Raw genomic sequence first — 206,295 nt, 5'->3', positions numbered from 1 at the left:
ACAGCAGGGAGTGAATCGGTCCGCTTGCTGACGCGCGCGGCTCGGTTTCTTTTTTGCTCTCTGAATCAAACGCTAGTCACAGCAGGGAATGAATCGCTCCGCTTGCTGACGCGCGCGGCTCGGTTTCTTCTTTGTTATCTAAATCAAATGCTAGTCACAGCAGAGAATGAACCGAGCCGCGCGCGTCAGCAAGCGGATACGGAACTATCCGCTTTCACGAATGACGCTGCTTAAAGCAGCGTCATTCGGCAAAGCGCCGGACCTAAGCTTACTGACCATCAGAGAAAAGATTAGTTGGGGCACTATAATAGGAGTCGATTCCTCAGTCTCAGAGGTTTGCGTAAGTCCTGTTTTAATTTTTATGGCCTTTTTAAAAACAGTCTACTCGTATTAAACACACTCTATTTGCGTTAAATTTAAAAATAATGTTTTAGTATACAAACACTTGCACTTGACCAAAACATTAAATATAGTGAAATACCAATTTGTAATGGAATTTCGCAAATACTGTATAAAATGTAGTTTTAAAAGGAGCTTTACATGACTAGATTAGAAGATTTACTCTATTCACTAACCTCTATCATAGTTCAATACCATGATAGTCAGTCTAGCGTAACCAAATTAGTAGAAGCGTCTGACAAATCAACTTTGCAAAAAAAATCCCGTGATCTTGCCATAGACTTTATAGAAGACAGAGTAAAATTAAAGGGTTTTGTCAAAGGGAATGTTCATGCAAATTTAGAAAAATTAATTAAAGACTGCACGAATGGTTATCCGGATCGACGGCCCTTTCTTTATTTTATCTTACATGAAATTAATTTCATTAAATCAATTCGAGATTATAAAGCTCCAATCGATCCAATAAAACTCGAAAAATACAAATTGCAAATTGCACAACTGTTAATCAACTTCAAGAGCTTATTGACTACACCAAAGAGCAAAATGGTGCAAATTAAGCGCAGCAAAATCGACGATGAAACGGATGCAGTAGTTTCTTTATCGGGTTTAAAAAGTGACGCATACTTGTATGGAGGTGAGTACTGTAATTCAGGTAGCCTTGTTAAAGAGGATGTACTAGACCGATTGAATATTCTAGTCGGTCATTCCAATGAAGAGATAGTACAGATAGTTAGCAATATTTGTGCTGAATACCAAAACACCTTACTCGTACCATACCTCCAATCCGAAAATAGGCGATTGACAGAAGAAGCCGAAAAGGCAAAAAGTGAATCTTCTCTATCATCCGGCTCTCTCAAAGAAAGCGAAAAAACCATCCAATCTCATTTAAGTAAAATCCAGGAGCTTGAGAAAACAATCGAAGGGCTTAAGGTGAGGGTCAGTGATCTCAGCCACTCGAAAGGAACCCCTAGTGTTTATAATCCTGCTCTATTTCCTTATTACGGTACCATGTTTGGTCCTTTAGGTAAGCTCACACGCCCTGTGGCTTCTACTCAACCGACAGATACAGACAATAAAAGTTCCAACCCCTCACCATCAAGAGCAATAGATTATTGAACCTCTCCTTTAGCTACCAACAGTCTTCCTTCGCACAAGCGCAGGAAGACCTACTATAAGAAACAAGCTTTTTTCCTTGCAAAACTCGCATTCTCACATGGATTAGCTGTATAATATCGAACTAATTTCTTCAACGAAAATACTTTTATGAAAAAAATGGCATACTTCTGGCGTAAAGGTCTATGGGCGCTGATGAGCCTGTTTTTTCTTTTACTGGTGGCTGGTAGCCTCATTTATCTTTATCTTGAAAGCCAACTACCTAATGTAGATTCCCTAAAAACAGTACAACTGCAAGTTCCACTGCAAATTTTCAGCAAGGAAGGCTTATTAATTCAAGAGTATGGGGAAAAGAAACGTATTCCCGTGACCTACGATGAAATCCCACCAATGCTTGTTCATGCATTAATTGCAACCGAAGATCAACGTTTCTTTGAACACCCAGGCGTTGACATTATGGGTCTTGGGCGTGCTGCTGTGAGCATGATTAAAACAGGCACAAAATCTCAAGGTGGCAGTACCATTACCATGCAAGTAGCTCGTAACTTTTTCTTAAGCCGTAAAAAAACGTTCCTAAGAAAGTTTAATGAAATCATGCTTGCCATTAAAATTGACCGTGAATTAAGCAAAGAAAAAATCCTTGAGCTCTATTTGAATCGGGTCTATCTCGGCAATAGAGCCTATGGAGTTGGTGCTGCAGCAATGGTCTATTTTGGAAAACCTTTAAAAGATCTCAATTTAGCTGAACTCGCGATGATCGCTGGACTCCCTCAAGCACCCTCAACCCAAAATCCTATTGCGAATCCTATTGCTGCTAAAAAAAGACGTGATCATGTACTCGAACGTTTACTTGAAGAGCATTACATCAATGAAGAACAGTATCAAAATGCAATTAATCAACCGATTACAGCTAAGTATCATAGCGCGGACATCAGAGTAAAAGCCCCGTATGTGGCTGAGATGATCCGCCAATCCTTATACGACAATTTCGGTCCTGATGCCTACACCAAAGGGTATAAAGTGTATACGACCATCGATGGTCATTTACAGAATACAGCCAACGAGGTTGTTGAGAAAAATCTAATTTCCTATGATCATCGGCATGGTTACAGAGGGCCAATTGCCAATATTGGTGAGAAAGATAGCCAATCTGCCCAACTTCGTCAGAACTATTTACGACAATATCCGGAGCTTAATCATTTATTACCCGCCGTCATAACGGAAGTTGGCGACAAGGAAGCTACTGCCGCCTTGCAAAATGGACAGATTGTAATCCTACCTTGGGAAGGATTATCATGGGCTAGACCAGCCCTAAAAAAAGGCTGGGTTGGGAAGGCACCCACAAAAGCACAACAAGTTGTCGCTGTTGGCGATATAGTATATATGCATTCTACTGAGAAACATTGGGAACTTGCGCAAATACCAGAAGCAGAATCTGCCATGATTGGCATGGATCCTAAAAATGGTGCAATTCAAGTATTAGTTGGTGGATTTAACTTCCAAAAAAGTAAATTTAATCGGGCAACTCAATCCAGTAGACAGCCTGGTTCTAGCTTCAAACCTTTTGTTTATGCCGCAGCTTTAAACAATGGTTATACCTTAGCCACGTTAATTAATGATGCCCCCATTGTAGTTGATGATCCAAGTCAACCTAACCTGTGGAGACCTCATAACGTCAATCTTAAATTTAATGGTCCTACTCGTCTAAAACAAGCGTTAGTTCAATCAAAAAATTTAGTATCCATTCGAATTCTTGATGACATAGGTATTGACTATACCATCGACTTTTTAGCTCGATTTGGATTTAATAAAAAAACATTACCTAAAGGTCTATCTTTGGCACTTGGTAGCTTATCAGTTAGCCCGATGGAGCTCACCTCCGCTTATGCAGTGTTTGCAAATGGTGGATACAAAATAGAGCCCTACCTCATTGATCATATCACCGATGTGGATGGTAAAATCTTGTTACAAGCGAAGCCCACCGTAGTCTGTGATCCATGCGATGGCAAGGTAGACGCTGCATCCATTGCTCCGCGAGTTATCCCTGAAGACATAGCCTATTTGATGAACTCTGCATTAAAAGACGTTATTCAACATGGAACTGCACGCGCAGCTCGCTCATTAAACCGTCCTGACATCGCTGGTAAAACAGGTACAACAAATGATCAAGTAGATGCTTGGTTTGCTGGATTTAATCCTGATCTTGTGGTGACAGCTTGGGTAGGTTTTGACAATCCTAAATCCTTGCATGAATATGCCGCAGGCCTTGCTCTGCCATTATGGATAGACTTCATGAAGGTTGCTCTAAAAGATAAGCCAGTGCGTGAACTAAGACAGCCAGAGAACATTGTTGCTGTGCGAATTGATCCCAGCAGTGGTTTACTTGCTCAACCTAATCAAACCAATGCAATCATCGAGCTCTTCCGTAATAATGAAGTACCTGCTGAAGAAGACCAAACTCCTCCAGGACTTGATCCAACTGCCTCCTCACTTCCAGATGAAGAACTTGCACCCGTTGAAGAGGGTCTATTTTAATCAAGTAAAAGATACCTTCATGAAACATGCTCATCAAGAGGACTGCAAGAGAACGAGGACGTACCCTGAGCATTCCTCACAAAACTGAGAAATAAAATAACAGGTTGATTGAGTTGAAATTTAAAAAGAGATTAAATATAGAGGATTAAAAGTTTGAGTGCCCTTCTACAACAGATCCTAATGAGGACCGTCGCTGAAACATTTCGATTGAATTGCTAATTTTCTAACGTACAATGCTGTCTCAATGATCATGACGGAGACATCATAATGCACAAACTTGTTCTTGGATTTGCACAATGGGGTAGCGCTGAAGTTCCAATTGTCAAAATGATTGAAACAGTAGAGCTTGCAGTAAACAATGGAATCTATGAAATTGACTGTGCCCCTCATTATGGAGATGGTGCTCAAGAAAATGTTCTAGGTGTTGCTTTATTGAGCTTACCTCCTAAGCTTTACTCCCAAGTAAAAATATCCACCAAAGCAGGTCGCATTATTGATCCCAATAAAAAATCTGAAAACAGCAATGGATTTACTAACAGCAGTGGATTTGCCCAAGTCTTTGATTATAGTCAAAAGGGAATTGAAACATCCTTTATGCAAAGTCAATTGAGAATGCGTCAATCAAGTGTGCATGCTTTGTACTTACATGATATTGATAAAGGGACTCATGGAAGTAACCATGCTAAGCATTATGACACTTTTGTACAAGATGGTCATGTCGCATTTGATGGCTTAAAAAAGCAAGGTAAAATTGAAGTTGCAGGAATTGGTTCAAATGATCCTGAAATCTGTGTAAAGCTTATCAAGGATGGGCGCTTTAAAATTGACCGTGTTATGATAGCTGGTTGTTACAACTTACTTAATTTTTCTGCACTTGATGAACTATTTCCCTTATGTAAAGAAAAAAATATCCAACTCTACGTTGCTGCGCCCTATGGTGGCGGACTACTCAGTGGTCAAAAAGGAAATACTTATTTTCGTTATGAGCAAGCGAATAGTGCTCTTCTAGATAGAGTGACCAAAATACAAGAAATCTGTGATAAATTTAAAGTCAATCTAGCCCATGCTGCGATGCAATTTGTGCATATGCATCCACAAGTCGATAAAGTCGTGGTTGGAGCAAGAACTCCTGACGAACTGAAAGATTCGTTAAAATATGCTAGGGAGCCAGTTGCCCCGCAATTTTGGGAAGCACTAAAGGAAGCTCAATTAATACCTGCGAGCACCGAAATACCAAAAATTAAATCTAAAACAGGCGTAACTCTATTTGCTAATTCAGGTGAAGATCCTTACGAGTTTAAAGGTGGAAGGCAAACTCTTACGAACTAGTTATGGGATGTAAGCCTTGGTGCCGCCAAAGGAGTAACCAAGGTTTTCATGTTAACCTTCTGTCATAAGAAGTACCTATAATCACAATAATCAATTCCTTATGGTTCACTCGTATCAACTGAATTAAACTCCTTGAACCATTAAATAATAAGGAGAGTAATCATGAAAAAAGAATTAATTAAACAAATCGTTCATGCAAAACTAGCGAAAGGCATTCTCCGTTGCAAATGTTGTCGTAGCAGAGGGTGATGAGTTGGAAATTATGTCTAATTTACCAAATCTATCTGAGGTTTTGGCTTACCAAAACCTCCAAGTCATCGAGCGTTTCAAAGCAAATCACCCTCTTGAAGCCCACAGAGCTGAATATTTGTTTACTGAGATGCTGCGTTACCTTTGGCTTTGTGAAAAACACGATTGTGATTTAGCCCAAAATCCTAATGATCCTGGTCTACAATTCATTCCAGTCATGCATGAGGAAATGCGTTCAATTGATACTATGTGGCATGAGTTTATTCTTATCACCAGAGATTATAGTCAGTTTTGTTCGCAATATTTCGGTCATTTCATCCATCATGAACCCAATATGCGTGAAACGCTAAACTTATCCACTGAACAGTTTATTGAATCACTTCAGCTATTTCTGAATTATATTTATGATGTTTTGGGTGAAGAAGTTCTTAAAAACTGGTTTCAGGAACATCTGAGTTTAGCTGCTTAATTGCCTGTTTAATGGCTTTAATAAGTACTTTTAAAGCCATTAAATTTCTTTGTTCGGGTCTGTAGACCAAAAATAGCTCATCATGGTATGTAGGCATATTAGGTATCTTTATTAGCTCAGGCTTTACCAGTTTGGCTGCACTTCCTGGAAGAATTCCAATACCAGTACCTGCAGCAATTAAACTGGAAATTACCTCCAAACTCCTACTGGTTAATGTACGAAAATTAGTGATTCCTTTATGTCGAAGCTGAGTCAGCATAGACTGTGTTTGGAGTAGCTGGGGATCGCAAATGATTAATACACCCTCTTCATGAGACCATTTAAAATTGGCCGCTTGCCAAAAACAAACTTCATCATCATAGAGCTTTTGCAAAATGAGCCCTGGATGGCGTAATGGATTGACAACAATGCCTATGTCTATCGATAAGTTAACTATCCCTTCAAAAATTTTACGCGATAAATCATGCACTAAAACAATTTCTAATCCAGGATAGGTAGCAACAAAATCAGGTAGCACCAAAGGTAATACCTCTCTAGCTACAGCAGAGTGGCAGCCAAAATTAATTCTTCCTTGTACCTCTTGGTAGGATGCGAGACTTTCTGCTTTAACTCGTTCCCATAAACTAATTAAAGAGTTGGTATGAGAATGCAGCTGATAGCCTGCTTTGGTTAATTTCACTCCTGTTTTTACTCTAATAAATAAGGGAGTACCAATTAAGGTTTCTAAGCGCTTCATGGCTTGACTAAGAGATGGCTGACTTATACCCAACCGCTCTGATGCTCTAGAAAAATTTAAGGTATAACATACTTCATTGAAATAATATAAATCATTAGGTGAAGCCAGCATTTAACCTCCTCGAGTTCCAAAAACGATCAATCTGTTTTTGACAACAAGTCAACATTCTCACTCAGAATAACACCTAGCTGTTTAAGCTGCGATGGAACGCTCAGGGTCCCTACCCTAGTTATCACTCCCTTGTTAATAGGATTTAATAAGGGAGTCTATCTCTGAACAAAAAAGGGTGTTACAGAAATTATAAATGGCTTAGACACTTTTTTAAGTCCAGTGAGAGAACTTGGACATAGAACTCACCAAGGAATTCAGAAAAAGTCCCTCGCGGTTGCGAGGGATCTTTAAGATTTGTTATTTACCAGATAATGCAGCAGTTGCAGGTGTGTATTCGTAACCTAAATCCCTAGCTACTGCTTCATACGTGATCTTGCCCTGGTGGACGTTTAATCCATTTAATAAATGAGGATCGCTCAATAAAGCTAACTTAGTTCCTTTAGTAACAATGCTTAAGACAAAAGGCAGTGTCGCATTATTTAAAGCAAAGGTTGATGTTCTTGGAACTGCTCCAGGCATGTTAGCCACACAGTAATGAACAACGTTATCCACAACATAAGTTGGTTCTTGGTGAGTGGTCGCTCGACTGGTTTCAAAGCATCCGCCTTGGTCAATTGCAACGTCCACCAATACTGATCCAGGACGCATTGATTGCAACATACTTCTGCTGACTAATCTAGGGGCAGCGGCACCAGGAACTAATACGGCTCCAATCACTAAATCAGCTCGAGCTACGTATTTCTCAATCGAATCAACTGTTGAGTATACAGTGTTTATCTTAGAACCAAATTGAAAATCAAGCTCATTCAAACGTTGTAAGGAGCGGTCAAGAACGGTAACCCTAGCTTCCAGTCCCATAGCCATCCGAGCAGCGTTGGTACCTACAACCCCACCACCGATTACAACAACATTTGCAGCAGCTACTCCTGGAACACCACCTAATAGCACACCACTTCCACCTTGTGCCATCTCTAAGCAATGAGCTCCAGCCTGTATAGACATACGTCCTGCGACTTGAGACATTGGAGCAAGTAAAGGTAAACCACCACCATCTTGAGTTACGGTTTCATAAGCTATAGCAGTAACTCCGGATTCTTTAAGTAATCTGGTTTGTTGAGGATCGGGAGCCAAATGTAAATAGGTAAATAATGTTTGGCCTTCTCTTAACCTTTTGCATTCAATTGGTTGTGGCTCTTTTACTTTAACAATCATGTCTGCTTGAGCAAAAATATCATCAGCACTTGCTACTACTTCTGCACCGGCTTGTCTGTAATCATCATCAGATATTCCTATTCCAGCTCCAGCCCCTTGCTCTACTAATACACTGCTTCCTGCTCTAATAATTTCTCTTACACTTGAAGGAACTAGTCCAACCCTATTCTCTTGGGATTTTATTTCCTTTGGCACACCAACTAACATAGTTACACCCTCTTATCGATTCTTTAAAAGTTCTATTAATTGCGGAACTAATTCAAATAAATCCCCTACTAAACCATAATTAGCAATTTGAAAAATAGGAGCATCTTCATCTTTATTAATTGCAACAATTACCTTAGAGTCTTTCATCCCTGCTAAATGTTGTACTGCTCCTGAAATTCCCACTGCAATATAAAGCATGGGGGCAACGACTTTACCAGTTTGTCCCACTTGATAATCATTAGGAACAAAACCAGCATCGACTGCAGCTCTTGAAGCACCTACTGCTGCTCCCAAAGCATCCGCCAATTCTTCAACTAACTTGAATTTTTCAGCACTTTGTAAACCACGACCTCCAGAAACCACAATTTTAGCATTTCCAAGTTCAGGACGCTCCGACTTACTCAACTCTTGTTTTACAAACTCGCTATTCCTATTCGCAAAATCGTGGTGAATGGTTTCAATGCTGCATGGAGATTGCTGAGATTGTACAGGATTATAAGCTATAGTTCGAATAGTCATTACTCGAATTGGATCAAGTATGCGTACAGTTTCAATGGCATTGCCCGCGTAGATAGGGTGTTCAAACGTAGTATCATCAATAATTTTACTAACGTCTGAAACTTGTCCAACATCCAACTTCGCGGCAATTCTTGGCAATAGGTTTTTCCCAAAAGTACTTGAAGGAGCAATGATAGCATCAAAAGAACTTGCCTTAGACACCACCACGTCACATAATTGCTCGGCAAGTGGATGCTCGAACTCAGGACTATCCAAACACCATACTGATTGAACCCCTTCTAAGGATGCTACTTCTTTTGCAACCGTTTGGCAGTGGTATCCCACTACAAGAAAAGTAGGATTTTTGTCCAATTCTAATGCTGCAGCCAGTGTGTTTCGTGTAGCTGTATGCATGTGTGTGTTATTATGTTCAACAATAACTAAAGTGCTCATCTCCACTCTCCTGTTTAAAGCACTTTGGCTTCATGTTGTAACTTTTCCATCAAAGCAGCCACAGACTCTAGCTTGACTCCACCACTTCTAGTCGCGGGCGCTTTCACATTTAATACTTCAATGTGCTGTTTCATCGTTAGACCTAAAGAGCTAGATTCAATGATATCCAATGGCTTGCGTTTTGCTTTCATAATATTAGGCAAACTGGCGTATCTTGGTTCGTTTAATCGTAAATCAGTGCTTACTACCGCAGGTAACCTAAGCTTTATCGTTTCTAAGCCTCCATCAATTTCTCGCGTAACGATAATGGAGTTATCTTGCACAGAAAGCTCAGAGGCAAATGTTCCCTGAGGCCAATCCAATAAAGCTGCGAGCATTTGCGGAGTTTGATTGTTATCTCCATCAATGGATTGTTTCCCCATCAAGACCAAATTCGGTTTTTCATCATCAACTATTCGTTTCAATAGTTTTGCTACGTTTAAGCTTTCTAGCTTTGTGTCTGTTTTTACTAAAATTGCTCGGTCTGCCCCTAAGGCTAAAGCATGCCTCAAAGTCTCCTGTGAGCTATCATCACCCACTGTAACCGCTATCACTTCAGAAGCTATTTTCTTTTCAACTAAACGTAACGCTTCTTCTATAGCAATTTCATCAAATGGGTTCATCGCCATTTTAATGTTCTGCGTTTCAACTCCTGTATTGTCTGATTTCACGCGAACTTTAACATACGGATCAATGACCCGTTTTACAGCCACGAGTATTTTCATGGGTCCTCTCTGCAATATCAAATCAGGCAGCATCTTGCCAGAGTTAAGGGTAAAAATTCAAGTCCTATTATTTGGGAGGTTGATAGATAGTTAGTTGCATTGATTGCGACTCCGGCTCTGACAACAGACTAATCACATGCTCCGCTTGTTGTACTGCTTCAGCTGTCTTGCTGTTATACACCTTTTTGTCCTTTTTAATTTCTTCTAACTCCTTCTTCGCTTCAATTAATTTTTGGTCTACGGAATCAGATGTACTGTCCAATACCCGCATTTTGAATAAGAAAGCTTCTATTTTTAAACGTTTCGAATCTGCCAAGCGATAGTGACTAAAAAACTGCTGATCAAGCAAGCCAAGTTGCACTTCAAGTGGAGCAGAAATAGCTTTTAATTCAGGGGTTTTAAATTGAATTCCCGTTTTTAAATTCCCACTCGCTACTATTAAATCTTTACAAAAATTGATTGGGTCTTCCGCGTAGTTTGTTGGCATGGAAGTTGGAGCCGGCAAAATGGGCTTCAAAATAGCGGACGTAATTTGTAAACTAGCGTCCAAAAACTGACGAGAAGTCCAAAAGGTTAATTCCAAAATTCTCACAAGCAACGTTGTTGACGTTATAGCAGTAATCATGGACAACCCTTGGAGAGTTTTGCCAATTCGTTTTATCTCTTTTGAATTGCTGGATTCCAGGTATTCACCACCTTTCAAAACAACATAAAACAAGGCATAAATAGCAAAAAGCTCTTCCGCAAAGAAAAATGCTCCATAGCTTGCAAAAACCACAGGGATGAATTGCAAAATTGCACGTATTCCTTTTGGTTTTATTTGGCCTACATCATTGTAAAAGCCTTTGGATTCATCCAAAAAATGAATCAAGCTTTCGCATAAACTTTTCCCAGAATAGGTTGTCGCTTTGGATTGCAGTTTAACAAGCCATGCTCTAAAGTCCTCTTGGCTTTTAACGTTATTCATGCCAATGTTTTTATAGTTTTCAGGATTTATCAATCGGTCATAGCATGTATTTATTATTTTAAAACAAGCTCCATTACCTGTTCCTTGAGATAACTCTTTTTCAAGCCATTGCATTCCTGGAGTGTACTGTGGAACTTTATCAGGATGAAATAACAAGGCAAGCGGCTTGTATTTAAGCTTTATTTTATCTTTATCTATTCCATTCACTAATAGTTGCTGATTGATAAAACCCTCGAAATTTCGTTCAAGTACTGTTACGGAGACTAATTTTAATGTGTAGGTCTTGTCTTTATCATTGTACGTAGAAACCTTATCAATAAAGTCTTGAATATCAGTCTCGATAGTCATAATTACTCCTTTAATTGTTGTTGACTATGGCTTTTCAGTTCTTAATTTATTCTTTTAAGCAGATGGTGTGATTTTACATACTGTGTAAACCACCCAACAACTAGTACGCTAAGATAAAACCCAATCATTACATCGCTTAAATAATGATGATATAAAACCACCCTAGTCGCGGCCACCAAGATAGCGACAAGAAAATAGAGTATTAGATATCTTGGAAATAGATAGCCCAGCCCCATGGCTAGTGCCGTCACTGTAATGGCATGTCCTGAGGGACATGACCAATACAAATCCTTGAGTTGAAACCAATAAAATCCATAGAGATGTTGCTCAAACAATAGATCTGGCCTGGCTCTGCTAACTATTATTTTTGCAACTAAAACAAGTAGATTTGGAAGAAGTACACAACCGAACATGTACCATGCCCCCTCTTCAAAACACTTGTTTTTCTGAATAAATCGAAAATACAATCCCCCCAGAAAAAACAAAGCAACAGAAATCTTCCATTTTCCCAGAGCTGTTACATAATTTAATGCGGTTAAAGTATCTCTACTGTTTATTTGATGGAAATAGGTGGCAATCTGCCTATCTACAAACAAATAGGCCATCACCACTGCAATAGCATACAACGCTATCACCCAAGGCTTTTTAGTCAATTGATACAGTTTTTCGACTTGTTTCATATTTTAAATCCGAAACACATTGGTTCAAAAATTTATAATATACTCAAAATACTGCAAAATGCTATTTTTAGTTTATTGTTCGATTCCTTCTCCGATCGTTTAACGCTGATCATTCGTTTTAATTTTTGTCCTGCTACACTATTCTGACTAATTAAAATTAGTTAAAATCTCAATTTACTTTTCACCGAAGTGAGCTATGCCGGAATTTACCTGGGTACAACAGATTTGCATATGGGCCTTACCTATACTCCTTGCCATTACTTTTCATGAGCTAGCACATGGATATGTTGCCTATTTATTCGGCGATAACACGGCTAAAATGTTTGGTCGACTGACAATTAATCCTCTCAAACATATTGATCCAATTGGAACTGTAGCTATTCCACTCTTTATTGGTATCTTAACTAACTTTAATTTTGTAATCGGCTATGCGAAACCAGTCCCAGTGAACCAAAGTTACTTGCGAAATCCAAGAAGAGATATGATTTTAGTCACTCTTGCCGGCCCTGCCTCTAATTTGATCATGGCTTTCTTGTGGGCTGCTTGCATGAAAGTCGCGATTCTAATGAATCCTCAAAACTCAATGCTTGCATTGTTTTTGCTTTTCTCAGCCAGAGCAGGAATCATGATCAATCTCATTTTAGCATTTTTAAATTTAATCCCTCTTCCTCCACTGGATGGTAGCAAAGTAGTGATGAACATGCTGCCAGTTCGTCAAGCAATTGCCTATGCGAAAATCGAGCCCTATGGTTTCTTTATTTTAATAATACTGATCTTTACCAATATTTTGAACTATATTCTCACTCCCTTAATTAATGGGGGCCTATCTGTTTTAAGCGCGATTTTTAATTTATGAAGATCCTTGCAGATGCATCCTTACCTGGCTTAGAAACAGCTTTTCCTGCCCCTTTCAAGTTGACTAAATATGCTCATCAAGAGGAAATCCCGGGTATGCTCAGTGATCAGGATATTTTACTTTGTCGTTCTACTTTAAAAGTAGATGGGGAGTTAATTAGAAACCACTCATTAAAATACGTAGCCACTGCAAGTAGCGGCTCTGATCATATCGATCATGACTATTTAGTATCAAAGCACATTCAGGCCATTGATGCTAAAGGATGCAATGCAGCTTCTGTTGCAGATTATGTCATGTCTTGTCTTGCTTATTTAGATAAGCACAAAAGAGCATTGGGTAAAACTGCGGCAGTTATTGGACTAGGAATGGTTGGCTCCCAGGTTTTTAAGCGACTAAAGCGACTTGGCTTTACTGTAAAATGCTATGACCCACCAAAATCTGATCGTGAATCTACTTTTAAAACTTGCTCAATGGAAGAAATTTTAGATTGTGATGTCATTTGCATACATGCTGAGCTGCAAAAGGAAGGGCTTAATCCAAGCTTTAACCTAATAAACGCCCAGATTCTCGATTCTTTAAAACCCAATTGTATGCTGATCAATGCAGCCCGTGGTGGCATCGTTAATGAACAGGACCTCATCGATTGCAAATTGCCTCTCGTTTATTGCACTGATGTGTATTCTAATGAACCCAACATAAGCAAGGCCATTGTTGAACGAGCAACTCTATGCACACCACATATTGCTGGGCATAGCTTGGAGGCAAAATACAACGCTGTTACTATGGTTAGTCATAAATTGCATACTATTCTTGGTCTTCCCATACCCAAATGTTCAGAACCCCAAAAACCTCATCCAATAAATTTGAACTTGGATTGGCAAGATCTTGCACTTTCAATTTATAACCCGATTAATGAAACTGACAAATTAAAATCTGCTGAAGATTTAGGTAAGGCATTTATTGAATTGCGAAGTTTACACAATGTTCGACATGATTTTTCGAACTACGGTTACCTTATTTTATAGATAACCCCATAACCAAGTTAAATTTGAGAGCATTGGGTGAGAGCATTGGGGACGGACCCCAGTGGGGTCCGTCCCCGTTCTTAGTTTACCTGTTCTTAGTTTACCCGTTCTTAGTTCTTATTCAATCAACACCCCTTAATTTTCTGACCACTTCCTGATCCGAAAAAGGGTGTTTAACTTTGCCAATTTGCTGATAAGCCTCGTGTCCCTTTCCGGCAATCAAAATGATGTCATTCTCGTTTGCCTTGTTAAGAGCAAACGCAATTGCCTCTTCTCTATTGGATAGCTTGAAAAGAGAGGAGTCCTTTGAAACCCCTACTGCAATCTCGTCAATGATGACTTGAGGATCCTCACTACGAGGATTATCACTAGTAATAATTACATTGTCTGCAAAACGACTTGCTGCCTTCCCCATGATAGGTCGTTTGGTTTTATCTCGGTCTCCGCCACAACCAAAGACAACCCACAAATTTCCTTTTTTCAATTGATTTAGAGTGACAAGTACATTTTCTAAAGCATCGGGTGTGTGTGCATAATCCACAAGAACGTAGGGTGCTTTACTGACGATTTCCATGCGCCCTGGTGCAGCTTTTAAATGAGTCATTGTTTTAACGACAGTTTCTGGAGAATACCCACTCGCCAATAAGCTACTGAATACAGCTAAACTATTGTAGATATTAAACTGTCCTAACGCATGAATAGATAGAGAATGCTCTCCCCAGGGAGATTGGACATCAATAGTTGTACCGGTAATGTCCATAGCCCAACTCAATGCCTTAACATCACAGCCCTCATGAAGTCCATAGGTCATTTTTCTAACGTGATTCTTTAAATGTTTTGCCATCAACTGATGGGCTTCATCATCATGATTTAAAATAGCCCACTGCAGCTCTTCTCGAGCAAATAAACGTGCCTTTGCGGCACCATAAGCTTCCATGGTTTTATGATAATCTAGATGATCTAAAGTCAAATTTGTGAATATCGCTTGGTTGAAACATAAACTATCTACACGATGCTGACTTAGCGCATGAGAAGAAACCTCCATGCAGACCTGCTGTATTCCATCTTGCCTGTATTCATACAAAAATCGCTGTAAACATAAGGCATCTGGAGTTGTATTATCGATGTTTTTTAGGTTATTAACACTTCCCTGCCCAATAGTGCCTATGTATGCAGACTTCCTTCCCAGTAGCTCGTGCGCTTGAGCCAATTGATAAGCGATGGTCGTTTTACCATTGGTACCTGTCACCCCTGTTAATTGAAGATCCTCACCAGGATCTCGAAAAAATCGCTTGGCAAGATCGGATAGTTTGTCCGCCAAATTAGCTATTGGAATACAAGGTATAGTCGAGGGTAGATTGCAAGAGCTTGGAAAATTCTGGGGCTCATAGACTATAGCGCTTGCTCCTAACTTTACCGCACTGTCAATAAACAACCGTCCATCAGTTGCAGCTCCAGGATAAGCAATGAATAAATCACCTGATTTCACTTGGCGACTATCGTTTTTAAGATCCGTGATACTACAATCGTTGTATTCTTGATTAATCCAAGGACCTAGTAATTGACTCAGTTTCATGAAATAGACTCCTAATTCAGTCAACCGACAGGATCATCTGTTGGGACGTTGAATAATCGTAATGCACCGGACATTACTTTAGCAAACAGAGGTGCGGCTACCGATGCAGCGTAGTACCCATTCCTAGAAGGTTCATGAATAATAACCGCAACAAGAAATTTGGGCTTAGACACGGGAGCAATTCCTATAAAACTCGCTGTGTATTTGCGATCTTTATAGCCATTTTTACCTGCAACACGTGCAGTTCCTGTTTTACCTGCAACTCTGTAACCAGGAATACCCGCTCCTTTTCCTGTACCATTACGCATCACTTCTTCCATCATCAACAATACTTGTTCAGCCGTTTTAGGCTGCAGAACCTGCACTCCTGGACCTGGATTATCGTTATGCAACAAGGTAATAGGGATCATACGACCTTGATTTGCAAAAATTAAGTTAGCTTTTGCTAATTGTAACGCGGTAACCGATAAGCCATAGCCAAACCCTAGTGTGGCTAATACGAAAGGATTCGCGTCTTTTGCCTTTACTATCCCCCCTTCACTTTCTCCTGGATACCCCACCTCTGTTCTCTGACCGAATCCACACTTCTGTAAAATCCCGATGAGTTGATCTGGAGGGCTTGCGAGAACCATTTTAGTAACACCGACGTTACTAGAATGCTGCAAAATTCCAGTTACATCTAAGACACCATAATTATGGATATCTCTAACCGGTCGTCCATGAACTGTCATATACCCTGGATTGGTGTCAATAATTGTTGAAGGGGTAAATAGGCCTGTTTCCAAGGCACTAGCAATACTAAAGGATTTCATTACTGATCCAGGCTCAAAGGTATCCGTTAAAGCTCTATTGCGGTACGTTTCTCGATCGTAGTGGCCTCTAGAGTTTGGATTATAAGAAGGAACATTTGCTATCGCTAAAATTTCTCCATTTTCAGCATCAACAACGACAACTGATCCTGATTTTGCGGAGAATTCCTCAACGGTTTTGGCTAACTCACTATAAGCTAAATATTGCAATCGCCTGTCAATGCTCAGATTAAGCTCATGTCCTGGTCTTGGCTCTTTGAGTACACCTAAATCCTCAACAACTCTTCCCACACGATCTTTAATAACACGCCTTTTACCGACAACTCCCATTAGCCAATCCTGATAAGCCAACTCAATTCCCTCAATACCTTGATCATCAACATTGGTAAAACCAATCAGTTGGGAAATACTATCCGAATCGGGGTAGTAGCGCTTAAACTCTTTTTGAAAATTCACCCCCGGAATTTTCAATGCTTCTATTTTTTTAGAAAGCATTGGAGGAATTTGTCTTTGCAAGTATAAAAATTCTCGGTTTTCGGCATTAACTATTTTTCGACTTAATTCTTTCGGTTTTAGATTAAGGTATTTAGCCAACTGCATAAATTGATCTTCATCAGGAGAAAATTCTTTTGGATGTACCCATACTGACTCAACTGGGGTACTGATAGCGAGCGGAGTTCCGTTTCTGTCGGTTATCATGCCTCGATAAGCGGGAATATCAATCACTCTTACACTACGAGCGTTTCCTTGTCCTTGCAAAAACTTACGGTGTAAGACAGTAAGATCAAGCATTCTCCACAATAAAACGAGCAAAATCAAAGAGAAAAAAGCAGCAACTGTAACCAATCTTGCAAAATGGTTTGTTTTTTTCATAGTTGACTACTCGTATCATTGTTCTTAGGCCAAACGCAGTTTACCCGATGTTTAGTAATTTTAATACCTTTCTATTTCTATGTCTTATTGGCGATGCAACAAAAAGGTATTTTTAACCGTTGGCAAAGTCATGTTTAATTTATTCGTTGCCAAATCCTGAACACGTGCAGGAGTAGCCAAGCTTGACTGCTCCAATAGTAGCTGTCCCCATTGCAAATCCAACAGGTGAGTTTGCTGCTCCTCTTGTTGTAATTGACTCAAAGTAATACGATAAGAGTTAGTACTATAAATTACCGCTAAGGCACTAACTAGCACAGCAATCATCAATACTATCATCATATAGAGTGATTTAGACATTTGCATATCTGCCAATTGACCGTTAAAAATATTACTTTGATTGATAACTTTCGCTGCAGCGTTCATGCTATTTTCTCCCCTATCCTAAGCACTGCACTTCTAGACCTAACGTTTACTTTTATTTCTGTAGCTTGAGGCTTGATTGCCTTACCTACTTTTTTAAAATTGGTTTTTAACACTTCATGACGAATAGGCACCTCGATAGGTGGCCTGTTTCCCTTCTCTTTTGTTTGCATAAATTGCTTTACAATTCGGTCTTCTAGGGAGTGAAAACTAATCACCACAAGACGCCCTCCCACACCCAACACCTGTAAACATTGTTCTAAACAATCACTTAAATCACTTAACTCTTGGTTGACATGAATACGAATTGCCTGAAAGACTCTAGTCGCTGGATGTTTATGCTTTTCCCATTTAGGATTTGCCTCTTTAACAATCTCAGCCAATTGCAAAGTCGTTGTAATTGGCTGTTGTTTTCTTGCATCCACAATTGCTTTAGCAATCCGACCCGCGAATCGCTCTTCACCATACTCTCTAAAAACATGAGCTAACTCATTCACCTCTGCTTCATTAATAAAATGAGCTGCACTGCTTGCTTGAGTTGAATCCATTCTCATATCCAATGGACCTTGTTGCATAAAGCTAAAGCCTCTTTCAGGGTCATCCAATTGAGGAGATGAAACACCTAGGTCCAATAAAATTCCATCCACTTTACCCATGACACCCGCTTGAGTTGCAAATTCAGCAATCTTTGCGAAAGAACCATGAAATATCTGAAATCGTTTATCTAATCCGAAATGATCTTTTGCAAATTGAATGGCTACTGGATCTTTATCAATAGAAAGCAATTTTCCCTTTTCATTTAAATGCTTCAATATCTCTTTGCTATGACCTCCACGCCCAAAAGTTCCGTCGAAATAAATCCCGTCACCTTTAATTGCTAGGCCATTTATGGATTCATGTAGTAATACGGATTGATGCGCTGCCATTTTTATTTCCACTATAAAGAGAACGTTTTCATCTCATCAGGAAGACCATCTTCCTTAGCTGCTTCATCAGCCAACCATTGCTCCCGTTTGGATTCCCATAACTCTTTATTCCAAACTTCAAATTTATTCCCTTGACCAATCATTACGACGTCTTTCTCTAACTTGGCATAAGTTCTTAACACAGGGGGAAGCAAGACTCTTCCATTAGCATCAACTTCTACATCGGTTGCATGTCCAATTAACAATCGTTGAATTCTTCGAGCTGCTGCATTAAAACTTGGTAGCTTTTGCAAATTATCTTCAATAATTTGCCATTGAGCTGCGGTATAGAGGAGCAAACAAGTTTCTTCTGTATCAATGGTAACCACTAAAGGAATTTTCTCTTCCGCACCAAGCGCACTTCTGTAACGCGTTGGTATGGCCAAGCGTCCTTTAGTGTCGATTGTTATGGCGTTTATCCCTCTAAACATGGTTTTTCCTAATAATTATAGAGATTAATTTCCACTATTCCCCACTTTTTTATTATTTTAACCCACTTTTCTACACTATAGGAACACATTTCTACACTCGTCAAGCAAAAAAACCACTTTTTTGCTTGGATTTTTATAAACTGGTGGGAAGAATAGATGAAAATGACAAAAGTTAGATCGATTTGACTCAATTAAGAACCGATGAATACTATGAATTGATAGAAGCCGAAAACTCTAGTGGATGGTTCGGTATCCGCTCCCTTATGATCGCTCGGTTATTTCAGAGACAAACAATCCACCACCCCAAGGAAGTGGACAATGGGACGGATTAACGGATAAAAATAGGACTTTAAAAATCAAGTATTCATTAAAGCAGCCTGACGGATCCCCTGAAGCACTAAATCAGGAACTAAATAATCATACAAACCCTGCTTATCAAACAAAGAAGCAAATCCACCTGTAGCGAGAACTAAAGCATTATTTCCAGCAAACGCCTCTTGATTGATTCGATTGATTAATTCCCGACATGCTCCTAAAACGCCATAGTACACACCCGATTGAATGCTCTCTATCGTTGATCGCCCTACTACATTTTCAGTTTTTATGATTTCAACTGACGGTAATTTGGCAGTATTTTTGGACAACGCGTCCGCTGATAACCTAACACCAGGCAAAATAGCTCCACCTAAGTAATTTTTTTGACTTGAAATAGCACAAAATGTAGTGGCAGTTCCAAAATCAATGACAATGATGTTTTGATTAGGATAACTATGGACTGCTGCTATGGAATTCGCAATGCGATCTGAGCCTACCTCTATCGGATTTCGGTACTTAATATTTAACCCAGTTTTAACCCCAGCCTGTAACATGAAAGGATCAGTAGAAAAATATTTCATGCACGCGGATCGTAGTGAATAATCAACTTGTGGCACCACTGAGCAGATACCAATTTTAGTAATTGACTCAGGAGAACAATTATTTTCGCGTAAAACACTCTTTAAAAATATACCCAATTCATCGGAAGTACTTACTTGGGAAGTGTGTCTAAATCGTAATTTAATGTCATCCCCAGCAAATACTCCCCCATAGATATGAGAATTTCCAACATCAATACATAGAATCATGTTTGAGATCTACTGTTAAAAAGATAAAATAGTAAGGGCTGATACTGTTTTAATCAAGATCAAGACTCATGAAAAACCACAAAGCCTAGATAAAAAAGAAGCCCCGCATTGCGGGGCAGTAGTGGAGAAGATATGGTTTAGTATGGTTTAACGATTACAGAGGTTCCAATATCAATAAAATTCTGATTCAACCATTTTGCAGCACTTGGTAATACCCGAATACATCCATGGCTAGCATTCCAATTTGGAACTTCATAAGCAGCATGGATCGAATAGCCGCCGGAGAAGTGCATACAATATGGCATTTTAGCACCGCCATGTGTTTCTACGGGGTATATGCTTGATGTACAGTCTTCACCTTTCTTCGAATAGACTTTAAAACTACCTGTTACAGTTCTACATGGTCTACCAACATCTTCACAAAAATCTTTTCCTCCAGAAGCGCTTCCTGTTTTCACTCGATTACCTTGTGCATCATATGCCGCCCAAGCTGTAGCTTTAGGATCGAAAATGAATACTTTTTTACCAGTAGCTTCTCGTTTTTCGGGGAAGTAATTAGCACCTTTATGATCAGAAGCCATACTCATCGTGTAGTGAGTATAACCAGCATCATCGACCACTGCAGTGGACCTATCCATAGAGGCACAAGAAGCCGCTAGGACACTAATTGGAACTAATAGTAGTTGTTTTTTCACGTTGGTTTCTCCCTCTTTTCTTTTATGTTGTATCGGGAGATTTTTGAATAAGTTTAGGCTTTTTTATAAATTTTTTTTACTATCTGTACTTTTTATGCTCTTTTCTTCTTTTATCAGAGGCTTACGATATTGTTCAGGTAGCATGTAAAAAATGGTCAATATCAGTTGCTGGTCAGTGCATTCAAAACACCCACCTCTAGGCGGCATTGCATTATAACCCTCATCTGTATGTTTAAATAACAGGTTTAATCCCTGCTGAACTCTTTGCTTCCAATCTTGATCCACAGCAAGTCTTGGGGCTCCTAATGGGATCAAAGGTTGACGATCGTGACAATTTATACAAAAGTGTTGATAGATCTGCTCCCCTTCATTTTTAGTTCCTTGAATGGATTTTAAAAAATCTTGTGGGCGATGAATCTCAGCATAAGCAAGGCTTGAAAACAAATATAGAAACCCCAAAAGCACTACTTTCATGGTAACATCCTAATATTGGCGCAAGTTTTGCTAGGGATAAATTGCGCTCTTAAAACAATAAAAATAAAGGGAGCTTCTCGGTGAACAAATGCATACTAAGCCTTTTTTTGGTTTTTGCAAATACCTCATTATTTGCAGAGAACGTGCAATCTTTGGATCTTTTAAAATCCAAAATCGAACAACATGTCTTAAATGAATTAGCAAACCAAACTGAAGGCAAAATTCTAGTCAAAGCAGATAACCTTGATCCGCGCTTAAGCCTTAAAAGTTGTCCTGAAAATAAATTGGAAGTCTTCAATCCATACCAAACACCAATGCTAAATACCAATACAATGGGGATAAAATGCATGGAGGCTAATAGTCATTGGACCCTCTATGTTCCTGTTAAAATTACTGTTCTAAAAACAGTCCTGGTTGCAAAAAATGCCTTGGTCAAAGGAACAAAGATTGGCCCTGATGACATCTACCAAGCGGAGCTGGATGTGCAAAAACTAAAACAAGGGTATTTTACAAACAGCAATGACCTCATTGGACTTATTTGTAAACATGATATTTCACCCAACAATCCGTTAACACCATTTAATATCGAGCTAGCTAAGCTAGTTAATCGAGGAGAGCAGGTTTCTATTATTGCATCAAATGATAATCTATCCATAAGTATGGATGGTATCGCGATGAATGATGGTGCCATAGGTGAGACGATAAAAGTCAAAAATCTGTCGTCAAAACGAGTGGTGGATGCACAAGTTTCTGGTAGAAAACAAGTGAAAGTAGTATTTTAATTTAAAATAGGTTAAAAATTCACCTAAATTTGCTAAAGAATTTGCAAAAGGAGCCGATAAATATGGTAACTCTAATCGAGGATGCTATGATGGTTAATCAAATTAATGATTCATCTAATATTAAACCAATGGATCCAGAAAAACGATTGAACACTAAAGAAAAGCAGCAAACTGAGCGAGTGATTGATTCTGCAAGCAAAATCGATAAAGTCGATATAAGCACCGAATCTAAGCACTTAGATGCGCTTAAAGCTTCGCTTGTAAACATACCCGAAGTGAATGAAGCTCGTGTTCAATATTTTAAAAATGAAATTGCATCCGGAAAGTATAAAATTAATAGTGACAAAATTGCCTTTAATATGTTAAACAATTTAGAACTAGCTTAATTTTAAAGGCAACTTAATGAAAAATAATAATAAAGCCAAACAACTTATTGAGCATTTAGATCAAGAAATTAATTGGGTCAACGATTTGAATGCTCTACTCGCTGAAGAAAAAATAGTTCTTGCTACCCGTAAATTTGATCAACTTGAAGACTTAGCCGAAAAAAAACAAACGTTAACTCTTAAGCTCGAAGAAAGTGCTAAAAATCGATCAACATTAATGAATTTATCGCCTAATAGTCAAAACAGCGCAAAAGAGTCTCTACAAGAATTTCTTAAAGCATGCTCAACCGATGAAACAACCCAAATTAATTCATTAAACAGTAAATTAGCAGAAAAACTAGACCTATGTCGGGAATTGAATACTGTAAATGGCCAAGTTATAGCTAATAACATTTATACACGGCAGCAAATAATTAATGCTCTGGCTGGAAATAAGGTTGATGCAACAGAGGTATACAATGCCAATGGAGGAATTGATAAACCTTCTGATAATAGTCACCACCAGAAAGCATAGTTCTTTTTAGTACTGGAAGTTACCTTTTTCTTTTGAATCCTCTGATGTCTCATTAACAGGTTCAACTACTTCTCTGATATTTACAGTGCTTCCTCTCGTTCTCTCAGGAGACTCAAGTGAACTGCAAGCAGCTGCAATATATTCTTTCCTAGAAGGAAGAGATTCTTTTGGAATGGTTATCTCTGTCACTGAATTCAATTTAGGTGGTTGTTTTAATTGAAAAACACGTTGTAGAAACTCAGATTGTTCTTTAGTTCTTACTGTTATCTGTAATGAAAGGTTACCTCCACCAAGCTTTTTATAAGCGATATCCACTTTATCACTCTCAGGTGAGATAGCATTCAAGGTTCTACTTAAACCAGGTAGAGTTTCTGCTATAAAGTATGGTTCAACCAATAATTCATTTCTTTTTTGAAGATACTGGACATCCACCTGTCTCATTAAGCCTTGAAACTGCTCCTGGTTAAGGACACCACTTAATCCCTGTTTGGTAACTTGCATACGAAGCCCAAACTTAGATTCTAAGATTCGTAGATACTCTACATGCTCAGTGGTTATAACTAGAGACCCATCGTCTAATCGTTGCAACTGAAAGGGAATTCGCTCTTGTTGTGATGTAAAACGTAAGTGATTCAGCACCACATCCCCATGATGAGATACTGCCGAAACAGGAGAGAGTATTTTTTCTAGTTTATCCAAAAAATCAACTTCATTTTTAGTCAGCAAGAGCCGTTTTTGAAAAACTTGCAAGATTTTATTGTTGCTTATATTCGCAATATCCCGCATCTCATCAATGGCTTTTAGATTTTCAATCAACTCTAAATAGGGCATTTTATGCTGAATAGCTGCCTGAATTAAATCAACTTTAATTTCAATAAAATATCTATGAAATGGTTGATAGTCTTTAGTCGCTAATTGGAAGCAGTATCGATCTAGGAGGTTTCGATATTCGCTCCCCTCACTGCAATAGGCCCTTAACCCTGAACATCGACTCAATAACTCCTCTTGTTTAGGAGTCATGGTTTGAACTCGTTGTAACTCTTGTTGCAAGCTAGGGTAACTTTCCAGAACTTCATCTGGAGGATTCTCTCCAGTAATCATTTTTCTTAGTACGTGAACACCAAACATTCTTTCAGAGAATGGATTGTCGTAAAACACAGTAAAATTTCGGTACATAAAATGACGAGTGATGACTCGTGTAAAAGAAGGTGCACTTGCTAGAGGATCGACAAACATAAAGTCATCCGTTAAGGTCGAGATAACCCCACCACCTTCATAGGGCTTGCCATAATCAAAACCATAGAATTCCCCATCAGCAATACCTTTGTTCTGACCATTTTTACCGATACCATCTCTATCGCCAATGGCTATGCAAAATATCAAGTTTCTACCTAAACGAGGAACATCCATCGCTCGTTGTGGCTGAGTATTTTTATCAGCCACCAAAACACCTTGGTAGTTAGGTCCATCTCCTCCCACAAGGAATTTCTTTAGCTCCTTTAGTCCATTTTTCCAATCACATGCAAGCAATGCATGAGGACCTGTTGGCCCCTGAACCCAACGTATTTCCAAATGTTGATTCTTTGCACTAAAAATATTGGCTAAGCGAGTACCTATGTACTCTCGCAAAGCCTCCTTATTTGCGTCTTTGCGTGATTTAGCCGCTCCTTGGGATGGATAATCCAATTTGTATAACCGAGCGCTTAATAAACCAGTAGTCTTAACAGCTTCTTCTAGTTGACCACACAAAGTTAAAATATCCTGGTCTAGGTCTATTTCAGCATGAGGCCTAGGAACTTTTACATGAATGAACGCTGAAAAAATTCTTTGTTTTTTCTTTAATACAGCTGTGGCTTCGGCCCCCTGTTCTTCTGCTGCATCAATTTGCCTAAGCAAATCAGGACATAGATTTTTTGCTCTTAAAATGACTGCAAGGCTATTAAAAAACTCGGCATCTAGATCAATGGCAAGAAACCCTGGCTCCACTCCCCCAGGTTTTTTGGCATAACAAAACTGAGTATCACCGAACATCGTTCCTAATCGACTTAAGTTTGCATTACCTCTTAATCTCAGTTGACCCGTGGTTACTCTCTCTTCGAGATTATCTGCGGAAGAAATAACCAAGGAACTAGGTTCTTTTCTGAGTCCAACTGAAGGAGCAGTGCTTACCCCCCGTTCTCGAACATCAAGTATTGGAGTAGGCAATAACTCAATTGGAGCTCTTCTTTTGAAAATTTTATCAACTAAACCCCTATCCTTAAATTTATATCCCCCATGGGATAAAACAACACCTAAGTGCTCTTCGCAAAAACCACTCAGTCCTTTACCTAGTTTGCTGTCTTCAGCTTTAAAAATTGCATCGTAAGACTGAGTCATTAACTCAACGGTCTTAAGAATTTTTGCTTCAAATGACAAATTCCCATTGGTTTTTATTGCTTCCATTTTTGCATTTATAGCTTTGAGTTCTGTGGTACGGTCAGTTACTAATTCCTTACACATACGTGACCATGCCTCTAGGACCATGGAGTATTCCGCTTGAAATGGAATAATTCGAGTGGGTCTTCTTTGTGCTTCAATCTGTTTTCTAGCTTCTTCATTTGACTCCATGCAACTCACCTCTTTACATAATCACGAACTAAATTGTATTTCTCGAGTTTCTACGGATTTTGGATACCACTAATATCAGATAGTATAGTCTAGATGCAATTGCTTAATCTTATAGGGAGTTTTTATGAACTTAAGTGTGCAACAGTTATAGGTTCAAGATTCAACATAATTTCACATTAAGATATAATGATTTCTCTCCGTGATTATCATTCAAACAAATGAAAGAAAAGGATGAATCCCCTATTCCAAGGGTACAAGGGACACTATTTCCAATTGCTCTGAATAATGGAACAACATCATACTTCTTCTGCGATTTCTCTGACTTGATAGGTTTTGGAAGTTCAGGTGATGTATATAAAGGTTACCAATGCACTGTTATTAATCCCCAAGAAAAAATTAGCTCAGCCACTCTCATTAATGCAAGTGAATTAAACGTTGATCTGAATAAACCTGTTGCTATAAAAATTTACAAAACCACCCAATTACCTCTATACCCACAACTCAACCAAGACAGTATCGCAGTTATTGACGTTCGAGGAAGATTGGTGCAAATCATGAATTATATCGATGGTTTTCATATTTACCCGAACAGTGAAAATAATCCTGAGCTTTTAAATTTTTCTTTTCTTCAATCAGTGGATCTCGCCTGGCAATTGGTGCTTGGACTCAATCAATTGCACTCTGAAAAAGTGAGTCGTCGTGGATTGGTGCACGGAGATATGAATGGCTTCAATATTAAGATACATAAGGTTTCGGACTCAAAAACGAACGTCTTTTACTTGGATTTTGACTATGTAAAACCTATTTCTTCGTCTGTGCAAACCCCACAAGGAACACCAGAACACGTTGCGATAGAAGTACTGAATGGAATCTATTCGGAAGATACTGACTTTTATGCCTTAACTCCAATACTTTACACTATTTTTGGCGCCAAAAATCCACTCAAAAGAATTACCCAATATCGAGATGCACACCCTCACCTGAGCAATAAATGCCTTATTAGAGAGTATTCCCATATTGGATTCTGCTCTGAGGGAATATTTAGTCATTTTGAACCAAAACCAGAGCAAGCTGTGCTTGATTTATTAAGTCAACTCATGTTCCGAATGGGAAATAAGGAAAAACAGAATCGACCAAAACCAGATGCCATCCTGGAATTTTTTACTGTCTTAAGACAATGGTGCCTAGCAAAAGCAAACTCTATAGAAGAATCAAAATCAGAGGAGCAAAGCACCTATCTAGTGAGGCTATACATAGCCTGTGATAACGAAAAATGGCTACATGAACCGGGCATGTTCAAAGCCTTTATCCAATTACCTGAAAACAGTCAAACTCGATTAACGAGCCTTATGTCTCTAAAGCACAAAGCGCTACTCTATGAAAAGCTATTAGATCAATCGTTGAGTAATGAACTTCTAGAGAATTTTAAATCTGACATTTATGATGGTTTAATTCAATTGAGCAAAACCGTTAAAAATCAATCTTGGATCAGTTCGCTTTTCAAACATCAGATTTCAGCCCAAGACATTTCAACGCTTGCACAATGCTTTTCTCATCAGGATTTTACTGGCTATTTTTCTCGGAAAAATAAATTAACTATCGATCTGATAGAACGGATTGAACCACATGAGTTACGAACTCTTGTAAAGGTAGCATTTCAATCTCTAATTCATCTTCAGTCAATCTCATTCATTGAAATGCATTCCACCTCAGTATAGAAGTCCCTGAGTAGAGCTCAGCACAAAATAATAGCAAGATCACATGAAAAAGGTGCTCTATGATCGATATGGTATATAGACCTATTGCATACGTAAAGCACCATCCAATCGGATGACCTCACCATTGATCATTCCATTCTCTATAATCTGCCCTACCAATAGTGCAAACTCTTCTGGCTTACCTAAGCGTTTCGGAAAGGTTAATGTTGATATTAGTTTGTCCTGAACCTCTTGAGGCATATTAAGCAGCAATGGTGTAGCAATTAAACCAGGGGCAATCGTATTTACCCGAATTGCGAATTGAGCTAACTCACGAGCAGCGGGTAAAGTCATCGATACTATACCACCTTTCGAAGCACTGTAAGCGGCTTGACCTACTTGGCCCTCGTACGCAGCAATGGAGGCCGTGTTAATAATGACTCCCCTCTCCAAGGATTTACTGTCTAAGTCTAAACTCGACATTGCGTGAGCAACGACTCTCATCACATTAAAAGTCCCTATTAAATTGACATCAATTACTTGTTTAAAGGCTGATAATGGCATGGGCCCTTCCCTGCCCACCATTCTTTTTGCAGGTGCAACTCCCGCACAATTTACGCAAACCCTTGGAATACCTAACACTTCAATTGTTTTCTTTAGAGCATCCTCAACTGACGTTTCATTACTCACATCACAAGTTAGGACTAAATCTGCAGCACTGCTTTCATCTGCATTCATATCCCAACAGACCACTTGCATCCCGCGTTGCTTTAAGTATTCTACACAGGCTTTTCCCATACCAGAGGATCCTCCAGTGACTAAAGCAATTTGATTGTCGAAATTCATTCGTTCTCCCTACACTATTTACCCAAACCGTTTTACTGTAAAAATTCTTTACTAATCCGCTTAAACTCTTCAGTACCTGCCTGTCTGAGCCATTCAAACAGCACCATCTCAGAAGTAACAAGATGGACCCCATCTTGTTTCATACGCTTAAGCCCATATTTTAAATCCAACTCTCTACGACTCCCTACTGCATCAACAACCACATAAACATCATAGCCAGCGTCTTTCATTTCCAACGCCGTCTGCAGGACACAAACATGGGCTTCAATGCCTATTAAAACTAATTGCTTTCTATTGTGACTGTTTAGTTCATTCAAATACCTAGGTTCTTGCATACAGGAAAAATGAATCTTTTCGATGCATTTGGAACTGTCTATATAAGTACTTAATGGAAATACGGTTGTTCCTAGACCTTTGGAGTATTGCTCGCTAGCAACAATGGGTACATGCATCTGTTTAGCTAATTTTAATAACCACTCACAGCGAGTGAGCATCTGATCTTTATTCAGAATGGCTGGAACTAATTTCTCTTGAACATCGATTAAGACTAAGATTGAATCACTTCGTTTTAGTAACATGTCCTATCTGCCCATTGTTTTTAATTCTGTGTCGATCTGAGCGGCACTCAAAAGTGCCTACTCCTTAAAGGGATCATAAAACAATTGTTAGGATAAACCTAGTAGGCGCTATGCAAGAGACATAGAGACATAACGGGGACGGACCCTAGTGGATCCGTCCCCTACCGTCCCACTCGACTATAATGCAGCAATATCGATCGTTTTCATTTTAACGTTGATGACTTTTTTCCCTCTTTTAAGGGAAAGTGTAATTTGTTCGCCCACTTTAATTTCAGTTAACAAATTGTATAAAGCATCGTAGTTAGGAACTGGGTGCGCATTCACCCCAACGATTACATCACCTAAAACAATTCTCCCCCATTGATCCCTATGCGTACCGCGGAGTTTATGGGCTGCAGCTGGTGTATTAGGCAATACGTCCGCAATAAGAATTCCCTTCTTGACACCTAAACGCTGAGCTAAATTAGGATCAATGCGTTGAATCCCTATTCCAGAAAGAACAACTCTTCCGTGAAGAATAATTTGATTAGCAATCTTTTCTATATCGTCGGCAGGTACGGCAAAACCAATTCCAGCGGATGAACCCGAGCGTGAATAGATCATCGTGTTCATTCCAACTAACTGGCCTGCACTATTCAGTAGTGGTCCACCTGAATTTCCTGGATTAATGGGTGTGTCCGTTTGAATCATATTATGAATCGTTACTCCACCAACTCCTGGTACTTGCCGCCCTAATGCGGAAATAACCCCTTTTGATAAGCTATGATCCAAACCAAATGGATTACCAATGGCTATAGCCTTTTGCCCAACGATCAAATCCCCCAGATGCACAATTTCAAATGGCGAAAATGTTTGCAATGCTTGCAAGGCCTTTGGTGCTTTAATCTCAAGAACAGCAATGTCTTTGCGAGGCTCTGTACCAATTACCTTTGCTGGAACAGTCATATTTCCTAGTGTGATAGCAATATTATCTGCACCTTTGATAACATGGAAGTTAGTGACTACATGCCCTTTATTATCCCATAAGATACCAGAACCAGCCCCATCGGGAACCTGCACTGCTTGTATGGACGACCGTTGATGAACGGTTGCAAGTCGATGTACATAAACGACTTTGGGCGAGGCCTTTTGAAACACTTCTACCGTATTTCTCTCATCAGGAAGAAGTGAATCTAGATTTAAACTAAAAACGGATTTTGAAAATATAAAACTCAATGCAACAATAAAATGCAAAAAATTACGTCTCTTGATCATCTCCACCAAACTCCATACCTGCACTACTAGCATACTTCTTACGAATTGCTTGTCGTGATAATAATTTATCTATCGCAAACTGTGGAAAATCTGTAATAGTGATAACGTGTTTATCAATTAATACAGCTATCAAATCTTCAATGACGCGTATTAATTGCAGATCGGATTGTAAAAATTGCAAGTCTTTTGCATTATGATCATAGCGCATCATAAAGTCTAAAAACTCAGCACTAGTAACATCAATTTGTTCTGTAGCGCCTTCTGTTTTTTCGCCAAAGACTGCACAAATTAAACCTTCCTTATTCCTTTTTACATAAACCACGGGTCATCATCCTTAATTTCATTAAGCTTCTGATATTCACTTACCACGTTAGACACTCCACGTGGTAAGCATTGTAATATATAAAGCCAAAAATGTCATCGCATGATATTTAAGACCAAAGATTATGCAAACATAAATTTAGAATCGGTTTCTGAATCATTATTTTCGTTTGATTCGTCTTTGTCTGAATCATTTGACTCAGGGTCATTATTAGAATCAGTATCGCTATTTACCTCGTCATCGCTTTTGTCTTGATCATTGATATCTCCCTCAGTGTCTTCGACCTCATCCCTAGAGTTTGTTTCCCACTTTGACTGATCAAGAGCTATACCAGTCGAGATATTAAAGTACTGAAGTAAAAACTGTATTGGTGCTAGTATCATCATCTTGAATGCATTGCTACCAGCGTCAATACTCTGCTTAGCGATATGCTCACTATCATCGATATGACGAATGTAGATTTTCTCCAGTAAGCCAGTGTGTTGCTTATAGAGGTTATCCAAATTTTCATTTCTTGTTTTCTCTTGCTGTAACAAATAGTCTTGCAGATCTGCATGAGAATCCCATAATGATTTTCTTCTTTCTTGTAGATGTTCTAATTCACTGTTATAGAATTTAATTTCTTGATCGATTTCTTCTTTTAATTTATCTAAGGACTCTTTGCGATCAGGAGATACGCCCCCACTAACAATGGCATTGGATTCCTTTAACGATACTTGTGCGTATCTTTCAACCAACAGTGATTTCTTTTTCAAAATATCTTCAATTTTATTATCAAGATAGATTATCGCATCTTTATTCGAGCCTAATACTTGGTAGTGAGAGTCAAACCGCTTATTGTTCTGCATTTGTTCTCTCATTTTTTCAAGCTCACCCGCCTCCTGGGTAATGGCTTTTCTTTGAGCTTCATCATTTAGATTCTTATCTCTACTCACCAATAATTGTCTTACAAATGCAGATAAAGCTACAACTGCTCCAAAAGCTGCCGCGCAAATAAGGGCTATAGTCACTGGTTCCATAGTGGACTCCTTAACGGTGCAAATGTTTCAATTGAGTATGTATTTGAACGGCAAAATACTTGCTAAAAGCTGTGAATGAATTAACCTCAGGCCATTCTCTAGATTGGTTTGACATTCTTGTCATGGCCGTTTCAAAGATTGGCTGATAGTAGAGCTCTATAAAAGGCTTAATGTCCTTTAAATTTGCAAAATTCTTAACAATAACTGTTGAATTTTCAGCTATCTGTGTCAAGCTGACCTTATCAAGAACATCTGCTAACCCTTCAGAATCTTCAATACTTGACTTAATCCATTCTAAAAGAGCTTCTCTAGGTTTTATCTCAAGCAATTGATGACCATCTTCAATTCTAGGCTCCATCAAAATAATATGAGAATGCATTTCTAGTTTGAAACAACTCACAAAATCGATAAAACTTGTTTCAATGCTATTCCGTGCATTTTCCCCTAACCAACGACCTATTTCATGCCTAAACATCATTTGGAAGTGCATTTCAATATGATCTAAAGTTGCTTCATCGGAATCCTCTTTTGGAATCACATAAGCGGTATTATCGGTTTCCAATTGATTAAGACTGGGTAAATGACTTTCAGGTAACTGTGAAGCTAGAAATGCTAAAAATACAGTGGTTGGTTTTAAAACCACAATCTCGGATTGGCCCTGACGCATGCTGCTCTCCTTGAATTATTGAACTCATCCTGAGTAGCTCTAATAAAGCAAAACTACGTCTTTTCTTTAACGCATTACAACTCAATTGATAACGGGTTGGTCATGTTACTTATTAAGAACTTAAAAATACTCCTTAAAACAGTCTAGATTGACCTCAAGATTGTTGCAATAGATTTAGCACTTTTTTTTTACAGAACTACAACTTCTTAACACTTCTTCGTCTGTCAGGACTTACGCAAAACTCAAAGGTCGAGGCAAAAATAAATTTCAATGCGGGAGTTTAGATCAACTAAATGACCGAATTGAAATTTATTTTTAACGAAGAGATTGGGGTTTTGCGTAAGTCCTGTCTGTTTCAGCTTGACAGAGATTTCATAATCGATATGCTGTACCTTTTACTATCAGGGTTGACCTTATGAAGTTTCTAAGAAAAATAGTACTTTCGATGATTACTCTTGGCTTATTGGCGTCCCTCACCCTGTGGATATTAGCAAAAAGCATCGATCCAGAAACGATTAAACAGCTAATCAACCAACAAATAACTCAATCCACTCATAAAGATAGCCATATAAATGGTGCAATTTCGTGGCAACTATTTCCTAGACCAGGACTTAAATTCAATCAGTTACTCATTGGCAACGAAAAGTCTAAAGACAATTACTCTTTGTCAATTGATAAATTGCTTTTAAATTTAAAAATTACACCACTTCTTCGCGGTCAATTGATATTTAGTGAAATTCATGCCGATGGTTTTAAGCTCGAATTCAATCACAACAACACATCTATACAAGAATCAAATGCCCAACAAAAAATAGCATCCACCCCAAACGCCAAGATGAATAAACAATTCGCCATTCAAAAGCTAATTTTAAGCCATGGACAACTTATTCTTAACAATAAAGACGGGGCCACAATAGTTAAAAACATCCAGATTGGAGCGGAACAAATCAATTTTAAACACAATCCTTTCTCAGTTCAAATCAAAGGTAAATTGATAAGCATTCCAACTATGTCAACTGCAAAAGCAACCTTGAACTTCAAAGGACGTATTAGCCTTTCTCCATTGATTTTAGAAGACATGAAAAATGGAGTTAATCAATCGTCTATTGAAGGGCAATTGGTTTTAAACAATATAACTTTAAATCAATTTGTCATTAACAAAGTCAATGCCACACTTAAATCACATAAAGGTGCGCTAATCTCTAATCCATTGACTCTTTCTCTTTATAAGGGTGAGTCCATTGGCGATATGGAATTAAACCTTATTTCCAAACAGCTGTTAATTAACCAGACAGCGACTAACCTTGATGGACAGGATCTCATGACTGCACTGTTAGGAAATAAGTCCATAAGCGGTCGTTTAGATTATTCTATCCATGCATCAATACCCCTTAAAGACATAAATCTTGAGCATATAGACAGTAAAGGCACTTTAACCCTTAAGGATGGTGAAGTATTTAATCTTAATATCGAACAGCTCATCAATACATTGAAAACAAAACTGAATGCTCTTGCAAACTTAGCACCTTCGGATCCCAAAAAATCAATAAAATCCTTAAATTGGGAACAAAGCAAAGTACCTCAAGGAAACACCTCTTTCAAATTAGCCAACTTCAAATATACCTTAGCTAAAGGCATTATGGAGAGTGACTCGTATCTCTTACAAACCAATCGATTAACTATCAATGGACAAGGAAACCTTAATTTATTGAATAAAACACTCCACTCAAAACTAAAAGCTGCATTTCTTGATAGTTACGATGACAAAACCTTACAACAATTCCAGAAGGTTCTCGGTGGTTCATTCCCAATTATTGTAACTGGTACTATTGAACACCCAACTGTTGCGCCAGATTTCAGTTTAATTAATCCTTTATTGAGTGCTTTGATGATCAAAAACACCATTACAACACCAATTAAAATGATTGGGGAACCCTTAAAAGAGCTTCTCAATTGACTATAAGCAATTTAATGGTTCAATTCACTGAACCATTACTGCATTGGTATGACATCTATGGCCGTAAGGATTTTCCTTGGCAAAACCCTCGCCATCCATACCGAGTCTGGATTTCTGAAATTATGTTACAGCAAACGCAAGTTCAGACTGTCATACCCTATTTTAACCGATTTATGTCGAGGTTTCCCGACATTGAATCCCTAGCAATCGCACAGGAGGATGATGTTTTATCCTACTGGTCAGGCCTAGGCTATTACAGTAGAGCTAGAAATTTACATAAAACAGCCAAGATAATCACAGAATCCTATGAGGGTCATTTCCCAACTGATAAGGCCAAGTTGATGCAATTACCTGGGATTGGTCCATCTACTGCTGCCGCAATAATTTCTCAAGCATTTAACAAACCTGCTGCAATTTTAGATGGTAATGTTAAACGAGTTTTATGCCGTTTTTTTCTGATAGCAGGCTGGCCAGAAAGTACTGCTGTCAAAAATGAATTGTGGGCTATTGCTCAATCCTGTATGCATCAGCAACGGTGTGCGGATTATACTCAAGCCATCATGGACCTAGGTGCAACATGTTGTACTAGTAGAAATCCAACGTGCTTAAAGTGTCCAATCAATGAAAACTGCAAGGCTTTTAAGCAAAATGAACAAGCTCAATATCCCAATAAAAAACCTAAAAAACAAAAACCCTGTTACTCTCAGCAGTTTTTAGCTATTCTGAACCCTCTGAATTCGATTTATTTGGATAAAAGACCACCTACTGGCTTGTGGGGAGGACTTTGGTGTTTACCTAGTATTGAAGCAGATGCTAATCCCTTGCAATGGCTTAGTCATTTCAACCTGCAAAGTCATGAACCACAATTGATCACTCAGTTCAAGCACAGCTTTAGTCATTTTGATTTGGAAATTAAAGCCATTTTAATTAAAACTGAACTCGCTAACAACTCAACTTTTGAAAGTACGGGCAAGTGGTTTACACGAGACGAGTTATCCTCTGTTGGCCTTGCCAAGCCTACTAGCCTCATACTCAGCAAAGTATTTTCAGAGGAATAATTAATAGCTCTATCTTGGATTTAATTCTCGTATTATCATTTAAGAAACGCTTCATTAGAGCCTAGTAATTAATGAGTACATTATTCCTATTTATCGCAAGCTTTTTTGCTCTCATTTGGTCCGCCAATCATTTAGTGAGTGGTGCAACAAATCTTGCCATTCATTACAAAGTACCCACATTACTGGTTGGATTAACAATAGTCGCTATTGGAACAAGCGCCCCCGAGATTTTTTTTTCAATATCCTCTGCACTTGCAAATAAAGATGAATTAACGATTGGAAATGCTATCGGTTCTAATATCGCTAACATTGGTTTAATACTTGGTATCACCTTGTTTCTTAAACCAAATGCTTTAGATCATTATAAATTGAAAAAAACCATTCCGGTTTTACTGATCATCATGTTGTTTGCCTATAGTCTAATGCTTGATGGTTACTTAGGGAGAGTAGATGGTTGCCTATTCTTAATTGGCTGTTTGGCCAGTATTTCTTATTTTATACACCTGGTAAACCACAGCAAAAATAAGGATATGTTTGTCAATCAGTTTCAAGGAGGTAGCCACACAAACAGAACTGTTGTTGCAAATTTTGTGAGTATAGGTATTGGTTTAATATTACTACCAATAAGCTCGAAATTTCTTGTTTTAACGGCTGCTGCATTTGCAAAATGGTCTGGATTTAGCGAGTTAACCGTTGGGTTAACCATCATTTCCATCGGTACATCACTTCCTGAATTGGCGACAGCATTAATCGCTGTTTATAAAGATGAAGAGGCCTTGGCAGTGGGAACCATTCTCGGATCGAATATTTACAACTTACTTTTAATTCTTGCATTCCCAAGTCTTATCACCCCTAACAAAGTAAGTACTGTAGTTATATGGCGAGATATGCCCGTGTTAATCGCAATAACTCTTCTTCTCTTAATGATTAATTACTATTACAAGAAAAAATCCTCATGGCACGGAGGAGTGCTTCTTCTGGTGTATTTTAGTTACCTGGCTTCGATGCTAGTAAAGAGCAGTAGCTAGGACAGGACTTACAAGAAACACCCAATCTCTTCGTTAAAAAGTAGTTTTCGAAAAAAATGGGGACCGAAAAAAAATGGGGACGGACCCCAGTGAAAAAAAAATGGGGACGGACCCCAGTGAAAAAAAATGGGGACGGACCCCACTGGGGTCCGTCCCCATATAATACTAATAAGGTTCCTCACTCACTGGAAAATGCTGCAACTGTTTGTTATCAAATATTCGCTTATCTTCCTGGTGTCTTTTTTGCAGAATTTGAACAGCAACCTGCGCATCGGGTTGACCTAATGCCGCTGCTTTATTTATCCAAAACCAGGCCTTCTTTCTATCCTCTACCACGCCCTGACCATAATAATACATATAGCCGACTGCATATTGAGCCTCTGGGTTCCCTTTGATCGCTTCCGGCTTTAGACGAATAAATGCCCTTCTATAATCTTGGGCTTTAAAACTCTGAATTCCCTCCCTTAGGCTTAAAGCTCCGGTAACGCATCCAACAATCACAGGAATACAAATCATCATCAATAACAATTTACGTATTCTATACATGCACTCTAATCCTCTTTCAAAGGCTTTGCTACAGGTTCAAAATTCAATTCATTTTTTGGAAGACTTAAACTCTCTAATGTACCATCTCTTTCCACTAATACGCCATTAGGTATTATCCGTTTTATCACTGCTCCGCCAGGTATTTTATCTCCGATTACATAGGTTTTCTCATCTCCACTTGATGAACGGATTATCACTTGAGAATTTTCGGGATTTTCATCATAAAGTATGCCCACAAGAGTCACATTTAAGAGTGACTCTTTTACATTATCGTCATTTAAGTCATTTGGCATATACACGCCAAACAAAGAAGCCTTTAAAAAATGCTTGGCATCCTCTTGTTTTGGAAGCTCGACTGCATTTGTCTCAGAGTTTTGTGTTGAGGCCGCTCCGATCTTAAAAAATAATAGGCTGGCGTAACTATAAATTATCAACATTGAAAACAAAGTAATAAGGCCAATGATTATCCATTTAGCATACTTAGGCGAAAACAAGAGTTGAATATCAAATTTCATGCATCATAAATTTCAATGAAATAATGTATCCATCCTAACATAAAATAATTATCATTGAACTGATCGAATCGTATTAATGCCAAACCATCCTTGCATCTGCATAAAGAGGACTAATAATGAATAACGAGCTTCCAGCACATCTGCAATTAGCAAACATGTCACGTGCGTACGTTGTTTCGAGAGCAATTCATGCTGTTGCACGCTTAGGTGTTGCTGATTATATGTCAGAAGGCCCAACGTCGATAGAAAAATTGGCTGCAAGCACCTCAACAATTCCTGAGCTATTGGATCGAGTTCTGAGTTTTCTTTCTGATTATGGCGTGTTTCTCAAAACGGATTCAGGCTATTGCCTGACATCGTTATCCCATCCATTACAACAAAATCACCCTGAATCGATGAAACATGTCATTAGTATGGTTGATGAAACTTGGTGGCAAGCCTTTTCTAATCTAGAAGATGGATTAAAAACTGGAGTTACCCCTTTTATTAGACAACATAACACCGATTTTTTTTCTTTAATAAACAGTAATGGTGAAAGAAAAGATCAGTTTAAACAAGGTATGGATAAGTTATCAGCCATCGATGATAGAGCGATTATTGCAAGCTACCCATTTTCTCAATTTAACAGCATTGTAGACATAGGGTATGGTCGTGAACATTTAATTCATGAGTTAAAGCAAAGCAATCCTGATTTGATAACATCCACTTTTAAAATTGATCCTCATCAAACAAATAGAGTGAACACAGTGAATTGGTCTAATTTGCAAAAAGCGGAAGCTTATGTGTTGAAAGGCATTTTACATGATTTCAACGATGAAACGACCAAACGGCTTTTAATTTCCTTGTACAAAGAAATACCTAAAGAAAGTACTCTACTGATTGCTGAACAAGCTATTCCTGAGAGCAATATGCCCCATACCAATAAAACCATGGACATTATCATGATGGTATTGGTCGGTGGAAAACAAAGAACTGTTAAGAAATGGGTAGAACTCATTTCAGACACAGGTTTTCATTTCCTAAATGCTTATCCAAGCCAAGGTCTATTCACGATTATGGAATTTTCATGCAAAAGCATTGGTGTCAAATAGCTGATTCAATATCTTTAAGGTAATTGGCTTTAATAGCGCACTCCCATAAGGCAATATAGGGTCGTCCGGTTTTGAATTCCCTTTGGGGACCGGTTTTTTATCCGTTAAATTACTCACAAACACGTATTGATGGCCATCGGACACGATAAACCCAACAAACCATCCATCTCTTAATCGACTAGGATTTGCTAAACGCTCATTTCTTCCATGACGCCCCGAGCCAGTTTTACCGTAATATTTTGCCCCACTATCAAGTTGCCCTAAGTACATATTAGCCCTGGTGTAGGCAATTGCTCTAGGACTTAATGGTAATTCTTCAGTTAACATGGCTTTTAAAAAGTTCAATTGTTCATAGGCAGAAATTTTTAAGCTACTGCTTAGCCAGGCATGGCTTAGACCGTTATTTTTTCCTGGATCCCCTGTAAAATCTTGATTCCCATAATCAAAACCCGCCAAATAATGCTTAATCCGAGCCATACCAAGTTGATGAGTAATTTGTTGAGAAACCCAAACCACGGAGTATTTAAGCCAGCTTTCTGGTGTTTGGTTTTGATTCCAATCCGGCAAATCATATTTCGTTCCATTCCACTTAAACTCAGTATGTTTGTTTATAATTGCAGAGTTAAACCCCATTAAAGACAAAGCGATTTTAAACGTCGAATCGGGAGATATTCTCTGATTGCAACGATTTTTGGGATTGTATTCGCTGATGATTTTTTCTTCATTGAGATCATACAGAAGAAAACAAGCATCATAGTTTTTGAACAGTTCTATAAAATCTGGTTTTGTAGCGGCTTGAGTTGGGTGGTTAAAAACGCAGGCTAAAGTTGATAATAAAAGAAAGCGCACTGTTTTCATCTTGATGTCTTATAAAGTCAAAATGAGGTGATTTTAACAGTACATGTACCTGGTCTCAACCGTCAAAATGGATGCAGTACTGATCTGAAAATACCGTGAGGATCATAGTCTTTTTTCAGTTCATTCCATGAGTTTATTTCTTCACCAAAATGCTTACACCAATAATCCTCACTGAGATCATGACCTAAAAAGCCTGATAAATATCGCTTACCACCTTGTTGAACTAACACGTTGTCCATCTCTGCAATAGCATGAAGGCAATGATCTTTCAAAGGAAATGGCACACCAGGATTTAAGATCATTACAGAGCATATTGACTCACAATGAGGTAACATTAAAAACCCACCTTTTTGTTTAGATACAGGCACTACATGAACTAGATTTGCATAGAATATAGGCAAAATTTCAAGAATAGCCCTTAGATTTTTCCTTAAAACGGAAGTAGGAACAAAACATTCATACCAAGGATGAAGTAAATCCCATTGACCTAATAGCTTCATAACATCAAAACGTGAGTTATGTCTTAGATAATAAGATAAAACGGGTTCTTCAAAGCTCTCTATCACATTCCATGGTTTTAAACCGCCTATTATTTTCCGAGTAGAAGGAGCTGTTTTCCCAAATTCAACCGAAATATGCAGTCCGTATAACCATTGTGCCATCGGTACTCTCTTGTTTGCGATCAATTTACTGCCTTGAATAGAAGGAGAGCAAAATAACTCCACGTAATCGGCTAGTTCGCGGACCGCTAGCATATCCTCAAACCATTGATCCTGATCACTATAGACAAGACACACGGTTTTAATCCGTGGTTTGACTTTACGTAAACGTATACATGCTTTAGTAATTACTGCAAAGCGTCCTTGACCGGATAAGCATGCATGAAACAGTGGAGAACGTTGATCAATAACTAATTGATTTCCCATGCCATCAATGACCTCCAAGGCCTCTACATGGGCATTTATAGAGCCATACTTAAAGGAAGAGGCACCAACTCCTCCTGCAGACAATACACCTGCAACCGATAAATTACAGTTATAAGGTAAAACATAAGGGGCTTTGAGTTGCTTTATCGATTTATCCAATAAGTCCATCCAACTGGAATTTGCCTCTACCCAAATTGAATCCTGAGCCAGCTCTAAGGACTGATTAAATTGTTGCATACTTAGTGTTACTCCTCCCGCAACAGGCAAAGATTGTCCACATTGGCTCAGTCCATTGCCGCGAATCGTTATTGGTAAATACTGCTGCTGGGCAAATTGGATAAGGCGTTGTAGTGATTGAGTATCGTTTGGGATAGAAACTGCTGTGGGCTGGGATTGTATTAATTTACCAAAATCTTGACTAAAAGAAACAAGCGATTGCTCATCTCTGAGCAACGCTTGTCCTGTTTCCTTCTCATATTGCTTGATTTTCTCTATATTCCACTTGTTTAATGGCATGGTGAGTTCCTGCTTTCTCTGCTCCTAATCGTTTGTTCAATGCAAGAATCAATCCATCGAACATTTTATTGAAGGAATCGTAACATCGATCAATCATTTTTAAAGCTTCCCTTCGAGTAGAAATTGGGAGCTTTAACGAGAAGATTTTTTTCTCCATTTCTTCTTCAAAGATAGCATGAGCCATTTCAACTTCTAAATGTGAACTTGAGAAGTATTGTAAATTCTTATCCTGGCCAGTTTTTTTCACTTGTTTGACTACTTTTTCAAAGAAAACATGTCCAGAAGACTCTAGAGTTAAGAGAAGAACGATATTAAGAATTTCTTCGTCTACTTTATAGATCTCTGACATGATTGAATAGGCAGCATCACGAACTAACTGGGAGTCTTTGCTATAGAGCCAAGCCACGTCATCTCGACCGCAAGCAGCATTATTGCATAGTTCTCCCATGTATTTCTTATCGCTTAAAAACCATTTTTCGTGACCAGCATCTTCCAATCTATGGTGACGAGCTACTTTTTTCAAGTAAGGATCAGTGACTCTTTCTTCATTAATACGTAATATGTCTTGGAAAGTCATTGCCCAAAAAGTTAGTTCTGGTACAAAGTAACTTATCTCTTCTAGACTATTTAATTCTTCAAGCATACTAAAGAAAGGATGGTTCATAAACTCACTTTGTTTTGAGTCGATGTATGTTTGTACAGTTTTCATGATTTACTCCAACAAATTCTATTTAGACAGATTTACTGATGCAGCACTCATGCCAACTTTTTAATCATTTTACATGATATTAATACACATCTGTATGCTCTTTTCTGGTTTCTTGCGGCCGTAATTCTCAGAAAGCGACAAAATTATGTCTCTGATTCCAGAAAGTGCGACAAATATTTGACCATTAATCTTCTTTAAAATGAATAGCCTAATTTAAATTAACTAATTTTCGCCAATTTTTTGTCGTAATTATGTATTAATTCATCTACTTTACTCCAATCTAACTCCTTCATGGATGATATCGAACTACATATTTCCTCCAACAGCTTAGTTTGCAGATGACCTATTGCCATTGCTTTTGAATAAGGGGTGTTAGTGAACATCACTAAAACATGCATTGAAATATATTGGGATGGATAACGGAGCATTAATTCATGTTCTACTTGTTTCTGTAGGTTAAATTTGGGGCTTCTAATGTCTGAATGGATTTCTCGATAGTTATCCATGGATAGCTCAGCTATTGCATCTGTATTTACCTTTCTTTCACTATAAAATACAGGCATCACACGAGCCCAGTCGTCTTGGTATTCGCTCAATAACTCATCCAAAATCCGGCAATCCTCAAAGGCACTATTCATTCCCTGTCCAAAGAACGGAATTATTCCGTGCGCGGCATCACCGATCAATAAACATTGGTCTTTGTAGTACCATGGATCACACTTAATAGTACTCAAACGTCCGGTAGGGTTTCCAAAAAATTCCTGAACTAAATTAGGCATAATTGCATAGGCATCTGGAAATTCCCGTTGGAAAAAGCGCTGCAACTTCTCCTCAGTATCTAACTCAGAAAAGCTATCCTTACCTTCATTTGCAAGAAACAATGAGCCAGTAATGGAATCATCTGGATTAGGATTTCCTAAGAGCATAAATGCATCACGTGGCCATAAATGCAAATGCTCTCTTGCCATCCCAACTGTGTGCTTTTTGCTAATGGATAGCTCTTTGTAGCTATGATTTAAAAACTCTCGACTCGCTTTTACAATCCCTTCATTGCTCAAGGTTTCTCTTACATGCGAGGGAGCTCCATCTGCACCAATTAAACGTTGATAAGGAACTTCAAGAATCTTGCCTTGGGCATCTTCAAATTTCAATTTTTGCTTATAGATATCCACGTTTAATAGCTTCATTTCAAAATGTAACTTGATACCCTCTGAAGCTTCTGCTTTATTCAGCAATAAAGAGTTTAATTCCGTTCGTGAAATGGCATTAATGTATTCATCATGATGGCGTCCGAAGGCTTGGAAATGCACGTCTCCATTGAGTTCATGAATCGCTCTGGCTCTCATAGGAACCATAATTTTCTGCACCTCATCCATCAAATTCATTGCTTTTAATCCAGTGATACCTCTGCAAGACAGTGCAAGATTGATCGAGCGACCATAATCCGTTGGACTATTGCGTAGATCAGCCCTAGACTCGTATACCTCTACTTGATATCCGCGTCTTTCTAAATACAATGAACATAGTGTACCCGCCAAGCCAGCGCCAACTATGGTAACTTGCTTCATGTAACCTCCAAATATCTAGAACCATTAGACATCAAGACATCAATACCTCACTTGTCCATGAAATTACAGACACACTCATTCCACCTCCTCTACACTCTATACAATGAAGAGGTAAAGGAAATAAATAGCCTATTTTTAATCTCATGAAAGCAAAAATCGTACCTGGTTTGTAGAGGAATTAAACAATAAATGAATGTGGTTCGGGTGGGACGGTAATAATCCGCTTCCTCACGGCCATGGTTCAGTTGAAACAGTGCTAATCCAGTCCATGAAAGTAATGAAGCGGATATTAGCCTAATACTCATCCGAGCCACGACCGTGAGGAAGCAGATTATTTAGCGTATAAGTGCTACCTGATTGACAATTGAGTTAAATCTTAATTTGACGTGTTCTTAACTTTAGACTGAGTAACCATGTACAAAAACTCGAAGATATTTTCTGGAGTGTCGGGAGTTTTATAAAAATAACCTTGGGCAAAATCACAATGATTCGCTATTACAAAGTCTCGCTGAAACTCATTTTCAATTCCTTCAGCCAATACTTGTATGTTTAAACTATGGCCTAAATTAATAATAGCCTTCGCAATGGCAGCATCATTCTGATTTGATGCCATTTCATTGATAAAAGAGCGATCGATTTTTAATTTATCCACAGGAAACTGTTTCAAATAGGACAAACTTGAATACCCAGTACCAAAATCATCGATGACAAGTTTAATTCCCATGTCTTTTAATGAGTACATTGTTTCAACAACATGATCGATGTCTTCAATTAACAAGCTTTCTGTTAACTCTAGTTCAAGATATTTGGATTGTAGTCCAGAGTGTTTAAGCGCATTAGCAACAATTTCCGCAAGGTTCTTCTGTCTAAATTGACGACCTGAGATATTCACAGCCATCGTTAAATGTTTAAATCCAGCTTTATGCCAATTTTTTATTTGCGTACAAGCCTCGTTTAAAGCCCATTCCCCCATTTCGAGAATCATGCCATTTTCTTCCGCCATCGGGATAAATTCTGCCGGACTAACTGGACCTAAAATCTTACTATGCCATCTCATTAACGCTTCAAAACCAACAACTTTGTATTCTTTCAAATCAATTAATGGCTGATAAACAAGAAAGAGCTCTTCATTTTTTAAAGCATCGCGCAATGCAGTATCCAACTGCATGTGGTTGATTGCTCGTCTATTCATTTCAGGTTCATACACCCGGTAATTGTTTCTTCCATTGTCTTTTGCGTGATACATGGAAAGATCCGCTGTTTTCATTAGGGTCTCATAATCATCCCCATCTTTTGGAAAGAAGCTTATCCCCATACTTCCAGTGATTTTTAAGCTATGTTGATCAATCTGAATGGTCTTTTCGATGGATTTTAAGATGTTCTGGGCTATCTGCTCGGCTTCCTGCATATTTTGAATATCAGTTAATAAAATAACAAATTCATCTCCGCCTAATCGAGCCACCGTATCATAATCTTCAGTAGCAATGAGTAGGCGATTAGCAATCACTTCTAATAGTTTATCACCCATACTGTGACCTAATGTATCGTTGGTGAGTTTAAATCGATCCAAATCGAGGAACATAAATGCCAAAATGGATCGCTTTTTCTTAGCTTGCAATATCGCCTGTTCAACACGGTCTATAAGAAGAACCCTATTTGGAAGACTAGTTAGCGAATCATAAGTCGCTTGCATCACTAGCTGGTTTTCCATATCTCGACGTTGAGTAATATCATTAATAATGCAAACGTAATGCCTTACGTTTCCAAAAGTATCTTTAACTGGTGCAACGCTTATTTCACACCAAAATACTTCACCATTTCGTTTGATACTCTCCATTTCAACGGTTTCTTCACGTACTTCCCTAATTGCAAGCTCTATTCGCTTATGGTTAACCTCATCTGCATTAGTTCCTAAAAGCGAAAATAAATTGACCCCTTGGGCATTTTTTTCTGAATATCCTGTTGTTCTCTCAAAAGATTGATTGACGTAAATCACTCTGTATTCATTTTTAACCACTTCTATGATGACTACCCCGTGAGTACTTGCTTCGATTGCTCTTTCAAGAATTCGTAGCTCATCTAATGCCATTCTCTTTTGAGTTACATCTCGGAAACTATAGACTCGCCCTACAATTTGCGAGCCTACTCGTTGAGGCTGAGTGAATCGTTCATAGATTCGTCCATCTTTAAAGTGCAATTCCGGCAACTCCCCTTGCCACTCTGGATTCTGATATAAATATTGCACGTCGGCTATGAGTGATTGTGGATCGGTGAGCTGCTCCAGGATGTACTCAAAGCTGATGCTTTCTTTTCCAGACTCCATCATGTAGGAAGGAATTCTCCACATTTCAACAAACTTTTGATTCCAGTCAACGACAGCTCCTTGGCCATTAACCATCATAATTCCATCCGCTGTAGATTCTAATGTAGCTCGTAGTAAAGAAATTGATTTTTCAAGTTCTACATTTTTTTCAACGATTTCAGTGGGATTTAGTCGCAAATTTTGGGTCAATGGGCTATTACTTTTTCGTTGGAATTCTGGTTGATTGTGATACCAGTTTTCCAACATAATAGACAATTCAGGGTGGTTACCTACAAGACCTAGTTCTTCACGAATCTCATTAACAGACGGTTCTATTCCTCTTTTTCTTATTTTTTCTGCGGCCTTTGCAACTTTTTCATAATTGATTTCTTGCCTACGCATGCATCCCTCACTAGAATGTCCTAAATAGTGTAGCGGCAGAAAAATTCAAAACTTTAGTCAAATTTTGCATTTTTAGATTATTTTTTAAACATTACAGGCATTTGAATATCTGCATCTTCTTGAATTTAAATTGTTATTTATAGGATCGCATCATGAATAAAAATCACTTCGACACTCGGGCCATTCATGCAGGGCAGGAACCATGCCCAAGTACAGGCGCAGTGATGACTCCTATCTACGCTACATCCACTTACAAACAATCTGCTCCAGGTGAACATTTGGGTTACGAATATTCCAGAACACATAATCCAACCAGAACTGCTTATGAGGATTGCATAGCTAGCCTTGAGTCAGGCCAAAGAGGTTTTGCATTTGCTTCAGGAATGGCAGCTATAAATACTGTCACTGATCTATTGGACGCGGGTGATCACGTCATTGCAATGGATGATCTTTATGGCGGTACCTTTCGATTATTTGATAAGGTTAAAACCAGAACATCAAAACTATCTTTTAGCTTCGTGGATATGACTGATCCTCGAAAGATAGAAGCGGCAATCAACAACAAAACAAAATTAATCTGGGTAGAAACCCCATCCAACCCTATGTTGAAATTAGCAGATCTGAGAGCAATAGCTGCAATTGCAAAACGACATAATATCATCACTGTGGCTGACAATACTTTTGCAACCCCATGGATCCAAAGACCTATTGAGTGCGGGTTCGATATCGTTCTACACTCTGCGACAAAATATTTGAATGGCCACTCAGATGTAGTTAGTGGAGTAGTAGTAGTGGGTGACAATCCTGGTCTTATTGATAAAATGGGATTTTTACAAAACTCCTGTGGTGGAGTTGCAGGACCTTTTGACAGTTTCTTAGTGTTAAGAAGTCTAAAAACCCTGTCATTACGGATGCAAAGGCACTGTGAAAATGCCACAGAGCTTGCCAGTTGGTTAAGCACACACACTAGAGTAGCAAAAGTGATTTATCCAGGATTAAAAAGCCATCCTCAGCATGAGTTAGCGAAAGTGCAAATGCGTGATTTTGGAGGGATGATTTCAATGGTCATAAAGGGAGATTTAAGTGAGGCCAAACGCTTTCTCTCTCGATGCGAACTGTTTACCTTAGCGGAAAGCCTAGGTGGTGTAGAAAGTTTGATTGAACACCCGGCCATTATGACCCATGCATCTGTACCCGCAGAACAAAGAAGAGCTTTAGGAATTGACGATGGCTTTATCCGTTTATCTGTAGGCATTGAGCATATTGATGATCTGAAAGCAGATTTAGAACATGCATTTAAGTAAACTTATTGATTGATAAGGTCATTTTATGAATAGCAAAAGTAATAAAGGTGGGCAGCTTAACGCTATAATAGCTATCCTGGCGCTGATTATCTCTACCAGCGCTTTGTTTCTTCCAGTCTTCATTTTGGGGCTATTAAAGCTATTTCCCAATAAAAAATGGCAAGCTAAATGCACCAGTATTATTGATGGAATAGTTACCATATGGTGTGGAATAAATAGTTTGTACATGGATAAGGTGCAGAAATTAAATTGGGAAATAACCGGTTTAAATAACCTAACTCGAAAAGATTGGTATCTTGTATTAGCGAATCACCAAAGCTGGCTTGATATAATAATCCTTCAGCGATTATTTAATCGAAAAATACCTGTACTGAAATTCTTTATCAAAGATCAGTTAAAATGGGTTCCTCTTCTTGGATTTTCTTGGTGGGCAATGGGCTGTCCATTTATGAAACGTTATAGTAAAGAGTATTTGGCAAAAAATCCTCATAAAAAAGGACAAGATATCATTTCCACGCGTAAAGCCATTGAAGTATTTAAAAGAACGCCCGCTTCAATCATGAATTTTGTCGAAGGAACTCGATTTACACAATCCAAAAAAGATAAACAAAATTCCCCATACAACTATCTACTTAAACCTAAAGCAGGCGGAATTAGCTTTATCATTAGCTCTATGGGACAACAGCTTAAAAGTTTACTTGATGTGACTATTGTATATCCCGATAAACACCATTCATTATGGGATTTTCTATGTAAGAGAGTGAGCTCAGTGAAAATTAACATAAGGCACTTACCAATTCCAAGCCAATTTACCTCGACTGATTTGGTCACTAATTCTAAAACCCAGGAAGAATTTAAGGCTTGGTTGAATCAGCAATGGGCTTTAAAAGATAATTTAATCGCTTCTTTACAGGGATAAACCATGAATACGATGCAAAACATCATTGAACAAGCTTTTGAGAATAGACATGAGATCTCTGTAGATTCAGCACCTTCGGAGCTTAAAGCGGCAGTGAATGAAGTTATTTCATGTCTTGATAGTGGTCAAATTCGAGTTGCCGAAAAAATGGATGGCGATTGGGTCGTTAATCAGTGGATTAAAAAAGCAGTATTATTGTCCTTCAAACTATTTCCAAACCAAATAATAGATGCAGGATTTTGCCAATTCTATGACAAAGTTCCACTCAAATACACTGGTTATGATAACGAACAATTTAAACAATCAGGTGTTAGAGTTGTTCCTCATGCCATTGTCCGACGTGGCGCCTTTATAGCAAAAAATAGCATCCTGATGCCCTCTTACGTCAATGTAGGTGCGTATATTGATGAGGGCGTGATGGTTGATACTTGGGCAACTGTTGGCTCTTGTGCTCAAATAGGAAAAAATGTTCATCTGTCTGGTGGTGCAGGAATTGGTGGGGTGTTAGAACCATTGCAAGCAAATCCAACAATCATTGAAGACAACTGTTTCATTGGTGCTCGCTCAGAGGTCGTAGAAGGTGTCATTGTTGAAAAAAACTCCGTTATTTCTATGGGTGTTTTTCTTGGGCAAAGCACAAAAATATATAATCGTCTCGATGGCTCGATCACCTATGGCAGAATACCGGAAGGTTCCGTGGTGGTCTCTGGAAATCTACCCAGCGAAGATGGTAGCCATAGTTTATATTGCGCTGTTATAGTTAAACAAGTCGATGAAAAGACACGAGCTAAAGTGAGTATTAATGAACTTTTAAGAGCAAGCTAATTATGACAGACATAAAATCCATCCTAACTGAACTCATTAACTTTCCTTCCATCACACCTTCCGATGCAGGATGCCAGAAATACATGATTCAGTATTTAGAACAGATTGGATTTAATTGTATTCAATTGAATAAAGAACCGGTGTCTAATTTTTTCGCGGTATATGGCAATATTGGCCCTCTTTTGGTTTTTGCAGGCCACACGGATGTAGTACCTGTCGGAGAAAGTGCGAAATGGAATACTGATCCTTTTCTTCTAGAAGAGCATGATGGCCTGTTATTTGGACGTGGCGTGGCTGATATGAAAGGAAGCCTCGCCTGTATGCTGCATATGGCAGAGCGTTTTGTTAAATCCCATCCAAACTTTTTAGGCAGACTTGGATTCTTAATAACCAGTGGGGAAGAAGGTGATGATTTCAATTGCGGAACACCTTATGTCATGGAAAAGTTGGCTGCAAAAAAAATACAAATGGACTATTGTATTGTAGGCGAACCATCTAGCTCTCATCGTGTTGGAGATGTTATTAAAATTGGCCGAAGGGGGTCTTTAAGCGCCAAAATTAACTTACGTGGCATTCAAGGCCATGTAGCCTACCCAAGCCTTGCAGACAACCCCATCCATAAAATCAGTCCTTTATTGGCTGAGTTAACCGCTACTCAATGGGATAATGGCAATGCTTTTTTTCCGCCCACCTCCATGCAAATAACTCACATCCATTCAGGCGGTCACGCCGGCAATATTATCCCCGGAGATATTAATTTAGACCTTAACTTTAGATTTTCAACCGAACAAACAGAAGAATCATTAAAAACAAAAGTCCAAAATGCTTTCCAACGCCACAAGCTGAACCCAACGATTCATTGGCGTTTAAATGGTGAACCTTTTCTTACAAATAAAGGCTTGTTACTGGACACTTGTAAAGAAGTTATCCTGGAACAAACTGGATCTAGCCCTGAATTGTCTACCAGTGGAGGAACATCCGATGGTCGCTTTATAGCGCCTTATGGTGTTGAAGTTGTTGAACTTGGACCAATTAATGCCACTATCCATCAAGTGAATGAGTGCATAAGTTTAGATGACTTATACCAATTAGAAGCCATGTATTACGCTATTTGTGAGCGTTTGTTGTTGAATTAATTGTTATCCAGAAATGGGGACGGACCCCAGTGGAGTCCGTCCCCGCCCTTCTCCGCCCATTCTACCAACCAAGCCGCGACCTTGAGGGCTGAGGAATCGACTCAAATTATAATAGTGCCCCAACTAATCTCTTCTCTGATGGTCAGTAAGTTTAGGTCCATCGCTTCGCCTAATGGCGCTGCCTTAAGCGGCGTCATTCGTGAAAGCGTATAGTTCCGTATCCGCTTGCTAACGCGCGCGGCTCGGTTCACTCCCTGCTGTGACTAGCATTTGAATCAGACAGCAAAAAAGGAACCGAGGCGCGCGTCAGCAAGCGGACCGACTCACTCCCTACTATGACTACGATTTGATTCAGACAGCAAAGAAGGAACCGAGCCGCGCGCGTCAGCAAGCGGACCAACTCACTCCCTGCTGTAACTAAGATTTGATTCACACAGCAAAGAAGAAACCGAGCCGCGCGCGTCAGCAAGCGGACCGACTCACTCCCTGCTGTGACTAAGATTTGATTCAGACAGCAAAGAAGAAACCAAGCCGCGCGCGTCAGCAAGCGGACCGACTCACTCCCTGCTGTGACTAAGATTTGATTCAGACAGCAAAGAAGGAACCGAGCCGCGCGTCAGCAAGCGGACCAACTCACTCCCTGCTGTAACTAAGATTTGATTCAGACAGCAAAGAAGAAACCGAGCCGCGCGCGTCAGCAAGCGGACCGACTCACTCCCTGCTGTGACTAAGATTTGATTCAGACAGCAAAGAAGAAACCAAGCCGCGCGCGTCAGCAAGCGGACCGATTCACTCCCTGCTGTGACTAGCATTTGATTCAGACAGCAAAAAAGGAACCGAGGCGCGCGTCAGCAAGCGGACCGACTCACTCCCTGCTGTGACTACGATTTGATTCAGACAGCAAAGAAGGAACCGAGCCGCGCGCGTCAGCAAGCGGACCGATGCGGGCCTGATAGATGAACCTAATGACACTGCTTAAGGCAGCGCCATTCGACGAAGCACCCGACCTTTGGTATAAATGCCCCTTTTAAAAAATGAGTCGATTCCTCAGCCGTGAGGGGGCAGACAATCATCTACCCCAGCTCCACTTCCAATAAGGGTTTACTCCTCACTTTCTGAGAAGCTCCCTCGATCTCCCCATGAGCTTTGTCATGGACCAATTTGGTAACACAAGCATCGGACCACACATTGAGGGAAGTTTCCAACATATCGATTAAACCATAAAAAGGTAGAATGACTCCCATCAAGGTAATGGGCACATTCATGCTGGACAATAAGCTTACACTCAAGAAAAAGCAACCCATAGGCACTCCAGCATTTCCAATTGCAGCAATGGTTGAAACGAGGATCCATAAAGCCATCGTACCATAAGAGATCGCAATTCCATGACTTTGCATTAAGTAAATAACAGTAGCAAAAATGAATGCAGCACAGCCATTCATGTTAATACTAGTGCATAAAGGTAAAACAAATCGACTGATTTGCGGATTTACTTTAAGGTTTGTTTCAATGGTGTTCATTGTTACCGGTAAAGTACCCACTGAAGATTTAGAGAAAAACGCCATGGATAATGCAGGTAGCATTGCTTTCATGGTTTTAAAAGGATTCACACCATTTGCTTTTAGCCATAGTGGCAAAACCACAAAACCTTGAATTAGATTTGCCATGACAACAATCAATAAGTACTGACCAATTCCTTTAATATCCATTCCCGAACGTAGCTGCACTACTGTTGAGGTGATAAATCCAAATAAACCAAGAGGTATTAGCTTAATTATCCAGCGAGTCATCACCAAAAACATACCATGGGCGCCTCGAAAGAATTTTGTAATAGTCTCTCGAGATTCTTGATCTGAGATCTGCCGTACTGCAAAACCTACAGCAATACTTAATAGCAAAACACCCATTACTTGCTGTTCAAGGAATGGTGAAAGCAGATTTGTGGGAATTATCTTACTAAGATAACCTAAATAACCTAAACTTTCTGATGCTTTTGCCGCATGATCAGCACTCACTTGAACGGTGCTTGGATTTACCAAGATATACAACAAGCAACTAATAAATGCTGCAACCATTGTTGTTGCAAACGTGTAACTTATGGTTCGTTGCCAAATCCCCTTCATTAACCCATCAGTCCTATAATTGGCTAAGGTTACGATAATTGAAAGAGAGATAATCGGTAGGCTAATGCATTTGAATACTTTAATGAACAAGTCAGAAATTAACAGACCAAGATTTTTTAGAATGGCTATATCGGACATACCGGTCAGAATACCAAGACCTATCATCAATGCATAAATAATGGGAGTACTCAATAAAATGTTGTTGTTTTGCTGGTGTGCTGCACACATCGATTATTCCTTAAAATTCAAAAATAGTTTTAAAATAGAGTTTGAATTAGGGTCTGATAACCCAGGTATCAGCTACAACAATATATCATTATCTTAATGGAATTGAAACAGATTGATTTGATTGGTTTAAAAAAGCGCAAAATCATACGGTCCGCCGCATTGTGATTATATTTTATACACGAAGAATATATTATACCACTGATATATTTTTAGTCAATCTAGCCATCAAAAGAACTTATGAGTTTATACCTTCTAATTCAATACAAGTCAGTTGCTTTTTTAAACGAATGATTCGACGAAAAGCTTGATCAATTCGTTGTGGATCAATTTTGTTTTCGTTAACCAAATGCTCAATGATATCAATAACTTCTGGTGCTGTAATTCTTCCTAGCTGATTAGCAAAGATAATCATGTCAGCCCCCGCATTAATTGTTAAACACAAGGCCTCTTCAATAGAGTAGTGACTGGCTATAGCCTGCATTTGCAGGTCATCACTGACAATGACTCCATCATAACCGATTTTCTCTCGCAATGTCCCTGTTAATATTTCATGAGATAAAGTTGCTGGAAGACCTGAGCTATCCAAATGCTTATTAACAACATGAGCGGTCATTACCATGACAGGAAGATACACGTCCTTCAATAATTGTTCGTAGGGTAATAACTCTTCTGGTCTATAAGTATCTGTTACATCTACAAAGCCTTCGTGAGTATCTCCTACAGCGCTTCCATGTCCTGGAAAATGTTTATAGGCGCAAGCTATACCATAATGACTAAATAGTTCTACGAACTGTTTCGCCATAAGGACAACTGTGTCTGGGTCTTGAGAAAAACTTCGCCCTAATTTTCCTATTATTCCTTGTTGTTCATTCAGTTTTAAATCAACTACTGGGGCGAAATTCAAATTAAAACCTAATGATTTCAAGGTCAAAGCCATTTGGCACACTTCTTCCTTAAATGCTTCGGATGATAGCCTTGCAAGATCAATCGGCTTTAATGTAGGCATACAATCTTCGATTTTAGATAGTCTATCTACAGCCCCACCCTCATAATCAACGGCTGTTAATAGAGGTAGGGTTTCTCTATTTATCGATGTTTTTGCTGCATAATGTTGGAGTTGTCTTATAAGAATTTTAATCTGTGCTTGGTTCACTAGATTTTTTCCAAAAAGGCCAGTTTCCAGGTCTCTATCAAACAATATCACACCACCCAAACCATCAGTAGCTAACCACTGTGCGACAGGACTGTGATCATGCAACTCACTTCCATTAAAACCCATGATCAACATTTGGCCGATTTTGTTTCTTAGTGTTATCAATTGCAAACTCCAAATAATGATATGGGATGAATCATACCCAAAGATACCATTCAAGGCTATGGGTTATTAAAGAGTAGGCTCAGGAATATTAGTGAAATCACATTTACAACTGCTATCTGCAGTTGGTGGCAAAGGGACTTGTGCAAAATCTGCAGGGTAACAGATTGGTATAGTCCAAGCCTTATCGCCTGTGTTCACTTTTCCAGGCATGTACCAAGTTCTCGTAGAAACGTATGTTTTTCCCACATCACTTTGCCAAAAAACAGGGGTAAATTGAGCTACATACCTCAACCCCTGCGCTGGTTTGCACTCAAATGAACCCCTAGCCCAAGTTTGCCCTTTGGGAATGCTCAACGTTAAAACCGTCGTGGAGCTTGCATCATCAATCACATTGACTGTCACGTTATAATTTGTCCAACAAGAATCCTTTGCCAAAGTATAGTAACAAGGTATAGACCATGTTTTGGCACTCAACAGTAATGATAAAGGAAATACCAACAATCTTGACCCCATGATGAGTCCTTATAGTTTGGATAGATCAAATCTCTTATAAGTATAAGACGATTTATAGGAATTTTCTTCGACAATACTCAAGAATTTGCAGAGGTATTTAACTAAGAAAGTCAGCTTGAGAAATGATGGTTGACGCGTTGCGTCAACCGGTTAATCTGTGATTGAATCAAAAGATTACATCAAGCAGCAAGAAAAGGCCGGTTCGTCGTCTAATTCATGCACTGGGTCAGGATTAATTGCTTTAGAAAAAGCTTCTATACCATAACCTATCGCTAATGTTGTAGCCGCTAAAAGCCAACCTGCCATAATGACCAAACCAACCTCAGGAACACCAAGAGCAACTGATAATACAACAGCAATTGCTGATGAAATAGGTGAAGCAATTAATAAAGGAACAGGATCGGTGTTACCTCTACTGAACATAGAACCAAGTACGAATCCAGTTAAAAAACGATCTTGATATTTTTCTGCGGCAGAAAGCAGCACAAGATCAATTGCGATAGTGCCAACTACAGCCATCACAAATAAAGCTCCTGCACCACCATAGATCAGTCCTCTACCAATTATAAAACTAAAATCAGAAACACCCTTTTGTAATGAATGTTGAAGGCTCATTGACTTCACTCCGTAATCAAAAAAATGGGAATATACAATAGTACCGGTGTCAACTCAATATAATTTGTCCATATTAGATATTATTTTTACATCAACCAAGGTGTGTTCATATTATTACCTAAACTATTTACAACCCCTAGGCTGACTTGATAAATTATATACAGGTCATACCTCTTAGATGCATATAGGCTTGCATTTCTTGCTCGACAAGTATAAGCTTGCCCGTCTGGAGAGGTGGCCGAGTGGTTGAAGGCGCACGCCTGGAAAGTGTGTATACGGCAACGTATCGAGGGTTCGAATCCCTCTCTCTCCGCCAGACTACAGTTCCTAGCACGGTTTATTACTAGCACTTTCAGAATCAAGCAATTCTTTTAGGGATTTGAAAGATGAAATCAAAATTACAATCAATATCAATAGGGGTTTTAATTTCTTTCAATCTATTTGCTGATGGATTTATCGAAGCCACATCACAAGATCAACCCTGGACAATCACCGCTAGTTTCGGTCATGGAACTTATCAACGAGTTCATAATCACGATAGTCAAAATGTACTTGCACGTTTAGCTCTAGGAAATGAATTGGGCCTGAGTGGTGATATCGCTCTTGGCGTGGAATTCGGTATTCAAAATGGCAATAGAATGCGTTTGAACATTCCTGAAGAAACGTTATCTGTTCTAGGATGGCTACCGCCTATTAAATCAAATCTAGGCCCTATGCTGGATTTATTGGTAACCGCTAAAAGTAATCCTCTGTTCGGTAGTTCTTTTTTTGCTCAAATGAAGGGTGGCCTTGCTTACCGCCATTGGAAAGTTCCTATCAATCCAGTCAATAACCTATCTCAACTTGCGGGAGAGATTCAAGCAGGTTTTGGATATCCTATTACAGCTCTAGCTAGTTTAAATCTTCTATACCAAGGGGTTTATGGGAGTGATCCCAATTTAAAAATTAACTTTGAAACGAGAAGAGGAAGCGTATCCAATATTCCTATCTTACATGGCTTTTTGCTAGGCTTAACGGTTAATATCTGATCTAATTTAATCCAAATGCTGGACAAACTGGTGATTTTTGGTAACCATTCAGCTCATTTTTTTTCTACGGGACTTACGAAAAAACCTGAGGTCGAGGCAAACAATGGTTTGAATGAGGGAGTTTAGATAAACTAAATGACCGAATTCAAACCATTTTTTGGCGAAGAGATCAGGGTTTTGCGTAAGTCCTGTTCTAATAGCAATGAAGGAAACCTAATGAACAGAAAAATAACTCTTGTAATACTCATGTTGCCTATTCTGCTTTGTGGAATTATTCAAGCACTTCATGCAACCCCCCCTACTTCAAAAACGACTAGTGATTCAGCGATTCAGAATGAAATACTCATTTATATCAATCAATACCGGCAACAACATGGTTTAAGACCTCTAGCAATGAACAACAAAATGGTCAATGAGGCTAAGAAACACTCCATGGACATGGCAAGCCATAAAATCCCCTTTGGCCATAGCTATTTTGAAGCTAGAATCAATCGCTTGCACTCGCAAATAAAAGACTCAGGAGCCGGCGCAGAAAATGTTGCCTACAATTATAAAAATGCTAGAGACGTAGTAAAAAATTGGCTATTAAGCCCCGGACACAAGAGAAATATAGATGGAAATTATGATCTGACAGGGATTGGTATAGCCCGAGATAAGCGAGGTAAAATTTATTTTACTCAAATATTCCTTAACACCCATGGCAATACTATTTACGCCTCCAGAAAACCCTTTAGCTCCCTACTACGTGGTGCCCCATGGACAAGACGTGGCTAAGCGAGATGATTTCTTAACTATAATTTTGCAAAATATCTGCAAAGTAGATTGGAATTACTTGTACTATTAGACTAATATTGTGACATAGACGGTAAATATTGTTCAGCCAACAGTAAAATCATGGAAGCCAGATTGAGAGTGTGGTGAGCAAGCTTAGAGCCTACTAAGAAGCCAAAAGCACTCCGGAGGAATCCACCTAGTTACATAGGACTGTATACAATTTTACTGTCTAATCCTTTGAATTAAAAAATGGTGCTCTTTAGCACCATTTTTTATGGTCCTATCTTGACACGCCATGTAAGTGAAAACTATGCTGAATAAACTGGGATAATTCTCACCTAAGCAATAAAAGGATTTTCACAATGATGATTGGAACTATACTCGAAGATGGTTCAGAAACACGCGTATCTATTACTCCAAATACTGCAAAACAATACATAAAATTAGGATTTCAAGTAGGTATCGAAAAAAATGCCGGGCTAAAATCGGATTTTCATGATGATGCTTATGAAAAAGTAGGTGCTACTGTTTTTGATAAACGTCAGGATCTGCTTAAACAAACCCAAATCTTGTTGGCTGTTAATGAGCCAAAACCTAAACACCTTGATGGTTTAGCAAAAGAGGCTGTTGTGATAGCACACATTGATAATCAGCCAGAAAACGAGCTTGTTAAGTGGAGTATAGAACATCAAATTTCTCTATTTTCCATGAACCTGATTCCAAGAATAAGCAGAGCCCAAAGTATGGATAGCTTATCTTCGCAAGCCAACCTCGCAGGGTACAGAGCCGTTATCGAAGCAGCGTCCCAATACCATAGAGCCATTCCAATGATGATGACAGCAGCAGGTATGATTCAACCGGCGAAAGTACTTATTTTGGGAGCTGGAGTCGCTGGTTTACAAGCGATTGCTACTGCCAAACGCTTAGGTGCTGTTGTGTATGCCTTTGACGTTAGGCGTGCAGCTAAGGAGCAAGTGGAAAGCTTAGGTGCTGAATTTATTGAAGTGGCTCAGGAGCAAGACAGTGAAACTGCTGGGGGTTATGCATCAGAAACCAGTGAAGAATATAAAAAACTTCAATCTGCTCTGATAGACAAATACGCAAGAATGTCAGACATTGTCATTTCTACGGCTCTCATTCCAGGAAGACCAGCCCCTACCTTATTGTATAAAGCAACAGTAGAAGAAATGAAGCCGGGCTCTATCATTGTTGATCTAGCAACATCTCGAGGAGGTAATTGCGAACTAAGTGTTAAAGATCAAAGCATCAAACACGGAGAAGTCACGATCATAGGAACAAGTAATATGGCCGGACAAATTCCGACTACTTCTAGTGAACTGTATGCAAATAACCTAATTCATCTCATCAGTTTATTAGCAAAGTCAGCTCCTGAAATTGCTTTTAATCCAGATGATGAAATAATCCAGCAAGCAATGATTTGCAATAAAGGCTCCTACATGCCTTTTGACAAGACCAAGGAGAAGCAAAATGCCTGAAGCAACCACCCTGAGTAATCCATATATCACCATCTTAACCATTTTTGTACTGGCCTGCTTTGTTGGATATTACGTAGTTTGGAAGGTCACACCTGCTCTGCATACCCCTCTCATGTCAGTGACTAATGCCATCTCGAGTATTATCATTCTTGGCGCATTAATAGCCGCAGGAAATCAACTTATAGGCCACATAACTTGGTTGGGTGGAATAGCAATATTTATCACTTCAATCAACATTTTTGGTGGATTTGTCGTGACCCAACGTATGTTGCGTATGTATAAAAAATAATGAATTAAAGAAAGGACCCGGTAATGAATTCAACTGTACCCTTGTTTTATCTACTCGCCGCCATTTGCTTTATATTAGCGCTAAAAGGTCTGGCTAGCCCAGCGACTTCAAGAAGAGGGAACCTTCTTGGAATCATAGGAATGGCTCTAGCTGTTGGCTCAACACTTTTAATGCCAAGCACTTATCATCATCTTATTTTAATAAGCCTTATAGCGGCGGGAGGTGTTATAGGCACTGTGATTGCTTTAAAAATAAACATGACTGCAATACCACAGTTAGTTGCAGCCTTCCACTCATTAGTGGGGATGGCAGCCGTGTTAGTAGCCTATTGCGCCTTTTTATCGCCCCACTCTTTTATGATTGGTGAACCCGGAAATATAGAGACTTCTAGTCTTGTAGAAATGAGCTTAGGTCTAATTATCGGAGCAATTACTTTTTCAGGGTCTGTTATTGCTTTCTTGAAATTACAAGGGATCATGTCTGGAATACCCATTCGCTTTGCAGGGCAAAATTTTGTTAATTTACTCATAGCGCTATCCTTGCTCGTGTTGTTTGGTTTATTTGTGAGTACTCAACATGCTGCCGTGTTTGCTGCTTTAGCTGCATTGTCTTTTCTACTGGGAGTGATGCTCATTATCCCAATTGGTGGTGCTGATATGCCTGTTGTTATCTCCATGCTTAATTCGTATTCTGGTTGGGCTGCAGCAGGCATTGGATTTACCCTAAGCAATCATCTACTAGTGATTACAGGTGCCTTAGTTGGCGCAAGCGGAGCTATTCTTAGTTACATCATGTGCGTTGGTATGAACAGATCCATATTTAATGTCATTTTTGGTGGAATTAGCAGTTCAAGCACCAGCACTCAAGGACAGCTCTCACATGAAACACGTCAAGTAAGACAAGCCAATGGTGAGGACGCTGCCTTTCTATTGAGCAATGCAAAAGACGTGATCATTGTTCCTGGTTATGGAATGGCTGTAGCTCATGCGCAGCATGCCGTTAAAGAGTTAGTTGATGCTCTTGAATCAAAATCTATAAAAGTCCGATTTGCAATACATCCGGTTGCTGGGCGCATGCCAGGACACATGAATGTCCTACTAGCAGAGGCAAACATTCCCTATGACCGAGTTTTTGAACAAAGTGAAATAAATAGAGATTTTGCTACCTCCGATGTAGCCTTTGTTATAGGTGCGAATGACATCACCAACCCTGCAGCCAAAACAGATCCTAAGTCACCAATCTATGGTATGCCTGTTCTTGAAGTTGAAAAGGCTCGAAATGTATTATTTGTTAAACGCAGCCTATCACCAGGATATGCTGGGGTTGAAAACGATCTGTTCTACCACGATAACACCTATATGCTTTTCGGAGACGCGAAATCAATGACTGAATCCATTGCAAAGGCACTAGGAGAGCTATGACCCTATGAAATAGAAAAAAAATAAGACCAGGGGTGGGTGCCCGTCCAACCAAGCGCAAATGCCTCAGAATTTGCCAAGCAAGCAAAATAAATGTATCTTAGCCCGTTAATTTTTCACGCTGGAGGCATCTATGTTACGAAAAATCGGCTTTACCTTATTATTTGCAGCGGCATCTATTTCCACGAGTACGTATTCTCTACCTACCCATAACCTTGTACCAGGAGTTACTTTAGAGTATGAATTTCAACCTAATCAACCTCAGGTGTTCGTGAATTACTTGTATTGGGAAGTGAGTGCTGAATGTAAAATCTACAGCGAAGACTCATCGAATGAAATGTTTACTGAGGCTCTTCTAAAACGTGGCAAAGTCAATGGAATACCCCTATCAAAAGGAGAAACTTTAAAGGTTACTGTTCATAATGGGGACATTTTAAAGATTAGTGCTGAGGCTGGTGCAAAAGTTCAAATCACTAACATTGGGGCACATACTTTAAAGGCGATTTGTGTGGCGTAGAACTTGAGATATAACCAGGCATAAAGATTTACGCTTCCTTACGGTGGCTCGGATTAGAACTGTGATAGCACAGATTATACTGAATAAACCGAGCTGCGACCGTAAGGAAGCGTTTAAACAAAGCAAGAATACCAGTCTTTACGTGGGCTGTACTTTGTTTAGCTAACCCACTTTGTGCTAGTGTTCTCTGGTAGCACAAAACTTGATCTTTGGATATCGTTCTTCGGCCATTGTCAAATTAACTCTAGTTGGGGCTAAATACATGAGCATATCGCCACCATCCAATGCTAAATTATCGTGCGCTTTTATTTTAAACTCACTCATGGCCTTGTCATCATCAGAATAGACCCAGCGTGCACTAGTTACATTGACTGATTCGTAGATACAATCAACCTTGTATTCATGCTTCAATCGATGCGCTACCACATCAAATTGCAAAACACCTACAGCCCCTAATATCAATTGATTGCTGTTCAATGGCCTAAATACCTGCGTTGCACCCTCTTCAGATAACTCAATCAATCCTTTTAATAAGGCTTTACTCTTGAGTGGATCTTTTAAGCGCACCAAGCGAAACAATTCAGGTGCAAAGTTTGGAATTCCTGTAAACTTTAATAGCTCTCCTTGAGTAAATGTATCACCAATTCGAATTGTACCGTGATTGTGCAAACCAATAATGTCTCCAGCTAAAGCCAATTCAGTATGAGAACGGTCACCCGCCATAAAAGTGAGGGCATTTGCAATTTGAATTTCCTTGCCTATGCGTAAGTGATTCAACTTCATTCCCTTTTTGTATGAGCCAGAACATACTCGGACAAAGGCGATTCTATCGCGGTGCTTAGGATCCATGTTCGCTTGAATTTTAAATACAAAGCCTGTAAAGGCATCTTCATTGGGTTGGACAATGCGCTCTATTGTTTTTCTTGCCTGAGGACCTGGGGCATATTCAACAAAGTCATCCAAAAGCTCTTTGATGCCAAAGTTATTGATGGCTGAACCAAAATAGACTGGAGTCATTTTCCCTGCTAAATAGTCTCGTAGGTTAAACTCATGGGAGGCCCCTTTAACCAGCTCAATTTCTTCTCTTAATTCCTGTGCGCTATCTCCAAGCAATTCATCCAATTCAGGATTATCTATACCCTTTATTTGGGTCGCCTCTTGCTTTTTAGCATTCAAACCTTGTTGGTACAAATACACGATGTCCTGATAACGATGGTAGATTCCCTTAAATCGTTTACCCATGCCTACTGGCCAAGTGATGGGTGCACACTGTATACCTAAAACAGATTCCACTTCGTCCAATAGATCAATAGGCTCCCGCCCTTCCCTATCCAATTTGTTAATAAAGGTCATAATAGGGGTATCACGAAGTCGACACACTTCCATGAGTTTTACTGTTCTGTCCTCCACACCTTTGGCCACATCGATGACCATTAAGGCGGAGTCTACCGCGGTTAGTGTACGATAGGTATCTTCAGAAAAATCTTCATGTCCAGGCGTATCCAACAAATTCATGACATGGCGATTATGGATAAATTGCATGACCGAAGTTGTGATGGAGATTCCTCTTTCCTTTTCCATTTCCATCCAATCTGAAGTGGCATGCCTATCTGCTTTACGACCTTTTACAGTGCCAGCCAACTGAATAGCTCCCCCAAATAGAAGTAACTTTTCAGTGACGGTCGTTTTACCTGCATCAGGATGCGAAATAATTGCAAAGGTTCTTCTCTTATTGAAGTCTTGGTAGAAATCAGACATGAGTTTCTCAGATTACCAGTATCGATTTAATTTTGAATTGTAAGCGAAAAGCGCAGATCAAACAATTTTAATATGAATAATGCATTAAACCCGAGTACTTATCAACAAGAAGAGGCTCATATTATGCCCTATCTGTTCTTATTTATGTCTTTTATTGCATTGTGTCCAAAATAACCTCATAATGTTCTCTAAAAAAATCCACCTCTTTTACTTTTATTATCGAGTTATAACACATTATGGATAGCAAATTAGACGATCAGCGAACCACTCTCAAGACAGAATCATTCTCTGTGCCATGGTTGGAAACTCTAGATATTCCCTTTAAATATACCCCTGAAATACTCATGTTCTTCGCACGTTTTCTATCCCCAGGCTTGGAAGCTAAATTCAAATTAAAAAATTTAGTAGCTCAAGGTAAAAGTATCCTGGAAGCCAATTATCAGGTCATCAGTAAAGCGAAAGAAGCAGCTAATGAAATCCCAAAATTATATATTTTATACACAATTGAAGGGGGGTATTTATACATTAACAGCATTTCATGGGATGATTTAGTGGGTAAATGGGAAATTAGTCATTACCCTATCTCCTTATCCTCTTTAAATGAGTCCTCTCTTGATAAAAATGGAATTCCTGTCGTTATCAATTTAATTCACTCACACTTAAGAGGTTTAAACAACGCTGAACAGAGTAGTCAATTCACTTTAGAACAGAGACATTTTGTTATTCTTGATAGTGATTGCATAAACTCCTGCTTTGATCACATGATCAGATCCAATTTCATTGAAAATTTAAATGCCATAGCTGTGTTAGTTAACTCCTGTCCTAAATCACCTAAAGCACTGCAAATCCACCAACTCATTGTTGATCATTGTTTGGCGGAAGCAAAACAAGATGTTCAATTCAGGTACATGTCTACGTTACAACAAGTGTTTAAGGTTGCCCATAACTCATTTTACAGAGTAGCAGAAAATGAATTTCATAATGAAAATATCGAAAAAGCGTTACGCTGCTTAAAAATCTGCGCAAAGAATGGTTATTATTTCAGAGAGCTGGCTGAGAAAATATTTAAAGCGATTGAACTACAAGCTAGAGATAGCAAATCTTCGATGACATTGGATAAACCATCTATGGATAGCGATACCATTCAAGAAATTTTAATAAACTCATCCCCTCTAGTCTTTATAAGAACCGCAACCGCTCTTGGCAAAACTTATATCAAAGGAAGAGAGGAGCAATTGATTGCCAACTCTTTAGGTAAAAATGGAATTTTTACTCCAGACAATCAAACTATTGGCACAGGAAATACACATCAAGGTACTCATTTAAGTCTATAAGTACTGCAAAAATTCTCTTTAAAATGCTCTAGCGAATCATGGGGTTTATTGTATACTCAAAAATGGAACCCCTTGTTTACTAGGAAATAGTCTGACCAATTTGCGAGCATTATTACTCCATGATGGGGTGGTTCTTTAAATTAAAGGATTTAATTTAAAATATAAAAGGAGTTTGCTATGAGATTTCATCAGTTTATCGCTCCACTTGTATTAATTCCTTGCTGTGCCTTTAGCCAAATTCAAAATGATGACAACAAAGGCCAGATCTTTTTTAAAGCCCCGGAGAATAAAAATACCCAAGTAAAATCCTATGCCAATGACTCTAAACACCTAAAAGAGGGAGAAACATTTACGCGTAGTTTAGATTACCCAACCCAAATAATTCGCATATCAGGCTCTTTAGAAACAAGTGTCATGGATTGCGACCGCGTGTTTGCAGAAGTTGAGGATCGTTTAATTTCACACATTACCCCTGATAAATACAGCTACATGACTTATATATCCTGTACCTATGATCCTGAAACTAATTTTGCAACCGGATTTGCAATTAGCAGCTTCTTTGACCCAATGACAGATACTGCCGTTGAAGAGCTGAATAAATTCTTAGATGAATACAATGGCTCTGATTTACTCGGAACAAAACTAACAATCGAGTCAGCTCGAGCAGTTATTGCCGCACTAAATATTTCAGCCGGGTTTAAAAAAAATGTGGATAAACCACCCTTTATTGAGTATCGACAAGATAGGAGTAATTTCTATTTCAAAAGCAACTATGAAATGAAAAAAACATTCATTAGCGACATTTATCAGAACTTCTTTAGTAATGATCCTGAGAAAGTTCTTCCCTTTTTAGATCGATGGATTTTCCCAAATGCAGGTTCGTATTATAAAGCAATTTTGTGGGATTCAAATTACGTTCAATTACAGCCAGAGAGGATTTTTCTCATGGACAGTGGGCAAAATATATTCGTATCGAATTTAAAGTTTTATTTCTCTCATAATTGCAACAATTACTCTAATCATCGTTGTTTAAGATACGGTGATTCATTTAAACTAAATTCGGCAGTTGAAACTACTACGAACCGCTCCTAAACTGATTTTAGGTTTAAAGATATAAGCCCTTATGGATGAAGTCATAATCTGAAAAATACTGTATTGAATACCGGGTTATGACTTCGTCTGAACAAGTTATTTATAGACCCTTTGGTTTTTACAAACAAAACTTAGGCAACGTTATTATGTTTTTCCATCAAACAGCAATGCAAGCCACGTAAAAGAAACCTCTAAAATTGAGGCCCCCTTTCTTCTTTCTCCTTCGTGTTTGTTGAGTTTAGTTACCCAAGGCGTGTACACTCTTTCATCTCTAGAATCCGTACTAAAAGTTCCTTTATCCACAAAGTGCCCAGAGTCGCTCGGACCTTGTTGTGGTTTCAAATGCAATTTTTTTCGATTTAGGCAATTTCTACGTGAGAACATTTCGCTAACCACTAACTCATAGTGCGTATTAAAAAGTATAGTTCATTGAGAGTGGTTTTTTAGAAATAGGTCATCCCATGCCAATGCAAAAGATGACTCTGATTTTAAACAACAATTAACTCCAGCCCAATTGAGGAAGGTTCAAAATAGCTCACCACCATATTCTCCTTAACCGCATCTAAGGTATTAGGTTTCCACTGGGGGTTCTTATCCTTATTAATTAAAACTGAACGGACACCCGAATAAAAATCGGTACCCTTCATAAAATGACCCGCCAAATCAAAGTCCATTTTTAAACATTCAGCTAAAGACAATCCTCTAGAGTTGATTAACTGTGCTAATGTCACCTTAAGACTTAACGGTGATTTTTGCAATAAGGTATTACCAACACCTACGGCCCAAACTCCATCTACTTGCAGGAGCGCATCTCTTATCTCTTCAACCGTGTTTTTATTGAAGCACACATCTATCAAGGGTTTAATCTGACTTGGATCTTGAGAAGGATCATTGTTTGCATAAGCCTCTATACAACGATCAACTCGGGTGTAAGCGTCTTCGAATAAATCTTCATTTTGTAAGGCATCAACAAGATGAGGCATTTGTTCAGACAGCACAATATTTTTGACAAGTCCGGCTTTCATTGCATCGTGAGGCCCTAATTTATTACCTGTTAAACCCAGATAGACACCTAATGAACCTGGGCATCTATTTAACAAGTAACTTGCACCTATGTCAGGAAAAAAACCGATTCCAGTTTCCGGCATAGCAAACACAAATCGCTCACTGGCTACGGGGTGGCTCCCATGTAGAGAAATACCAACCCCACCCCCCATAGTGATACCATCCATCAGAGAAATATAAGGTTTTCCTAAATGATGAATAAAATGATTCAATCGATATTCATGCCAAAAGAATTGCATCTGCTCTGATTCTTTACTTCGACCCGAATTATACAGCCAACGGACATCTCCTCCAGCACAAAATGAATTTCCAGGTACAGCCTGGACTACTACAGCTTTTATCGAATTATCCTCTTTCCACAGCGATAATTGATTTTGCAGATCAATAATCATGGGCAGAGACAATGCATTAAGAGCTTGGGGACGATTTAGAGTAACGATACCGAGTTGACCTTTTTGAGTAAAAAGTATCTCATCTGCCATGCTTAAGCTCCTGTGAATTCTGCATTACGCTTTTCTAGAAATGCAGCTACACCTTCCTTCTTATCTTCGGTGGCACATACTTTGGCAAAATGGACTGCTTCAAGATGTAAAGCATCCGTTAGAGACATATCATAACCATAATCAATAGCCTCCATAACTCCTGTAATAGCCAGTGGTGCCATGCTTAATATCCCATTGAGTATTTGCTTTCCTTCCATCAACAATTGATCAGCCTCAAAGACCCCAGACACTAAACCCCAGTTCAAGGCTGTTGCTGCATCAATAAATCGTCCTGTAAGACATAAGTCTAAAGCTCGCCCTTTACCTACTAATCTTGATAAGCGCTGAGTTCCACCATAACCAGGAATAACACCTAGCTTCACCTCTGGTTGTCCAAACTTTGCTTGAGTAGAGGCAATTCGCATTGTCGCTGAAATAGCTAATTCACAGCCACCGCCAAATGCAAAGCCATTTACAGCCGCTAATGAAGGTTTCCCCATGGTTTCTAGAAGTCTAAAAACGTCTTGTCCCTGCTTAGCAAATTCATAGCCTGTTTGAGCATTGCATTCAGCCAAGCGGTTAATGTCTGCACCTGCACAGAATGCTTTTCCTTCACCGGTGAGCATAATGGCTTTCACTTTCGAATTTGTTTTGGCATGTTGTAATAGTTCACCTAAAGTAAGTAAAACGTCCGTGCTTAAGGCGTTTAACTTCTCAGGCCTATTCAGTGTCAAAGTCATAATTCCATTCGCATCTGTACTTTGTTCAATTAAATTCACACTCATGCTCCTATTCCTTATTTTTCATACCCGCCCTTCTTTCACTTTATTGAAGAAAAGCTAGGAAAATTATTATTTCTACAATTCTCTAACCGAGCTGCGTACGTAAGTAAGCGGAAAAGTCATTCAATAAAATAGTCATCATCCAAACTGGCCTTAGCAATAATTTCGCGCATGATTTCATTGGTTCCTTCTAGAATTTGATGTACCCTCAAATCCCTGAATATGCGCTCTATCTGATAGTCACGCAAATAGCCATAACCACCATGAATTTGCATTGCCTTATCGCTAATCTGAAACGCAATGTCAGTTGCGAAACGTTTCGCCATTGCACAGTATATTGGGGCTTTTTTGTCCTCATTGTCTAAAGCTGTTGCAGCCCTATACACCATTAAGCGTGCTGCTTCATAATCGGTAAGTAAATCAGCAAAATAAAAACGTAACGCCTGCATCTGGGTTAATTTTTTTCCAAATTGCTTCCGCTCGTGCATGTAGGACTGAGTCATCCTTAAACAAGCCAAAGCTCCTCCCAAAGAACAAGACGCGATATTAATTCGACCACCATTAAGTGCATTCAAGGCTATTTTAAATCCCATCCCTTCATCACCCACACGATTCGTGACTGGAACTCGACAATTTTCGAAATAAACCATGGATGTGGGTTGATTCCTCCAGCCCATTTTTTTTTCTAATTTTCCAAAAGTTAATCCTGGAGTGTCCTTTTCAATCAACAGGCAGCTGATTCCTAAGTGAGACTCATCACCCGTACGAACCATGCATAAATACACATCACTTGCAGAGCCTCCTGATATAAAAGCCTTTGCCCCATTTAAGAGGTAGTGATCACCCTCTTTGACGGCTTTTGTTTTTAGGGAAGCGGCATCAGAGCCTGATTCAGGTTCAGTCAAACAATAACTAGCTATAACTTCCATTGAGGTTAGCTTGGGTCCCCATTTTTTTCTTAATTCTGCACCAGCGTATTTATCGACTAAAGTGGTAACCATGTTATGAATTGAAAGATAAGCGCTTGTAGCAATGCAACCTGTCGCTAGTTGCTCAAAGATTAAAGCGGCATCAAGCCTACTTAATTGCGCCCCACCTATGTCTTCACGAGCAACCATTCCTGCCATGCCCAATTTGGCCGCCTCACGCAAGATCTCTACTGGGAAATAACTGTGCTCATCCCAGCTATCTGCCATGGGGCTTAATTTATCGCGAGCAAAATCAGCGGCCATTTCACGAAAGGCCAAATGTTCTTCAGTGAATCGAAAATCCATACACCGTCCTTAGATATATTTATGACGCTCAATTAAAAAGTGATATTATTGCGAATTTTTAGCGCCTGTGAAAGATAATAAGAATAATCACATGGAAACTTTAGCGCAACCTAGAACAACAAATAAAACCGCTATATCTGTTTTAAAAGACTATTTTGGTTTTGATTCATTCAGGAATCCTCAAGAGGAAATCATCAATGAGGTAATTTCTGGACAAGATGTATTGGTTTTGATGCCAACGGGTGGTGGTAAATCACTCTGCTATCAAATCCCAGCTATTGTGCGTCCTGGAGTTGGAATTGTCGTCTCACCGTTAATCGCATTGATGGAGGACCAGGTTGCTGCATTAAAATTACAAGGAATCAATGCGGCTTATTACAATTCTTCATTAAATAGCGAGGAGGCTAGACAAGTCTTAGCACAGTTGCATAATAACGAACTTGATTTACTGTATATAGCCCCAGAACGATTAATTAGTGCAGCGTTTTTAGAGCGGTTAAAAGAATGCACGATTGCTCTATTTGCTATTGATGAAGCGCATTGTATTTCGCAATGGGGTCATGACTTTCGACCTGAGTATGCTTCTCTAGGCCTTCTCAAAACTCACTTCCCTACAGTACCAATCATTGCCCTTACCGCAACAGCAGATAAACAAACGCGAGAAGACATTGTCATCAAATTAAAATACTCACCAAAGCGATTTATTGCTTCGTTTAATAGACCCAATATCCATTATAAAGTCCTCGCAAAAAGCAATTCCTATAAACAATTGGATAACTTTTTACAAAACGACACTCAACAATCCGGCATTATTTATTGTGGAACAAGAAACAGTGTAGAATCTGTAGCAAGTAAGTTGCAGGAGATGGGGTATAAAGCAAGGGCTTACCATGCAGGGCTGTCTCACCATGAACGTAGAGAGGTGCAAACTCTTTTTCGTTATGACCAAATTGATATTGTTGTTGCTACTATCGCTTTCGGCATGGGCATAGATAAACCAAACGTCCGCTTCGTCATTCACTTTGATTTACCCAAAAACATAGAAAGTTACTACCAAGAAACAGGCCGCGCAGGAAGAGATGGTTTAGCTGCGCAAGCACTTCTACTGTACAACGCTGCGGACAGCGCAAGGTTGCGAGCATGGATTCATGCCATGCCTAATGAAGATCAACAACGAATAGAAAACAACAAGCTCAATCATATGCTTGCTTTTGCTGAAGCATCTCATTGCAGAAGACAAATATTGTTACGTTACTTCGATGAGGTTTCCAATGAACAATGCAAGTATTGTGACGTCTGTGATAACCCGCCTACAACAGAAGATGTTACGGAAGATGCTCAAAAATTGTTGTCCTGCATTTACCGCCTACGACAAAATTACGGTCTAGGTCATACTATAGACGTATTAAGAGGCAGTTCATCTGATAAAATTAAACAAGTTGGCCATGACCGACTAAGTACTTTTGGAATTGGAAAAGACAAATCCGCTAACTATTGGAAGCACTTAGCCTGGCAACTCATTCATAAAGAATACTGTATACAGGATACAGAGCATTTTAATGTGTTAAAGCTCACAGCAAAAGCTGTCCCTATTCTCAAAGGACAAGAACGCATCCATTTAACGATTCCAGTGAATGACATCAGTGGTTCCAAAAAGAAAAGGAAAGAACGTCCGGTAATCCATTCTGAAAGCAGTCCTCTCTTTGAGACATTGCGTAGTTTAAGACGTAAGTTAGCTGAAGAAGAAAATAAACCACCGTTTATGATATTTAGTGATGCAACCTTGCATGATATGGTGCAGATTAAACCTCAAACACTGGAAAAAATGCTTGATGTCTCCGGTGTAGGACAACATAAACTTGCACACTATGGGGAACAATTTCTAGAAGCCTTAAATAGCCATTCTGAATCGGAGTAATCATTTAAAGTGATAAAACTGGATCGATCTTTTTATGAGCGTGATACGATTTTGGTTGCCCAAGAGCTTTTAGGAAAATGCCTCATCCACAGAAGCGATAACATCGAGCGTATAGGACGGATAGTCGAGGTCGAAGCCTACCTTGGCCAGCACGATCTAGCCTGTCATTCCTCGAAAGGAATCACCCCAAGAACTCAAGTGATGTTTGGTCCAGCAGGTTTTGCTTACGTATACCTTGTTTATGGCATGCACTATTGCATGAATGTTGTTACGGAGAAAGAAGGCTCAGGAACGGCTGTACTGTTAAGGGCAATGGAACCCGTTCAAAATATTCACCTAAAAACCCAGGGACCAGGCCTGTTGTCTAAAGCCATGCACATTGATAAATCACTGAATAAGCATGATCTCCTGAGCTCCGATTTTTATATTGCCAAACAGATCGATGAACCTAGTTTTTGCATCGTTAAAAAACCAAGAATAGGTGTTCATTATGCAAAAGAGTGGGCGCAAGAACTATTGCGATTTTATATAAAAGACAATCCTTTTATTTCTAAACCTTAAATCGAGTTGACAAATCCCAACAAATCCGTTTAGTATCTCAATACAGTGTTTAATATTTAATCACAAATGGAGGCAATCATGTTATCAAAACTCTCTCAAAGATCTCATCAACTGTCTAAAAAAACCCAAAGCCGTCCTATGCATGGAAAAACCTGGAGGTATCTTTTTACCAAATAAACCAAATCACCAAACAACATCGCCTCGCTTCTTCTCCAATAAACCACAAACCGTTACATGTTTAAATATTTCACAGCAGTTAAGTAAGCAGTTTTTGCAAAGCCATGAACATTACGCCTCCCAGACTCCATTAGTCGGTATTGACCACGTCATTATTTATCATAAAGGTAATCTCTCGCTTTGGAATAAAAATTCAATCAATGATCTAGAACTTATTGCTCGACGCAATACTCCTGCTGTCAAAGAGGCTTACCAATTTATCAAGTCACTGTCTCATTGTTCTGTTTGGTTGAGCATGGTAATGCAATCTCTGCAAGAGAAAAAAGCAATGACACCCTATCATTACAGGGATATTCAACAGATTATTTGCTGTCTTAATCAATTGAAACTATTGGTATCCGATCAGGAGCTCATTGCAAAACTCTATGAGCAACTTTGCGAATCGACGGCACCTAATGATACTTTAAGCACAGCTAAGGGAGATCCTATTGATTTATTGTTATCTTTTGCAATTCAAGCTCTAAGCAAAGGTAATAATGAACAAGAAATGAAATCACTCCTTCAATCGTTTCTGAAATCGAGTCAAGAATTAAATACCCACTGTGCTTCTTACGCCACCAAAATTCAGCTACAAGGAATGCACAGAATTCTTCTTGATTGGACTGATAAACATTTAATTCAAGTGAAGAATACTCGCGTTTTAATTGTTGTGGCTTCAGGTCCAAGAGAACAGTTGATCGAGAGACAATATTTCGAAGAAATGCTTGCGAAACAAAACCTAAAAAATGATGAACAGGGTATTCGTTATATTCACTGTATTGAAATGTTACCTCAGCAAATAGCAACTGTGACTGATAAAGAGCTCATCGGTTTTCTCCAACAACATGAATTAAACAGTAGTATTGGAAAAAATATGCTTAACAATCCTCTTGGAATGGATAAGGATGTGCTTTCAGAACATGCTCCTGAGGCCTTAAAAGGTATTTGCCCGTTCAAACATTAGTTGATAATGCATCAACTCCTTCAAAGTTAAGGAATCGACTCATTTTTTAAAGGGGCATTTATAGCAAAGGTCAGATGATACGCTTTATGGCGTTGCCTTAAGCGGTGTCACTAGGTTCATCCATCCGGCCAGCATCGGTCCGCTTGCTGACGCGCGCGGCTCGGTTCCTTCTTTGCTGTCTGAATCAAATGCTAGTCACAGCAGGGAGTGAACCGAGCCGCGCGCGTCAGCAAGCGGATACGAAACTATCCGCTTTCACGAATGACGCTGCTTAAGGCAGCGCCATTAGGCGAAGCGCCGTACCTACGCTTACTGACCATCAGTGAAGAGATTAGTTGGGGCACTATAATTTGAGTCGACTCCTCAGCATTCACAGTCGCAGCTCGGATAAAATTTGTGCTAACCAAGTCGCGACCGTAAGGAAGAGGAAAATCTATTTCCAATCTATTTCATCCTGCTAATTGATAGTGTGTACTAGTATTAGCTGCTGGTTGTTAATCCCTACTGTCTCCTAGATCCCCAAAATACAAGACCAAAAGTAGTATTGGGGACAAACAAACTTGGTGACGGACCCCACCAAGATCCGTCACCTTAATGCTCCCTAATCGCAGAATTCTTACTAAATATCAACCTTGATGCTATCTGATCGCAGAATTCCGACTAAATATTGCATCCAATTTTCAGATGAACTTGATAATACTTCACCTTATTGTGATCAATAAAACCTCTGGTTTGAACCACCTCAAACCAATCCAACTTGCCATGAGAATTTGATGCCTGTTCAATAGCATTATCAATCGCTTTTTCAATGCTCACTTGAGAAGTTCCTACTAACTCCACAATTTGGTAGACTTTATCAGTCATTATAAGCTCTCCTTGTATTCAATTTTTCTTGTGCTTTAGCAATTGCCTTTCGGATTGCCATGGCTTCTTCAGATTGTTCTGGTGCGAGTTTTAATAAACGCTGCCAGTAGTTAATTGCATTTTCATAATCCTGATTTATAAAAGCAGACATAGCAAGCATTGCGAGGGCATCTGGTTGCTTAGGATTGGTGATTAGCAATTGATTAAAAATATCCAAGATAGTCGAGTTAAATTTTTGATCATTCATCTGCCATAAACTATGGGCATAATGTACCGTGTATTGTTCATTAGAAGAATCCAATTGGTGTGCTTTAGCGAAAGCATCCGCTGACAATTTCAACTCATTTTGACTACTGTACAATCGTCCTAAAAGAAACCAACCTTTTGCACTACTTGGACTATCATCTAACTTATTTTTTAGTTTATTGATCAGTTCTTGTGGGCTTTTAATTGTTTTCAGCATGTTTTTTGCGAGCTGCTGTGCTTCTTGGCGATGGATATAGTCTTGCCATTGCTCAAAGTTTCCCCAGTAATAATAAGTAATAACCACAAAGAGCATTATTCCAGATACCAAACTTGCACTGAGAATGCGCGATCGACGCAATGGAAAAACAAGCACCGCGCAAACTACCAATGAGATACTAAATATAAGCCCGATCAACCACCATTCATTCATACGGAATTTCTCTTAAAACAAGTGCGCCAAAAAATGAAGAATCCTAATGCCAAAAAGACAAAAGGCCCATACCACAATAGCCATGTAATTGTTTTAACAGGGGGCTTAAACAAAATAAAGTCACCGTAACGCGAGCTAAGATACTCTATGATTTCATTATCACTTTTGCCATCTTTTACTAATTGATAAACTTGTGCGCGCAAATCTTTTGCTAAATCCGCATTTGAATCGGCTAGGTCTTGATTCTGACACACTAAACAACGTAAATCCTTGAGTAAATGCTGAAATTGAGCATCCTGCTTCGCTGTTTCTAGAGGGTAAGTGCTATTCGCTAGGAGAAAGGGGGAGAATAAACAGCTAAATAAAACCACAAGTAATTTTTTGTTCATATCAAGAAACCACCTTTTCTAATTCTTGCATCAATGGGCGTATATCCTTGTCCCAGATTTCTTGAGTCATAATTCCAACCTGTCTATAGCGTATAACCCCTTTTTTATCTATAACAAAAGTTTCCGGAGCACCATAAACACCTAAATCGATGGCTAATTTTCCATATTTATCTTGTCCAATCATACGATAAGGATTACCCCATTGTGACAACCATTGCAAAGCCTGCTGAGGATCATCTTTGTAATTTAACCCATAAATAGGAACGCCTTGCCGGGCTAGTTGCATTAAAAGCACTTGCTCCTCCACACAGGCTTGACACCAGCTAGCCCATACGTTTAGAAGAAGTACGTTATTACTCAATTCTGCATTACTAAAGGTAACTTTTGGTTTATCTAATTGCGGTAGGTTAAATAGTGGTAATTGCTTGCCTAATTGTACTGAGGGTAAGTAGTGTGGATTAAGGAACAATCCTCTCCATAAAAACAAACAAAGCAGCAAAAATAATAGAACCGGGACGCTACGCCATCCAAACCTCTTCATACCGACACCCCCTGAGCAGCGGCTATCTCAACGGTTCTACGTTGAAAATATCTCCTATCAGTAAGCGCAAATATCCCGCCTGCCAATATCATAAACCCACCTGCCCAAATCCAACGAATTAAGGGCTTAAAGTACACACGCACTGACCAGGTTTCATCATTCAAAGGCTCACCTAGAGCAATATAAATGTCTCTAAATGCAGTCACATCGATAGCCGACTCAGTCATAGCCATTTGCCCAACGGTGTAAATTCTTTTTTCGGGATAGATGTAGTTCACTTTATTTTGGTAACGAATTTCAAACTTAGCTTGAGTTCCTTTGTAATTGGGACCATTTAAGGATTTTTGATGGACAAATTTAATGGAGTAATCTTGCAATGTAATTTGCTTTCCAGGCGCCATGCTTACATCATCTTGAACCCCATAAGCAGTAGAAACCGCTATACCAATTACCGTTATAGCTACTCCACAATGTGCTAAAACCATACCCCAGTAGGCTTGCCCTATTCCAAAAATACCTCTTTCACGGGCTCTCTTTAACACTGAGCTCAATGTGCTCAAGATAACCCAGAACGCTAAACTTAAACCTAAAAGCGCTGAGTAATTCATTTGCTTGCTGGTAAAATACAAAATTGCTAACGGAAATAAATAGCTGAACAAAAAAAGTTTATTCAGTTTGGTGTATATTTTTTTCCAACTATCACTTTGCCATTTTAAATGAATCCCAACTCCCATGAGCAACAGCAAAGGTATCATCAGCGGAACAAATACGGAATTAAAATAAGGGGCGCCAACGGATAACTTGCCTAAGCTCAAGCCTTCAATAATTAAAGGATACACAGTACCCATCAAGACAGTTAACATGATAACAACTAAAAACACGTTGTTCAGAAGGAGAGCACCATCTTTAGAAAATGGCTTAGGATGATTAGTGACTTGTAAAGTTTGCGCTCTCAATAAAAATAAAACCAGTGAGCCGCCTATAACAAACAATAAAAAGCATAAAATATACATACCACGTTGTGGATCAACTGCAAAAGCATGGACTGAAGTCAGCACTCCTGAACGAACTAAAAAAGTACCAATTAAACTTAAAGAAAATGCCGTGATCGCAAGAAGCATAGTCCAGGCTTTAAATTGTTGTCTTTGCTCAGTCACAGCAAGGGAATGCAACAAAGCAGTACCTACAAGCCATGGCATAAAGGATGCATTTTCAACGGGATCCCAAAACCACCAACCACCCCACCCAAGCTCTCTATAAGCCCACCAACTTCCTAGAGTTATACCTGCTGTCAAACAACACCATGCAGCTAAAGTCCAAGGTCTTGTCCATTTCGACCAGGCTGCCTCAACTTTACCTGCCCAGAGGGCTGCTATAGCAAAAGCAAAGGCAACCGAAAATCCAACGTAACCCATATACAGCATAGGTGGATGGAATAGAAATCCAGGATCTTGAAGTAAAGGGTTTAAATCACGCCCTTGAGTATTTAAAACTGTAAACTGCCGTAAAAAAGGATTAGACGTTAGCAGTAAAAACAATATAAAACCAATACTAAGCCAACCAAGAACGACCAAAACTCGGGTTAGCATTTCTTGATCTAAACTATTGCTGTAGATGCAAATCATCAGCATCCAAAAGCTTAAGATAGTAACCCAGAGCAACATTGACCCCTCATGTCCGCCCCAAACAGCACATAGTTTATAAAACCAAGGTAACACTACGCTCGAGTTATTCATGACGTAGATAAGCGAAAAATCATCCATCATGAAACAAGCTGTCAAGCAGAGGTAAGTTAGAGCAACACAAACAAACTGCAAAATGACATAGTGCCTTGCTGAACTAATCCAATCTGCTTTTTTGAAAGCCAAACCTAACATGGGTATTGTTGCTAATAGCATGGAAGACACTAAAGCCAAAATAAGAAAGAAAACGCCTAATTCACCGATCATGTGTTCACCTTTTTGGCTAAAGCTGATTTAACCTGAGGGGGCATGTAATTCGCATCATGTTTTGCTAAAACTTGTTTGGCCTTAAAGTGCTGTTTATCGATTAATTCACCTTCTGCAACAATCCCTTGCCCCTCCCTAAACAAATCCGGAAGAATTCCAGTGAACGTCACAACAATTGTTTTATCGAAATCAGTAATTTTAAATTGCACGTTTAATCCTTCCTGTGCACGAAGGATACTGTTTTGCTCAACCATACCACCGATGCGAATAAGTTGATTCATTGGAGCTTTGCCATCGACCGCATCACTAGGTGTGTAAAAAAGGCTGATGTTTTGCCTCAATGCATAGAGGACCAGAGCCGCTGTGATGGATATAATGCTTAAAAAAAACACAAGCATCAATAGTTTACGTTGCCTTGCTGATGTCATGTGTCCTCTCTCTTAAACCAATGTTTTAAACTAGTGTAGATACGAGATTTATGTTTTTTCATTCTAAAAACATTCAACAGCAATATACCATACACCAAAAAATAAGCTGGCCAAACATAAAGGGAGTATCCTCCCATAGCGATCCAATCAAGGAACTGATGCATTCATTTCTCCCGCTATATGTTGCTTTACCCACGACTGGCGTTTTTCTCTAAGCAGCACTTCATTGCGTGCTTTTTCAAGAATGATCCAAAGAGAATAAAGAAAAAAGCCGAGCAAACTAATTAACAGTGGATACAACATTGATGCATCTATTTTAGGTTTGGCAAAAGCCGATAAAGTGGCCCCTTGATGTAAGGTATTCCACCAATACACTGAATAATGAATGATGGGTAAATCAATTAATCCGACTAAAGTCAGAATAGCGATCGTTTTATCTCCGGCTTCCTTGTTTTTAATAGACTGGTGGGTAGCTAAAATTGCCAAATAAAGCAATAGAAGTACAAGTTCAGAGGTCAAACGCGCATCCCATACCCACCAAGCACCCCACATAGGCTTACCCCAAATACTTCCAGTTACAAGAGCTAAAAAGGCCATACATGCACCTAGTTGGGCAATGATTTGAATGAGCATGCCCGCTATTTTAATACGCCAAACCAGTAACAAAATGGAGAGAAAACCCATCCAAGCATAAAGTGCCATGGATAAAAAGGCACTGGGAACATGGACATAGATGATACGATATGCCTCTCCCTGCTGATAGTCTGCTGGAGCAACTATTAATCCCCAACAAATACCAATCACTAAAGCCAACAGAGCTGTTGAAGATATCCATGGAAGAACTCGACCTGTAAAGGCATGAAAAAATTTGGGCGAAGCCAATTGATATAAAAACTTCCACATAGGAAACAATCAAACCAAAAAAGAGAGATTTTATCATGCATTTAGAGCGTTGCACAATGAAATGGAGGCTCGATTAGGTGGATCTAGAAAAAAGAAATTCGCTTTCATTGAACGCATAAACCCCAAATAGGTACACCTATTTGAACCCCTTAATCAATCAGCATGTCCAACCCGAATAGCGCCTGCAATCGCAAAAGGCAAAAACCCAACCGCTAGCAAGGAAATTGCTAGTAATATCGCCAGGTAGCCGCTGATTGGAAAACCTTGCATACCAATTGACATTGCTCCACTTCCAAAAATTAATATCGGTAACGTTAAAGGCAATAATATCAAAGCCATTAATGCGCCTTTTTGATTGCCCCCCATACCAAACGCAGCAGCTAACGCAGATAAAAATAAAATAGCCGGTGTTCCACAAAGTATACTTAAAATGAATACCACAACATTTTGGAAAGAGAGGGAGAATAACAAGGCAAATATAGGTGTTAAGAGAATAATTGGTACTGTATTAAGTATCCAATGCACAATGACTTTGGCGGTTACAATCACACTTATGGATCTACCGCTCACCAACCACTGCTCAATAATTCCTTGATCATGATCCTGCTGAAATAAACGTTCAGAGGACATCAACAGCGATAACAACATTGCCATCCAAACTAAACCAGGTGCAACCAACTGCAACAGCTGAATATCAGGTTTTAAAGTCATCGGAAAAATAAAGAGTATCATTAAAAAAAACAAACAGGTGTTGATAACATTTCTGACTTGTCGCATCTGAATGAGGAATTCACGCTTTAATTGACTAAAAAATAATGAGGTCATAGATAATATTCCTCATATTGAACGCTCTCTAAAGGTAACTCTTGATGAGAGGTCACCAATACAGCGCCTCCTTGCTCACGGTGCTCCTGAATTTTATGCATCAGGATCTTTAAAGAATTATCATCTAGAGCTACAAATGGTTCATCCAGAAGCCACAATTTTGCAGTTGTCATCCATAAACGCAATAAAGCGACCTGTCTTTTTTGACCTGCAGAGAGAATACTGCATGGTGTATGCAAATAATCGTCTAACTTAAACACCGTACTCAGCTCAAGAACATTTAATGGTGATTGATAATAATGCATATCAAAGAGACAATTTTCTCTAAGAGTAAGATAAGAACTTATTCCAGGTTTATGACCAATCCAACAAATATTCTTTTGATACTCACCCAACCTCTCATTGATCAGTTGCCCAGAAAAAAAAATCTTTCCTGACTCAGGCTGATGCAATCCAGAAATTAATTTAAGTAAAGTAGTTTTGCCAGCCCCATTGGCTCCTCGCAAATGCAATAGTCCGCCAGCGGGTAGTTGAAAGGAAACATTCCTGAGTAGAGGCTTGTCTTGATAATCAAAGTTGAGCTCAATAACATCCAGCATAGGCCATTGTATACCCGGTTAAAAAGTGTCTTACTATAGCAGGACCTGCAACAAATCCAAAACTTGTTTAATAGAGATTGATTCTTTCAATAAGTTATTTCTAAAACATAACATTGAGAAAGCCTTGGATCTGTTGAATAATGGAGAAAAGTAAAAGCAGAACGCCATAATCCTCTCCTTCCCTAATAATAAAACCTTACCAAGACTTGCGAAGCAATCTTTGGAGAGCCATAATCTCTTTTATTTTTTATAAGGTATATTATGGAATTTCTTAGTGAATATGGGATGTTTCTTCTAAAGTCCTTAACCATTGTCTTTGCTATGCTTTTCCTCTTAGCGGGTTCTTTTTCGATCAGCAAAAAAACAAAACCGAAATTAGAGATTACTCATCTAAATGAAGAGTATGAACATCTCAATGGTCATATGAATAAAGAAATTCTAGGTAAAAAGCCAAGCAAAAAGAAAAAAGAAAAAACTAAGCCACCCACACTTTATGTTATTGATTTTCATGGTGATATTAAAGCCAGCCAGGCAGAGCAATTGCGTGAAGAGATAACCTCCATTCTTACTGTTGCAAAGCCAGAGGATGAGATCCTCATTCGATTAGAAAGCCCAGGTGGATCAGTGAATGGATATGGACTGGCTGCGTCTCAATTGCAACGTATTCGCGATAAAAACATCCCATTGACTGTAAGTATTGATAAGGTTGCAGCCAGTGGTGGCTATCTTATGGCTTGTGTAGCTAATAAAATCATAGCTGCTCCCTTTGCTATCATTGGATCCATTGGAGTGGTTGCACAAATCCCTAATTTCCATCGCTGGCTTAAAGGCAACAATATTGATATAGAGCTACTAACCGCTGGCGAATATAAACGCACTTTAACCTTATTTGGTGAAAACACTGAAAAAGGTCGACAAAAATTCCAAGAAGATCTTGAGAAAATACATGCTGCATTTAGGGAGTTTGTACTTAAAAACCGTGAACAAATCGATATCGATGAAGTTGCAACCGGAGAACATTGGCTCGCTAAAGACGCATTTGAACTTCGACTAGTCGATCAACTATCAACAAGCGATGACTATCTCATCGAAAAAATGGCCACTCATAATGCCTATAAAATAAAAGTTCATGCTAAGGCATCCGTGGTGAGTAAGTTAATGAAACCGGCAATGAAATTACTCCATCCTTGGGCATGATTAAGTTTAAATGAATATTTAATTGGTAATCATTGGTCTTGGAGATGAACTGATGGCATTTCCTTATTTTTTATATATAATTTATAAATAGAACTACTAAAGGAGTAAGAGATGAGTGATTTCAAATCGAAATTGCCTGATCTTAAAGAACTAGGCTCAATGACTGCTAAATTATTTAACGGCATCAAAACCAGCGTGAACGAGATCATTAAGGACTATAAGGATAAAAGGGCTCAAGAGAATCCACCTGCAACAGTAAGTACTGAAGCTAAGACTGCTGAACCAGCACCAAAAGAAAACGAAGAAGTGAAAAAATCAGACACAGAATCAAAAGAATAAAAATCTTGGTGCTTTATTAAGAAGGTAGGTAAAAGTATTATTGCAATTTACCTACCTTTCAACCCGTTCTGGCCTATTTAATCCATATTTTCGCATTTTTTCAACCAAGGTAGTTCTCCGCATATTTAAATAACTCGCAGCATGTGCCACCACCCAATCAGATTCGTCTAGAGCCTGGCTAATTAATGCGAGCTCTGTTCTCACTAAGTGTTCCTTCAAATCAATACCTTCAGCACTTGTCACGGGTTCTTGTTTAGTAATTTCTAAGAGAGCATCACGCTCTATTCCTGCTTGACTTGATTCAACATAAGAAGATTTGTACTCTCCTTGGAAACGCCGTGGCAAATCATTTTTGCACACAATTCCATTTGGATAGAGAATAGATAATCTTTCAACCAAATTAGCAAGTTCTCTAACATTACCTGGCCAGCTATATTGAGTTAAAACATCCATAGCATCGGGCATTAAGCGTACTGCAGGTCTTCCTTCCCCTTCAATCCTTGAAATTAGTTCATTAAACAGCAAAGGAATATCGGTATTTCTGATCCTCAATGGAGGCATCTCTATTGGAAATACATTGAGTCTGTAAAATAAATCTTCTCTAAATTTTCCTTCTTGAATGGCAACTTCTAAGTTTCTATGTGTTGCAGCAATCACTCGTACATTAACATCAATGCTCTTATTGGATCCTACTCTTTCAAAACAACGCTCTTGCAATACTCTTAATAATTTTACCTGCATTGCCAAAGGCATATCCCCTATTTCGTCCAGAAATAAAGTTCCACCATTGGCAAGTTCAAAGCGCCCTTGCCTTGAAGTAATAGCACCAGTAAAGGCTCCTTTCTCATGCCCAAATAGCTCGCTTTCCAGTAATTCCCCAGGAATAGCACCACAGTTGATTGGAACAAATGGCTTATTTGACCTTGAGGATAAGGCATGAATATTTCTTGCCACCACTTCTTTACCAGTGCCAGACTCTCCCAAAATTAAAACACTCGCTTCCGTATCAGCAACTTGTTCAATCAATCGACGTACATTCCGAATACTCTCACTATTACCCACCAAACTGCGAAAAAGTGGGGTCTTATGTGATCCAGCGTTAATGAACTTCACCGCTTCCTTTGCAATTTGGCACCGATGTAGGGATTCAAGCATTTTTGCATAATTAAATGGGAATTTTAAACAGTCCACAACATTGCGATCAACGCATTGATGTGGGTTTAATTCTACGTCAACAACTAAAATAGGAATCTTTGAAAAATGTTTGGATAAGAGATCTAGCTCGTCTAAGGTTCTTTCTATTGATTTACTAGCCCCAAGGACTATAACATCTGGGTTAGGATTGGTAATTAGTTGCCAATTATCATATTCAACTGTAGTGCATGAATGACCTGTAAAATCGAATATTACTTTGAGTTTGGCGCAACGATCTGCGTTATCGTCGATGATGTATATCCTATCATTGCTACTCATATACCTATCCTTAAGCTTGAGCTTTATAGTTATAAGTATCGGTCAATCACCTAAGTGCTGTCAAATTATTGTCAGAACCCAAATGATTATGCCATAAAAATATACAGATTAATCAAATAAATTACCTCGAACAAATTATCATTTGAAAAGCATTGCAACGTTCACCAAAACAGAGTTCCTGACTTCCAATGGTCTTAGTAGCACTCACTTGAGCTTGTTTAACAAATGACTTAGCTTGCATATATCCCATTCTGCTGCAAAATGAATTAGCCGCCCTTTTACCACATCCTTTATTCAATTCGTAACACCAATCTATGCGATAATCGTTGAAGCGCGGAACTGCGAAACGTTTTTCTCGATAATGGTAGGGTTTTGGTGGCTGATGGGAAATCCCCATTGCGCAAGAAATGGCCATAAAACCATTGCATCTCCATCCTTTGCACTGAGCTCTGCTTTTTAAAAAATGGGTTAAACCAACGTTATAAGCTATCACATTTTGAGTGGCGTAATCATACCCCAACATTTGGCAATATTGATTAGCTACCGCCTTGCCACACTCTTTTCCATCCAAAGTGCAGTAATCTAAACGTTCTCCTAAGTATGTAGGATGCCAAAAACTTCTGAATGCTAAATTCTGTTTATTTGCTGAAAACAGTTGGCCAGAAAATAAAATAATCAATAAGAACAGGATAGGCATTTTTCCAAAATTGATCATTGTAACAGTCCTTTAGCATAGATTCTTACATGTTATCGCAGTAGCTGTCTTGGTACAATAGATAAGTGATTCTGCAATATTCCTAGTAAGATATCACTCAATATCCGCTCCCTTACGGTCTCGGCTCAGCTTTATTATGTGCTAACTGAGCCGAGACCCTAACGGAGCGAAATAAGCTCTAGAGGGTACCACGAACAAGGGAAAAGACCCCATTGAGATCCGACCCTTAACGCAAGTAGAGTAACTATCATTTTTCAAATTGGATTATCACTGTCGATAAAGCGATGCTCCAGTCCAAATTGATTGGATAAATGGCTTCCCAACGCTTGGATACCATATCGTTCTGTAGCATGATGTCCGCATGCGAAATATTGAATTCCCAGTTCCTGTGCTTGGTAATATGTTCTTTCCGAAACTTCACCGCTTAAATAGGCATCAACCCCAAGATGATAAGCTTCATCGATATAGTCTTGAGCTGCACCTGTACACCAAGCAATAGAATGGATTAATTGATGAGGATCGCCCAAATGCAAAGGCGCCCTTTTGAGCTTTTCTTGAATATAAACAGTCAATTGTTTGCCACTCATAGGTTTAGAAAGCTTACCTGACCAAAGCAAATTATCAACTCCTTGAACTTGATGCGAAACAGATGACTCAATGGAAAGCAATCTGCCTAAGTGGGTATTATTGCCTAACTCTAGATGACAATCCAAAGGCAAATGATAAGCAAACAAATTCATATTGTGATTTAATAATTTGGCTATTCGTTGGCGCTTTATTCCAGTTATTACCGCCTCTTCACCGCGCCAAAAATATCCATGGTGTACTATCAGAGCATCTGCTTTCTGGGTAACAGCTTCAGAAATAACTGCTTCAGAAGCTGTTACTGCAGTACATATTCTCTTTATCTGATCTTTACCTTCAACTTGCAAACCATTAGGAGCATAATCTTTAAATTGTGCACAATTTAACAAATTATGTAGATATTGGATTAATTCAAGTCGACTAATCACCTGTCAGAAACCCGCTTAATATCTGCGCCTAGGAGCGACAATTTTTCTTCAATTCGTTCATACCCTCTGTCAACGTGATAAATACGTTCAACAATGGTTTCTCCCTCAGCAACCAATCCTGCTAATATCAAGCTCGCAGAAGCTCTCAAATCGGTAGCCATCACTGGCGCTCCTGTTAGCTTATCAACTCCATTCACAATCGCAGTATTACCATTTAACTGAATATTTGCCCCCATTCTTTGCAGCTCTTGAACATGCATAAAACGGTTTTCAAAAATATTTTCAACGATAGTTGATGAACCCTCTGCAACCGCGTTCATCGCCATCAGTTGTGCTTGCATATCAGTTGCAAAGGCTGGATAGGGAGCAGTGGAAATATTCACTGCTTGAGGTCTTTTGCCATGCATATTTAAGCTAACCCAGTCCTCTCCAATCGTTAACTCTGCCCCTGCTTCTTCAAATTTACACAATTGAGACAGCAAAGTATCAGGACGAACCCTTTTAACAGTAACATGACCTCTGGTCAAAGCTCCAGCTGCTAAATAGGTTCCTGCCTCGATCCTATCGGACATAACCGCATAAGTACCACCACTTAATGACTCAACCCCTTCTACTTCAATGGTCGAAGTACCAGCACCTGAAATTTTTGCCCCCATTTGCATAAGGAAATTCGCTAAATCAACTACCTCAGGTTCACGAGCAGCATTCTTGATTACTGTAACTCCTTCCGCAAGTGCTGCGGCCATTAAAACATTTTCAGTCCCAGTAACCGTCACTGTGTCAAACATTAATCTGCGACCTTGTAAACGTCCTTTTTTGCAACGAGCATTGATGTAACCATTTTTAACAGTAATCTCAGCACCCATCGCTTTTAATGCTTTTAGATGTAAATCAACTGGTCTTGTACCTATGGCACACCCACCAGGTAAAGACACATCTGCTTTTCCGAAACGTGCTAACATAGGACCTAATACCAAAATGGAAGCGCGCATGGTTTTGACTAGATCGTATGGAGCCACAAACTCATTAACCTGGCTTGAGTCCACTTGAACATTCATTTTCTCATCAACGATTAGATGTGCACCCAATTGCCCTAATAACTCCATCATAGTCGTTATGTCTTTCAGGTGGGGAACATTCGAAATTGTAACGTGATCGCTAGCTAGCAAACTGGCGGCCATAATTGGTAAAGCAGCATTTTTTGCTCCTGAAATAACCACCTCTCCTTGCAATGCTTTACCACCATTAATAATTAATTTATCCATGTTGCTTCCCCCATTCTTCTTTTGTCCATGTCTTCATGCTGATTGCATGAAGCCTGCCGGTGGTAATAAAGTCTTTTAGCTGAGAATAGACCCATTGCTGTCTTGCAACTTTAGACTTATTAAGAAAGAGATCAGAAACCACTGTTAATTGATACTGATAACCATCCCCCTCAACCTTGACAAAAAACACATCGTCAATGGTTTTAAGTCTTTGTTCAATTTCTTCATTACTTAACATAAACTTAGCTCACTAATTGAAATAATTACAAATTTTTTATCCTTTCTGATAAAAAAAATTTAATGACTATAGGGGATTTCACATTACTACCCCGAATTTGATATTCGGGGTTCAATAACTAATACCTAGCTCAGGATTGTTTTAAGCAAATTGCAATAAGCTCTTTACTCCACAAAATTCGGCCAGAGATTGAGTTTCAGGGGATATTCCTACTACATCAAAAATTTTATTCTTCTGTTTGCATAATTTTCGTGCTTCAATAATCAATGCAAGTCCAGCACTATCGCAATGATTTACAGCACTTAAATCGAGACAAAACTTCTCTGCAGGACTTTCTGCCATAGCCTGATAAAGCTGGTTTCTGACAGTTACCACAGTTTTAAACGTTAAATTTGTCTCAGGTTTAAACTTAATAGTCGTCACAGTAATTAAGCCTTTTTCCGTTGATTTCTTTCCATTTCCTTAATCACTTCAGCGATACTTGAATGCTGTAATGCCTGGGCAAATTGTGATCTAAAACTTTGCAAAAGGCTAACACCCTCAACACTGATGTCATAAATTTTCCAATAGCCATTCTTAGCGACCAAACTATAACTCAGCGGTATATTTTGACCTGCAGATCGTACAATCACGCTATTTACTCGAATAAATTTAGAATTTAAAGATCCTCTCAATGGTAAAAACTGAATGGTTTCATCAGAGTACTCTGCAAGAGGGCTTGAATAAGTGCGTATTACTAACCTGGTAAAGGCTCTCGAAAATTGGGCTCGCTCGTCAACTGATGCTTTGTTCCATGCTTGTCTACCTAAAACAGAACGTGACATCCCCAACACGTCAACTATAGGCAGTAAATTCGCCTCAACGGCTTTATAGATGATGTTAGGGTTACTTTTCAACCGTGTTTTATTCTCTTTTAAAACCGAAATAATTTGGTTTGCAGTATTTTCGAGCATGGGAATAGGAGAACTTTGGGCTATTACTAATTGAGCCAAAGCCATACACACAACGAGTGCAATTGTTTTATATACTCTCATGGTTCACCTATTTTTTAATATTAAATAATAATTGTCCTATCAGGTTTTCAAGAATAATGGCTTCCTGAGTCTTAGCAATGGCATCCCCATCTCGTAAATAGGGGTGGTCTTTGCTGTTATCATCCTCAAAACCTGGAACAATACTAATATAATTGGAACCAAGCAAGCCTTCGGTCAAAATTCGTGCAGAAACATCCTCAAAAGGAATCTTTTTATCATTTCTTAAGGTCATCGTTACTCTGGCATTTAGATCTCCTGTCTGGAGCTCGATGTGACTGACCTCTCCAATACGAACTCCAGCTACCGTCACTGGAGCCCTGACCTTAAGACCACCAATATCAGTAAAATCAGCTGTCACTCGATAACTTTTAGGCGAAATAAAGTCCGTGAAACTACTCACCTTCATCACCATCACCAAAAGTGCTAACAAACCAAGCAACATAAATATCCCTACGCTCATATCTACATAACGTTGCTTATTCATTTACCAATCTCCAATCATCATTGCAGTCAACAAGAAATCTAGGCCTAAAACAGCAAGAGAGGAATAAACTACGGTCTTTGTTGTAGCTTGACTTATTCCCTCTGATGTTGGCACACACTCGGAACCCTGAAACACTGAAATCCAGGTTACCACAAATGCAAAAACTAAGCTTTTAATTATTCCACTAAACACATCAATTCGAAAATTAACGGCTGCTTGCATGTTTGACCAAAAACTTCCTGCGTCAACACCTAACCAATGCACACCTATAAAATAACCACCATAAATTGCCACTGCAGAAAAGATGAGTGCCAATACAGGTAGAGCTATAAAACCAGCAATAAAACGGGGATAAATGACACGCCCCAAGGGATCAACCCCCATCATATCCATACTCGATAATTGCTCTGTTGCTTTCATCAAGCCGATCTCGGCCGTTAATGCAGACCCTGCTCGACCTGCAAACAACAAAGCACTGATAACAGGACCGAGCTCCCTTGCTACACTCAAGGCTAATAATTGGCCCAATTGGCTAGCTGCACCAAATTTCTGCAAAGTATTATAACCCTGCAAACCTACAACCATACCAATAAATAATGCAGAAACCACGATAATTAAACAGGACAATACACCAATAAAGTAAAGTTGATAGCGCAATAAAGGCCATAAGCGAACCACGTCTGGTTTTCTAAAAAGCATTAGAAATAAAAACATACCAGAGCTACCAATGCTCTGCAGGGTTCTAACCCCCTTACTACCAATTCGAGCTATCGCATTAAGCATCTAATAACTCCTCTGTATACGGTCTTGCTGGATAATGAAATGGAACAGCTCCATCTGCTTCTCCATGCATAAATTGCTTAATTCGAGGCTCAGTGGAGCATCGAAGATCATTAGGACTTCCCTCCCCGATGATGTGGCCACCAGAGATTAAATAAATATAATCTGCTATAGAACAGGTTTCCTCAACATCATGAGAGACAATGATGGTGGTTGTATGGAGCAACTCATTCAAGCGTTTAATTAAACGGACCAAAACACCCATAGAAATTGGATCTTGTCCTGTAAATGGCTCATCATACATCATTAAAGCAGGATCTAAAGCGATTGTTCGAGCTAAAGCCACCCTTCTGGCCATTCCACCTGATAACTCAGCTGGCATTAAGTTAGCAGCGCCCCTTAATCCAACTGCTTCTAATTTCATTAATACAATGTCCTTGATCATTGAAGCATTCAGTTGAGTATGTTCTCTTAAGGGAAAGGCAACATTGTCAAACACGGATAATTGCGTAAACAATGCGCTGCTTTGAAACAATAGTCCCATATTTTTTCTGGCTTCATACAACGCTTTTCGAGGTAGTTGATGAATATTTTGACCGTTAACAAAAATTTCACCCTGATCAGGGGTCCATTGGGCACCAATAAGCCTTAATAAGGTGGTTTTTCCAGCCCCACTTGGCCCCATGATGGCAGTTATTTTACCTTTTTGTACCGCCATATTAATGCCATTGAATATAAAGCGCTCACCCAAAGTAAAAGTTAGATTGTTTATTACAACCCAATTATCAGGCATTCTCATTGTTCCAAATTTTTATCTTGAATATAGGAGTATATACTGGATTGGTAAAAATGTGATTAATTATTAAGGCGGGACAAAAAAAAAATTTGCATTGACGTAGAGGTAGCCCAGATAATCAAGTTTACAGTCCCTCCAGTTAATAACCCTCTCCCTACTCCATTCAAACACATTATGTTACAATGAAGTCCAAATACAAAAACAACTAAATAATTATGAACTTTTGCACATTGGGACTGGCAGTTATAGAAACTGAAGCTCAAGCTGTATTTGAGTTAACTCAACGAATTGATGGTGAATTTGAAAAAGCATGCGAATTGCTGCTGGCGTGCAAGGGTCGAATTGTAGTGACTGGAATGGGAAAATCCGGACATATCGCCAACAAATTAGCCTCAACCTTTTCGAGCACAGGTAGCCCAGCTTTTTTTATGCACCCAGGTGAAGCGAGTCATGGTGATCTCGGCATGATTACTCGCCAAGACATTGTTGTTGCGATTTCCAACTCAGGAAATACCAATGAGCTACTGACCTTGCTCCCGCTCATAAAACGTCTTGAAATACCACTAATTACTCTTACAGGCAATCCACAATCGATTCTTGCCAAATCAGCAAACGTTCATTTGGATGTAAGTATTAAACAAGAAGCTTGTCCTCTTGGCTTGGCCCCAACCACCAGTACTACGGTATCACTTGTTATGGGGGACGCTTTAGCTATCGCTCTTTTGCAAGCAAGGGGATTTACTGCGGAAGATTTTGCTTTATCGCACCCTGGAGGCGCTCTTGGTAAACGATTGCTTTTACGAATCGATGACATCTGCCATAAAAATGATGAACTGCCTCTCTGCAACGAAAAAGCAACCATTAGTGAGGCATTGATAGAAGTCACCAATAAGAAACTAGGAATGACTTGTGTAGTAGACAATCACGGATACCTGGTTGGTGTGTATACCGATGGTGATATTCGTCGTACTTTAACAAACCACTACGACATCAATACCACACAACTCCAAGAAGTAATGACAAAAAATTGCAGAACCATACCTAGAGGTATGCTTGCTGCTGAAGCCATAGCGCTGATGCAAAAACACAGCATCACTTCTTTGGTAGTCGTAGAAGAAGATAATCGACCTCACGCCGTACTGCACTTACATGATTTGCTCAAAGCTGGCGTGTTTTAATAGAGATGACTATGAATGATTTAATAGAAAAAGCAAAGAAAATAAAATGCCTGATTTGTGACGTAGACGGAGTGCTAAGCGATGGCTTATTGCACATCGACAACTTTGGTAACGAACTAAAATCATTCCATGTGCAAGATGGTATGGGGCTTAAATTATTGATGGCGGCAGGAATTCAAGTCGCTGTTATTACCACGTCGATCAACAACGTCATTGATCACCGTATGAAACAGTTAGGCGTCATTCATTATTACAAAGGTCAAGTGGACAAACGTGATGCCTATGATCAACTAAAACAAAAGCTAGGTTATAGCGATGAAGAATTTGCGTACATAGGCGATGATTTACCCGATTTACCTTTGATTCAAGCTGTTGGTCTTGGTGTTGCCGTTCGTAATGCTGTTTCTCAAGTATTGGAATTTGCTGACTGGCGAACTGAGCAAACAGGGGGCCGGGGAGCTGTGCGTGAATTATGCGATTTGATCCTCAATGCCCAAAATAAAACTGAACTTGCACTTGAGGGCTATCTCAAGCAATGAAATCAACTAGGCAGGCTCTTTGGGTGTTTTTGACCTTGTTTGTACTTACTGGTTCAGGTTGGTATTACGCACACATGAACCAAGGACCATCCTTGAGCAAAATAAACTTACTTAATGATGTAGAAACCACAATAACAAATCTTAAGGTTCGACAATTTAATGTTGATGGGACTCTAGCCAGCTATTTAACAACCCCTATGGTAGAACACATCCCCAAAAATAATCTGCATTTACTAAAAAATCCCCACATCCTTATTAAGCAAGAAGGACAATCCGCTTGGGAAATTGACTCACAAAGAGCAAAATCATTTGATAATGGAAAGCAGATCACTTTTATAGAACAAGTTGTTGTTCACCAAAATCCAGGTAACAAAAACCAGGAAAGTACCCTCAGAACTGAGGAAGTAACCTATTACCCTAAAGAGAAAAAAGCAACAACAAGTCTATTTGTGACCTTTGAACAACCAGGCAATACCATACAATCCACAGGAATGAATGCTTATCTTGATGAAAAACGCGTGGAGCTTCTCCACCAAGCTAGAGGCAGCTATGTTCCAGCGAAGGGTTAGTTACTTACTTTTCTTCTTTACATTTGCTTACGTGTTATTGGGCTATGCATTACCCTCTGATAAAGAAGAAACCATGCATGTCGTTGCAAATTCAGCCGATCTTAACCAAAAAAATCATAAAGGAACTTACATAGGCAATGTTGAGTTTGTGCAAGGTTCAACAAATTTACATGCCGCCGAAGCCATAACACAAGGGGATGAAACTAATCATTTATCCTTTGCTATTGCTAAAGGTTCTAAAGAAAAGCAAGCACACTATTGGACTATTACTGATCCAAGCAAACCTCCATTTCATGCTTACGCGGATACCATAAAATATTATCCTTTGAAACATCTGATCGAGTTGATTGGAAATGCTAAAATCGAACAGGGTCCAAATTCACTCCATGCTGCAAAAATAAATGTTGACACACTGAACCAACATCTTACATCCTTTAGTGATGATAAAAATAGAACAACCATCATCCTCTATCCAGAAAAAAAATCATGAGCCTACTTGAAGCCAAAAACCTAAAAAAATCATTTAAAGGAAGGACAGTAGTCAATGGAGTAAGTATTCACGTCAAAAAAGGAGAATGTGTTGGCTTACTTGGACCCAATGGCGCTGGTAAAACGACCTGTTTCTATATGATTGTAGGACTGCAATCTTGCGATGAAGGTCATATTGTTTTGGATGGCAAAGACATTACGCAAGATGCGATGCACCAAAGAGCACGCCTTGGTATCAGTTATCTACCTCAGGAAGCATCTGTTTTTCGCAAACTTAGTGTTGCAGATAATATCATGGCAATCCTAGAACTCAGAGACGATCTGGATGAGCAAGCACGAGAAGAAAAGCTCGATTTACTGTTGCAAGAATTTCATATCTCCCATATCGAAAACAATCTAGGGATGGCATTGTCTGGTGGAGAGAGACGTCGTGTTGAAATAGCTAGAGCTCTAGCTATTGAGCCTTCTTTTATTTTACTTGATGAACCTTTTGCAGGGGTTGATCCTATTTCTGTTATTGATATAAAGAAAATCATTCAACATTTATGCAGTAAAGGAATTGGAGTATTGATTACGGATCACAATGTGAGAGAAACCTTAGACATCTGTGAACGCGGATATATCGTTAGCCAAGGTAAAATACTCTGTGAAGGATCACCCCAAGACATTTTAGCCAATCAGCAAGTACGGCAAGTGTATCTTGGAGAGGATTTTTATATATAATTCACTGCTGACTTATTGCAATTATTTTGATCTTTACATTTTATATGCTGTTACTTATTGATAACTATGATTCGTTCACCTACAACCTGGTTCAATACTTCCAAATCTTGCAACAGAGTGTAGAAGTATTTGAGAACGATCAGATTGATATCGAAACAATCACATCGCTTAAGCCTGATTATTTAGTGATCTCGCCAGGCCCCAATTCACCAACTGAAGCAGGAATATCGTTAGACGTCATTCACTCTTTTCATCAAACTATTCCCATACTGGGTATATGCCTAGGACATCAATGTTTGGCTCACGCCTTTGGAGGACAAGTGGTCCCGGCTTCTGAAATAATTCATGGCAAAACGTCCTCTATTAGACACAATTATCAACGATTATTTAAGGGAATCCCTAATTATTTCAATGCGACTCGATACCACTCACTTGCAGTTGATACAGCTAGTTTACCGCAGTGTTTTTCTATAGACGCCTGGGCAAATGAAACCGTCATGGCAATTTCGCATCGTCAATACCCTCTTTTTGGGCTACAATTTCATCCAGAAGCCATTTTAAGCGAACATGGCATGACCTTACTTAAGAATTTTTTAGACTATGATACCTAAACAACTCTTTGAACAACTGATTTGTAAACAAGATTTAAGTCCTGAGCAAATGCAAGAAGTGATTCATGCTTGCATGAAAGGTGAGCTCAATGATACACAAATCGCGGTGTTTCTCGCTCTTATGCGCATGAAAGGAGAAACAACCAGCGAACTTACTGCAGCAGCACAAGTGATGAAAGAACATGCCCACTCACTGCAATTAGGACAAGGGCTTGTTGATATAGTAGGAACAGGAGGAGATGGGAGGAATACTTTTAACGTATCGACCGCCTCAAGTTTTGTTGTTGCAGCTACTGGTATCCCGGTGGCAAAACATGGAAACCGTTCAGTATCAAGTCGCAGTGGTAGTGCAGATTTGCTTGAGCAAGCCGGTTTTGCTTTAAATTTAGATGATTCAGGGATTCAACAATGCATTAAACAATGTGGTCTAGCTTTTTTATTTGCTCCTCATTACCATCCAGCTATGCAGCATGCTAAGACTGCTAGACAACAATTAGGTATAAGGACATTGTTCAATTTACTTGGACCACTGGTTAATCCGTCTGCAGTTAAGCGTCAAGTAGTGGGGGTTTTCGCAAAACATTGGCTTAAACCCATTGCAACGGTATTAGCAAACCTAGGAAGTGAAAGAGCCCTAGTCGTTCATTCTCAAGATGGACTTGATGAAATTAGTATCGCTGCCCCCACAGATGTCGTTGAATACCATCAGGAGAAATTTAAATCATGGACTATTGATCCCAAGGAATATGGCTTAAACCACAAATCTTTAGATTCTATTGTCGTTGATTCACCTCTACAAAGTTTAGAGATTATTCAATCCGTTTTTTCAGGAGCTGAAGGACCAGCTAGAGACATGCTGATTATCAACTCAGCAGCAGCAATCTATTGTGCAAAGGATGATCTAAGCTTTACCAATGCGATAGAACTCGCAATCTTTGCCATAGATTCAGGCAAAGCAAATGATCTTTTCCATAAATTATGTCACCTCACTCAACAATTAAACAATGAAACCACAAATGAATAGTATTTTAGAACGTATCGCTCAAAAAAAATTAGAAGAAGTAGAAGCTGCAAAACAAAACAAACCATTATCGACTTTGGAGCTTGATCAATCCCCTCCTATAAGAGATTTTGTAGCAGCACTTAAGTCTACTTCACCAGCCATTATCGCTGAAATTAAAAAGGCATCCCCAAGCAAAGGTATAATTAGAACAGACTTTGATGTCGTAGACATAGCTACGGCCTATGCTCAGAATGGCGCAAGTTGTTTATCTGTACTCACTGATCAAGATTTTTTCCAAGGTCATCCAGACTATTTATTATTAGCTAAGTCTCACTGTCATCTTCCAGTTCTACGCAAGGACTTTATCATTGATCCCTATCAGATCTATGAAAGTCGAGCTTTAGGAGCAGATTGTATCTTACTGATTGTTGCTTTATTGGATGATGCACAATTGATGGATTATTGCCAAATGGCAAAAGAACTTAATATGTCGGTGTTAGTAGAAAGTCATACTGAGGAGGAGCTTAATAGAGCAATCCAATTACCAACTCCGTTAATGGGAATTAACAACCGAAGTTTGCATACCTTTAAAACGGATATTCAACTTAGTATTCGATTAAAAGATCAAGTACCTGGCAATAAGCTAGTCATTACAGAAAGCGGTATCAATTCAAGAACTGACATCAAATTGATGCTTTCCCATGGCATAGAAACTTTTTTAATAGGAGAAAGCTTAATGCGGACAAAAGATATAGGATTCGCACTACGTTCCCTTATAAATGATTAAACTAAACCAATCTATCTTCTGGAAGATCAAAGGGATCAGGTTCAGGTGAGTTAGGATCATTTGGCTCAAATGGTTCAGGGCTTATAGGAAACTCAGATGGCTCTGAAGGGTATTCCACAGGCTCTATTGGGTATTCAAAAGGCTCTTCAGGATATTCTGGGGTATTCAAGATAGCACTCCTTGCTACTAGGGATTTACTCAATTATAGCAAATAATTGTACTGTAATAGTTTACCATCATTTATAAATGTAGATCAGGACTTGTAGATAATTAGCACCCATTATTCTTAGAAAAATAGGGATGCTGTATAATAGCGATTGGAGCCTATAACTAAATCCCCAATAATGCTAGGTTTCCTACTAAAGAAATACCTATCAATTTGACATTTATGCTTGAAAACAAGGGTAATCATGAAAGCAGTATTAATTACAGGGGCAGCAAATGGTATTGGGCTTGCGTTAACTCAAGTTTGCCTAGAAAAATCATTTACAGTTATAATGACAGATATTAATAAAGACAAACTCAGCCTAGAAGCAAATGAGTTAATCAACCGATATCCCCAAAAAGTATTTTACTACTCTTGCGATGTTAGCAAAAAAGAAGAAGTAGTTCAGCTTGCCACCTTTTGCTACGACAAGGTTAAACAGCTCGACTGGCTATTTAATAATGCGGGCATTATCGGCAATCTTGGCCCTGTTTGGGAACTCACAGAGAATGACATTCACCGCGTTATGGAAGTGAATCTCTATGGAATAACGAATGTCATTCGCAGTTTTATACCTTATTTATTTAAACAAACCAATCAGTCCCACATCATTAATATGGCGAGTCTTTATGCCCTCTGCACAGGTTCACAAATGGCTGCTTACTCCATGTCAAAGCATGCTGTATTAGCATTATCAGAATCCTTGTATTTCGATTTAATTCGTTTAGAAAAACCAGTGAATGTATCTGTTGTCTTCCCCTCATTTACAGATACGTCATTATTATCCAGCCCCAGCTCAAATTTCCACAAGCAACTAGGTCATTTATTATCCCATTCAAGACCGGCGATAGATATTGCAGAGCATATTGTTCGAGAAGTCGAAGAAAATAAGTTTTATATTCTCCCTGATAAGGAAGTAAAAGGTTATTGCGAGAGCAGAACCAACTCCATAGTCTTGCAAGAATACCCACATAAAAACAGTGTTGAAAAGCTAATGTGTTCTTTGTTAAAGAGGACGGAAGTATAAACGCATTGCAGTTTAAACATTGTCTTTGTTGTAAAGGTTTGAGAATTAGAATTTCAATCCTATTTTCTTATAACCAAGCATATCCAGCAACTCCTTTCTGAAGGCATGATAATCTACTTCTAAAGCATGACGCATATGGGACTTAAAACGATGATGTGGTTTATTAATTTCCTTGGCAATTTTCTTGTGTATATCTTCTGGACGTTTTAAAGAGCCTGTAATAATTCGGGCTACTATTTTTGATTGATAATCGGCTAAGGGCCAAATGCAACCCTGGGGTTGACAAAGTCCAATGAAATATAAATTTTCAAAATCTGGGTGCATCATTTTTCGATATAGAGGGATTTTGGTTGAATTACTGTAATCAATACACTCTTTATCAAAAAATGGAAAACTAATTTGATAACCTGTAGCAAAGATGATCGTATCAAATTCACCTTGTGTTCCATCTGTGAAAAACACAGTATTGCCATCAAATCGGGTAATTCCTGGACGAGGATGAATTTTTCCATGACGGATAAAATACAACAGCTCAGTATTGATTGTCGGGTGAATTTCTAAAGGATTACAATCCGGTTTCATCAAGTGATATTTTGGATATCGCCCTTGTAACCCTCTGATTACCAAGCTAATAAACTTTTGCCTCAACCAAGAAGGCATCCATTGTATTTTTGCTACTGCTACATCAGTTGGCTTACCAAAAATAAATTTAGGAAAAATATGGTAGCCCCTACGCATACTGATGCATGTTCCCGGCGCTACTCTTGAAATTTCAACAGCTACATCACAAGCAGAGTTGCCTCCTCCAACCACAAGGACTCGTTTATCTTTGAATGAGGCCGCTTTTTTGTATTGATGTGAATGCAATATTTCACCAGAAAACACCCCAGGATAGACTGGCATTAATGGATCCCAATGATGTCCATTTGCGACTAATACGTAGTCATAAAGTTCTTCATGAACTCCTAGAGAGTTTTGGTAGACAACCTTCCAAGTTTTTTCATCAATACGACGGACATTTAAAACGGTGGTGTTAAACTGGATGTGTCTGTCCAGATTAAAGTGTTGGGAATAACTTTTAAAATAATCCAGGAGTTGAACGTGTGAGGGATAATCCGAATACTCTGCTGGCATTGGAAAATCCTCAAACTGTGACCAACGTTTAGAGCTTATGATATGGGTTGTTTCATAAACACTTGAATGATCATTGTGTTCACTGTATACCCAATTTCCACCAATTTGATCATTTTTTTCAAATGCGGTGATAGTACTAACACCTTGCTCTTGCAGATTTTTGATTGCGGCTAGTCCGCTTGGACCAGCACCAATTACACATACTCTAGCAGATGAACGATCATTAAGCTCGTTTCTTATTTCCATCAACTAACACCTTATCAATCTTATCCATTATCATAGCTTGAACAGTATCGTCTTTATCAATTGTAAAATGATTTACTTTAACACTTTTAAATTCCCCAACATTCACATTATAAATTTTAGTGGCTTGGGGATTGACCGCTCTTAATTTAAGTCCACTAAACATAGGTACAAAACCAGGTTTATACATGTTTAGAGCTTCCTTCACATTAGGTGGTACAATGGTTTGTGACACGGCATCAACAGTTACCAATAAATCAACTGGTACGCCAGCAGCATTTAAATTCCTTGCAACCTTAATCTGTTCATTCGCCCCTAGAGAATGACCTACTAAGATAATTGGCGTGTGAACTTTCTCTTTATAATATCTATTTATAATTTGTTGGCTTAAATGCCCTGCGTTATACCACATTGAACTGTTAGCAGGAACATGGAAAGTATCATTGACTGAATCACTTAAACGATACATCCCTTTGCTAAATAATCCCAATCCACCAAGCATTGTGTACACTCGCCCTTGTTTAGTTGCAATTGCTTTTTTTTGTTGACTTGCCGTGGCCACCTTTTGAGGTGGTGTTTGGGTTGAGTGATTTTTTCGATAACTACTTCTTGAGCCAGACAGGTCTACACAAGAGGTAATAACACTAGCAACTAAAATCAGTAAAAATGCCTTAAAAAAACGCACTTGGTTTACGTTAAAATAGTTCATAATAGGATTATTGTTAGTATTAATCGAAGCCCTATAATAACTTATTGTTGAGGTTGATTACAAAGAAAATATAATCAAATCGACCTTAGTCGGCCGCCTGTTTAATTAACTCCACCTTTGCAAGAAAGCGACCTTGACCCCATTTTATATGGGCCTTTTGCAATGCACTCCATTGTTCCTTATTCTCAACTTGAGTTGCAACGACTTGGACATCCATTGTTTGAGCCATTTCATTAAAATAATAGATAAAAAATTGCTTGCTCTCATTGTCCTCAATATCTGAAACTAGACTACCGTGCAATTTTAAATAATCGATATTCAAGTTACTTAAATATTGCAGTGGAGAAAATTGCACACCGACTCTGTCGATTCCAATCGCTACACCTAATTTTTTGGCTTGTTTTATAAATTGCTTCACATTTGAGAAATGAGAAATGACGTACAGCTCATTGAGTTCTAAAGCTAAATTTTTTAAAATTCCTTCTGGTATTTTAGTTAATTGTTGCAAGTAAGCCGTGCTATTGAGTTTATCTGCTAAAGTGTTTTCGGAAATATTAAGTGCATACTTAGTGTTTAAGTTTTTATCCAATGTAGATATTGCTTTAAGTACATACAAGTCTATCAACGAGGCCATGCCTAATTTTTCAGCAATTGGCATAAAATAACCAGCTCCAAACTCACCTAACTCATCATCATGAATACGAACAAATACTTCATGGTGAAGACATTGCTTACCATCAGTAACTTCCTGGGAATACAAACTAATTTTTTTACGGTCTAAAGCGTGTCGAATGTCATCCTGATTAATCGTATGGGAATATTTGTAGGTCTCATGTTCTTTATGACAATAAAATACACCATTTTCTCGTGCTTTTTTAACCGATTGATCAACAACGGTTAATAAGTTTGAAACTGATTGGTGCAAAAAATAACTTGAAGCACCCATATAAATTGCACACAAATCAACTCCACTTACAGCTTGCTTAATTGATTTCTCAAATTCAATGCATTCTTTTTCAAATTTGTTTGGATCTGTTTCATGACTGATCAGCGCGAAAGTGGAACCATTAATTCGTGCTAAAGTGCTTACACTCAATTGCTTCCAAAACTCCTGAAAGAGCTTAGATACCGTTAACACTAAATTGTCACCCTGCTGATAACCTTCTTTATGGTTTAATTCATCCAAACCATCTACAACAAGCATTAGCACATAACCAGGAACAAATTCATCTTCATGTTCTAAAAGCAATGTCAATTGCTGTAAAAAGTATCGTCTATTATTCATCCCTGTTAGTGTGTCCTGGTACACCTGAACCCGTAATGCTTCAGTTTGTTGAGCTTGGTCTTCAAAAAAAGATTTGATCTTACTCACCATCTGATTCATAGCCAAGGTCACTTGCTTGAGCTCTGGGGTTTTAGGGATGTGCGTTTCTATAGGAAACTCATGCTCTGAGATAGCGAGGGCCTGATTGGTGACTCGCTTTAAAGGTTTTAATATAAATTGAATAAATGCAACGACTAAGGCTAGAGAAATAATGGCAAACAATAAATAAGCATTGACCATTTCAACTGCATTTCTCCACAAGGAAACATAGACATAGCTTGGATCACCCGCAACGACTACAACACCGGCTTGCATCCAACCATCCATCACTAATGATGTTTTTTCTGAAGTAGGCCAAGAAACAAGATTTACAAACCAATTAGGAATATCCCAGTGTTGACTGGGTTGAGTTTTAGATACAAGTATTTTTCCTTTCATGTTTTTGAGCTTAATTGACGAAAAATATCCCCTATCAAACACCGCATTCACCATGGAGTTAATGGTCGGCAAATCATGACTAATCAAAGGTTGAGACAAAGAAAGACCTAATGAGGTAGCCGTGTCCTGAGCATTACTTTCCACCTGTTGAATGAAGAAATTTCGTGCATTATTCATAGTAATCAGGTAAGTTCCTATGAATACTAAGAACAACATGATTAACACACCCACCGCTAATTTTTTCGTTAATGTCATGGTAGTATCACCTTTCTTATTCCATCCGTTTTATCAGATCATTCCATTTGTTCAAACTTCTTGGATCACCAACAGAAGTTCCTTGACCTATTTTTTTTGTTAACCATAAACCATCACCGTTGAAACTATAGATCGGTTTTAGATCAGGACGCTTAGACGCTTTTTTGATTTTACTTTCCAAGCTATCCAAAATAAGTGGTTCCGCCTCAGGTGAAGGGTAGTACGATAAAACCATATGTGCTTGGTTTAGAGTTAAAGAGGTTACGTAGGTAATCCTTAATTTCTCAGTAGGCACACCGAGTGTGATTAGACTGAAATATTTGATGATTGCATAATCTTCACAGTCCCCTCCCCCATCAACGATGAACTCTATAGGGGATTTCCAATAATCATCATTATCCCCTAGCCCAGTATCAGGCTGGTATTCAAATTGATTAAAAAAAGAATTCACCTTCTCAAGCTGTTCTAGTTCTGGCTTATTTTTCAAAGAAGCCATTAATTTAGCCCATGCATTAAATCGCTTTTGAGCGTCTCCTTGGTATTGGAGAGCTAATGTTTTGATCTTTTCAACTGTAATTTGTGAGTAAGCTAGTATTGGAAATCCATTAAACACAAATAAGATAAGGCTTAATCTTAAGAATAAACCTAATCTAGAATTATATTTTTTTAGGTGGCTCTTTAAAGGCAACCAGTACTCCCTGCACATGGGCTAATTCCTTTATTCTCTCCATGCCATTACCAGCATGACCACGGTATTCGTAAGGGCCAACGAAAACAGCATACAAATTCTGATATGGACTAATAAATGCACTAAATCCTAGCTCAACAAGGTGATTAACCAAGACCATTGCTTGTTTCTTATCTTTAAAAGAACTGACTGAAACATACCAGGACTTGGGCGTTACTTGTTTTGGATAAGTTGTATTCTTATCCAGCATGGATTGAGTGAGTGGCGTCCTGTCCATGTTCTTCAATGGATGAGTTAAAGCCATGGAATTATCTGTGTTATTAGGATAAGGGACTCCATCCATTCTATTATCCAGTAAAATATTAGTTTGAGCCGAAGAATAGACATCGTTGTTAACGACATTTTCAGGTAATTTCAAACTCAAATATTTTAATAAACAGCCCATGCCATTGAGTATCCTGTATCGAGAAAGTATTTCATCATTCTCTCCACGAGCTAATTCAATTTGGGACTGATAATATTCATTTTGTGAATCTAAGAGATCCAGCAACGTTCTTTTTCCAATTTTAAACTCATCTTGATAGGCCGCTCTTGTTTTCCTTGAGGAAAACACATGCATTTTAAGAGGGGATAACCTTAACCCAGCAGATACATAAGCATTCCAAGCCAAGCGAATAGCTTCCTTTAGTTCCAATAGAGATCGGTTTTTCGTTTCATAGGCCTCTTGCACTTGATAAGCTGTCTCTCTAACAGCAGCGGAATCAGCTCCGCCCTTGAAGGCATTATAAGTCATTCGAATAGCTGCTAGATCCGAATTATTTGGGCCATACAATCCACTTAGATTTTTATTGTTTGAAGCATGCACCACAAACTCGACTTGAGGATAATACCCTGCTCGAGCGACTTCAAATTGTGCCTTTGCTTGTTTCACATCTGCATAGGTTGATTTAACCGTTGGATGATTGTCCAAACCTTTTTCAATCGCTTTTGCTAAATTACTTGGCAAGCTTGCACGAGAAGGTATCTTGGGTTGTTTAAGATTCTCTGGCCATTTCCCAACAGCCTTTGCATAATTGATGCGTGCTTCCTGTAAATTAGCCAACGCACTAATTTTATTCGCCTCAGCTAAAGCTAACCTAGCTTGTGCTTGATCAACTTCTGCCAACCTAGATATTCCAGCATCTGCGCGTTCTTTAATCATTTTAAAAACGGCATGGTGTGCAGCCAAATTTGAAATAGAGTATTTGTACAATCGTTCATGCAACAGGACCGCTAAATAATCCTTTGTGATTTCTAGAGCAAGATCTTCAGCAACCCCTTGAGTTCTCCACTCTTGTGCTTGGGATAAATACTGATTACGTTTTACTTCGTTGACTACTCCCCCACCAGAAAATAGCTTTTGCCTAAGCTCTACCATTGACTCCGTTCTATTTAAAATTGCAATTCCTGATGAATCAATAGCTTGGCTAGTAGGGTTTTGACTCCTCTCCCTACCAAAGCTACCGGTCACATCAATTGAAGGATAATAAGCGCCTTTTGCTTTATCGATGGCTTGTTTTGCTGACAATCCTTTCGCGGTATTTAACAATACATCGGGATTAGCAATCATGCCATGTTGGACAGCATCATACAAAGTATCGGCGGTAGCAATGGAGGATACAAAGATTGTCGCTATAAATAGCGTCTTTTTCATTGGACATCCTCAATTTCTTTAATTTAATAAACCATCATATAATAACTTAGGATTTCAAATCAAAGTTTGATTTGCTATAACCTGAGTTTTTTTAAATAAGTCACTATATATGAGTGGGTTTTTTCCAATATGGATTCAAAATTATCGATAGTTACTGTAAGCCAATTAAACAGACAAGTTAAAGGTTTTCTTGAGCATGATTTTGGGGTGGTGCATGTTGAGGGTGAAATTTCTAATTTAAGTAAGCCATCATCCGGTCACTATTATTTCACTTTAAAAGACAGTGCTGCTCAGATTCGCTGTGCCTTTTTTAAAAACAGACAAACCAATAACACTCGCAATACGTTTTCTGATGGCCAACATGTAGTAGCAAGCGGAAAATTAAGCGTGTATGAAGCTCGTGGTGAATACCAATTAATTGTGGAAGCAATCACTGAGGCCGGACTTGGGGCTTTGTATCAACAATTTGAAGAATTAAAAAATAAACTTGCCACAGAAGGACTATTTAATCCTGAACGAAAACGAGCTTTACCCAAGTTTCCTGAGAGCATTGGAATTATTACCTCACCTAACGGAGCAGCTATCAGAGATATTTTAGCGACCTTAGGTCGTCGATTTGCAGTGGCCAAGATCATTATTTACCCAAGTGAAGTTCAGGGGCAAACAGCCTCACAACAATTGGTGAGTGCTTTAAATCTTGCAAATCAACAAAATCGCTGCCAAGTTCTTATTCTAGCTCGTGGCGGAGGGAGCATTGAAGATTTATGGGCTTTTAATGACGAACAATTAGCGAGAGCCATAGTTTCAAGCAAAATCCCTGTTGTTTCTGGTGTAGGTCATGAAACCGATTTTACAATCGCTGATTTTGTAGCCGATTATCGGGCAGAAACTCCAACCGCTGCAGCTGCAGCCGTAACACCTAATAGTATTGATCTTTTTGCCCTGATAGAAGCTCTCGAATCCAGACTGTACAAAGCGATTCTCAGAGTTCATCAGGCTTTACAAATTAAGATCAATCACTTGGTCGATAAAATTGCTTCTCCTAAGCAAGCCATTGGTAATCACTGGCAAACCCTTGATTATTTGGAAAAACAACTCATATTTACCATCCAAAATGCATTAAAACAACAGCAACACGTATTGCATCTCTACTCAACAACACTGCATAGCTATAATCCTATAAAACAGGTGGCTCAAGCGCAGATGAGGTTGAAACAACTTTTAGTGCAACTTTTGCAAGAGATTAAACGTAAACTCAATGATTCTAAGCAACGATTAATAACTTGCCTATCGACATTACATGTGGTCAGCCCTTTGGCCACACTTGATAGAGGGTATGCTATAGTAAAAAAAGAAGAGGAAATTCTGTTTACTAGCAAACAAGTTCAAGTTGGGGATGCCCTGGATATCATTTTATCTAAAGGGCGGTTAACATGTGAAGTAACTCTGATAAAGGACTAAACAGTGCCATGTATAAATGTCTATTCACTTTCATTATTAATTTGCTGTTTGTCTTAACCCCTTGCTTTGCTATAGCCTTACCAGAAAACCATTCAGTGAATGGAGGTCTAACGATTATACCTATTGATATTAAGCAGGAACCCACTGCTTATTATGAGGGAAGTCGAATCGTTGTTCTTCCAAGTGATAAAAAAAATCAATGGCTACTTATCGTTGCTATCCCTTTAAAAAAAACGGACTCTATACAATACATACAAATTACGAAACCAATCAAAACAACTATCCCTTTCCACGTGAGCAACAAATTATATAATACCCAATACCTAACTATTAAAGACTTAAGCAAAGTCGATCCGCAACCTCAGGACTTAAAACGAATTGCGAAAGAAACAAAAAAATTAACGGACATTTTCGCGCATTTTTCAAATGAAAATCCATTCCAACAATCATTTACAGCCCCAATTACTGGACCTGTATCGAGCTTATTTGGGCTTAATCGATTTTATAATAAACAACCTAGAGATCCACACTCCGGACTAGATATAGCCGCTCAAGAAGGCCAACCTGTGTATGCCGTTAACAATGGTACTGTTGTAGAAACTGGAGATTATTTCTTTACAGGTAACACTGTGATTCTTGATCATGGGATGGGTGTTTTCTCGCTTTATGCTCACCTAAGCAAAATAGACGTTAAAATTGGTGATAAAGTAACACAAGGACAACTTATTGGGCTTATTGGAATGACTGGAAGAGCAACTGGTCCCCACTTACATTGGACAATGATAGTAAATCAAACCTTAGTAGAGCCATTATTATTTGTACAATATCGGAATATAGCAATTACTCCAAAGCCGCCTTTACAACCCAATACTAAGCCGACTACCGCGGAGAACAATAACAAATAATCATGATTAGTGAATTATTAACGAGCTTAACTCAAATCGTTAGTCAGACCAAGAATAATTTGTATGTTCTGGGCATCATACTTCTTATTCCATGGACTATGTTTATAGTCACTCGAGTATTTAGGAATCTCTTATTGCTGGGAATAATACCACGCCGAATAATTGGTCTCCGTGGTATTGTCTTTGCCCCTGTACTTCATGTCAATTTTAATCACATTTTTTTCAATTCAATACCATTGGTTGTTTTAAGTAATTTTATTCTGATTAATGGTCTCAATTATTACTTGACAGTGACCTTCATGATCACTTTGCTCAGTGGTTTAAGCATTTGGTTATTTGCTAAACCTGGCCTGCATGTTGGAGCAAGCGCAATTATCACCGGTTATTGGGGCTTTTTGGTGTACAATATTTATCAGCACGGGACAGTAACAACCATTATTCTAGGTGTTTTAAGCCTATATTATTTTGCAGGTCTATTTTTAGGTATTTTCCCTGGGGAAAAAGGCGTTTCCTGGCAAGGGCATTTGTTTGGTTTGTTGTCTGGGTTAGCAACCTGTTATTTACTCGAAACCTATCCACAATTGGTGTTTCATTTTATTTGACCCAATAGTAAGCTACAGAATTTATGAAAAGCTAAAGATCGAGGCAAACATCGATTCCAATAAGGGAATTTAGATAAACTAGATGCTCGAATTGAAAGTCAGTTTTTAACAAAGAAACTGGGGTTTTTCATAAGTCCTGTGCTATTCTTAAAGTAAAGACCCCTCAGGTAAACTAAAATGATAATAAAAACAATAAAATCAATATCCTTAGCTGGCCTACTATTTCTGAGCGTACCATCAGTCTTTGCAGAGGGCTGTTGTGGAAGCATGGGAGGAATTAACTATTGTGATTCATCTGCAGGGCGGCTTGTATGCCAAAATGGCTTCTACTCTACCTGTTATTGCACTCGCCATGCGGTAATGGATCTACAGTTTTTAAAAGGCTGTTGCTTATGGCATGGTGGTGTTATGTCAAATGTAAATGCTGAGGGACTCGTACTTTGTAATGATGGTTCTTATTCTGAAGAATGTTCATTGCAGAAACCCATAGAAAAAATAGCCATTTATTAGGGGTTATACTCCATAGGATTTTGAACTCAAGGGCTTTTTTCGTAAGCCCTATCCTAAAAAGCGGCTTCCCCTCCTGAATGATTAAGGTGGGTCGAGTTGGCATTCTGGATTTTAGTCTCCTCTGATGTCCTTTTGTTAGCAATTAACTCACCAAAACAAAGGGCACTTAATACAATTAATAAATAGCCGGCGGTTGAATAACACAGTATGGTATCTGAGATTGAGCCAATACAAAAAGCGATTAATACACCAAGTAAAATGGGTCTACTTTCTGAAACACGGAACGCAGTAACAAATAAACTTGCTAGAAACATGATGAATAAAAACAAACCAATTATTCCCTGCTCTGCCAAAATCATCCAGTACTGACTGTGAGGATCCGTGAGCTCTTTACCCCAGCTTGGAACAGGATCATCTTTTGCAAAGCTGTATTTAAATCCACCTGTACCAATGCCAATCCAGGGATTCTTCATCATTAATTGTTTCGCATAATGATGAAACTGAATTCGGTACCCTAATGAGGTATTTTTATTATTATGCTGTAATTGTTGAATATCTTTTAATAATTCAAATGTTCTAATCTGCATTACCGGACTAAATTGGTAAACCAAACTCATAGTCCCAGTAAATACTAATAAACCTAACACAGCTTTCTTAATGGACAGGGTCTGTACCAGTAATAAAACCATCAATACGATATACACTAAATACCCTGTTCTTCCTGTATTAATAAATAGAACTTGATAACTTGTAAATACCAATAAAAATAAATAGATGCTCCGGAGCCATCCACTATTTTTAAACATCTGTAAGCCTGCTAAATAAGCAGCCAAAGCCACCATGAATCCAGTGATGATATGATTATAAAACACCATCCCGGGATCTTGTGACTCTATTAGGTTCAGTGCCTTCAACATTGAAATAATACACGTTAGGAAAATTGCTGCTAAGTAGGCATTAATGCTCCAATTTCTTACTTTAGGACTCATAAAACCTACAGCCAGCAGAGGTAGATAAATAAGTTTACAATACTTACCAACGACTCCTAGCTGATCCAAATACGGGGCAGGACTCCATAGAGTAGCAATAACAATATATACGAAGAGAATTGCGGCAGCCCTTCCCCATAGCGTGCCAAACGCTTCTTTGATAAGATTTCTATATTCAGGCACAATCAAGATTGCTATCAAGCTGCACACAAAACAAATTGATTTAATGGTAGGGCTAATCGGTATGAAAAAGGTAAACAAAACAAAAAAAACTGGGGCTAATAACAAACCTTTCGCACTGGATAAGCTTAATTGCACAATTCGTCCTCTGGAGTTGATACCTTAGGTAAATGACCTAGCTCTTTGTCTTTATATATTTGCTTAATACCCCGGTAAAAAGTTCCCTGAGCATTAAATACTGCAAATAAAAATCCGGGTTGGCCGTCTAAAAAACCTCTCTGCAAAACATACGATCTAAAAAACATCCACGTTGTGGATAGTAATATCTTAGCCATACCTATACTTTTTTTAGACTCAATTCGAATTTTGGCACTATAAGAAGAATATTTATTTAATTTATAAAGAACATGATGCACGTCCTTAAAGGAGTGGTGCATAATGGGGTTTTTTAACCTACCTACTTTAGCTGTACTAGGAACCACTATTTTTTCATGCACAATATCCGCGCTGTACGCTGTATTCTTCCTTTTGAATAATCGAATGTGACGCTTAGGACTGCCTGAGTATCTTAATGGTTTTTTGTAAAATACCATTTGTATGGGTATACGATAGGCATCAGCTGCATCCGAGTTTATCACTTCAATAATTTCATTTTGCAATTCAGGGCTAACTGATTCATCTGCATCCAAATTTAGCACCCAATCACTTGTTGCCTTTAAAAGAGCTCGTTGCTTCTGAACTCCATACCCTTGCCAATCCGTGGAATAAACCTTATCAGTAAACTCTTTAGCAATAGCTATCGTGTTATCAGTACTGCCTGAATCCAATACAATGACTTCATCAGCAAAGCGAACAGACTCTAAACATCGTCTAATGTTTGACTCTTCATTTTTAGTAATGATGATTACGGAAAGCATATAAATTTCATTGGGGAATAAAGCAAATATTATAGCGATAAAACTGAATAATGTAAGCTAAATCTAACTATAAAATGCTGCATCTATAGCTGTTCAGTAATTAGGTATCAACTATAAAACAAGATGAGCTTGAATTGATGATAGACCTATGCCTTGTTTGATACAAAACATAGGTCACTCACTTAAAAAACGCCTTCACGATGATCGTGGCTTTCAAAGTGTAGTTTACCGTCCTTAACTTTCAATATGACATGACCGCCATGCATAAGCTTGCCAAACAACAGTTCATCAGCAAGTGGCTTTTTCACATTTTCTTGAATCAATCTAGCCATTGGGCGAGCTCCCATGGATTTATCATACCCATGCTCCATCAACCATTCCCTAGCAGATTTATCCACTGTAAATGTCACTCCCTTATGACTCAACTGCTCATCCAATTCCATAATGAATTTATCAACAACTAAACCAATGGTTTGATTGTCTAATGGAGCAAAGTTAATGATGGCATCCAATCGGTTTCTAAATTCAGGACTAAATTGTTTTTTAATAACCTCTAAACCATCGTTGGTGTTGTCTTGTGTAGAAAACCCTATCGAATTACGAACTATTTCGGTTGCCCCAGCATTACTTGTCATTACTAAAATGATGTGTCTAAAATCCGCTTGACGACCATTGGTATCAGTCAAAGTCCCATGATCCATTATTTGCAATAACAAATTAAACACATCAGGATGGGCTTTTTCAATCTCATCAAGCAATAGGACAGCGTGAGGATTTTTTGTAACCGCTTCGGTTAATAAGCCACCTTGGTCATATCCTACATAGCCTGGAGGTGCGCCGATCAAACGAGATACAGTGTGTTTTTCCATATACTCAGACATATCAAAGCGTAGCAATTCTATACCTAGCACATTAGCTAACTGCCTTGTGACCTCCGTTTTACCAACTCCAGTTGGACCTGCAAACAAGAAGCAACCAACTGGTTTTTGTGGCTCTCTTAAACCTGACCGCCCTAATTTAATCGCTGATGCTAGAGCAGTAATAGCCTGATCTTGTCCATACACAAGCAATTTCAAGTCACGCTCTAAATTCCTCAGAGTATCTTTATCTCTAGCAGAGACCTTCTTGATTGGAATTCGAGCGATTTTAGCCACGACACTTTCTATTTCAGTGACGCTAATAATTTTCTTACGCTTATTCGCAGTTAATAAATTCTGATAAGCTCCAGCTTCATCAACTACATCTATCGCTTTGTCGGGTAGAAAACGATCATTAATGTATTTTGCTGATAATTCCGCAGCGGCTTTTAATGAAGGAATAGAGAACTTAACCCCATGATGCTCTTCCAGACGCCCTTTCAGTCCTTTAAGAATTTCAAACGTTTCATCAACAGTTGGCTCGGAGATATCAATTTTTTGAAAACGCCTTGCTAGCGCTCTGTCTTTTTCGAAGATGCCTCTGTATTCTTGATAGGTGGTAGAGCCTATGCATTTTAATTCACCATTCGCTAAGAGTGGTTTAATTAAATTGGAGGCATCCATCACTCCTCCTGAGGCTGCACCTGCACCAATAATCGTATGAATCTCATCGATAAATAAAACAGCGCCGGGTTGCTGACCGAGCTGTTTCAAAACAGCCTTTAGACGTTTTTCAAAATCTCCTCTGTATTTAGTTCCAGCAAGTAATGCCCCTAAATCCAGAGAATAAACAACACAACCTTTAATTGAGTCTGGTATATCGCCATCCACTATTTGCCTTGCTAATCCCTCTGCAATGGCTGTTTTACCAACACCAGCTTCACCAACCAATAAAGGATTGTTTTTTCTGCGACGACAAAGAACTTGGATCGTACGTTGAGTTTCCTCATGACGTCCAATTAATGGATCAATTTTTCCTTGTTTAGCTCGTCTATTCAAATTAGTACAGTAGCTTTCTAGTGGTGATTCATTACCCTCATTCATCATCATGTCCTCATCCATTGAGGAGTTCATGTTTTCGTGCATATCATTATTTTGATATTTTGAAACACCATGAGAAATATAATTGATGACATCTAATCGGGTAATATTCTCTCTTCGTAGAAAGTAGACTGCTTGGCTTTCTTGTTCACTGAAGATTGCTGCTAGAACATTTGCTCCAGTTACTTCGGTCTTTCCAGCGGATTGCACATGAAACACAGCTCGTTGTAAAACTCGTTGGAATCCTAATGTGGGTTGAGTCTCCCTATCCAATTCATCCTCAGGGATTCTTGGTGTGGTTTCGTCTATAAATTCAACGAGGTCTCTGCGTAAGGCCTCTATATTTGCATCACATGCTTGTAAAACATTACCTGCAGCAGGGTTATCAAGCAAAGACAACAGCAAATGTTCGACGGTCATGAATTCATGACGCTTCTCTTTTGCCTCCTTGAAAGCTAGATTCAAGGTGAATTCTAGTTCTTTATTTAACATTGTCGTTGCTCCTTACCAACCCAACACATTTTTTATTCGGGCTCCATGCTCGAAAGCAGTGGATGTTCGTTCATTCTGGCATAGGCATTTACTTGAGCTACTTTTGTTTCTGCTATGTCTCTAGTAAATATCCCACATACCCCTTTTCCCTGAAAATGAACCTGCAACATTACCTGAATTGCCATCTCTTCATTTAAATGAAAAAACTGCTTCAGTACTTCCACAACAAAATCCATCGGTGTATAGTCATCGTTAAGCAAAACTACTTTGTATCTCCTTGGTACTTTTACCGCCGTCCTGACATCCGTACTCAGTTCAGTATCGGCAATACCAACTGGGATATTCTCCTCTAAATTTCGCCCACTCATAACTTACAACCTCTTACTATTTTTATAGACTCCCTACACACATTTGGCCAGTAAATTTCGTTATTTTTATTGAAAAAATTAGTCTTTGAAATTTTCAATGTCATAATGATTAGTTAGAGTGCAATTGAATGTTAATTTTTTGTTATCTAAAAAACGGGCTTTGTTGGGGCCATTTTTTTCTTCACTTCTCAAGAGATTCACGGTCTAATCCAAGCCGCGACCGTGAGGGAGCGGATTTATTTGCGTAAGAAATTCCACTTGCTTACGCGCACGGCTCGATTGAACCCTGCCATTAAACCTCAATGGCAAGGGAAACAAAGTGATGAGCAAAGCTCCCTCCAAAAAAACGAAACGCTAACCCCCAATTACATATGACGAATAACAGCTCCACCAAATTCTGAGCTACTCAGCAAAGTTGAACCAGGAATTCCACGTTGAAAATCATAAGTTACTGTCTTGGCTTCGATGGCTCCTTCCATTCCTCTAATGATCAAATCTGCTGCCTCAGACCATCCCATATGTCTTAACATCATTTCAGCAGATAGAATGATAGAACCGGGGTTTACTTTGTCCTGGCCAGCATACTTAGGCGCTGTTCCATGAGTTGCTTCAAAAACTGCCATCTCATCACTCCTATTAGCACCAGGTGCAATTCCAATTCCTCCAACCTGTGCTGCCAACGCATCAGAAATATAATCGCCATTTAGATTTAAAGTGGCTATCACACTATAATCTTCTGGTCTTAATAGAATTTGTTGTAAGAAAGCGTCAGCAATCACGTCATTTACAATAATCTGCTTACCAGTTTTTGGATTTTTAAACTCCATCCATGGACCGCCTTGATATTCTTTAGCGCCAAAAACATCACGTGCAACTTGATATCCCCACTCTTTAAATGCACCCTCAGTAAACTTCATGATGTTGCCTTTATGCACAAACGTAACAGTTTGACGATCATTATCAATCGCGTATTGAATCGCTGCTTTTACTAATCGAGTTGTACCTTCTTTAGAAACTGGTTTCACCCCAATGCCGCAATGCTCTGGAAAACGAATTTTTTTAACACCCATTTCTTGAGTTAAAAATTGAATAACCTTCTTCGCTTCAGGGGTATCAGCTTGCCACTCAATTCCAGCATAAATGTCTTCAGAGTTTTCTCGGAAAATCACCATGTCGGTTTTCCATGGCTCTTTGACTGGACTTGGTACACCATTAAAATATCGAATTGGTCGCATGCAAATGAAGAGGTCCATATCTTGACGAATTGCAACGTTCAAAGAACGAATACCACCACCCACTGGAGTGGTCAAGGGACCTTTAATAGAAACAACGTATTTTTTCATCGCCTCTAACGTTTCCCTAGGGAGCCATTGGTCACTTCCATACACCTTAGTCGCCTTTTCTCCAGCATAAACTTCCATCCAAGCAATTTTACGTTTGCCGTCATAGGCTTTCTCAACAGCAGCATCCACAACTCGAATCATAGGCGGAGTTACGTCAACACCTATACCATCACCTTCGATAAATGGGATTATAGGGGTATTAGGCACATTCAAAGAATTGTCTTTATTAACCGTAATTGCTTCGCCATGAGCTGGAACTTTAATTTTATCGTATGACATTGACGACTCCGTAAATTGATAAACACATAAACATAAATGATAGCATGCGATATCGCTGATTCCCAAATATCGCAAAGAATAATTTCATCGTTAAAATGCTTTTTTGCATAGACCTGCATAAGGTGTGTTAACCATTTGCTGGCTTGAGCCTAGAAAGTTTGATTTTCGAGAATCGTAGCGCAACATACATTGAAGAATGTGAGCAGCGGATCTCAGAAAATCAAACTGATTAGTCTAAGGCAGTAGACTTGTTAATAGGCCCTAGGCATGAAGAAGCATCTTAATTTGTTCAGCAAGCTGATCATATCCAGCTTCTACGTTAATATACTCTTGTTTAGCAAGATAAATGGACAATGACCCATCATCTGTCGCGGATGTTTTTTGTAATACCCCATTAAATCCAGCAAGTTTTAATCGAAGGTAATCAGTAAGCTTGGTCACTAAATAAAAATTTCTAAAATAGTTATCAGGACTCATGTGCAACTTCTTAGCATCCCTAGCTAACTCATGTCCTGGTAAGTAATCCTTTAAAGAGTAGGATGAATTATTGTGTACTGCTACTACTTTACCTTCTGGTAATAAGGCTTTTATTTGACTTGCTAATTTTTTAACTTCTCGATGGGCTTCAGGTGTATAATGGCTGTATTGCGTTAGGGTTTTTTTAATACCTATGTCCGTATATATCCGATTAGGATCAAATTCATAACGTTGATCATTTAAGTGGAAAACGATATTTCTTCCTCCAGAGTGAACCAAGGTGATCAAACGACCACCGTCTTTACGAATCACTGTTTTCGCTGCTTTTAAGGCCGTTTGCTCATTGTGATGAACGTGAACATACGTTTTGCCCTCGCCTTTGTACTCTTGAACAATCACTGCCTCATCACCGACCATTACCTTATGATTCACAGCACACCCCACTTGAGTCAAGATGACCATCAATAACAATGTCCATTTCATGTACATGCATCACCATAAAGAGTAAAATGTGTAATTGTATAGTAATTACACTGTTTAAATCAATCCAAAGACCTATGTACCATGAGTGAGATAATATTGTTCAATAAACCCTTTGGGGTATTAACACAATTTACTGGAGAAAAGCCTGAAGAAACACTTTCTGCCTTCATCAACATGCCAGGATTTTATGCTGCGGGGCGCTTGGATAAAAATAGTGAAGGGCTATTGCTCTTGAGCAATGATGGACAACTCCAACATCGATTAACCCACCCCAAATTTAACAAGAAAAAACTCTATTGGGTTCAAGTGGAGGGCATTCCCAATGATACAGAGCTTCAAGTACTTCGAAATGGATTAAAATTAAATGATATTCAGTACTTACCTGCAGATATTCGTATTATTGATGAACCTAATCTATGGCCAAGAGTCCCGCCAATTCGAGAAAGGAAAAACATACCAACAACCTGGTTAGAAATTACATTAAGGGAGGGGAAAAATCACCAAATTCGTAAAATGACAGCGGCTATTGGTTTCCCAACCTTACGTTTAGTCAGATACCGAATTGGAAATTGGACATTAGATAATCTAGCGCCAGGCGAATTTAAATTAATCTACACCTGATGTTTATCTATAAATTAGTCGTATGAATAAGGATGAATCACCAAGTATTCTGATCCAAGGCCAAATAAACATCCCCATCAGCGCACTAGTAAAGGGCATGTATACTCTGTAATTTAAACCAAGTAAAGAATCGATAAACACGATACAAAATTGATAAAGTAAGCAAAAAAAGCCAATTAAACAGATTTGTTGAATCATGGAGAAAAATTGAAACCGTCTAGATTTTGATGAAGCAATCCAAGTCACCAGCAATAATGCAAATGAATGCTCACCAATCACTGACGATAGGAGTACATCTAAAAAAAGGCCAACAAGCACTAAAGAAATAAGTTTAAAATTCCCCGGTAAAAAATACTCTATGTATACTACAAAGAGCAAAACCCATGGGGGCCTGAATCCTGAGATTAACTCTGGCATAGGTAGTATTGATAAGGCTAAAGCAGCAAGGAAACCTATCCATAAGCGCACCTGGGGCACAATCATGCACTGCTCTCCTGTGTATTCAAACGCTCATTGATTTGCGAGGTTAGTTGTTCTTGCTCATCATCAGGCCAAATCAGCAATACCAATCGATTTCGGTTAAGTAAAGCAACTGGATTGACAAAAACTTTTACAAAATCTTCGCCAGGTAAGCTACTTACTTGCTCCACCTTGCCCACAGGATACCCCTCAGGATATCTTCTACCTAAACCAGAAGTCACTAAAACATCCCCGGGATGAATTGAAGACGTCTTCGGCAGATTAATCAAAGACAATTGCTCGATATTATTAGTACCGACTAAAATAGCTCGTTCACCTGTTCGGTTATTACGTACTGGTACCGCACTTTTCGAATCTGAAATGAGTAATAAAGTACTAGTAAACGGCCCAACATCGATAACCTGCCCCATTACACCTTTCGCATCAAGAACTGGTTGTCCTACATATACACCGTCTCGCTTGCCCTTATTCAATACCACAATTTGTCTTGCATCACTGGTATCGACAGCAAGAATCTGTGCGGCCATCACTTGCATTTCAGCTTTTGAAGAAGTTAATAAAAGCTCTTTCAGTTGGGAGTTTTCTTTTTGAATTGCTAATAACTTTTGCAATTCTGCTTCCAACATGGTTTGTTTGTATTTAAGTCGTATGTTTTCATCGATGAGTGCTTTCTTAGCACTGACTAAAGATTGAACCCAGCCAACAACTCGAACTGGATAATCTACAGCATATTGCAAAGGAGAAACGATTAATGAAAACCCGCTCCGCACGCTATCTAAATAACGGTAGTGGTAATCGGCGAACATTAGAAAAATAGAAAACACAAGGGCAATGGCAAATCCCATTGGACTATGCCCGCCCTTGCTAAATAACCTATTTTGGTTTTTATTCTGTTGAGAGGAAATCACCGCCACGCAAATCCATGGTTTCTAATGCTTTACCACCACCTCGTGCAACACAGGTTAATGGATCCTCGGCAATTAATACTGGCAACCCTGTTTCTTCCATCAACAAAGTATCAATGTTTTTCAACAGTGCACCACCCCCAGTAAGTACCATGCCTCTTTCTGCAATATCTGCTGCTAACTCAGGTGGAGCTAGCTCTAGTGCAGCTCTAACAGCACCAACTATCCCAGATAGAGGTTCTTGTAAAGCTTCCAATATTTCTGCGCTGGTTAATGTAAAGCTACGTGGAACACCTTCAGCTAGGTTTCTGCCGCGAACTTCAATTTCAAACAAATCTCTGCTTGGAAACGCCGAACCAATTTCATGTTTAATGCGCTCAGCGGTAGTTTCCCCGATTAAAGTACCGTAATTTCGGCGAACGTAAGAAACAATCGCATCATCAAATTTATCCCCACCAATACGAACAGATTGGTGATATACAATCCCACTCAGAGAGATAATAGCTACTTCAGTGGTTCCTCCACCAATATCTACAACCATGGAACCGCTCGCTTCTTCAACTGGCATTCCTGAACCCAAAGCAGCAGCCATAGGTTCTTCGATTAGGAAGACCTCTCTAGCACCAGCACCCATAGCAGATTCGCGGATTGCTCTACGCTCCACTTGTGTAGATCCACAAGGAACGCAAACGAGAACGCGAGGACTTGGCCTTAGGAATTTGTTTTCATGAACTTTATGAATAAAGTGTTGGAGCATTTTTTCAGTCACAAAGAAATCTGCTATCACACCATCTTTCATTGGTCTAATTGCATTAATATTTCCTGGTGTTCTACCCAACATTCTTTTGGCTTCAAGACCTACTGCAGCCACTCTTTTTTGGCCAGACTCATTACGCAAAGCTACAACAGAAGGTTCGTTTAATACGATTCCCTTGTCTCTTACATAAATTAACGTGTTTGCTGTTCCCAAATCGATTGACAAATCGCTAGAAAACACACCCCTTAATTTCCTGAACATTAGTAGTACTACCCCGTTTTTCTTTTTGTGCTACTTTATCCTATATTCGACCAAAAATCGACAGTTGTAACACAAGATTTTTTTTGAACTAACCACCGCAGACAAGCTGCGGCGTTTGAAAAATTCATATAATCAACAGGATTTCTTAACTAACCTCATAGATTTCTTTTAACTTTTCTCTATTTTTATCAACAAATCGCTGCCCTATTCCACGCACGTATGCCAACTCCTCTATAGATTTAAACCCATGATGACTTTCTCGGTATTCGATGATTGCTTCCGCACGTTTTTTTCCGATTCCTTTAAAAGATCCAGTTAACGATGAAACATCGGCTTTATTAAGATTTATCCTAGCGATAACTTCAGTGGCAGAGGGTTTAAGTGCTTGGTGATTATTATCTGCCTGCGCAGGATATGAAGTGATAAAAATAGACAATAACAGTGCAATGAATCTTGCTTTCATAATTTTCTCCTAATTGTTGGACTAAGCGGCTCGTTCCAGAGCCGCAAAGGAGTATCTCAACTTTTTGCTGGAATGTCGAGGTTAATTCTTATTATTTTTCTTGGCTAAATTGAAATAATACGTAGGATACACAAGCAGTTAATTTTTTAACCATATCAAGGTGTAAAAATTCATTTGGACCATGTGCGTTTGAATGTGGTCCCAAAACTCCCGTAATCATAAATTGAGCTTGAGGAAACTTCTCACCAAGCATACCCATAAACGGGATGGTTCCACCTTCGCCGATATAAGCTGCAGGTTTATCATAATAAGCCATTGAGGCTTCATCCGCCGCTTTAGCAAGCCAAGTTGATAACTTTGGTGCATTCCAACCTTTTGAGCCCCCGCTTTCCATCTTAAAATCAACTTTTGCATTGTACAAAGGGGATTTGGTTAATGCGTCCTTCATTGCCTTTCCAGCACATTCAGGATTGACCAAAGGAGGTAAACGCATGGATAATTTAAAAGCAGAAATAGGTCGCATTACGTTTCCTGCATCAGCAACAGCAGGAAACCCATCTGCTCCAGTCACTGTCAGCGCTGGCCTCCATGTTCGGTTCAGAATTAATTGCTTTTTATCCATAACCACAGGACTTACACCTTCCCACCAAGGAAACTCGCTAAATACGGTGTCCCCTAAAATCTCAGCACACTGTTCAGCTTGTTGAATTCTCTCCTGAGGGATTTCACAGTGAAGCTCAGGTAATTTTATCTCGCCAGTTATCTCATCCTCTACGCGATTGATTAAATTCCTTGCCACCCTAAAACTGTCAGCCACAATTCCACTAGCACTGCCAGAATGCACTCCTTCGTTAATTAATTCGACAGTGAGCTTACCCACCAAATTACCTCGTAATGAAGTGGTCATCCAAAGTTGCTCATAATTCCCTGCACCTGAGTCCAAACAAATGACCAATGAAGGTTTACCAATCCGTTCCTTTAAAGCTTCAATGTAATAAGGCAAATCATAACTTCCACTTTCTTCACAAGCCTCGATAATCAGCACACAACGAGGATGTGGTAATCCTTGCTCCTCTAAAGCACGTATAGCAGTAAGGGAGGCATAAGCAGAATATCCATCGTCTGCACCCCCACGTCCATACAAGAGGCCATTCTTCAAAACTGGTTTCCAAGGATGTAAATCATCATGCCAACCACTCATTTCTGGTTGTTTATCCAAATGCCCATACAGCAATACAGTTTCATCAATTTGCCCAGGAACCTCCATAAATATAAGGGGAGTACGATTGTCTAAGCGAACAACCTCCAAAGTCATGTCTTTGGGAGCATGTTGCCTACACCAAGTCGCAATATGATTGACAGCTTGCTCCATGAAGCCATGCTCTTGCCAATTTGCATCAAAATGCGGTGACTTGTTGGGTATCTTTATGTAATCACATAAACTAGGAAGGATTTCCTCATCCCACTGTTGAGATACAAAATCATACAGTCCTTGGGGATTGAACATGGGCTTGCTCCTTAATTAAGGCCACTATTTTAGAGGTAGCTGATTCTATGTGTAATGCTTTAATCTTCTTTTCAATCTTACCTCTATTCGTAATTAATTCGTTCAGTGCATTAAGCAATGATTCAGGAGACAGTGCTTCATCCTCTATCACCAAGCTGATTCCTAGCTGTTTAAAGTAGTTGGCATTTTGGATTTGATCTCCTCTACTCACCTTTGCTGACAATGGTACTAATAGATGGGGTTTGCCTAAAGCCAATATTTCATACAGCGAATTTGCACCCGATCTTGATAACACGACAGCTGACGCAGCCAATAAATCAGCTAATTCTTCGTTAGCATATTCAAGCTGAAAATACCCTTCAGTTCCATTAAAACCATTATCCAACTTGCCTTTCCCACATAAATGAATAACTTGAAAGTCGTTAAGGATTTGCTTCAATGCGCCGCGAACAGCAGTATTAATGGAACCAGCACCTTGACTCCCACCTATCACAAGCAGACAAGGCTTATTTTCATTAAACCCACAAAGCTGTAGACCCTTGACTCGATCGCCTAAAAACAGCTGTTCCCTAATAGGAGTGCCTGTGACTTCAATTTTTTCAGGTCGCTTAAAATGCTTTTTTCCACCCTCAAAAGTCAGGCAAATTTTATTTACAAACGGGTAGGATAACCGATTAGCTAGACCTGGGCTCATGTCTGACTCGTGAGCAACTATTGGAATGCGGTTTAGCCAAGCACCAACCACGACAGGAAAAGCTACAAAACCACCTTTGGAGAACACAACATCTGGCTTTAGCTTATAAAAGAGTACAAAGGATTGAATAACTCCCCAGAGGATTTTAAAGGGATCCAACAGGTTTTTTAAACTAAAATACCTACGTAACTTACCACTACTGACTTCATAAAAGGGCATCTTCAAGGAGGATATCATGTCTTTCTCTACACTTTTAGGTGCTCCAACGTAAGCAATCTCCCATCCTTCTTCTTTGAATTGCTTCATTAAAGCAATATTAGGGGTCACATGCCCTGCAGTTCCTCCTCCTGTAAACACAATACTTGGCATCATAATACTTCCCGAACTAATAGACTTAAATCAATGGCTTTAATGGATTTGGTAATGTCGCCAACTGAAATATAATCAACACCTGTCTTTGCCACCTCTGCGATGTTCTCAATAGTTATTCCCCCAGATGCTTCAAGCTTAGTTTGCTTAACTTTATTCATTGACACGGCTTGAATATACCGATCCAGCGTAAAGTTATCGAGCAAAACTCGATCAGGACTTGCCTCCAATGCTTCGCGAAGTTCATCAAGAGTTTCTACTTCCACTTCAATGAATAATTGGTTATTAGACTCTCTCGCTTTTTGAATGGCATTTGTCACTGAACCACAGGCTTTAATGTGGTTTTCTTTAATCAAAAAAGCATCGTATAGGCCTAAACGATGATTATGCCCACCTCCAAGAAGAACAGCGTATTTTTGTGCCAATCGATATCCAGGTATCGTTTTCCGTGTGTCAAGCAAACGAGCCTTTGTACCTTTCAATTGTTGAACGTATCTATGGGTTTGTGTTGCCGTAGCCGAAAGAGTTTGTAAAAAATTTAATGCTGTTCTTTCTGCTGTCAAGATACTACGTGCGGGCCCCTGTAGATTACATAATGACGCTTTTGTGCTTAACCACTCTCCTTCAGACACTTTCCAGTCGATGTCAATAGAGTCATCAACTTGCTTGAACACTTCATTCACCCATGGTTGGCCACAAACTAACATAGGTTCTCTTGAAATAATTTCTGCGTCCACCAATAAATCATGTGGAAGCAATGAAGCGGTTACATCACCTGTTCCAATATCTTCATTCAATGCCTGTTTAACCATAAACGACACTTGCGACAATACATCATTCATACTTTGCTTGCCCGATAACGTAATTTTAATAAAGGTGGAGAAATAAAAGTAGTCACCACAACCATTAACACCACGGCAGAGAATATATTGTCGTTAATCACCCCTAAGGTTCTACCAATGGATGCGAAAACCAAACCAACTTCTCCCCTAGGTAACATACCTATACCGATAAGTAAGCGGTCGTCTTTACGATTAGCACCAAGTCCACTGACTAATTTACCTAAAATTGCTGCAATGAGCAGACCAACCGCAATACCAATAACATTCCAGCTTAAAAAGGTTTCTAGCTTGACTTGTATGCCAATCAGGATAAAAAACATTGGCGCAAGGATAGCTTCTAAGGGGGATACTAAATGATGAATACTTCTAGCTGATTTTTGAGGATTTTTTTCTTCTTTAAAATAATCATCATGTAAAATCACGCCCGCTGCAAAAGCACCAATGATAGAAGCCAGCTGTATGAAGGAAGCAAGCCAAGCTAAGACCATAATAAATAAAAAAGAAATAAATAATTTAGACTCCCAGGGATCCAGAAATTTAAATAGCCGAACCGCCCTTTCAAGTGCCCATGGGCCAATTAATAAGGTGCCGGCAAAAAATACCAATGCCGAGATTATAATTGTTATGACACGCTGAATATCTACAACTCCGCTAATTACGATACTGCTAACAACTGCTAGTATAATAAGCCCCAAAATATCATCAAGAGTGGCAGCCCCCAAAATAGTCCTTGCCTCTCGAGTTCCTAATTGATTCATTTCTTTAAGTACTCGCGCAGTAATCCCAATACTAGTAGCACTTAAGGTCGCTCCAATGAATAAATCTACCTTATAAGACCCAGCAGGCAACATAAAATAAGCGACTAGATAGCCCAGTGCCATAGGAGCGATAATCCCTATTAGTGCAACAAGCACGGATTCTTTGCCTGTTTTTTTCAAATCATCAAGAGATGTTTCAAGTCCCACCATGAACAGTAAAAAAATAACCCCAAAGCGAGAAAAGATATCCACAATATAGGCTACTTTCAGATACTCCGTTCCGGCTATTCCGCTTAAAGCTGAGATGATTTCATTCGCATAAATGGGATTTGGAATAATACCTGAAACTGCTTCATTGAGAGTTTGACCAGATAGTAACCCTTTCATAACATCATAGATGGATGATCCCTCTCGAAGAATGACTACCAATTGGTTTCCAAAATAATAGAACAAGTTGCCAACCACAACTCCAATGATCAATTCCCCAAGAACTGCAGGTTGATTAAAGCGCTTTGCCAGCCATCGGCCAATGAGAGCAAGAAATAAAATACTCATCACTCCAAGCAAAACAGAAGCGATAGGCTCATGCTGCTCTACCGTTTCAGCGGCATAAGAGATCGTGGGAATTAATAAGGATAAAAGCAAAATCCATTTGCTACTGTGTACCTTCATTTTGTCCTCATCAATTTGATGTTTTGGCCAAGAATAAGCAAGTTTCTAATACAGAATCAGGATTTAAAGATACACTATCGATCCCTTCTTTCATTAACCATTCAGCAAAATCCTGGTGATCAGAAGGACCTTGTCCACAAATTCCTATGTATTTCCCAGCTTTTTTGCAGGCTTGAATGGCCATATGCAATAGAGCTTTCACCGCATCATTACGTTCATCAAACTGAGCAGCAACTAAACCAGAATCCCTATCCAATCCTAAGGTAAGCTGGGTAAGATCATTGGAACCAATGGAGAATCCATCAAAATGCTCTAGAAACTGGCTTGCTAATAAAGCATTTGATGGCAATTCACACATCATGATCACACGTAGTCCGTGCTTTCCTCGCTCTAAACCATGCTCTTTTAAAACATCGATAACACCTGCTGCCTCAGAAACAGTCCTGACGAAGGGAATCATGACCTCGACGTTGGTTAAACCCATGTCTTCTCTAACTCGTTTAACCGCTTTACACTCTAGCGCAAAACACTCCGCAAAATTGCTTGAGACGTATCTGGAAGCACCACGAAAACCTAGCATTGGATTTTCTTCATCCGGCTCATACAAAGTACCGCCAAGTAGGTTTGCATATTCATTGGATTTAAAATCAGATAGCCTTACTATCACTGGTTTGGGGTAAAAAGCTGCAGCAATGGTAGCAATCCCCTCTTTCAAACGCTCAACATAATAGTCTACAGGAGAATCATAGGCCGCCGTTTTTTCCCGAATTTGCTCCTTTAATTTTAAATCTTTGAGAGAATCAAACTCCAATAGAGCTCGAGGATGAATACCTATCGTATTAGAAATTAAAAACTCTAACCGTGCCAAACCTACACCTGAATTTGGAATCGATTGAAATGAAAATGCACGTTCAGGATTGCCTACGTTCAACATCACTTTAATTGGCAGCTCAGGCATCGTGTCCACATCAAGTCTATCTTGCTCAAAAGGCAAAATTCCCGCATAAACAAAGCCAGTATCGCCTTCAGCACAACTGACAGTCACCTCATCACCGTCTTTAATTGTTTTAGTCGCATCACCACAACCAACTACTGCTGGAATACCAAGTTCTCGAGCAATTATGGCCGCATGGCAAGTTCTTCCACCACGATTAGTTACAATTGCTGAGGCTCTCTTCATAACTGGTTCCCAATCTGGATCAGTCATGTCTGAGATTAAGACATCACCTGGCTCAACACGGTGCATTTCACTGATATTTCTTATAACTTTTGCTTTTCCTTGGCCAATTTTTTGCCCGATGCTACGTCCTTCGGTCAAAATATCGCTGTGCTTTAGTAATTTATAACGCTCCAGTACTTGTTTATTGCTTCTGCTTTTGACTGTTTCAGGCCTGGCTTGCAAAATATAGAGCTTTCCATTCACTCCATCCTTTGCCCATTCAATGTCCATAGGACGACCATAATGATTTTCAATGATCATGGCTTGTTGCGCTAATTGCTCTACTTCAGTTGAGGTTAGAGAAAAAAGAATACTGTCTTTACTGTCTACATCAACTATTTTTACTCGTCTGGCAAGTGCTGGATCATCGCAATACGTCATTTTTTGTGCTTTGCTGCCTAAGGTTCTACGAATTATTGCTGGTCTACCCTCCTTAAGGCAGGGTTTATGGACATAAAATTCATCTGGGTTAACTGCACCTTGAACGACCATTTCTCCTAAACCATAAGAGGAAGTAATAAAAACAACTTGGTCAAATCCAGATTCGGTATCCATAGTGAACATGACTCCACTTGCGGCCAAATCACTGCGAATCATTTGTTGAATACCTGCAGATAAAGCAACCTCGTGATGCGCAAAATTATGGTGAACTCTATAGGCAATGGCGCGATCGTTATACAAGGAAGCAAACACGTGTTTGATGCAATCAAGAACGTGATCGATCCCTTTCACGTTTAGAAAGGTTTCTTGTTGGCCTGCGAAAGATGCATCTGGCAAATCTTCAGCAGTAGCGGACGAACGAACAGCTACGCTAAAATCATTATGACCAATGGACTCTGTTAGCTTTAGGTAGGACTTTCGGACTTCAGATTCAAACTCGGGAGTAAACGGTGTATTAATAACCATTTCTCTGATTTGCTTTCCGACTAGAGCTAATTGATTGACATCATCAGTATCCAGCGTGGATAGTTTCTCATGTATTTTTTTATCCAGCCCATTTTGTGCTAAAAACTCTTTAAAGGAATCAGCCGTTGTCGCAAATCCACCAGGAACTAATACACCTGCAGAGGATAGTTGACTAATCATTTCACCTAGGGAAGAATTTTTACCGCCTACTTGTTCTAGATCACCCATTCCAAGCTGAGCTAAATCTATAGTGTGCTTTTTGACCATTCTCACTTCCCCAAATTCTTAAAGTGGTGAATATTCTACTGAAAATGTGGCTTTATTGGAAATAAAACCTGAAATCAAATTCATCTCCAAACTACCAAAAAACATCTTGAACTATTGTGAATATAAATTGATCTGGTTTTTCTGAAATTGAAATTTAGTGTTAACAAAGAGATTAGGGGTTTTCATAAGTCCTGTTACCTTGGTATTACCTGGTCTTCTGAACACAGCAATTGTCTATAATCCGAATTGATAAAACGCTCAATCAAAACCAATCACTCAGACTCCTCTAAGTTATTTTCCAAAACTAAGTACAATCGATTTATTGCTATTTAAAGAGTAACTCAACAGAAATGACAAACCATCCCTATTTGGGTTAAAATAATTTGCTTTTTTGTTTTTAGTGAGGACAGGATGCCTCAAAAACTGATGCCTTTCGTTCAGTCCAATACCTGTCATACATTTAATCATTATAAGGATTAATAATGTTCAAACGTATAGGACTACTATCAATAGCTGTTTCTTTAAATACAGTTTCCCTTTCTCTCAATGCCAATACAGCATTGGTTTTTAAGAAAAATACTCCCGCGATACTGGCAATGAATTTCGACTGGAAGTACAGGGAAGGTGCTGTTGTCATTCATCCGAGAAACACGCTGATGGTTGCAAGTGTTGATTACCACCAAATGCATCCTTTAATGTGGAAAAATCAGTATGCAAGCATCATATTCCATGGTGGACATAAATTTAAAGCTGGTCCTGGAATCAATGGAATGAATGAAAAGGGGCTTACTGCCTCCATTTTTGTTACAGGTTCAGCGGGCTATCCTAATAACCCAGAACAACCTACTTTAAAAACTTCAGAATGGGTACAATATGTACTTGATAATCATCAATCCGTTCAAGAAGTTATAGATGATTTGGCCAACTATCAACTTGTGCCTGATACGTATCGAAACGTAGTAATGAATGCTCAATTGCTTGTCAACGATGCGAATGGTAACTCTGCTCTCATAGAGTTTGTTGATGGGAGGTCAGTAGTCCATACCCAAGATACATTCCCAGCACCAGTAGTCTCAAATTCTGACTACCGCAGTGCTCTGGCTCTTTTAAGTGATTATCAAGAATATGGTGGTAGCAAAGAGTTGCCCGGTGGATATGATTCCAACGCACGATTTGTCCGAGCCGCTCATTTCATCAAAAGACTCCCAAGCTTCGTAGCCAAAGAAGAGCGCATTGCCTATGCTTTTAATTCACTAAGTGATGTAGCTCAAGCACCAGCAACCGCTACCCCAACCCAACTAAGCATGGTATTTGATATCTCGACTAAGACCATCTACTTCAGAAGTATTAACGAGGCAGGAGTTAGGGTCATTCCTTTGGATAAAATCCAGTTTAATGAGCTGTATGAACCTACTTCAATAAATACTTATCAACATTTTTATGGCGATGTTCTTGATAAGTTTCAATCGATGTATGGATAGGTAGTATATTATCCGCCCCTCATGGTCGCGGCTCGGTTTCTTCTTTGCTCTCTGAATCAATTCCTAGTCACAGCAGGGAGTGAACCGAGCCGCGCGCGTCAGCAAGCGGATACGAAACCATCTACTTTCACGAATGACGCCGCTGTAGGCAGCGCCATTCGGCGAAGCGCCGGACCTACGCTTACTGACCATCAGAGAAGAGATTAGCGGAGGCACTATAATAGGAGTCGATTCCTCAGCCGTCAGAGAGCGGATAAGTTCTACTCGCTTTTCAGCGACAAACGTAACTTAGAAGCCATAGAAAACAATCCAGCTATGAGTACCCCAACCCCAACTGCCATCACTAAATCAACAAGAACAGTTACTGCAAAAGTAACCAGCAATACAGCAATATTTGACTTAGGTTCACTACGAATAATTTCCACAAAATGATGCACTTCACTCATATTCCAAGCAACAACAAACAAAATAGCAGCCAGTGCAGCTAATGGAATATGAACTGCCAAGGGGGAAAGAAAGAGGATAATTAAAACTAATGTCAAAGCATGGACAATGCCTGCTAATGGATTATTACCACCATTGCGAATATTGGTCGCTGTACGTGCAATTGCTCCTGTAGCAGCAAAGCCACCAAATAAGGGCGAAATAATATTTGCTATCCCCTGCCCAACCAACTCCCTGTTAGAGTTGTGTCGATCTCCTGTCATGCCATCAGCAACAACTGCAGAGAGTAATGATTCAATTGCACCCAGTAGTGCTATGGTAAATGCCGGCTTTAATAACTCATAAAACCTCTCCGTAGTGAGTTCAGGCAATTGAAAGTTGGGCAAACCATTAGGGATTCCACCAAACAAACTTCCAATCGTCTCAACTCCTTTAAATTGAAATACATACTGCAACAATGTCGCCAAAACTAAAGCAGATAAAGGACCTGGGATACGCTTTAAGCCAGGAATTTTATGAGAAAAGAGGACCATTGTTAAAGCAAAGCAGGCAATAAGTGTGGTTGCAATATGGAATTGCGGTAGTACTTGCACTAGACCAATCAATTTATCATGAAAATGGGAACCACTAACTTCAGGCAAACCCAAAAAATACTGCCATTGCCCCACCCAAATCACAACAGCAATACCTGATGTAAAGCCTACAATAACAGGATCTGGAATGAATTTAATCACAGAGCCCAGACGCAATAGTCCGAACACCAACAAGATGAAACCAGCCATCAAAGTAGCTATCTGCAATCCAGAAATACCATATTGCACAGTAATCCCGGACAAAATAACAATGAAAGCACCAGTTGGACCAGCAATCTGAACTTTACTTCCGCCAAAAATTGATACAATAACCCCTGCAACAATAGCAGTGTATAAGCCCTGCTCCGGTTTAGCGCCAGATGCTATCGCAAAGGCCATTGCCAAAGGCAGTGCCACTACACCCACTATCACCCCTGATATCAAGTTTTGCAGCCAGTACTGTCGTTTAAATAAACCAGCTTTATAGCATTCAATCAGTGTATTCATAAATCGTGACCCGAGACAGCAATTTGGCACCCATTATACACACATTGAGCAAATTTAGAATAATTATCACGGGTTTTTTATCACAATAATTCACATCAGGCCTCGCTTCTGTTCAGAACTTATGAAAAAAACGAAGATCGAGGCAAAAAATGGTTTTAATGAGGAATTTTAGACAAACTAAATGACCGAATTAAAACCATTTTTTAACAAAGAGATTGGGAGTTTTTCGTAAGTCCTGATATCATATGGTCTTTATATCCTGGATAAACTCGCTATGAACCTGACCGCATTAAACGCAATTTCACCCATTGATGGCCGTTATCTTAATAAAACCAGAGCCTTAAGCCCTTATTTTAGTGAATTTGCACTTATTTATTATCGACTCATGGTCGAAATAAAATGGCTGGAGTCCTTAGCAGCTAATGAAGCTATTCCTGAAATTCCTGCATTGGATGAAAAATCCAAGCAATTCCTAGCCACTATCATTTCTGAGTTTAATGAAACTGAAGCAGAAAAAATTAAAGAGTTTGAAAAAGAGACTAATCACGATGTCAAATCAATAGAGTATTACCTAAAGGATCGATTTCAAGAAAACGATCAATTGAAGAGCATCGTAGGTTTTATCCATTTTGCCTGTACTTCGGAAGACATCAATAACCTGGCCTATGCATTAATGATTAAACAAGCCATCGCTCAGGTCATACAACCTACTCTGGCTGAAATTATGGCAAGCATTATGTTATTGGGTAAACAACATGCTGATGTTGCTATGTTGTCACGTACTCACGGCCAACCAGCAACGCCTACAACGATGGGTAAAGAGTTAGTCAATTTTGTAGCACGCCTAAAAAGACCTCAGCAACAATTGGCAGAAGTATTGATTCCAGGTAAGTTCAACGGAGCGGTTGGCAATTACAACGCCCATACGATAGCGTATCCTGATGTTGATTGGCGTAAGCACTGTTCTAATTTTGTTACTTCTTTGGGCTTATCCTTTAACCCCTACACTACCCAAATTGAGCCACATGACGGCATTGCTGAAGTATCACAAATTATGGTGAGAATTAATAATATACTCTTAGACTACACTCAGGATATTTGGAGTTATATTTCACTCTCTTATTTTAAACAAAAGGCAATTGAAGGAGAAGTAGGCTCCTCAACCATGCCACATAAAGTAAACCCTATCGACTTTGAAAATGCAGAAGGAAACTTAGGCTTATCAAATGCCTTGTTGATTCATTTTGCGAATAAACTAACCCAATCCCGCCTACAAAGAGATTTGTCAGATTCAACTGTGTTGCGAAATTTAGGTGTTGCGTTTTCCTACAGCTTAATCGCCTATCACTCCATAGCAAAAGGAAACAACAAATTACAAATCAACAAAGAAGCATTGCAAGAGGATTTAAATGCAAATTGGGAGGTTTTGGCTGAAGCTGTGCAAACAGTCATGCGACGCTACAATGTCCCAGAAGCCTACGAACAATTGAAATCATTAACTCGCGGCCAAGCAATTGATCCGGAGCAAATTAAACAATTTATTAAAAATTTAACTATTCCTGAAACAGCTAAGAATCAACTTATTCATTTAACCCCAGAAACATACACTGGACTTGCCGCTCAATTAGTAAAGGCGTTTTCATGAATGACACCAATTCACAACAAGGCCAGTCCTACGAATTTGACGTCCTTGTCATTGGTACTGGGTTAGCTGGCTTGCATTATTGCCTCCAGCTACTTCGCCTTCAGCCTAATTTAAATATCGCTTTAATCAGTAAAGTTGAGTCTTCGGAGTCCAATAGCCGATACGCCCAAGGAGGAATTGCAGCAGCATTTTTGCCTGAAGACTCCCTTGAATCACATGTAAAAGATACCTTGGCTGCTGGAGATGGATTGTGTTATTTGCCTGCAGTGGAATTTATAATTCGCCAAGGCCCAGAAATTATTAAACAATTAACTGAATACCAAGTTCAATTTAAAAAGGACGCCAGCGGTCACTTTCATCTCGCTCAAGAAGGTGGTCATAGTCACCGACGAATTTTTAATTGTGGTGATCAAACAGGCCTGAATTTAACTGAAACCCTAAACTATTTAACTCGCCAACATCAACAAATTCATTTTTTTGAACATCATGTTGCCGTTAACTTAATTACCCAATACCACCCACATCGTACAGAGATTCAAAGCGAAGTGCTTGGGGCTTATGTATTGGATTGCAACAAGAACATGATTCATACTTTTCTTGCCAATTGTGTAGTTCTGGCCACCGGTGGGGCTGGAAAAACGTATCGCTACACAACTAATCCAATGGTGGCTACTGGAGATGGTGTTGCTATGGCATACCGTGCGGGCGCACGAGTAGGGAATATGGAGTTTTACCAATTTCATCCAACTCTTTTGCACCATCATTCTCTTAACAACTTTTTAATTTCTGAAGCCGTTCGAGGTGAAGGAGCGGTCCTAAAGAATCCAGAGACTGGTGAGCGATTTATGAAAAAATACGCTCCTGAACAAATGGAGCTAGCAACACGTGACGTCGTAGCAAGAGCAATTTTCAGCGAGATCGAACAAACTCAGGCTGGATATGTGTATCTTGATATAAGCCACCAGAATAAAGGCTTTCTAAAAAAACGATTCCCGCAAATATACAGTACGCTTTTATCCATAGGAATCGACATGGGGCAAGACATGATACCAGTAGTTCCTGCTGCTCATTATCAATGCGGGGGCATCTTAACTGATGTTGATGGTAGAACCGATCTTAAACGCTTGTACGCGATTGGAGAAGTGGCCTTTACAGGCCTGCATGGAGCCAATCGTTTAGCCAGTAACTCTCTTCTTGAAGCTCTAGTTATGGGAGGTAATGCGGCCAGAAGCTCACTGAAAGACGCTATCAGCCCATTAAAATTACTTAATCATGTACCCAATTGGAGTTCACCAGGGGAAGTAAATGCTCGTCGTGCCAGTCAGATCAATGCACAATGGCGTGGATTAAGAGGCGAAATGACTTCCTATGCGGGCATTGTACGCACTGAAGCAGGGCTTGAAGATCTCCTACAATTAATAATGAAGAGAAAAAAAATTATTGAAGAGTATTACTGGAAACATTGTATTACACGAGATTTTATAGAGCTCAGAAACATTATTCTCAATGCTGAGCTTATTGTAAAAGCGGCTCTTTCAAGAAGAGAGTCTCGTGGTGGGCATTATAGAGAGGACTTTCCCAATAAAAACACCAATGCAATGGAAAGCATTGCCAAGCTTGGTGCAGTAGATGGCTCTATGCCTTAAATTGATTGTATTAGAGGTGTGATTTGATGTTTAAGAAATCAACAGAATATCGGCCACATGTTACATTAATGCCTATGCATAGTGACATGGCTATTTGCCAAAGTGATTACCCTCTTGATTGGTATCAAGAAGAATTTATTCCTTACGCTGAAGAATACCAAGCATTACCAGACCGCAAGCTGACAACTATCGTAAACTGGATGAAGCCCTACGTCCAACAAGCCCAAAATCATTTTGGTGATCACTTATTACTGCTAGCCCATTATTACATGGGCGGGGATATTGTTCGTTTAATAGAACAATTCGGTGGGCAAATTGGTGATTCCTATCAATTAGCTCTAATGGCTGCTAACAATCCACAAAAATCAGTAATCATTGAATCAGCAGTCCACTTCATGGCTGAATCAATCAGCATTCTGGCTAATCCACATCAACAAGTTTACATCACCAATCCAAAATCAGGCTGTACCATGGAAATGTTGGCAAAAGATTTTATGGTAGAACCTGCATTTATGGACTTGAATGAACGGTATGGGGCTGAAAATATTTTACCGGTGTGCTACATGAACACTTCTGGGCGAGTTAAAGCAATGACTGGAGCACAAGGTGGTGCTGTTTGCACAAGCTCAAACGTTAAGAAAATCGTTCAATGGGCGCAAAAGCAAAATAAAAAAATACTCTTTATACCAGACCAACATATGGGCGAAAACATCGCCTATTGGCTAGGCATTAAAAATTTAGCCTATTGGCCTGGTGGAACAGCCGGAGCTCAATATTCTTTACATGAACAAGATAAAGACACGTTATCTCAGTTTGATAACTCTGAGCTTATTTTGTTTGCGAGCCAGTGTGCTGTCCATACTCACTATCAAGCATCGATGTGCGAATACTGGCAAAGCAAGGGATATACAACGATAGTTCATCCAGAATGCCGAAATGAAGTCATTAAAGTCGCCCAATACGCAGGATCAACTGCTTTTATCTGGGATTATGTGGTACACGATAGAGCTGGTACTAAACACTATGCAATTGGTACTGAAAACCATATGGTAGACAACCTAAAGCAATACTGTAAAAATCTTGGCATCACTGTTGTTAACCTTGCAGAAGCTCCTAAAAATGAGGAAGAAAAAGGAATCGGTTGTGGTTGCGCAACCATGTCACGTAATGATCCCCCTCATCTTGTCGCTCTACTGGATCTATTACGCCAAGGGAAACAATTACCTTATAACGAAGTAAAAGCTGGGGACGTGGTCAATGAGTTCACAGGAGCAAGAAACCGTCTATCCAACGAGGATCAGCAATGGGTTATTGATAATGCTAAGAAAGCACTGCAAATGATGATTAATATCACGGAAGATAAAATCTGATTCAGACGCTATTTTGGGTTGGGTTGATTGAGATGATACGCGTTCCGGTCCCATACGCGGTAAAGCCTAAATAAAATTGACTGATAGCACTAAAGAATAGTATACTGATCTCAGCTAGAAAATGTCTATTTTTATACTTTCCAAATCGTCGTTTTATTCATTTAATCCCTCGTTCGGTAGTTTTTAATTCTTGACCGGTTTCCGGCTAAATACGCCTATACAGGCACTATAATTAATACTTAAGGATACTTATGTCTAAAACAGTAAATGGAGTCGTTAAATGGTTTAACGAGATCAAAGGATTTGGTTTTATTGAGCAAGAAGGCGGCCCGGATGTGTTTGCTCACTTTAAAGAAATTTCAAGTTCTGGCTTTAAAACCCTCACTGAAGGTCAGCGAGTACAATTCATTGTGACGCAAGGAGCAAAAGGTCTTCAAGCACAAAATATAACAGCCCTTTAATTTAAGTAGCTCCTATTATTTTTACTTAGATCTCTTTGTAAAATGATACATCTAATAGAAACATTAAAATCACTCTCTATTAATGTCTTTGAGTTGATTTTAATGTTATTTTGAACCACAGGGATTCAAGTAGAAAAGACAATTGCAAGCATCAGATTAAGCTTGTTCAACATGAATTGATTTAAAATTACACTAAAAAGCGCTAAGCTATTCACCTATTATAACAATAAGCACCTTCCATGACTGCATCAGAACACAGCGACCAAGACCTATCATTCTCTCAATTACCCCTTCGCCAAGAATTAATAAAAAGTCTTGCTTCTTCAAATTATGAACATATGACCCCTATCCAAATGCAAAGCTTGCCCATCATTCTTAGAAAAGAAGATATCATAGCTCAAGCAAAAACAGGGAGTGGAAAGACCGCTGCTTTTGCTTTGTCTTTATTAAATAATTTAAAAATTTCTTTTTTTGCAGTACAAGCCTTGGTTCTTTGCCCTACTCGTGAACTCGCCGAACAAGTCAGCCAAGCTATCCGTCGATTAGCCTGTTTGATGCCTAATGTCAAAATTATTAATTTATCTGGCGGTATACCAATGCAGCCTCAGCTTGATTCATTACGGCATGGAGCTCATATTGTTGTAGGAACACCGGGGAGAATACTTAAGCATTTAAAAAAAGCCTCTTTAAACTTATCTCAGGTAAACGCTTTAGTTTTGGACGAGGCAGACCGAATGCTGGATATGGGCTTTTTTGATGACATTAAAACCATTATGTCGGTTTGTCCCAAACAACGACAAACCCTACTTTTTTCTGCGACTTATCCTGAAGAAATCAAACGGCTTTCAAAACAATTTATGAAGGACCCGAAAGAAGTTCATGTGGTAACTCCTTCTGAAGAAATGGATATTGAACAGCATTTTTATGAAGTCTCGAAACATGCTCAGAAATTTCCCTTATTAAAATCATTACTGTTGCACTATCGGCCCGTTTCAGTGTTAATCTTCTGTAATACCAAACAACAAACAGTAGAAGTCACAGACCAGCTCATCAATGAAGGATTCAGTGCCATCGCTTTAAATGGTGATATGGAACAAGTCGAACGAGATCTTGCTGTCTTGCGTTTTGCCAACCAAAGTTGTTCTATTCTTGTCGCCACTGATGTTGCAGCACGAGGACTTGATATAAAAGAACTTCCTGCAGTGATTAATTTTGATCTCGCTTTTGATCATGACGTCCATATTCATCGTATTGGTCGAACAGGACGAGCTGGGAGCAAAGGCATTGCCTTAAGCATTGTAACGCCCGCAGATGCACAACGAATTTGCGCCATTGAAGAGAACTACCCGCACCCCATTCATTGGGGAAACATGAATGAATTAGAAAATAACAACACGGCTCGCTTGGTGCCAGAAATGGTCACACTCTGTATTGCTTCCGGTAAAAAAGACAAAATTCGCCCGGGTGACATCCTTGGGGCATTAACCAAAGATGCAGGATTAGCAGGCAACACAATTGGCAAAATTAACATCACTGCTATGTACTCCTATGTTGCAATCCACCACAGCCAAGCAGATAAAGCCTACCAATATTTACAAAGTGGAAAATTAAAAGGACGCAAAGTTCATGTACGTAGAATAAATTGATTTTTCTAAACCATGCGAAAAACTTACTGCAACCATTGAGCAAATTGTTTATGTCGGTGGCCGAATCGTTGGACTATGAATAACTGATTTAATAGAAGATGATCTACGACCTACCTATGATATTGATGTCGCTCTGGATCATGGAAAAACAGATATTGTTGCCCATTACTCTTTACAGAAAAAATTGGGATTTTAAAGATTTAGAAGATATCATCAATGGTATCAATGGTAGACCTGAGCGACTAATTACACCTAGCTCAGCTCGGCTTACTCGCCACATAAAAATGGCATTCATTTAATCCTTCGGCACACACATACCCACCGGAAGTACGAATCCAGGTATTATCTGTATTCGAGGGAATTTTGGTTCTAACCAACCACCAAATCGAATATTCTCCAACGGAGATACGATAAGTACACATAACCCCTTGTCCATATCCTGCTACTAGAATATTCGCCCTTACAAACTTTGTACCCTCTTCACCTTGAGGCTGATTAGGAGAAAAAGGATTTACTGCCCATGGCTCAGGGGGAACACCCCATTGCAACGAAGTAGTTGCAGGATCAGGGCACGTCATAGAGTATGCATTAATACTCCAAGGACCTAAGAAGATAGCAAGAGTTGGTGCTAAGTATTTATTCATGTGTACCCCTGAACAAAATAGGTAAATAAAATATTAATTATATGTGCTTTCATTTGTCAATTGTTGGATTCGCTAATTTCTTGTCATATTCCTAACAATTTTTATAGGACCTCTTATCATTATATCCGAGCCATATACACGACCGTGATGGAGTGGATATATAAGCATCGTAATTTCCATTCCAGCACGGCTGAGGAATCGACTCATTTTTTAAAATGGGGCATTGATACCAAAGATCGAGTGCTTCGCTAATGGCGCTGCCTAAAGCGGTGACATTAGGTTCTTCTATACGGCGCGCATCGGTCCGCTTGCTGACGCGCGCGGCTCGGCTCCTTCGTTGCTGTCTGAATCAAATCCTAGTCAAAGCCGGGAATGAACCGAGCCGCGCGCGTCAGCAAGCGGATACCGAACTATCCGCTTTCACGAACAAGGACGGGGACGGACCCCAGTGGGGTCCGTCCCCTGGATTAACCAGTACCCTAGATTAGGTAATACCCCAAAAATCTCTAAAAATAACAAGCAGAACCATTGTGAGAATTTATATCTTTGTTATAATGAGCGCGCGTGCCGGGGTGGCGGAATTGGTAGACGCGCCGGATTCAAAATCCGGTGGTGGTGACACCGTGTGGGTTCGAGTCCCACCCTCGGTACCAAATCATCTAGTAGGGTTTAACTCCCCTGTCTTTTCAATCTCAGAACTTTCAAGCATTCTTACTTTCGTTAATCCTTTGATCCTTATTAAGAAAGGTATAAAAATCAACGCTGAAAGAACGGACAGCTCATACAGACCAACCCAACCAATTTCCATTTGAATTGCTGCTGCGACTGGTCCTGAAATAATTCTTGGTAAAGTGGATAAAGCGACCAATATAGAAAACTGAGTTCCAGTGTACTGCTTGTTCACTAAACGCATGAATAAAGCCACTAAAGCAGTTGATCCCATACCAGCAATGAAATTATCCGAAAAGACTGCAACAGCCAACAACACCACGCTTTTACCAGTTAGGGCCAACAGAACGAATAAAATATTAGTCAAGGCTTGTAATAAACCAAATATCAATAAGGAACGGTATAGTGAATACCGTAGAAGCAAAAATCCAGCGACCAAACCTCCCGCTAAAATAGCGGCTATACCAAGCATTTTATTAATATAACCTATCGTTTCTAAAGAAAACCCAATTCCTTGTATTAAAAAAGGCATCACTATGCCACTTGTGGTTGTTGTAAAAGCCTCCCCCAGCTTGTAACAAAAGATAAAAATGAATAAGTAAATGATGCCGGGTCGACTTAATAACTCCTTTACTGGCATGATAAAAGACGATACAAAATTTCCCCGATCATGTATTTCGACCTCGGGTTCCTTACTAAATAATATCGCAAACATGCCAACTGCCATGGCTAATCCCATGAATCGATAAGTAAAGCCCCACCCTAGCTTTTCAGCCATAATCAAAGCCAAACCACCCGATAGTAATAGGGCTAAGCGATAACCAAAAACAGCCAATGAAGCACCAAGAGCATGCTCTGAAGGCGGAAGATATTCGGCTCTGTGAGCATCAATAGCTACATCTTGGGTAGCAGAAAAGCAAGCTAATACTAAAGCTAATATTGCCATTAGCTTTGTATACTGATAGGGTGAATACCAGGCCATGACGTTAAATCCAAGCAACAAAAATAGTTGCATGGTCAAGATCCAGCTGCGCCTTTTACCTATAGCAAATAATGAATAGCGATCAAGAATTGGTCCCCAAAAAAAACGATAGGCGTAAGGAATACTCACCAAACTTAATGTTCCCGTAGCAAGGACTGACATACCGCTGCTCGCATACCATGCTTGCAGAGTACTACTAATTAATGCCATTGGTAAGCCTGAAGAAAATCCCAGGAGAAAGATGATAAATAATCGTTTATTCATTCCATGGTTCACTTATACTCAGGACTTACGAAAAACTCTCAATCGCTTCGTTAAAACATGTTTTTAATGAAGCGGGGACGAATGAAAAGGGGACGGACCCCAGTGGGGTCCGTCCCCATCACTACAACCTAGAGGCTTTTCGTAAGTCCTGTCACTGAATTTTTCTAAGTCCTATAAAAATATCCCCGCAGAAGCGGGGATATTTTTACTGCGCTTAAATTAAGCTTTTTTCACAGAAATCAAATGAATCTTAAATATTAAAGTCTCATTAGGTCCGATTGGTCCACCAACACTTCGTGGTCCATAAGCTAGACCTGATGGAACATAAATTTCCCAAGTAGAACCAGCTGGCATTAATTGCAATGCTTCAGTCCAACCAGGAATGACTTGTGACACTTGGAATGTGGCTGGCTTACCTGACTTCTCAGTGCTATCAAATACAGTACCATCGATTAAATGACCTGTGTACTCTACAGTTACAGTATCCGTTTTACCTGGTTTTGCGCCTGTTCCTGGAGAAATGATCTTGTATTGTAAACCACTTGGTAATACCACTACGCCTTCCTTGCTTTTGTTTTGACTTAAGAAGGTTTCGCCTTTCACTTTGTTTTCATCGGCTTTTTTATTGAACTCAGCTGTTCTTTTAGCCATTAGATCTTTTTGAAACTTATTCAAAACGTCTTTCATTTGTTGTTCGGTCAAAATCAACTGAGTACCACTTATTGCATCTTGCATACCTTTTGCTAAAGCTTCTGGGCTGATTTCAATACCTTGATTTTTGAAGTTTTTACCTAAATCCGCACCAATACTGTATGATAATTTATCATTGTCAGTAGCAAGTGAACTAGCATCTGTAGCAGCTATGCTTGTAGATAAAGCAAAGCCCATAACAGCTGCAGCAACCAATTTCATCTTCATAAACTATCCCCTTTAAGGTTCATAAATTGCATGCTCTTTTATTACAACTTATAAAGAATACACCAAGCCACGTAATTTTGCCTAAATTCAAGTAAAATTACCAGCAATTCCCCCTACAAATAATGAAACAATAGACAAAAAGAGCATATGCTTCTAAACTTGCCATTAAATTGAGTGAGAGACATTACAAATGAATATCAGTGTGTTTGATTTGTTTTCAATAGGAATAGGCCCTTCGAGTTCCCATACTGTAGGCCCGATGTCTGCAGCAAATGCTTTTATTGATCTCTTGGAATCTAAAAATCTCTTTGAAATGACTTCTCGTGTCAAAATTGAACTCTATGGTTCTCTTGCGCTAACAGGGAAAGGTCATGGCACCGATAAAGCGATTTTAAATGGACTAGAGAGCAAAGCACCTGAGTCCGTAGTGCCAGAGTCCATGGTTCCTAGAATGCAGGAAATCATTCGCACTAAATCACTTCACTTAGGTGGAAAAAAAATCATTCATTTTGATGAAGCTTCTGATTTTTTATTTTTGCAAAAAGAACTATTACCAAAACATAGTAATGGCATGCGTTATTCTGCATTTGATAGTAAAGATAACTTACTCATTAAACAAGTTTATTACTCCATTGGCGGTGGCTTTATAACCACCGAAGAAGAGTTTGATAATCTAAGTTCTGACACAACGCCCCCACCCTATCCCTTTTCTACAGCCACAGAATTATTAGAATTATGTAAAACTCATCATTTAACCATTGCTGAATTAATGCTGGTCAATGAAAAAACTTGGCGCAGTACCACTGAAATCTACAAAGGCATTTTAGCAATTGCCAAAGTCATGGACCAATGCATTGAAAGCGGGTGCAAACACGATGGTACTTTACCCGGAGGTCTCAATCTTAAACGACGTGCCCCTGATTTATACCGCAAGCTAATGGACCAAAAAGGAGTTAAGAGTGTGTTTGAGCAATCAGACATCATGAACCATCTTAATTTGTATGCCATGGCCGTCAATGAGGAAAATGCTGCTGGAGGAAGAATAGTAACTGCGCCTACTAACGGAGCTGCAGGAATTATTCCGGCGGTCTTAAAATATTGCCAAGAAGCCCATGACAAAATGAACAACGAAGACATTTACACGTACTTCTTAACCGCTGCAGCCATTGGTATCCTTTATAAAAAGGGCGCATCGATTTCAGGTGCAGAAGTGGGTTGCCAAGGTGAAGTAGGGGTTGCCTCGTCAATGGCAGCCGCAGGCCTGACCGCTGTTCTGGGTGGTAGTGTAGAGCAAGTTGAAAATGCCGCAGAAATTGCCATGGAACATCATCTAGGAATGACCTGCGATCCAGTTTTAGGTCTTGTGCAAATCCCCTGTATTGAACGGAATGCGATGGGATCAGTGAAAGCCGTGAATGCAACACGAATGGCTCTTATCGGTGATGGTCAACATCAAATTTCATTGGACAAAGTCATTAAGACCATGAAACAAACGGGCATGGACATGCAGAGCATTTACAAAGAAACTTCCATGGGTGGTTTGGCTGTTAATTTGCCTGAATGTTGATGGTTTATTTAAAATGCCCTTACAGCTCGCACTAAAGCAGTTCCAACTCCGACTGTAGCTTGCGAAACAAACCCAGTATTACCGTTTATACTCCAAGCAAAAGAGGGCACGGGGTTTGCTGTAGTTAAGGAAGTGGATGAGGACCAGTAGCTGGCATTGCTAAATGCAACTCCAGCACAGTGAGTCCAAAAATTTCCAGCCCCATGGGTTGAATCCCATAATCGAGCTTGCGAGTACATTGTACCTAATTCAAAAATGGAAGGTAGATACCAATCAGAAAATCCACCCCCATTAAATCCTGTAGCAGAAGCAAATGCTCCACCACTTTTATTCACGGTATTAAGTTGTCCTCCAAAATACCCTGTTTGAGTTGAAGGGCCGGTACCTCCTGTTGACCAGGGAACTGCTACGCCAGTCGCATCAGTTAGTGCAGCAATAATTCCTTGATTTCCAGGGGCAGCAGTAGCATCTGGGTTTACATAAAAAACCACTCCTCCACCGTAACAGCTTCCGATTGGATGTGCAAAAGCAGGATTAGATTGTACCTGGGCATTTAATGCGTCAATTCGAGTAGTTACTGAGTCAATTAAAGCTTGGGCTTCCACCGTTGAAATAGGAGTTGCCGCAATAACTTCTAGTGAAGTGCAAAATAGTAAATTAGCATAAGCAATACTTCTCATTGTAAGTCCCTTTTGTGTATCAAAGCATAATAACCAACCAGTACTCCATTAATAATGAATTCTAACTTTGGTTAATAACTATTTGAATAGCATCTAGCCGGTCATTTAATATTTTAATCTTATTTAAAAAATGCTCTTTGGACTCAGGGGTAGCAGACAAGCTAGCACATGAAAAGAATGTACAAATTAAAAACAGACTAAGATGGATTATTCGCTTCATGCTGCCTCCATAATTTAAATTGTCCCTAAATCAGGCCTTAATCTATATAGATTATTCCATATTTTGGAGAAAATGAAGGATAAATTAGCTTCTATAAAATAATAACGATATTTTAATATTACTTATTTACTGTTAGACTTTTTTGCAATCTAAAAAAGGAATTTCATCTTATGTTCAAACGAATTATTGCGCTACATTTTTTAGGAATTAATGCTCTATTTGCTGGTGGGATGGGAGTAGAACCAACAACTAATACTTCTCCATTTTATTTAGGGGTTTATGGTGGCTACGGACATATTAATGGGGCTTATAAAAGCGATGGAAACTATGCCCAAGGTCGAGTTGCATTTGGGACTTCTTTTAAACATTTATCTAATAACACGATAGGATTTGAGCTTGGTTTGCAATCTGGAAACAGCATGAGGCTTAATGGTAACCAAATCTTCAATGGAGTACCCGCAGTGATTCCTCTTGCTAACTTAAAACCTATTATTGATGGCCTAGTGACTGTTAAAGGTAAATTTCAACAAAGCCAAGCTATGTTCTATATGGTAAAGGGCGGTATAGCTTATCGTCAGTTCCATCTTGAGGACAGAACATCCTCTCACGACACACTTAATGAAATTGCTCCTGAGCTTCAAATAGGGCTTGGAACCAATATCACTCCTAATTTAGCCGCTACTATCTTCTATCAAGGAATATACTCCAATAGCAGTGCTGGTATAGGAAGAGATGCTTTTGGCGATACAACCATTCAACATGTACCTACCCAACAGGCAGGATTTATTGGACTTGAATATACATTGAATTAATAAAAAAAGAAGCCGTTTTATGTCGTATGATACACTCCCCTTTAAGGCTCAATTTTATTTACGAAAGGCCATTAGGCTCTCGCAAGTAAAAGAGCATGGAGCCGCAATTCCCTATTTTCAAAGTGCATTAAATGAAGCCGAACATCCATTACTGTACAGCGATATTGGATCAAGTTATTTCTTTTTAAATCAATTGGATAAGGCAATTGATTACTTTCAGCAAGGACTTCTCATTTCTCCTGACAGCGATTTATTATGGAGAAATTTGGGATGCGTTCACAGAGCTGCTTTGCGATTTGAAGAAGCAATTAATTGTTTCAAACGATCAATAGAGATAAACCCTGTTTATAACCCCGCCTATGAATTTTTAGGGACGACTTACCTTACTCTTGAAAATTATAGGGACGGTTTTCAAGCTTTTGAATCAAGGATATCAAATCTTCACCTACAATCGATTCGTTTTCCAAACAACACACGTTGGAAAGGCCAAGCATTTAAAAATCAAACACTATTAATTTGCTCTGAAGGCGGTCTTGGTGATTCAATATTTTTTCTACGTTATCTCCCGCTGGTAAAGTCCCTGGGTGGAACAATTATTCTGGAAATACAGGAGAGGCTAATAGACATAGCTAAGGGGATTAAAGGCGTTGATCAATGCTTGGCTCATGGAAGCAATATACCCTCATTTGATTACTTTGTTTCCCTGGCCAGTTTACCCTATATTTTCAATACATTGGATAAAGAATCCATACCTCAATCCCCTTATATCCAAAGCAATAAAAAAATAGAACTTAAAGGTCAATATAAAATTGGTTTAGTGTGGGCAGGGAATCCTGACAATACAATTGATTTCAATCGTTCTTGTAGCTTTGAAAGCTATAAGCATTTCATAGAACCTTTTAACGCTAGCCAATCCATTCAATTTTATAGCCTTCAAATGCCGAACACCAATCAAGAAGAGCTACAACAACACAATATCATTGACTTGATCCCCTCAACAAAAAACATGATGGATACAGTCCATCAAATTGAAGCCTTGGACCTCATTATTACTATTGATACTGCTGTTGCTAATCTTGCTGGCTCAATGGGGAAAAGCTCCTTACTTCTGCTCTCCTATTCACATGATTGGCGTTGGCATAAGAAAGAACGTAGCCCCTGGTATCCGAATACAGCAATTATTAGACAGAGGACAGCTCACGATTGGCTTCCAGTGATGAAGGAAACTAAAGAGTATATAGACAAGCTTAAAAGGATCGCTAATGCATAAAAAGGCGCTCATAACGGGCATTACGGGACAAGATGGAGCATACTTAGCCCAATTATTACTTGAAAAGCAATACATAGTATATGGTGCATATAGGCGATCCAGTAAAACTAACTTCTGGCGGATTCAAACACTTGGAATAAATCAACATCCAAGACTACATTTAGTTGAATTTGATATCACAGACATGAGTTCTATTCTTTGGCTACTTAAACAAATACAACCCGATGAAGTATATAACCTAGCTGCTCAAAGTCTTGTATCAAGCTCCTTCAGCCAACCAATAGCATCCACCAATGTCAATGCGCTTGGCCCCTTAAATTTCCTTGAAAGTAAACGCATAGTTAACCCCAATATTCGATTCTATCAGGCCAGTACGTCAGAGATGTTCGGAAATACGCCCATTCAACCTCAATCAGAAACAACTCCTTTCAATCCTTGCAGTCCTTATGGAGCAGCAAAGCTTTACGCACATGTATTAACTGATAGTTATCGTAAGGGATATAACCTATTCGCGTGCAGTGGAATTTTATTCAATCACGAATCCCCCTTAAGAGGACATGAGTTTGTAACTCGAAAAATAACCAGTTCTTTAGCTAAAATCAGGTCCGGTAAATTGGATTATTTTGAGTTAGGAAATATAGATTCAAAGCGCGATTGGGGATATGCGAAAGAATACGTTAGAGGAATTTGGCTCATGCTGCAGACAGATGAACCACAAGACTTTGTCCTTGCAAAAAACCGTGCTGAGAGCGTTCGCTATTTCATTCAAATAGCTGCAGAGGCAGCGGAGATTCCCCTAAAATTTGAAAATTCTGGTGTCAATGAAATAGCAATCAATGAGAAAACCCAACAAGTAATTCTGAAGATAAATCCTGAGTTCTATCGTCCCGCTGACGTTAATTATTTGATAGGTAATCCTGAAAAAGCGAGAAAATTATTAGGATGGAAATCTGAGATAAGCTTGGAGCATTTATGCCAAATGATGGTTGAAAATGATATTTACATCAATTCCGAACTTTAATTGATAAACGAATGGGGTCTTAGCCCAATGTTAACAGTAAACAATACAACTGATTCCCTACCAAAACAAAAAGAGATTGCTGTTATTATTCCAGCCAAGGATGAAGCAAAAAATCTACCGTTACTGATTCAGTTATTTTCTGAAGTAATACAAGAACATCCCGAGCAATTTGAAGTACTGGTTATCGATGATGGTTCAGTAGATGAGACCCCAAACGTTCTTGAAAGTCTGAAATCCCAATACCCATTTTTAAGAAGTTTGAGACAACGAAAAAGTATGGGTATTGCCAATGCTCTTCGATTAGGATATCAAGAATCAAATGCTAAAATTCTTGTGTTTTATCCCGCTGATTTACAATTCAACCCTCTGGATTTACCCAGTCTTGTTCAGCCCATAATTGAAGGAAGATCAGATATAGTGACTGGCTTTAAAAAAGGTAAATACCAAAAGGCCTTTGTTTCAACAGTTTACAATAAGTTATCAAAACGATTATTCAAGCTACCTGTACGCGATTTAAATAATGTAAAAGCTTATCGCCGAGAAATCATGGAAACACAACCAGATCGGCCAGATTGGCATCGCTATATGGTTGCTGTGGCTGTAAATGACGGGTTTACAGTAAGCGAAGTACCAATCCCATTGTATCCACGCCATGAAGGTCAGTCTAAGTTTGGGATATCTCGAATTCCTAAAGGAATCTTTGACATGATAGCGGTTTGGTTTGAACTTAAACACAGCCAAAAGCCACTTTTAGCGTTTGGGGTTCTTGGGGCTTGCATGTTTTTTCTGGCTACCCTTTTCGGCTTCATGTTACTTATTAGTGGTCAAGGAACTAGGCCATTTTGGGCGATTATTCAAACTAGCTTGAGCATTGGCACTTTGTTTTTTGTCACAGGCATTTTAGGTGAACAAATTGCTGCACTGAGAGCTGAGCAGCGTGAGTTAAAAAGGATGATAGATGGGATTTCCCAGCATAAAAACACAACCGAATGATCAAATTCCACTTCGAATCCTATTCATAACCCATTCATTCCCACGTTATATTGGTGATAGCGCCGGGGAATTTCTCTTCAGATTAGCAAAGTCATTAAGTGGTAGAGGTTGTCTCATCAAAGTTATTGCGCCTTCAGCAAAAAACCTGAAGCATTCTGAAGAATTAGATGGAATTGAAGTAAAACGATTCCGCTACGCCCCTTCCGGTTGGGAAAGTCTAGCATACACTGGTAGTATGGCTGAGCAGGTAAAAAGCCAATACAGATCAAAGCTCGCATTCTTAGGACTGCTTACTGCCCAAAATAGATGCATAAAAAAGACTATTAAGGAATTTAAGCCTGATTTAATCCATGCGCATTGGTGGATCCCTAATGGGATCTCAAGCTTCTTTGCTGCAAAAAAGCTCCCTCTTATTATCACGCTTCATGGGAGTGACCTAAGGCTCGCTCTATCATCAAAAATAGCCATCCGGGTATTTTCATACATTGCAAAACGAATTGCGGCGGTCACCTCTGTCAGCTCATGGTTGTCGAGAAAAGCGATATCTGTTGTACCAAATCTACAAATACCGATTATACCTATGCCAATCAATACTAAGATTTTTGAGCTGGGAAAATACCCCCGTCGACCCTCTCTTTTATTTGTAGGTCGACTCAACGAACAAAAGGGAGTTTCTGATTTATTGAATGCTTTGGCGCATCTGCCTGATACAATAAGCTTAGATCTTGTTGGGGATGGAATTAATGAACATAAGCTTAAAATTCTTGCTCAACACTTGAACATAACATCTCGAGTTCGCTGGCATGCTCAAATGAGCCAAGATGAGCTAGCTCAGTTATATCAAACCAGTTCACTACTTATTGTGCCATCTCGAGATGAAGGATTGAGTTTAGTTGCAATTGAGGCTTTATTCTGTGGAACCCCGGTTGTAGCTTATCGATCTGGAGGGCTATCTGACATCATTGAAGATGGAATAACTGGTTTTCTAGTCAATGAAGGCGACATAGCTTCTTTAAATACAAACATAATGGAGCTAATGAATAATTCCCGTTTATTGGAACAAATGGGACGAGAAGGACGGTCAAAAATGCAGGAACACTTTACAGAATCAAAGTGCACGCAGGTTTTTTTGAATCTCTATAACAAGGTTTTATCCAAATGAGTTACAGCGCTGTTAACAAAGAGCCTAAACACACTAACTGGTGGGCCCTGTTCATTTATTTAGCTTGCGTAATGTCACTTGCCTGGCCTATTTTGTATGGGGATTTTTTAGTTAACCCTGACAGTGATCAATTCAAGGCAGGATACGCATTCAGAAATTTTGCTGCAACCTATTTTATTGAAAATGGCAAACTCCCCTTATGGAACCCCTATCTTCAAGGGGGAATGCCTTTCATCGCAGCAATGCACGGTGATATTTTCTATCCAACATTTCTACTAAGACTTCTCTTGCCAGTGGATCTTGCAATGTCATTAGGAATGGTTATGCATTTATTGCTTTGTGGAATTGCGACCTATGCATTTCTACGTATCAGTATAAAAGCATCATTTACCCCCGCCCTTGTTGGTGGATTAGCCTATATGATGAGCGGTTTTGTTTCTTCACTCGTGTCAGCAGGACACGATGGAAAATTATTTGTAAATGCACTTTTCCCCATGCTTTTAGCTGTGTTAACTTGCGCCCTTCGTGATGGAAAAAAGTGGGCCTGGGGGCTCATTTCTATTACGACTGGCTTAGCAGTGCTTTCCCCTCACCCACAATTATTTCAGTACATGCTTATTTCTTCAGCAGCATGGAGTCTTTATCTCGTATATAGCATTTACAAAGAAAAAACCACACCTGTCAGCCTAATCATTAAACGTTTGTGTTTAGCGCTTGCTTTTGTATCTCTTGGCATCTGTATAGGAGCCATTCAATATTTGCCAGTTTTTGAATATACCTCCTGGTCACCCCGAGCTGGCGGTATAAATTATGAACAGGCAACTGAATTTTCATTTCCCATTGAGGAGCTAATTAATCTCTATTTACCTCAGTTCTCAGGCATTTTAGATAACTATTGGGGACGTAACCAAATCCATTTTCACAGTGAATATATTGGAGTATCCATCCTGATTCTGGCTGCCCTAGGCTTTAGATCAACCTTAAAGGAGGCAAGTCGAAATTTCTATAAATTTTGGTTTTGGGTGGGGTTAATAGCACTCTTTTGGGCACTAGGAAGATATACTCCATTCTACCAATTTGTATATCAGTTCATCCCAGGAAATAAATTCTTTCGATCACCTAGTTCAATCTTCTTTGTTACTTCCTTTGCTATAGCTATGCTGGCATCCATTGGAGTTGAGCAAGCCATTAATCATGCAGTAAATAAAAAATTTCTCATAGGTTGGTTGATTATTGCCTCAATCATCACCTTATTTGCCTTGTCCGGGATGCTATCTCAATTTGCACAGCGTCTCAGTGATAGTCAATCCATTAGTAAAGTAGAGGTAGGAGCAAATGAACTTCAAATTGGGGCTATTAGAAGTCTAGTTTTTACTCTGCTCACTATTGTTTCCTTATTCTCCGTAGGGAGTAATAAAAAATTCACATCTGCAAGCAGTATCTTTCTTGTTCTCGTTTGTATTTTAGATCTTTGGTCGATTGATAGATTTTATTGGAGGAGTACTCCACCTGCAAAACAAGTATTTAGTTCAGATCCTATCATTGATTATCTAAAACACTTAAAAGAACCATCTAGAGTCATTGCAGAGGCTACGGTTAACAATAAACTCTCTGATAGAGATCCCTATCTTCACTGGGATGGTTTAATGATACATCACATTCGACTCACTTTGGGATATCATGGCAATGAAATTAGCCGCTATCGTTTTTTTCAAGATGCAAACCGACTTGTTAATCCAACTTCATTGGCTCTCACCAACACAAATTATATTTTGACAAATGCGGAATCAATCTCTTTCCCAGGCATAAAAAAAATCATAGGCCCAATAACCAACAGTGCTGGGACCGATGTATCTCTTTATAAGCTACCAATTCATCACCCATTCGCCTGGATAGCCCCTGGAGTTTTAGAATTTCCCGATAACAATACCACTGAAGCTTTAGGCAGATCAGATTTTCCACTAGACCGGCTCGCTTTGATTAGCCCAGACTTCAATTTGAAAACCAAAGCAATGAAGACAGTGCCCGAAGCACTTCAAATAAAAGTTCATACCAAACTATATACCCCAGGCAGAATTTTACTTGAGTTGAGTAAGCCAGCTCCAGCCGACTCGATGCTTATTGTCTCTGAGAACTATTATCCTGGGTGGGTTGCTGCTGTTGATGATAAAAAGGTTACCCCTGTACGGGCAAATCTCGTTTTGATTGGCGTTCCTTTACAAGAAGGAGCTAAGAATATTGAGCTTACCTTCACAAGTCCAAGCTATGAAAAAGGTAAATGGATATCCATTTTCACTTTCTTAAGTGCAGTTATGAGTTGTTTAATTGGTTTTGTGCGAGAAAATTACAGCGTTAAAATGCTTTATAAAAAACATCGCTTATAGCATAACTACCCACAGCAGCTAACTGATGGTTAATATATATTAAAGGAATTTTATCTCTATTCCATGGTGGAACACCCCATTCTTGGAATAGTTTTTTCAGGGATTTAGTTTGCCCATGCCAAATGAACCGCTCTCCCCCCTGTCGATATTTGACTTCTATTTCAGCATTTTCAGGAACAAACATACCCTTGGAAATAGCATCTTGTACTAGAGCCTCGACGGTGATATCTAATTTAACCGATTCATTTGTTTTGGAACTTTCTAAATATAGCGTGTCTTTGTACCGCCTAATTTTCACCCTATCCCATTCTACAAGGGGCTGCGCATCAGTTTTTGCCTTAAGCACTTCGTCAAGCACACGATGCAAAATAACGGTTGGTGGCATTAGAACCGCATTTCCTTTGAGCCAATACCTAAGTACATTAATCATGCGAGAAGAACTTAAATCACGAATATCGGTTAAAACCAATTCCTTTTCTTTGTTTAGTAGATTAGGACAATCCATGATTGCTAGTTCCTCTAGATTTTTAGCTGCTTCCTGGCAATGATCAGCTGCTCTGGCAATACTATCTTTTGCTCCTGGCCACTTTTCCTCGATCAATGGAATCATTGAGTGACGTAAGAAATTTCTGGAATACCTGGTGTCACTATTACTCTCATCTTCTACCCAAGCCAATTCATGCTCTAGAGCATACCTCTCTAAATCCTTTCGAGAACACTGTAAAAAAGGTCTGGCAATGCTTATGGATTCTGATGTGCTAATCTCCTTCATAGCACTTAAACCCTCTATGCCAGCCCCCCTAAAAAGTTGCAATAATAAAGTTTCCACTTGATCATCTTTATGGTGACCAAGCACTAAACAATCTTGTTTTGAAATTATGCTATAAAAAAAGTCATAACGCGCTGCTCTTGCTTGAGCTTCAATGTTTGCATCACGACTAAACTTGATGGATTGGGCTTTAAATTCAACGCCTAAGCCTTTACTTATTTGTTCAGCGTGATCTTGCCAAACGTTGGCCTTAGGACTTATACCATGATTAATGTGCACTGCTAATAATTTGTTTTTTAACGTGGGTAAAGAAGAAAGTGTATGCAAGAGGACCGTAGAGTCTAGCCCTGCGCTAAACCCTACGACTACTTTCCTATAGGTTTCGAAGTGCGTGATCCAAGAGTTGCTCAATAAATTCTTAGTCACAGGCCCCCATCTTCATGAATTTCTTATAGCGTTCATCGATAAGTTGGCTTAAAGACATTGAGCCTAGAGCTTTAAACTCTTTGACTAATATCTCTTTCAATCGATTTGCCATTTCATCGATATTACGGTGAGCACCGCCAAGTGGCTCAGCCACCACCATGTCTACCAATTTATTTTCATAAATTCTATCTGCAGTGATGCCCATAGCCCTTGCTGCTTCGCTTGCTTTTGCTGCATCCTTCCAAAGAATCGATGCACAACCTTCTGGAGAGATCACTGAATAGATACTAAATTGCAACATGATTACTCGATCACCAACCCCTATCGCCAATGCACCACCCGAACCAGCTTCCCCTGTCACAATACAAATAATTGGGGTTTTTAAGCGAGACATCTCGTATAAATTACGTGCAATAGCTTCAGACTGGTTACGCTCCTCAGCACCTATTCCAGGATAAGCCCCTGCCGTATCTATAAAAGTAACGATCGGTAACTTGAATTTTTCAGCCATTTTCATCAAACGCAAGGCTTTTCGGTATTCTTCTGGTCTTGCCATACCAAAATTACGATATACTTTTTCTTTGGTCCGTTTGCCCTTTTGGTGTCCCATTACCATGACAGGTTCACCATTCAAACGGGCAATCCCACCAATGATTGCTGGCGCAGAAGAACAACTTCGATCCCCGTGCAATTCCTGAAAATCAGAAAAAATTCGCTCAATATAATCCGTGGTTTGAGGACGCAATGGATGCCGAGCCAGTTGAGCGATTTGCCAGGGCTCTAATTTGGAAAAAATATTGGCGGTTAGCTCGGAACATTTTGACTCCAATCGAGCAATTTCCTCTCCGAGATTCACTTGATTATCACTACCAACCATGCGAAGTGCTTCAATTTTTTGGTTTAACTCTTCAATAGGTTGTTCAAAATCCAAAAACTGTCTACTCATTGATTACTCTTATAGTCAATTAATTAAATCGGGTATATACCCAAGATACTGAAAAATGCAATATTTTATGCAAAAAAGCATCCGGATAAAAGTCGCAATTTGCATTATCTTGGGTATATAATACTCTGAACCGAAAATAGACGCCAGATTCCAGAAAGGACAGATGATAATCACAGGATTCACACCACTCAATACAGAACACTGTATTCTTAATGAGTCACGCATCGATCTATGGCAATTTTCATTAGAAGATGAATTCCATGGTGCAGAACAATTACTCAATGAAGATGAGCACTCCAGGGCAAATCGGTTCTATTTTAGCCAGCACAAAAGGCGTTTTACTACTGCTAGAGCCACTTTGCGTGTGATTCTCTCCCGTTACTTACACATTGCCCCCGAACGATTGGAATTTACTTTTAACAACCATGGAAAACCAAGTGTAATCAGCTCTCAAAAACTGCAATTCAATATCAGCCATACGGGTGATTTAGCCATACTCGCAGTTGGAAAAAGCTACCCTCTTGGAGTTGATATCGAGCAATTTTCAGCCAGAGCTTATGAAGGTATCGCTAAAATTTCCTTTTCGGAGCTCGAACTTCAAGATTTTATGAACGCTCCTAAGGCTATAAAGCCTGCTCTATTTTTTCATATTTGGTCGCAAAAGGAGGCGTTTATTAAGGCTTCTGGACTTGGATTAGCATACCCAACCAAAGAGTTTCATGTCCCAACAACCATCCCCACCAAACAACTAGTGGATGACCCATTACATAATACAACTTGGCAACTGCGCTCCTTTATGCCTAAAGTCGGATGTGCTGGGGCTTTGTGCCATCATCCCACTGTTAGAGAAATACGACATGCAGTCGTTCAGTTGCACCAAAATGTTAGTTTGCAGTTTTAACTTATGTATCAATTTAATTCTTCCCAACTCGCACTAATGAACTTATTAAGTGATGGCAAATGCCACACTGGGAATGAATTAGGTAAAGCCATTGGTGTAAGCCGTTCCGCAATTTGGAAACAGATCAACCATCTGAACGAATTAGGTGTTCCAGTTATTCATGTGCAACATAAAGGATATCAGCTTCCAAAACCCATAGAGCTTTTAAACGCTGAGAAGATGACTTTTGAACTCTGCAAATTGGGCTTTAAGCGTCCGTTTTCCATTCAAACATTTACTGAAATCGATTCGACAAATCGCTACCTCAAAGATCGTCCTCAAAGCCATGACATAGATATCTGTTGTGCTGAAATCCAAACGCATGGAAAAGGACGTTTTGGTAGGCAATGGCACTCTCCTTTTGGTGATAATATTTACTGCTCAAGTCGATGGAACTTACAATGTGATCTGGGCAAACTGTCAGGACTAAGTCTTATCACAAGTTTGGCTGTCTTAGCGTCGCTCAAGCAATTGCATCTCGATGAAGACATCCACATAAAATGGCCTAATGATATTTTATGGAACGAGAAGAAATTATGCGGCAGCCTGATAGAAATAATTGCCGAAACCAATGGCAGCGCACAAGTGATTATCGGCGTGGGCTTAAACGTGAACCTCGACCCTGAGAGTGTCATGCCCTTTGATAGGCCTTGGTGTTCTCTGTATGAAATATACAATAAGCAATTCGATCGAAATTTCATTATCGCTAATTTGTTAACTGTTATAGAAAGGTATATCGATCAATTCATGAATTCTGATTTAAATTATTTTTTGAATGAATGGAAACAAGTTGATTACCTCTATAACCAAGCGATCACTGTTTCTCAATCAACAGGAAGCATCACAGGGATTGCGAAAGGCATTAATCAATTTGGTCAATTAATAGTAGTAGATACACAAGGCAATACCCATTATTTATCGTCAGGTGATACGTCTTTAAGTAGCGCTATGATTGCTTAGAAGTGTATTTGCGGGATTGAGTTTGTCCCGAGCATTGTTAAGTGCTCGGAACTGGATGAGCTGCGTTGAAATCGATTTATGCTGTTTGTTCAGAATCGTCGGATTCTTTCTCTTGTTGTATACGTAAATAAATTTCTTCACGATGTACAGATACGTCTTTTGGTGCATTGATACCTAAACGAACTTGATTGCCTTTAACGCCAAGCACAGTAATGTTTACATCATCACCAATTATCAACGTTTCGCCTATACGACGGGTCAAAATTAACATGACTTATAATCTCCCTAACACTGCAACCACCCACTATTCCATAGAACGCTTCCATGGTGTTCTTGATGGCCACTTAATGAACAAATATTAAGCAATTATTCACTGCTTGGTTCATATTGTACACTCTGATTATTAACAGAATATTAAGAATATAGTGAATTTTTGAACAAAATTCTTATTATACTGAGTTCAGTAAAACAGGCTATTCTAAGAAATTCTATATATAAAAACAATAAGATAGAGTAAATGAAATGTATTTATTAATTGCAGAAAATTGAAATTCTAGTATTAAAACATTGGAAATCGTTTTTCTATTAAAATATAAACTAGGGTTAAAATACTGAATTGCAGGCATACTATTAAATAGATAGATAACATATGATTTGCAATTAAGAACGTCAAAGCCAATACGCTTGAATTAATCACAAATTGCCCCAAAAGAATTTTTCGAGAAGAAATTCCATACTGCTTGATTCGCTGATATGCGTGACTTCTATGTGGCGAGTACCATTTCTCACCCCTTAATAACCTTCTAACCAGAGTAATGGTTGAATCATATAAAAATAAACTATTTAAAATAAACCAATACAATATAGGTATTTGATATTTTTGCTGCGCAATTAAAGCAATTATTATGATAATAAATCCTAAGGAGGCGCTTCCAACATCTCCCATAAATAATTTCGCTGGAGGAAAATTATAGATCAAAAAACCCAATATTCCGGAAGCCAATACCAAACAAAATTCTTGATAAAATAATGCTGGAAAAAAATGGTAAAAATAAGCATACGTCAGTAGAATAAAAACAGCTTGGGATGCACAAAATCCATCTAGCCCATCCATAAAATTAAAATGATTTATTGACCAAATGACAATAAAGAATATGAAAACGCCAATGATGTATTCGTTCTCAACTGTAAATAAAATAAAATCTAATTTTAAAGGCCTTAAATACATTGCAGTTATCAAGGCTATAAGACATTGGATCATAAACCTCAATCTTGCTGATAGCTGATAACAATCATCCATAAAACTAATCCCAGCCAATAACAGTAGACACAACGACCAAATCAATTGCTCTAGAAGAGATGTACCAGTTACATAACTTATGATGGGGATTGAAACAACAGCTAATCCGATAAAAATTACCCCTCCTCCTCTAACAGTAGGACTTACATGTAAGGAGCGTTCATTTGGTTTGTCCATAAGTCTTGTGTTTAATGCTTTTTCACAAAATAATTTTGTGAATACACAAGAGATAAACAACAATATTGTAACTAGAGCAAAATTCATAAGGATATTTTCTCAACTCAATCAAACCAGTTTAACATAAGAAATGATCTAAGCTTAAATTAAAAAGCTTCATCTTTTATTTTTGTACTTTTCTATTTTTTTATTTTTTCTTGGATTGACCGCCATAAAGAATAATTAGGATGCAATGCCCTTTTGGGTACGGACAAAATATCGTAATGAAAAAATGCTAATAAAAACTGCATCCCTATTATTACTGGTAATGCTGCAAGCATCACCGCACCTGGAGGAGCTGGCAATACGCCTATCGAGGATAAATACCAACGATACCCACCATAACACACCCCAAATCCTAGCAGGAAAAGTCCTATCAATAATTCTATAGATGCCATTGAGAAATCACGTAAAATATAACGATAAACAATTCTCTTTGCAAAATTACGTAAGTGCTTGATTATAAATTCAGGTATGATCCTAGAGATTTTCATATTGCTTTTCTCGTCTTCATAGACAGCTGCAATAGGAATATCTACTACAACAGCACCTAAACTATTTAGTCTAAATAATAGATCTGTTTCAAAAAAGTAACGCTTACTAATTTTATGAAATGGAATCCTCTCAGCTACTCTTGCATGTAGAGCGGTATATCCATTAGTTGGGTCAAAAACATTCCAATATCCAGAAGACAATTTTGTCAAAAAGGATAATATTGCATTACCAAATAAGCGTAATTTAGGCATTTTTGCCAATGACTCTGGATCTGAAAAACGATTTCCTTTGGCGTAATCAGCATCACCAGCTAGGATTGGAGCTACAAACACAGGTATTAATTTGGGATCCATCTGATTATCGCCATCAATCTTTACTAAAATGTCCGCACCTTCAAGAATAGCTTCGGCATAACCTCTCATTACTGCCCCACCTACTCCTAGATTATGATCATTTTTTAATACCTTCACCCTTGGATCAAAATTGTTTGAAACGACAAAGTCACCTGTTTGTTCAGGGCAGTTATCATCCACTATATAGATTGCGCAAACTTCACTATCTATAGCATTTATAACATCTAGTATGTGGTGCTTTACCTTATAGCTAGGAATAATAACAGCAATTTTAGGTTGAGTCTCATTCACTTGCCTTTGAACTGCCCTATTTAGTATTTTTAAATGCTCTGTGTTTTCCATTTATTATTCACTTAGCCCAGACATAACTAAACACATCACTATTTTTCACTTGTTCAGGAAATGAAATTCCATGAGCAAAATAGTGTCCAACAGGTATATGAGCTCCTGTTCTTTTAGCATAAATTGCAAATTGACTATAAAAGGGGATTTCAAAGTGCTCAAATTTTAGCATAGCACTTTCTTCTAATTTATCCCAAACAGCTACTTGATAAAATAACTTGCACGGATTCTCTTTATCAATTTCTACAAAAAAGGCACATTGGCCTTTCACTTTGGCTTTTGATAAAATTTCTGCAGCCCTATCTCTTTCATCTTCTTGCAGAAAAAAGACATGACCATCATTGGTCATACACTGCTCTACATGGGAAAAATTCACTCCAATAGAATTTAAAAATTTAGTTGGATTAATTTGCCTATAACAATAGAAGCTTTCATTTGATACATTTTCTTGCGATAATGCACTCAATACCAATACCCTTTCCTTCTCCGCATTAGATGGCAAGATAATCTCTAGCATTCTATCAATTGATTTAAACACAAAAGTCATTGTTTTATTTAATGACTCTGTCTCATGCCAGTCATGATGCTGGAAATGAGCTATGGAATTTATAAAAATAAAATTAACCTTAGGATTAAATTTCTTTTTGTATTTAGCAAAAACTCGTGTTGCTATTAATTCATAAGCCGAAAAGAGAAAACTTGTTCCAATTTTTTTAATTTTAAGCAACCCTTTAAAAAGAAATGCAAAGTCTGAAAGTAAAGATAGAAAATTGATATTACGCAACACAAAGAAAAATGTTTTTAAACCACTTTTTAATAATGCTCCGATGGAAAGATCCAAATAATTTTTGGCAAAATAAACGGGTAATGCTAAAAATTGATTTAGCTCAGGTGGATAGGCCGATTCAGTATATGTCCAAGGATCTGCAATAAAATATTCATTTTTGGGGCAATTATTTCTAGAAGCATTCATCACACCCCAAACGCCAGTGGTAATACCTGCCTTGCCTAAACGCTCCCATACTTGCGTCAATTCTAATTTTGAAACATCACCTAAACGAATAACGCCATGTACCTGTGAAGGTGACTCTGAGTGAACTGAAACCCATTGTACCCAAGGATCTAATCCTTGATGTTCTCTCAGCTGATCAGCAATCGTTGTCCCATTTTGAAAGGACAAAATCCTTTTAATATTTTTTAAATCTAAAGATTCTGCTGCAAACTTTAAGAGATCTAAATTAAATTCATTCAACTCAATAATTAATGTTTGGTCATTTTCCTTCATATTCTCTAATACCTAAGTCGAACTTCGTCCCATTGAAATGATACATATGCCAGTAATAATAAACAATGCAGCAACTCCATCCTTCCAATCAAAGGTCTGATTAAAAAAATAATAGTCTGCAATTGGAATTAAAATGAATGTCATCGCTAAAAAGGGGTAAGCCAAAGACAAGGGAGTATTTTTCAATATGTATACCCAGCCTAATGAGGTGATTGCATACACTAAAAAAGAAGTCGCTATTGTAAATAAAACAGCTGTATCATAAAAGTTTCCTGATCGTTTCCAGGCAAGCCCTGAAACCTTCATTAATAGTTGGCCACTAGCGCTTCCAAAAGCGCAGAGTAAACATAATATTATTTTATCGATTGGCATAGGAAAGTACTCTCATTGCTGGATGTATTCTAGACTTATGTTATTTGCTCTTTTCTCAATTTTCAGTAAACCTTCATCCACATTATCTGGAACATTATCAAAATAAGGAGAATAATTTTGCTTTAACACTTGCAGCCCCTTTCCAATGAACAAATAATCATAATTCCTAATTAATTTAGTCTCAAACTGACAGGTATACATATCATCTGGATTTAATTTAGGACCGAGTGAAAAGCAAAATACATTAGTCATTCGCGGTAATAATTCATACTTCGTCATCCAAAATTCCCACCCATTTGAGCCATACCAGGCTATATATACTTTGGCTTTAAGCGGAATTTTTGTTTTTAAATTTAAATGTTCTATGACATTTCTAACTTCATTCCTTTGCACTGAGGCAGGCCATGCTCCATGTTTAACATAGCTTTTAACATAGGGGGTAGCAGAATAAAGTGACCAGACAGAAATACCTAATACGATTATTGTGACAATCCATTGCTTAGTTTTTGATGCACTTTCATTCATTAATTCCGCATACACATACAATAGTATAATACTCCAAGCTAACAGAAATACATTATGATATCGTTGAAATGAAGTCAGGATCTTTGCTTCATAATCAGAAAATCCATATAAATAAGCTAAGAGTAAGGAACCACTATATAATAATGTACAAAATAAAAACTCTAGGTTTAACAGAATATATCTAGTCGTTTTTAGACTCGTCTGAAATAAACTTGCCCCCAAAATTCCCCAAAAACCCAAACTTATTATAACTTTGGCTACATTGTAATTTGGACTATGGAACAATAAGTGCATCCAGTTTACTCTTGCTATAGCATCCTTACTATAGTTCATTATTGATAAAGGCTCAGAATATGGTTTTCCAAGATCAAAAAATGTTGCAAAAAATTTACCAGCAACTTCAATTTCTCTTGGGGTCGAACAACACGACAAGCTATTCTTAAAAAAAAGACCTAGAGACAAATTACCCCAGGTTGATATCAAATTGTTGTACTGCACAAAATATTTCCAACTCAGGTTTGTTAATAGTGGAAAACCAAATAAGAGTAAAAACCAACAGAAGTACTTAACTGAATTAAAAATCTCCTTAGGCGGGCTTAATGAATTATTTTTTGTGCCGAATTTAAAAATAATCAGATCCAAAGAGCATATAACTGCTGCAAAAAGGGCTAAATTCATTCCAACATGTTTAAAAAGTACCAAGGCTCCTAACATAAATGGAATAAATATTAAGTGATTAAATTTACCATGAGATAAGTAATAAAAGATTATAATGCCCGCTAGGCCAAAAGATAAAACATGATCAATTAAGACACTAGCCCAGCCATTTCCTAATGCAAATCCTAGATACAAGAGCACTATGGATATAAAAACCCCTAAAAGAACTTTAATTCTTGAAGCAAAAATAACCAAAGGAGTCACATAGCAAAGTAACAATAAGGAAAAGGAAAAAAAAGCATGTCCTTCTGTGTAACCTAGCAAAAGCAATACATAATAAGAAAATAGTGCTGTGCCTGGGGGATAATCCTGACAATACAAAGGATTAGGATTTACATTATAAGACCCCGCTTCATAAAAGGTACGGATAACAGATCCCCAGTGAGAAAATTCATCCCATGATACAAATTCTCCCTTGTGATCAAGTAAAAAAAATACAAGAAGGATAATCAGCCCACTCAGGAAATAAGACATGAAGGTTTTATTGATATACCCTACATCTTTATTTAATAAGACTTGCTTAAGCTGTGGTACTGAAACCCAAATAAAGGAGGCTAGGCCAATGAGATGCAGAAATATTGCTATCGATTTTATTGAAAAAATAAAACCCAAAAAGTAAATCAATATAACAATTATACTAACAATAATTGGTGGCGAAAGGTATAAGGGAACCGCTATATAACGCCTTAATATAAGCCCCAACCCTACAAACTCACAATAAATTAATACTACTTTCAACAAATCCATGTCACTACCTTTTATTTGGGACTTGCGATAACATAAATTGCATCTTTCGGTAAAATAAGAAGAAAAGGTAACAGACAAAGTACTCCCAAATAGATGAGTATTTTCAATACTATATTGTAATTACCTGTATAGTTTATTCTTGAATAGAGTCCTGAAAATCGAATTGCTGGCATACTTCCTGATTTTATAATTTGAAAACCATTCTTTCTAAGTAATTGTATCAAGTTCGACTTATTGAAGTAATGCAAATGAGGCGAAGGCAAATCCTTCTGCCATAATCTTTCAAAGAATCCCAAAAATCCAATTTTACAAAACCACTTAGATAATTTATAAAATACACCTCTACTGCTTGGCAAATTCAACACCAGCAATCCCTTGTCATTTAAATACTTATTACATGATGTAAGAATATCCTTAATATTGGGGATGTGCTCAAATACATCATTAAACGTTATCACATCAAATCTTTCATTTTCCTTGATCTCGTCCGGGAAAAAACCGTTCCTTACTGTGAATTTATTTTGAGAGGTTAACTCAAATATATTCGTGTCAGGCTCCAACCCAAGTACTTTAAAATCATTTTTTGCAGCTTCTAAAAACCATCCATGGGCGCAACCTACATCCAATAATGCTCGTGAATTTTCTGAAGTTAACTTCTTAATTTTTTTTACAAGATTTTTAAAATTTTTGACCCGTAACTCTCTTAGCCCATTCTCTCTATGTATTTCATCAATTAATTGATGATTAGATTCATGGTTAATTTTGGGGATTAGTGAGGCATTCTCATATTTACACTGCTTACAAATAGAGTGCCACGCTTGATAGCCTGAGCGTAATTCTTCACCACAGACGCTACAACTTCCTTTCAAGTTTTATGCTCCTAGATTTTTAAACTTAGCAAGAATTCATCCTTCGCTAAATCAAAATTAAAATGAAAAGCCTAAAATATTTAGATCAATAGATTAATTTATATAGTTTTTTCATACCATTCCATAGCGGCTCTTCAGTTTTATAACTGTTATGCGACCTATTCGGAGTCTGCAAATAGTCCATAAACTCTTGCTCACTAAAGCCCATTTTCTTTAATACAAATTTTAAATCCTGTTTTTCTAACTCATCAGAAGAATACGTTGGCTCATTTAATAATTTTATGGCATCACTTCTACTTAATTGGCCGCTGATAATTAGAGTTGATAGATGCAACTTTCGCTTATCAATATTAAATTTTTTAGGGAGAATGTAGGCTTGATAAAAGCGTGTAAAAACTGACTCATAATGTTTATAAGGATAAGGTTTATAATTACATTCTTTAACTAAGGTTTCGATAGCTAAATCTTTCTTATAATCAAAATAATCTAAAAAGGATATCCATTTAATTTTCTTCACAAACTCATACCAAATAAATCCTGTAGTTGATAACAGTGGATGAGATTTGATAGGGAAAGTGCCAAATTGCTTATGAATTGCCTTAATGTTTCTTGCATCAAACTTTAAATGATTCCACCCTTTTGGCATATTCATTCCTTCAGTTGCAGAATTTGAGCCTGATAGTATGAATTTGACTTTATTCTTAGCAGCCATCCTATAATTTAAGGCCAGCATGGCATTATCCATCAGCATTTCAATATCAACTACATTGGCTTTAAAAAAAGAAAGCTGAAGATCACGATTTTCATTCCAATTGATCACATGCGTATAGAGATCAACTCCAAGAGAAGTAACTAAATTGGCGATGTTATGAGAGGCAAGTTCTGAATTCCATCCATTGTCCAGATGTACAGCCAACGGCCTTAATCCATGTTGTACAGCAAGATACAGCACATAAGAGCTATCAACACCTCCAGACACCCCAACTATGCAATCGTATTGTTTTCCCCTCCTCTGTTCTTTTATAGACTTTATAAACTCCTCTTTTGCATTACTCTGAGCCACTAACTTACTTTGAACTCGTCCCAACTTAATTTCAAAATCCGTGCAATAATTACAATGTCCATGTTCATCAAAGACGATATCTGTTGCAGTCGTATCCATAACACATCGATTGCATTGTCTATATGCTTGCATGAACAAATACCTCTTGTAATTGATTGTAGGACGGGTAGTTAATCATCACAGCACGGTGCCTTCCCATATAAATGAACATGCTACCAACTGCTATTCCGGACACGCCTAAACGTGAAGCCTCAACAAAGTGCTCCAGAGTACCAGCCCCCCCCGAAATAACCAATGGTAATTTAATTATTGAATTAATCTCTTTAAGTAAGTTAAGATTTAAACCATTGTATGTTCCTTCACGAGCAATGTCATTAATCATCAACTCCCCAGCCCCAGCTTGCACAATTTCATCAATGTATTTTCTTAAAGGTCTTTTGTCTAATTTCCGTGTCCTTGGATTAAAAATCCGATATTGACCAAATAAATCTTTCTTAACGTCAATTGCCACAACAGTACTTGATGCTCCTAGACATGTAGAAACTTCATTTACCAAATTAATATTTTCCAGAGCCGAGGAATTCAAAATGATCTTTTCGACACCTGAGTTAATGACTCGCTTAGCTTGCTCTACCGTTTTTATGCCCCCACCATAGGCGATAGGCATAAAAGCCTCACTAACAATGTCGGTAACTATATTAAAATCTGGTTCTTTCGCTTTTGGTGAAGCATCAATATCTAAGAGAATTAACTCATCTACTTCCTTTTCATTAAAGATTTTAACCGCATTAATAGGATCGCCTACATATTGAGGTTTTTTAAACCCTACCGTTTTAACTAACCCACCATCGGACAATAACAAACAAGGTATAATTCGAGTATTAATCATTCACTACGCTGCCAAAAAATTTCTAAAAAGTTCTTTACCAAAGCGATGGCTTTTCTCAGGATGAAATTGAACTCCTAAAACGTTATCCTTCTCGATCATAGATGCAAATTTAGATCCATAGGAAGTCAAACCAATCACGTCCTGGGAGTCAATACAATCAACAAAGTAGGAATGAACAAAATAAAATCTATGCTGAGCGTCTCCACAATTATTAATTAAGGAATTTGCTTTAACGATTTCAACGGTGTTCCAACCCATATGAGGGATGCGCATACTCTCATTATTCACTGGTATTTTTTTAACTCCGCCAGCAAATAATCCTAACCCAGGACAATCCCCCTCTTCACTGTACTCCATCAATAATTGCATTCCTAAACAAATACCCAGAACAGTCGCATTTCTCCCATGCACAGCTTCTAAAATAGCATCATTGAATCCTGTATTTTTTAAAGCGTTTGCTCCTGTATCAAATGCACCAACGCCCGGCAAGATTAATTTACTTGCTTTTTCAATATCCTCCGGCCTATTTGCCACAACCACTTTGGCACCGAGATAGTTAAGCATATTGACTACTGAGCCTATGTTTCCAATTTTATAATCTATTACATGAATCATAATTAAAATTCGCTCATCAATATCATTCTATCGGTAATTTCTAAAAATTAAGGTGATTTTAAACTTCTTGAACTGCTAATCCAACATCTTTTAAAAACTTATTCGTATTAAAAGCATTCAGCGATGACTTTTGCTGTACTGATAGGCTTAGTTCTTGGGTCCAGCGAATAATTTGTTTTGAGCAGTCTAAGGATTTAGCAAAAGTAACTAGGCTAAGATTTTCTAGATTGGAAAAGAATGTGTCAATATTCATAAGATCGTTCTCATTGCCAGTAAAGCGGGGATCCATTACAAAAGATGGAATGCCATTTATAGCCGCTTCAACAGTAACACATGAATTCCAAGTAATGTGAGCATGTATCTTTGAAAATAGCGCAGGTAGAGCAACCTTAGATGCATTTTCAATTTCTACATTACTATAGTTCATAAAAAAATTCCCAATCTTATTTTTTGTAATCGGATCCTTTTGTTGTATTGGGTGCAATCGTATTAGCCATGTGATGTTTGCTTTCGTTTCATTAATGGCTTGAATTAAGGAGGACTGTATAATTTGCTTCTTAGTAAAATAATCTGGAAAATAAATATCAGGATTAGCCTGTAAAGTCACAAGAATAATTAGGTTATCCTTTGATGAGATTGAGTATTCTTCTAAATTCTTCAAGTGCTCTAGCTCTTTTGATACCAATAAGTCATCGCCCTGCGGCATCATAAAACGAAGCAACCACGGGTTTCCATGAACAAATGTGTTAATGCCCTTTTGAGTAGCCCACTTCTTTATTATCGATGCACTTTTATTGTCCCAACATAAATAATCTGTAGGTAAAAATTCTTCAGAAGTTCGATTTCTGCCTTCAAATCCATATTCAGGCATCTCGTTATTAATTAAACCATGTTGATAATCAAAAACCCGTATACCCTTTACTCTACATGCTTTACAAAGCATAGGATGAGGTTGAACAGCAATCACTGCCTTTGGTTGGCATTTATTTAAGATCTTAAGCCATAGCCTTAGCTCAAAGCTCAAATGATACGATTTGGTGAATGGGAGCAATCTAAGTATTTTGGAGCTTATCTTTGCAAACAACATACCCCTATTTAATGATTTTGGTGCGTTATAAGCCCCCTGTGGTTTAACATAAGAAAACGGTAAACTGAGGGATTGGATTGTTAAACTGCGATGTTTTTTTTGAATTAGCCAAGCTATGGAGTCTATAATATGGCTGTAGAGTTTTCCCTCAAAGACATAACTTCTATCGTTTTCATGGGCCATTAACAACAGATCACAGGACTGTAATTTCCGCCAGGTGTCTTTAATTTTCAATGATCGAAGAATAGGTTTACTCAGATTAAAATACCGACTTAATTTTTTAAAAATATCCACTACGTATAAACCCTCCTTATTAATACGATTTAAAGTTATCGACAGCCCCTAAGATAATAAAACAACCACAAAAATAAAAACAATTATCCTGCTTCTGTTAAATTATACAAAAATGTGCATAATACCACCATCCAAACAATACATCGAAGCCTTCGGAAAAAATTAGAATGAACTTAGATCATCTCAACGTCGGAGTAATCGGCATAGGAAGAATGGGGCAACGCCATATTGAAGCCATTCAGAAAATGGGGGCTGCAATATCTGGAATTGTCGATATATCCACTGCAGCCCTGGAAGAAACATCAAAGAAGTTTGGAATCTCTCCTAACGTATGTTTTACCGACGCCAAAGAGATGATCAGATCTACAAAACCCAACGCGATCGTTATAGCCACAACAGCCCCAACCCATGCTAACTTCACTATTTTAGCTGCTCAAAATCAGGTGAAATACATACTGTGCGAAAAGCCAATGGCGATATCATTAAATGAAGTCACTGCTATGGAAGAAGCCTGTAATCATTATGGTTCTGTTCTTGCCATCAACCACCAAATGATGTTTTTGCCGCAATACACAGAAATAAAGCGAATTATAAACTCCAATGAGTTTGGACCACTATCTAGTATTAACGTCTGTGGATCAAATTTTGGCTTGGCAATGAATGGCAGTCATTATTTTGAGATGTTTAGATATCTTACTGACCAAGAAATTATTAGCGTCCAAGCTTGGTTTGAAGAAGAAAAAGTTCCCAATCCACGAGGTGCACAATTTGAAGATTACTCTGGTTCATTGCTAGTAAAAAATAAAACCGGAACTAAAATGTATATTGATTTTTCATCTCAATCTGGCCATGGTCTACAAGTCATTTACCTATTCAAATATGGTCAAGTACTAGTCGATGAACTCTCTGGTTTTGTTAGAACGATTTGTAGAAAACCAGAATTTAAAGAGCTTCCAACCACAAGGTATGGAATGCCGGCGGAAGAAAACGCTTATACAATACAGCCTTGTGAATTAATAGACTCTACTATCAAGGTATGGGATGCAATGATTGCAAATAAAGAGTTTCCTAATACAAATGTAGGTCTGAATAGTATGCGATGTTTAGTTGCTGCTGTTGAGTCACACGAAAACAATCACTCTGAAATATTTACTAATCGATTGACAACCGACACCTCAAGAGAATTCAAATGGGCATAACTATGAATAAGATAAGAGTAGCAATAATTGGTGCCGGTTACATGGCAACTGAACATGCAAAAGCATTTAGCAGTTTTGATGAATTTGCTATCAAAGGCTTTTGTTCAAGGAGTTTAGAAAAAGCAACCAAACTCGCATCTGATTATAATGCCCAAGTATTTAGTACAATCGAAGAAATGTATCAACATACACAGGCTGATTTAGTCATCATTGCCGTAAATGAACTTTCACTATTGGATGTGTGTAAACAAGCCTTTAAATACCCCTGGCTTTGCTTTATTGAAAAACCAGTAGGATATAACTACGAAGAAGCCTGTTTAATTAGTAAAATAGCTTTCGAAGCTGATCACAAGCCCTTTGTAGCGTTCAATAGAAGATCGTATTCGTCTACTCGAATAGCCAAAAGTTATTTAAATGATGCCGATCCATACCCACGATTGGTATCCATATTAGATCAACAAGACATTGAAGCCGCCCTTCAAATGGGCCAACCAGAATTGGTTGCTAAAAATTGGATGTTCGCTAATTCGATTCATCTTATCGACTATTTCAATGTATTTTGTCGGGGAGAACTTATTTCACTAACACCAACAATACCTTGGAATGCATCCAAACCAAGCTACGTCGTGGCCACACTTCAATATGACAGTGGCGATATAGGTGTGTATCAAGCAGTATGGAATGGCCCTGGACCTTGGTCAATGAGCATTACTAATCACGATTATCGTTTGGAAATGAGACCCCTTGAAACCTTAAAAATCCAGAAAAGAGGCGATAGGATTATTAATGATGTCCAAATTAATACTGTGGATCTCGAATTTAAACCAGGATTACATTTTCAAGCAGAGCAAATTCTTGGGTATTTCAATGGAAAGGATATCAGCTTAGCAAGTTTGGACGATTCATTGAAGTCCATGAAATTGTGCTATCAGATTTATGGGCTTCCATAGGATATTAAAAGCTTTGCTCTTTAAATTGTCAAAGTTTAACCTTATTGATATGATTCATAACTTTATAGTAATCAAGGTCTAATAAAGTAGATGCTTTTTAACTCATATTCATTTTTGATTTTTTTCTTGCCTCTTTCTTTGATTCTGTTTTTTGCATTCCAATCATTAAATAATAAATACTACACCATTATTTTTTTAGTTGTTCTATCACTTTTTTTTTATGGTTACTGGAATTTCAACTACTTACCTTTACTGTTAATTTCAATCCTATTTAATTATTTAACTAGCTTGCTAATGGAAAAAAAAGCGGGTATTTATTATTTTGGCTTAATAGGAAATCTTACGTTACTCGTTTATTATAAATACAGCCAATTTCTACTTGAAAATATTAACTATTTACTCAATATTCCATTCAATTCCAAGATAATAGATTTGCCACTTGGCATATCATTTTTCACCTTTACTCAGATAGCATTTTTGACTGATAGATATCAAAAAAAAATAAATTCCCCTGATTTAACTAAATACGGTCTGTTCATTACCTTTTTCCCTCACTTAATGGCAGGACCAATTCTGCATCATAAAGAAATAATGCCACAGTTTGAAAACAAGTTAAGGAAATTATTTTCTTGGGAAAATTTAGCAATTGGGCTGTCTATATTCTCCATCGGTTTATTTAAAAAAACAATTCTAGCGGATTCTTTAGCTCCCTATGCAAACTCTATTTTTGGTGCAGCGTCTCAGGGGCAAATAACATCTATTGAAGCATGGCTAGGAAGTATCTCCTACTCTTTTCAACTCTATTTTGATTTTTCAGGATACTCTGATATGGCTATTGGCTTAGCCAGGATGTTTGGAATTATTTTTCCTTTAAACTTTAATTCACCTTATAAATCCAGGGACATTATTACGTTTTGGAGAAGATGGCATATAACATTATCCCGTTTCCTTAAAGATTATATCTATATACCTTTAGGGGGAAATAGAAAGGGCTCCTTAATAAGATACACTAACCTTTTAATTACAATGCTTATCGGCGGACTATGGCATGGAGCAGCATGGACATTTATAGTTTGGGGAGCACTTCATGGGATTTACCTAGTAATAAACCACTTTTGGAAGTATTTTAAATCCGGGTACTTTAGTTCATTAATCAATTTTAATAGCGCTTGGTATAAAATCCTGGCACAAGGTGTAACTTTCTTTGCGGTAATGGTTGGATGGGTGTATTTTAGAGCTGATTCTATTTCAGCAGGAAATAGTATAATACATTCTTTAATATTCGGTAAGTTAACTATCAAACCCAATATCTATTCAATGCATGACATTAAAGTTCTAGTTGAGTTAATTATAGCCACTGGGGCCATCATTTTTATTGCTCCAAATACACAACAATTATTAAAAAAATGGACCCCAGCTATAGAAACCTATCCTAATGAAATTAGCGATTATAAATATCAAATTTTTCAATGGAATCCTAATATTTCTTTTGCTGCAATATGCGCTATGCTTACCATTATTTCATTTCTCGCTTTAGGACATGTCAGTGAATTTTTATATTATAAATTTTAGGGTTAATAACATTGAAACAATTTAAAAAATTCACATTATCATATTTGTTTTTTATTACTGTATTTGCGATTTGCATCATTGCTGTCAATTGGCTTGTTAACCCATACGATATTTATAACCCACCCCATTTTAAATACTTTGAAAAGAAACCTCTTGTTTCGACCCATTTGCGATTAGTTAAAGCCATGGCAATCCAACTGAAGAAGCCTGAATACATAATTCTTGGATCCTCTACCGCAGAAACAGGATTTGACCCCGATAAATTAAGCGCTGACAAAAACAATTCATATAACCTTGGTCTACCAGGAGCAAATATTTATGAAGTTTTGAGATATTTGCAACATGCGCAATCAATTAAGCCACTAAAAAAAGTTATTTTGGTCGTTAATTTTTTTATGTTCAATGCCTATCTTGATAATAAAGTTGATTTTGACGAAACAATTTTAAACGTTGATAAAAATGAAACCAAAAGCCAACGCTCGTTAAACACTCTCTCATCCACACTTATTTCTTTCGACGCATTAAAAGCAAGCATTGAAACAATAAAAGGACAAAACGCTGACAATGTATATCAAAATAATGGACAACTAATGATTAATTTTAGAGAAAAACAAATTTCAAAGTTAAAGGGCTATAAAAAAAATTTTGAGCTTGTAGAAAGTTATAATAAAGAAACATTTTTTCCGCCCCCTCAAAAAGAGTATTCTTTCAAAAACCCTCAAAGTAATGTTAATACGTTTAACTATCTAAGCAAAATTATTGATATTTGTGAAAAAAATAACACAGAATTAGTTATTGTTATTGCGCCTGAGCATGTAAGGTTACTTGAAACATACAAACTACTCAATTTATGGGATAAATACGAAGAATGGCAAGTAAGAATAGGTAAACTAATAGATCAGCATAATAAGAAATATCCTGAACATCCATTTAAAATTTGGGCATTTAATAAGATTAACTATATCTCATCAGAAAGACTACCTGATTCGTCAGAATCTATACGTTCAATGAAGTGGTTCTGGGATCCATTTCACTTTAAAAACGCACTAGGCAATTTAATTTTAGATTATATATCTGATGAAAAGAATTTAAATAATATTTCCAACATAGCTTCCTCTTTAACTGAAAGCACTCTAAATAAAACACTAAAAGCTAATAGACGCATGTTGTCTAGATGGGAATCACTTAACACCAAGCTTGTTGAAGAACTAAAAATTAATTTAAATAAAAGTAAAAACCAGAACGCTAATTTATAACATTAGCCATTAATATTTGGATAATAATTAACCTCTAGACTCAATATAACTTAGGGTTTTCTCAATAACATATAAAGCATCCTCTTCAGGTAAGTTATACCATAGCGGTATACGAACCAATCGTTGGCTCTCTTTAGAAGTATAGTTATCTACACCGTGAAACTCACCAAATTTCAATCCTGCCGGACTTGAATGAAGGGGTACATAATGAAATGAAGTTTGTATGTTAAATTTCTTCATAAAACGAATATAATCAGATCGTTCATCAATGTCTGCAAATTTTAAAAAAAACATATGGGCATTTTGATCACATCCTGGCTGAATTTCGGAAGTTTCAATGCCATACTCTGCAACTGCACTTCGCAAACTAGTATAATACATATTCCAAATTTTATTCCGCTGTTTGTTAATATCTTCGGCATATAATAGTTGTGCATATAAAAAAGCCGATTGAAGTTCACTTGGTAAAAAACTTGAACCTATATCTCTCCATGAGTATTTATCGATCTGCCCCTTTAAAAAAAGACTTCTATCTGTACCTTTTTCTCTTAAAATGTCTGCTCTTGAATTAAATTGGGGATCATTTATAAGAAGTGCTCCACCTTCGCCACCCGAGGTATAGTTTTTTGTCTCATGGAAACTATAACACCCAAGATGGCCTATTGTACCTAGTGGCTGATTGTTATATTTACTCATAACTGCTTGGGCAGCATCTTCAATTACAAACAAATTATGCTTATTAGCAATTGACATAATTAGCTCCATATCACAAGATACTCCAGCATAATGAACGACTACAATTGCCTTGGTTTTGACAGTAATCGCTGGCTCTATTAGAACAGGCTCAATGTTCATAGAAGTTGGGTTTATATCAACAAACTTTATTTTTGCTCCTCTCAACACAAACGCATTTGCTGTACTAACAAAGGTATAGCTTGGCATTATCACTTCATCACCTGGCTCTATTTTTATAAGAAGAGCTGCAAGTTCTAACGCTGAGGTGCAAGACGGAGTTAGCATTATTTTATTACACTTGAATTGGTCTACAAACCAAGACTCACAAAGTTTTGAATAGTAGTTATCACCACAAAGTTTTTTATTCTGGATTGCAAGTTTAATATACTCTAGTTCATTACCAGTATATGGAGGGCTGTTGAATACTATTTGTTGATCCCGTGACACTGAGTTCATTAACTCTCCTGGAGCAAAGACAATAGATAAGAACCATATACATTTTTGCTCAATTCATTACCTAATTTGGACAAGTCAGATTTTGAAAGCCAACCATTATGAAAACCAATTTCTTCTAGACAAGCAATTTTTAAACCTTGCCGGTGTTCTATAGTTTGAACAAACAAACCAGCTTCAAGTAAACTTTCATGAGTTCCAGTATCTAGCCAAGCAGATCCCCGACCTAAAATTTCTACATTTAACTGATTTGTTTCAAGATATACTTGATTGACACAAGTTATCTCAAGCTCACCTCTATAACTAGATTTAATTGATTTTGCAATTTCAACAACTTTGTTATCATAAAAATATAATCCCGTGATTGCGTAGTTTGATTTAGGATTTTTGGGTTTTTCTTCTATTGATACAGCAATCATTTCATTATCAAAAGTAACAACACCAAATCGCTCAGGATCCTTTACTCGATATGAAAATATAGTAGCTCCATTGGACCTTAGTTTAGCATTTTGTAATTTAGTCGTTAGACCCTGACCGTAGAATATGTTGTCCCCTAAAATTAAACAAACAGGATTAGTTCCAATAAACTCTTCTCCAATAATAAAAGCCTGAGCAATTCCTCCAGGGCTAGGCTGAACTTTATAAGTTAAGTTAATACCAAATTTCTCCCCATTTCCTAATAGGCGTTGATACAAACCGATATCTTCAGGAGTTGAAATCAGCAAAATATCTCTGATTTTGGCTAGCATTAAAACCGACAGTGAATAATAAATCATAGGCTTATCGTATATAGGCAAAAGATGCTTAGATATTCCCTGGGTGATTGGATAAAGCCTAGTACCTGTTCCTCCTGCAAGTACAATCCCCTTATACTCATTTGTATTTTCAGTTTTACCCGTGAAATTACTATCAAATTCCATGAAATTTAACCTTATTGTTTGTAGATAATCTCGATATTAAAGTACAAAACCTGAATTGAATTGGAACACAATACCAACTTTGAATACATTTCTATAAGCTCTCGGAAACAACACCTTGACTTAAATTATTAAATTTACACCACCAGCTTTGATTTTGAATGTACCACTCAACTGTTTTGCGTAAAGATGTTTTAAAATCTGCTATTGGATACCAATTCAACTCAGTTTTCATCTTAGTGCAATCGATTGCATAACGGATATCATGGCCGGGCCTATCATTAACATAGGTAATTAAATTTGAGTAGGATAATTGAGATTCTATTTTTCGTGGAAGTAATTCATCAAGTAAGTCAGTAATATTTTTAATAACACAAATATTTTCCAACTCAGAATTTCCACCAATATTATATGTATTTCCTGGTAACCCCTTTATTAAAACTACGTACAAACCTCGCACATGATCTTCGACAAATATCCAGTCACGCATCTGTTTTCCATTTCCATAAACCGGAAGTGGGCTCCCATTCAATGCATTGATTATCATTTTAGGAATTAATTTTTCTGGATGCTGAAAAGGACCAAAATTATTAGAACAATTAGTAATCAAAACTGGCAAGCCGAAGGTCCTACCCCAAGCTCTAACAAAATGATCAGAGCTTGCTTTAGAGGCTGAATAGGGCGAGCTAGGATTATAACTACTCGCTTCCGTAAAAGGAGAATCAGATATTTTGAGATCCCCATAGACTTCATCAGTTGAAATATGGTGAAAGCGAAACCCTTCTTTCTCTTTAGATCCTAGAGAATACCAATAGTCGAGAGTAGCTTGGAGTAAATTGTAAGTACCAATCACATTAGTTCTAATAAAATTTACTGGAGCTTCAATTGAATTGTCTACATGACTTTCTGCTGCAAGATGCATAACTGCATTGGGACGGTATTCTTTAATAATTTGCCTGATTTGTTCCTCAAAGCATATATCCACTTTAATAAAACTATATCTTGGGTGATTCGCGATGCTTTCCAATGAATTAATATTACTTGCATAAGTTAAACTATCAATATTTAAAACAGAATGCTCTGTATTATTAATTAGAAAGCGAATGAGGTTGGTGCCAATAAAACCGGCTCCGCCAGTTACTAGGATTTTTAATTTCTTTTCCATAAAAGTTCTTATTTTTGAATTTAATAACGCCAATTATTTAATTATCGTGCAACAAATTGTTAGTTGTTCTATAACATCTCAATATAGGGAAATATAGAAGATAGATTTTACATCAATTTATAAATTATTAAATGTTTTTAGAACTTAAATACAGTGAAGCCACAAGACTAAATGTAATTATAAAAAGTTATCACATTGATATTAAATTAGAAAAAAAGCTCTCGATAAAATAGAAGTGTCGTAATTTCAAACAAAATAAATATAACCTCATTGAAAGTTACGCAGTGATCGGGGCATCTAGATGTAATAGCTTAGCAAGCTCAATACCAGGCTGATCAAATGGATTAATATTCCATATTACAGCTTGGGTATAGACTTTATGTTCATATAATGAAACCAAGGTACCTAATGAAAACGGGGTAAGATCTAATATGCTTATATGGTTTAGGGGCATAATTCTGTTGCCTTTATATGCACCAGGAGTACCAGTGTTTAATCCTTTACTTAACACATTCATTTTATATTCACACATTGAGTTAATAAGCTCATCTTCGTATTTTTTTAAACTGATGATATCACCAGTACATCTATGCGTCCCCTGACAAAGTAACTGGAGATAACTATGTTGTGCCTGGTTACCAAGCCCCCCCCATACAATTGGACCAGTAGAATAATCTACGATATCACCATTAATATCTATTGTTTTTCCATTGCTCTCCATTTCTAACTGCTGAATATAAGGAGAAAAAAATTCTAGCTGTTTCGCATATAGTAGAATTATTAAATTTTGAATATTTAAAAAATTTATATTCCATATTCCAATTAAGGCCATTAATACAGGAATATTATCCTTAAAATCTGTTTGCAAGAAATGCTTATCAACTTTATTTGCACCAAGTAGCAATTGTTGAAATTGCTCATACCCTATAGCAATAGCCGTAATTAAGTTTATAGCTGAACAAAGTGAAAAACGACCTCCAACCCATTCCCATATAGGTAATATGTGTTTAATACCCAATTTAAGTGCTTTCTCTGGTTGAGTAGTAACAGCTATAAAATGCCTATCTAATAAATCGCTATTTCTATCTTTCAAGCCATCATAAAGGGATAGTGCTTTACGAGCATTTAATAAGGTTTCTGGAGTTGTAAACGACTTAGAGGAAACAATAAATAATGTAGTTTGAGGGTCAATGCAATTTGCAATTTTTTTAAAACTATCAGGATCAGCATCAGAAATAAAATGATATTTAAATTCAGATGAAACATACTGACCTAAAGCATTAATACAAAATCGAGGACCTAAATCGGATCCCCCAATTCCAATATTCACAATGTCTTTGATTGGTTTTCCTGAATAACCAACCCATTTTTTGCTCCGGATGAGTTCTGATATTAGTTCTATTTTCTCTCTAGTTGCCAATATCGGTTTCATAATGTCAATCCCATCCACAAAGATGGACTGATTTCCAAACTCTCTTAAAGCACTATGGAGAGCTGCTCTATTTTCAGTGGTGTTAACCTTCTCACCATTTATCATATTCTCAATTTTTTTTTGTAAATTAGCTTCAACCGCCAAGTCAACTAAAGTATCTAAGATCACAGGATTTAGCATTTGACGGGAAAAGTCATAAAAGACAGGGCCAATTTGCCTTGTATAGTTATCTATGTGATAATTCAAGATTTCATTCGAAGCATTAGCAAAATCAATCCGAGTTTTATTTTTTAAGTCGTATAATTTTTTCCATGAATTGAATTTTGTAAGTTGCTTCATGCTAGTTTCTTAAGTTAAATTCTTTTAGAATTTTAATTTTTTCTCTTGTTGATTATTTTGTGTATTGTTGATTTTCTATTAAATACATCATTATTTATAGAAATTTACTGTACACACCCTTTTTGTTGATTTATATACACAATCTGTATAAAAATTCCCATTAAGGCCATACTAGAATATGAATTTTTAACTTATATCCTAATCGGTCCCAATTTGTCTATAGATTGCAACATCCGGATATGATTTGTCAGTTGATTTAAGTATTACTTTTTCAGGAGTAAATCCTATTCGATATAAATCATTTTTGATTTCATCGTTCATATATTCAATTACTTTCACATTGACAAATTGTTTGGATAGTGAATTGATTAAGGAATAATACTCACTCCTTTTTTGGTACCAATAACTACATTTATTAATAGCAGTATGAAAGTTATTATATAATCTAAATCCAAATGACCAACCTCCAACAACCAAATCTAGATCTTTCTTATTTAATGACTCCATCGCTGTTTTGTAATCAAAAGTGGGGGCTTTGTAAACAATATTATATGAAATCTTTATATCTAAAATAATAATGAAGCTTAACATTATGCTTGTAACACAGGTAAATAAAAATTGTAATTTTGGAAAGTACTTATTTAGCTTGTCTTTCACTGAATATATAAAATATGCTGAAATATATAACACAAAAGGGAATAATATAATGAGTTTTCTCTGAGGATAATCGTTTAAAAAAAGTGTTTGACCTACAAGAAATGAAAAAAACATAAACATTATTATATCTGTTTGGAATTTACTATCTGAACTTTTTAGAATCAGGTAATTTCTAAGCACTTTCTTAGGGTTATCTTTTTTAAATGCAAATACCCCTAACCATAGCGAATTAACAATAATTTTCAAAATACAAAATACAATTGCTACCTCAAAGAGAATTTTGAAATAGCTATTTTTAAAAAAAGAAGAATCTTCAAGAATAGATATAATCGTATGATAAGAATGTAAAAGAAAATGCACCTTTTTAGGATTATATAATCTTGGGGTTAATATGCTATAGAAGTCAAAATCCATTTCGATAAAAAGGTATAGGAATATTATGTATGAAATCAAAGATAAAACAATTCCCGAAATAAGCATTACATTATTTTTGTTAAAAACACCTTGCTTTAATGACCTCGGAGAAAAAAGATAAACTGCTATAGCTGATGGAATTATAAAAAAATTGGTCGGGTATACAAAGAAAACAGAAAAGCCAACAACAAAACCAATACCAAGATCTAGGAAAAGAGAGTATTTTTGATGTTCTTTTCTTCCATTTAATAGATACAAAACCAAAAACATAAAACCTATTTTGAATATACTAGGCTCTGCAATTCTTGTTGCCAGAAGAAATCCTGAACAAGCAATAAAAATAAAACCACTAAAAAATGCTATATAAACACCAAACCTTTTTTTAAAAATTAAGTACAGCGTAATTAAGGAGAATGCGCCTAAGAAAACAGATGGCATTCTCAAGCCATAATAATTATTTCCCAAAAATACAAGAGATATGTAAGTAAAAAGTTGTTCAATTAAATTTGTCCCATTAATGTAGTCTCCAGAAATATAGTTTACCAAGCGGTGATCAATACCTTGAAATAACTGGAATGCATATGTTGTATAATAAAGTTCATCAATTTGACAATAATAAGAAATATCCCACCAAGGGATATCAGCATCCAAGTATAACAATCTTGATATTATATAAATGCTACCAAGCAACGGTAATATAAGTAGCGTAGAATATGCATAAATAGACTTTTTTATTCCCTTTTCTTTAGAGAACTCCAACATTATAAAAACCTCTTTGATTCAAAGCTCAAAAATACAAACTGTTCTACTTGGTTTTTTATCCTAGATCAATTTTAATTATAATTACAGTGAGTATTATATTTATTGCTTAATTCTATTTTAAATGATCTTACAAGTACTCAAATTTTGCGCTTAGATACTGATACCGATATTTTTATCTACAGCTTTATTGTATATGGCAGGGACCCCTATATAAATACCAAAATCAATCGTATTTTTCTTTACTAAGGATTGAGCACCAATAACAGTTTCGTTTCCAATACTAATATGGTCAAAAACAGTAGCAGAAAACCCAAAAAAATTAAGATCCCCTATTTTAACAAACCCACCTATAGTTGTGTTAGCAGCAAAAAAATTATGCGAGCCTATAATTACATCATGACAGATAGTACTATTAGACCAGAAGATATTATTCGATCCAATATTCACAAATGGCTCTATCACACAACCTGACATTATTAAGTTATTAAATCCTATTAACTCTGGGCTCTCAACTACCGCATTTGGTGAAATGATGTTAGTAAATTGATAATTATTATTAGAAATTCTATCAAAAACTAACTTCCTACTTCTCATTTGTTTATAACCAAGAGCAAGAAAAAATTTATACTCATCACAAGAATAATTATCAATTAAATGCGACCATGAAATGACTGGAACTCCGAAAAAAAGGTCCATGGTCTTAAATTCATCATCTACAACAAAAGCTTCTACTTGGTGTAAACCATTTTTTACTGCGTAGTGATAAGCTAATTTCCCCAGGCTGGAACATCCAAATATTAGCAATTTACTCATGCGATTAACCTTGATTAGATTTATATAATCGATGTTCTTCTGGAAGATAAAATTCATCAAGACTTGTTGGCATCCTTACATTCATTCCGATCAATCTTTTACCGTCATCCCCTAATTGATCAATAGTATATTGAGAAACCAGCCGTGGAAAATCAAATCTCTGACGCATGTAAGATCTGCATAAATTAATGGTTAAAGAGTGTCTTGTTTCTAGAGAATTATTATGGCCAGCTGCATGAACTAAACGACCATGAAAAACAATCATATCACCCGCTTGGCATAATGCACGTTTTGCATTTTTATAAAAGAATTCTTCACTGGGCAGCTGTTCATACTTATGTGATCCTGGAAGAAAATACGTTGCACCATTTTCTAATGTAAAATCATTTAAAGGAAAAATAACCCCAAGATTAGTAATATAATTTGGAATAAATCGAGGGCTGTCTACATGAATCCTACTTCCATAATTGCCGTTGCCAGGAAAAAGTGACGATGATTGATATGCGTACACAATACAGGTTGGAGCAAGTAACTTTTTTACGTATTTATTCAAAGTCGGATTATCTAATAACTTGGCCATGTGAACACCTCGGGCCATGCAGTTGTGTACCATACCCTTATCAAATACATTTGGATAATTGACCTTATCCTCTTCGATTGCCGCTTCTAATTCTTCCAATAAGACTAAAATATCGTTTCTATCTAATACATTCTTTATTACTAGAAGTCCATCATCATTAAAATCTGCTTTTAAATCCCTAACCATAATCCACACACTCTTATTTAATAAATATGAATCTCAAGTACTTAAATAGGTCTGAGGAATAAGGCAGAATAACTTTTAAATAATTTTCAATCTGAGTTATTTCCTCTTTACTACTTTGCTTAATTAATAAGCCCTGCCCTAAAAACCAATCATGCTCAGTAATGCATTTGCTAAACCCAATTTCTTTAGCTAAATTTTCAATTTCATTAGGGTCAAAACCGAGCTGATTTGTTTTTATTGGCTCAGCCTTTTCAAGCATTGAAGCGTTTAAACCAAAATTCTCCTCATAATAATTTCCATTATGTAGAGCACCTATAATTTCCCTCTTAATAATAGGATTTTCTATATTTGTATTCATTCTCTCCATTTCTAGCATTTTCTCAATGAATGCCCGATTTGGATTTAAATCGCAATACAATACCCCACCATTCTTAAGTACTCTGTGTGCTTCCAATAGAAATGGTTTTACGCTAGATAAATGGTCCATAAATGAATAAGCTGTAGCAAAGTCAAAAGTGCACTCTTTAAAGTGGGTGTTTTCTGCTAAACTTTCATGGAGGAATACGTTTCCAGGGCTAAGATCGACCAGTTGCATCATATCTTGAGTTATATCTACACCATGTACTTCTTCAAATAAATCACATACCAGATCGATAATAAATCCAGTTCCACATCCAAAATCTATTATTTTTCTATTAGTTAAATTGGGTAGCATATCAATACATCTTAAAATATTTTTCCTTACCTTTTCTTTGTTTTCGGGATAAAAATGGGGGCTTTTTTGATATTCTCCTGATTTAGCCAAACTAGAATGTACATAAATATTTGCTTCGATTGTTTCATTGGCATATTGTGTCTTCATCATACTTTTTTTCCAATCCTATTAAATTTATTAAATGCCCATTGTTATACTTTCGCCGAATTAGATAAGTTGGTCTTGCCTTCACCTCTGTGAATATTTTAGATAAGTATATTCCTATAATACCTAGAGAAGAAGTAATTACACCACCAACCATGAGAATAAGCGTTGCAATTGAGGTCCATCCGATAGGGATATTCTGATTAGTTGCCCTTTTAATAATTAGAAATATTGTTAAGCATAGTGAAAGCAATATGAAATTAAGACCTAAGTAAAATATGAATATTAGTGGCTTATTACTATAGGAGGTAATGGCTTCAACAGACATTTCAAGTCTCTTCTTAAATGTATACGTTGTAAAACCATCATAATTTTTTGTGATTAAAACTTCTTTTCTATTAAATCCAGCATCAATCCATATAGCTGGATAAAAAATTTCCTTTTCATTATAGCTTAAAAGAGCTTTCAGATAATTTCGTTTCATTAATCGCGAAACACCTTCATTATTTTTAATTTTTGTATTGGATAGAAAATTGAATGTCTTATAGAATAATTTACTAAAAAATCTCTTAATAAAAGTCGATTTTTTCTCCTCGATAATACCTACAACAATATCAGTTTCAATGTCTTGATTTATTGCGTTTATAAATAGCTCTAGGTTTTCAGGCTCTTCTTCCAAATCTACATCAATAAGAAAAACCATATCTCCAATTGCCTCTTGTAGGCCGCACTTCATTGCTTTATGGTGTCCAAAATTCCTTGATAAATCAATTAAGTGCACCCTACTATCACTATTGCAAATATCTAAGGCAATGCTTTTTGAATTATCAGGCGAACCATCATTAACTAAAATAATTTCATAGTTTTTTATTTTTAAATTATGTAGTGTTTTAGTCATTCGATTATAGAATTCATGGATATATTTTGATGAGGAGTAAAGTGTAGTTACGATTGAAAGTTGCATAATTAACTCTTAGTTATTAGATTTTGATTAACCCCAGCACAGAATATTGTATCTACAATCGATACATTGTGATTAAAATCGCTGGCAATTTGTGGGTATGTGGGATAATTTCCATAAGTAAACCAATCAACTGCAATCTTTTCTAATTCAAAAAGCTCTGTATTTAGATACTCCTTTGCTTTAGGGCCACTTACATAAATATCAGCTTTACAATCCTTACATAAATTCAATAATTTTTCAGACCGGTCCCCTGTAAGTGAAAAATCAGAGGATAGCAGTATTTTTGTTTTAATTTGAAATAAATCACATATGACTTTTATAAATTTATAATTTATTTCACTTAAATACGTTTCATTTGAGCTGAGGTACATCTCTTCAAAATAGCTAGAAAATTCTTTATAGTAAGGGGCTTTACTATAAGTATGTCTGAGCTTTTGCCAATGCTTATGATTCCAGGCAGCTAAAGCAATTTTGGTATCTTTAATTTTTTGGTCCAAGTGGTCATGGTATACTGGTATAGTTAGCCACTGCAATCCAGAATTAGTATTTATTATATTTCTGTTACGCCAATCATTTTTGGTAAACTGTGCGTCATCATAAATAATAAATTCATCTACAGATTTAATTAGCTCAAAATACCCTTTCCATGGAATATAATTTGACTGTAAGATTGCAATTTTCTTCTTCATTAAATAAAAAACCCTATTTGCCTCTGCGCTGATTGGAATTGTATACTATAGCTAATGTATATCAATTTGTTTTTTCATAATTTTCCTCCAAATTGGAATACACAAACCCAAATTTAATAAAGATAATAGATATTAATAATCCCTTTTATATTGAATATGCTTTTGCTTTTTTTGAATGAGACACAAATAACCATGCCTAAAAAAATAAAATCCGCTCGCTATACCGTAATTTTCTTTTCAATATACAGTTATGTATCAAATTTGCTATTTATCTTGATTGATTTAATTCCACAATTTCTTAGACAGCCACTGTTTTATTTAGTTTTTAAGAAGTATGGAAAACAAAGCATGATAGATTATAAATGTTACTTTAGATATCCATGGCGTATATCAATTGGCCATCAAGTTGCCATTAACAGAGGGTGTCAATTCTTTCCTTCAATGAGATCATATGAAGGCTGGATTATAATCGAAGATAATGCAGTTCTGGGCCCATATGTAAAGGTTTTTTCTGCAGGACATGATTACTCTGATTTAACCTTACCAGACACATCAGCCCCTGTGGTTATTGGTAAATACACTTGGATAGGTGGCAACAGCACGATTCTTCCCGGTGTTAAAATTGGAGAAGGCGCCATTATAGGAGCGGGATCAGTTGTTGCTAGGGATATTCCAGCTTACTCAGTTGCAGTGGGCATTCCTGCAAAAGTCATTAAAATGCGTGAATGTGGCCAAGCTCCTAAAGAAATTGCCGATAATCTTAGATCTTAATTTCAAGATCCAAATTTATATCTTCGTTATGCTTTAATCTCTCTAGGAAAAACAAAGTTATTAAGCAATAAATATAGTACAACTGCAACAGTTGGGATGGCTGCCAATTGAACAATTTGATGGGGATAATTATAAAACTTGGTAAAAAATACATGCATAAATATGTTCACAGATAATCCAACAACATGAGCCATAGCAAATCTTATAAAGGCTGTCTGCATATTCCCTGCATACATGAAAGAAATTTTGTAGTGCGAAAAATAAGACATGAGAAAACTAATGGGGTACAAAAAAGTGATAGTTGCTTCGGGGCTTAATCCAATTTCAGTTACCCCTATGTACAATAGGTAACCCGAGAGATTTACCAAAACACCAATAATACAATAACGTAAAAATCTCATATTAAGCTTAATTTTTAGTTTGTTGGCTATTCTACTTTAGCTAACTTCTAAAGCCAACTCACCTAAAAAACATATCTAATAAATTAAACACAAGAATGATCCTCCAATTGCTAAATAAATGCTTTTTTCCCTTTTATCAAAACCAAGAAATACAGCGCAAAAAAAGCACTGGAAGGATGAAATATAGTACCCCATTGCATTGAAATAAAAATAATAAGACTAAACACAGTGCAAGCCCATGCGTCAGATTGAGCTGCATTAAAATAATTTTTTTTGAGCATATAATAGTAAAAAATTAGGGCTGATAAACCATAAGAACTTAAAAGCCCTAGCAAAAATGATACAGAATCTGTTTCTTCAAACCCTTTTCCTCTAAAACCAGAGCTAATGTAATCATTAAAATTATATATTCCCCTACCCATAAAATAGGGGCTGTTCTTAAATATTTCCCACTGGTTTTTCCAAACCCAGGGTCTATACATCTGCACATAGATATCATGGGTTGATAAGTTTGTCTGGCCCCTTAAGAAGAATTTACTAACTATGGTCAGATCTTTAAATTTATAAATAATTAATTGCGAGTAACCAATGAAGAGGGTAAACAGTGCAGTTGCTAAGAGAGATAAAAGAAATAAAATCCATTTATTTTTTATTTTTCTTAAAAGCAAATATAAAGTAGCGTATAAAATTAAACATAATAGAGCCGTCCTAACATAAGAAAATATAACAAAATATAAACTCAGAGCACAAATAAATTTATTCTGTTTTAGTGTTTCAATGTCTTTAGTGCATAAAATGAACACAAAAAGGGATAGAAATGCTGTATTAGCTATATTTGGAAAAAAGGAAACTCGCCAATCCCCAAACTCATCGTTCGAAGTACCAACAATTACACTCCATGGAGAAATATCCGTACAAAAATAAACAAAAAAAGATAGGCAAACAAGCAGAAAGTAGATTTTAAATAATGCCTTAATTTTGAGCTTTGTACTATTTATTTCTAGCCATGAAATCATTAATAAAAATAGTATTAACCTAAAAGATGAATGGATATTGTTATTTATGCATCCCCAAACTAGTACTACCAGGACCATTAACATTAAAGGCCAGGCTCTAAAAATTATGCTAAAAAAAATCTCTTGAAACATTACTATGGATACTAGAAACACTGGAATAAGTATCATTAAATACTTAACAGAACCTATTTCAACCACTTCATTTTGGCCGATAGTAATAAGTGTAAAAAGAGAAATCAAAAGAAATAAGGTGAATAACCCAGTATGTTCATATTTGCTAAAATCAAAGTTACGCATATTTCATTAGTCCCATAACCACTCAGTGGTATTATAAAACTTTAGAATAGTTTAGATTTCGAACGTTATAATTCAACCTTTTTATAATCTGCTTTTTTAAATCTAAACACAGAAGTCCATGGCATTGGGTGGACATTAGCAGCTACTCCCCAAGTAATTAAAAACTCCAATAGCATTCCAAAAGCAGAGCCGACACTAGCTCCAACTAAACCCCAAGTCTCTATTACTAAAAAAGTCAAAAATATACTAACTACCCCACAAGAAATAGTAATAATCGAAATAACATATGTCTTGCATTCATAATGAAGGTAGCTAGTGACTAAATAGTACATCCCATGTAAGGCTTGCATTAATATAAGCCAGTTTAGAACACTTGCCGCCTCTATATAATTCGGGCCCGCTAAAAACAAAATTATTGATGGACCTAATAGTACAGAAAATAATGGAGCTAACAGTAATAAACCAAAATAATAATAAGTCATCCTTATGATAGCTATTTTTTTACTGAAGTCATTCTCTTTTAGAATTGCGAACAATTTTGGAACAAACGCTTTATTGAACGACTCATTTAATAAATTAAATCCTAATGCAATCTGAACAGCTACCATATATAGTCCAGCACTCGTAGCCCCTAATTTATAATTTACAATCATTCGGTCAATTGTAAGCATAAGCATTGCCCCAATTACATGGGGTATAAGTGGTAAACCAAACGACAGAGCATCCTTCATATACTCAAAATTAATTTTTAAACTGAATCTAAATTCTCTGTTTAAAGAAAAGTAACTCATAAGGCCAAAGATAATTGTTGTAACAGTATATCCAACTAACCTACCTTGATAGCTTTTTAATAGAAAAATTGTTAATACGATGCTTAAACTAAAATTGATTAGACCTAAAAAAAACTGAAAAATAATATAGGGTTTAGGTTTTTCCTGTACCTGCCAAATCACTAGCCTGAGCTGAATCAAAAATGCAAAAAAAGCTACGACAACTACACAATACATCCAAAATGGATCTATTCCAGTTATTTGAACGAGTGCGTTTTTAGCACAAAATATAAGCACGAGCACAAAAAGTGTGCTGATAATTAGTATTAATACGCAAGAAAATAGATATTCTGAGATTTTAAATACGTCTTGATCAAACCAACGTTTAGACAGACCACTATGAACATTAAACCCTATAATTGGATTTAATAAACTGATTAACGTGATGAAGATCGCAACATTTCCATATTCTTCCGGGGACAAATATCTCGTCAAAATAGGCAATAAAAAAAAGGGAATCATTGCTACTCCAATGTTCCCTAAAACATAAATACTCACATTTTTTTTAAAATTCAACATTTAAGGGCAATAAAAAAAACGAGAATCATATACAGATATCTAAACATCATATACTGCTTTTTTTAATCGCCACTCTGAATCAACAAAATCCCAAATATGTGGACTTCGCCAGCTATCTATCACTTCGATAAACTCATTCTCAGTAATATTGCAATACTCCAAAAATACATTATAGTATTTTGCAGGAAATTCACCATCATAGCGCTTGACCAATGCCACTCCTTCTTCCCTATCAATTTTTCCATCTCGTATTTCGTGCGCTGTATCCGATGTGGTTCGACCAATTCCAAATTTTATATAGGCTAAATAATAATGAAACCCATCAATTTGATCATCTAAACTGGCATATTTGGAATATGTGCCTTCCGAGCGCTCAGGATTTGGGGTAAACCCAGTATTATCTTTAGCATAATAATAACACTCTTGAGGATCCCAAAATTTATAATAACCAAAAAAATGTATCTCTGTTTTATTATTTTGAATTAATTCAAATTTCGGAGACTGAAATGGCGAAAGATCCATTTCAGAAATACCATATTGTTGCCAAAATTCTGGAGGCATTCCAGAAAAATAGTGCTTATCGTGATCTGTTATCTCTCTAGTCGGTGAAAAGGCATTTTTCATGCACCCACCATACTCAACTTCTCCATTTTCTCCATACATTATTAAAGAAACTTTATGCTGGATAGCCATTTTCAGAGGAAAGTTTGTTTGACCATAAATGAATGGTTGAAATGGATCTCCTAAATGTTTAAAAGCCAGTTCTGTTAGTAGTTTCGTTGTTTTAGGATTTGGAGTTCCTAATATGTGGTCAAAACCAGAACGTATAAAATTATCTAAGTTTTTACGGCCGATTTCAGTAGGAATTAGTGGGGCCCAAGTTACGCATAATGGATTCATGCCGTACTTATATTTAAGTTGATGCGCGACGAAACTACCGTCTTTACCACCACTACAAGGGACAATAACATCATAGCTACCATCATATTTTTTATGCTTTTCACACAAATCTAATAACTCTTTTTCTCGAAAACTCCAATCTATTTTAGTCCTCTTATACTCCGCATAGTTGCAAGCGCTGCATACCCCTGCTTCGTCAAAAGTTATTCTTGGACGCTGATTTGAAACGGTACATTTCTTACAAAAACGAATTTCACTCGGTAAGTTATATAATTTTTGTGTGTCTTTTTTTTCAATCATAGTCAAAGCTCAATAACAAAAGAAATGGGAGGATTTTAAAATTCAGTGAATCATATTACAACAAGGTCTTTATATCCATGTCAAACCATAATTAAAATTCAGCAGTTATTCATATTGTAATGCACCTCTATTTAAATCCTATTTTCAATTTATTGACTATAGGTATCAATCTTCTTAAAATTCATTTTCTTTTAGCACATATTAAAAAGGCATGATGCAAACAAAAGCGGCCAATACTTTGAGTTTAACACCTAACTCTAGAGATTTTCTAATCATTAAATCAAGAACATCCGAAGACTTAAAAATTAATTTATTATACCTGTTAAAACAAATATACAACCTGAAATGGCCTATTTTTTTTATCATCTCCTTTTCTCTGTTCACTGGAGTATATTTCTCTAGTCACTTAAAGCCACAGTATGTCACTAATATTATCTTAAAAAAACCCGAGAAGTTTTTGTATTTATTTCCAAATATATATAATTTAATATATATGAACAATAAGGAATCACACTACAATCCTGAATTTAAGCTATTTTTACAATTCAAAAACGAATTAAAAAACGCCCAGAATATTGAAGGTTTTTATAAAGAAAAACCTTTTAATCAAAGTTTAAAAAATACTGTTTTAGTACAAGAGAAGCCTGATGGTTACATATACCTATCTTTAACATCAGATAATCAGGAAATGTCTAAAAATGCCTTATTAGAATATGTATCACTAATAGATAACAAAGTGCTATTTGATTATGTCCAAAAGCAAAAGAAAATTGGATTGAATTTAATAAAAATTAGAAATGATAAAATAAAACTCCTTACAGAAATTTCACCAATAAAAAATGCTGATCAAATAAAGCGCTTAGAAATTGAAAAGGCAAACATATCTGCGTACTTAGACCACAAGTTATCCATAGACAAGGTTAATTGCTTCGTATTTGCTCTACCTCTTGAAACCAAAATAATAAGCAGAAAAGCAACTAAAAATCTTATTGTCTTATTTAGTTTGCTGTCTGGGCTTGCGATCTGTCTTGGAATAATAATATATAAAAGTAATATTTCTGAGCTCAGCATTCAGGAGCTCATTAAAACAACTTAACATGATACCTAAGTTTATTTAGTTTGCTCTATCAATTTTATACCAGGTTATAGTACGTGCAATGCCTTCTTCTGCCGTATAGATTGGAGACCAACTCAGGATAGATTTGATTTTATTCGTACTAAGCTCCAAAGAGCTGAATAGCCTTATGTAAACCCCGTTTAAACCCACTAACTTTAAAAAGACTGAGATTAACCCTATAGGTACTGGAAATAATCTAGGATTCTGCTGGAATTGGGTCGCAATTAATTTTAGCAACTGGCTAATTGATAAAGCCTCATTGTCTGATATTAAAAAAACATGATTGGCTGCTTTCTCATGCTCCACTATCAAACATAACGCCGAGATCAAGTTATCCAAATACAAAAAGCTTCTTCGATTTTTAACATTTCTAAAAGGCATAGGAACGTTCTTATGTACTAATTTGATCATTTTCAGAAAGTTAGCTTTCACACCAGGCCCATATATTAAAGGTGGCCTCAAAATAACATATTCCATTCCCGTATTTTGACATATTTCTTGTAGATGTTGTTCCGCATAATACTTGCTTAACGCATATGGGTCCTCAGGCAACGCAATAACTTCCTCTGTGAAGGCTGTTCCATTTGTAAACTCACCATTCACTTTAATGGAGCTTAAATATATGAAGCGTTTAACCCGACATAAGGCTGCTTGTTCAGCAAGAGCTTTTGTAGCTTCTGAATTGACCTTACAATACTCATCAATAGGAGACAGGGACTTATCATTCATGATATGAACTCTTGCAGCCAAGTGAATAACTACCTCAACCCCACTTAAAGCATTACTCCAATCTTGGGGATCTTCGATTCTATTGATCAAATATTGTTCCGTATTTAACCAATCAACTTTGCGGGTGACAGCGCATGTTACCTCATGACCAGCATGGACCAATGCTGGTACAAGCGCTTTACCAACAAAACCTGTTGCACCAGTGACTAAAATTTTAGACATAATACCTTATTATATTCAACCGTTAATGATGTACATTTTACTATAGCAACCGATTAAACTCTCTATTGAGTTAAATTTATTTTACACCTATCATTGCATAAGTTTTTAACTAACCAAATCCATTATTTTTTAATGAATATTTTATATCTTCATGGAGTTTCATCGTTTGGTGGTTCTACCAAAAGTTTACTTGAGCTTTATACCCAATTAAAGTTACTTGGAGTACAAGGAACGGCTCTCTGCCCCAAAGGCTACTCCCAAAAAGCCTTATTAGACGCCGGAATGAAAACATACTCCTGCATGGGAGTTTCTCAGTTTGACAATACCTTATATAGTCATTACAAAGGGCTGCGTTGGATAATCTTGCTTCGAGAGTTAGTTTACTTGCTCCCCACTATCTGTGCATTACTCAAAATTAAACTACAAAAAAACCATTTTGACATCATCCATGCAAATGAGATTACTTTACTGCCGATAGCCACTATTGCCAAAAAACTGTTTAAATGCCCTTTGATTGTTCACGTAAGGTCAGTCCAAAGAGGAGACGCTAAGGATAGACGTACAAAATGGCTATTTAATTTTTTGAAAAAGAAAGCAGATGCCATTGTGGCCATTGACGAAACAGTAAAAGGCTCCTTACCCCAATATTTAACTATCCAGGTAATCCATAATGGTATTAATCTTCCCGAAAATATCCCTGCCAAATCATTAGTTGCGGGGAATGAGTTACCCAAAGTCGGTATTGTCGGCATGCTTCTTCGTTTAAAAGGAATTTATGAGTATCTTGAAGCCGCTCGCATTCTTATCCAAGAAAAACAGATTAAAGCTCAATTTGTAGTGGTGGGTGAAAATGCAAGATCATCTAAAGGACTTATGGCTTGGGTATATAAGAAGTTGGGGTTTTCAGATGATATTATGGGAGACATGTTAGCTTATATAAAACAACATCAATTAGAAAATTATTTTACTGTTAAAGGGTTTGTTAAAGATGTTCGATCAATATACAGCGATTTAGATATATTATGTTTTCCTTCCTATCTTAATGCAGCCGGAAGACCTGTTTTTGAAGCAGCTCTATATGGCATTCCAAGCATTGTTGCGATCAGTGATCCAAAATCGGATACAATCATCGACAATGAAACGGGTCTTTGTATAAAATCCGCGTGCGCTGCATCTCTTGCCAATGCTATTGATGCATTGGTAACAAACCCTGATGAGAGAATGCGCTTAGGAATTAATGCTCAAAAACAAGCTTTTTTACATTTTGACATTAAAGCGAATGCAAAAAAAATGGTTACTATTTATAACAATGTATTAGGGGCACCGCCATTAAGCTAATTATCCGAGCCGCGACTGTGAGGAAGCGAGATCTTTGCATTACCTTATCGCTTGCTTACGCGCGCGACTCGGATAAAAATCCATTAACTTAATGACAGTATATGTTAGAGGCTGCTGGCAATTTATTATCTTGAGCCCAAAGGAGTATGTTTGGATATTTTAATCGTTAGTCAGTATTTTTGGCCTGAACCCTTCATTATTAATGATCTGGTCATTAAAATGAGGGATCAAGGGCATAATGTGTCCATTTTTACTGGTAAGCCCAATTATCCAGATGGCAATTATTACGTAGGATATAAAAAATCTGGAGTTCAAGAAGAAATTTATGACAATGATATTGCGGTGTATCGAGTCCCACTTCGCTCCAGAAATACTGGTGGTGCTAAAAACTTAATATTGAATTACTTGTCTTTTATCTGGTTCGGAACAGTACATGCTTTCAAATTTTCTAAAAAGAAGCAGTTTGACAGCATATTAGTGTTTGCACCATCACCAATTACCTCAGCAATCCCTGGGATTTTCATTAAATGGCTAACGAAGTCTCACTTGTCGATATGGGTACAAGATTTATGGCCAGAGAGCCTCAGTGCTACAGGTTTTGTCAAAAATAAATTTCTTCTAAGTTGTGTTCGTAAGTTTGTAAAAGGCATTTATTCTTTCTCAGACATGCTTCTTGTTCAATCAAAAGCTTTTATTCCGCAAATTGAACATTTAAGTCCAAGAAAAGAAATTGTGTACTACCCTAATTCAGCAAAAGATGAATTTTCTCAAGATCTGACTTCTCCAGGGCTACCTGCTGAGTTCGAGGAAATACTTAATACCGATTTCTGTGTGGTATTTGCTGGTAATATTGGTACTGCTCAATCGATTGAAACGATTATTGCTGCTGCTAAACAATTGCAAGAAATCAGTGATCTAAAGATTGTTTTAGTTGGTAGTGGGAGTCAACTAGATTGGGTAAAACAACAAATTAATAATCTTGACTTATCTAATGTATATTTGGCCGGAAGATTTCCATCTTCTTACATGCCCTATGTATTTTCAAAATCCCAAGCGCTGCTTGTTACTCTAAAAAAAGATGAGATATTTACTCTAACAGTACCGTGTAAAGTTCAAGCTTATCTAGCCGCAGGTAAACCAATTATTGCTGCCATTGATGGAGAAGGCGCTAAAGTAATCGAGGAAGCTAAAGCTGGTTTTACATCCCCTGCCGAAGCCCCTGAATACCTGGCTATCAACATCAAAAAAATGTATGATCTCTCTGAGGTAGAGAGAGCTAAGATCGGTGAGTCAGGTCGAAATTATTTTCTTCAGCATTTTGAAATGGAAAGCCAAAGTGAGCGACTCATTTCAATACTTCAAAATAGTGTAACTAAAAGGAAGCACACAAAATGAATGTTCTTGTTTTAGGGGTAAGTGGCACAATAGGCCATTCCATATGGACTAATTTGCACAGTGACCCAAGTCATACTGTTTGGGGATCAATAAGAAACACTAGTTTATTACGTTATGTACCCGAAAGCACACATTCAAAACTATTCGTTAATGCTGATGTTTTAAATCCAGATCAGTTACTTCATATGTTTAATCAGTCCCAACCAGATTTGGTTATCAACTGCACCGGTTTAATAAAACAGCTTGATTCTGCGAATGATCCGGCGGTGGTTTTGCCCATTAACTCAATTTTTCCTCATCGCTTAGCTGAATTATGTCATCTAACACAATCGAGACTAATCCAAATAAGTACTGATTGCGTGTTTTCGGGCAAAAAAGGCTCCTATGTAGAAACTGATCTCTCCGATGCAGAAGATTTGTATGGTAAGTCAAAATCAATTGGCGAAATCCATGACAAAGAGCATGTCGTGACTCTTAGGACTTCAACTATTGGACATGAGTTAGATTCAAGTCTTGGATTAGTTGACTGGTTTCTTTCGCAAAAAGACCAAGTCAAAGGCTATAGCAATGCGATATTTTCAGGTCTAACTACCATTGAGCTTGCACGTGTTATACGAGATTTTGTTATCCCTAACCCAAGTTTACAAGGCTTATATCACCTTGCCGCTGAACCCATTAGTAAGTATGATCTTTTGCACCTGGTAGCTGAAATTTATGGAAAGAAAATTAATATTTTGAAAGATGAGAATTTTAGAATCGATCGCTCGTTAAATGCTGACAAATTCAGACAGGCATCGGGGTATATTGCTCCAGCTTGGCCATCGATGATTACAACGATGCATCAGTCTCAGCAAAAAATTAGGAGCAGCTAAATGTTTAACAACAAAACATTAATGATCACAGGTGGCACTGGTTCATTCGGTCAAGTAGTGCTTAAACGATTTCTAGATTCCGATGTGAAGGAAATTCGTATTATCAGCCGGGACGAAAAGAAGCAAGAAGATCTACGTCTTCAATTAAATAATGACAAGATTAAATGTTATATTGGCGATGTACGAGATTTTAATACCATTAATGAAGCAATGTGTGGTGTCGATTATGTTTTCCATGCCGCCGCTTTAAAGCAAGTACCTTCTTGTGAATTCCATCCAATGGAAGCCGTTAAAACAAATATATTAGGAACTGAAAACGTTATTAATGCAGCTATGGCTAATAAAGTAGGCAAAGTTGTCGTGCTAAGCACCGATAAAGCGGTTTATCCAATTAATGCCATGGGTATATCTAAAGCCATGGCTGAAAAGATAGTAGTAGCTAAATCACGTCTATGTTCCAATGAAACAGGACCAATATTCTGTGCGACCCGTTATGGAAATGTCATGGCCTCTAGAGGCTCGGTTATTCCCTTATTTATTAACCAAATTAAAAACAAGCAAAACCTCACTATCACTGATCCCAATATGACGAGGTTTTTAATGTCACTTGAAGACTCCGTTGATCTTGTGCTTCATGCCTTTCAACATGCTCAACCAGGTGATATTTTTGTTCAAAAATCTCCAGCATCAACTGTTGGTGATTTAGCAAGAGCTTTAATTGAAATATTTCAAAGTCAAAGTGAAATTAAAATCATTGGTACACGGCATGGCGAAAAACTCTATGAATCCTTAGTCTCCAGAGAAGAGATGGCTAAAGCTGAAGACATGGGGAAATATTACCGAATTATTGCCGATAACCGTGATTTAAACTACAACAAGTATTTCGTTGAAGGTGAGGTTCAAATATCAAACCTCGATGACTATACCTCACACAACACAACTCGATTAAATGTCCAAGAAGTCAAAGAGTTACTGCTTAAATTAGATTTCATACAGGAGGCTTTCGATGCTTAAAGTCATGACCCTGGTTGGTACCCGACCTGAGTTAATTAAAATGAGTCGTGTCATTTCAGAACTTGATAAGCAAGTTGAGCATATCCTTGTACACTCGGGTCAAAATTATGATTATGAACTTAACCAAGTCTTTTTTGAAAACTTAGGAATCAGAAAGCCCGATTATTTTCTCGATATTTCAAGGGAATCTGTTGCTGATTCAATCGCTGATGTCATTGCGAAGTCGGATAAATTATTTGAGCAATTAAATCCGGATGCCTTAATGCTTTATGGGGATACAAACACCTGCCTAGCAGTCATTGCGGCCAAACGCAGAAAGATCCCGGTATTTCATATGGAGGCTGGTAACCGCTCCTTTGATCAAAGAGTTCCTGAGGAATTAAATCGCAAAGTGGTAGACCATTTAAGTGATATCAACATGGTACTTACAGAGCATGCACGCCGATATTTGGTTTCAGAAGGTATTCGACCTGAGACAATCATCAAGACAGGCTCGCATATGAAGGAAGTGATTGAGTTCTATAGAGAACAAATTGAAGCTTCTGAAGTCTTAGAGCAATGCAATTTACAAAAGGGAAAATACTTCGTATTAAGTGCTCATAGAGAAGAAAACGTGGATTCTCCAGAGAACCTTAAAGAGCTTATTGCGAGTATCCAAGCCTTGGCTGAAACCTATAATTATCCCGTTTACTTTTCTACTCACCCGCGAACAAGAAAGCGAATTGAAAGTTATATTGGGGAAGTTGATCATCCTTTAATAAAATTTGCAAAGCCCTTAGGATTTTTTGATTACATACGTTTACAACAATGTGCCTTTTGCGTTCTGTCTGACAGTGGAACAATTTCTGAAGAGGCATCCATTCTGAACTTACCTGCTGTGACAATTCGTAATGCTCATGAAAGACCTGAAGGTATGGATGAAGGTACAGTGATAATGTGTGGACTGGGTAAAGAGCGCATTTTGGATGCTGTTAAAGTAGTAACGTCTCAGCATGATCCCAAACATCGTGTTGTGAATGAAGTGGGAGATTATCAGTCTTTAACTGTCTCCAAACAAATTGTACGAATTGTGATTAGTTATGTGGATTATATCAATCGTAACGTTTGGAAAAAGTTTATTTAATGATGTCTTCTAATCCGATAATCCGAGCCGCGACCGTAAGGGAGTGGAAATTACGGGACTAGGATATCCGCTCCCTCACGGTCGCGGCTCGGTTGGATTGGTTTAATCCGATGGGCTGGTTCATTTAGAAGAACTTTATTTGGTTTCTATTTTTAATCCGAGCCGCGACCGTAAGGGAACGGAAATTACGGGGCTAGGATATCCGCTCCCTCACGGTCTCGGCTCGGTTGGATTGGCGTCATTGGATAGGCTGGTTCATTTAGAAGAACTTTATTTGGTTTCTATTTTTAATCCGAGCCGCGACCGTAAGGGAGTGGAAATTACGGGGATGGAATATCCGCTCCCTCACGGTCGCGGCTCGGTTGGATTGGCGTCATTGGATGGGCTGGTTCATTTAGAAGAGCTTTATTTGATTTCTATTTTTAATCTGAGCCGCGACCGTAAGGGAGTGGAAATTACGGGGCTAGGATATCCGCTTCCTCACGGTCTCGGCTCGGTTGGATTGGTTTAATCCGATGGGCTGGTTCATTTAGAAGAACTTTATTTGGTTTCTATTTTTAATCCGAGCAGCGACCGTAAGGGAGCGGAAATTACGGGGCTAGGATATCCGCTCCCTCACGGTCTCGGCTCGGTTGGATTGGTGTAACTGCTAGATTATTTGGTTCGAGGAATACTATACTTTTATTAGCCTTCTTCCTTCCAATCGATACTCTACCTCGGAGCTTCTACAAGTTGTAGTCGCATAACCTGACAATGGTAACTCCAATCGCTCACCATACTCACTCATCCAACCAACCTGCTTTCCAGGAACCCCCATCATCAATGCATAAGCTGGTACGTCTTTAGTAATCACCGCACCTGCACCAACAAAAGCATGTTCTCCAATAGTAACACCGCATACTATAGTACAATTTGCCCCCAAAGTTGCTCCTCGCTTAACAAGGGTGTCTTTGTATTCATCTTTACGACTAATGGCAGAGCGAGGATTGTACACATTCGTAAATACCATACTGGGTCCACAAAACACGTCATCCTCTAGAGTAACATTATCATACACCGAAACGTTGTTTTGGATTTTTACGTTATTACCAATTCGTACCTTATTACCTACAAAAACATTTTGTCCTAGGCTGCACCGTTCTCCTATTTGTGCCCCGCCACATACATGAACCCAATGCCAAATTCTGGTTCCCTCTCCAATCTTAGCACCCTCATCAATAATGGCTGTTTCATGAGCATTGTAAGGCATATTTACAACTCCAATGGTAAATGGACGGTTTTATTGTCACGAGCAGATCGGTAAGCTGCAACCAAGAGCTCTAAAGAAGTTAGTCCCTCTCTTCCGTCAACTAGAGGTACCTCATTACCGCGCAAGCTTTCAACCACATTATGGTAGTAAAGTGGATGACCAAAACCATATACAGAGGTTGTTTGGTAACTTGCTTTCTGTATTTCATCATCTTCGGGTAATTTTTCGTCAAATTCCCAATGTTGAATCTCATTGACAGCAACTCCACCAATACGGACTGTGCCTTTTTCTCCGAGGATTGTAATAGATCCTTCAAAATTCTTTGGATATGCCAGCATCGTAACACTCATGGAGCCTAAAGCTCCATTTCGCCAACGAATATTCAGCACACCTGTGTCTTCTGCTTCAATCTTTCTAGCTAAAGTTGCTGTCATGGCTTGAATTGATTCAACAGGACCTAACAACCAATGCAAAAGATCAACGTAATGACTGGCTTGGTTCATGAACGCTCCACCATCAAGCTCCCACGTTCCTCTCCAGCTGGCTTGATCGTAATAGTCTTGCGGCCTTGTCCAAAATACATTGATACTTGCCATATAGATTTTTCCAAATCTATTTTTATCTATGGCATTTTTAAGTAGCTGTAGGGTAGCATTCAAACGATTCTGCTTAACCACATACAATCGAACTCCAGCTTCATCGCAGGCTCTGACCATTCTGATTGCATCATCCCAACGAGTAGCCATTGGCTTTTCAGTCAGAACATGTCTACCAGAATGTGCAACCTTGATTGCTTGGCTAGGATGTAAACCGCTTGGGGTACAGATTGATACAATGTCTGCATTACATACAGCCAACATCTCATCCAAATTCTCATATCCATCCACTCGATAGGTAGAAACTGCTGTCTCTAATGCATTGGAATTAATATCGCAAACTGCAGTAAGATTTAGATTTTCTTGATGTTGTTGAATAGCTTGGAAATGATTATTCGAAATACGGCCACAACCTACAAGGGCTATATTAATCTTTCTACCATTAATTATATTTGGGATCTTTGCCATAGTTACTATGCCCTTACTATGTTGTCTTGAATATATTGTCTAAATGCACCGCGTGTATCAACAATCAATTGAGCACTGCGAGCAATTAAATCATAATCAAACGCCTTATGTGCAGTAGCTAATACAACACAATCATACTCGGTAATTAGTTGTTCGTTTAGATTTAAACTGTTTAAATCAAAATGATGTGCTCTCATAGCTGGAAACACTGGAACATGTGGATCAGAATAGGCAATAGTCGCTCCTCTTTCTTGCAGCAACTCCATAATTTCTACTGAAGGTGACTCCCTCATGTCATCAATATCTCGTTTATAAGCAATACCTAGAACTAGAATTTTACTGCCTTTGATTGCTTTTTCTCTTTGATTCAACGCTTCAGTTATCTTGTGTATCACCCATTCCGGCATTGAGCTATTAATTTCACCAGCTAACTCTATAAAACGAGTATGCATGCCAAATTCTCTGGCCTTCCAAGTTAAATAAAATGGATCAATTGGTATACAGTGACCACCTATACCTGGGCCAGGATAATAGGGTACAAAACCAAAGGGCTTTGTAGCAGCTGCATCGATGACTTCGTGAATATCAATACCCATTTTATCTGCAAGTATTTTCATCTCATTTACAAGACCAATATTGACTGAACGGTGAATGTTCTCAAGCAATTTCGTCATCTCCGCAACTTTTGTAGAACTAACTTTTATAACTTGGTTAATTACGGATGAATAGAGCGTGTAGCCTGCTTCGAGACACTCAGGAGTATTTCCTCCACATATTTTAGGTATTGTGGATGTTGTATATTTATCATTACCTGGATCTTCTCGTTCAGGCGAAAAAGTAAGAAATATATCCTGTCCAACCCGAAACCCTGATTTTTCAATTCGAGGTTTTAATTCTTCATCTGTGGTACCTGGGTAAGTAGTGCTCTCTAGGGAAACTAATTGTCCCTGTCGTAAATAAGGGACTATGCTATCCATCGTTTGCAATACGAAACTCAAATCTGGTTCGCGATATTTATTCAGGGGAGTAGGAACACATAGTATGATGACATCTGCTTCGAGGCATTTTGAAAAATCGGAAGTGGCGTGGATTTTAGGTTGAACTTTCACAATTGAATTAGAAGGAATATGTTGTATATAGGATTGCCCCTGATTCAGTGATTGGTTTTTGCTCTCATCAATATCAATTCCGATAACCCGAAACCCCACCTCTGCAAATCGAAGCATCAATGGTAAGCCAACGTACCCTAAACCAACTATACTAATGATAGCTTCTTTATTGTTTATTTTATTCATTAATTCATTGAGCATCATGTATTACCCATAGTTATATTCTTATTTTCAATATTCATTAGGCCAAATTTTCTCTCAAGCTCGAATGCTCCTGGCTTGACCACGGGATCAGTTTCATTCTTGCCACAAACAAAATGTGGGTGTATTTTGCAGATCTTTGGATTCCGTGGTCAAGCCACATGACTCCAAGTATCGAATTAATTATCAACACAGTCCCCTATTCTGAGGCAACGCTATTCTTTTCAAATATCTGGCAAATGGAATTAATCACTCTATCGATGTCATACGGTTTTAAATTTGAACCAGATGGCAAACATACCCCATAATCAAAAAGATAATCGGAAACACTGAATTTATCAGTATGTGGATAGTATTGCGATCCTGCAAATAATTTTTGTTTATGCATAGGCTTCCAGGTTCTTCTTGCTTCAATTTGATGCTTTTTAAGTTCATCAATCAGCTGTTCGGGTTTAATATCTGACAGCGTTGGATCAATTACCATAGTGGACAACCAGCGAGTGGCGTACCCTTTATCTATTTCTGGCATCATTTGAATAAAGGGATAAGAGGCAAATGCTTTTCGATAATGCTCAAAAACAGCCCTTCTTGCCTCTACTCTTTTTTCAAGAACTTTCAATTGCCCTCGTCCAATACCAGCAAGAACGTTGCTCATACGGTAATTATAACCAACTACACTGTGCTCATAATGAGGCGCTGGATCTCTAGCTTGGGTTGATAAAAACCTTGCTTTTTCAATCAAACTTGAATCTTCAGATACCAACATTCCACCACCTGATGTGGTGATAATTTTATTTCCATTAAAGGAAAATACTCCAAGTTTCCCAAACGTTCCGCTAGCCCGGTTGTTATACCTGGCACCTAAAGATTCAGCAGCATCCTCAATAATTGGAATATTGTATTCATTACATAATGCACACAATGCATCATAATTTGCGCTTTGGCCATATAAGTTCACAATGATAACGGCTTTAGGCAATTTATTGTTTGCTTTAGCCTCTCTCAACGCCCTCTCTAATGCCACAGGAGACATATTCCAAGTATCCATGTCAGAATCAATAAATATCGGAGTTGCACCTTGATATAAAATAGGGTTGACGGTTGCAACAAAAGTAAAACTTGACGAAAACACAGCATCGCCTGGTTTGATGCCTAATAATACCAGAGCTAAATGAATAGCTGCTGTTCCAGAACTTAAAGCTACCGCGGATTTAACTCCTATGAATTCAGAAACTTCTTTTTCAAAGGCATCTACATTTGGACCTAAGGGAGCAACCCAGTTTGTAGCAAAGGCTTCTTGAACGTATTGTTGCTCATGTTCTCCGATATGAGGAGAGGACAATAATATGTTTGAGGAAAGTTCTTTTCTGTGAATTAATCTCACTGGGATACCCTGATCATCAATGAGTGGCACATGATCAAACTCATATCTTTTCATTAATTCATAGGCATCTTGTATTGTAGATGTTGATGGTAACGAAATAGACTGGTGTAAAGGCAATGCACTTAAAGGAGAATCTAAATGAAGATCCTTGAGCAACAAGCGTCGCAAGTCACCATCGGTAACTGTTCTGATAAAACGATCATTCTCATCAACCAAAAACAGAACACCTTGGGCTGTCTCATCTAGCTTTTGTAAAGCCTCTTTCAAACTATTGTTCTTTTTAACAAATAACTCTTTTAGATCAATCATGTTATTCCTTTGGCAAAGCAGGCACACCCATCACGGTGGTGGAGCTCTTTACATTTTTAGTTACTACAGCTCCAGCCCCAACTATTGCGCCATCCCCGATTTTAATACCAGGCAGCACAATGGCTCCTGCACCTATAAAAACACTATTGCCCACTTTAACTTGTCCTCCAAGGGTAACATTAGGAGCAACATGAGTATAATCACCCACTATGACTTCGTGATCTACGATTGCACCATGATTTATAATGCTTGAAGTTCCGACCGAAGAATCTGGGGCTAAAATAGACATTGCCGCAATGAATGCACCTGGACCAATCGTTACCGAGGTAGATAGGCATGCTTTGGGATGGATAATAGTCAACAAGTATGTATTAGGATTAAGTGCTTTAACAATCCGTTCACGAACCTTATTATTGCCAATGCTGATATGCACAAAACCATCAAAGGTCGTTAAGCTCTCTAACGTTGAATCGATGATGCACCCATGAATTTCTTGTCCATGCAATGACACATTGTCATCACAAAGTGAAATATCATAATCTAATTGCTCTTGAAATAAAGCATCTAGCACCACTTTACAGTGTCCGCCACAACCTATTAGTTTTAATTTAGTACGCATTAGTTTTACTTAATATACCTGGTTCTAAGGAAATGGATTTGAGCAAATGGTAACACCTTTCGCTTGTATTTCCATCTCCATAACAATTTTCAAATTTGATTCGATTGATAGCTAAGGCGCTTTTTAATGCAGAGAGTATTTCGGAATAATCAGGACATACATCAATCACATTATTACTTCGTTCACGTAAGTTTTGCCTGCTGCCTACGTTAACTACAGGCAAATTGAAGGATGCGGCTTCAATAATTCCACTACTCGAATTCCCTAGCATAACATCGGCGTGAAATAAACAATCAAGATAATCCTTGCGATGTAAGTGCTTAATAATTTGAATCTGGTGATAAACTTTTAGATTCTTTATCGCTTCTCTTATTAAATGTCCACCTGTATCTGCATTAGGTTCTAAACAAATAATTTGTAAGTCCGAGTCTAGCGCTGCTTTTATAACTAGCTCAAATTGTTCTTTAATCGTAGCAACTTCTTGGACTACAGGATGATACACAAGTAAGGCTATTTTTTTATTTGGGACAAATTGAAAGTGTTGACAAAAGTCATCTCTGGATAAGGGTTTATGGCTCTTCACTTCATCTAATCCAGGGGCTCCGACAACATATACTCTATCAGGACATTCTCCCATTTTTATCAAACGCTCTTTTGATTCCTTAGTTGCAACAAAGTGGTAATGCGACAATTTGGAAATGCAGTGCCTAACCATTTCATCAACCGTTCCAGAGCGCTCTCCCCCGTGCAAATGCACAGTAGGAATATTTAGATGCACTGCAGCAATAGCTGCAGCTAGCATTTCTCCTCGATCACCCAAAATAAGAACAATATCTGGTTTTTCGTTGAGAAATACATCTGTCAAACCAATTATCGCTTGTCCTATGGCCTTGGACATTGTTCCCAGGCTGATTGTCGTTACATCAATAGAAATTTGAGCACATATTCTAAATCCATCCTGCTGGATTTCATCGACAGTTTTACCGTATAATTCCTGCAGATGCATTCCAGTTACACAAAGTGATAAATCAATCTCCTTAGATTGCTCGAGGCAATTTAAGGCATTTCGCATTAATCCATAATCTGCTCGAGTTCCTGTGACATAAATAATTTTTCTTTTGGTCATGCTTCAATATGTTCCCAAAGTAAAGTAGTACCTGCTGGTAAATCCAATGTTAATTTTGTACCTATAATCTTTGAAAAATCCGCTGGACTAATTCCTGTACCTGGTCTTAGAAGTTGTATATCTTCCTCTTTGATGGAGTCCCCTTTCATTAGATCGGTCTTTAAAGTGACGCTTCTTCGGACTAATGCGCGAATGGGTAACTCACTCTCAGAAGGCTTTTTTCCCCCATTGCCTAATGCTGCTTCTGCATTCCTAATACAATGGACAAGTTCCCTAAGCTCATCAGGGGTCATTGATGCTTGGTGGTCAGGTCCTGGCAATGTTTGATCTAGTGTAAAATGTTTTTCAATAACGCAAGCACCCATGGCAATTGCCATTGTGGGAACTAATACACCCAAAGTATGGTCAGAATAACCAACGGGTAAATGAAACTCTCGAGCTAATGTTTGCATTGCTCTTAAATTAACGTCTGAGAAAGCAGTGGGATAATTCGATGTGCAATGTAATAAAACAAGTTTGTTATTTAACTGGTCGCCATAGAATGGTTGCACGGTATCTATCGCCGTTTTTACTTCAGCGAGATCACACATCCCTGTCGATAAAATTAAGGGCAACCCTGTTTTTGCACAGTGCCTTAAATAGGGAAGATTAGTTACCTCTCCTGAAGGTATTTTGATTCGTTTCACACCCAAATCAACTAAGAAATCCACCGTTTGATGATCAAAGCCTGTAGACATAAACTCAATACCCAGCTTAAAGGCTAAGTCGCTTAATAAATAATGATGTTCCTCACTGAGTTCGAGCTCTTTAAGCATCTGGTATTGTGTAGTGGAATCTGGTGAATTCCTTCGTTGGTAATCTGCTTTACCAACGGTTTTATTCACCAAAGTATCCGCTTTAAACGTTTGAAATTTTACAGCATCAGCACCTGCATCTTTAGCTGCTTTGACTAGTTCAATCGCTAAATTCAGATCACCATTATGATTTACACCAGCTTCGGCAATGATAAAACAGCTCATACGACTCCCTCTCGTTTTAACACAAGCATTTTTTCAGCAATTGCCCAATCAATAGGAGTATCTATATCTATCGATTCAATAAAGCGATCTAGCAATAAAGCCTTCGTAGGCTCGCTATATAATGAGCGGTTTGAAAGTATCGTTTCAGCACTAGCAAGATAAATGACGCCATTTAACTTAAATAGGGATTCATGAGATTCTTTATCGCTAAGGAAATCCGGCCTTTGCAAATTGCCCTGATTATCAATAGCCCGACACCAAGAAAAATTAAATGGAAGTGGGCTTACTGAAACGACACTACAGCCTGATTGATTGTGCAACTCTACTGCCTTTTGAATTGATTCTACGCTTCTAAATGGAGAGGTTGGCTGCAATAATAAAACACTATCAAAAGTCATATCCATTTCTTGGAATTTCTCAAGGGTATCAATAATGGCATCGCATACATCTGAGTTGTCTTGAGCAAGACTCTCTGGTCTCATCCAAGGCACAGAAGCCCCATATTCCGTTGCAACTTTTGCTATTTCAAAGCAATCTGTTGATACTACTACCTCTTTGCAACATCCCGATTCCAAGGCCACTTCTATGGTGTGTGCAATTAAAGGCTTACCTGCGAAAGCCTTTGTGTTTTTCCCTGGTAATCTTTTAGACCCCCCTCGGGCTGGGATCATTGCCAATACTCTCACAGATCACCTTAAATTCGAATAAAATTCTCTAATATTTTTAGTCCAATTTCACCACTCTTCTCCGGATGAAATTGACAGCCATACAGGTTGTCTTTTTTTATCACAGCACTTATTTCTTGACCATCATAAAACGTGTCTGCCAGTCGATGTTCTGGATTTTTGGGAATAACTCGATACGAATGAACAAAATAAACTGAAGCACCTTTAACCATATCCTTTAATATTGTATTTTCCCAATGGCTATCTGCACTCGATGTCTGTAAACAGTTCCATCCAATATGCGGTATTTTATGAGGAGTTCCGTCAATTCCTTCTGGGGGAATTGACTCCACTTCGCCTTCAATCAGATCCAAGCCTTTGTGCAGTCCAAATTCATGACTCTGGCTCAGCATCATTTGCATGCCTAAACAGATCCCCATGAAAGGTCTGCCCGTTTGTCCATATTGTTTCAGAGAGTCCACCAAGCCAAGCTCCGTGAGCCCCCTCATCCCATCCTGAAATGCTCCTACCCCTGGCAAAACCAATCGGTCTGCTTTCATCACTTGTTCCGACGTGTTAATTATTTCTATTTTTGTTTGAAAATACTCAAACCCTCTTACAACACTTAATAAATTACCTATGCCGTAATCAACAATTGAAACCGCTTTCATAAGGCTCTCACTTCTATACCATGCTCTAGAGCATAATTTCTGACCTCTTTCAAGTTTGTCCTTTCATAATGGAGTATATCTGCCATAGCAATAGCATCAGCTTTTCCATGGTAAACCGCTTCAGATAAATCCTCCAATTTACCCATGCCCCCACTTGCTATTACAGGAATTGAAACTGCCTGAGAAACTTCCCTGATTAAAGAAATATCAAAACCTTCACGAGTTCCCTCACGATCAATGGATGTGAGTAAGATTTCTCCCACACCACATTCTTGGCCTTTCATTGCCCAAGCAACAACATCCATCCCAGTCGTTTCTCTGCCATTATCCGTCATGACCTCCCAACTCCCATTACTTCTTTTTAGAGCCTCAATGGATAATACGACACACTGAGAACCAAATTTTTTGGCAACTTCTGTTAATAATGAAGGGTTTTTGGTTGCAGCAGTATTTATTGCTATTTTATCAGCACCACACCTTAGCAATTCTTTAGCATCATCGACACTGCGCACGCCTCCTCCCACTGTTATGGGAATAAATATATTTTGGGCGGTTTTTTTAACAATCTCAGATATGTTATTTCGACCATACAGAGAGGCTACAGCATCCATGTATATTATTTCATCTGCACCTTGAGCATAATATCGCCTAGCAAAGTCATTAGGGTTACCTATAACTCTCAACCCTTCAAGATGAACTCCCTTTATAAGATTTGGCCCCTTAATATCCATTCGAGCAATTAAACGAACCTTATGCATAGAAGTAATTACTCCAAAATAGATTCAATTAATCGAGGAAGTATACATTAAAGCTCATTATCATAAAATAACTTGATTTTGAATTACTATTATTTATCATTTCCCCATCGCCAAGCGACCCTGTTTAGATCTATAATCACAAAATCGAATTACATAGGAATATTGCATGTCCTTGACGGCCATGTATAACAAAATCGCAGATAACTATGCGACCGCAAATCGTTTTGGTGCTATTAGCGAAAGCCATCATGTTGCCATAGAGCAAATGAAGAAATTTTATTTGGGCTCAAAACCCCATTATAAAATTCTTGATTTGGGAGTTGGTAATGGTGCATTTTTACAGAAACTGCATCATGTTATGCCAAGTGCTGATTTCACCGGTATTGACGTTTCTGCTGAGATGTTAAAGCGAGCAAAAGAAGCTTTGCCATTAACAACAATTGAAGGTTCTGCAGCTGATGCAAACAAGTTCCTGCCGGCTCATAGTCAAGATTTAGTATTAGCTCATTTTATCAATGCTTATATCCCTATCAATGTTCTATTTGATGAAGCACGCTATTTGACACGTTCAAATGGCTATTTTTCAATGATAACGACTACCTATGAATCCTTCCCGGTCGCCCAGAAACAGCTGGCCGAGTTTATTGCTCAGGAATCAATAATCAGTAGAGTTGTGGGTCATTATTACAAATCCATAGTAAGGAATACTACGGTTGCAGTGAATCAAGTCGAACTTGTCCAAGCATTTAACAACCATCAATTTCAGATTGTTGACCATCAACGCTTAGAAATACCCATCACTTTGAATAATGTGGATGAATTGGTACTGTTTGGGATAGAAGGAACTTGGTTTTTAAATACTTTATCCATTCGCATGCTCCCCAAATATTTTATTATTCAGAGACTTAAAAGACTGTTCAGCAACATCTTTACTTTTCCATATCACGACACTCATATTATTGATGTAGTTCTTGCAAAGAAGTGATAAGCTCCTTAACGTTGTGACGTGCAAAGCTAATTAGTTTAGACTGCCCTCATACATCCTTTAGGAACTTTCTCCCAAACGGAGAAGAAATTATTGGAGCATTAAGGAACGAGGTGTGAAATTGATTTCTCAAACGATTAAAAACTATTTTCCTGAACTGAGTCTTCGACAAAAACAATCCAACAATATTGTTTTTATTACGTTCTGGAGCCAATTTTCAGTTTATGCCCTGAATACCATTCTTGTCCTGTTTTTAACCAGACCAATACTCGAACATGGATTAGGGTACAGTCAAGCAAAAGCCTATGCGTTTCTGGGGATTACTCAAGCCACTGGATATTTAATGCCCATTTTAGGGGGTCATATGGCGGATAACGTGGTTGGTGTAAGACGGTCCATTCTTCTGGGTGGATTTATGCTAGCCTTCGCCTATCTTCTAGTTATGCTCAGCGGATATACGACCAACTCTTTAGGCGATACGATGTTTATCTTAGCTTATGCTTTTGTACCCGCAACCAACTCCTTATTAATGGGTACCGCTTCCAGCATGGTATCAAATATATACTCTGACGATGCTGTCAAAGCAAAATCAGCAATGACTTACTATTATATGGCTATCAATGTAGGGGCCCTTCTAGCGACAATCATTGCGCCCGCCTTGCTTGATAGCCGGTATGGGCCTCTTTCTGTATTGACCGTTGCTTTTGTAGGAAAATCGATTGCAGCATTGAATTTTGCAAAACGTTATGCCATTTATGAGTCAGTCATATGGGGAAAAGATAAATCAAAACTCTCTAGAGACGGAATCTTACGTTTGCTTGCTTACATTGCCATCATCTACTCTCTGACTTTGTACGCATACACCCATGTTTATATCGCCAGTACACTAATCGGTACTGGGTGCGGTCTAGGGATTCTTTGGTTTTTAGTTAAAACACTAAAACTGACAGGAGAAACCCGAAATAAACAAATGATAGCCGTATTACTTATCATAGAAGCCGTTGTGTTTTTTATTATCTACAACCAAATGAACAGTACGTTAGTTATCTTCGCAAAATCAAACTCAGACCTTGGTTTGTTATGGTTTAAAATCTCGGCTGCACAATATCAAATGTTAAACCCCTTATTAATCCTCCTTATCGGTAGTCAACTTCCACGATTTTATCGATATTTTTCAAATTTTAATATTCCTTATCAATTTGCAGCAGGTACCGTCCTTTCAGGTGTTGCATTATTAGTCATGGCTTTCGCTGCTGTTCGCGCAGTTGATGGGATCGTCAATGGAAATTATATTGCTTTGACCTATATTTTAATATCTATTGCTGAATTATGGGTTAGTGCCATTGGTTTAAGCATGATAGGACTGTACTGTGATAGTAAAGCCATCGCCTTTGCTATGGGAGTTTGGTATTTAGCGAGCTCGATGTCCAATGCGATTTCTGGACGGCTGGCTGGATGGGTTGCTATTCCTTAAAACATCCAATCTCCAATCGAAAGCCTTCCATTCTATAAAAGCTACTATTTCACCATGGGCCTTGTCGCTTTAGGGATCGGAGTAATCATGTACTTTGTGGCCCATTATTTACAAAAGGCAATGAAACGAAAAGGGATTGTGCTGTCTTGATCCGGAGTTAACAGTATCCATTTTTCTTAACCGAATAGCATTGAGTGCTAACAAGTCTCCTATAGAAAAATTGATTATAACAACGCTAATCCGAGCCGATACCGTAAGGGTTTAGATACAGCCGGTAGGTGCAAACGAACTGCAACATCCTGGTTGACAGAGATCATCAACCAGGTGTTTCTGTTATTGAAATGCATTTGGATCAAACGATTGGCCATTCAATTTCAACGTTTGATTTTCTAAACTAAATTGAATGATGTAATCTTTTACATCAACTTTAAGATACCCTTTATCAATTAAGTGTTGTAATAAGGCATCCAATTGTTTTTGTGCTTCAGCATCTATATCCATTGGAGCTGGTGTTACGGTAGCGATAGTACTTGTGTCTGTGCTTTCAGGAGTTCCTTGAGCAGTTTCTTGGGGTGTAGTTTGGGTTTGGGTTTGGGTTTGGGTTTGGGTTTGGGTTTGGGTTTGGGTTTGGGTTTGGGTTTGGGTTTGAAGCTTATTTTTAATGGAAGATAACATTAACCCTTTAATCACCTCGATAGGTGCTCTTAATTGGCCCTCACCTTTCGTATTCTGAATGATTTGACTTGGATCTATATATTCACCCTTAACTAAGCTAACTTTGAAGTGTCCTATAATTTGACCTTCAGGGAGACTGATATTAACCTCAGGTACCTCAATTTCAGGTCCTAGTGTAAGTAGTTTAGGCAAGTCAAAGAATAACGACTGTGCATTTAAATCAGAACTTCCACCACTTTCTATCATGCCCATCCCTTTCTTATTTATCTCAGCAATAGCATTAGCATCAAGATTTTTAATGGTTAATTTTAGGACTCCAGGACCATAATTCTTATTATCGACCAGCAGCTTTTTAAGGCTTAAATCAACACTCAGATTAAACGCATCTCCTTGTACATCCGACGCCACCTGATAGTCAAAGCCCTCCAAAGCAAATTGCTTGTTTTGAGGCACAGAAGCCGTTATCGATGGTACATCTAGATGATAATGACCAATCCATAAGCCTTCTTTAATGCGTTTCATGTTAAAATCGTTAAATACACCATCGACATTGAATGTTACATCCCTAGCAGACCCATTAAGCCCGTGGAAATCAAAAGTACCATCCAATTGATCCACATTTGAAGTAACACTTAGTAATGAAGTAATCCCTTTCCACTCAAATTGAAAACTATCTCCAGCTGGTATCGTATTGGCTTGCATTGCAAAAGAGGGGAAAGCATATCGAATAATGGTTTTGTTCAGTAAATTGATTAATACTCCATAATGCGTTTCAGGATTTGTTGTTACTTGCCCAATTCCTAGACGAACCCCACTGTATGTACAAATAAATGGCCCATGTTGGATAATTAATGGATAACTAAGTTCAAAATCAACGGGCTTACTACTGCCTGATCCATTGGTCGATGTTTGCTCAGGAATATGCATTTTAACTCTTAAGGTTGCTTCCGAGGTAAACCAACCTCGTTGGTATTTATCAAGTTTTAATGTCAGTATAGGATTCTTAGGGAAAGCATTAATATTTTTATTTAGAGTACTTTCGACAACCATCCCCATGACGTAATAGGCAACAAGAAGAACGACTACCAGGCTAACTAGAACACCAATCCATTTTTTCATAAATGCTCTTATTTTGAGTCCTTTGTATTTAATTTTTAGACTAAAGTCTTGGTTTTGTAAAATTATTTAGTGGTGTTGGGGTAATAAAAATCCGCTCCCTTATGGTCGCGGATATAATGGATACTTAAATTTGAAAACAAGAAAATTATAACTCTAAACCCAGATTATCTCTCTTAAATACCCGATCAGCTCGATAACTTGAACGCACTAGCGGGCCAGAAGCCACTTCAAAAAAACCTTTCTGCAAACCTATTCGCCTGAATTCAGCAAATGCTTCTGGAGTAACGTATCTTGCGACAGGGAGATGATTTTTTGTCGGTTGTAAATATTGACCTAAAGTAAGTATATCTACTTGATGGGCTCTTAAATCATCCATCGTTTGAATGATCTCTTCGTCCGTCTCTCCTAAACCAAGCATCAAACTGGTTTTCGTCAATACATCTGGGCGATAATTTTTTGCAAAAGACAGGACATCCAGTGTTTGGTGATAACCTGCACGGTTGTCTCTAACAGGGTGTGTTAATCGCTCTACTGTTTCGACGTTTTGAGCAAATACATCAACTCCACTATCTAATAAAACAGCAACATCTTTAGTATTACCTTGGAAATCTGGCGTTAATGCTTCAACTTTTGTTTTGGGACAGCGGCGCTTAATAGCACGTATTGTTTCTGCATAATGGTTTGCTCCTCCATCAGGCAAATCATCACGATCGACAGAGGTAAGAACCACGTAATCTAGGTTCATGATAGCAACAGTATTTGCCGAGTTTTCTGGCTCATCTTTGTCTAACCAACCATGAGGGTTTCCAGTATCCACGGAGCAGAATCGACAAGCTCTAGTACATACGGCACCCATCAGCATAATTGTTGCAGTTCCGTGAGACCAACATTCGCCAATATTGGGGCATTTAGCTTCTTCACAAACAGTTGCTAAGCGATGTTTTTGAACTTGGTCTTTAACTTTAGTGTAGGCAGGTGTCGTTTGGTTAACGATTCTTAACCACTTAGGTTTCGGAAGGCGTTCTTGAGTAGTTTCTGACGCTTTTACCCCGTCCTTAATGGCTGTCACTCCATTTGAAGTTTTGTATTTTTGTCCGCTTTCTATTACAACGGGAATGTCAATCAATTTACTCATGGCACAACCTGGTTAACTGAATGTAGGAATGATCCCAAATCATGTGCATAAGATCAAGCTCTATATAGACAGGACTTCTAAATAACTCCCAACATCTAATTGATATTTGGAGTAAAATTTATCTGATTTTCGATCAAGCTCATGCCGAACTCAGCT

General features: G+C 38.1%; 196 protein-coding genes, 2 tRNA genes, 1 other RNA gene and 2 pseudogenes. 77 read left to right on the top strand and 124 right to left on the bottom strand.

Annotated elements, in window-relative coordinates; all coding sequences use genetic code 11:
* The first annotated feature begins 540 nt into the window (after positions 1–540).
* The 4 genes from Lwal_RS01980 (at position 541) to Lwal_RS01965 (ending at position 6,094) form a co-directional block, all read left to right on the top strand.
* On the top strand, positions 541–1,515 hold the full coding sequence (locus tag Lwal_RS01980) for a hypothetical protein (RefSeq protein WP_058479247.1): 975 nt from the start codon (positions 541–543) through the stop codon (positions 1,513–1,515).
* A 147-nt stretch (positions 1,516–1,662) separates the two neighbouring features.
* Positions 1,663–4,047, top strand: a complete 2,385-nt coding sequence (locus Lwal_RS01975; RefSeq protein WP_058479246.1) for a penicillin-binding protein 1A — start codon at positions 1,663–1,665, stop codon at positions 4,045–4,047.
* 267 nt (positions 4,048–4,314) lie between these two features.
* Positions 4,315–5,376 (top strand): aldo/keto reductase, encoded by a 1,062-nt coding sequence (locus Lwal_RS01970; protein ID WP_058479245.1) that lies wholly within the window; start codon positions 4,315–4,317, stop codon positions 5,374–5,376.
* Between the two features lie 262 nt (positions 5,377–5,638).
* A complete protein-coding gene (locus Lwal_RS01965) occupies positions 5,639–6,094 on the top strand; it encodes a glycine-rich domain-containing protein (RefSeq protein WP_058479244.1) in 456 nt (151 codons plus the stop codon).
* Here the strand turns inward: Lwal_RS01965 and Lwal_RS01960 are convergent.
* The 6 genes from Lwal_RS01960 to Lwal_RS01935 all read right to left on the bottom strand — a co-directional run bounded on the left by Lwal_RS01960 (position 6,054) and on the right by Lwal_RS01935 (position 12,070).
* A complete protein-coding gene (locus Lwal_RS01960) occupies positions 6,054–6,941 on the bottom strand; it encodes a LysR family transcriptional regulator (RefSeq protein ID WP_058479243.1) in 888 nt (295 codons plus the stop codon). The two genes, Lwal_RS01965 and Lwal_RS01960, sit on opposite strands and share 41 nt — an antisense overlap.
* A 297-nt stretch (positions 6,942–7,238) precedes the next feature.
* Complete coding sequence (ald, locus tag Lwal_RS01955) at positions 7,239–8,360, bottom strand: alanine dehydrogenase (protein WP_058479242.1); 1,122 nt, start codon at positions 8,358–8,360, stop codon at positions 7,239–7,241.
* Positions 8,361–8,372: 12 nt separating this feature from the next.
* Positions 8,373–9,311, bottom strand: a complete 939-nt coding sequence (locus tag Lwal_RS01950) for an electron transfer flavoprotein subunit alpha/FixB family protein (RefSeq protein ID WP_058479241.1) — start codon at positions 9,309–9,311, stop codon at positions 8,373–8,375.
* 14 nt (positions 9,312–9,325) lie between these two features.
* The gene (locus tag Lwal_RS01945) at positions 9,326–10,075 is read right to left on the bottom strand and encodes an electron transfer flavoprotein subunit beta/FixA family protein (protein WP_058479280.1); all 750 of its coding nucleotides are present in this window, start codon (positions 10,073–10,075) and stop codon (positions 9,326–9,328) included.
* 67 nt (positions 10,076–10,142) lie between these two features.
* The gene (locus tag Lwal_RS01940; protein WP_058479240.1) at positions 10,143–11,390 is read right to left on the bottom strand and encodes a J domain-containing protein; all 1,248 of its coding nucleotides are present in this window, start codon (positions 11,388–11,390) and stop codon (positions 10,143–10,145) included.
* A 41-nt stretch (positions 11,391–11,431) separates the two neighbouring features.
* Entirely contained in the window at positions 11,432–12,070 is a 639-nt protein-coding gene (locus tag Lwal_RS01935; protein ID WP_058479239.1) for a phosphatase PAP2 family protein, read from the bottom strand.
* Between the two features lie 196 nt (positions 12,071–12,266).
* On the opposite strand from Lwal_RS01935, the gene Lwal_RS01930 reads away from it, so the two are divergent.
* Entirely contained in the window at positions 12,267–12,926 is a 660-nt protein-coding gene (locus tag Lwal_RS01930) for a site-2 protease family protein (protein ID WP_058479238.1), read from the top strand.
* On the top strand, positions 12,923–13,951 hold the full coding sequence (locus Lwal_RS01925) for a 4-phosphoerythronate dehydrogenase (protein WP_058479237.1): 1,029 nt from the start codon (positions 12,923–12,925) through the stop codon (positions 13,949–13,951). The genes Lwal_RS01930 and Lwal_RS01925 overlap by 4 nt, the downstream gene beginning before the upstream one ends.
* A gap of 121 nt (positions 13,952–14,072) precedes the next feature.
* Here Lwal_RS01925 and Lwal_RS01920 read toward each other — a convergent pair whose 3' ends face one another.
* The 8 genes from Lwal_RS01920 to Lwal_RS01885 form a co-directional block, all read right to left on the bottom strand.
* On the bottom strand, positions 14,073–15,527 hold the full coding sequence (locus Lwal_RS01920) for a UDP-N-acetylmuramoyl-L-alanyl-D-glutamate--2,6-diaminopimelate ligase (protein WP_058479236.1): 1,455 nt from the start codon (positions 15,525–15,527) through the stop codon (positions 14,073–14,075).
* A gap of 20 nt (positions 15,528–15,547) precedes the next feature.
* Positions 15,548–17,209, bottom strand: a complete 1,662-nt coding sequence (locus Lwal_RS01915) for a peptidoglycan D,D-transpeptidase FtsI family protein (RefSeq protein WP_058479235.1) — start codon at positions 17,207–17,209, stop codon at positions 15,548–15,550.
* An 84-nt stretch (positions 17,210–17,293) separates the two neighbouring features.
* Entirely contained in the window at positions 17,294–17,632 is a 339-nt protein-coding gene (gene ftsL / locus Lwal_RS01910; protein ID WP_058479234.1) for a cell division protein FtsL, read from the bottom strand.
* A complete protein-coding gene (rsmH, locus tag Lwal_RS01905) occupies positions 17,629–18,555 on the bottom strand; it encodes a 16S rRNA (cytosine(1402)-N(4))-methyltransferase RsmH (protein WP_058479233.1) in 927 nt (308 codons plus the stop codon). The genes ftsL and rsmH overlap by 4 nt, the downstream gene beginning before the upstream one ends.
* 11 nt (positions 18,556–18,566) lie before the next feature.
* The gene (mraZ, locus tag Lwal_RS01900) at positions 18,567–19,025 is read right to left on the bottom strand and encodes a division/cell wall cluster transcriptional repressor MraZ (RefSeq protein WP_058479232.1); all 459 of its coding nucleotides are present in this window, start codon (positions 19,023–19,025) and stop codon (positions 18,567–18,569) included.
* Between the two features lie 356 nt (positions 19,026–19,381).
* Complete coding sequence (locus tag Lwal_RS01895; protein WP_058479231.1) at positions 19,382–20,149, bottom strand: type III pantothenate kinase; 768 nt, start codon at positions 20,147–20,149, stop codon at positions 19,382–19,384.
* A gap of 137 nt (positions 20,150–20,286) precedes the next feature.
* Positions 20,287–20,844 (bottom strand): L,D-transpeptidase, encoded by a 558-nt coding sequence (locus Lwal_RS01890; protein ID WP_058479230.1) that lies wholly within the window; start codon positions 20,842–20,844, stop codon positions 20,287–20,289.
* 63 nt (positions 20,845–20,907) lie between these two features.
* Complete coding sequence (locus Lwal_RS01885) at positions 20,908–21,318, bottom strand: c-type cytochrome (RefSeq protein ID WP_058479229.1); 411 nt, start codon at positions 21,316–21,318, stop codon at positions 20,908–20,910.
* An 80-nt stretch (positions 21,319–21,398) separates the two neighbouring features.
* On the opposite strand from Lwal_RS01885, the gene flgA reads away from it, so the two are divergent.
* The 3 genes from flgA (at position 21,399) to Lwal_RS01870 (ending at position 23,000) form a co-directional block, all read left to right on the top strand.
* Positions 21,399–22,100 (top strand): flagellar basal body P-ring formation chaperone FlgA, encoded by a 702-nt coding sequence (gene flgA, locus Lwal_RS01880; protein ID WP_058479228.1) that lies wholly within the window; start codon positions 21,399–21,401, stop codon positions 22,098–22,100.
* A gap of 62 nt (positions 22,101–22,162) precedes the next feature.
* Positions 22,163–22,486: a flagellar biosynthesis anti-sigma factor FlgM gene (gene flgM, locus Lwal_RS01875; protein WP_095197506.1), complete on the top strand. Its 324-nt coding sequence runs from the start codon at positions 22,163–22,165 to the stop codon at positions 22,484–22,486.
* A gap of 16 nt (positions 22,487–22,502) precedes the next feature.
* Positions 22,503–23,000, top strand: a complete 498-nt coding sequence (locus Lwal_RS01870) for a flagella synthesis protein FlgN (RefSeq protein WP_058479227.1) — start codon at positions 22,503–22,505, stop codon at positions 22,998–23,000.
* A 6-nt stretch (positions 23,001–23,006) separates the two neighbouring features.
* On the opposite strand, the gene Lwal_RS01865 is transcribed toward Lwal_RS01870, so the two are convergent.
* Entirely contained in the window at positions 23,007–25,607 is a 2,601-nt protein-coding gene (locus tag Lwal_RS01865; RefSeq protein ID WP_058479226.1) for a hypothetical protein, read from the bottom strand.
* Between the two features lie 218 nt (positions 25,608–25,825).
* Between Lwal_RS01865 and Lwal_RS01860 the strand changes: the two genes are divergently transcribed.
* Complete coding sequence (locus Lwal_RS01860; RefSeq protein ID WP_058479225.1) at positions 25,826–27,325, top strand: protein kinase domain-containing protein; 1,500 nt, start codon at positions 25,826–25,828, stop codon at positions 27,323–27,325.
* An 81-nt stretch (positions 27,326–27,406) separates the two neighbouring features.
* Here Lwal_RS01860 and Lwal_RS01855 read toward each other — a convergent pair whose 3' ends face one another.
* The 6 genes from Lwal_RS01855 to Lwal_RS01830 form a co-directional block, all read right to left on the bottom strand.
* A complete protein-coding gene (locus Lwal_RS01855; protein ID WP_058479224.1) occupies positions 27,407–28,150 on the bottom strand; it encodes an SDR family NAD(P)-dependent oxidoreductase in 744 nt (247 codons plus the stop codon).
* A gap of 32 nt (positions 28,151–28,182) precedes the next feature.
* Entirely contained in the window at positions 28,183–28,728 is a 546-nt protein-coding gene (locus tag Lwal_RS01850) for an isochorismatase family protein (protein ID WP_058479223.1), read from the bottom strand.
* Positions 28,729–28,905: 177 nt separating this feature from the next.
* Positions 28,906–29,982, bottom strand: a complete 1,077-nt coding sequence (locus Lwal_RS01845; protein ID WP_083500010.1) for a S1C family serine protease — start codon at positions 29,980–29,982, stop codon at positions 28,906–28,908.
* Positions 29,966–30,304 (bottom strand): hypothetical protein, encoded by a 339-nt coding sequence (locus tag Lwal_RS01840; protein WP_058479222.1) that lies wholly within the window; start codon positions 30,302–30,304, stop codon positions 29,966–29,968. Before Lwal_RS01840 ends, Lwal_RS01845 begins: the two co-directional genes overlap by 17 nt.
* Positions 30,305–30,426: 122 nt before the next feature.
* Positions 30,427–31,323 (bottom strand): hypothetical protein, encoded by an 897-nt coding sequence (locus Lwal_RS01835; protein ID WP_058479221.1) that lies wholly within the window; start codon positions 31,321–31,323, stop codon positions 30,427–30,429.
* Positions 31,324–31,333: 10 nt separating this feature from the next.
* The gene (locus Lwal_RS01830) at positions 31,334–31,990 is read right to left on the bottom strand and encodes a hypothetical protein (protein WP_058479220.1); all 657 of its coding nucleotides are present in this window, start codon (positions 31,988–31,990) and stop codon (positions 31,334–31,336) included.
* Between the two features lie 415 nt (positions 31,991–32,405).
* Here Lwal_RS01830 and Lwal_RS01825 point away from each other — a divergent pair, with 415 nt between their 5' ends.
* The 3 genes from Lwal_RS01825 (at position 32,406) to Lwal_RS01815 (ending at position 36,033) form a co-directional block, all read left to right on the top strand.
* A complete protein-coding gene (locus Lwal_RS01825; protein ID WP_058479219.1) occupies positions 32,406–33,947 on the top strand; it encodes an AsmA family protein in 1,542 nt (513 codons plus the stop codon).
* A complete protein-coding gene (gene mutY, locus Lwal_RS01820) occupies positions 33,944–35,005 on the top strand; it encodes an A/G-specific adenine glycosylase (protein WP_095197504.1) in 1,062 nt (353 codons plus the stop codon). The genes Lwal_RS01825 and mutY overlap by 4 nt, the downstream gene beginning before the upstream one ends.
* 71 nt (positions 35,006–35,076) lie before the next feature.
* A complete protein-coding gene (locus Lwal_RS01815) occupies positions 35,077–36,033 on the top strand; it encodes a calcium/sodium antiporter (protein ID WP_058479218.1) in 957 nt (318 codons plus the stop codon).
* 165 nt (positions 36,034–36,198) lie between these two features.
* Here Lwal_RS01815 and Lwal_RS01810 read toward each other — a convergent pair whose 3' ends face one another.
* Positions 36,199–36,579: a tetratricopeptide repeat protein gene (locus tag Lwal_RS01810; protein ID WP_058479217.1), complete on the bottom strand. Its 381-nt coding sequence runs from the start codon at positions 36,577–36,579 to the stop codon at positions 36,199–36,201.
* A 5-nt stretch (positions 36,580–36,584) separates the two neighbouring features.
* On the bottom strand, positions 36,585–37,094 hold the full coding sequence (locus Lwal_RS01805) for a type II secretion system protein N (protein ID WP_058479216.1): 510 nt from the start codon (positions 37,092–37,094) through the stop codon (positions 36,585–36,587).
* A gap of 116 nt (positions 37,095–37,210) precedes the next feature.
* Between Lwal_RS01805 and Lwal_RS01800 the strand changes: the two genes are divergently transcribed.
* On the top strand, positions 37,211–38,185 hold the full coding sequence (locus Lwal_RS01800) for a methyltransferase (RefSeq protein ID WP_058479215.1): 975 nt from the start codon (positions 37,211–37,213) through the stop codon (positions 38,183–38,185).
* On the opposite strand, the gene Lwal_RS01795 is transcribed toward Lwal_RS01800, so the two are convergent.
* The 5 genes from Lwal_RS01795 to Lwal_RS01775 all read right to left on the bottom strand — a co-directional run bounded on the left by Lwal_RS01795 (position 38,159) and on the right by Lwal_RS01775 (position 45,466).
* Positions 38,159–39,043, bottom strand: coding sequence for a penicillin-binding transpeptidase domain-containing protein (locus tag Lwal_RS01795; protein WP_058479214.1), 885 nt, complete (start codon positions 39,041–39,043; stop codon positions 38,159–38,161). The two genes, Lwal_RS01800 and Lwal_RS01795, sit on opposite strands and share 27 nt — an antisense overlap.
* 62 nt (positions 39,044–39,105) lie before the next feature.
* Complete coding sequence (locus tag Lwal_RS01790) at positions 39,106–40,485, bottom strand: FAD-binding oxidoreductase (protein WP_058479213.1); 1,380 nt, start codon at positions 40,483–40,485, stop codon at positions 39,106–39,108.
* Complete coding sequence (locus Lwal_RS01785) at positions 40,442–41,194, bottom strand: hypothetical protein (protein WP_058479212.1); 753 nt, start codon at positions 41,192–41,194, stop codon at positions 40,442–40,444. Before Lwal_RS01785 ends, Lwal_RS01790 begins: the two co-directional genes overlap by 44 nt.
* Positions 41,195–41,412: 218 nt before the next feature.
* Positions 41,413–42,762 carry an FAD-dependent oxidoreductase gene (locus Lwal_RS01780; RefSeq protein WP_058479211.1) on the bottom strand — a complete coding sequence of 450 codons (1,350 nt, stop codon included), beginning with the start codon at positions 42,760–42,762 and terminating at the stop codon, positions 41,413–41,415.
* A gap of 376 nt (positions 42,763–43,138) precedes the next feature.
* Positions 43,139–45,466, bottom strand: a complete 2,328-nt coding sequence (locus Lwal_RS01775; protein ID WP_058479210.1) for an EAL domain-containing protein — start codon at positions 45,464–45,466, stop codon at positions 43,139–43,141.
* Positions 45,467–45,618: 152 nt separating this feature from the next.
* Between Lwal_RS01775 and Lwal_RS01770 the strand changes: the two genes are divergently transcribed.
* From Lwal_RS01770 to dapE, 4 genes are read left to right on the top strand one after another with little or no spacing between them, the layout of a single operon-like run.
* Positions 45,619–46,770, top strand: coding sequence for a trans-sulfuration enzyme family protein (locus Lwal_RS01770; RefSeq protein WP_058479209.1), 1,152 nt, complete (start codon positions 45,619–45,621; stop codon positions 46,768–46,770).
* Positions 46,771–46,795: 25 nt separating this feature from the next.
* Positions 46,796–47,689 carry an acyltransferase gene (locus Lwal_RS17225; protein WP_058479208.1) on the top strand — a complete coding sequence of 298 codons (894 nt, stop codon included), beginning with the start codon at positions 46,796–46,798 and terminating at the stop codon, positions 47,687–47,689.
* Between the two features lie 3 nt (positions 47,690–47,692).
* Entirely contained in the window at positions 47,693–48,514 is an 822-nt protein-coding gene (gene dapD, locus Lwal_RS17220) for a 2,3,4,5-tetrahydropyridine-2,6-dicarboxylate N-succinyltransferase (protein WP_058479207.1), read from the top strand.
* A 2-nt stretch (positions 48,515–48,516) separates the two neighbouring features.
* Complete coding sequence (gene dapE, locus Lwal_RS01755) at positions 48,517–49,650, top strand: succinyl-diaminopimelate desuccinylase (protein WP_058479206.1); 1,134 nt, start codon at positions 48,517–48,519, stop codon at positions 49,648–49,650.
* A 1,073-nt stretch (positions 49,651–50,723) separates the two neighbouring features.
* On the opposite strand, the gene Lwal_RS01750 is transcribed toward dapE, so the two are convergent.
* From Lwal_RS01750 to Lwal_RS01735, 4 genes are all read right to left on the bottom strand, one after another.
* Positions 50,724–52,001: a dicarboxylate/amino acid:cation symporter gene (locus Lwal_RS01750; protein WP_058479205.1), complete on the bottom strand. Its 1,278-nt coding sequence runs from the start codon at positions 51,999–52,001 to the stop codon at positions 50,724–50,726.
* 235 nt (positions 52,002–52,236) lie between these two features.
* Positions 52,237–53,319: a glycoside hydrolase family 3 protein gene (locus tag Lwal_RS01745; RefSeq protein ID WP_058479204.1), complete on the bottom strand. Its 1,083-nt coding sequence runs from the start codon at positions 53,317–53,319 to the stop codon at positions 52,237–52,239.
* 66 nt (positions 53,320–53,385) lie between these two features.
* Positions 53,386–53,832, bottom strand: a complete 447-nt coding sequence (locus tag Lwal_RS01740; RefSeq protein ID WP_058479203.1) for a hypothetical protein — start codon at positions 53,830–53,832, stop codon at positions 53,386–53,388.
* A 174-nt stretch (positions 53,833–54,006) separates the two neighbouring features.
* Entirely contained in the window at positions 54,007–54,447 is a 441-nt protein-coding gene (locus Lwal_RS01735) for a hypothetical protein (RefSeq protein ID WP_058479202.1), read from the bottom strand.
* 228 nt (positions 54,448–54,675) lie between these two features.
* On the opposite strand from Lwal_RS01735, the gene Lwal_RS01730 reads away from it, so the two are divergent.
* From Lwal_RS01730 to Lwal_RS01700, 8 genes are all read left to right on the top strand, one after another.
* Positions 54,676–54,763: transfer RNA gene (locus Lwal_RS01730), tRNA-Ser, on the top strand.
* A gap of 70 nt (positions 54,764–54,833) precedes the next feature.
* Complete coding sequence (locus tag Lwal_RS01725; RefSeq protein ID WP_058479201.1) at positions 54,834–55,475, top strand: hypothetical protein; 642 nt, start codon at positions 54,834–54,836, stop codon at positions 55,473–55,475.
* Positions 55,476–55,691: 216 nt separating this feature from the next.
* The gene (locus tag Lwal_RS01720; protein WP_058479276.1) at positions 55,692–56,249 is read left to right on the top strand and encodes a CAP domain-containing protein; all 558 of its coding nucleotides are present in this window, start codon (positions 55,692–55,694) and stop codon (positions 56,247–56,249) included.
* Positions 56,250–56,333: 84 nt separating this feature from the next.
* A non-coding RNA gene (gene ssrS / locus Lwal_RS18235) (6S RNA) lies at positions 56,334–56,483 on the top strand.
* A 128-nt stretch (positions 56,484–56,611) separates the two neighbouring features.
* Positions 56,612–57,745: a Re/Si-specific NAD(P)(+) transhydrogenase subunit alpha gene (locus Lwal_RS01715; RefSeq protein ID WP_058479200.1), complete on the top strand. Its 1,134-nt coding sequence runs from the start codon at positions 56,612–56,614 to the stop codon at positions 57,743–57,745.
* Positions 57,738–58,034 carry a proton-translocating transhydrogenase family protein gene (locus Lwal_RS01710; protein ID WP_058479199.1) on the top strand — a complete coding sequence of 99 codons (297 nt, stop codon included), beginning with the start codon at positions 57,738–57,740 and terminating at the stop codon, positions 58,032–58,034. Before Lwal_RS01715 ends, Lwal_RS01710 begins: the two co-directional genes overlap by 8 nt.
* 23 nt (positions 58,035–58,057) lie before the next feature.
* On the top strand, positions 58,058–59,455 hold the full coding sequence (locus Lwal_RS01705) for an NAD(P)(+) transhydrogenase (Re/Si-specific) subunit beta (RefSeq protein WP_058479198.1): 1,398 nt from the start codon (positions 58,058–58,060) through the stop codon (positions 59,453–59,455).
* A gap of 130 nt (positions 59,456–59,585) precedes the next feature.
* Positions 59,586–59,969, top strand: coding sequence for a hypothetical protein (locus tag Lwal_RS01700; RefSeq protein ID WP_058479197.1), 384 nt, complete (start codon positions 59,586–59,588; stop codon positions 59,967–59,969).
* A 177-nt stretch (positions 59,970–60,146) separates the two neighbouring features.
* On the opposite strand, the gene Lwal_RS01695 is transcribed toward Lwal_RS01700, so the two are convergent.
* The gene (locus Lwal_RS01695) at positions 60,147–61,727 is read right to left on the bottom strand and encodes a peptide chain release factor 3 (RefSeq protein WP_058479196.1); all 1,581 of its coding nucleotides are present in this window, start codon (positions 61,725–61,727) and stop codon (positions 60,147–60,149) included.
* Positions 61,728–61,963: 236 nt separating this feature from the next.
* On the opposite strand from Lwal_RS01695, the gene Lwal_RS01690 reads away from it, so the two are divergent.
* On the top strand, positions 61,964–63,061 hold the full coding sequence (locus Lwal_RS01690) for a hypothetical protein (RefSeq protein WP_058479195.1): 1,098 nt from the start codon (positions 61,964–61,966) through the stop codon (positions 63,059–63,061).
* A 177-nt stretch (positions 63,062–63,238) separates the two neighbouring features.
* A complete protein-coding gene (locus Lwal_RS01685) occupies positions 63,239–64,153 on the top strand; it encodes an Lpg0189 family type II secretion system effector (RefSeq protein ID WP_058479194.1) in 915 nt (304 codons plus the stop codon).
* Between the two features lie 144 nt (positions 64,154–64,297).
* On the opposite strand, the gene Lwal_RS01680 is transcribed toward Lwal_RS01685, so the two are convergent.
* From Lwal_RS01680 to Lwal_RS01665, 4 genes are all read right to left on the bottom strand, one after another.
* Positions 64,298–64,537, bottom strand: coding sequence for a hypothetical protein (locus Lwal_RS01680; RefSeq protein ID WP_058479193.1), 240 nt, complete (start codon positions 64,535–64,537; stop codon positions 64,298–64,300).
* A 104-nt stretch (positions 64,538–64,641) separates the two neighbouring features.
* A complete protein-coding gene (locus tag Lwal_RS01675) occupies positions 64,642–65,700 on the bottom strand; it encodes an enoyl-CoA hydratase/isomerase family protein (protein ID WP_058479192.1) in 1,059 nt (352 codons plus the stop codon).
* Between the two features lie 2 nt (positions 65,701–65,702).
* Positions 65,703–66,479, bottom strand: coding sequence for an enoyl-CoA hydratase/isomerase family protein (locus Lwal_RS01670; RefSeq protein ID WP_058479275.1), 777 nt, complete (start codon positions 66,477–66,479; stop codon positions 65,703–65,705).
* A 122-nt stretch (positions 66,480–66,601) separates the two neighbouring features.
* Positions 66,602–67,756: an acyl-CoA dehydrogenase family protein gene (locus Lwal_RS01665; RefSeq protein WP_058479191.1), complete on the bottom strand. Its 1,155-nt coding sequence runs from the start codon at positions 67,754–67,756 to the stop codon at positions 66,602–66,604.
* 91 nt (positions 67,757–67,847) lie between these two features.
* Between Lwal_RS01665 and recQ the strand changes: the two genes are divergently transcribed.
* The 3 genes from recQ (at position 67,848) to Lwal_RS01650 (ending at position 71,415) form a co-directional block, all read left to right on the top strand.
* Entirely contained in the window at positions 67,848–69,674 is a 1,827-nt protein-coding gene (gene recQ / locus Lwal_RS01660) for a DNA helicase RecQ (protein WP_058479190.1), read from the top strand.
* A 9-nt stretch (positions 69,675–69,683) separates the two neighbouring features.
* Positions 69,684–70,235, top strand: a complete 552-nt coding sequence (locus Lwal_RS01655; RefSeq protein ID WP_058479189.1) for a DNA-3-methyladenine glycosylase — start codon at positions 69,684–69,686, stop codon at positions 70,233–70,235.
* A gap of 142 nt (positions 70,236–70,377) precedes the next feature.
* Complete coding sequence (locus Lwal_RS01650; protein ID WP_058479188.1) at positions 70,378–71,415, top strand: hypothetical protein; 1,038 nt, start codon at positions 70,378–70,380, stop codon at positions 71,413–71,415.
* A gap of 660 nt (positions 71,416–72,075) precedes the next feature.
* Here Lwal_RS01650 and Lwal_RS01645 read toward each other — a convergent pair.
* From Lwal_RS01645 to ccmA, 10 genes are all read right to left on the bottom strand, one after another.
* Complete coding sequence (locus tag Lwal_RS01645) at positions 72,076–72,279, bottom strand: dodecin (RefSeq protein ID WP_058479187.1); 204 nt, start codon at positions 72,277–72,279, stop codon at positions 72,076–72,078.
* On the bottom strand, positions 72,272–72,955 hold the full coding sequence (locus Lwal_RS01640; protein WP_058479186.1) for a tetratricopeptide repeat protein: 684 nt from the start codon (positions 72,953–72,955) through the stop codon (positions 72,272–72,274). The genes Lwal_RS01645 and Lwal_RS01640 overlap by 8 nt, the downstream gene beginning before the upstream one ends.
* Entirely contained in the window at positions 72,952–73,344 is a 393-nt protein-coding gene (locus tag Lwal_RS01635) for a cytochrome c-type biogenesis protein (protein WP_058479185.1), read from the bottom strand. Before Lwal_RS01635 ends, Lwal_RS01640 begins: the two co-directional genes overlap by 4 nt.
* Before the next feature lies 1 nt (position 73,345).
* Positions 73,346–73,885, bottom strand: coding sequence for a DsbE family thiol:disulfide interchange protein (locus Lwal_RS01630; protein WP_058479184.1), 540 nt, complete (start codon positions 73,883–73,885; stop codon positions 73,346–73,348).
* Positions 73,882–75,834 carry a heme lyase CcmF/NrfE family subunit gene (locus Lwal_RS01625; RefSeq protein WP_058479183.1) on the bottom strand — a complete coding sequence of 651 codons (1,953 nt, stop codon included), beginning with the start codon at positions 75,832–75,834 and terminating at the stop codon, positions 73,882–73,884. Before Lwal_RS01625 ends, Lwal_RS01630 begins: the two co-directional genes overlap by 4 nt.
* Complete coding sequence (gene ccmE, locus Lwal_RS01620; protein WP_058479182.1) at positions 75,831–76,262, bottom strand: cytochrome c maturation protein CcmE; 432 nt, start codon at positions 76,260–76,262, stop codon at positions 75,831–75,833. The genes Lwal_RS01625 and ccmE overlap by 4 nt, the downstream gene beginning before the upstream one ends.
* Positions 76,259–76,399: a heme exporter protein CcmD gene (gene ccmD / locus Lwal_RS01615; RefSeq protein WP_231951047.1), complete on the bottom strand. Its 141-nt coding sequence runs from the start codon at positions 76,397–76,399 to the stop codon at positions 76,259–76,261. Before ccmD ends, ccmE begins: the two co-directional genes overlap by 4 nt.
* A 10-nt stretch (positions 76,400–76,409) precedes the next feature.
* Positions 76,410–77,165, bottom strand: a complete 756-nt coding sequence (ccmC, locus tag Lwal_RS01610) for a heme ABC transporter permease CcmC (protein ID WP_058479180.1) — start codon at positions 77,163–77,165, stop codon at positions 76,410–76,412.
* A 153-nt stretch (positions 77,166–77,318) separates the two neighbouring features.
* Positions 77,319–77,999, bottom strand: coding sequence for a heme exporter protein CcmB (gene ccmB / locus Lwal_RS01605; RefSeq protein WP_408607317.1), 681 nt, complete (start codon positions 77,997–77,999; stop codon positions 77,319–77,321).
* Entirely contained in the window at positions 77,987–78,589 is a 603-nt protein-coding gene (gene ccmA, locus Lwal_RS01600; RefSeq protein WP_058479178.1) for a cytochrome c biogenesis heme-transporting ATPase CcmA, read from the bottom strand. Before ccmA ends, ccmB begins: the two co-directional genes overlap by 13 nt.
* Positions 78,590–78,850: 261 nt before the next feature.
* Here ccmA and sohB point away from each other — a divergent pair, with 261 nt between their 5' ends.
* Complete coding sequence (sohB, locus tag Lwal_RS01595; protein ID WP_058479177.1) at positions 78,851–79,786, top strand: protease SohB; 936 nt, start codon at positions 78,851–78,853, stop codon at positions 79,784–79,786.
* A 111-nt stretch (positions 79,787–79,897) separates the two neighbouring features.
* A complete protein-coding gene (locus Lwal_RS01590) occupies positions 79,898–80,125 on the top strand; it encodes a hypothetical protein (RefSeq protein WP_058479176.1) in 228 nt (75 codons plus the stop codon).
* A 51-nt stretch (positions 80,126–80,176) separates the two neighbouring features.
* Here Lwal_RS01590 and Lwal_RS01585 read toward each other — a convergent pair whose 3' ends face one another.
* From Lwal_RS01585 to Lwal_RS01540, 10 genes are all read right to left on the bottom strand, one after another.
* A complete protein-coding gene (locus tag Lwal_RS01585) occupies positions 80,177–81,598 on the bottom strand; it encodes a sigma-54 dependent transcriptional regulator (RefSeq protein ID WP_058479175.1) in 1,422 nt (473 codons plus the stop codon).
* A gap of 121 nt (positions 81,599–81,719) precedes the next feature.
* The gene (locus Lwal_RS01580) at positions 81,720–82,313 is read right to left on the bottom strand and encodes a hypothetical protein (protein ID WP_058479174.1); all 594 of its coding nucleotides are present in this window, start codon (positions 82,311–82,313) and stop codon (positions 81,720–81,722) included.
* Positions 82,314–82,567: 254 nt separating this feature from the next.
* Positions 82,568–83,326 carry a Nif3-like dinuclear metal center hexameric protein gene (locus Lwal_RS01575; protein WP_083500009.1) on the bottom strand — a complete coding sequence of 253 codons (759 nt, stop codon included), beginning with the start codon at positions 83,324–83,326 and terminating at the stop codon, positions 82,568–82,570.
* Complete coding sequence (murA, locus tag Lwal_RS01570; protein ID WP_058479173.1) at positions 83,323–84,591, bottom strand: UDP-N-acetylglucosamine 1-carboxyvinyltransferase; 1,269 nt, start codon at positions 84,589–84,591, stop codon at positions 83,323–83,325. Before murA ends, Lwal_RS01575 begins: the two co-directional genes overlap by 4 nt.
* The gene (locus Lwal_RS01565; protein ID WP_058479172.1) at positions 84,584–84,829 is read right to left on the bottom strand and encodes a BolA family protein; all 246 of its coding nucleotides are present in this window, start codon (positions 84,827–84,829) and stop codon (positions 84,584–84,586) included. The genes murA and Lwal_RS01565 overlap by 8 nt, the downstream gene beginning before the upstream one ends.
* Positions 84,830–84,970: 141 nt before the next feature.
* Entirely contained in the window at positions 84,971–85,252 is a 282-nt protein-coding gene (locus Lwal_RS01560) for an STAS domain-containing protein (protein WP_058479171.1), read from the bottom strand.
* Positions 85,253–85,257: 5 nt separating this feature from the next.
* Entirely contained in the window at positions 85,258–85,863 is a 606-nt protein-coding gene (locus Lwal_RS01555) for an MlaC/ttg2D family ABC transporter substrate-binding protein (protein WP_058479170.1), read from the bottom strand.
* Between the two features lie 7 nt (positions 85,864–85,870).
* Entirely contained in the window at positions 85,871–86,347 is a 477-nt protein-coding gene (gene mlaD, locus Lwal_RS01550; RefSeq protein WP_058479169.1) for an outer membrane lipid asymmetry maintenance protein MlaD, read from the bottom strand.
* Positions 86,348–87,130, bottom strand: a complete 783-nt coding sequence (gene mlaE, locus Lwal_RS01545) for a lipid asymmetry maintenance ABC transporter permease subunit MlaE (RefSeq protein WP_058479168.1) — start codon at positions 87,128–87,130, stop codon at positions 86,348–86,350.
* Entirely contained in the window at positions 87,123–87,920 is a 798-nt protein-coding gene (locus tag Lwal_RS01540) for an ATP-binding cassette domain-containing protein (RefSeq protein ID WP_058479167.1), read from the bottom strand. The genes mlaE and Lwal_RS01540 overlap by 8 nt, the downstream gene beginning before the upstream one ends.
* 218 nt (positions 87,921–88,138) lie before the next feature.
* On the opposite strand from Lwal_RS01540, the gene Lwal_RS01535 reads away from it, so the two are divergent.
* Genes Lwal_RS01535 through trpC form a run of 8 tightly spaced genes read left to right on the top strand, consistent with a single transcriptional unit; the run spans position 88,139 to position 93,822 of the window.
* Positions 88,139–89,101, top strand: a complete 963-nt coding sequence (locus tag Lwal_RS01535) for a KpsF/GutQ family sugar-phosphate isomerase (RefSeq protein ID WP_058479166.1) — start codon at positions 88,139–88,141, stop codon at positions 89,099–89,101.
* Positions 89,102–89,112: 11 nt separating this feature from the next.
* The gene (locus tag Lwal_RS01530; RefSeq protein WP_058479165.1) at positions 89,113–89,640 is read left to right on the top strand and encodes a KdsC family phosphatase; all 528 of its coding nucleotides are present in this window, start codon (positions 89,113–89,115) and stop codon (positions 89,638–89,640) included.
* Positions 89,637–90,209 (top strand): LPS export ABC transporter periplasmic protein LptC, encoded by a 573-nt coding sequence (gene lptC / locus Lwal_RS01525; protein ID WP_058479164.1) that lies wholly within the window; start codon positions 89,637–89,639, stop codon positions 90,207–90,209. The genes Lwal_RS01530 and lptC overlap by 4 nt, the downstream gene beginning before the upstream one ends.
* Positions 90,190–90,699 carry a lipopolysaccharide transport periplasmic protein LptA gene (gene lptA, locus Lwal_RS01520; RefSeq protein ID WP_058479163.1) on the top strand — a complete coding sequence of 170 codons (510 nt, stop codon included), beginning with the start codon at positions 90,190–90,192 and terminating at the stop codon, positions 90,697–90,699. Before lptC ends, lptA begins: the two co-directional genes overlap by 20 nt.
* Positions 90,696–91,421, top strand: coding sequence for an LPS export ABC transporter ATP-binding protein (lptB, locus tag Lwal_RS01515; RefSeq protein ID WP_058479162.1), 726 nt, complete (start codon positions 90,696–90,698; stop codon positions 91,419–91,421). The genes lptA and lptB overlap by 4 nt, the downstream gene beginning before the upstream one ends.
* A 44-nt stretch (positions 91,422–91,465) precedes the next feature.
* Positions 91,466–92,032 (top strand): anthranilate synthase component II, encoded by a 567-nt coding sequence (locus Lwal_RS01510; protein ID WP_058479161.1) that lies wholly within the window; start codon positions 91,466–91,468, stop codon positions 92,030–92,032.
* Complete coding sequence (gene trpD, locus Lwal_RS01505; RefSeq protein ID WP_058479160.1) at positions 92,022–93,056, top strand: anthranilate phosphoribosyltransferase; 1,035 nt, start codon at positions 92,022–92,024, stop codon at positions 93,054–93,056. Before Lwal_RS01510 ends, trpD begins: the two co-directional genes overlap by 11 nt.
* Positions 93,049–93,822 carry an indole-3-glycerol phosphate synthase TrpC gene (gene trpC, locus Lwal_RS01500; protein WP_058479159.1) on the top strand — a complete coding sequence of 258 codons (774 nt, stop codon included), beginning with the start codon at positions 93,049–93,051 and terminating at the stop codon, positions 93,820–93,822. The genes trpD and trpC overlap by 8 nt, the downstream gene beginning before the upstream one ends.
* Before the next feature lies 1 nt (position 93,823).
* Here the strand turns inward: trpC and Lwal_RS17585 are convergent, their stop codons facing one another.
* Complete coding sequence (locus tag Lwal_RS17585) at positions 93,824–93,991, bottom strand: hypothetical protein (RefSeq protein ID WP_165481839.1); 168 nt, start codon at positions 93,989–93,991, stop codon at positions 93,824–93,826.
* Positions 93,992–94,232: 241 nt separating this feature from the next.
* On the opposite strand from Lwal_RS17585, the gene Lwal_RS01495 reads away from it, so the two are divergent.
* The gene (locus Lwal_RS01495) at positions 94,233–95,054 is read left to right on the top strand and encodes an SDR family NAD(P)-dependent oxidoreductase (RefSeq protein WP_058479158.1); all 822 of its coding nucleotides are present in this window, start codon (positions 94,233–94,235) and stop codon (positions 95,052–95,054) included.
* 45 nt (positions 95,055–95,099) lie between these two features.
* On the opposite strand, the gene Lwal_RS01490 is transcribed toward Lwal_RS01495, so the two are convergent.
* From Lwal_RS01490 to Lwal_RS01470, 5 genes are all read right to left on the bottom strand, one after another.
* On the bottom strand, positions 95,100–96,434 hold the full coding sequence (locus tag Lwal_RS01490) for a flavin-containing monooxygenase (protein ID WP_058479157.1): 1,335 nt from the start codon (positions 96,432–96,434) through the stop codon (positions 95,100–95,102).
* Positions 96,412–97,140, bottom strand: a complete 729-nt coding sequence (locus Lwal_RS01485; RefSeq protein ID WP_058479156.1) for a hypothetical protein — start codon at positions 97,138–97,140, stop codon at positions 96,412–96,414. The genes Lwal_RS01490 and Lwal_RS01485 overlap by 23 nt, the downstream gene beginning before the upstream one ends.
* An 85-nt stretch (positions 97,141–97,225) precedes the next feature.
* Entirely contained in the window at positions 97,226–99,157 is a 1,932-nt protein-coding gene (locus tag Lwal_RS01480; RefSeq protein WP_058479155.1) for a bifunctional diguanylate cyclase/phosphodiesterase, read from the bottom strand.
* A gap of 16 nt (positions 99,158–99,173) precedes the next feature.
* Entirely contained in the window at positions 99,174–99,845 is a 672-nt protein-coding gene (locus Lwal_RS01475; RefSeq protein ID WP_231951024.1) for a transglutaminase-like cysteine peptidase, read from the bottom strand.
* Positions 99,814–101,538, bottom strand: coding sequence for a TolC family outer membrane protein (locus Lwal_RS01470; protein WP_058479153.1), 1,725 nt, complete (start codon positions 101,536–101,538; stop codon positions 99,814–99,816). The genes Lwal_RS01475 and Lwal_RS01470 overlap by 32 nt, the downstream gene beginning before the upstream one ends.
* Before the next feature lie 129 nt (positions 101,539–101,667).
* Here Lwal_RS01470 and xseA point away from each other — a divergent pair, with 129 nt between their 5' ends.
* From xseA to Lwal_RS01450, 4 genes are all read left to right on the top strand, one after another.
* Positions 101,668–102,999: an exodeoxyribonuclease VII large subunit gene (gene xseA, locus Lwal_RS01465; protein ID WP_058479152.1), complete on the top strand. Its 1,332-nt coding sequence runs from the start codon at positions 101,668–101,670 to the stop codon at positions 102,997–102,999.
* Between the two features lie 8 nt (positions 103,000–103,007).
* Positions 103,008–103,904 (top strand): M23 family metallopeptidase, encoded by an 897-nt coding sequence (locus Lwal_RS01460; protein WP_058479151.1) that lies wholly within the window; start codon positions 103,008–103,010, stop codon positions 103,902–103,904.
* A gap of 2 nt (positions 103,905–103,906) precedes the next feature.
* Entirely contained in the window at positions 103,907–104,506 is a 600-nt protein-coding gene (locus tag Lwal_RS01455) for a rhomboid family intramembrane serine protease (RefSeq protein ID WP_058479150.1), read from the top strand.
* Positions 104,507–104,683: 177 nt separating this feature from the next.
* Positions 104,684–105,016, top strand: a complete 333-nt coding sequence (locus tag Lwal_RS01450; protein WP_083500008.1) for a neurogenic locus notch — start codon at positions 104,684–104,686, stop codon at positions 105,014–105,016.
* Between the two features lie 53 nt (positions 105,017–105,069).
* Here Lwal_RS01450 and Lwal_RS01445 read toward each other — a convergent pair whose 3' ends face one another.
* The 6 genes from Lwal_RS01445 to Lwal_RS01420 all read right to left on the bottom strand — a co-directional run bounded on the left by Lwal_RS01445 (position 105,070) and on the right by Lwal_RS01420 (position 112,502).
* The gene (locus Lwal_RS01445) at positions 105,070–106,323 is read right to left on the bottom strand and encodes an O-antigen ligase family protein (protein ID WP_058479149.1); all 1,254 of its coding nucleotides are present in this window, start codon (positions 106,321–106,323) and stop codon (positions 105,070–105,072) included.
* A complete protein-coding gene (locus Lwal_RS01440) occupies positions 106,314–107,102 on the bottom strand; it encodes a glycosyltransferase family 2 protein (protein ID WP_058479148.1) in 789 nt (262 codons plus the stop codon). The genes Lwal_RS01445 and Lwal_RS01440 overlap by 10 nt, the downstream gene beginning before the upstream one ends.
* A gap of 182 nt (positions 107,103–107,284) precedes the next feature.
* Positions 107,285–109,552 (bottom strand): ATP-dependent Clp protease ATP-binding subunit ClpA, encoded by a 2,268-nt coding sequence (gene clpA, locus Lwal_RS01435; RefSeq protein WP_058479147.1) that lies wholly within the window; start codon positions 109,550–109,552, stop codon positions 107,285–107,287.
* A 32-nt stretch (positions 109,553–109,584) separates the two neighbouring features.
* A complete protein-coding gene (gene clpS, locus Lwal_RS01430; RefSeq protein ID WP_058479146.1) occupies positions 109,585–109,920 on the bottom strand; it encodes an ATP-dependent Clp protease adapter ClpS in 336 nt (111 codons plus the stop codon).
* A 365-nt stretch (positions 109,921–110,285) separates the two neighbouring features.
* Complete coding sequence (gene icd / locus Lwal_RS01425) at positions 110,286–111,542, bottom strand: NADP-dependent isocitrate dehydrogenase (protein ID WP_058479145.1); 1,257 nt, start codon at positions 111,540–111,542, stop codon at positions 110,286–110,288.
* Positions 111,543–111,803: 261 nt separating this feature from the next.
* The gene (locus Lwal_RS01420) at positions 111,804–112,502 is read right to left on the bottom strand and encodes a protein tyrosine phosphatase (RefSeq protein ID WP_095197641.1); all 699 of its coding nucleotides are present in this window, start codon (positions 112,500–112,502) and stop codon (positions 111,804–111,806) included.
* A gap of 81 nt (positions 112,503–112,583) precedes the next feature.
* Here Lwal_RS01420 and Lwal_RS01415 point away from each other — a divergent pair, with 81 nt between their 5' ends.
* Positions 112,584–113,123, top strand: a complete 540-nt coding sequence (locus Lwal_RS01415; protein ID WP_058479144.1) for a pseudouridine synthase — start codon at positions 112,584–112,586, stop codon at positions 113,121–113,123.
* 3 nt (positions 113,124–113,126) lie between these two features.
* Here the strand turns inward: Lwal_RS01415 and mreD are convergent, their stop codons facing one another.
* From mreD to ppsA, 9 genes are all read right to left on the bottom strand, one after another.
* Positions 113,127–113,606, bottom strand: a complete 480-nt coding sequence (mreD, locus tag Lwal_RS01410) for a rod shape-determining protein MreD (protein ID WP_058479143.1) — start codon at positions 113,604–113,606, stop codon at positions 113,127–113,129.
* A complete protein-coding gene (gene mreC / locus Lwal_RS01405) occupies positions 113,603–114,511 on the bottom strand; it encodes a rod shape-determining protein MreC (RefSeq protein ID WP_058479142.1) in 909 nt (302 codons plus the stop codon). The genes mreD and mreC overlap by 4 nt, the downstream gene beginning before the upstream one ends.
* On the bottom strand, positions 114,489–115,526 hold the full coding sequence (locus Lwal_RS01400) for a rod shape-determining protein (RefSeq protein WP_011213320.1): 1,038 nt from the start codon (positions 115,524–115,526) through the stop codon (positions 114,489–114,491). Before Lwal_RS01400 ends, mreC begins: the two co-directional genes overlap by 23 nt.
* Positions 115,527–115,671: 145 nt before the next feature.
* Positions 115,672–115,989, bottom strand: coding sequence for a ComEA family DNA-binding protein (locus Lwal_RS01395; protein ID WP_058479141.1), 318 nt, complete (start codon positions 115,987–115,989; stop codon positions 115,672–115,674).
* 91 nt (positions 115,990–116,080) lie between these two features.
* Positions 116,081–117,496: a M20 family metallopeptidase gene (locus Lwal_RS01390; protein WP_058479140.1), complete on the bottom strand. Its 1,416-nt coding sequence runs from the start codon at positions 117,494–117,496 to the stop codon at positions 116,081–116,083.
* On the bottom strand, positions 117,471–118,562 hold the full coding sequence (locus tag Lwal_RS01385) for an undecaprenyldiphospho-muramoylpentapeptide beta-N-acetylglucosaminyltransferase (RefSeq protein WP_058479139.1): 1,092 nt from the start codon (positions 118,560–118,562) through the stop codon (positions 117,471–117,473). The genes Lwal_RS01390 and Lwal_RS01385 overlap by 26 nt, the downstream gene beginning before the upstream one ends.
* Complete coding sequence (gene nadC, locus Lwal_RS01380; protein WP_058479138.1) at positions 118,559–119,401, bottom strand: carboxylating nicotinate-nucleotide diphosphorylase; 843 nt, start codon at positions 119,399–119,401, stop codon at positions 118,559–118,561. Before nadC ends, Lwal_RS01385 begins: the two co-directional genes overlap by 4 nt.
* Entirely contained in the window at positions 119,398–120,831 is a 1,434-nt protein-coding gene (locus tag Lwal_RS01375) for a cation:proton antiporter (RefSeq protein WP_058479137.1), read from the bottom strand. The genes nadC and Lwal_RS01375 overlap by 4 nt, the downstream gene beginning before the upstream one ends.
* Positions 120,832–120,841: 10 nt before the next feature.
* On the bottom strand, positions 120,842–123,223 hold the full coding sequence (gene ppsA, locus Lwal_RS01370; RefSeq protein ID WP_058479136.1) for a phosphoenolpyruvate synthase: 2,382 nt from the start codon (positions 123,221–123,223) through the stop codon (positions 120,842–120,844).
* Positions 123,224–123,705: 482 nt separating this feature from the next.
* Between ppsA and Lwal_RS01365 the strand changes: the two genes are divergently transcribed.
* On the top strand, positions 123,706–124,704 hold the full coding sequence (locus Lwal_RS01365) for a linear amide C-N hydrolase (protein ID WP_058479135.1): 999 nt from the start codon (positions 123,706–123,708) through the stop codon (positions 124,702–124,704).
* Between the two features lie 263 nt (positions 124,705–124,967).
* Here the strand turns inward: Lwal_RS01365 and Lwal_RS01360 are convergent.
* Positions 124,968–126,227: pseudogene (locus Lwal_RS01360) on the bottom strand (SulP family inorganic anion transporter); the annotation flags it as partial.
* A 274-nt stretch (positions 126,228–126,501) separates the two neighbouring features.
* Here Lwal_RS01360 and purB point away from each other — a divergent pair.
* From purB to dbpA, 5 genes are all read left to right on the top strand, one after another.
* Positions 126,502–127,872: an adenylosuccinate lyase gene (purB, locus tag Lwal_RS01355; RefSeq protein ID WP_058479134.1), complete on the top strand. Its 1,371-nt coding sequence runs from the start codon at positions 126,502–126,504 to the stop codon at positions 127,870–127,872.
* Positions 127,869–129,518 carry an L-aspartate oxidase gene (gene nadB, locus Lwal_RS01350; protein WP_058479133.1) on the top strand — a complete coding sequence of 550 codons (1,650 nt, stop codon included), beginning with the start codon at positions 127,869–127,871 and terminating at the stop codon, positions 129,516–129,518. The genes purB and nadB overlap by 4 nt, the downstream gene beginning before the upstream one ends.
* Positions 129,519–129,544: 26 nt before the next feature.
* On the top strand, positions 129,545–130,888 hold the full coding sequence (gene nadA / locus Lwal_RS01345; RefSeq protein WP_058479132.1) for a quinolinate synthase NadA: 1,344 nt from the start codon (positions 129,545–129,547) through the stop codon (positions 130,886–130,888).
* 251 nt (positions 130,889–131,139) lie between these two features.
* Positions 131,140–131,349, top strand: coding sequence for a cold-shock protein (locus Lwal_RS01340; RefSeq protein WP_010947832.1), 210 nt, complete (start codon positions 131,140–131,142; stop codon positions 131,347–131,349).
* A 239-nt stretch (positions 131,350–131,588) separates the two neighbouring features.
* Positions 131,589–132,995, top strand: a complete 1,407-nt coding sequence (gene dbpA / locus Lwal_RS01335; protein ID WP_058479131.1) for an ATP-dependent RNA helicase DbpA — start codon at positions 131,589–131,591, stop codon at positions 132,993–132,995.
* 257 nt (positions 132,996–133,252) lie between these two features.
* On the opposite strand, the gene Lwal_RS01330 is transcribed toward dbpA, so the two are convergent.
* Positions 133,253–133,639: a DUF3757 domain-containing protein gene (locus Lwal_RS01330; protein ID WP_058479130.1), complete on the bottom strand. Its 387-nt coding sequence runs from the start codon at positions 133,637–133,639 to the stop codon at positions 133,253–133,255.
* A 566-nt stretch (positions 133,640–134,205) separates the two neighbouring features.
* Between Lwal_RS01330 and Lwal_RS01325 the strand changes: the two genes are divergently transcribed.
* Positions 134,206–134,292 (top strand) — tRNA-Leu (locus Lwal_RS01325).
* A gap of 2 nt (positions 134,293–134,294) precedes the next feature.
* On the opposite strand, the gene Lwal_RS01320 is transcribed toward Lwal_RS01325, so the two are convergent.
* Positions 134,295–135,554: an AmpG family muropeptide MFS transporter gene (locus tag Lwal_RS01320; RefSeq protein WP_058479129.1), complete on the bottom strand. Its 1,260-nt coding sequence runs from the start codon at positions 135,552–135,554 to the stop codon at positions 134,295–134,297.
* A 219-nt stretch (positions 135,555–135,773) separates the two neighbouring features.
* Positions 135,774–136,472, bottom strand: a complete 699-nt coding sequence (locus tag Lwal_RS01315; RefSeq protein ID WP_058479128.1) for a BamJ family beta-barrel-assembly machinery protein — start codon at positions 136,470–136,472, stop codon at positions 135,774–135,776.
* A gap of 190 nt (positions 136,473–136,662) precedes the next feature.
* On the opposite strand from Lwal_RS01315, the gene Lwal_RS01310 reads away from it, so the two are divergent.
* Positions 136,663–138,039, top strand: a complete 1,377-nt coding sequence (locus tag Lwal_RS01310) for an L-serine ammonia-lyase (protein WP_058479127.1) — start codon at positions 136,663–136,665, stop codon at positions 138,037–138,039.
* 8 nt (positions 138,040–138,047) lie between these two features.
* Here Lwal_RS01310 and Lwal_RS01305 read toward each other — a convergent pair whose 3' ends face one another.
* Both Lwal_RS01305 and Lwal_RS17215 read right to left on the bottom strand, forming a co-directional pair.
* Entirely contained in the window at positions 138,048–138,719 is a 672-nt protein-coding gene (locus Lwal_RS01305) for an Lcl C-terminal domain-containing protein (RefSeq protein WP_058479126.1), read from the bottom strand.
* Between the two features lie 61 nt (positions 138,720–138,780).
* Complete coding sequence (locus Lwal_RS17215) at positions 138,781–138,939, bottom strand: hypothetical protein (protein WP_157066256.1); 159 nt, start codon at positions 138,937–138,939, stop codon at positions 138,781–138,783.
* A 170-nt stretch (positions 138,940–139,109) separates the two neighbouring features.
* On the opposite strand from Lwal_RS17215, the gene Lwal_RS01300 reads away from it, so the two are divergent.
* Genes Lwal_RS01300 through Lwal_RS01275 form a run of 6 tightly spaced genes read left to right on the top strand, consistent with a single transcriptional unit; the run spans position 139,110 to position 146,581 of the window.
* The gene (locus Lwal_RS01300; protein ID WP_058479125.1) at positions 139,110–139,751 is read left to right on the top strand and encodes a hypothetical protein; all 642 of its coding nucleotides are present in this window, start codon (positions 139,110–139,112) and stop codon (positions 139,749–139,751) included.
* Positions 139,752–139,770: 19 nt separating this feature from the next.
* Positions 139,771–141,021: a tetratricopeptide repeat protein gene (locus tag Lwal_RS01295; protein ID WP_058479124.1), complete on the top strand. Its 1,251-nt coding sequence runs from the start codon at positions 139,771–139,773 to the stop codon at positions 141,019–141,021.
* A complete protein-coding gene (gene gmd / locus Lwal_RS01290) occupies positions 141,014–142,042 on the top strand; it encodes a GDP-mannose 4,6-dehydratase (RefSeq protein ID WP_058479123.1) in 1,029 nt (342 codons plus the stop codon). Before Lwal_RS01295 ends, gmd begins: the two co-directional genes overlap by 8 nt.
* Before the next feature lie 27 nt (positions 142,043–142,069).
* Positions 142,070–143,035 carry a glycosyltransferase family 2 protein gene (locus tag Lwal_RS01285; RefSeq protein ID WP_058479122.1) on the top strand — a complete coding sequence of 322 codons (966 nt, stop codon included), beginning with the start codon at positions 142,070–142,072 and terminating at the stop codon, positions 143,033–143,035.
* Positions 143,001–144,197: a glycosyltransferase family 4 protein gene (locus Lwal_RS01280; RefSeq protein ID WP_058479121.1), complete on the top strand. Its 1,197-nt coding sequence runs from the start codon at positions 143,001–143,003 to the stop codon at positions 144,195–144,197. The genes Lwal_RS01285 and Lwal_RS01280 overlap by 35 nt, the downstream gene beginning before the upstream one ends.
* Complete coding sequence (locus tag Lwal_RS01275; protein WP_058479120.1) at positions 144,194–146,581, top strand: YfhO family protein; 2,388 nt, start codon at positions 144,194–144,196, stop codon at positions 146,579–146,581. The genes Lwal_RS01280 and Lwal_RS01275 overlap by 4 nt, the downstream gene beginning before the upstream one ends.
* Here Lwal_RS01275 and tilS read toward each other — a convergent pair.
* Positions 146,550–147,776 (bottom strand): tRNA lysidine(34) synthetase TilS, encoded by a 1,227-nt coding sequence (gene tilS, locus Lwal_RS01270; protein WP_058479119.1) that lies wholly within the window; start codon positions 147,774–147,776, stop codon positions 146,550–146,552. The two genes, Lwal_RS01275 and tilS, sit on opposite strands and share 32 nt — an antisense overlap.
* Entirely contained in the window at positions 147,769–148,722 is a 954-nt protein-coding gene (locus Lwal_RS01265) for an acetyl-CoA carboxylase carboxyltransferase subunit alpha (RefSeq protein WP_058479118.1), read from the bottom strand. Before Lwal_RS01265 ends, tilS begins: the two co-directional genes overlap by 8 nt.
* A gap of 163 nt (positions 148,723–148,885) precedes the next feature.
* On the opposite strand from Lwal_RS01265, the gene Lwal_RS01260 reads away from it, so the two are divergent.
* Entirely contained in the window at positions 148,886–149,623 is a 738-nt protein-coding gene (locus Lwal_RS01260; RefSeq protein ID WP_058479117.1) for a 4'-phosphopantetheinyl transferase family protein, read from the top strand.
* A 3-nt stretch (positions 149,624–149,626) separates the two neighbouring features.
* Positions 149,627–150,622, top strand: coding sequence for a biotin--[acetyl-CoA-carboxylase] ligase (locus Lwal_RS01255; RefSeq protein WP_058479116.1), 996 nt, complete (start codon positions 149,627–149,629; stop codon positions 150,620–150,622).
* Between the two features lie 76 nt (positions 150,623–150,698).
* Here the strand turns inward: Lwal_RS01255 and csrA are convergent, their stop codons facing one another.
* The 11 genes from csrA to Lwal_RS01200 all read right to left on the bottom strand — a co-directional run bounded on the left by csrA (position 150,699) and on the right by Lwal_RS01200 (position 161,791).
* A complete protein-coding gene (gene csrA, locus Lwal_RS01250) occupies positions 150,699–150,893 on the bottom strand; it encodes a carbon storage regulator CsrA (protein ID WP_058479115.1) in 195 nt (64 codons plus the stop codon).
* A 288-nt stretch (positions 150,894–151,181) separates the two neighbouring features.
* Positions 151,182–152,186, bottom strand: a complete 1,005-nt coding sequence (locus Lwal_RS01245; protein WP_095197499.1) for an MraY family glycosyltransferase — start codon at positions 152,184–152,186, stop codon at positions 151,182–151,184.
* A 92-nt stretch (positions 152,187–152,278) separates the two neighbouring features.
* Entirely contained in the window at positions 152,279–153,328 is a 1,050-nt protein-coding gene (locus Lwal_RS01240) for a glycosyltransferase family 2 protein (RefSeq protein ID WP_083500006.1), read from the bottom strand.
* Between the two features lie 7 nt (positions 153,329–153,335).
* Positions 153,336–154,613, bottom strand: a complete 1,278-nt coding sequence (locus Lwal_RS01235) for a hypothetical protein (protein WP_058479114.1) — start codon at positions 154,611–154,613, stop codon at positions 153,336–153,338.
* A 12-nt stretch (positions 154,614–154,625) separates the two neighbouring features.
* Positions 154,626–154,985 (bottom strand): EamA family transporter, encoded by a 360-nt coding sequence (locus Lwal_RS01230; protein WP_058479113.1) that lies wholly within the window; start codon positions 154,983–154,985, stop codon positions 154,626–154,628.
* Between the two features lie 12 nt (positions 154,986–154,997).
* Positions 154,998–156,974, bottom strand: coding sequence for a hypothetical protein (locus tag Lwal_RS01225; protein WP_058479112.1), 1,977 nt, complete (start codon positions 156,972–156,974; stop codon positions 154,998–155,000).
* 11 nt (positions 156,975–156,985) lie between these two features.
* Positions 156,986–157,843 carry a class I SAM-dependent methyltransferase gene (locus tag Lwal_RS01220; protein WP_058479111.1) on the bottom strand — a complete coding sequence of 286 codons (858 nt, stop codon included), beginning with the start codon at positions 157,841–157,843 and terminating at the stop codon, positions 156,986–156,988.
* Between the two features lie 85 nt (positions 157,844–157,928).
* On the bottom strand, positions 157,929–159,038 hold the full coding sequence (locus tag Lwal_RS01215) for an N-acetyl sugar amidotransferase (RefSeq protein ID WP_058479110.1): 1,110 nt from the start codon (positions 159,036–159,038) through the stop codon (positions 157,929–157,931).
* Complete coding sequence (locus Lwal_RS01210; RefSeq protein WP_058479109.1) at positions 159,025–159,795, bottom strand: AglZ/HisF2 family acetamidino modification protein; 771 nt, start codon at positions 159,793–159,795, stop codon at positions 159,025–159,027. The genes Lwal_RS01215 and Lwal_RS01210 overlap by 14 nt, the downstream gene beginning before the upstream one ends.
* Positions 159,796–159,798: 3 nt before the next feature.
* Positions 159,799–160,410, bottom strand: a complete 612-nt coding sequence (hisH, locus tag Lwal_RS01205) for an imidazole glycerol phosphate synthase subunit HisH (RefSeq protein ID WP_058479108.1) — start codon at positions 160,408–160,410, stop codon at positions 159,799–159,801.
* A gap of 58 nt (positions 160,411–160,468) precedes the next feature.
* Positions 160,469–161,791 carry a glycosyltransferase family protein gene (locus Lwal_RS01200; protein WP_058479107.1) on the bottom strand — a complete coding sequence of 441 codons (1,323 nt, stop codon included), beginning with the start codon at positions 161,789–161,791 and terminating at the stop codon, positions 160,469–160,471.
* A gap of 167 nt (positions 161,792–161,958) precedes the next feature.
* On the opposite strand from Lwal_RS01200, the gene Lwal_RS01195 reads away from it, so the two are divergent.
* The 4 genes from Lwal_RS01195 (at position 161,959) to Lwal_RS01180 (ending at position 166,768) form a co-directional block, all read left to right on the top strand.
* Positions 161,959–162,990, top strand: coding sequence for a Gfo/Idh/MocA family protein (locus Lwal_RS01195; protein ID WP_083500005.1), 1,032 nt, complete (start codon positions 161,959–161,961; stop codon positions 162,988–162,990).
* 2 nt (positions 162,991–162,992) lie between these two features.
* Positions 162,993–163,940 carry a Gfo/Idh/MocA family protein gene (locus Lwal_RS01190; RefSeq protein ID WP_058479105.1) on the top strand — a complete coding sequence of 316 codons (948 nt, stop codon included), beginning with the start codon at positions 162,993–162,995 and terminating at the stop codon, positions 163,938–163,940.
* Positions 163,941–164,234: 294 nt separating this feature from the next.
* Positions 164,235–165,512 (top strand): MBOAT family O-acyltransferase, encoded by a 1,278-nt coding sequence (locus tag Lwal_RS01185; protein WP_331712952.1) that lies wholly within the window; start codon positions 164,235–164,237, stop codon positions 165,510–165,512.
* Between the two features lie 11 nt (positions 165,513–165,523).
* A complete protein-coding gene (locus Lwal_RS01180; protein WP_058479103.1) occupies positions 165,524–166,768 on the top strand; it encodes a hypothetical protein in 1,245 nt (414 codons plus the stop codon).
* 27 nt (positions 166,769–166,795) lie between these two features.
* On the opposite strand, the gene rffA is transcribed toward Lwal_RS01180, so the two are convergent.
* The 10 genes from rffA to Lwal_RS01130 all read right to left on the bottom strand — a co-directional run bounded on the left by rffA (position 166,796) and on the right by Lwal_RS01130 (position 177,733).
* Positions 166,796–167,959, bottom strand: coding sequence for a dTDP-4-amino-4,6-dideoxygalactose transaminase (gene rffA, locus Lwal_RS01175; protein WP_058479102.1), 1,164 nt, complete (start codon positions 167,957–167,959; stop codon positions 166,796–166,798).
* On the bottom strand, positions 167,959–168,876 hold the full coding sequence (rfbA, locus tag Lwal_RS01170) for a glucose-1-phosphate thymidylyltransferase RfbA (RefSeq protein ID WP_058479101.1): 918 nt from the start codon (positions 168,874–168,876) through the stop codon (positions 167,959–167,961). The genes rffA and rfbA overlap by 1 nt, the downstream gene beginning before the upstream one ends.
* Before the next feature lie 91 nt (positions 168,877–168,967).
* A complete protein-coding gene (gene rfbB / locus Lwal_RS01165; protein WP_238584275.1) occupies positions 168,968–170,071 on the bottom strand; it encodes a dTDP-glucose 4,6-dehydratase in 1,104 nt (367 codons plus the stop codon).
* A gap of 244 nt (positions 170,072–170,315) precedes the next feature.
* Complete coding sequence (gene pgi / locus Lwal_RS01160; protein WP_058479099.1) at positions 170,316–171,809, bottom strand: glucose-6-phosphate isomerase; 1,494 nt, start codon at positions 171,807–171,809, stop codon at positions 170,316–170,318.
* Positions 171,810–172,007: 198 nt separating this feature from the next.
* The gene (locus Lwal_RS01155; RefSeq protein ID WP_058479098.1) at positions 172,008–173,642 is read right to left on the bottom strand and encodes an ArnT family glycosyltransferase; all 1,635 of its coding nucleotides are present in this window, start codon (positions 173,640–173,642) and stop codon (positions 172,008–172,010) included.
* Between the two features lie 150 nt (positions 173,643–173,792).
* Complete coding sequence (locus Lwal_RS01150) at positions 173,793–174,455, bottom strand: acetyltransferase (RefSeq protein ID WP_058479097.1); 663 nt, start codon at positions 174,453–174,455, stop codon at positions 173,793–173,795.
* Between the two features lie 4 nt (positions 174,456–174,459).
* On the bottom strand, positions 174,460–175,221 hold the full coding sequence (locus Lwal_RS01145; protein WP_058479096.1) for a phytanoyl-CoA dioxygenase family protein: 762 nt from the start codon (positions 175,219–175,221) through the stop codon (positions 174,460–174,462).
* A gap of 13 nt (positions 175,222–175,234) precedes the next feature.
* Positions 175,235–176,086: a class I SAM-dependent methyltransferase gene (locus tag Lwal_RS01140; protein WP_058479095.1), complete on the bottom strand. Its 852-nt coding sequence runs from the start codon at positions 176,084–176,086 to the stop codon at positions 175,235–175,237.
* Positions 176,061–177,044: a glycosyltransferase family 2 protein gene (locus tag Lwal_RS01135; RefSeq protein WP_058479094.1), complete on the bottom strand. Its 984-nt coding sequence runs from the start codon at positions 177,042–177,044 to the stop codon at positions 176,061–176,063. The genes Lwal_RS01140 and Lwal_RS01135 overlap by 26 nt, the downstream gene beginning before the upstream one ends.
* A gap of 2 nt (positions 177,045–177,046) precedes the next feature.
* Positions 177,047–177,733 (bottom strand): WbqC family protein, encoded by a 687-nt coding sequence (locus Lwal_RS01130; RefSeq protein WP_058479093.1) that lies wholly within the window; start codon positions 177,731–177,733, stop codon positions 177,047–177,049.
* Between the two features lie 192 nt (positions 177,734–177,925).
* Here Lwal_RS01130 and Lwal_RS01125 point away from each other — a divergent pair, with 192 nt between their 5' ends.
* Positions 177,926–178,504, top strand: coding sequence for an acyltransferase (locus Lwal_RS01125; protein WP_058479092.1), 579 nt, complete (start codon positions 177,926–177,928; stop codon positions 178,502–178,504).
* A 26-nt stretch (positions 178,505–178,530) separates the two neighbouring features.
* Here the strand turns inward: Lwal_RS01125 and Lwal_RS01120 are convergent, their stop codons facing one another.
* The 4 genes from Lwal_RS01120 to Lwal_RS01105 form a co-directional block, all read right to left on the bottom strand.
* A complete protein-coding gene (locus Lwal_RS01120) occupies positions 178,531–178,905 on the bottom strand; it encodes a GtrA family protein (protein WP_058479091.1) in 375 nt (124 codons plus the stop codon).
* Positions 178,906–179,015: 110 nt separating this feature from the next.
* Positions 179,016–180,218, bottom strand: a complete 1,203-nt coding sequence (locus Lwal_RS01115; protein ID WP_058479090.1) for an O-antigen ligase family protein — start codon at positions 180,216–180,218, stop codon at positions 179,016–179,018.
* Between the two features lie 65 nt (positions 180,219–180,283).
* Positions 180,284–181,567 carry a lipopolysaccharide biosynthesis protein gene (locus Lwal_RS01110; protein ID WP_058479089.1) on the bottom strand — a complete coding sequence of 428 codons (1,284 nt, stop codon included), beginning with the start codon at positions 181,565–181,567 and terminating at the stop codon, positions 180,284–180,286.
* Between the two features lie 39 nt (positions 181,568–181,606).
* Positions 181,607–182,767, bottom strand: coding sequence for an N-acetyl sugar amidotransferase (locus Lwal_RS01105; RefSeq protein WP_065235633.1), 1,161 nt, complete (start codon positions 182,765–182,767; stop codon positions 181,607–181,609).
* A gap of 211 nt (positions 182,768–182,978) precedes the next feature.
* Between Lwal_RS01105 and Lwal_RS01100 the strand changes: the two genes are divergently transcribed.
* Positions 182,979–183,863, top strand: a complete 885-nt coding sequence (locus Lwal_RS01100; RefSeq protein WP_133141219.1) for a hypothetical protein — start codon at positions 182,979–182,981, stop codon at positions 183,861–183,863.
* An 18-nt stretch (positions 183,864–183,881) separates the two neighbouring features.
* Here the strand turns inward: Lwal_RS01100 and Lwal_RS01095 are convergent, their stop codons facing one another.
* Positions 183,882–184,835, bottom strand: a complete 954-nt coding sequence (locus Lwal_RS01095) for an NAD-dependent epimerase/dehydratase family protein (protein WP_058479087.1) — start codon at positions 184,833–184,835, stop codon at positions 183,882–183,884.
* A gap of 132 nt (positions 184,836–184,967) precedes the next feature.
* On the opposite strand from Lwal_RS01095, the gene Lwal_RS01090 reads away from it, so the two are divergent.
* The 6 genes from Lwal_RS01090 to Lwal_RS01065 all read left to right on the top strand — a co-directional run bounded on the left by Lwal_RS01090 (position 184,968) and on the right by Lwal_RS01065 (position 191,088).
* On the top strand, positions 184,968–186,173 hold the full coding sequence (locus Lwal_RS01090) for a glycosyltransferase family 4 protein (protein ID WP_065235635.1): 1,206 nt from the start codon (positions 184,968–184,970) through the stop codon (positions 186,171–186,173).
* Between the two features lie 150 nt (positions 186,174–186,323).
* Positions 186,324–187,568, top strand: a complete 1,245-nt coding sequence (locus Lwal_RS01085; protein ID WP_058479085.1) for a glycosyltransferase family 4 protein — start codon at positions 186,324–186,326, stop codon at positions 187,566–187,568.
* On the top strand, positions 187,565–188,440 hold the full coding sequence (locus Lwal_RS01080) for a dTDP-4-dehydrorhamnose reductase family protein (protein WP_058479084.1): 876 nt from the start codon (positions 187,565–187,567) through the stop codon (positions 188,438–188,440). The genes Lwal_RS01085 and Lwal_RS01080 overlap by 4 nt, the downstream gene beginning before the upstream one ends.
* On the top strand, positions 188,441–189,454 hold the full coding sequence (locus tag Lwal_RS01075; protein ID WP_058479083.1) for a polysaccharide biosynthesis protein: 1,014 nt from the start codon (positions 188,441–188,443) through the stop codon (positions 189,452–189,454).
* The gene (gene wecB / locus Lwal_RS01070; RefSeq protein ID WP_058479082.1) at positions 189,447–190,577 is read left to right on the top strand and encodes a non-hydrolyzing UDP-N-acetylglucosamine 2-epimerase; all 1,131 of its coding nucleotides are present in this window, start codon (positions 189,447–189,449) and stop codon (positions 190,575–190,577) included. The genes Lwal_RS01075 and wecB overlap by 8 nt, the downstream gene beginning before the upstream one ends.
* Before the next feature lie 139 nt (positions 190,578–190,716).
* On the top strand, positions 190,717–191,088 hold the full coding sequence (locus Lwal_RS01065; RefSeq protein ID WP_058479081.1) for a hypothetical protein: 372 nt from the start codon (positions 190,717–190,719) through the stop codon (positions 191,086–191,088).
* 162 nt (positions 191,089–191,250) lie between these two features.
* Here the strand turns inward: Lwal_RS01065 and Lwal_RS01060 are convergent, their stop codons facing one another.
* The 10 genes from Lwal_RS01060 to hisF form a co-directional block, all read right to left on the bottom strand.
* Positions 191,251–191,826, bottom strand: coding sequence for an acyltransferase (locus Lwal_RS01060; RefSeq protein ID WP_058479080.1), 576 nt, complete (start codon positions 191,824–191,826; stop codon positions 191,251–191,253).
* Between the two features lie 2 nt (positions 191,827–191,828).
* Positions 191,829–192,890 (bottom strand): Gfo/Idh/MocA family protein, encoded by a 1,062-nt coding sequence (locus Lwal_RS01055; RefSeq protein ID WP_058479079.1) that lies wholly within the window; start codon positions 192,888–192,890, stop codon positions 191,829–191,831.
* A 5-nt stretch (positions 192,891–192,895) separates the two neighbouring features.
* The gene (locus Lwal_RS01050) at positions 192,896–194,203 is read right to left on the bottom strand and encodes a nucleotide sugar dehydrogenase (protein ID WP_197697714.1); all 1,308 of its coding nucleotides are present in this window, start codon (positions 194,201–194,203) and stop codon (positions 192,896–192,898) included.
* A 196-nt stretch (positions 194,204–194,399) separates the two neighbouring features.
* Positions 194,400–195,893: an aminotransferase class I/II-fold pyridoxal phosphate-dependent enzyme gene (locus Lwal_RS01045; protein ID WP_058479078.1), complete on the bottom strand. Its 1,494-nt coding sequence runs from the start codon at positions 195,891–195,893 to the stop codon at positions 194,400–194,402.
* 1 nt (position 195,894) lies between these two features.
* The gene (locus Lwal_RS01040) at positions 195,895–196,512 is read right to left on the bottom strand and encodes an acetyltransferase (RefSeq protein ID WP_058479077.1); all 618 of its coding nucleotides are present in this window, start codon (positions 196,510–196,512) and stop codon (positions 195,895–195,897) included.
* The gene (gene neuC / locus Lwal_RS01035) at positions 196,502–197,638 is read right to left on the bottom strand and encodes a UDP-N-acetylglucosamine 2-epimerase (RefSeq protein ID WP_058479076.1); all 1,137 of its coding nucleotides are present in this window, start codon (positions 197,636–197,638) and stop codon (positions 196,502–196,504) included. Before neuC ends, Lwal_RS01040 begins: the two co-directional genes overlap by 11 nt.
* On the bottom strand, positions 197,635–198,657 hold the full coding sequence (gene neuB, locus Lwal_RS01030) for an N-acetylneuraminate synthase (RefSeq protein WP_058479075.1): 1,023 nt from the start codon (positions 198,655–198,657) through the stop codon (positions 197,635–197,637). The genes neuC and neuB overlap by 4 nt, the downstream gene beginning before the upstream one ends.
* Complete coding sequence (locus Lwal_RS01025) at positions 198,654–199,343, bottom strand: acylneuraminate cytidylyltransferase family protein (RefSeq protein ID WP_058479074.1); 690 nt, start codon at positions 199,341–199,343, stop codon at positions 198,654–198,656. Before Lwal_RS01025 ends, neuB begins: the two co-directional genes overlap by 4 nt.
* 8 nt (positions 199,344–199,351) lie before the next feature.
* A complete protein-coding gene (gene hisH, locus Lwal_RS01020; protein ID WP_058479073.1) occupies positions 199,352–199,993 on the bottom strand; it encodes an imidazole glycerol phosphate synthase subunit HisH in 642 nt (213 codons plus the stop codon).
* Positions 199,990–200,751, bottom strand: a complete 762-nt coding sequence (hisF, locus tag Lwal_RS01015) for an imidazole glycerol phosphate synthase subunit HisF (RefSeq protein WP_058479072.1) — start codon at positions 200,749–200,751, stop codon at positions 199,990–199,992. The genes hisH (Lwal_RS01020) and hisF overlap by 4 nt, the downstream gene beginning before the upstream one ends.
* A gap of 166 nt (positions 200,752–200,917) precedes the next feature.
* Here hisF and Lwal_RS01010 point away from each other — a divergent pair, with 166 nt between their 5' ends.
* A complete protein-coding gene (locus Lwal_RS01010; protein WP_058479071.1) occupies positions 200,918–201,736 on the top strand; it encodes a class I SAM-dependent methyltransferase in 819 nt (272 codons plus the stop codon).
* A gap of 115 nt (positions 201,737–201,851) precedes the next feature.
* Positions 201,852–203,360: pseudogene (locus Lwal_RS01005) on the top strand (peptide MFS transporter).
* A 183-nt stretch (positions 203,361–203,543) separates the two neighbouring features.
* On the opposite strand, the gene Lwal_RS01000 reads toward Lwal_RS01005, so the two are convergent.
* A complete protein-coding gene (locus Lwal_RS01000) occupies positions 203,544–205,004 on the bottom strand; it encodes a DUF945 family protein (protein ID WP_058479070.1) in 1,461 nt (486 codons plus the stop codon).
* A 145-nt stretch (positions 205,005–205,149) separates the two neighbouring features.
* On the bottom strand, positions 205,150–206,139 hold the full coding sequence (gene lipA, locus Lwal_RS00995) for a lipoyl synthase (protein WP_058479069.1): 990 nt from the start codon (positions 206,137–206,139) through the stop codon (positions 205,150–205,152).
* Positions 206,140–206,295: the final 156 nt, after the last annotated feature.

The sequence above is a fragment of the Legionella waltersii genome, from assembly GCF_001468085.1.
In the GTDB taxonomy this organism is placed as follows: Bacteria; Pseudomonadota; Gammaproteobacteria; order Legionellales; family Legionellaceae; genus Legionella; species Legionella waltersii.
The sequence above is the reverse complement of the archived record's forward strand: the minus strand, read 5'-3'. Positions and strand labels throughout refer to the sequence as shown.

What these genes read in the sequence shown, in the direction of transcription:
- sohB (WP_058479177.1), top strand. Translation starts at nt 78,851, where the DNA reads ATGGAATTTCTTAGTGAATATGGGATGTTTCTTCTAAAGTCCTTAACC.
- Lwal_RS01565 (WP_058479172.1), bottom strand. Translation starts at nt 84,829, where the DNA reads ATGTTAAGTAATGAAGAAATTGAACAAAGACTTAAAACCATTGACGAT.
- Lwal_RS01255 (WP_058479116.1), top strand. Translation starts at nt 149,627, where the DNA reads ATGTATCAATTTAATTCTTCCCAACTCGCACTAATGAACTTATTAAGT.
- Lwal_RS01825 (WP_058479219.1), top strand. Translation starts at nt 32,406, where the DNA reads ATGAAGTTTCTAAGAAAAATAGTACTTTCGATGATTACTCTTGGCTTA.
- Lwal_RS01300 (WP_058479125.1), top strand. Translation starts at nt 139,110, where the DNA reads ATGTTCAAACGAATTATTGCGCTACATTTTTTAGGAATTAATGCTCTA.
- Lwal_RS01950 (WP_058479241.1), bottom strand. Translation starts at nt 9,311, where the DNA reads ATGAGCACTTTAGTTATTGTTGAACATAATAACACACACATGCATACA.
- Lwal_RS01115 (WP_058479090.1), bottom strand. Translation starts at nt 180,218, where the DNA reads ATGCGTAACTTTGATTTTAGCAAATATGAACATACTGGGTTATTCACC.
- neuC (WP_058479076.1), bottom strand. Translation starts at nt 197,638, where the DNA reads ATGACCAAAAGAAAAATTATTTATGTCACAGGAACTCGAGCAGATTAT.
- Lwal_RS01675 (WP_058479192.1), bottom strand. Translation starts at nt 65,700, where the DNA reads ATGGCAGATGAGATACTTTTTACTCAAAAAGGTCAACTCGGTATCGTT.
- Lwal_RS01800 (WP_058479215.1), top strand. Translation starts at nt 37,211, where the DNA reads ATGAATAACGAGCTTCCAGCACATCTGCAATTAGCAAACATGTCACGT.
- Lwal_RS01850 (WP_058479223.1), bottom strand. Translation starts at nt 28,728, where the DNA reads ATGTTACTAAAACGAAGTGATTCAATCTTAGTCTTAATCGATGTTCAA.
- Lwal_RS01915 (WP_058479235.1), bottom strand. Translation starts at nt 17,209, where the DNA reads ATGAAAAAAACAAACCATTTTGCAAGATTGGTTACAGTTGCTGCTTTT.
- Lwal_RS01855 (WP_058479224.1), bottom strand. Translation starts at nt 28,150, where the DNA reads ATGAATTTCGACAATCAAATTGCTTTAGTCACTGGAGGATCCTCTGGT.
- Lwal_RS01590 (WP_058479176.1), top strand. Translation starts at nt 79,898, where the DNA reads ATGAGTGATTTCAAATCGAAATTGCCTGATCTTAAAGAACTAGGCTCA.
- Lwal_RS01835 (WP_058479221.1), bottom strand. Translation starts at nt 31,323, where the DNA reads ATGGAACCAGTGACTATAGCCCTTATTTGCGCGGCAGCTTTTGGAGCA.
- clpS (WP_058479146.1), bottom strand. Translation starts at nt 109,920, where the DNA reads ATGAGTGGGCGAAATTTAGAGGAGAATATCCCAGTTGGTATTGCCGAT.
- Lwal_RS01210 (WP_058479109.1), bottom strand. Translation starts at nt 159,795, where the DNA reads ATGATTAATACTCGAATTATACCTTGTTTGTTATTGTCCGATGGTGGG.
- recQ (WP_058479190.1), top strand. Translation starts at nt 67,848, where the DNA reads ATGGAAACTTTAGCGCAACCTAGAACAACAAATAAAACCGCTATATCT.
- Lwal_RS01040 (WP_058479077.1), bottom strand. Translation starts at nt 196,512, where the DNA reads ATGCGTACTAAATTAAAACTAATAGGTTGTGGCGGACACTGTAAAGTG.
- Lwal_RS01280 (WP_058479121.1), top strand. Translation starts at nt 143,001, where the DNA reads ATGGGATTTCCCAGCATAAAAACACAACCGAATGATCAAATTCCACTT.
- Lwal_RS01885 (WP_058479229.1), bottom strand. Translation starts at nt 21,318, where the DNA reads ATGAAAGTAGTGCTTTTGGGGTTTCTATATTTGTTTTCAAGCCTTGCT.
- Lwal_RS01395 (WP_058479141.1), bottom strand. Translation starts at nt 115,989, where the DNA reads ATGAAAGCAAGATTCATTGCACTGTTATTGTCTATTTTTATCACTTCA.
- pgi (WP_058479099.1), bottom strand. Translation starts at nt 171,809, where the DNA reads ATGAAGCAACTTACAAAATTCAATTCATGGAAAAAATTATACGACTTA.
- ccmC (WP_058479180.1), bottom strand. Translation starts at nt 77,165, where the DNA reads ATGTGGAAGTTTTTATATCAATTGGCTTCGCCCAAATTTTTTCATGCC.
- ccmE (WP_058479182.1), bottom strand. Translation starts at nt 76,262, where the DNA reads ATGACATCAGCAAGGCAACGTAAACTATTGATGCTTGTGTTTTTTTTA.
- Lwal_RS01470 (WP_058479153.1), bottom strand. Translation starts at nt 101,538, where the DNA reads ATGAAAAAGACGCTATTTATAGCGACAATCTTTGTATCCTCCATTGCT.
- Lwal_RS01090 (WP_065235635.1), top strand. Translation starts at nt 184,968, where the DNA reads ATGAATATTTTATATCTTCATGGAGTTTCATCGTTTGGTGGTTCTACC.
- nadC (WP_058479138.1), bottom strand. Translation starts at nt 119,401, where the DNA reads ATGAATGATGTATTGTCGCAAGTGTCGTTTATGGTTAAACAGGCATTG.
- Lwal_RS01830 (WP_058479220.1), bottom strand. Translation starts at nt 31,990, where the DNA reads ATGCGTCAGGGCCAATCCGAGATTGTGGTTTTAAAACCAACCACTGTA.
- Lwal_RS01715 (WP_058479200.1), top strand. Translation starts at nt 56,612, where the DNA reads ATGATGATTGGAACTATACTCGAAGATGGTTCAGAAACACGCGTATCT.
- hisH (WP_058479108.1), bottom strand. Translation starts at nt 160,410, where the DNA reads ATGATTCATGTAATAGATTATAAAATTGGAAACATAGGCTCAGTAGTC.
- Lwal_RS01805 (WP_058479216.1), bottom strand. Translation starts at nt 37,094, where the DNA reads ATGAAATTTGATATTCAACTCTTGTTTTCGCCTAAGTATGCTAAATGG.
- Lwal_RS01845 (WP_083500010.1), bottom strand. Translation starts at nt 29,982, where the DNA reads ATGATCAAGAGACGTAATTTTTTGCATTTTATTGTTGCATTGAGTTTT.
- Lwal_RS01785 (WP_058479212.1), bottom strand. Translation starts at nt 41,194, where the DNA reads ATGAAAACTGTACAAACATACATCGACTCAAAACAAAGTGAGTTTATG.
- wecB (WP_058479082.1), top strand. Translation starts at nt 189,447, where the DNA reads ATGCTTAAAGTCATGACCCTGGTTGGTACCCGACCTGAGTTAATTAAA.
- Lwal_RS01010 (WP_058479071.1), top strand. Translation starts at nt 200,918, where the DNA reads ATGTCCTTGACGGCCATGTATAACAAAATCGCAGATAACTATGCGACC.
- Lwal_RS01790 (WP_058479213.1), bottom strand. Translation starts at nt 40,485, where the DNA reads ATGCCATTAAACAAGTGGAATATAGAGAAAATCAAGCAATATGAGAAG.
- clpA (WP_058479147.1), bottom strand. Translation starts at nt 109,552, where the DNA reads ATGTTAAATAAAGAACTAGAATTCACCTTGAATCTAGCTTTCAAGGAG.
- Lwal_RS01640 (WP_058479186.1), bottom strand. Translation starts at nt 72,955, where the DNA reads ATGAATGAATGGTGGTTGATCGGGCTTATATTTAGTATCTCATTGGTA.
- Lwal_RS01680 (WP_058479193.1), bottom strand. Translation starts at nt 64,537, where the DNA reads ATGTTCTCACGTAGAAATTGCCTAAATCGAAAAAAATTGCATTTGAAA.
- lptA (WP_058479163.1), top strand. Translation starts at nt 90,190, where the DNA reads ATGTTCCAGCGAAGGGTTAGTTACTTACTTTTCTTCTTTACATTTGCT.
- Lwal_RS01630 (WP_058479184.1), bottom strand. Translation starts at nt 73,885, where the DNA reads ATGAAGAGGTTTGGATGGCGTAGCGTCCCGGTTCTATTATTTTTGCTG.
- ald (WP_058479242.1), bottom strand. Translation starts at nt 8,360, where the DNA reads ATGTTAGTTGGTGTGCCAAAGGAAATAAAATCCCAAGAGAATAGGGTT.
- Lwal_RS01795 (WP_058479214.1), bottom strand. Translation starts at nt 39,043, where the DNA reads ATGAAAACAGTGCGCTTTCTTTTATTATCAACTTTAGCCTGCGTTTTT.
- dbpA (WP_058479131.1), top strand. Translation starts at nt 131,589, where the DNA reads ATGACTGCATCAGAACACAGCGACCAAGACCTATCATTCTCTCAATTA.
- neuB (WP_058479075.1), bottom strand. Translation starts at nt 198,657, where the DNA reads ATGAGCTGTTTTATCATTGCCGAAGCTGGTGTAAATCATAATGGTGAT.
- Lwal_RS01450 (WP_083500008.1), top strand. Translation starts at nt 104,684, where the DNA reads ATGATAATAAAAACAATAAAATCAATATCCTTAGCTGGCCTACTATTT.
- Lwal_RS01770 (WP_058479209.1), top strand. Translation starts at nt 45,619, where the DNA reads ATGAATAAAAATCACTTCGACACTCGGGCCATTCATGCAGGGCAGGAA.
- Lwal_RS01720 (WP_058479276.1), top strand. Translation starts at nt 55,692, where the DNA reads ATGAACAGAAAAATAACTCTTGTAATACTCATGTTGCCTATTCTGCTT.
- Lwal_RS01940 (WP_058479240.1), bottom strand. Translation starts at nt 11,390, where the DNA reads ATGACTATCGAGACTGATATTCAAGACTTTATTGATAAGGTTTCTACG.
- Lwal_RS01320 (WP_058479129.1), bottom strand. Translation starts at nt 135,554, where the DNA reads ATGAATAAACGATTATTTATCATCTTTCTCCTGGGATTTTCTTCAGGC.
- Lwal_RS01375 (WP_058479137.1), bottom strand. Translation starts at nt 120,831, where the DNA reads ATGAAGGTACACAGTAGCAAATGGATTTTGCTTTTATCCTTATTAATT.
- Lwal_RS01195 (WP_083500005.1), top strand. Translation starts at nt 161,959, where the DNA reads ATGAACTTAGATCATCTCAACGTCGGAGTAATCGGCATAGGAAGAATG.
- Lwal_RS01105 (WP_065235633.1), bottom strand. Translation starts at nt 182,767, where the DNA reads ATGATTGAAAAAAAAGACACACAAAAATTATATAACTTACCGAGTGAA.
- Lwal_RS01140 (WP_058479095.1), bottom strand. Translation starts at nt 176,086, where the DNA reads ATGATGAAGACACAATATGCCAATGAAACAATCGAAGCAAATATTTAT.
- Lwal_RS01275 (WP_058479120.1), top strand. Translation starts at nt 144,194, where the DNA reads ATGAGTTACAGCGCTGTTAACAAAGAGCCTAAACACACTAACTGGTGG.
- Lwal_RS01710 (WP_058479199.1), top strand. Translation starts at nt 57,738, where the DNA reads ATGCCTGAAGCAACCACCCTGAGTAATCCATATATCACCATCTTAACC.
- Lwal_RS01860 (WP_058479225.1), top strand. Translation starts at nt 25,826, where the DNA reads ATGAAAGAAAAGGATGAATCCCCTATTCCAAGGGTACAAGGGACACTA.
- Lwal_RS01815 (WP_058479218.1), top strand. Translation starts at nt 35,077, where the DNA reads ATGAGTACATTATTCCTATTTATCGCAAGCTTTTTTGCTCTCATTTGG.
- Lwal_RS01295 (WP_058479124.1), top strand. Translation starts at nt 139,771, where the DNA reads ATGTCGTATGATACACTCCCCTTTAAGGCTCAATTTTATTTACGAAAG.
- Lwal_RS01095 (WP_058479087.1), bottom strand. Translation starts at nt 184,835, where the DNA reads ATGTCTAAAATTTTAGTCACTGGTGCAACAGGTTTTGTTGGTAAAGCG.
- Lwal_RS01460 (WP_058479151.1), top strand. Translation starts at nt 103,008, where the DNA reads ATGTATAAATGTCTATTCACTTTCATTATTAATTTGCTGTTTGTCTTA.
- Lwal_RS01865 (WP_058479226.1), bottom strand. Translation starts at nt 25,607, where the DNA reads ATGGAGTCAAATGAAGAAGCTAGAAAACAGATTGAAGCACAAAGAAGA.
- Lwal_RS01585 (WP_058479175.1), bottom strand. Translation starts at nt 81,598, where the DNA reads ATGAGTAGCAATGATAGGATATACATCATCGACGATAACGCAGATCGT.
- Lwal_RS01185 (WP_331712952.1), top strand. Translation starts at nt 164,235, where the DNA reads ATGGAAAAAAAAGCGGGTATTTATTATTTTGGCTTAATAGGAAATCTT.
- Lwal_RS01625 (WP_058479183.1), bottom strand. Translation starts at nt 75,834, where the DNA reads ATGATCGGTGAATTAGGCGTTTTCTTTCTTATTTTGGCTTTAGTGTCT.
- Lwal_RS01555 (WP_058479170.1), bottom strand. Translation starts at nt 85,863, where the DNA reads ATGAGAGTATATAAAACAATTGCACTCGTTGTGTGTATGGCTTTGGCT.
- Lwal_RS01260 (WP_058479117.1), top strand. Translation starts at nt 148,886, where the DNA reads ATGATAATCACAGGATTCACACCACTCAATACAGAACACTGTATTCTT.
- Lwal_RS01705 (WP_058479198.1), top strand. Translation starts at nt 58,058, where the DNA reads ATGAATTCAACTGTACCCTTGTTTTATCTACTCGCCGCCATTTGCTTT.
- ccmD (WP_231951047.1), bottom strand. Translation starts at nt 76,399, where the DNA reads ATGGGAGGATACTCCCTTTATGTTTGGCCAGCTTATTTTTTGGTGTAT.
- Lwal_RS01650 (WP_058479188.1), top strand. Translation starts at nt 70,378, where the DNA reads ATGGAAAAACCTGGAGGTATCTTTTTACCAAATAAACCAAATCACCAA.
- Lwal_RS17225 (WP_058479208.1), top strand. Translation starts at nt 46,796, where the DNA reads ATGAATAGCAAAAGTAATAAAGGTGGGCAGCTTAACGCTATAATAGCT.
- Lwal_RS01945 (WP_058479280.1), bottom strand. Translation starts at nt 10,075, where the DNA reads ATGAAAATACTCGTGGCTGTAAAACGGGTCATTGATCCGTATGTTAAA.
- trpD (WP_058479160.1), top strand. Translation starts at nt 92,022, where the DNA reads ATGATACCTAAACAACTCTTTGAACAACTGATTTGTAAACAAGATTTA.
- Lwal_RS01315 (WP_058479128.1), bottom strand. Translation starts at nt 136,472, where the DNA reads ATGAAGATGAAATTGGTTGCTGCAGCTGTTATGGGCTTTGCTTTATCT.
- Lwal_RS01120 (WP_058479091.1), bottom strand. Translation starts at nt 178,905, where the DNA reads ATGAGATTTTTACGTTATTGTATTATTGGTGTTTTGGTAAATCTCTCG.
- Lwal_RS01930 (WP_058479238.1), top strand. Translation starts at nt 12,267, where the DNA reads ATGCCGGAATTTACCTGGGTACAACAGATTTGCATATGGGCCTTACCT.
- Lwal_RS01225 (WP_058479112.1), bottom strand. Translation starts at nt 156,974, where the DNA reads ATGGATTTGTTGAAAGTAGTATTAATTTATTGTGAGTTTGTAGGGTTG.
- Lwal_RS01645 (WP_058479187.1), bottom strand. Translation starts at nt 72,279, where the DNA reads ATGACTGATAAAGTCTACCAAATTGTGGAGTTAGTAGGAACTTCTCAA.
- Lwal_RS01135 (WP_058479094.1), bottom strand. Translation starts at nt 177,044, where the DNA reads ATGCAACTTTCAATCGTAACTACACTTTACTCCTCATCAAAATATATC.
- xseA (WP_058479152.1), top strand. Translation starts at nt 101,668, where the DNA reads ATGGATTCAAAATTATCGATAGTTACTGTAAGCCAATTAAACAGACAA.
- Lwal_RS01440 (WP_058479148.1), bottom strand. Translation starts at nt 107,102, where the DNA reads ATGCTTTCCGTAATCATCATTACTAAAAATGAAGAGTCAAACATTAGA.
- Lwal_RS01045 (WP_058479078.1), bottom strand. Translation starts at nt 195,893, where the DNA reads ATGATTGATCTAAAAGAGTTATTTGTTAAAAAGAACAATAGTTTGAAA.
- Lwal_RS01240 (WP_083500006.1), bottom strand. Translation starts at nt 153,328, where the DNA reads ATGGAAAACACAGAGCATTTAAAAATACTAAATAGGGCAGTTCAAAGG.
- Lwal_RS01870 (WP_058479227.1), top strand. Translation starts at nt 22,503, where the DNA reads ATGAAAAATAATAATAAAGCCAAACAACTTATTGAGCATTTAGATCAA.
- Lwal_RS01530 (WP_058479165.1), top strand. Translation starts at nt 89,113, where the DNA reads ATGAATGATTTAATAGAAAAAGCAAAGAAAATAAAATGCCTGATTTGT.
- Lwal_RS01235 (WP_058479114.1), bottom strand. Translation starts at nt 154,613, where the DNA reads ATGAAGGAAAATGACCAAACATTAATTATTGAGTTGAATGAATTTAAT.
- Lwal_RS01125 (WP_058479092.1), top strand. Translation starts at nt 177,926, where the DNA reads ATGCCTAAAAAAATAAAATCCGCTCGCTATACCGTAATTTTCTTTTCA.
- Lwal_RS01920 (WP_058479236.1), bottom strand. Translation starts at nt 15,527, where the DNA reads ATGAAACTGAGTCAATTACTAGGTCCTTGGATTAATCAAGAATACAAC.
- Lwal_RS01305 (WP_058479126.1), bottom strand. Translation starts at nt 138,719, where the DNA reads ATGAGAAGTATTGCTTATGCTAATTTACTATTTTGCACTTCACTAGAA.
- Lwal_RS01385 (WP_058479139.1), bottom strand. Translation starts at nt 118,562, where the DNA reads ATGATGCCAAGTATTGTGTTTACAGGAGGAGGAACTGCAGGGCATGTG.
- Lwal_RS01130 (WP_058479093.1), bottom strand. Translation starts at nt 177,733, where the DNA reads ATGAAGAAGAAAATTGCAATCTTACAGTCAAATTATATTCCATGGAAA.
- Lwal_RS01145 (WP_058479096.1), bottom strand. Translation starts at nt 175,221, where the DNA reads ATGGTTAGGGATTTAAAAGCAGATTTTAATGATGATGGACTTCTAGTA.
- Lwal_RS01245 (WP_095197499.1), bottom strand. Translation starts at nt 152,186, where the DNA reads ATGAATTTTGCTCTAGTTACAATATTGTTGTTTATCTCTTGTGTATTC.
- ccmA (WP_058479178.1), bottom strand. Translation starts at nt 78,589, where the DNA reads ATGCTGGATGTTATTGAGCTCAACTTTGATTATCAAGACAAGCCTCTA.
- ppsA (WP_058479136.1), bottom strand. Translation starts at nt 123,223, where the DNA reads ATGGTCAAAAAGCACACTATAGATTTAGCTCAGCTTGGAATGGGTGAT.
- Lwal_RS01695 (WP_058479196.1), bottom strand. Translation starts at nt 61,727, where the DNA reads ATGTCTGATTTCTACCAAGACTTCAATAAGAGAAGAACCTTTGCAATT.
- Lwal_RS01975 (WP_058479246.1), top strand. Translation starts at nt 1,663, where the DNA reads ATGAAAAAAATGGCATACTTCTGGCGTAAAGGTCTATGGGCGCTGATG.
- Lwal_RS01485 (WP_058479156.1), bottom strand. Translation starts at nt 97,140, where the DNA reads ATGAACTATTTTAACGTAAACCAAGTGCGTTTTTTTAAGGCATTTTTA.
- Lwal_RS01700 (WP_058479197.1), top strand. Translation starts at nt 59,586, where the DNA reads ATGTTACGAAAAATCGGCTTTACCTTATTATTTGCAGCGGCATCTATT.
- Lwal_RS01970 (WP_058479245.1), top strand. Translation starts at nt 4,315, where the DNA reads ATGCACAAACTTGTTCTTGGATTTGCACAATGGGGTAGCGCTGAAGTT.
- Lwal_RS01980 (WP_058479247.1), top strand. Translation starts at nt 541, where the DNA reads ATGACTAGATTAGAAGATTTACTCTATTCACTAACCTCTATCATAGTT.
- Lwal_RS01420 (WP_095197641.1), bottom strand. Translation starts at nt 112,502, where the DNA reads ATGAAATGGACATTGTTATTGATGGTCATCTTGACTCAAGTGGGGTGT.
- nadB (WP_058479133.1), top strand. Translation starts at nt 127,869, where the DNA reads ATGAATGACACCAATTCACAACAAGGCCAGTCCTACGAATTTGACGTC.
- Lwal_RS01780 (WP_058479211.1), bottom strand. Translation starts at nt 42,762, where the DNA reads ATGAAGCAAGTTACCATAGTTGGCGCTGGCTTGGCGGGTACACTATGT.
- lptB (WP_058479162.1), top strand. Translation starts at nt 90,696, where the DNA reads ATGAGCCTACTTGAAGCCAAAAACCTAAAAAAATCATTTAAAGGAAGG.
- mlaD (WP_058479169.1), bottom strand. Translation starts at nt 86,347, where the DNA reads ATGAATAAGCAACGTTATGTAGATATGAGCGTAGGGATATTTATGTTG.
- dapD (WP_058479207.1), top strand. Translation starts at nt 47,693, where the DNA reads ATGAATACGATGCAAAACATCATTGAACAAGCTTTTGAGAATAGACAT.
- Lwal_RS01810 (WP_058479217.1), bottom strand. Translation starts at nt 36,579, where the DNA reads ATGTATAGAATACGTAAATTGTTATTGATGATGATTTGTATTCCTGTG.
- Lwal_RS01150 (WP_058479097.1), bottom strand. Translation starts at nt 174,455, where the DNA reads ATGAGTAAATTGCTAATATTTGGATGTTCCAGCCTGGGGAAATTAGCT.
- dapE (WP_058479206.1), top strand. Translation starts at nt 48,517, where the DNA reads ATGACAGACATAAAATCCATCCTAACTGAACTCATTAACTTTCCTTCC.
- Lwal_RS01110 (WP_058479089.1), bottom strand. Translation starts at nt 181,567, where the DNA reads ATGTTGAATTTTAAAAAAAATGTGAGTATTTATGTTTTAGGGAACATT.
- gmd (WP_058479123.1), top strand. Translation starts at nt 141,014, where the DNA reads ATGCATAAAAAGGCGCTCATAACGGGCATTACGGGACAAGATGGAGCA.
- trpC (WP_058479159.1), top strand. Translation starts at nt 93,049, where the DNA reads ATGAATAGTATTTTAGAACGTATCGCTCAAAAAAAATTAGAAGAAGTA.
- Lwal_RS01060 (WP_058479080.1), bottom strand. Translation starts at nt 191,826, where the DNA reads ATGCCTTACAATGCTCATGAAACAGCCATTATTGATGAGGGTGCTAAG.
- lptC (WP_058479164.1), top strand. Translation starts at nt 89,637, where the DNA reads ATGAAATCAACTAGGCAGGCTCTTTGGGTGTTTTTGACCTTGTTTGTA.
- Lwal_RS01415 (WP_058479144.1), top strand. Translation starts at nt 112,584, where the DNA reads ATGAGTGAGATAATATTGTTCAATAAACCCTTTGGGGTATTAACACAA.
- mraZ (WP_058479232.1), bottom strand. Translation starts at nt 19,025, where the DNA reads ATGTTTAGAGGGATAAACGCCATAACAATCGACACTAAAGGACGCTTG.
- Lwal_RS01155 (WP_058479098.1), bottom strand. Translation starts at nt 173,642, where the DNA reads ATGTTGGAGTTCTCTAAAGAAAAGGGAATAAAAAAGTCTATTTATGCA.
- Lwal_RS01340 (WP_010947832.1), top strand. Translation starts at nt 131,140, where the DNA reads ATGTCTAAAACAGTAAATGGAGTCGTTAAATGGTTTAACGAGATCAAA.
- Lwal_RS01510 (WP_058479161.1), top strand. Translation starts at nt 91,466, where the DNA reads ATGCTGTTACTTATTGATAACTATGATTCGTTCACCTACAACCTGGTT.
- icd (WP_058479145.1), bottom strand. Translation starts at nt 111,542, where the DNA reads ATGTCATACGATAAAATTAAAGTTCCAGCTCATGGCGAAGCAATTACG.
- Lwal_RS01775 (WP_058479210.1), bottom strand. Translation starts at nt 45,466, where the DNA reads ATGCGTAGGCAAGAAATCAATTATGAAAAAGTTGCAAAGGCCGCAGAA.
- Lwal_RS01075 (WP_058479083.1), top strand. Translation starts at nt 188,441, where the DNA reads ATGTTTAACAACAAAACATTAATGATCACAGGTGGCACTGGTTCATTC.
- Lwal_RS01965 (WP_058479244.1), top strand. Translation starts at nt 5,639, where the DNA reads ATGTCTAATTTACCAAATCTATCTGAGGTTTTGGCTTACCAAAACCTC.
- Lwal_RS17215 (WP_157066256.1), bottom strand. Translation starts at nt 138,939, where the DNA reads ATGAAGCGAATAATCCATCTTAGTCTGTTTTTAATTTGTACATTCTTT.
- Lwal_RS01725 (WP_058479201.1), top strand. Translation starts at nt 54,834, where the DNA reads ATGAAATCAAAATTACAATCAATATCAATAGGGGTTTTAATTTCTTTC.
- Lwal_RS01685 (WP_058479194.1), top strand. Translation starts at nt 63,239, where the DNA reads ATGAGATTTCATCAGTTTATCGCTCCACTTGTATTAATTCCTTGCTGT.
- Lwal_RS01285 (WP_058479122.1), top strand. Translation starts at nt 142,070, where the DNA reads ATGTTAACAGTAAACAATACAACTGATTCCCTACCAAAACAAAAAGAG.
- Lwal_RS01365 (WP_058479135.1), top strand. Translation starts at nt 123,706, where the DNA reads ATGTTCAAACGTATAGGACTACTATCAATAGCTGTTTCTTTAAATACA.
- Lwal_RS01540 (WP_058479167.1), bottom strand. Translation starts at nt 87,920, where the DNA reads ATGCCTGATAATTGGGTTGTAATAAACAATCTAACTTTTACTTTGGGT.
- Lwal_RS01925 (WP_058479237.1), top strand. Translation starts at nt 12,923, where the DNA reads ATGAAGATCCTTGCAGATGCATCCTTACCTGGCTTAGAAACAGCTTTT.
- csrA (WP_058479115.1), bottom strand. Translation starts at nt 150,893, where the DNA reads ATGTTAATTTTGACCCGTCGTATAGGCGAAACGTTGATAATTGGTGAT.
- Lwal_RS01480 (WP_058479155.1), bottom strand. Translation starts at nt 99,157, where the DNA reads ATGACATTAACGAAAAAATTAGCGGTGGGTGTGTTAATCATGTTGTTC.
- Lwal_RS01735 (WP_058479202.1), bottom strand. Translation starts at nt 54,447, where the DNA reads ATGAGCCTTCAACATTCATTACAAAAGGGTGTTTCTGATTTTAGTTTT.
- nadA (WP_058479132.1), top strand. Translation starts at nt 129,545, where the DNA reads ATGTTTAAGAAATCAACAGAATATCGGCCACATGTTACATTAATGCCT.
- Lwal_RS01080 (WP_058479084.1), top strand. Translation starts at nt 187,565, where the DNA reads ATGAATGTTCTTGTTTTAGGGGTAAGTGGCACAATAGGCCATTCCATA.
- Lwal_RS01265 (WP_058479118.1), bottom strand. Translation starts at nt 148,722, where the DNA reads ATGAGTAGACAGTTTTTGGATTTTGAACAACCTATTGAAGAGTTAAAC.
- murA (WP_058479173.1), bottom strand. Translation starts at nt 84,591, where the DNA reads ATGGATAAATTAATTATTAATGGTGGTAAAGCATTGCAAGGAGAGGTG.
- Lwal_RS01960 (WP_058479243.1), bottom strand. Translation starts at nt 6,941, where the DNA reads ATGCTGGCTTCACCTAATGATTTATATTATTTCAATGAAGTATGTTAT.
- Lwal_RS01690 (WP_058479195.1), top strand. Translation starts at nt 61,964, where the DNA reads ATGGATAGCAAATTAGACGATCAGCGAACCACTCTCAAGACAGAATCA.
- Lwal_RS01580 (WP_058479174.1), bottom strand. Translation starts at nt 82,313, where the DNA reads ATGATCAATTTTGGAAAAATGCCTATCCTGTTCTTATTGATTATTTTA.
- Lwal_RS01050 (WP_197697714.1), bottom strand. Translation starts at nt 194,203, where the DNA reads ATGATGCTCAATGAATTAATGAATAAAATAAACAATAAAGAAGCTATC.
- mreD (WP_058479143.1), bottom strand. Translation starts at nt 113,606, where the DNA reads ATGATTGTGCCCCAGGTGCGCTTATGGATAGGTTTCCTTGCTGCTTTA.
- rsmH (WP_058479233.1), bottom strand. Translation starts at nt 18,555, where the DNA reads ATGGCAGCGCATCAATCCGTATTACTACATGAATCCATAAATGGCCTA.
- mlaE (WP_058479168.1), bottom strand. Translation starts at nt 87,130, where the DNA reads ATGCTTAATGCGATAGCTCGAATTGGTAGTAAGGGGGTTAGAACCCTG.
- Lwal_RS01750 (WP_058479205.1), bottom strand. Translation starts at nt 52,001, where the DNA reads ATGTGTGCAGCACACCAGCAAAACAACAACATTTTATTGAGTACTCCC.
- purB (WP_058479134.1), top strand. Translation starts at nt 126,502, where the DNA reads ATGAACCTGACCGCATTAAACGCAATTTCACCCATTGATGGCCGTTAT.
- Lwal_RS01330 (WP_058479130.1), bottom strand. Translation starts at nt 133,639, where the DNA reads ATGAATAAATACTTAGCACCAACTCTTGCTATCTTCTTAGGTCCTTGG.
- hisF (WP_058479072.1), bottom strand. Translation starts at nt 200,751, where the DNA reads ATGCATAAGGTTCGTTTAATTGCTCGAATGGATATTAAGGGGCCAAAT.
- Lwal_RS01400 (WP_011213320.1), bottom strand. Translation starts at nt 115,526, where the DNA reads ATGTTCAGGAAATTAAGGGGTGTGTTTTCTAGCGATTTGTCAATCGAT.
- Lwal_RS01055 (WP_058479079.1), bottom strand. Translation starts at nt 192,890, where the DNA reads ATGGCAAAGATCCCAAATATAATTAATGGTAGAAAGATTAATATAGCC.
- Lwal_RS01190 (WP_058479105.1), top strand. Translation starts at nt 162,993, where the DNA reads ATGAATAAGATAAGAGTAGCAATAATTGGTGCCGGTTACATGGCAACT.
- Lwal_RS01100 (WP_133141219.1), top strand. Translation starts at nt 182,979, where the DNA reads ATGATGCAAACAAAAGCGGCCAATACTTTGAGTTTAACACCTAACTCT.
- Lwal_RS01455 (WP_058479150.1), top strand. Translation starts at nt 103,907, where the DNA reads ATGATTAGTGAATTATTAACGAGCTTAACTCAAATCGTTAGTCAGACC.
- Lwal_RS01665 (WP_058479191.1), bottom strand. Translation starts at nt 67,756, where the DNA reads ATGGATTTTCGATTCACTGAAGAACATTTGGCCTTTCGTGAAATGGCC.
- Lwal_RS01635 (WP_058479185.1), bottom strand. Translation starts at nt 73,344, where the DNA reads ATGAACAAAAAATTACTTGTGGTTTTATTTAGCTGTTTATTCTCCCCC.
- ftsL (WP_058479234.1), bottom strand. Translation starts at nt 17,632, where the DNA reads ATGAACGCTGCAGCGAAAGTTATCAATCAAAGTAATATTTTTAACGGT.
- Lwal_RS01390 (WP_058479140.1), bottom strand. Translation starts at nt 117,496, where the DNA reads ATGTTCAATCCCCAAGGACTGTATGATTTTGTATCTCAACAGTGGGAT.
- Lwal_RS01740 (WP_058479203.1), bottom strand. Translation starts at nt 53,832, where the DNA reads ATGGGGTCAAGATTGTTGGTATTTCCTTTATCATTACTGTTGAGTGCC.
- hisH (WP_058479073.1), bottom strand. Translation starts at nt 199,993, where the DNA reads ATGAAAGCGGTTTCAATTGTTGATTACGGCATAGGTAATTTATTAAGT.
- rfbA (WP_058479101.1), bottom strand. Translation starts at nt 168,876, where the DNA reads ATGGAATTTGATAGTAATTTCACGGGTAAAACTGAAAATACAAATGAG.
- lipA (WP_058479069.1), bottom strand. Translation starts at nt 206,139, where the DNA reads ATGAGTAAATTGATTGACATTCCCGTTGTAATAGAAAGCGGACAAAAA.
- Lwal_RS01310 (WP_058479127.1), top strand. Translation starts at nt 136,663, where the DNA reads ATGAATATCAGTGTGTTTGATTTGTTTTCAATAGGAATAGGCCCTTCG.
- Lwal_RS01490 (WP_058479157.1), bottom strand. Translation starts at nt 96,434, where the DNA reads ATGGAAATAAGAAACGAGCTTAATGATCGTTCATCTGCTAGAGTATGT.
- Lwal_RS01895 (WP_058479231.1), bottom strand. Translation starts at nt 20,149, where the DNA reads ATGATTCTATGTATTGATGTTGGAAATTCTCATATCTATGGGGGAGTA.
- Lwal_RS01215 (WP_058479110.1), bottom strand. Translation starts at nt 159,038, where the DNA reads ATGCAAGCATATAGACAATGCAATCGATGTGTTATGGATACGACTGCA.
- Lwal_RS01935 (WP_058479239.1), bottom strand. Translation starts at nt 12,070, where the DNA reads ATGAAACAAGTCGAAAAACTGTATCAATTGACTAAAAAGCCTTGGGTG.
- Lwal_RS01000 (WP_058479070.1), bottom strand. Translation starts at nt 205,004, where the DNA reads ATGAAAAAATGGATTGGTGTTCTAGTTAGCCTGGTAGTCGTTCTTCTT.
- flgM (WP_095197506.1), top strand. Translation starts at nt 22,163, where the DNA reads ATGGTAACTCTAATCGAGGATGCTATGATGGTTAATCAAATTAATGAT.
- Lwal_RS01230 (WP_058479113.1), bottom strand. Translation starts at nt 154,985, where the DNA reads ATGCCAATCGATAAAATAATATTATGTTTACTCTGCGCTTTTGGAAGC.
- Lwal_RS01495 (WP_058479158.1), top strand. Translation starts at nt 94,233, where the DNA reads ATGAAAGCAGTATTAATTACAGGGGCAGCAAATGGTATTGGGCTTGCG.
- rffA (WP_058479102.1), bottom strand. Translation starts at nt 167,959, where the DNA reads ATGAACTCAGTGTCACGGGATCAACAAATAGTATTCAACAGCCCTCCA.
- Lwal_RS01535 (WP_058479166.1), top strand. Translation starts at nt 88,139, where the DNA reads ATGAACTTTTGCACATTGGGACTGGCAGTTATAGAAACTGAAGCTCAA.